General features: G+C 34.0%; 209 protein-coding genes, 1 other RNA gene and 1 pseudogene (1 of these 211 cut by a window edge). 94 read left to right on the forward strand and 117 right to left on the reverse strand.

Annotated features, from left to right (window positions below):
* Window positions 1-611: 611 nt before the first annotated feature.
* Entirely contained in the window at window positions 612-2,573 is a 1,962-nt protein-coding gene (locus LY01_RS07410) for a DEAD/DEAH box helicase (RefSeq protein WP_104515211.1), read from the reverse strand.
* Window positions 2,574-2,728: 155 nt separating this feature from the next.
* A complete protein-coding gene (locus LY01_RS07415; RefSeq protein ID WP_104515212.1) occupies window positions 2,729-3,310 on the reverse strand; it encodes a nitroreductase family protein in 582 nt (193 codons plus the stop codon).
* A gap of 275 nt (window positions 3,311-3,585) precedes the next feature.
* Here LY01_RS07415 and LY01_RS07420 point away from each other — a divergent pair, with 275 nt between their 5' ends.
* From LY01_RS07420 to LY01_RS07450, 7 genes are all read left to right on the forward strand, one after another.
* Window positions 3,586-3,915, forward strand: a complete 330-nt coding sequence (locus LY01_RS07420; RefSeq protein WP_146080387.1) for a hypothetical protein — start codon at window positions 3,586-3,588, stop codon at window positions 3,913-3,915.
* 6 nt (window positions 3,916-3,921) lie between these two features.
* Window positions 3,922-4,596: a hypothetical protein gene (locus LY01_RS07425; protein WP_104515214.1), complete on the forward strand. Its 675-nt coding sequence runs from the start codon at window positions 3,922-3,924 to the stop codon at window positions 4,594-4,596.
* Window positions 4,597-4,725: 129 nt separating this feature from the next.
* Window positions 4,726-5,397, forward strand: a complete 672-nt coding sequence (locus LY01_RS07430; protein WP_104515215.1) for a hypothetical protein — start codon at window positions 4,726-4,728, stop codon at window positions 5,395-5,397.
* On the forward strand, window positions 5,346-6,137 hold the full coding sequence (locus tag LY01_RS07435) for a sensor histidine kinase (protein ID WP_245890653.1): 792 nt from the start codon (window positions 5,346-5,348) through the stop codon (window positions 6,135-6,137). The genes LY01_RS07430 and LY01_RS07435 overlap by 52 nt, the downstream gene beginning before the upstream one ends.
* Before the next feature lie 6 nt (window positions 6,138-6,143).
* The gene (locus LY01_RS07440) at window positions 6,144-6,797 is read left to right on the forward strand and encodes a response regulator transcription factor (protein WP_104515216.1); all 654 of its coding nucleotides are present in this window, start codon (window positions 6,144-6,146) and stop codon (window positions 6,795-6,797) included.
* 580 nt (window positions 6,798-7,377) lie between these two features.
* A complete protein-coding gene (locus tag LY01_RS07445) occupies window positions 7,378-8,916 on the forward strand; it encodes a YifB family Mg chelatase-like AAA ATPase (protein WP_104515217.1) in 1,539 nt (512 codons plus the stop codon).
* 129 nt (window positions 8,917-9,045) lie between these two features.
* Entirely contained in the window at window positions 9,046-9,399 is a 354-nt protein-coding gene (locus LY01_RS07450; protein WP_104515218.1) for an Hpt domain-containing protein, read from the forward strand.
* On the opposite strand, the gene LY01_RS07455 is transcribed toward LY01_RS07450, so the two are convergent.
* Entirely contained in the window at window positions 9,396-9,824 is a 429-nt protein-coding gene (locus LY01_RS07455) for a DUF4268 domain-containing protein (RefSeq protein ID WP_104515219.1), read from the reverse strand. The two genes, LY01_RS07450 and LY01_RS07455, sit on opposite strands and share 4 nt — an antisense overlap.
* Before the next feature lie 118 nt (window positions 9,825-9,942).
* On the opposite strand from LY01_RS07455, the gene mnmE reads away from it, so the two are divergent.
* Entirely contained in the window at window positions 9,943-11,379 is a 1,437-nt protein-coding gene (gene mnmE / locus LY01_RS07460) for a tRNA uridine-5-carboxymethylaminomethyl(34) synthesis GTPase MnmE (protein WP_104515220.1), read from the forward strand.
* Between the two features lie 159 nt (window positions 11,380-11,538).
* Here the strand turns inward: mnmE and LY01_RS07465 are convergent, their stop codons facing one another.
* The 6 genes from LY01_RS07465 to LY01_RS07490 form a co-directional block, all read right to left on the reverse strand.
* Window positions 11,539-14,415, reverse strand: coding sequence for a type I restriction endonuclease subunit R (locus LY01_RS07465; RefSeq protein WP_104515221.1), 2,877 nt, complete (start codon window positions 14,413-14,415; stop codon window positions 11,539-11,541).
* A complete protein-coding gene (locus tag LY01_RS15390) occupies window positions 14,408-14,857 on the reverse strand; it encodes a GIY-YIG nuclease family protein (protein ID WP_394340829.1) in 450 nt (149 codons plus the stop codon). Before LY01_RS15390 ends, LY01_RS07465 begins: the two co-directional genes overlap by 8 nt.
* 103 nt (window positions 14,858-14,960) lie before the next feature.
* Window positions 14,961-16,214, reverse strand: coding sequence for a restriction endonuclease subunit S (locus LY01_RS07475; protein WP_104515222.1), 1,254 nt, complete (start codon window positions 16,212-16,214; stop codon window positions 14,961-14,963).
* Window positions 16,214-17,785 (reverse strand): type I restriction-modification system subunit M, encoded by a 1,572-nt coding sequence (locus LY01_RS07480; protein ID WP_104515223.1) that lies wholly within the window; start codon window positions 17,783-17,785, stop codon window positions 16,214-16,216. The genes LY01_RS07475 and LY01_RS07480 overlap by 1 nt, the downstream gene beginning before the upstream one ends.
* Window positions 17,786-17,895: 110 nt before the next feature.
* Window positions 17,896-19,059 (reverse strand): hypothetical protein, encoded by a 1,164-nt coding sequence (locus tag LY01_RS07485; protein WP_104515224.1) that lies wholly within the window; start codon window positions 19,057-19,059, stop codon window positions 17,896-17,898.
* A 138-nt stretch (window positions 19,060-19,197) separates the two neighbouring features.
* Window positions 19,198-19,563, reverse strand: a complete 366-nt coding sequence (locus LY01_RS07490) for a hypothetical protein (protein ID WP_104515225.1) — start codon at window positions 19,561-19,563, stop codon at window positions 19,198-19,200.
* Window positions 19,564-19,779: 216 nt separating this feature from the next.
* Between LY01_RS07490 and LY01_RS07495 the strand changes: the two genes are divergently transcribed.
* Window positions 19,780-20,610 carry an endonuclease/exonuclease/phosphatase family protein gene (locus tag LY01_RS07495; RefSeq protein WP_104515226.1) on the forward strand — a complete coding sequence of 277 codons (831 nt, stop codon included), beginning with the start codon at window positions 19,780-19,782 and terminating at the stop codon, window positions 20,608-20,610.
* 129 nt (window positions 20,611-20,739) lie between these two features.
* Here LY01_RS07495 and LY01_RS07500 read toward each other — a convergent pair whose 3' ends face one another.
* A complete protein-coding gene (locus tag LY01_RS07500) occupies window positions 20,740-21,327 on the reverse strand; it encodes a DUF6642 family protein (RefSeq protein WP_104515227.1) in 588 nt (195 codons plus the stop codon).
* Between the two features lie 558 nt (window positions 21,328-21,885).
* On the opposite strand from LY01_RS07500, the gene LY01_RS07505 reads away from it, so the two are divergent.
* From LY01_RS07505 to LY01_RS15365, 6 genes are all read left to right on the forward strand, one after another.
* Window positions 21,886-22,257 carry a DUF2721 domain-containing protein gene (locus LY01_RS07505; RefSeq protein WP_104515228.1) on the forward strand — a complete coding sequence of 124 codons (372 nt, stop codon included), beginning with the start codon at window positions 21,886-21,888 and terminating at the stop codon, window positions 22,255-22,257.
* A 12-nt stretch (window positions 22,258-22,269) separates the two neighbouring features.
* Window positions 22,270-24,213, forward strand: a complete 1,944-nt coding sequence (locus LY01_RS07510; RefSeq protein WP_104515229.1) for a thiamine pyrophosphate-binding protein — start codon at window positions 22,270-22,272, stop codon at window positions 24,211-24,213.
* A gap of 119 nt (window positions 24,214-24,332) precedes the next feature.
* Entirely contained in the window at window positions 24,333-25,349 is a 1,017-nt protein-coding gene (locus LY01_RS07515) for a S1C family serine protease (RefSeq protein ID WP_104515230.1), read from the forward strand.
* Between the two features lie 7 nt (window positions 25,350-25,356).
* On the forward strand, window positions 25,357-26,016 hold the full coding sequence (locus LY01_RS07520) for an ion channel (RefSeq protein WP_104515231.1): 660 nt from the start codon (window positions 25,357-25,359) through the stop codon (window positions 26,014-26,016).
* 7 nt (window positions 26,017-26,023) lie between these two features.
* Window positions 26,024-27,271: a cation:proton antiporter gene (locus LY01_RS07525; protein ID WP_104515232.1), complete on the forward strand. Its 1,248-nt coding sequence runs from the start codon at window positions 26,024-26,026 to the stop codon at window positions 27,269-27,271.
* A 32-nt stretch (window positions 27,272-27,303) separates the two neighbouring features.
* Window positions 27,304-27,387 carry a hypothetical protein gene (locus tag LY01_RS15365; protein WP_317044692.1) on the forward strand — a complete coding sequence of 28 codons (84 nt, stop codon included), beginning with the start codon at window positions 27,304-27,306 and terminating at the stop codon, window positions 27,385-27,387.
* A gap of 61 nt (window positions 27,388-27,448) precedes the next feature.
* Here LY01_RS15365 and LY01_RS07530 read toward each other — a convergent pair whose 3' ends face one another.
* Complete coding sequence (locus tag LY01_RS07530) at window positions 27,449-28,192, reverse strand: hypothetical protein (RefSeq protein WP_104515233.1); 744 nt, start codon at window positions 28,190-28,192, stop codon at window positions 27,449-27,451.
* 350 nt (window positions 28,193-28,542) lie between these two features.
* Here LY01_RS07530 and LY01_RS15125 point away from each other — a divergent pair, with 350 nt between their 5' ends.
* The 3 genes from LY01_RS15125 to LY01_RS07540 are packed head-to-tail and all read left to right on the forward strand — an operon-like array spanning window position 28,543 to window position 31,046.
* Window positions 28,543-28,713 carry a hypothetical protein gene (locus LY01_RS15125; RefSeq protein ID WP_170034558.1) on the forward strand — a complete coding sequence of 57 codons (171 nt, stop codon included), beginning with the start codon at window positions 28,543-28,545 and terminating at the stop codon, window positions 28,711-28,713.
* A gap of 35 nt (window positions 28,714-28,748) precedes the next feature.
* Window positions 28,749-30,377 carry an ATP-binding protein gene (locus tag LY01_RS07535; RefSeq protein WP_104515234.1) on the forward strand — a complete coding sequence of 543 codons (1,629 nt, stop codon included), beginning with the start codon at window positions 28,749-28,751 and terminating at the stop codon, window positions 30,375-30,377.
* Between the two features lie 3 nt (window positions 30,378-30,380).
* Window positions 30,381-31,046, forward strand: a complete 666-nt coding sequence (locus tag LY01_RS07540) for a response regulator transcription factor (protein WP_104515235.1) — start codon at window positions 30,381-30,383, stop codon at window positions 31,044-31,046.
* Between the two features lie 99 nt (window positions 31,047-31,145).
* On the opposite strand, the gene LY01_RS15130 is transcribed toward LY01_RS07540, so the two are convergent.
* From LY01_RS15130 to LY01_RS07590, 11 genes are all read right to left on the reverse strand, one after another.
* Complete coding sequence (locus LY01_RS15130; RefSeq protein WP_170034560.1) at window positions 31,146-31,316, reverse strand: hypothetical protein; 171 nt, start codon at window positions 31,314-31,316, stop codon at window positions 31,146-31,148.
* A gap of 445 nt (window positions 31,317-31,761) precedes the next feature.
* The gene (locus LY01_RS07545; RefSeq protein ID WP_104515236.1) at window positions 31,762-32,388 is read right to left on the reverse strand and encodes a Pycsar system effector family protein; all 627 of its coding nucleotides are present in this window, start codon (window positions 32,386-32,388) and stop codon (window positions 31,762-31,764) included.
* Between the two features lie 25 nt (window positions 32,389-32,413).
* Window positions 32,414-33,157, reverse strand: a complete 744-nt coding sequence (locus LY01_RS07550) for a hypothetical protein (protein WP_104515237.1) — start codon at window positions 33,155-33,157, stop codon at window positions 32,414-32,416.
* Between the two features lie 11 nt (window positions 33,158-33,168).
* Window positions 33,169-34,776, reverse strand: coding sequence for a glutamate synthase-related protein (locus tag LY01_RS07555; RefSeq protein ID WP_104515238.1), 1,608 nt, complete (start codon window positions 34,774-34,776; stop codon window positions 33,169-33,171).
* A 31-nt stretch (window positions 34,777-34,807) separates the two neighbouring features.
* Window positions 34,808-38,329, reverse strand: a complete 3,522-nt coding sequence (locus tag LY01_RS07560; protein ID WP_104515239.1) for a metallophosphatase — start codon at window positions 38,327-38,329, stop codon at window positions 34,808-34,810.
* A gap of 53 nt (window positions 38,330-38,382) precedes the next feature.
* Window positions 38,383-39,069, reverse strand: a complete 687-nt coding sequence (locus tag LY01_RS07565) for a Crp/Fnr family transcriptional regulator (RefSeq protein WP_170034562.1) — start codon at window positions 39,067-39,069, stop codon at window positions 38,383-38,385.
* 231 nt (window positions 39,070-39,300) lie between these two features.
* Entirely contained in the window at window positions 39,301-40,011 is a 711-nt protein-coding gene (locus LY01_RS07570) for a hypothetical protein (protein ID WP_104515241.1), read from the reverse strand.
* A 325-nt stretch (window positions 40,012-40,336) separates the two neighbouring features.
* Window positions 40,337-42,571: a response regulator gene (locus LY01_RS07575; RefSeq protein WP_104515242.1), complete on the reverse strand. Its 2,235-nt coding sequence runs from the start codon at window positions 42,569-42,571 to the stop codon at window positions 40,337-40,339.
* 654 nt (window positions 42,572-43,225) lie between these two features.
* Complete coding sequence (locus LY01_RS07580) at window positions 43,226-46,474, reverse strand: S41 family peptidase (RefSeq protein WP_104515243.1); 3,249 nt, start codon at window positions 46,472-46,474, stop codon at window positions 43,226-43,228.
* 158 nt (window positions 46,475-46,632) lie between these two features.
* Entirely contained in the window at window positions 46,633-47,022 is a 390-nt protein-coding gene (locus LY01_RS07585) for a YchJ family protein (RefSeq protein WP_104515244.1), read from the reverse strand.
* Window positions 47,023-47,040: 18 nt separating this feature from the next.
* The gene (locus LY01_RS07590; RefSeq protein WP_104515245.1) at window positions 47,041-47,400 is read right to left on the reverse strand and encodes a hypothetical protein; all 360 of its coding nucleotides are present in this window, start codon (window positions 47,398-47,400) and stop codon (window positions 47,041-47,043) included.
* A gap of 81 nt (window positions 47,401-47,481) precedes the next feature.
* Here LY01_RS07590 and LY01_RS15135 point away from each other — a divergent pair, with 81 nt between their 5' ends.
* The 8 genes from LY01_RS15135 (at window position 47,482) to LY01_RS07625 (ending at window position 64,760) form a co-directional block, all read left to right on the forward strand.
* The gene (locus LY01_RS15135) at window positions 47,482-47,643 is read left to right on the forward strand and encodes a hypothetical protein (RefSeq protein WP_170034564.1); all 162 of its coding nucleotides are present in this window, start codon (window positions 47,482-47,484) and stop codon (window positions 47,641-47,643) included.
* Window positions 47,644-47,750: 107 nt separating this feature from the next.
* Complete coding sequence (locus LY01_RS07595) at window positions 47,751-48,578, forward strand: alpha/beta hydrolase (protein WP_104515246.1); 828 nt, start codon at window positions 47,751-47,753, stop codon at window positions 48,576-48,578.
* Between the two features lie 34 nt (window positions 48,579-48,612).
* Window positions 48,613-50,202: a protein adenylyltransferase SelO gene (locus tag LY01_RS07600; protein WP_104515247.1), complete on the forward strand. Its 1,590-nt coding sequence runs from the start codon at window positions 48,613-48,615 to the stop codon at window positions 50,200-50,202.
* 218 nt (window positions 50,203-50,420) lie between these two features.
* The gene (locus tag LY01_RS07605) at window positions 50,421-52,136 is read left to right on the forward strand and encodes a hypothetical protein (protein ID WP_146080388.1); all 1,716 of its coding nucleotides are present in this window, start codon (window positions 50,421-50,423) and stop codon (window positions 52,134-52,136) included.
* Between the two features lie 11 nt (window positions 52,137-52,147).
* Window positions 52,148-59,068, forward strand: a complete 6,921-nt coding sequence (locus tag LY01_RS07610) for a hypothetical protein (protein ID WP_146080389.1) — start codon at window positions 52,148-52,150, stop codon at window positions 59,066-59,068.
* Window positions 59,069-59,115: 47 nt separating this feature from the next.
* On the forward strand, window positions 59,116-61,191 hold the full coding sequence (locus LY01_RS07615; RefSeq protein ID WP_146080390.1) for a fibronectin type III domain-containing protein: 2,076 nt from the start codon (window positions 59,116-59,118) through the stop codon (window positions 61,189-61,191).
* 13 nt (window positions 61,192-61,204) lie between these two features.
* Window positions 61,205-64,036 (forward strand): sensor histidine kinase, encoded by a 2,832-nt coding sequence (locus LY01_RS07620; RefSeq protein WP_104515251.1) that lies wholly within the window; start codon window positions 61,205-61,207, stop codon window positions 64,034-64,036.
* Complete coding sequence (locus LY01_RS07625; RefSeq protein ID WP_104515252.1) at window positions 64,023-64,760, forward strand: LytR/AlgR family response regulator transcription factor; 738 nt, start codon at window positions 64,023-64,025, stop codon at window positions 64,758-64,760. The genes LY01_RS07620 and LY01_RS07625 overlap by 14 nt, the downstream gene beginning before the upstream one ends.
* Before the next feature lie 106 nt (window positions 64,761-64,866).
* On the opposite strand, the gene LY01_RS07630 is transcribed toward LY01_RS07625, so the two are convergent.
* The 4 genes from LY01_RS07630 to LY01_RS07645 all read right to left on the reverse strand — a co-directional run bounded on the left by LY01_RS07630 (window position 64,867) and on the right by LY01_RS07645 (window position 69,875).
* Entirely contained in the window at window positions 64,867-66,099 is a 1,233-nt protein-coding gene (locus tag LY01_RS07630; protein WP_104515253.1) for a matrixin family metalloprotease, read from the reverse strand.
* Between the two features lie 350 nt (window positions 66,100-66,449).
* Entirely contained in the window at window positions 66,450-67,277 is an 828-nt protein-coding gene (locus tag LY01_RS07635; RefSeq protein ID WP_104515254.1) for a hypothetical protein, read from the reverse strand.
* An 89-nt stretch (window positions 67,278-67,366) separates the two neighbouring features.
* Complete coding sequence (locus LY01_RS07640) at window positions 67,367-68,125, reverse strand: LytR/AlgR family response regulator transcription factor (protein ID WP_104515255.1); 759 nt, start codon at window positions 68,123-68,125, stop codon at window positions 67,367-67,369.
* Window position 68,126: 1 nt separating this feature from the next.
* Window positions 68,127-69,875: a tetratricopeptide repeat-containing sensor histidine kinase gene (locus LY01_RS07645; protein ID WP_104515256.1), complete on the reverse strand. Its 1,749-nt coding sequence runs from the start codon at window positions 69,873-69,875 to the stop codon at window positions 68,127-68,129.
* Window positions 69,876-70,089: 214 nt separating this feature from the next.
* On the opposite strand from LY01_RS07645, the gene LY01_RS07650 reads away from it, so the two are divergent.
* Window positions 70,090-71,490: an exonuclease domain-containing protein gene (locus LY01_RS07650; protein ID WP_104515257.1), complete on the forward strand. Its 1,401-nt coding sequence runs from the start codon at window positions 70,090-70,092 to the stop codon at window positions 71,488-71,490.
* Between the two features lie 350 nt (window positions 71,491-71,840).
* Here the strand turns inward: LY01_RS07650 and LY01_RS07655 are convergent, their stop codons facing one another.
* Window positions 71,841-72,971, reverse strand: coding sequence for a DUF2891 domain-containing protein (locus LY01_RS07655; RefSeq protein ID WP_104515258.1), 1,131 nt, complete (start codon window positions 72,969-72,971; stop codon window positions 71,841-71,843).
* A gap of 188 nt (window positions 72,972-73,159) precedes the next feature.
* Window positions 73,160-73,582, reverse strand: a complete 423-nt coding sequence (locus LY01_RS07660; RefSeq protein ID WP_211289287.1) for a hypothetical protein — start codon at window positions 73,580-73,582, stop codon at window positions 73,160-73,162.
* Between the two features lie 181 nt (window positions 73,583-73,763).
* Between LY01_RS07660 and LY01_RS07665 the strand changes: the two genes are divergently transcribed.
* Window positions 73,764-74,639: a sterol desaturase family protein gene (locus tag LY01_RS07665; protein WP_104515259.1), complete on the forward strand. Its 876-nt coding sequence runs from the start codon at window positions 73,764-73,766 to the stop codon at window positions 74,637-74,639.
* 48 nt (window positions 74,640-74,687) lie between these two features.
* Here the strand turns inward: LY01_RS07665 and LY01_RS07670 are convergent, their stop codons facing one another.
* The 3 genes from LY01_RS07670 to ffs form a co-directional block, all read right to left on the reverse strand.
* Entirely contained in the window at window positions 74,688-75,164 is a 477-nt protein-coding gene (locus LY01_RS07670) for a hypothetical protein (protein ID WP_104515260.1), read from the reverse strand.
* The gene (locus tag LY01_RS07675; RefSeq protein WP_104515261.1) at window positions 75,154-75,957 is read right to left on the reverse strand and encodes an SDR family oxidoreductase; all 804 of its coding nucleotides are present in this window, start codon (window positions 75,955-75,957) and stop codon (window positions 75,154-75,156) included. Before LY01_RS07675 ends, LY01_RS07670 begins: the two co-directional genes overlap by 11 nt.
* 50 nt (window positions 75,958-76,007) lie before the next feature.
* An RNA gene (gene ffs, locus LY01_RS07680) (signal recognition particle sRNA small type) lies at window positions 76,008-76,107 on the reverse strand.
* Window positions 76,108-76,194: 87 nt separating this feature from the next.
* Here ffs and LY01_RS07685 point away from each other — a divergent pair.
* From LY01_RS07685 to LY01_RS07695, 3 genes are read left to right on the forward strand one after another with little or no spacing between them, the layout of a single operon-like run.
* Window positions 76,195-77,244 (forward strand): glutaminyl-peptide cyclotransferase, encoded by a 1,050-nt coding sequence (locus tag LY01_RS07685; RefSeq protein WP_104515262.1) that lies wholly within the window; start codon window positions 76,195-76,197, stop codon window positions 77,242-77,244.
* Complete coding sequence (locus LY01_RS07690) at window positions 77,244-77,651, forward strand: acyl-CoA thioesterase (protein WP_104515263.1); 408 nt, start codon at window positions 77,244-77,246, stop codon at window positions 77,649-77,651. Before LY01_RS07685 ends, LY01_RS07690 begins: the two co-directional genes overlap by 1 nt.
* Window positions 77,648-79,186 carry a hypothetical protein gene (locus LY01_RS07695; RefSeq protein WP_104515264.1) on the forward strand — a complete coding sequence of 513 codons (1,539 nt, stop codon included), beginning with the start codon at window positions 77,648-77,650 and terminating at the stop codon, window positions 79,184-79,186. Before LY01_RS07690 ends, LY01_RS07695 begins: the two co-directional genes overlap by 4 nt.
* A gap of 489 nt (window positions 79,187-79,675) precedes the next feature.
* On the opposite strand, the gene LY01_RS07700 is transcribed toward LY01_RS07695, so the two are convergent.
* From LY01_RS07700 to htpG, 8 genes are all read right to left on the reverse strand, one after another.
* The gene (locus LY01_RS07700; protein ID WP_104515265.1) at window positions 79,676-81,142 is read right to left on the reverse strand and encodes a hypothetical protein; all 1,467 of its coding nucleotides are present in this window, start codon (window positions 81,140-81,142) and stop codon (window positions 79,676-79,678) included.
* Window positions 81,143-82,672, reverse strand: coding sequence for a CsgG/HfaB family protein (locus LY01_RS07705; protein ID WP_104515266.1), 1,530 nt, complete (start codon window positions 82,670-82,672; stop codon window positions 81,143-81,145). It abuts the gene before it with no gap.
* A gap of 22 nt (window positions 82,673-82,694) precedes the next feature.
* On the reverse strand, window positions 82,695-83,123 hold the full coding sequence (locus LY01_RS07710; RefSeq protein WP_104515267.1) for a curli production assembly/transport component CsgF: 429 nt from the start codon (window positions 83,121-83,123) through the stop codon (window positions 82,695-82,697).
* 15 nt (window positions 83,124-83,138) lie between these two features.
* Window positions 83,139-83,852 (reverse strand): CsgE family curli-type amyloid fiber assembly protein, encoded by a 714-nt coding sequence (locus LY01_RS07715; RefSeq protein ID WP_104515268.1) that lies wholly within the window; start codon window positions 83,850-83,852, stop codon window positions 83,139-83,141.
* A 3-nt stretch (window positions 83,853-83,855) separates the two neighbouring features.
* A complete protein-coding gene (locus tag LY01_RS07720) occupies window positions 83,856-84,350 on the reverse strand; it encodes a hypothetical protein (RefSeq protein WP_104515269.1) in 495 nt (164 codons plus the stop codon).
* Window positions 84,351-84,418: 68 nt separating this feature from the next.
* A complete protein-coding gene (locus LY01_RS07725; RefSeq protein ID WP_104515270.1) occupies window positions 84,419-85,699 on the reverse strand; it encodes a hypothetical protein in 1,281 nt (426 codons plus the stop codon).
* A 77-nt stretch (window positions 85,700-85,776) separates the two neighbouring features.
* Window positions 85,777-87,060: a hypothetical protein gene (locus tag LY01_RS07730; RefSeq protein ID WP_104515271.1), complete on the reverse strand. Its 1,284-nt coding sequence runs from the start codon at window positions 87,058-87,060 to the stop codon at window positions 85,777-85,779.
* A 555-nt stretch (window positions 87,061-87,615) separates the two neighbouring features.
* Window positions 87,616-89,505, reverse strand: a complete 1,890-nt coding sequence (gene htpG / locus LY01_RS07735; protein WP_104515272.1) for a molecular chaperone HtpG — start codon at window positions 89,503-89,505, stop codon at window positions 87,616-87,618.
* 436 nt (window positions 89,506-89,941) lie between these two features.
* Between htpG and LY01_RS07740 the strand changes: the two genes are divergently transcribed.
* The 10 genes from LY01_RS07740 (at window position 89,942) to LY01_RS07785 (ending at window position 97,077) form a co-directional block, all read left to right on the forward strand.
* Window positions 89,942-90,595 carry a DUF2589 domain-containing protein gene (locus tag LY01_RS07740; protein WP_104515273.1) on the forward strand — a complete coding sequence of 218 codons (654 nt, stop codon included), beginning with the start codon at window positions 89,942-89,944 and terminating at the stop codon, window positions 90,593-90,595.
* A 16-nt stretch (window positions 90,596-90,611) separates the two neighbouring features.
* Window positions 90,612-91,313: a hypothetical protein gene (locus tag LY01_RS07745; protein ID WP_104515274.1), complete on the forward strand. Its 702-nt coding sequence runs from the start codon at window positions 90,612-90,614 to the stop codon at window positions 91,311-91,313.
* Between the two features lie 2 nt (window positions 91,314-91,315).
* Window positions 91,316-91,861, forward strand: coding sequence for a hypothetical protein (locus tag LY01_RS07750; protein WP_104515275.1), 546 nt, complete (start codon window positions 91,316-91,318; stop codon window positions 91,859-91,861).
* A gap of 46 nt (window positions 91,862-91,907) precedes the next feature.
* The gene (locus tag LY01_RS07755) at window positions 91,908-92,453 is read left to right on the forward strand and encodes a hypothetical protein (RefSeq protein WP_104515276.1); all 546 of its coding nucleotides are present in this window, start codon (window positions 91,908-91,910) and stop codon (window positions 92,451-92,453) included.
* Between the two features lie 4 nt (window positions 92,454-92,457).
* Entirely contained in the window at window positions 92,458-93,102 is a 645-nt protein-coding gene (locus LY01_RS07760; protein ID WP_104515277.1) for a hypothetical protein, read from the forward strand.
* Window positions 93,095-93,892 (forward strand): sensor histidine kinase, encoded by a 798-nt coding sequence (locus LY01_RS07765; protein WP_104515278.1) that lies wholly within the window; start codon window positions 93,095-93,097, stop codon window positions 93,890-93,892. Before LY01_RS07760 ends, LY01_RS07765 begins: the two co-directional genes overlap by 8 nt.
* A complete protein-coding gene (locus LY01_RS07770; RefSeq protein ID WP_104515279.1) occupies window positions 93,889-94,632 on the forward strand; it encodes a LytR/AlgR family response regulator transcription factor in 744 nt (247 codons plus the stop codon). The genes LY01_RS07765 and LY01_RS07770 overlap by 4 nt, the downstream gene beginning before the upstream one ends.
* Before the next feature lie 74 nt (window positions 94,633-94,706).
* Entirely contained in the window at window positions 94,707-95,429 is a 723-nt protein-coding gene (locus tag LY01_RS07775; RefSeq protein ID WP_104515280.1) for a class I SAM-dependent methyltransferase, read from the forward strand.
* Between the two features lie 87 nt (window positions 95,430-95,516).
* Window positions 95,517-96,296 carry an SDR family NAD(P)-dependent oxidoreductase gene (locus tag LY01_RS07780; protein WP_104515281.1) on the forward strand — a complete coding sequence of 260 codons (780 nt, stop codon included), beginning with the start codon at window positions 95,517-95,519 and terminating at the stop codon, window positions 96,294-96,296.
* Window positions 96,297-96,366: 70 nt separating this feature from the next.
* Window positions 96,367-97,077: a flavodoxin family protein gene (locus LY01_RS07785; protein ID WP_104515282.1), complete on the forward strand. Its 711-nt coding sequence runs from the start codon at window positions 96,367-96,369 to the stop codon at window positions 97,075-97,077.
* 1 nt (window position 97,078) lies between these two features.
* Here LY01_RS07785 and LY01_RS07790 read toward each other — a convergent pair whose 3' ends face one another.
* Together LY01_RS07790 and LY01_RS07795 are read right to left on the reverse strand one after the other, a co-directional pair.
* Window positions 97,079-98,107 (reverse strand): hypothetical protein, encoded by a 1,029-nt coding sequence (locus LY01_RS07790; RefSeq protein WP_104515283.1) that lies wholly within the window; start codon window positions 98,105-98,107, stop codon window positions 97,079-97,081.
* Between the two features lie 9 nt (window positions 98,108-98,116).
* On the reverse strand, window positions 98,117-98,734 hold the full coding sequence (locus LY01_RS07795; RefSeq protein WP_104515284.1) for a DNA-3-methyladenine glycosylase: 618 nt from the start codon (window positions 98,732-98,734) through the stop codon (window positions 98,117-98,119).
* Window positions 98,735-98,766: 32 nt separating this feature from the next.
* On the opposite strand from LY01_RS07795, the gene LY01_RS07800 reads away from it, so the two are divergent.
* Both LY01_RS07800 and LY01_RS07805 read left to right on the forward strand, forming a co-directional pair.
* Window positions 98,767-99,681, forward strand: coding sequence for an OmpA family protein (locus LY01_RS07800; protein WP_170034566.1), 915 nt, complete (start codon window positions 98,767-98,769; stop codon window positions 99,679-99,681).
* A gap of 47 nt (window positions 99,682-99,728) precedes the next feature.
* Window positions 99,729-100,868, forward strand: a complete 1,140-nt coding sequence (locus tag LY01_RS07805) for a DEAD/DEAH box helicase (RefSeq protein ID WP_104515286.1) — start codon at window positions 99,729-99,731, stop codon at window positions 100,866-100,868.
* Window positions 100,869-100,949: 81 nt separating this feature from the next.
* Here LY01_RS07805 and LY01_RS07810 read toward each other — a convergent pair whose 3' ends face one another.
* Window positions 100,950-101,660, reverse strand: a complete 711-nt coding sequence (locus LY01_RS07810; protein ID WP_104515287.1) for a DM13 domain-containing protein — start codon at window positions 101,658-101,660, stop codon at window positions 100,950-100,952.
* Window positions 101,661-101,863: 203 nt separating this feature from the next.
* Between LY01_RS07810 and LY01_RS07815 the strand changes: the two genes are divergently transcribed.
* A complete protein-coding gene (locus LY01_RS07815) occupies window positions 101,864-102,502 on the forward strand; it encodes a hypothetical protein (RefSeq protein ID WP_104515288.1) in 639 nt (212 codons plus the stop codon).
* Window positions 102,502-103,185 (forward strand): hypothetical protein, encoded by a 684-nt coding sequence (locus tag LY01_RS07820; RefSeq protein ID WP_104515289.1) that lies wholly within the window; start codon window positions 102,502-102,504, stop codon window positions 103,183-103,185. Before LY01_RS07815 ends, LY01_RS07820 begins: the two co-directional genes overlap by 1 nt.
* A 127-nt stretch (window positions 103,186-103,312) precedes the next feature.
* On the opposite strand, the gene msrB (LY01_RS07825) is transcribed toward LY01_RS07820, so the two are convergent.
* Complete coding sequence (gene msrB / locus LY01_RS07825) at window positions 103,313-103,687, reverse strand: peptide-methionine (R)-S-oxide reductase MsrB (protein ID WP_104515290.1); 375 nt, start codon at window positions 103,685-103,687, stop codon at window positions 103,313-103,315.
* Between the two features lie 105 nt (window positions 103,688-103,792).
* Window positions 103,793-104,326, reverse strand: a complete 534-nt coding sequence (gene msrB / locus LY01_RS07830) for a peptide-methionine (R)-S-oxide reductase MsrB (RefSeq protein ID WP_104515291.1) — start codon at window positions 104,324-104,326, stop codon at window positions 103,793-103,795.
* A 132-nt stretch (window positions 104,327-104,458) separates the two neighbouring features.
* Here msrB (LY01_RS07830) and purE point away from each other — a divergent pair, with 132 nt between their 5' ends.
* From purE to LY01_RS15015, 5 genes are all read left to right on the forward strand, one after another.
* On the forward strand, window positions 104,459-104,953 hold the full coding sequence (gene purE, locus LY01_RS07835) for a 5-(carboxyamino)imidazole ribonucleotide mutase (protein ID WP_104515292.1): 495 nt from the start codon (window positions 104,459-104,461) through the stop codon (window positions 104,951-104,953).
* Window positions 104,946-105,185 carry a hypothetical protein gene (locus LY01_RS15010; protein WP_146080391.1) on the forward strand — a complete coding sequence of 80 codons (240 nt, stop codon included), beginning with the start codon at window positions 104,946-104,948 and terminating at the stop codon, window positions 105,183-105,185. Before purE ends, LY01_RS15010 begins: the two co-directional genes overlap by 8 nt.
* Before the next feature lie 82 nt (window positions 105,186-105,267).
* Window positions 105,268-107,331: a M3 family metallopeptidase gene (locus LY01_RS07840; RefSeq protein ID WP_104515293.1), complete on the forward strand. Its 2,064-nt coding sequence runs from the start codon at window positions 105,268-105,270 to the stop codon at window positions 107,329-107,331.
* A 15-nt stretch (window positions 107,332-107,346) separates the two neighbouring features.
* Window positions 107,347-107,910, forward strand: a complete 564-nt coding sequence (locus LY01_RS07845) for a sigma-70 family RNA polymerase sigma factor (RefSeq protein ID WP_104515294.1) — start codon at window positions 107,347-107,349, stop codon at window positions 107,908-107,910.
* A gap of 4 nt (window positions 107,911-107,914) precedes the next feature.
* Window positions 107,915-108,160 (forward strand): hypothetical protein, encoded by a 246-nt coding sequence (locus LY01_RS15015; protein WP_146080392.1) that lies wholly within the window; start codon window positions 107,915-107,917, stop codon window positions 108,158-108,160.
* 41 nt (window positions 108,161-108,201) lie between these two features.
* On the opposite strand, the gene LY01_RS07850 is transcribed toward LY01_RS15015, so the two are convergent.
* Entirely contained in the window at window positions 108,202-109,053 is an 852-nt protein-coding gene (locus tag LY01_RS07850) for a hypothetical protein (protein WP_146080393.1), read from the reverse strand.
* A 137-nt stretch (window positions 109,054-109,190) separates the two neighbouring features.
* Between LY01_RS07850 and gcvP the strand changes: the two genes are divergently transcribed.
* The 3 genes from gcvP (at window position 109,191) to LY01_RS07870 (ending at window position 113,962) form a co-directional block, all read left to right on the forward strand.
* Complete coding sequence (gcvP, locus tag LY01_RS07855) at window positions 109,191-112,034, forward strand: aminomethyl-transferring glycine dehydrogenase (protein WP_104515296.1); 2,844 nt, start codon at window positions 109,191-109,193, stop codon at window positions 112,032-112,034.
* Between the two features lie 516 nt (window positions 112,035-112,550).
* On the forward strand, window positions 112,551-113,081 hold the full coding sequence (locus LY01_RS07865; RefSeq protein ID WP_104515298.1) for a hypothetical protein: 531 nt from the start codon (window positions 112,551-112,553) through the stop codon (window positions 113,079-113,081).
* Window positions 113,082-113,098: 17 nt separating this feature from the next.
* Window positions 113,099-113,962, forward strand: a complete 864-nt coding sequence (locus LY01_RS07870; RefSeq protein ID WP_104515299.1) for a YwqG family protein — start codon at window positions 113,099-113,101, stop codon at window positions 113,960-113,962.
* A gap of 182 nt (window positions 113,963-114,144) precedes the next feature.
* On the opposite strand, the gene LY01_RS07875 is transcribed toward LY01_RS07870, so the two are convergent.
* The 4 genes from LY01_RS07875 to LY01_RS07890 all read right to left on the reverse strand — a co-directional run bounded on the left by LY01_RS07875 (window position 114,145) and on the right by LY01_RS07890 (window position 117,425).
* Window positions 114,145-115,122 carry a transporter family protein gene (locus tag LY01_RS07875; RefSeq protein ID WP_146080394.1) on the reverse strand — a complete coding sequence of 326 codons (978 nt, stop codon included), beginning with the start codon at window positions 115,120-115,122 and terminating at the stop codon, window positions 114,145-114,147.
* A complete protein-coding gene (locus LY01_RS07880) occupies window positions 115,097-116,137 on the reverse strand; it encodes a cytochrome-c peroxidase (protein WP_104515301.1) in 1,041 nt (346 codons plus the stop codon). Before LY01_RS07880 ends, LY01_RS07875 begins: the two co-directional genes overlap by 26 nt.
* Before the next feature lie 71 nt (window positions 116,138-116,208).
* Window positions 116,209-117,003, reverse strand: coding sequence for an MbnP family protein (locus LY01_RS07885; RefSeq protein WP_104515302.1), 795 nt, complete (start codon window positions 117,001-117,003; stop codon window positions 116,209-116,211).
* A gap of 71 nt (window positions 117,004-117,074) precedes the next feature.
* Window positions 117,075-117,425 carry a hypothetical protein gene (locus tag LY01_RS07890; protein ID WP_146080395.1) on the reverse strand — a complete coding sequence of 117 codons (351 nt, stop codon included), beginning with the start codon at window positions 117,423-117,425 and terminating at the stop codon, window positions 117,075-117,077.
* A gap of 357 nt (window positions 117,426-117,782) precedes the next feature.
* Between LY01_RS07890 and LY01_RS07895 the strand changes: the two genes are divergently transcribed.
* Window positions 117,783-118,841 (forward strand): 3-oxoacyl-ACP synthase III family protein, encoded by a 1,059-nt coding sequence (locus tag LY01_RS07895; RefSeq protein WP_104515304.1) that lies wholly within the window; start codon window positions 117,783-117,785, stop codon window positions 118,839-118,841.
* 87 nt (window positions 118,842-118,928) lie between these two features.
* On the opposite strand, the gene LY01_RS07900 is transcribed toward LY01_RS07895, so the two are convergent.
* Complete coding sequence (locus LY01_RS07900; RefSeq protein WP_104515305.1) at window positions 118,929-119,654, reverse strand: peptidylprolyl isomerase; 726 nt, start codon at window positions 119,652-119,654, stop codon at window positions 118,929-118,931.
* Between LY01_RS07900 and LY01_RS07905 the strand changes: the two genes are divergently transcribed.
* Window positions 119,645-120,292 carry an NUDIX hydrolase gene (locus tag LY01_RS07905; RefSeq protein WP_245890654.1) on the forward strand — a complete coding sequence of 216 codons (648 nt, stop codon included), beginning with the start codon at window positions 119,645-119,647 and terminating at the stop codon, window positions 120,290-120,292. The genes LY01_RS07900 and LY01_RS07905 overlap by 10 nt on opposite strands.
* A gap of 61 nt (window positions 120,293-120,353) precedes the next feature.
* Entirely contained in the window at window positions 120,354-121,157 is an 804-nt protein-coding gene (locus LY01_RS07910) for a lysophospholipid acyltransferase family protein (RefSeq protein ID WP_104515307.1), read from the forward strand.
* Window positions 121,158-121,498: 341 nt separating this feature from the next.
* On the opposite strand, the pseudogene LY01_RS07915 reads toward LY01_RS07910, so the two are convergent.
* Window positions 121,499-122,857 (reverse strand): annotated as a pseudogene (locus tag LY01_RS07915) (ABC-F family ATP-binding cassette domain-containing protein); the annotation flags it as partial.
* A gap of 132 nt (window positions 122,858-122,989) precedes the next feature.
* Between LY01_RS07915 and LY01_RS15020 the strand changes: the two are divergent.
* Window positions 122,990-123,193: a hypothetical protein gene (locus LY01_RS15020; protein WP_146080396.1), complete on the forward strand. Its 204-nt coding sequence runs from the start codon at window positions 122,990-122,992 to the stop codon at window positions 123,191-123,193.
* 100 nt (window positions 123,194-123,293) lie between these two features.
* Here LY01_RS15020 and LY01_RS07920 read toward each other — a convergent pair whose 3' ends face one another.
* Genes LY01_RS07920 through LY01_RS07930 form a run of 3 tightly spaced genes read right to left on the reverse strand, consistent with a single transcriptional unit; the run spans window position 123,294 to window position 126,212 of the window.
* Complete coding sequence (locus LY01_RS07920) at window positions 123,294-124,466, reverse strand: THUMP-like domain-containing protein (RefSeq protein ID WP_104515309.1); 1,173 nt, start codon at window positions 124,464-124,466, stop codon at window positions 123,294-123,296.
* Window positions 124,467-125,567: an AI-2E family transporter gene (locus LY01_RS07925; protein WP_104515310.1), complete on the reverse strand. Its 1,101-nt coding sequence runs from the start codon at window positions 125,565-125,567 to the stop codon at window positions 124,467-124,469. It lies immediately after the preceding gene.
* Between the two features lie 3 nt (window positions 125,568-125,570).
* Entirely contained in the window at window positions 125,571-126,212 is a 642-nt protein-coding gene (locus LY01_RS07930; RefSeq protein ID WP_104515311.1) for a DUF4159 domain-containing protein, read from the reverse strand.
* 130 nt (window positions 126,213-126,342) lie between these two features.
* On the opposite strand from LY01_RS07930, the gene LY01_RS07935 reads away from it, so the two are divergent.
* Window positions 126,343-127,104, forward strand: coding sequence for a DUF1223 domain-containing protein (locus LY01_RS07935; RefSeq protein ID WP_104515312.1), 762 nt, complete (start codon window positions 126,343-126,345; stop codon window positions 127,102-127,104).
* Here the strand turns inward: LY01_RS07935 and LY01_RS07940 are convergent.
* Entirely contained in the window at window positions 127,091-127,798 is a 708-nt protein-coding gene (locus tag LY01_RS07940) for a 16S rRNA (uracil(1498)-N(3))-methyltransferase (RefSeq protein ID WP_104515313.1), read from the reverse strand. The two genes, LY01_RS07935 and LY01_RS07940, sit on opposite strands and share 14 nt — an antisense overlap.
* Window positions 127,798-128,814: a tRNA (adenosine(37)-N6)-threonylcarbamoyltransferase complex transferase subunit TsaD gene (tsaD, locus tag LY01_RS07945; RefSeq protein WP_104515314.1), complete on the reverse strand. Its 1,017-nt coding sequence runs from the start codon at window positions 128,812-128,814 to the stop codon at window positions 127,798-127,800. The genes LY01_RS07940 and tsaD overlap by 1 nt, the downstream gene beginning before the upstream one ends.
* A 143-nt stretch (window positions 128,815-128,957) precedes the next feature.
* On the opposite strand from tsaD, the gene LY01_RS07950 reads away from it, so the two are divergent.
* Window positions 128,958-133,316: a translocation/assembly module TamB domain-containing protein gene (locus tag LY01_RS07950; RefSeq protein ID WP_245890655.1), complete on the forward strand. Its 4,359-nt coding sequence runs from the start codon at window positions 128,958-128,960 to the stop codon at window positions 133,314-133,316.
* A 7-nt stretch (window positions 133,317-133,323) separates the two neighbouring features.
* Here the strand turns inward: LY01_RS07950 and LY01_RS07955 are convergent, their stop codons facing one another.
* From LY01_RS07955 to recF, 3 genes are read right to left on the reverse strand one after another with little or no spacing between them, the layout of a single operon-like run.
* Entirely contained in the window at window positions 133,324-133,623 is a 300-nt protein-coding gene (locus tag LY01_RS07955; RefSeq protein WP_104515316.1) for a DUF721 domain-containing protein, read from the reverse strand.
* Window positions 133,610-134,020 carry a lipocalin-like domain-containing protein gene (locus tag LY01_RS07960; protein ID WP_104515317.1) on the reverse strand — a complete coding sequence of 137 codons (411 nt, stop codon included), beginning with the start codon at window positions 134,018-134,020 and terminating at the stop codon, window positions 133,610-133,612. The genes LY01_RS07955 and LY01_RS07960 overlap by 14 nt, the downstream gene beginning before the upstream one ends.
* Window positions 134,017-135,096 carry a DNA replication/repair protein RecF gene (gene recF, locus LY01_RS07965; RefSeq protein WP_104515318.1) on the reverse strand — a complete coding sequence of 360 codons (1,080 nt, stop codon included), beginning with the start codon at window positions 135,094-135,096 and terminating at the stop codon, window positions 134,017-134,019. Before recF ends, LY01_RS07960 begins: the two co-directional genes overlap by 4 nt.
* A gap of 162 nt (window positions 135,097-135,258) precedes the next feature.
* On the opposite strand from recF, the gene LY01_RS07970 reads away from it, so the two are divergent.
* Together LY01_RS07970 and ribH are read left to right on the forward strand one after the other, a co-directional pair.
* Window positions 135,259-136,074, forward strand: coding sequence for a tetratricopeptide repeat protein (locus LY01_RS07970; RefSeq protein WP_245890656.1), 816 nt, complete (start codon window positions 135,259-135,261; stop codon window positions 136,072-136,074).
* A 6-nt stretch (window positions 136,075-136,080) separates the two neighbouring features.
* Window positions 136,081-136,602: a 6,7-dimethyl-8-ribityllumazine synthase gene (ribH, locus tag LY01_RS07975; protein ID WP_104515319.1), complete on the forward strand. Its 522-nt coding sequence runs from the start codon at window positions 136,081-136,083 to the stop codon at window positions 136,600-136,602.
* 88 nt (window positions 136,603-136,690) lie between these two features.
* Here the strand turns inward: ribH and LY01_RS07980 are convergent, their stop codons facing one another.
* The 6 genes from LY01_RS07980 to pheT all read right to left on the reverse strand — a co-directional run bounded on the left by LY01_RS07980 (window position 136,691) and on the right by pheT (window position 141,412).
* On the reverse strand, window positions 136,691-136,879 hold the full coding sequence (locus tag LY01_RS07980) for a hypothetical protein (protein ID WP_104515320.1): 189 nt from the start codon (window positions 136,877-136,879) through the stop codon (window positions 136,691-136,693).
* Window positions 136,872-137,066 (reverse strand): hypothetical protein, encoded by a 195-nt coding sequence (locus tag LY01_RS07985; protein WP_104515321.1) that lies wholly within the window; start codon window positions 137,064-137,066, stop codon window positions 136,872-136,874. Before LY01_RS07985 ends, LY01_RS07980 begins: the two co-directional genes overlap by 8 nt.
* A 111-nt stretch (window positions 137,067-137,177) precedes the next feature.
* Entirely contained in the window at window positions 137,178-137,897 is a 720-nt protein-coding gene (locus LY01_RS07990; RefSeq protein ID WP_104515322.1) for a hypothetical protein, read from the reverse strand.
* 148 nt (window positions 137,898-138,045) lie between these two features.
* Complete coding sequence (locus tag LY01_RS07995) at window positions 138,046-138,513, reverse strand: hypothetical protein (RefSeq protein ID WP_104515323.1); 468 nt, start codon at window positions 138,511-138,513, stop codon at window positions 138,046-138,048.
* Window positions 138,513-138,980 (reverse strand): hypothetical protein, encoded by a 468-nt coding sequence (locus tag LY01_RS08000; protein WP_104515324.1) that lies wholly within the window; start codon window positions 138,978-138,980, stop codon window positions 138,513-138,515. Before LY01_RS08000 ends, LY01_RS07995 begins: the two co-directional genes overlap by 1 nt.
* Window positions 138,981-138,988: 8 nt before the next feature.
* Window positions 138,989-141,412, reverse strand: a complete 2,424-nt coding sequence (pheT, locus tag LY01_RS08005; protein WP_104515325.1) for a phenylalanine--tRNA ligase subunit beta — start codon at window positions 141,410-141,412, stop codon at window positions 138,989-138,991.
* Between the two features lie 239 nt (window positions 141,413-141,651).
* Between pheT and LY01_RS08010 the strand changes: the two genes are divergently transcribed.
* The 6 genes from LY01_RS08010 to LY01_RS08035 all read left to right on the forward strand — a co-directional run bounded on the left by LY01_RS08010 (window position 141,652) and on the right by LY01_RS08035 (window position 145,506).
* Entirely contained in the window at window positions 141,652-142,335 is a 684-nt protein-coding gene (locus tag LY01_RS08010) for an SIR2 family NAD-dependent protein deacylase (RefSeq protein WP_104515326.1), read from the forward strand.
* Window positions 142,335-142,955 (forward strand): hypothetical protein, encoded by a 621-nt coding sequence (locus LY01_RS08015; RefSeq protein WP_104515327.1) that lies wholly within the window; start codon window positions 142,335-142,337, stop codon window positions 142,953-142,955. The genes LY01_RS08010 and LY01_RS08015 overlap by 1 nt, the downstream gene beginning before the upstream one ends.
* A gap of 11 nt (window positions 142,956-142,966) precedes the next feature.
* Window positions 142,967-143,530, forward strand: a complete 564-nt coding sequence (locus LY01_RS08020; RefSeq protein ID WP_104515328.1) for an adenylosuccinate lyase — start codon at window positions 142,967-142,969, stop codon at window positions 143,528-143,530.
* A gap of 52 nt (window positions 143,531-143,582) precedes the next feature.
* The gene (purB, locus tag LY01_RS08025) at window positions 143,583-144,923 is read left to right on the forward strand and encodes an adenylosuccinate lyase (protein WP_211289288.1); all 1,341 of its coding nucleotides are present in this window, start codon (window positions 143,583-143,585) and stop codon (window positions 144,921-144,923) included.
* A gap of 175 nt (window positions 144,924-145,098) precedes the next feature.
* A complete protein-coding gene (locus LY01_RS08030; protein WP_104515602.1) occupies window positions 145,099-145,257 on the forward strand; it encodes a YqaE/Pmp3 family membrane protein in 159 nt (52 codons plus the stop codon).
* 93 nt (window positions 145,258-145,350) lie between these two features.
* Window positions 145,351-145,506 carry a YqaE/Pmp3 family membrane protein gene (locus LY01_RS08035; RefSeq protein ID WP_104515330.1) on the forward strand — a complete coding sequence of 52 codons (156 nt, stop codon included), beginning with the start codon at window positions 145,351-145,353 and terminating at the stop codon, window positions 145,504-145,506.
* 77 nt (window positions 145,507-145,583) lie between these two features.
* Here the strand turns inward: LY01_RS08035 and LY01_RS08040 are convergent, their stop codons facing one another.
* From LY01_RS08040 to mazG, 4 genes are all read right to left on the reverse strand, one after another.
* A complete protein-coding gene (locus tag LY01_RS08040) occupies window positions 145,584-146,168 on the reverse strand; it encodes a hypothetical protein (protein WP_104515331.1) in 585 nt (194 codons plus the stop codon).
* Between the two features lie 2 nt (window positions 146,169-146,170).
* Entirely contained in the window at window positions 146,171-146,833 is a 663-nt protein-coding gene (locus tag LY01_RS08045) for a hypothetical protein (protein WP_104515332.1), read from the reverse strand.
* A 29-nt stretch (window positions 146,834-146,862) separates the two neighbouring features.
* On the reverse strand, window positions 146,863-147,492 hold the full coding sequence (locus LY01_RS08050; protein WP_105023059.1) for a hypothetical protein: 630 nt from the start codon (window positions 147,490-147,492) through the stop codon (window positions 146,863-146,865).
* Window positions 147,493-147,613: 121 nt separating this feature from the next.
* A complete protein-coding gene (gene mazG, locus LY01_RS08055) occupies window positions 147,614-148,387 on the reverse strand; it encodes a nucleoside triphosphate pyrophosphohydrolase (protein ID WP_104515334.1) in 774 nt (257 codons plus the stop codon).
* 139 nt (window positions 148,388-148,526) lie between these two features.
* Here mazG and LY01_RS08060 point away from each other — a divergent pair, with 139 nt between their 5' ends.
* From LY01_RS08060 to LY01_RS15140, 4 genes are all read left to right on the forward strand, one after another.
* Window positions 148,527-149,279: a thioredoxin family protein gene (locus LY01_RS08060; protein WP_104515335.1), complete on the forward strand. Its 753-nt coding sequence runs from the start codon at window positions 148,527-148,529 to the stop codon at window positions 149,277-149,279.
* Between the two features lie 113 nt (window positions 149,280-149,392).
* Window positions 149,393-150,097, forward strand: a complete 705-nt coding sequence (locus LY01_RS08065) for an O-methyltransferase (protein ID WP_245890657.1) — start codon at window positions 149,393-149,395, stop codon at window positions 150,095-150,097.
* Between the two features lie 56 nt (window positions 150,098-150,153).
* Complete coding sequence (locus LY01_RS08070; protein WP_104515337.1) at window positions 150,154-150,855, forward strand: ABC transporter ATP-binding protein; 702 nt, start codon at window positions 150,154-150,156, stop codon at window positions 150,853-150,855.
* A complete protein-coding gene (locus LY01_RS15140; protein ID WP_170034568.1) occupies window positions 150,843-151,007 on the forward strand; it encodes a hypothetical protein in 165 nt (54 codons plus the stop codon). The genes LY01_RS08070 and LY01_RS15140 overlap by 13 nt, the downstream gene beginning before the upstream one ends.
* A gap of 16 nt (window positions 151,008-151,023) precedes the next feature.
* Here the strand turns inward: LY01_RS15140 and LY01_RS08075 are convergent, their stop codons facing one another.
* The 5 genes from LY01_RS08075 to LY01_RS08100 form a co-directional block, all read right to left on the reverse strand.
* Complete coding sequence (locus tag LY01_RS08075; RefSeq protein WP_104515338.1) at window positions 151,024-151,698, reverse strand: TlpA family protein disulfide reductase; 675 nt, start codon at window positions 151,696-151,698, stop codon at window positions 151,024-151,026.
* A gap of 117 nt (window positions 151,699-151,815) precedes the next feature.
* Window positions 151,816-153,801: a DUF3352 domain-containing protein gene (locus LY01_RS08080; RefSeq protein ID WP_104515339.1), complete on the reverse strand. Its 1,986-nt coding sequence runs from the start codon at window positions 153,799-153,801 to the stop codon at window positions 151,816-151,818.
* Window positions 153,802-153,936: 135 nt separating this feature from the next.
* Window positions 153,937-154,602: a response regulator transcription factor gene (locus tag LY01_RS08085; RefSeq protein WP_104515340.1), complete on the reverse strand. Its 666-nt coding sequence runs from the start codon at window positions 154,600-154,602 to the stop codon at window positions 153,937-153,939.
* Window positions 154,603-154,611: 9 nt separating this feature from the next.
* On the reverse strand, window positions 154,612-155,289 hold the full coding sequence (locus LY01_RS08090) for a sensor histidine kinase (RefSeq protein ID WP_170034570.1): 678 nt from the start codon (window positions 155,287-155,289) through the stop codon (window positions 154,612-154,614).
* 728 nt (window positions 155,290-156,017) lie between these two features.
* A complete protein-coding gene (locus tag LY01_RS08100) occupies window positions 156,018-156,656 on the reverse strand; it encodes a hypothetical protein (protein WP_104515343.1) in 639 nt (212 codons plus the stop codon).
* Between the two features lie 169 nt (window positions 156,657-156,825).
* Here LY01_RS08100 and LY01_RS08105 point away from each other — a divergent pair, with 169 nt between their 5' ends.
* The 3 genes from LY01_RS08105 to LY01_RS15025 all read left to right on the forward strand — a co-directional run bounded on the left by LY01_RS08105 (window position 156,826) and on the right by LY01_RS15025 (window position 160,829).
* Window positions 156,826-158,229 carry a hypothetical protein gene (locus LY01_RS08105; RefSeq protein ID WP_104515344.1) on the forward strand — a complete coding sequence of 468 codons (1,404 nt, stop codon included), beginning with the start codon at window positions 156,826-156,828 and terminating at the stop codon, window positions 158,227-158,229.
* A 196-nt stretch (window positions 158,230-158,425) separates the two neighbouring features.
* A complete protein-coding gene (locus LY01_RS08110) occupies window positions 158,426-158,992 on the forward strand; it encodes a hypothetical protein (RefSeq protein ID WP_104515345.1) in 567 nt (188 codons plus the stop codon).
* A 10-nt stretch (window positions 158,993-159,002) separates the two neighbouring features.
* Complete coding sequence (locus tag LY01_RS15025) at window positions 159,003-160,829, forward strand: hypothetical protein (RefSeq protein ID WP_146080397.1); 1,827 nt, start codon at window positions 159,003-159,005, stop codon at window positions 160,827-160,829.
* 218 nt (window positions 160,830-161,047) lie between these two features.
* On the opposite strand, the gene LY01_RS08120 is transcribed toward LY01_RS15025, so the two are convergent.
* From LY01_RS08120 to LY01_RS08130, 3 genes are all read right to left on the reverse strand, one after another.
* Entirely contained in the window at window positions 161,048-161,848 is an 801-nt protein-coding gene (locus LY01_RS08120) for an alpha/beta hydrolase (RefSeq protein ID WP_104515346.1), read from the reverse strand.
* A gap of 9 nt (window positions 161,849-161,857) precedes the next feature.
* Window positions 161,858-162,649, reverse strand: coding sequence for a hypothetical protein (locus LY01_RS08125; RefSeq protein ID WP_104515347.1), 792 nt, complete (start codon window positions 162,647-162,649; stop codon window positions 161,858-161,860).
* A gap of 151 nt (window positions 162,650-162,800) precedes the next feature.
* Entirely contained in the window at window positions 162,801-164,429 is a 1,629-nt protein-coding gene (locus tag LY01_RS08130) for an acyl-CoA carboxylase subunit beta (RefSeq protein ID WP_104515348.1), read from the reverse strand.
* A gap of 12 nt (window positions 164,430-164,441) precedes the next feature.
* Between LY01_RS08130 and LY01_RS08135 the strand changes: the two genes are divergently transcribed.
* Together LY01_RS08135 and LY01_RS08140 are read left to right on the forward strand one after the other, a co-directional pair.
* Window positions 164,442-165,710 carry an aspartyl protease family protein gene (locus tag LY01_RS08135; RefSeq protein ID WP_146080398.1) on the forward strand — a complete coding sequence of 423 codons (1,269 nt, stop codon included), beginning with the start codon at window positions 164,442-164,444 and terminating at the stop codon, window positions 165,708-165,710.
* A gap of 140 nt (window positions 165,711-165,850) precedes the next feature.
* Entirely contained in the window at window positions 165,851-166,357 is a 507-nt protein-coding gene (locus LY01_RS08140) for a hypothetical protein (RefSeq protein WP_245890658.1), read from the forward strand.
* Window positions 166,358-166,444: 87 nt separating this feature from the next.
* Here LY01_RS08140 and LY01_RS08145 read toward each other — a convergent pair whose 3' ends face one another.
* A complete protein-coding gene (locus LY01_RS08145) occupies window positions 166,445-168,088 on the reverse strand; it encodes a SulP family inorganic anion transporter (RefSeq protein WP_104515350.1) in 1,644 nt (547 codons plus the stop codon).
* 151 nt (window positions 168,089-168,239) lie between these two features.
* On the opposite strand from LY01_RS08145, the gene LY01_RS08150 reads away from it, so the two are divergent.
* Window positions 168,240-169,484, forward strand: coding sequence for a hypothetical protein (locus LY01_RS08150; protein ID WP_104515351.1), 1,245 nt, complete (start codon window positions 168,240-168,242; stop codon window positions 169,482-169,484).
* 156 nt (window positions 169,485-169,640) lie between these two features.
* Window positions 169,641-170,615 (forward strand): YitT family protein, encoded by a 975-nt coding sequence (locus tag LY01_RS08155; protein ID WP_104515352.1) that lies wholly within the window; start codon window positions 169,641-169,643, stop codon window positions 170,613-170,615.
* A gap of 102 nt (window positions 170,616-170,717) precedes the next feature.
* On the opposite strand, the gene LY01_RS08160 is transcribed toward LY01_RS08155, so the two are convergent.
* From LY01_RS08160 to LY01_RS08180, 6 genes are all read right to left on the reverse strand, one after another.
* Window positions 170,718-171,818 (reverse strand): slipin family protein, encoded by a 1,101-nt coding sequence (locus LY01_RS08160; protein ID WP_104515353.1) that lies wholly within the window; start codon window positions 171,816-171,818, stop codon window positions 170,718-170,720.
* A gap of 656 nt (window positions 171,819-172,474) precedes the next feature.
* The gene (locus tag LY01_RS08165) at window positions 172,475-173,014 is read right to left on the reverse strand and encodes a hypothetical protein (protein ID WP_104515354.1); all 540 of its coding nucleotides are present in this window, start codon (window positions 173,012-173,014) and stop codon (window positions 172,475-172,477) included.
* Window positions 173,015-173,755: 741 nt separating this feature from the next.
* Window positions 173,756-173,905 carry a hypothetical protein gene (locus LY01_RS15145; RefSeq protein WP_170034572.1) on the reverse strand — a complete coding sequence of 50 codons (150 nt, stop codon included), beginning with the start codon at window positions 173,903-173,905 and terminating at the stop codon, window positions 173,756-173,758.
* A 281-nt stretch (window positions 173,906-174,186) separates the two neighbouring features.
* Complete coding sequence (locus LY01_RS08170; protein WP_104515355.1) at window positions 174,187-175,470, reverse strand: DEAD/DEAH box helicase; 1,284 nt, start codon at window positions 175,468-175,470, stop codon at window positions 174,187-174,189.
* A gap of 153 nt (window positions 175,471-175,623) precedes the next feature.
* Window positions 175,624-176,040 (reverse strand): hypothetical protein, encoded by a 417-nt coding sequence (locus LY01_RS08175; protein WP_104515356.1) that lies wholly within the window; start codon window positions 176,038-176,040, stop codon window positions 175,624-175,626.
* 47 nt (window positions 176,041-176,087) lie between these two features.
* Window positions 176,088-177,932 carry a coiled-coil domain-containing protein gene (locus LY01_RS08180; RefSeq protein ID WP_146080399.1) on the reverse strand — a complete coding sequence of 615 codons (1,845 nt, stop codon included), beginning with the start codon at window positions 177,930-177,932 and terminating at the stop codon, window positions 176,088-176,090.
* A 154-nt stretch (window positions 177,933-178,086) separates the two neighbouring features.
* Between LY01_RS08180 and thrS the strand changes: the two genes are divergently transcribed.
* The 4 genes from thrS (at window position 178,087) to rplT (ending at window position 181,728) form a co-directional block, all read left to right on the forward strand.
* Window positions 178,087-180,033, forward strand: a complete 1,947-nt coding sequence (thrS, locus tag LY01_RS08185) for a threonine--tRNA ligase (RefSeq protein WP_104515358.1) — start codon at window positions 178,087-178,089, stop codon at window positions 180,031-180,033.
* Between the two features lie 55 nt (window positions 180,034-180,088).
* Window positions 180,089-180,601, forward strand: a complete 513-nt coding sequence (infC, locus tag LY01_RS08190) for a translation initiation factor IF-3 (RefSeq protein WP_262497515.1) — start codon at window positions 180,089-180,091, stop codon at window positions 180,599-180,601.
* Between the two features lie 478 nt (window positions 180,602-181,079).
* Window positions 181,080-181,277 carry a 50S ribosomal protein L35 gene (gene rpmI, locus LY01_RS08195; protein ID WP_104515360.1) on the forward strand — a complete coding sequence of 66 codons (198 nt, stop codon included), beginning with the start codon at window positions 181,080-181,082 and terminating at the stop codon, window positions 181,275-181,277.
* Window positions 181,278-181,383: 106 nt separating this feature from the next.
* Window positions 181,384-181,728, forward strand: a complete 345-nt coding sequence (gene rplT, locus LY01_RS08200; protein WP_104515361.1) for a 50S ribosomal protein L20 — start codon at window positions 181,384-181,386, stop codon at window positions 181,726-181,728.
* A gap of 337 nt (window positions 181,729-182,065) precedes the next feature.
* Here rplT and LY01_RS08205 read toward each other — a convergent pair whose 3' ends face one another.
* The 16 genes from LY01_RS08205 to LY01_RS08280 form a co-directional block, all read right to left on the reverse strand.
* Window positions 182,066-182,683 carry a hypothetical protein gene (locus LY01_RS08205; protein WP_104515362.1) on the reverse strand — a complete coding sequence of 206 codons (618 nt, stop codon included), beginning with the start codon at window positions 182,681-182,683 and terminating at the stop codon, window positions 182,066-182,068.
* Window positions 182,684-182,963: 280 nt separating this feature from the next.
* Window positions 182,964-183,959 (reverse strand): DUF6588 family protein, encoded by a 996-nt coding sequence (locus LY01_RS08210; protein ID WP_104515363.1) that lies wholly within the window; start codon window positions 183,957-183,959, stop codon window positions 182,964-182,966.
* A 145-nt stretch (window positions 183,960-184,104) separates the two neighbouring features.
* Complete coding sequence (locus tag LY01_RS08215; RefSeq protein ID WP_104515364.1) at window positions 184,105-184,401, reverse strand: hypothetical protein; 297 nt, start codon at window positions 184,399-184,401, stop codon at window positions 184,105-184,107.
* Between the two features lie 63 nt (window positions 184,402-184,464).
* Window positions 184,465-184,905, reverse strand: coding sequence for a hypothetical protein (locus tag LY01_RS08220; protein ID WP_104515365.1), 441 nt, complete (start codon window positions 184,903-184,905; stop codon window positions 184,465-184,467).
* A gap of 57 nt (window positions 184,906-184,962) precedes the next feature.
* Complete coding sequence (locus LY01_RS08225) at window positions 184,963-185,457, reverse strand: TlpA family protein disulfide reductase (RefSeq protein ID WP_104515366.1); 495 nt, start codon at window positions 185,455-185,457, stop codon at window positions 184,963-184,965.
* 51 nt (window positions 185,458-185,508) lie between these two features.
* Window positions 185,509-185,973 (reverse strand): type II secretion system protein GspG, encoded by a 465-nt coding sequence (locus LY01_RS08230; RefSeq protein ID WP_104515367.1) that lies wholly within the window; start codon window positions 185,971-185,973, stop codon window positions 185,509-185,511.
* Window positions 185,974-186,124: 151 nt separating this feature from the next.
* Window positions 186,125-186,529 carry a hypothetical protein gene (locus LY01_RS08235; protein WP_104515368.1) on the reverse strand — a complete coding sequence of 135 codons (405 nt, stop codon included), beginning with the start codon at window positions 186,527-186,529 and terminating at the stop codon, window positions 186,125-186,127.
* A 38-nt stretch (window positions 186,530-186,567) separates the two neighbouring features.
* Window positions 186,568-187,017 (reverse strand): hypothetical protein, encoded by a 450-nt coding sequence (locus LY01_RS08240; protein WP_104515369.1) that lies wholly within the window; start codon window positions 187,015-187,017, stop codon window positions 186,568-186,570.
* Window positions 187,018-187,318: 301 nt separating this feature from the next.
* Window positions 187,319-187,732, reverse strand: a complete 414-nt coding sequence (locus tag LY01_RS08245; protein WP_104515370.1) for a DMP19 family protein — start codon at window positions 187,730-187,732, stop codon at window positions 187,319-187,321.
* 288 nt (window positions 187,733-188,020) lie between these two features.
* Window positions 188,021-188,512 carry a hypothetical protein gene (locus LY01_RS08250; protein WP_104515371.1) on the reverse strand — a complete coding sequence of 164 codons (492 nt, stop codon included), beginning with the start codon at window positions 188,510-188,512 and terminating at the stop codon, window positions 188,021-188,023.
* Between the two features lie 198 nt (window positions 188,513-188,710).
* Window positions 188,711-189,268, reverse strand: coding sequence for a hypothetical protein (locus LY01_RS08255; protein WP_146080400.1), 558 nt, complete (start codon window positions 189,266-189,268; stop codon window positions 188,711-188,713).
* Between the two features lie 258 nt (window positions 189,269-189,526).
* A complete protein-coding gene (locus LY01_RS08260) occupies window positions 189,527-189,829 on the reverse strand; it encodes a type II toxin-antitoxin system RelE/ParE family toxin (RefSeq protein WP_104515373.1) in 303 nt (100 codons plus the stop codon).
* Window positions 189,826-190,068 carry a type II toxin-antitoxin system ParD family antitoxin gene (locus tag LY01_RS08265; protein ID WP_104515374.1) on the reverse strand — a complete coding sequence of 81 codons (243 nt, stop codon included), beginning with the start codon at window positions 190,066-190,068 and terminating at the stop codon, window positions 189,826-189,828. The genes LY01_RS08260 and LY01_RS08265 overlap by 4 nt, the downstream gene beginning before the upstream one ends.
* A gap of 306 nt (window positions 190,069-190,374) precedes the next feature.
* Entirely contained in the window at window positions 190,375-190,854 is a 480-nt protein-coding gene (locus tag LY01_RS08270) for a hypothetical protein (RefSeq protein WP_104515375.1), read from the reverse strand.
* Between the two features lie 278 nt (window positions 190,855-191,132).
* Window positions 191,133-191,558 (reverse strand): hypothetical protein, encoded by a 426-nt coding sequence (locus LY01_RS08275; RefSeq protein ID WP_104515376.1) that lies wholly within the window; start codon window positions 191,556-191,558, stop codon window positions 191,133-191,135.
* Between the two features lie 257 nt (window positions 191,559-191,815).
* Complete coding sequence (locus LY01_RS08280; RefSeq protein ID WP_146080401.1) at window positions 191,816-192,478, reverse strand: hypothetical protein; 663 nt, start codon at window positions 192,476-192,478, stop codon at window positions 191,816-191,818.
* Window positions 192,479-192,743: 265 nt separating this feature from the next.
* Here LY01_RS08280 and LY01_RS08285 point away from each other — a divergent pair, with 265 nt between their 5' ends.
* The gene (locus LY01_RS08285) at window positions 192,744-193,082 is read left to right on the forward strand and encodes a single-stranded DNA-binding protein (RefSeq protein ID WP_104515378.1); all 339 of its coding nucleotides are present in this window, start codon (window positions 192,744-192,746) and stop codon (window positions 193,080-193,082) included.
* 110 nt (window positions 193,083-193,192) lie between these two features.
* Here LY01_RS08285 and LY01_RS08290 read toward each other — a convergent pair whose 3' ends face one another.
* From LY01_RS08290 to LY01_RS08315, 6 genes are all read right to left on the reverse strand, one after another.
* Window positions 193,193-193,999 carry a hypothetical protein gene (locus LY01_RS08290; protein WP_104515379.1) on the reverse strand — a complete coding sequence of 269 codons (807 nt, stop codon included), beginning with the start codon at window positions 193,997-193,999 and terminating at the stop codon, window positions 193,193-193,195.
* Window positions 194,000-194,110: 111 nt separating this feature from the next.
* A complete protein-coding gene (locus LY01_RS08295) occupies window positions 194,111-195,574 on the reverse strand; it encodes a magnesium chelatase (RefSeq protein WP_104515380.1) in 1,464 nt (487 codons plus the stop codon).
* 696 nt (window positions 195,575-196,270) lie between these two features.
* Window positions 196,271-198,376, reverse strand: a complete 2,106-nt coding sequence (recG, locus tag LY01_RS08300) for an ATP-dependent DNA helicase RecG (RefSeq protein WP_104515381.1) — start codon at window positions 198,374-198,376, stop codon at window positions 196,271-196,273.
* A gap of 154 nt (window positions 198,377-198,530) precedes the next feature.
* A complete protein-coding gene (locus tag LY01_RS08305; RefSeq protein ID WP_104515382.1) occupies window positions 198,531-198,872 on the reverse strand; it encodes a GIY-YIG nuclease family protein in 342 nt (113 codons plus the stop codon).
* Window positions 198,873-199,186: 314 nt separating this feature from the next.
* The gene (locus LY01_RS08310) at window positions 199,187-199,783 is read right to left on the reverse strand and encodes an LURP-one-related/scramblase family protein (protein ID WP_104515383.1); all 597 of its coding nucleotides are present in this window, start codon (window positions 199,781-199,783) and stop codon (window positions 199,187-199,189) included.
* An 85-nt stretch (window positions 199,784-199,868) separates the two neighbouring features.
* Window positions 199,869-202,199, reverse strand: a complete 2,331-nt coding sequence (locus LY01_RS08315; protein ID WP_104515384.1) for an ATP-dependent helicase — start codon at window positions 202,197-202,199, stop codon at window positions 199,869-199,871.
* 174 nt (window positions 202,200-202,373) lie between these two features.
* Between LY01_RS08315 and LY01_RS08320 the strand changes: the two genes are divergently transcribed.
* Together LY01_RS08320 and LY01_RS08325 are read left to right on the forward strand one after the other, a co-directional pair.
* Window positions 202,374-203,924 carry an FMN-binding glutamate synthase family protein gene (locus LY01_RS08320; RefSeq protein ID WP_104515385.1) on the forward strand — a complete coding sequence of 517 codons (1,551 nt, stop codon included), beginning with the start codon at window positions 202,374-202,376 and terminating at the stop codon, window positions 203,922-203,924.
* Window positions 203,925-204,220: 296 nt separating this feature from the next.
* Complete coding sequence (locus LY01_RS08325) at window positions 204,221-204,739, forward strand: DUF7935 family protein (protein ID WP_104515386.1); 519 nt, start codon at window positions 204,221-204,223, stop codon at window positions 204,737-204,739.
* 108 nt (window positions 204,740-204,847) lie between these two features.
* On the opposite strand, the gene LY01_RS08330 is transcribed toward LY01_RS08325, so the two are convergent.
* Window positions 204,848-206,944, reverse strand: coding sequence for a M1 family metallopeptidase (locus LY01_RS08330; RefSeq protein ID WP_104515387.1), 2,097 nt, complete (start codon window positions 206,942-206,944; stop codon window positions 204,848-204,850).
* 158 nt (window positions 206,945-207,102) lie between these two features.
* On the opposite strand from LY01_RS08330, the gene LY01_RS08335 reads away from it, so the two are divergent.
* Together LY01_RS08335 and LY01_RS08340 are read left to right on the forward strand one after the other, a co-directional pair.
* Window positions 207,103-207,633 carry a methyltransferase domain-containing protein gene (locus LY01_RS08335; RefSeq protein WP_104515388.1) on the forward strand — a complete coding sequence of 177 codons (531 nt, stop codon included), beginning with the start codon at window positions 207,103-207,105 and terminating at the stop codon, window positions 207,631-207,633.
* A gap of 3 nt (window positions 207,634-207,636) precedes the next feature.
* A complete protein-coding gene (locus LY01_RS08340) occupies window positions 207,637-208,488 on the forward strand; it encodes a glycosyltransferase (protein ID WP_104515389.1) in 852 nt (283 codons plus the stop codon).
* Here LY01_RS08340 and LY01_RS08345 read toward each other — a convergent pair.
* The gene (locus LY01_RS08345; RefSeq protein WP_104515390.1) at window positions 208,485-208,976 is read right to left on the reverse strand and encodes a DUF6646 family protein; all 492 of its coding nucleotides are present in this window, start codon (window positions 208,974-208,976) and stop codon (window positions 208,485-208,487) included. The two genes, LY01_RS08340 and LY01_RS08345, sit on opposite strands and share 4 nt — an antisense overlap.
* Before the next feature lie 56 nt (window positions 208,977-209,032).
* Complete coding sequence (gene pafA / locus LY01_RS08350) at window positions 209,033-210,715, reverse strand: alkaline phosphatase PafA (protein ID WP_104515391.1); 1,683 nt, start codon at window positions 210,713-210,715, stop codon at window positions 209,033-209,035.
* 96 nt (window positions 210,716-210,811) lie between these two features.
* Between pafA and LY01_RS08355 the strand changes: the two genes are divergently transcribed.
* Window positions 210,812-211,549, forward strand: coding sequence for an MlaE family ABC transporter permease (locus tag LY01_RS08355; RefSeq protein WP_104515605.1), 738 nt, complete (start codon window positions 210,812-210,814; stop codon window positions 211,547-211,549).
* Window positions 211,549-212,313, forward strand: a complete 765-nt coding sequence (locus tag LY01_RS08360; RefSeq protein WP_104515392.1) for an ABC transporter ATP-binding protein — start codon at window positions 211,549-211,551, stop codon at window positions 212,311-212,313. The genes LY01_RS08355 and LY01_RS08360 overlap by 1 nt, the downstream gene beginning before the upstream one ends.
* A 279-nt stretch (window positions 212,314-212,592) precedes the next feature.
* Here LY01_RS08360 and LY01_RS08365 read toward each other — a convergent pair whose 3' ends face one another.
* From LY01_RS08365 to LY01_RS08380, 4 genes are all read right to left on the reverse strand, one after another.
* A complete protein-coding gene (locus tag LY01_RS08365; RefSeq protein ID WP_104515393.1) occupies window positions 212,593-215,733 on the reverse strand; it encodes a DUF3427 domain-containing protein in 3,141 nt (1,046 codons plus the stop codon).
* Window positions 215,734-215,854: 121 nt separating this feature from the next.
* Entirely contained in the window at window positions 215,855-217,300 is a 1,446-nt protein-coding gene (locus tag LY01_RS08370; protein ID WP_104515394.1) for a DUF389 domain-containing protein, read from the reverse strand.
* Entirely contained in the window at window positions 217,300-218,379 is a 1,080-nt protein-coding gene (locus LY01_RS08375) for a mannose-1-phosphate guanylyltransferase (protein ID WP_104515395.1), read from the reverse strand. Before LY01_RS08375 ends, LY01_RS08370 begins: the two co-directional genes overlap by 1 nt.
* Window positions 218,376-218,975: a SprT-like domain-containing protein gene (locus LY01_RS08380; protein WP_104515396.1), complete on the reverse strand. Its 600-nt coding sequence runs from the start codon at window positions 218,973-218,975 to the stop codon at window positions 218,376-218,378. Before LY01_RS08380 ends, LY01_RS08375 begins: the two co-directional genes overlap by 4 nt.
* Before the next feature lie 188 nt (window positions 218,976-219,163).
* Here LY01_RS08380 and LY01_RS08385 point away from each other — a divergent pair, with 188 nt between their 5' ends.
* From LY01_RS08385 to miaA, 5 genes are all read left to right on the forward strand, one after another.
* Entirely contained in the window at window positions 219,164-219,853 is a 690-nt protein-coding gene (locus LY01_RS08385; protein ID WP_104515397.1) for an LOG family protein, read from the forward strand.
* 127 nt (window positions 219,854-219,980) lie between these two features.
* Entirely contained in the window at window positions 219,981-222,806 is a 2,826-nt protein-coding gene (locus LY01_RS08390; protein WP_104515398.1) for a gluzincin family metallopeptidase, read from the forward strand.
* Window positions 222,807-222,861: 55 nt separating this feature from the next.
* Window positions 222,862-225,276, forward strand: a complete 2,415-nt coding sequence (locus LY01_RS08395; RefSeq protein WP_104515606.1) for an alpha-ketoacid dehydrogenase subunit alpha/beta — start codon at window positions 222,862-222,864, stop codon at window positions 225,274-225,276.
* A gap of 3 nt (window positions 225,277-225,279) precedes the next feature.
* Entirely contained in the window at window positions 225,280-226,143 is an 864-nt protein-coding gene (locus LY01_RS08400; RefSeq protein WP_104515399.1) for an ion transporter, read from the forward strand.
* Complete coding sequence (gene miaA, locus LY01_RS08405) at window positions 226,136-227,059, forward strand: tRNA (adenosine(37)-N6)-dimethylallyltransferase MiaA (protein WP_104515400.1); 924 nt, start codon at window positions 226,136-226,138, stop codon at window positions 227,057-227,059. Before LY01_RS08400 ends, miaA begins: the two co-directional genes overlap by 8 nt.
* On the opposite strand, the gene LY01_RS08410 is transcribed toward miaA, so the two are convergent.
* The 4 genes from LY01_RS08410 to LY01_RS08425 form a co-directional block, all read right to left on the reverse strand.
* Entirely contained in the window at window positions 227,056-227,772 is a 717-nt protein-coding gene (locus tag LY01_RS08410; RefSeq protein ID WP_104515401.1) for a response regulator transcription factor, read from the reverse strand. The genes miaA and LY01_RS08410 overlap by 4 nt on opposite strands.
* 16 nt (window positions 227,773-227,788) lie before the next feature.
* Window positions 227,789-229,312 carry a sensor histidine kinase gene (locus tag LY01_RS08415; RefSeq protein WP_104515402.1) on the reverse strand — a complete coding sequence of 508 codons (1,524 nt, stop codon included), beginning with the start codon at window positions 229,310-229,312 and terminating at the stop codon, window positions 227,789-227,791.
* 113 nt (window positions 229,313-229,425) lie between these two features.
* The gene (coaE, locus tag LY01_RS08420) at window positions 229,426-230,022 is read right to left on the reverse strand and encodes a dephospho-CoA kinase (RefSeq protein WP_104515403.1); all 597 of its coding nucleotides are present in this window, start codon (window positions 230,020-230,022) and stop codon (window positions 229,426-229,428) included.
* Window positions 230,023-230,686 carry the 3' portion of a YbbR-like domain-containing protein gene (locus LY01_RS08425; protein ID WP_104515404.1) on the reverse strand. 263 nt of this gene lie beyond the right edge of the window, so only the last 664 of its 927 coding nucleotides appear in the window; the start codon falls outside the window, past its right edge; the stop codon is at window positions 230,023-230,025.

Consider the following 230,686-nt stretch of genomic DNA (forward strand, 5'->3'; position numbering starts at 1 on the left):
CTCTTCATCGTCGAATCTTTTAAAGATCATTTAATTATATGACTTTATCGAAACCACTCAATTAGCTTTGTGTCTATCTTATTTTTTTTAACCTACTGTTATTAAAACAATAAATCTTTTTTTTGTGCTGTCAATATCTCAATGAACTCCTTCAAATACCTTAGTTAAAATCTTACTGCAAATCTTCACGACTCACTAACTGATCTTTTAACCTATCTGAAGAACATTTGCCTCGTTAAACATTTAGCTGTTTTCCTAAGCGGCTGCAAATATACAACCCCTTTTGTTTAAATTCCTAACTTTTTATTAATAAAATCGAAATAAAAATAAAACAATTAATTAATCCTTTACTAAACAACATCTTACAATATATTAAAATTAAAGAAACATTACCTCAGTTAGAAAACCCTTATAAAATAACATTATCTTCATCTCAAGGAGAAGCCAACAAATATTTATATCTGTAATACATTAATCCAAATGAAAGAGTTAAACCTGTTAATAATCCAAGTCCTTGTGTGTCGAAATGAAATTGACAAATTTTATATAATAAAAAAAATCCCATCTCAAAAGAGATAGGATTTTTTCTATGTTTAAAACTATTAAAGTAATTAGTCCCATTTAGAACCAAAAAACTTAGATCGCTTTCCTTTATTACCACCAGAATCATTAGAACCAGAATTATCTCTTCTAGGCTTAGAATCACGATCTCTAAAACTACTACCGGAACGAGAATCATCATTAGATCTAGAACTACGACCTTTGAACCCTCCGCCAGAGCTAGAACTATCATCACGACGACCTCTATGACTGCTACCGCCTCCAGAATCTCCATCTCTACGACGGCCTTTGAAACCACCGCCAGATCTAGAATCTCCATCTCTACGACCTTTGTAACCACCTCTACCGCGGCCACCATCACGTCCTCCACGATCTCTCGATTCTCTCACTTCACCTTCGTGTACGTTTGCTCTGATCTCACGTTTATTACGCTCTTGTCCATTCAACTTCTCCATTTGAGAAGCTACTTCTTCCTTTACATCCATAAAAGAATGGGCACCATCTAAAACAATACGACCTATGTCATTTCCAGAAATACCAGTTACATCACATACAAAACCTAATAACGCTCCTTTATTCACATCATCTTTGCGACCTAAGTTAATAAAATAGGTCTTCATCCCATCTTCCTTACCTCTGGATCTCGGCTTTCTTTCACGGTACTCACCTCTATCCTCGCGCGGCTTTGAATTATCATTAAGATCTGTAATAGAATTACGCTTATAAATCTTATTAAACTCTTGACTTAAAAACTTACCTATTAACTCTTCTTTAGTAACATCTTCAAGACTAGTTTTTACTTCATCAAGAAGCTCATCGCTAATTTTATCATTGACTTCTAGATCTTTTATACCTTCTGTCCATTTAGTAATACGTCTAGCAGTTATCGCTTCTAACGCTGGAATCTCAGATCTTTCAAATTTAATAGAAAGCTTACTTTCCATATATCTCATCTTACGAATATCACCTTTAGTAATAAACGCAATAGATTCTCCTTTTTTACCTGCACGAGCGGTACGACCAGAACGGTGTGTATAAAATTCTGGATCTTCTGGTAACGCAAAATGAATTACATGTGTAATGTCTTCTACATCAATACCACGAGCAGCAACATCTGTAGCTATCAACAATTTTAGATTTTTATTTCTAAAACGTTTCATAGCCGCGTCACGCTGTGCTTGTGACATATCTCCATGAAGTGCTTCTGTTGCATAACCGTTGTTATTCAACTCGTCTGCAACTTGTTGTGTATCTCTTTTTGTACGACAAAAAACTACACCAAACATATCTTGATTATAATCAAGCATTCTTCTTAGAGCTTCTGTTTTATCTCGAGCTTTAAGCTGAACAAATTGGTGAGATATATTTGTGTTTACTATGTTCTCGCGGTTGATACGTACCTCTTCTGGATTTACCATGTACGTATCTACTATCTTCTTGATCTCTCTTGCCATTGTAGCAGAGAACAACCAGATATTACGACCTACATCTGTCTTAGAAAGAATAAAATCAATGTCTTCACGGAAACCCATGTTCAACATCTCATCTGCTTCATCAAGAATCAAGAATCTCAACGCATCGAGTTTTACCTCACGACGTTTCATAAGATCCATAAGACGCCCTGGAGTTGCCACAATCACTTGCGCTCCACGTCTAATGTCTTTGATCTGACCCATGATATTTGCTCCTCCAAAAACAGGTACGACATTAAGTCTTCCCATTTTTTGAGACATCGCTTCTATCTGACGACAAATTTGTTGTGCTAATTCACGCGTTGGGGCTAGTATAAGTGCCTGCGTGTCTCTTGAGCTGGTATCCATTAACTCTAATAATGGTATACCGAATGCTGCGGTTTTCCCTGTACCAGTCTGCGCCAGACCTATAAAATCACCATCATGCTTAAGCAATAATGGAATAGCTTGCTGCTGAATCTCCGTAGGAGTTTCAAAACCCATTTCAGCAAGACCGTCTAATAACGGTTGTGATAGACCTAAGTCTTCAAAATTTTTCAAATAACTGTGTTTAATTATTTTGCAAAAGTACGACTAATAAATGAATTTTTTATTATATGGAAATTTTATAGATATAATATCGCAGTTTTAGTATAAAAACTCTTAACAACACAAGCTATTAAATTTAGACGTAAAATCATAAGCTCTCTCTCTTTTTACTGTACAAATTGTGTAAATTCTTCTATACTTTTTCTCTCTGGTACACCTAAAGAAGCTACCGCATCATTATCATAAGTACCTATATAAAAGAAACCTAAAAACTCCTCTCTATCATCTACCGTGATTTTTGAAAATTTTGACATGTCTGCAAATGGTTTAGGAGAACTCCAGTAACATCCATACCCAAGATCGTGTGTAGTAAGCCACATATTTTGCACACTCATACTTACAGCGGCTATTTCCTCCCATTCTGGTATCGACTCTTTTACATCTCTAGATTTAAAAATCAAAATCATCGCAGAGGTTACTTCTAGTTTTTCTTGAAGTTTTTTAAGTTTAAGTGGTACTGCTTTATCAGTAGATAGACTAAACTGCTCAACCATAAAGTTCCCTAAATCTATCAAGGCATTTCCTTGTAATACTTTATAACGCCATGGTTCTGTTTTTCTATGATTAGGTGCCCATCTTGCACTCTCTAAAATTTTCAATAAATCAGATTGCGGTATAACTCCATTTGTATATTGTGCAGGAAAAATACTGCGACGTGTCTGGATTAATTGTTTTAATGTCTTTTTCATGAATTAAAGATAATGGTTGTTACGCTTTCGCGAAAGCAAAAATTTAAAAACACCTTTTCCTAATACTTAAGTTGAATCAAAGCAAAGGCATTATTAAAGAGTAGCATAAATTATCCATCATATAGAACTACATTAAAATGGCTTAGTTAACATAAATTACCGTTTTCTCGGAATAATTGAAAGAGCTTGCCGAATTAGAACATAAGAATAACTTATGGAATTGTGTTTTTATTATTATTTTAGACCTGAATTATAAACCAACTAAAAGAGTAACAATGGCAGAAAACGTAGTACCATTATCAGACGCCCAAAAATGGGTAGCAAATTGGAGAAGTAGTGAAAATAAAATTCTTGGAAACACCATAAAGGCATATGAAGCTCCTGGAGTAGATTTTGCAGAAACTCTAGCAGAGTCTGGTGCGGTAAACACAAGACTGTACCTAGCAATAGACGGCAAAGGAACATTAAAAACGCTAATAGTAGGCGTTGATAAAAATGGTAAGGATATGATAGATGCTACTAAGGAATGGTTTATCTATGATGCTACCTCTACTATTCCTCCTAAAGAAGGAGATGTTAACAGTCCTTTAATGACTTTGGAATAGCTCAATATGTGGATTGAAATCTATAAATATTTATTTAATTTCTATTTATTTTTTTTGCTGTTGAATATCTGCGGATATTCAGCAGCAATATTTTTAGGTGGGAAAAAATTTATTCCTATTTTATTGTATTTAATGGGTGCGTTGATGGCTGAAACAGGCACTTATTTAATTCGAGAAGATATTATTACAATATTCGGTGAGGTTACCAATGCTCCTTTCAACACCTTATTCTTAACGATACAGTTTCTAAGTTTCTCGTATTTTTATAAAACAAATATTAAAAACATCTGGTTTCAAAAGTACTTTTACATAATTTTTTGCATGATAAGTGTAATCGCCTATTCTATTTATATCATTGATTTAAATACTTTTATGACTCACAATCCATGGTTAAGTTTTATTACTCTACCCTTTCTTTTATTATTAAGTACCGTATATTTTTATGACTTATTAAAAGGTGAAAAAGGTTACATATTTATCAATATAGGTATTTATATGGTCACAAGTTCCACTCTTATTTTTCTAAGTTCTGCAACATTTTATGAAAATATAAATTATGACTTGTTACTTATTAAGAAGAGTTTACACATTACCCCTATTCTTTTACTTCATACCTTACTTTTTTATCAAATCTATCTCTCTTTTAATAAAAGAAAAGAAACAGTCATAGTGGTAAAATAAATAAATAATTTGCTATGTTTTCTATATTGCTTAAGCAGCTTCACTTTAAAACAGATTAGTTTAACTTAACAGTCCAAAAAATACAATACTTAAAATGTATTTTGATGAGGCTATCTAAGTCCAGCGCCATTGAATGAAATTTATGATATTCTAATAGTATGCTATTACATTCTAATAGGCATAAACTTAATATTCTACGCAGTTGCCGTAGCTAGTGGCTATCGTATTTTTAAATATTTATTAATTTACTTAATAACTGCAGCTAGTACAGAAGTACTTTCTAACTTAATAAGGAACGACGTTATTCTTTTTTTAGGAGAAAAAACTAATGCTCCATTTTACTTCTTCTTTATTGTTTTACAATTTATAGCCTTTTCATTATTTTATAAAAATGTCTTGCATAAAAGAAGGTTCTCTTATTTGTTAAATGCTTTTATTACAGTCATTCTATTCATTACAGCCCTTCCATATCTCATAGATTATAAACTCATTATGACATTTACTCCATGGGCGGCCTTTATCACCTTACCCATACTATTATTAATGAGCACTGTCTATTTCACAGATTTATTAAAGAATAGGTATGGTTATCCATTCATTAACATAGGGATATTTTTAATGATAGGTTGTTCATTAATCAATTTTGTGACATTTCCATTTCAAGCAGGAATAGAAGATCACATTAACAAATTAAAACTTTTACTACATATACTGCCATTACTAAGTTTACATCTTTTATTTTTATACCAATGTTTACTCTACTTCAAATCTCAAATACAACCATCAACTATGTTGCGATAGGATTGATGGTTTTTATCATTTTATTCTCTGTCGGGATGGTTATTTTTTTCTTGCTTTCGCGAAAGCGGATAACCAAAGCAGATCTAGAGGTAAGAGATACTAAAATTAAAGCTCAGGAAGATGTCATAGAGGCAACTTTATTAACTCAAGAGAAAGAACGACATCGTATTGCGAGAGAATTACATGATGAGATAAGTGCAAAACTTAATGTTATTTCTTTAAACACAAATTTACTTACTGATACTACCTTAAGTAAAGATGACCGTGATTTACTGCTAGATCGTATTCAAAATGCTACTGCAAAAACACTAGAAAATGCTCGTAGGCTAGCACATGATTTATTACCACCGGTTTTGGAAAGATTTGGTTTGTGCCAGGCGCTTACAGAACTCGTGGATTCCATACATAACGATCAATTAAAAATAAACTTTGATTGCGATTGGGATGAGTCTGTATTAACCTCTGACCAGCAGCTACATACTTATAGGATAGTACAGGAATTATTCAATAACTCACTCAAATATAGTCAGGCAAACCATATCCATCTATCGCTAACTACAAGTAATGTAAAAAGCATGGTTTACCGTGATAACGGTATAGGTTTTCAGGAGAATACTGGGAAAGGATTAGGGACTAGTAACATTAACAGTCGTGTTTCTATTTTAAGAGGAAGTATGACATTAGAAACCTCTATTAATCAAGGGGTTTTATATACCTTTGAATTCCCAACTAACCCCTAGATACTTATGATTAACCTTGCTCTAGCAGACGATGAGACCTTATTTCTAGAAACATTGAGTTTTATGCTGAATAGAAACGCTCATTTCAATGTCCTCTTTACCGCAACTAACGGTCAGGAAATGATAGACCAGCTTAATGACTGTGTTGTGATGCCTGATGTTATTATTACCGATTTAAAAATGCCTGTTCTTAATGGTATAGAGGCTACTAAAAAAATACACAAAGACTTCCCTGGTCTTAAAGTGATTGCTCTATCTAGTTATGATACTGATGTTTTTATTTCTAACATGTTAGGTGTAGGAGCGGTTTCTTACCTAGTAAAAAACTCTAAACCAGAAGAGGTGTACAAAACTATTAAAGAAGTACATGAAAAAGGATTTTATTATAATGAAAAGCTACTGGCTATATTACATGAGAATTCACAAAACCAAAACTTTAAGAAAAGTGCTCTAGATAAAAAATTAATCAGCGACAGGGAAAAAGAAGTATTAGAATTAATTTGCAAGCAACACACTACTAAAGAAATAGCAGATTTATTATTTATATCTACTCGTACCGTGGACAGACATAGAGATAGTTTATTAGATAAAACAGATAGTCGCAACGTTGCCGGTCTGGTAGCATTTGCTATTCAAAACAGTCTTATCAACCTTAAATAAAACATGTCGTTCTTAAAATGGGTATTTATACTCATGTGTAGAATTACAAATCGGTATACATTTACAATGTAAATAAAAATGATTTTAAGTGGTAGTTCAGGGGACCACTTATACATCAAGAAAAAAGTTTCATTGTAGGGAATGAGATTTAAATGGGACTTCGGTCCCATTTTTCATTTACTAATACCATTAGTTATTTATTGATTCTATTGCCTCATTCTATATCTACATCCATAGATCTACTCCTGCTAAGTGACTGTTACAGATTAATTTAACCATTCATCTAAAACATAGCTAGTTACTAGAGTTATGTTATGTATAAGATGGTAATATGCCTTTTTTTAATCTTATATTCGTCCTAATATTGAATGTATAACGAGTAGAATTAGGGATTTACATGTTATAAATCAAAATTACCAACTTCTAAAAAAAGTTGAAAAATGGAGCCAAGGCTCCATTTTTTTTCTTTAAACTGCTTTTTACAACTTTTTAACTGATTATTCATTAAAACGTTATCAGACAGTTCACAAACTTTAAAATTAAGCACAACTTTCTTACATTTAGGAAATAAACCAACTTCATGCTTACAAAAGTTTATGGTAGTGCCGTTTTTGGCGTTGAGGCTACTACTATTACCGTAGAGGTAAATGCCGATAAAGGAATAGGATACCACCTAGTAGGATTACCAGATAAAGCAATAAGTGAGAGCTCTTATCGCATCACTGCTGCTCTTAAAAATGTAGGTTATAAAATGCCTGGTAAGAAACTAATTTTAAATCTCTCTCCTGCCGATCTTAGAAAAGAAGGTAGCGCATATGATCTACCGCTAGCATTAGGAATACTTAATGCATCTGGACAGATCACTACCGACCTTTTCAAAGACTACATTATCATGGGAGAATTATCCCTAGATGGACAGCTACAGCCTATAAGAGGCGCATTACCCATTGCTATTAAAGCCAGAGAAGAAGGTTATAAGGGTTTTATATTACCCAAGCAAAACGCTAGAGAAGCTGCTATAGTAGATAATCTAAATGTCTATGGAGTAGATAATATTCTAGAAGTCATAGAATTTTTTAATGGTGAAAAAGAACTTGAACCTACCGTGGTAGATACTAGAGATGAATTTTTCCAAGCACTAGAACATCCAGAATTTGACTTTGCAGATGTAAAAGGACAAGAATCTATTAAAAGATGTATGGAAATAGCGGCTGCAGGTGGACATAACATTATATTAATAGGACCACCAGGTGCTGGTAAAACGATGTTGGCCAAAAGATTACCATCCATCTTACCTCCCATGACACTACATGAAGCACTAGAAACTACAAAAATTCATAGTGTCGCAGGCCGCACACAAGAAAAGGCAGGATTAATTGCCCAGCGACCGTTTAGGAGTCCGCATCATACGATATCAGATGTTGCTCTAGTAGGTGGTGGTGCTTATCCACAACCTGGAGAAATATCGTTAAGTCATAACGGTGTTCTATTTCTAGACGAGTTGCCAGAATTTAAACGCACCGTACTGGAAGTAATGAGGCAACCACTAGAAGATAGAGAAGTAACTATTTCTAGAGCAAAATTTACAGTGACTTATCCTTCTAGCTTTATGTTAGTGGCTAGTATGAATCCTAGTCCTGGCGGTTACTTTAACGACCCTAATGCACCAGTACAAAGTAGTCCTGCAGAGATGCAACGATATCTCAGTAAAATATCTGGTCCACTACTCGACCGTATAGACATACACATAGAAGTGACACCAGTACCTTTTGAAAAATTAACAGAAGAACGACTGGCCGAAAGATCTACCGTAATTAGAAAACGAGTTACTGCAGCGAGAGATTTACAAACTGCACGATTTAAAGAAAGTGAAAAAACACATTATAATGCACAAATGACGGTTAAGGATATAAGAAAACACTGTGTACTCGATGCAGCAAGCAAAGAAATGCTCAAAAATGCTATGGAACGTTTAAATCTAAGCGCCAGAGCATATGACCGTATTCTTAAAGTAGCTCGCACGATTGCAGACCTAGATGCGGTGGAAACCATAAACGGCACACATATAGCAGAGGCTATCCAGTACCGCAGTCTCGATCGAGACGGATGGCTAGGTTAACCTTTTATATTAAACATCGATAAACGGTGGCTTTAATCACTTTTAACATAAGTAATTGACTATTTTTTCAAGCCATTTAACAACTTTAGTTAATTATTTTTTTTATCTTCAATCTTAAATCAACTCCATATGTCTACAATTACTTTACTACCTTTAACAGATCTTAGAGAATCTTTTGATGACGATAAGGATATTCTAGTATCCGTACTAGATATGTTTATGGAAGAAGTGCCCGAAGATTATGAACTCCTCAAGCAACAAGTTAAATCTGGTAACTATACAGCTGCAGGTATGCAGGCACACAAAATAAAATCTAGTTATAGGACACTAGGTATTAATGATATGGCTAGCATATTACAAGAGATAGAAACTCGCGCAAAAAAAAATGAAGATATCCCATTGATAAATAGTTTACTAGAACAATTTAGTCAAAACTATGATCAGGTAAATGAACAAATACTTTATACTAAAGAAAACCTTTAGGCCTCGATAAAGTCTTTGTATTCTATAAAAAAGGCCTCCATTCTATCCATATATTTAAAAAAGAACTCATAGACTTCTGGCCAGTCCGTTTTTTTCTGAATTTTTACGCCCTCGTGCATGACAAAAATACGAGATATAATCTTGCCAGACTCTAGCATATAAGCATCGTCATAGATAAGGTCGTTACTTACCTCTTCTAACATGACAGCCTTTAAACTTATAAATTTATCATAGTAATACGATCTAATAAGATCGTCATCATGGGTAATATCTATAGAAACCAAAACTCTACGGTCTTCAAATGAATACTTGAGCACCACATCCTTTAATTTTGTGTCGTACAACATCCACTTGCGATCATATCGTTTACCGAACATGGTCCAGAATTGTTGCCTTACGTTTCTTGCTTCTTCTTTTGAGTACATTTTGCAATAATACGGGATTTTACATCTTAGAATTTTTGAATTACTCAACTTTTAGAGAATAAATGAATCTGTGCAAATTTTAAGCAGGTAACTCCTCGCTTATTTTTACCTTTACCATATGTATAAAAATGATACCATTGTTGCGCTTGCCACTCCTGCAGGAACAGGCGCTATTGCTGTTATAAGACTATCAGGACCAGACGCACATGTTATTGCAGGTGCTATTTTTGTTCCCGCTTTCGCGAAAGCGGAACCTACACCATCTCAGGAAACCTATAACCATCTAGGTGCAAATACCGTCACCCTAGGTCACATATATGATGAAAATCGAGTAATAGACGAGGTTTTATTAACCAAATTTGTTGCTCCTAGATCCTACACTGGTGAGCATGTAGTAGAAATATCCTGCCATGGATCTATTTATATACAACAAGAAGTCATAGCCGTATGCCTTAAAAAAGGTGCTCGCATGGCACAAGCAGGTGAGTTTACTTTACAGGCTTTTTTAAATGCAAAAATGGATCTATCACAAGCAGAAGCTGTGGCAGATTTAATTGCGAGTGAAAGTGAAACCGCACACCAGATTGCGATACAACAAATGCGTGGTGGTTTTTCTGGAGAATTGAAAGATTTGAGATCTCAATTACTCAACTTTGCTAGTTTAATAGAATTAGAGCTAGATTTTAGTGAAGAAGATGTCGCCTTTGCAAACCGTGACGACCTGCGCAAATTATTGAGTACAAGTCAGCAAACGTTGCGCAAATTGATAGATTCATTTGCATTAGGAAATGTCTTAAAAACAGGTATTCCTGTGGCCATAGTAGGAGAACCTAATGTGGGTAAATCTACTTTATTAAATGCTTTACTTAATGAAGATAAAGCCATAGTTAGTGATATAGCAGGTACCACACGAGACGCGATAGAAGACGAGATCAACATAGAAGGAGTACGTTTTAGACTTATAGATACCGCAGGAATAAGAGAGACCACAGACGCTATAGAAGGTATGGGAATAGAGCGTTCTTATGCCAAAGCTGAGCAGTCTAAACTGGTACTCTATCTACTAGATGCGACACAATTAAACACCTCACCTAGAATTATGCACTGTTTATTGCGCATACAACTCATGAGAGAAAAATTTCCTGATAAACCTCTAGTGGTTATCCTGAACAAATTAGATCAAATTACCGGTCTAGAACATGCCGAAATCACTAAACAAATAAGCACCAAATCACCAGATACCATTCTTATATCACTAAGTGCCAAATCACGTACAGGCGTAGAAGAATTAAAAACCGCGTTAGTACAAAGTTTTAATAGCGGTGCACTATCTCAAGATGAATCTATAGTAAGTAACGCAAGACATTATGATGCTTTACAACAAGCTTACAGTTCATTAATAGAAGTACAAGAAGGAATAGAAAACGACATTTCTAGCGAGTTTCTAGCCATAGACATACGCGCCACAGCAGAGTCTCTAGGCATTATCACCGGAGAAATAACCAATGACGAGTTGCTTGGGAATATATTTAGTCAGTTTTGTATTGGGAAGTAAGGGCACACTTAAAAGTGATGTTTAAAATTTAAAATGAGACCTAACTTATATTTAAAATATAGTTAGGTATTATAACCTATTACCTACAGTTATGTAAAACAGTAGGTTATAAGAAACATCGATATAGTTTATAGTCTGGTATTAATCTTATAAATCTAGTTACCCTGTCATTCCCTGCACAAAAACTTGTACAAATTCTCGCATCTTATCGAGTATGCGCTCACCTATTTCACGAGCTTTTAAAATACTAGGTCTATTATCTAAACATTTAAAAATATCATCGCGCAGTGGTTCTCTACCATAATTAGTGTAACTTTCTATCAGTGCTTTAAACTGCTTTTGATCTAGTTGCTCTTCTTCACACATTTTAGAGAGTGCCATGATTTTTTCATCATGCCAGAAACGTTCAAACTCATCTTGTATCGCATCTATATCACTGATGTGTGGTAAATTTTCTTCTATAAATTTCTCTATCAGTTCGCGTTTGCTACGCAACTCAATATCTCCAGAAAGCATGTCGATGATCGCTTTCTTTTGTGCTGCGGCATCACTTGCTTTTGATTCTTTTAATTGTGCCAGTAATTGTAAAATATAGGCAACATTTATTTGATCACGGTGAATCAACTCTAGCTCAAAATCAATATCGTCTAGAATAGATGTCTTTTGTTTTGCTTGATCATTTTTTACCTTTTCATTTAAGTCCAGATATTTACCTTTATAATCTTCAAAGGTTTGCTCATCCATTCCTAAATCTTCCCAATCAAAATCGGTATAAGATTCTAGGACATTCTTTGCTCGTAACAAACGTCTAAAAGCCATAACAAAAGCGAGCTCATCATCTTCACTTATTAAATCATCGACGCTTTGATAAGTAGGTACTATTTCTAATAATTCTATTAAAGCATCGTCAAATTTCTTTGCGATAGATTCATATGGTGGTAATATGATTTCTTCTATCGCATCTTTGTTAGAGAACAAGGTTATTGCTTCATCTGTGGCTTTTTTAAGATTTCTAAAAGCCAGTATATTTCCTTGTGATTTTTGTTCTCCTAAGATTCTATTAGTTCTAGAATAAGCCTGAATTAGACCATGGTATTTTAAGTTCTTATCTACATAAAGTGTATTCACTTTTTTGGCATCAAAACCTGTGAGCATCATGTTTACTACAATAACTAGATCCAGCCTATTTTTATCCTGAAAGTTTGTTTTCTCGCGTTCTTTTAAGCGCTTTGAAATGTCTTTAAAATAGTTCTCAAATTGCTGACTGTCTTTCGTTGAGTAACTAGTGCCGTACATTTTATTATAATCAGTGATGTATTCGTCTAGCTTTTCTCTAGAATGACTGGTTTTGTATTGTGGCTCAGGTTCTGCAGCCATCGGTAGTTGTTCATTAGTTGCTGGCAAGTTATCTTGTGCGTCTTCATCATCTTCATTAGTACCATATGAGAAAATGGTGGCAATGCGCAAATCGTGTAAACCTTCTTCTTTTTTACGCTTAAAAATGTCGTAGTACTTGATTAAAGTATCAATATTACTTACCGCAAATAAAGCCGAATAATCTTTATTAAACGTCTTATGACTATGATAAGCAATGATGTAATCTGCAATTTTTTCTAATCGTTTAGGGTCTGCAAACACCTCTGCTTTATCGATGTCTTCTACCTCTATATCAATAAAAGTATTGCTCTTGCGTTTGTATTTACCGATGTACTCTATCCCAAAACGCAACACATTTTGATCATGTATGGCGTCTGTAATTACGTATTTATGTAAGCATTCTCCAAAAAGATCTTTGGTCGTACGTTTTCCTAGATCATTCTTAGACGCATTCTTTGCAAAAATGGGCGTTCCAGTAAATCCAAAAAGCTGACTTTTATGAAAATACTCGGTGATTTTTTTATGTGTATCACCGAACTGACTTCTATGACATTCATCAAAAATGAAGACCACTTTTTTATCCTGTAAATGTGTTAAGCTCTTTTCATAGTTGGCTTTAGAAATCGCATTATTCAACTTCTGTATAGTGGTTAATACCAGTTTTGAATCGTCTGTAAGTTGTTTTACTAGCGATTTTGTATTATCGGTTACATCTACACTATCTTTTTTAAAGCTATTGAACTCGAGCATGGTCTGATAATCGAGATCTTTGCGATCTACTACAAAAACTACTTTATGCACATTAGGCAAGTCCATGATGATCTGGCTGGTCTTAAATGAAGTCAGCGTTTTACCAGATCCTGTCGTATGCCATATGTAGCCATTATCATTACTAGTAGCTACCTGATTGACTATTTGTTCTGTAGCATAGAATTGATAAGGTCGCAATACCATGAGAATCTTGTGCGTCTCATTATGTACTACGTACTGCGCTATCATTTTGCCTAAATGGTTGGTATTTAAAAACGCTTTCGCGAAAGCGGAAAGATCAGTAACATTCTTGTTATCTACATCTGCCCAGAAGAAGGTTTGCTTAACCGATTGTAGTTTATTGTTAGCAAGATACTTGGTATTACCGCCATTGCTTATCACAAACAGTTGCACATACTGGAATAAGGCACGAGAAGACCAAAACGAATGACGCTGGTACCGATTGATTTGGTTAAAGGCTTCTTTAATTTCTAGACCGCGACGTTTTAACTCGATTTGTACCAGTGGCAAACCGTTGATTAACAAGGTAACATCATAGCGGTTTTTATACGTTCCTTCTTGAGTGATTTGATGAGTGACCTGAAAGAGATTGCTGTTCCAATTTTCTTTATTGAAAAAACGCACATACAGACTATCACCATTTTCTCTAGTAAGTTGAAAGCGATCGCGCAAGGTTTTGGCCTTTTCAAATACGTTTCCTTTTTCTAGATGGTTGAGTATGGTTTCAAATTCACGATCAGAAAACACGGTGTTGTTAAAAGCCTCGAGCTGCTTTTTTAAATTATGGATCAACGCATCACTAGTTGTAATAGTTACTTTTTCATAACCTAAACCTACCAGCTGTGCGATCAACTGGTTTTCTAATTGTGCTTCTGATTGTTTACTCATCTCCTATAATTAAGTCCTGCCACTCAGGATTTATACTTTCTATTAATGCTATTTTCTTTGCTCTATTACCAGCTTTTAATTGTTTCTCTCTAGCAATAGCATCACCTATCATTTGATGCGCCTCGTGATAGACTAATTTATTCAAATCATATCGCGCGGTAAATGATTTAGGATCATTTTTACTTTTATGTTCTTTAACACGTCGCTCTAGGTCTGACGTTACACCTACATAAAGCGTCGTGTTATTTTTATTAGTCATTATGTAAACGTATCCTGGTTTCATATGGTCATTGCGAGTCGCGAAGCGACGAAGCAATCTGCTTTTTATTAATTCTATTTTTTTTCCGTCATTGCGAGGCTTTGCAAAAGCCGAAGCAATCTCCTGCAATACAATACCTACACTACCTTCTATTCCCTTTACGCAAGGATTTCTATTCACCATGCAACATCGCAGCGCTTTGCAGGTTGAGTGGTTGCTCACTTGCGGCAGATTGCCACGCTCGTGCCTCGCTCGCAATGACGGACTTGAAAGACGCTCGCAATGACTACACAAATAACTGCTGCAACAGCCCTTTTTTAAACACTTGTGTTTGTTCTATTTGTACTTGTACCGCTTCTATTTCATCATCTAGCGCGCTTAAATAAGACGCTATTTTTTGTTGTTCTTTTAAATTAGGTAATTTCACTTTACAGTTCCCAATTTCTCCTAGGTTTATTTTCTTTGGAAATGCTACATGTATAGTTCGCTTCCAAAGTTCATTTTGAAAAAATCTAGAAGAAATAAACTGATTCAAATATGTCGAATTAAAGGTTTCATTTTGTTTTAGAAGCGCTAGGCTTACATAAAACGATGCATTTACATCCCAATCTATTAATCGTGAGGTTCCAATATCACCAATTCTTGTCATTAAAATGTCGCCTCTTTCAAGTTTTACTCTCTTGTTTTCTTTCTCAAATACTTCATTCGTAATAAATTTTGTTTTTGAGAACTGATTTGCTGTTACATGCTCTACACTATAGAATGGAATTCCTTCTTCTACATATTTTGGAGTTTGATGAGTCCCATCATAATACTTTGCAACCTCACCCAACCGCTTCTCTTCCCAATCTGGAAAATCATTCCCATTCTCGTCCTTAAACCGCAACTCTTGAGAAAAAAGCTGCTGCATCACGCCTTTTTTATACTTTGTGAGTTGTTGTTTTTTACTGGTGAGTTGGCTTATTTTTTTATCTACTGCCGTAAGGAATGTGGCTGTTTTTTGTTGTTCTTTTAGGGATGGGAGATTGATTTTTAATCTGTAAAAATCGCTGTGATTGAGATCTGGAATCGTTGAAGTACCTGCCAATTTTAAAATCTCATTTTGAGTTTTGTAATCAGTCAAAAAATAAAAAAAGAACCATTTATTGATGCTTGAGGTGAATTTAATCTTAAAAAAATTATTGTGAAAAGCTCCTCTTACTCCTGTAACGACCTGACCAGTGTTACCGGTTCTCGTCATTAAAATATCTTCCTCAGTACACAGGACTGATTCTGTCGGATTTTTTATAAAATACTTTTTAGTTGAACCAGCTCTTAGAAATTCATTAGTTATGTAAAAAAAAGAATTTTCAACCTCTTCTAAAAATCTATCTTTAATAGCAATTTGCAGTCCTTGATTGATTTTTGTAATCTCTCCTAACTTCTTCTTTTCCCATTCTCCATCAAACTCTTTAAAGCGTAGTTTGGGTACTAAAGCGGCAGATTGCTTCGCTCGTTCCTCGCTCGCAATGACACTATTATTATTGTCTTTTGTTGCCATTAAAACGGTGTTTCTATTCCTAGTTCGTTACAAAAGCCTGCTATTATCTCATCGGTTTGTTGCATGTCGTGGTCTAGTTGCTTTATAGCTTTCGCGACAGCGGTAATATCTACCGGTTCTTCTTCTTCAAAGGTGTCTACATAACGTGGTATGTTCAGGTTATAATCGTTTTCTTTTACCTCATCGAGTGTAGCGACATAGCTGTATTTATCGGTTACAATTCTATTGCGATAGGTGTTCACGATCTCTTCTATGTGCGTGTCTTGTAATACGTTTTGCGTCTTTACTTTTTCAAAATGTGCGCTGGCGTCTATGAATAGAATATTACCAGCTTGCTCGCGATTCTTTTTTAAGACGAGAATACAGGTTGGGATACTGGTACCGTAAAATATGTTTGCTGGTAGACCTATCACGGCATCGAGGTAATTTTTTTCTTCTATGAGAAATTTCCTGATATGACCTTCGGCCGCACCGCGAAATAATACACCATGTGGTAACACGCACGCCATGGTTCCATCATCATCCAGTTGATGGATCATGTGTTGTACAAAGGCAAAATCTGCCTTAGACTTAGGTGCTAGTTTTCCATAGTCAGAAAAACGGTCGTCACTCATAAAAAGTGGGCTCGCACTCCAGTTTGCACTAAAGGGTGGATTTGCCACTATAGCTTCAAATCGTTTATCGATATGATTAGGACTAGGATTGACCAGTGTGTCTTCATTATAAATGTCAAAACGCTTGTAATGTACATCGTGCATGATCATGTTCATTCTACACAGGTTGTAAGTCGTTGGGTTGCTTTCCTGACCATAGAACTCGCCTACTTCTTTTACTTCTTTGGCCACTCGCAATAGTAAAGAACCAGAACCACAAGTTGGGTCATAAACGCTTTTGAGTTTTGTTTTATTAGTGGTAACCAGTTGTGCCAGTATTTTAGAAACCTGTTGTGGTGTATAAAACTCGCCTGCTTTTTTTCCTGCACCACTGGCAAATTGGCCAATCAAGTATTCATAAGCATCACCTAATATATCGCTATCGCTGTTCTCTAGGTCAAAATCGATACCTTCTAGATGTGTGAGTACTTTAACGATCAGTTCGTTTTTTGCATCTTCGGTCTTTCCTAGTTTACTACTAGTAAGATCTAAATCTTCAAACAGGTTGCCAAAATCGTCCTCGCTCTCGCTACCCATCGTGCTTTGCTCTATGCTCGTGAGCACATTTGCCAGATCGCCTAGAATAAAGTTGTTTTTATTACCAGAGTTGCCACGCTTTGCCAGTTCACTAAACAGCTCACTAGGTTTTAAGAAATACCCCAATTTATCCAGCGCTTCAAAACGTATCGCCTCTAGTAATTCTGTCGCCTGTGGATGTTGCTCTACGGTTTCATAATCCAGACCGTCAGGTTGCAAGATCACGTTTGCATAGAGTTCCATCTTGCGACTCAGGTATTTATAAAAAATAAAACCTAGTATGTAATCTCTAAAATCGTCTGCATCCATATTACCACGCAAGTCGTTTGCAATATTCCAGAGCGTTTGTTTGAGTATTTGTTGTTTTTCTTCTTCTGACATTTAGGGTACTATTTGTGTGTTGTAATTCCGCTTTCGCGAAAGCGAGATTTTTATTGATTATATCGAATTCTAAAACTACTATTCTTTATATAGAAATCTCGCATGATTTCTTATGCAGTTTTCAATTCTTTCAAAGATTTTTTATTGAAAAAGGTTTTGAGGCGTTTCCAAAATGAGGCATTATATGCAGCATCATCACTTTCAGGCTCTATGTACTGAATATTTAATTGTGCCGCAATCTCTGCATAGTGGTTTTTATAACTGCGATTAAGTAACAAATTCACTGACTGGTCTGAGTTAGTAATAGAGGAAAAGAGTATACCTCTTTTTATAAATGCTCCAGTAAGATCTAACTCTACTTTATGTGGGAAAAAGAAATACCTACGTCTAGATATAAATAGACGTTCACCTTCTTTTTCTAGCCGTACGATACGACCAGCTTTCATTTTATTGTACTTGGTTTTATTGTAGACTAAAATAGAAAGCTCTTCACCATTAGTCAAGATCTTTTCTTTATGACGCCACATATTATAAAGAGGATATAATACTAAGTATTTAAATCGTTGTATGGTACGTCGTGCACGTTTATACAATAATAAAGAGATTAAAAATATAATGATGGTAAATACAAAACCAGCCACAGGATAAAAAATGCTAAGTAAAACTAGGCCAAAAGTAAAACCCATTTTTGCAAGGTTAAGAATACTATCTACCAGTGGAAATGGGGATAGAAATACTAATAAATCTATAAAATAACGCACGGTAGAAATAACTATTACGAAGTATGTGGTAATTAAAAGAAGTAAAACCACTTTAAAACTAAGTGATATAAAACCTGCTTGGACCACAGTTTCTTGCATCACTGGATCATGATTTAAAAATGTGGGAAGTACTACAACTATTAAATTGATTAGGACGGAAGCTTTAGTTTCTAAAAAATCTTCGGCATTTGCAACTACACCACTCACCTGATTAGTTTTAAAAATAGTTCCTATAATTGCTGTAAAACTAAAAAGTACACCAAAAAGAATAACAATAAACCAGTTATCATAAAAAGGGTGGTTATGGATGTATTCATTATGAAATCCCATTTTAGAAAGTAATGCCGTACCAAATACAGCGAGATAAGGGTTTACAGCTACTGGACTAACGTTACTTATAATCTCAACAAATTCAATGTTGTGATCTAAGGTTTCTATAGCAACATCTTCTTGTGCGTTAAGCCATAGTGTATTCATTAAAAGTAAAACAAAAAAGGTCAGTTTTGTTTTCATAGATAAGGTACTTTTTAAAATAAAAAAAACCTAAAACACACTTATCCAATGATAAAGGAAAAAGCATGTTTTAGGGGATTGTGAAGATAAGAATTTATAGCACAAATCATTTCCGTATAAATAAAATTCCACTGTGTATTAATCTAAATCTGGCGCGCAAGGCGAGTTATCACCATAGGGTTCTATATATTTCCAGAACGCTTTTCCTGCGCTGTTTAAATAATTTATGGAGTAGTTATATTTTGTATTAGACCCTACTTGATACAAATACTCACTACAGCCATAGGAGTATTTACTTTTAAAGCAAACTACGGCATAATATACCGTGCTGTAATCTATAGTTGCTTCATAAAAAGTAACCTTGGACACGGCAGTACTCAAAGAACTGGTATAGGTAGAACCATAATAATTCTCATCTAGATAATCTATTTGTTCCTGACAAGTTTGAGAAAAAACCATGCTTGTTAAAAACAATAATGTAATGGTGGTCAATAGGGTTTTCATGTGGTTTATTAAAACAGTTTTAAGTTCTATAAAAAACAAACCTAAACCTATCTCTTATCATTCCTTTACGGTATCCCGTAACGTGGAGTTGATTTGTTATAAATATCTTTGTGCGGTTCTTATTTTAGTAGTTTTACTATTTGAGATCGATTTGTTTTTTTTTAATTCCGCTTTCGCGAAAGCGAGATCATCAACCCACTTAACACCTATTTTATAATGAGTTTAAAGCATCTGTTTCTATTACTGTTTTTCTTATTAAGCATGCCTAACTTAGTGAGTGCGCAGGATGAGATCGCTCTAGTTTCATGGAATATTAGAGATTTTGGTAAAACAAAGTCGGCTGAAGAAATAGAACAGATAGGTGCTATTTTAAAGGAATATGATGTGATTGCGCTGCAAGAAGTGGTGTCTGGTTACGGCGGCTCGCAAGCGGTGGCTAGACTGGCAGATTACCTTAATAGGACGGGAAGCAAGTGGGATTATTCTATAAGTAATCCTACTAAAAGTCCTAAGTACAAAACGGAGAAGTATGCCTTTTTATGGAAAACGAGTAAGGTGAAAGTTATAGAAAAGGCAAAACTAATTACTGACCTAGATGAATGTGTTTATAGAGAACCGTATCAAGTAAAATTGGAGTCTAAGAAGGGATCGAAGGGTTCTTTTACTTTGCTTAATTATCACTCTAGAAAACATAGTGAGCAACCTGAAATAGAGGTGAGTTGTATAAACGATTATATGATGAATCATAAGAACGAGAATATAATCCTTGCTGGTGATTTTAATTTAACGATAGATCACAATGTATTTGATAAAATAAAGAACGATTCTTATAAAGCATGTTTAAATGGAAATAGAACGACTTTAAAACGATTGTGTAAAGACGGTAATTATTTGAATCATGCTATAGATAATATTATCTACAACGCTGCAAAAAATGAGTTGATGGATTGCGGTACGATAGACTTTGTCAAAGAGTGTGGTCAACTAGAATCCATGAGAATGCTGTCTGATCATTTACCGGTTTATATGAGGTTTAAAAGCAATTGAATTATCCAAATCGTATACCTATAAAAAACTCATTTCTTATCGGTAAATAGAAACATGATTATTTAAATAACTAATGGTCACTCTATATCGTAAGAATCTCTACAAGAACACAATTGATTACATGATGTATTAATAATACAATCTAAAATCGAGCAATTTACTAAGCTGATGATGTTTATAGAACAGACGTTCTACGACTTGTTTTAAATCGTCGTTTTCATAGAATAGACTGAAGAATACACGGTCGATGGTGAAGGCGCTGGTCATGTGAGGTGAAGGAACTCCATAACCAGAAATGGCGCGAGCACCTGTAACGTCTAGAAAATACTGAGATTCATCTGCAGTGAGATCGAGTACTTTTTTATTTGCTATATGAATCAGCTTTCCTTCCATTTTACCTTCAAAAAGCTCTGCTATTTCTTCTATGCTGTAGTAATAACCGTTTATTAATATATTGTTAGCTTCTCCTGGTAGGACCAGATAAATGATCTCGTAATCTTTAAAATTATGATCTTCATAAAGCAAGTGATTGATACTTTCTTCTAGATCTTCTATGGTATCGCAGGCCTTATAAATACTATTGATATTTTGATTTAACGTCATATCTTCTAGAATGGTAAGTACCTCTGTCGTCTCAGTCAAAGTAGCGTCTGGAACGACCTCTAGACAATAAATGAAATTTTCTATATCGGTTATGGGTACTTCTAATTCATTCATGGTCTGGGATTCTTTTTTTACTATACAGCTTCTTTAAGTCGACTATGCCTTCATAGCCTTGCAAATTATTGCTTTTTATTTTTAGAATACAAAATGATGTGCATGTTCTTCTAGTCACTGTTTCCATTTATCTTTTACTAATTCATAAATATGTATGAAAATTTATCAAAGTAGAAACATCGGTTTTTACCTCACTTTTTTAAATCAATCGTTTCAAAACCGATTTAGTTATCATTTGTTTTAAAACTAAAGAACAATAGTATTAATGTGTCGCATGAAGTAAGTAGTCTCAAATAAAGCTAGACAGATTTAAAAGGTTTTATCTAATATTGAATTGATATACAAAGAAGTATTGCGTCTAAGGGTGATCTTAATGTGATAAATTTTGAGTAAATTTTACCTTTCTTAAAAAGCAACCAACCTCGTTATGATTACTATAAGTTTATACCGAACATACCTATATTCCGTATTTATGGTTATGATAAGACATTTGAATTTTTATTCAAGATCAGGCTCCTATATGCTTAGTTTAAAATATAATTTGAAAAACTTTATATAATGGAGCATTGGTATCTACCCATAACTATCATACCAGGAATAGGTCTTTTGATTCTATCGACATCTAATTTAATGGTCGCGCTTAGTGATGAGTTGGACAAATTAATAACTAATTGTAAGGACGATAATTTAATAAGTCGCAAACTGAAACAGTTAAAATTATTGAATAGAGCTATGATTTACTTTTATATAGCGGTTTTCTTATTACTCATTTCTGGAGTGATTGCTGGTATAAATCAAAGCTATAAAATAGCAACCTATTTAGGAGTTTGTGCGATTGCAGTAGCAACGTTTGGGCTTGTATCATTGATTATATATTCAACTAGATCTGTGAATATTCATCAAAATCAATTTAAAAATAGATCTAATTAAATCAACTTAATTATGGATAATAAAAAGTGGTATAAAGTTTTAGATAATAGAAATACGTTGCCCGAAGGACGTGTACAAACCGTAACTGCTGGTCATCAAGGTATTTGTTTAACACATTATGACGGCAAATTTTCAGCACTAGATAACGCCTGTCCACATCAAGGCGGTCCTCTAGGAGAAGGTTCTATAGAAAACGGTATGCTGCGATGTCCGTGGCACGGTTGGGATTTTGACCCTTGCAATGGTCAGTCGCCAGGTGGTCATGATGATAGTATTATCACTTTTGAAGTAAAAGAAGAAGGCGACGCCATTTATGTTGCCATACCAGAAGAGGAGTCTCACAAAGACACGATATCTGACGTCATGATAGAAACCATGGTAAACTGGGGCATAGACACCGTTTTTGGAATGGTAGGACATAGTAATCTTGCCGTGGCAGATGCTATGCGCCGACAAGAAGAGAAAGGAAAACTACAATTTTTTGGGATAAGACATGAAGGCGCCGCAGCGTTTGCAGCATCTGGTTATGCAAAATTAACTGGAAAACCTGCTGCATGTTTTGGGATAGCTGGTCCTGGCGCTACAAACATGTTTACAGGAATGTGGGATGCCAAAGTAGATCGAGCACCTATGCTAGCCCTTTCTGGACAAGTAAATACACAAGTAGTAGGAACAGGAGCTTTTCAAGAAGTGGATCTCGTTAAGGCTTTTGACAGCGTTACACAATTTAATCATGCGGTTCATTTAAACTCTAATCATAGTGAGTTAATGTCTCAAGCTGTAAAAACTGCGTTGATCAAAAGAGATGTGGTACACATAACTTTTCCTGATGAAGTAGCCTTTACTGAAAAGCCAGAACATGCCGTAGCGCAAACACCAGAAAATAGAATTACCCCTTTTAATATATCGCCTCCCAAGGAAATGGTAGAAAAGGCGGTTAACTTACTTAAGAAAGCAAAAAGACCTGTAATTATAGTAGGCCATGGAGCACGTTTTGAGATGGATGCTATTACCGCTTTCGCGAAAGCGTTAAACTGTCCAGTCATAACCACATTTAAAGCAAAAGGATTGATAGCAGACAGTCATCCATTAGGTTGTGGTGTGCTAGGAAGAAGCGGTACTCCTATCGCATCTTGGTTTATGAATGAATGTGATCTTATGCTCGTGTTAGGTGCATCGTTCTCTAACCATACTGGAATAACACCTAAGAAACCTATTATTCAGGTAGATTACGATCCTATGGCATTGAGTAAACACCATAAAGTAGATGTGGCATTATGGGGAGAGATTTCTGAAACGCTTCATATTATTACTACTCAAACTAAAGATAAAACCGCTGCCATAGATCAGACCGAAGAAATTAAAGAACGATGGAAACTGTGGAGAGAGGAAAAAGAAAGTCGTTTAAAGGACTGTGGTAATGGATTGAGCTCTATTTCTGTATTTAACGCAATGAATAAAGTTACTCCAGATAACGCTGTTATAGCGGTAGATGTAGGGAACAACACCTACTCTTTTGGAAGGTATTTTGAACCGACAAATCAAGCCGTATTAATGTCTGGATATTTAGGCTCTATAGGATTTGCTTTACCAGCAGCTATGGGAGCATGGGCTGCCCAAGGTGATAAAAGACCTATATGGTCTGTGTCTGGTGATGCTGGTCTAGGACAGTACCTAGCCGAAATAAATACACTAGTCAAGTACAATATGAATATTAAACACGTCGTGCTTAATAATTCTGAACTAGGAAAAATATCTAAAGAACAACGTGCTGCCGAGGTAGATGTATGGCAAACATCGCTCTCTAACCCAAGCTTTGCAAAATATGCAGAGAATTGCGGTGCTCTAGGAATACGTGTAGAAAAGTTAGAAGATCTAATTCCTGCAATGGAAAAACTACGTGATCATGATGGTCCTGCACTACTAGAAATTATTACAGATGTAAATTTGATTTAAATCTTTGATAAAATGGCAACTACGAGAGTTATTGCCATTTTTAAATAAATTTTAAAAATTACGACAGCATCTAAAGTTTTAAAAGTTGCTACGTTAATTAAAGAAAGAATAAAATAATTATGATTAAGAAGATGAAATTGAGTTTCGGCTTTATATTATTACTATGTTTTAGTACCGCTCTAAATGCACAAGATTTATCAAGCCTTTTTGGGCAACTAGATGAATCTGTAGTAACTATAGAGGTTGTTGAATATAAGGTACAAAATCAGCAAGTAACTAGTTCAGGTGGTTTAGGATCTGGTGTTATTATAAGTAAGGAAGGTTTAATTCTTACGGCTGCACACGTGGTGGAGTCTGCAAACGAGATCTCTGTTAAACTTCAAAATGGAATAGCCTTCTCGGCAGATGTGATATCCAGCTCTAAAGCCGCAGATGTAGCTTTACTTAAACTAAGAACGATTCCTACTGGTTTACAACCTGCTGTAATAGGAGATTCTAATAAATCAAAGGTAGGAGAACAAATACTTGTTATAGGTGCACCTCGTGGACTTGAGCATTCTTTATCTGTAGGTCACATAAGTAGAAAAGTCGATAAAAACATGATAGCAAATGGAGAAATGGCTGGATTTATACAGACAGATGCTTCTATAAATCAAGGTAACTCTGGCGGGCCTATGTTTAATGTAAAAGGCGAAGTTATAGGTATTGTAAGTTTTATTCTAACTAACAGTGGTGGTTTTGAAGGTTTAGGATTTGCCGTAGACACTAATACTATAAAAAAAGTACTGTTTGATGTAAATAGTTTTTGGACTGGTTTTGATGGATTATTTTTAAACGAAGGACTAGCAGGCATATTTAATACTCCACAGAAATCTGGTGTATTGATACAACGTGTTCTTCCTAATTCATTTGCTGACAAAATAGGATTGAAACCAGGTGTTATACAAGCTGAAATTTTAGGGCAAAAACTATGGTTAGGTGGTGATATAATTTTGAGTATTCAAGGTTTAAGTTGCAACAGTCCTCATGATCTAGGTTCTATTAAAAAACAAATAGAAAGTCTCAATGAAGGTGATAAAGTACTTATTAAAGTTTTGAGAAAAGGAAAAGTACTGACTCTAGAGGCTAATTTTTAGTAGTCTTATGAAATTACTATCTATAATTAACTGGAACACGATAACGAGCAACAAGTATTTGATTGCTCTAATTGCTGCATTCAACTTTTTATTGACTCCTATTCATGTAGCAATAAGTAGCCTTACACCTGGTTATGTTATAGTAATTAATTATACATTAGTCATATTGAGCAGTTCATTACTGGCCTCTAAAAAAAGTGCTAAATTAGTTACCTATGTGATAGGTATATTAACTTTACTAGCTATATGGTTAGAACTATCTAACCAGAATTCTGATCCTATATTAATATATAGATTAACGACTTCACTCCTACTTTTTTCTTGTTTTGGTGTTATATTAATCAGACAGCTATTAAAAATAAAGAAGGTAAACCTACAGTTTATCTTAGGGCCATTATTGGGGTTTCTTTATCTGGGAATAATAGGAGGTATTTTTTTTGAATCCATACATTTAATAGATCCTAATTCATTTGAATTAATAAAGGGGTACTCTGGTTTTAGTTTTTACTATTTTAGTTTCATCAGTATAACAACAGTAGGTTATGGTGATATTACTCCAATTAGTGCACCTGCACAATCACTTACTCTAGTGATGAATATAATAGGTCAGTTTTATCTCGCTATAGTGATAGCCGTATTTGTAGGGAAATATATTAATACTAAATAAAAATAAAATGTTCGAGTCATTCAGTATCGTATTTACTATTGCAGCATTTTTTAGCTACATTAATTATAAGTGGTTAAAATTACCTACTACCATAGGTTTAATGATTTTAAGCTTGCTACTCATTATACCTATCACTTTAAGTAAGTCTATCTTTCCTGAGTTTTATAAATTCTTTTGTGACATCATTGTTAATGCAGATTTTAAAACACTTTTATTAGATGGTATATTGAGTTTCTTATTATTTGCAGGAGCGCTGCATGTTAACCTTGCCGCACTAGCCAAAGAAAAGAAATCAATCATCTTATTTGCAACTTTAGGAGTTCTTATATCTACCGTAATCGTAGGTACTTTAACTTATTTTGCAGCACAACTATTTGATTTAGATTTACTTTTTATACATGCACTTCTTTTTGGAGCTTTAATATCACCTACTGATCCTATCGCTGTTATGGCTATTTTAAAGAAAGCTAATATTGCCGAAAGTCTAGGAATTAAAATAGAAGGAGAATCGCTTTTTAATGATGGTATAGGCGTGGTTGTTTTCTCAGGAATACTCATAATAGCATCTGTTACTGGAGAATTTAATAGTACCGAAATAGGAACTGAAATAGGCATTCTATTTTTAGAAGAAGCTGTAGGCGGCATACTTTATGGATTATTGATAGGTTTTATAGGCTTAAAATGTATGCAGTCCTTAAATGATAACCCACAACTTGCAGTAATGATGAGTCTTGCTGTAGTAATGGGTGGAACAGCAGGAGCCTTTTTAATGCATACCTCTGCTCCACTAGCTATGGTAGTCGCAGGATTATTAATCGGTAACAAAATCCATGTTAGTGAAAATAAAAGTGAAGTACAAATAGCTATCAATTCATTTTGGGCCATCCTAGACGACGTTTTTAACGGTATTCTATTTGTACTAATAGGTCTTGCCATTCACTTATTAGATTTTACTAGCAGTTATGTCTACCTAGGTGTAATAACAATTATCATTGTGTTGTTAGCAAGATTTATTTCTGTGTTCTTACCTTATTCTTTACTTAAACATGAAGAAGATAAACCTATTAAAACCATTGCTATATTGACTTGGGGTGGTTTACGCGGTGGTATTTCTATAGCACTAGCATTAAGTTTAAGTGATCAGTATTCTGGGAATCTTATTTTGCATATTACCTATATTATCGTCATTTTTTCAATTATAATACAAGGATTAAGTATAGGTACCGTTGCTCAAAAATTATATAAGAAGGGATAGAAGGAAATTCACGTACTATAATTAACGAGGTTGTGGAGGTAAAAACATCTGGAATTTTCCTATTTACTAAATACAAGGTTATAGTTTCTGGTCAAGTAATTGAATTTACTGAATAATACAGACTACCCAATTCATTTATAAAAGCACCCAATCAATGGGTGCTTTTTTATTTCCTTTTTATTCTACACAAATATGTGTATCAATCATGTAGCCTGAAATAGGTTTAAGGGTTTTACCTGTCTCTGGATGCAGCCCTAAATCTGTAAAGTACTCTAACTGTTTATCACCATTCTTTCCATACCAGACTAGAACGCTACCATCTGGATGAAAGAAATCAGTGAGGCAGGTTACTTTTATTTTCCTGAATGATAAAATGCGATCTTCTTTATATAATTTTAATTGTTTTATGTCGTATTTCTTGGCGTCAAAATCCACTTCAGTATAGCGGTCTTCTTTCCAGACCATCCATCGCTGTCTGGTCGTATAATTATATAGCCAGAATAAAAGAATACACATTACACCTATCAAAATGTAAAATCTATAGTTTCTTAAAATAGACTTTTTAGGCAATTTCTCTACAGCCGATTTTACTACAGTAGATTCTATTATAATAGGTCCATCCACTTCTAGTGTATCATTTCTATTTACAAAATCCTGATAATTTTCATATCCTAAATAATGACATAAACCTGTAATAACATCCACTTGTTTGATTCTTATATCTCCTGCGTCGTGCTCTAGTTTTTGTGCTGCACTTCTATAATCTCTCAGGCTACGTTCACCTAAATTAAAGTCCATCTTTTCGTCTAAATAGCTAGATATTTCTGTCGCTTTTTCAGTAAGAGAAGGCTTAATTATGCCTTTATTTTTGATTTCTTGTTCCGCTTTCGCGAAAGCGTGCATTATTAAAATTTTATTCATACTACTGATTAACAGATTATTAAATCAAGGAAAGTTATTGGAAAAAGATTTCCTGAATATTTCCAAACAGTTTCCCACGCTCTTCCTATGGGACAGAAACAATAGACTTTTATTTGTCCCAGAATTAATGACCGCCTTACTCGCAATAGGGCTTGCGATAATCAATTCTATCATGGAGTTGCCAGGTAATTGAGATGACCATTTGGGAAGTAATTATCTCTTTTACTCGTGCCAGTTCCTACTTCCCTAAGAAGAACAAACTCTTCTAAATAAAGCAAGTGTTGCTATAAAAAATATTCTGAGAAAATCTCGGACAGCCACACCTATGCCCAATTTTAAACACTCCAAATATGAAAAAATTATTATTAATAGTCCTTACGGTATCCCTCAATCTGGCATTATTTTCTTGTACTCCAGATAAAATTATAGAAGAAACTACAGAGGTACAAGCCTGTTGTGATGACGAAGGAACTATAGAGTTACCACCGCCACCACCACCAGCAGATGAGTCTGAAGATTAATCGCTAGTTGTAAAATTTGTTATTACATTAGAGGAATGAAACTAACCTTTACTTCATTCCTCTTTTTATTTTTCACCTATCTCATAACAAACTCGTTACATGCACAGAGTACAGATTCTACACAATACTATGTGAGACTAATTAAGAATCCTAAACAGAGTAACGATCTTGCTAGGGCTTATAAATATTTTTCTAAACAAAAAATTAAACATTATAAGGCTGGATTATTTCTAAAAGAAATATACGACAATCAAAATCTTGCTGAAATTCAAAAAGAACTAGGTTTAATCTATGAGAGTGAACGGTTAAATGTAGAAACCTTAAGATTGATAGATCGATTAGAAAAAAAGACGCCCTGGACGGACCATTGTTATTTAAAAACTATTAATGAGTTAGGAATACTCTATAGAGAAAAGAAGGATTATACAGAGGCTTTATCTTTTTATGACGAGGCATTAAATAAGGTTAAACTACCTAAAAATATTTCTACTCTTTTAAATAATAAAGGACGCACTTATGAATCTCTAGAACAACTGGAAAAGGCAAAAGGTTTTTATGAAAAGGCTTATGATATAGCCATAGAGGTTAATGATTCTAGCAAAATAGCAAGATCACTAAGTAATCTAAGTTATGTAAAATCAAAATTAAATATTCCCGGTGCCGAAGAGGGATTACTAGAGGCACTTAATATAAGGCGTAAAGGGAAAAACAGTAACGCATTAGGTTCTAGTTATACGCATTTAACTAAATATTATTTGAGTAAAAAAGATACCTTGAATATGTCCAAATATTCAGATCTTTTTTTAAACATGGCTTATAAAAATGGAGCTATACGACAGTTAGAAAGTGCTTTACGTTTAAAAATACAAATAGGAGACTCTAATAATGCAAAAGAATATTTGCGTTTAAGCGATAGCCTAATTACCATAAACAAGACAAAACTCAACAATTTTAATCACTACGTTTATCAATACAATAAGAAAGAGAAAGATCTACAAGACAGTAAATTAAAAAATGAGAGATTGATCTATCTCTTGTTATTTATAGCATTAGGAGCTGTTTCTATCTATTTTATCTTAAAGTATAAACACAGGAAGGAAAAATTCCAAGAAATATATAATACAGAAACACGCATCTCGAGAAAAATCCATGATGAAGTTGCAAATGATGTTTACCATGTAATGACCCAATTACAAGATTCTCCAGAAACTAACAAAACTTTACTAGACCATTTAGAAGATATTTATAAGCGTACTAGAGATATTTCTAGAGAGAATAGCTCTATAGATCTTAATATTAACTTTAAAGATTTAATAAGCGATCTTTTATTAAGTTATAAAACTGAGAGGATTAATGTCCTATCCATGGGAATACAACAAATTAACTGGCAACACTTAAATAATTTACAAAAGTCTACTATTTATAGGGTATTACAAGAATTACTGACCAATACAAACAAACATAGTCAGGCCTCTATTATTGTGATAAACTTCAGCTATACTGGTAAATCTATTGTCATTAATTATAAGGATAATGGTATAGGAACAGAATTAATTAAAGGAAATGGATTGCAGAATACGGAAAACCGTATTCATTCCATAAATGGATCTATTACTTTTGAATCTGAAACAGAAAAAGGGTTCAAAGCAATAATAACTATTTAGAATATGTTTAAGAAAGTATTAATTTCAGATGACTTTGGTAGTATCAATAAAGGTGTCCTGACAGTTTTAAATCAGGCAGGTATTAACAATGTAAAACAAGTGCAATACTGTGACGATGCTTATCTAGAAATAAAAAGTGCTATCAAGAATAATGTTCCTTATGATCTATTTATAACAGATCTTAATTTTAAAACAGACCATCGTGCTCAAAAATACGGCTCTGGAGAGGCTATTACAGAGCAATTAAGAAAAGAATACCCTACTCTGAAGATGATTACTTACTCTGTTGAAGACCGATTACAAAAGGTACGTCACCTTATCAATAATATAGAAGTTAATGCATTTGTATGTAAGGGTAGAAATGGATTGCTAGATTTATCAAAAGCTATCGATAGTGTTTATAAAAATGAGCTTTTCTTATCTGATCAGGTTAAGCAAGCATTACATTCTAGAAACGAACTAGAAATAGTGGACTATGATATTCACCTGCTTACACAACTATCTCTAGGACATTCTAAAGACGCTATAAGTAATTATTTTAAGGAGAATGGCATAGCTCCTAATAGTCTTAGCTCAATAGAAAAAAGACAAGGTAAATTACTTATTCAATTTAGAGCTAGCAATGCTATACACTTGATAAGTATTGTTAAAGATCTAGGTTTGATATAATATCACACTTAGTGTCTTTCTTAAATAAATTAGAAATGATTAAAACGAAATCAATTCAATGAAGTCGTACTAAGTATTTAAATAAAAGATAATTTATTTTTAATCAGGAATATTACTTACAAAGTGTTTAAAATAAACTTGATAGTAGAGTTTTTTCTGATAGGACTTACTACCAGAAGATCGTTTTTTCTTAATTTTTTCTACACCTATGTAAGTTGCTATGGCAATAGCAAATAGTATAGCAATAATTAAAATTAAATACGTATCCATATAAAAGTAAACTGGCAGATCTAAAAAACTCTAAAGTTGTAGATCTTTATAGTTTGCAAATTAAAACCCTAGTCTTTAAAACATTAATCCTGTAGGTATAAGTTTACCGTTATTCGTTAAGTCGCCAGGAATATAGGATTATAAACAGAAGAACGAGATTTTTTTTGAAAAGATTCTCTTCAAGCCTGCACAGATATCAAAACCCTATATAATCTAAAATACTGTTTGGACGTTATTATTTAGCTCTTATTTAATGAGGCCTCTTAATGTAGTTTAAAGAAAAATAAGAATTTAAATGACTAAATGAGGGATACCGTAAAAATATATCAAATCGTACCTTTATGTTTGTACCGTTAGATTAATCAGAAGATTAATTTATATTAAGGGGAAGTTAAAGCACATACTTTTAAAGTATGTGCTTTTTTATTTTGAGAAAGATTGTTTCTTATAATAAACCACCAAATAAAACATGACATGCTACAAAAGCAATAACAGATAGGATAATACCTACTAAGAAAACATGAAAAGAATGTCTTAATAATTTGAATTTATGATTCATGGTTTTACCTAAATGAAAAGTATCTTTTGCAATGGTTTTATATAACTCATCACCTTCATTCATCAACGAGGTGATTTCATTTACATAATCTTCTTCTTCCATATTCTGAAAATTACCATAGAACATCAAATTTCTAGATTTTTCATTTCCATGAACTAATTCTGGACGCGTTGCAAAAATTGCAAAGGTTATGGAAGCAAGATTAGTAAGTAACATCATAATCACAGGATAAATAAGGTGAGGATCATTTTTAAGCTGTCCCATTACCGTACCTAGAATTAATGATAAAATCAAAGCATTAATAGAAATCAAGATGTTAGATTTTTTATCTATCATCGAGTTTAACGTGTATTGATTTTTAGAAAGTAGTCTAAATAAAGTCTCTACACCACGCTCAGATCTAGGTTCTAATTTTGCTAGTTTTTTCTTGAGTGCTTTTAACTTCTCCTTATCCACATTTAATTCGGTCATTAAATATTTCTCTTCTTCTTTTCTTATCTGTTTATCACTCATGAGATGTTGTTATCTATCTTATGTATTAAGATGCTAAAAATACCTGAATAGCTTCTTTGAAAAATGTAGTCGCCTGACTAGCAGTCTCACCTGCAGCAGGTAAAATAGCACCTTTAAATCCTTCTTTACTCCATTTTCCTCTAGATAAATCAGTATAACTTGCTGTTTCCATCTGTCCGTCATTATTATAACCACTAATATAGAAATAATGAACTGGGCTTACCGTATCAGGTATAGCTAGACCAAAACCTATGGATATATCACTATCTGGAAACTTAGTATAAATACCAGAATCAAAATGATGTGGCCACACTCTTATACTCGTATTCAGATTAAAGTCTGCGTTTATTTGCTCTAGGCTTAATTGAATTTGTGTTCTTAAGTTTTTTAAATCTACTAATTCTTTAGGATCTTCTAACTTAAACGTGAATGAGCTATCTATTTTATAAGGTAAATCATAATGTAGGTTATAAGAATACGTTTTATTTAATGCCTTTTGAGCCGTCTCTGTAATCCATTTTAAAACATCTTCATGTGTAGACCCATCGAGATTATAAACGATAGAGCTCGATTTTGATTTCCATTCTAGTGAGAAATCTACGTAATTTAAAAACAATTGGTCTCCATGGTCTGATAAAAGATGTGTTTCTAAACTACCTCTTTCTATATCAAAACCTAGATTAGTATGACTATCATCTGCTTTTTTTTCTAAGAAACTTATTCCTGCAGCTGCTAGATATTGAGCAGCTAGATGCATTTGCTTTTTCATTATTTTATTTTTTAAATTCCAGCGTAATTAATACCTGTTAATAAGTGCATATCTCTATCAAATGTAGATAGGTCTTCTTGATTAAACTTTGTTATATCATCATATCCACACGCTCTCGCTACTACTTTAATAAGGTTATTTGTTGCGTCAAAGTAGTTGTGCAATTGCTTTGCAGAACTGTCTATAATTAAACGACTACGCAAAGATTCTTTTTGAGTTGCAATACCTACTGGACAGTTATTACTACCACAAGCACGCATTCCTAAACAACCTATAGCTTGTAATGCCGAGTTAGATACCGCAATAGCATCTGCTCCTAACATTAGTGCTTTAGAAAAGTCTTCGGCAACCCTTAATCCACCAGTAATAACTAAGGTTACATCTGTAGCGCCTACTTTATCTAAATATTTACGCGCTCTAGCAAGTGCTGGAATAGTAGGTACATTGATATGATCTCTTAAAATAGTAGGAGCAGATCCTGTTCCACCACCACGACCATCGAGTATAATGTAATCTACACCTACATCTAGAGCAAACTGAATGTCCTTCTCAATATGGCTGGCTGCGATCTTAAATCCTATTGGGATTCCACCTGTGCGTTCTCTTACCGCTTTCGCGAAAGCTTTAAAATCATCTACCCCATGGAAAGTAGGAAAAGTTGCAGGAGATATAGCCGTCTCTCCTTCTTTAAGTCCTCTTACTTCAGCTATTTCTTTACTTACTTTACTACCAGGTAAATGTCCACCTGTTCCTGTTTTTGCACCTTGACCTCCTTTAAAATGGAACGCCTGTACATTATCTAATTTATCCCAAGAGAATCCAAATTGAGCTGAAGCTAGTTCATAAAAGTATTTTGAATTGCTAGCTTGTTCTTCTGGTAACATACCTCCTTCTCCAGAGCATATTCCTGTACCAGCGAGTTGGGCTCCCTTAGACAAAGCAATTTTTGCCTCACGAGATAAGGCTCCAAAACTCATATCACTTACAAATAGAGGAATGTCAAGAACTAGAGGCTTTTTTGCATTAGGGCCTATTACTACTTCAGTTGCTACAGCATCTTCATCTAATAAAGGTCTGGTAGCTAGTTGTGCCGGTAAAAATTGGATATCATTCCATTTAGGCAGTGTGTTTCTATCCACACCCATGGAGGCAGAAAAACCATGATGCCCTATATTCTTTAATCCATTTTGAGCCAATTCTTTTATATAACCTGTATAAGGTTCTGTTTCTTCTGGGTGCGTGTCTGCATAAGCACCTAGATAATTATCTCTATTAAAAGGTTGTGGATTATTAACTAGATAAGCGTCTATTTCAAACTCATCTACCATTAAATCATCACCTTCTATCTTAGTAGAAAATTTATGTAAAACTTCTTTGTTATTATACTCTGACACACCAGAATCCACTCTATAATCCCAACCGTGTACACCACAAATAAGATTATGACCGTCTACATGACCGTCTGACATTAATGCACCTCTATGTAAACATCTACCGTATAAAACAGATATATCATCATCAAACATGACTATTACTAGATCCAATCCATTAACTAATGCATGAACAGGTTGTTTATTTATTAATTGACTTATTTGCGCTATAACTTTTGCTTTTTTCATAAGTATCTATTGTATCGATTAAAGATTAATTTTAAAATGCAAACCCTAATACAAAGGAAATTTGCCCACCGTCTGAACTACCGTAATATCCTAAGTTTGCTGTAAATGTGTCCAGTCCACTTATCCAGAAAGATCCTCCTACACTGTTGTGCCATTTATCTGAAGTATCGTTTTCTTCCCAAACACGTCCATAATCAAACCCACCGGTAACACCATATTTGAATGGTAATACACTTGTTTTAAATTTACCAAGTTCTAATCTTACATCTGTATTATGGTAAGCGGCATATTTACCGATAAATCTTTCTTTTCTAAATCCTCTTAGACTAGCTCCTCCACCTATTTGTGCAGCATGATACAGTTCAAAGTTATCTCCTAAAATAGCATCACCTCCTATTTTTGAAGCTAATACTAACGTTGCACTTCTATTAAGTCTATGGTCTATTGCAAGGTGTGGTTTTAAATAACCGAATTTATTATCAGAACCTGCACCACTATCTACATTTGCTTTATATCCTGCTGTAAGACCTACATCTAGTCCCATAGTAGGATAAGCTGCGTCATCCTTATTTTTATAAGAATAATTAACCTCAGCACCTACATATGTTTGCTCGTCAAAAAGTGTAGAATTTGCTGGCAAGATATTGATAAATCTATCTGCTACATTTTCTACTTCAAAAGTTTCTATTAATGGTTTAAAGTAGAAGGAACCACCGTCTCTACCTTTCCAAATTAAAGAAATAGCAGCACTCCACTCTCTTATACTCACACGGTTAAAATCTATCTCCACAGCATCTTTATCATATGTAGACTCGTTTCCAAAACCAAAGAAGTTCTGTGCAAAATTAGGGCTGGTATATTTTCCTTCTACTCCAAAGTTCCAATTATGAAAGATATTAGAGAACTCTCCTTTATAACCGATATCATATCCAGAATTACCTGTATAGTAAGAAGCACTTAAACTATGCTTAGTAGTAAATGGATTGCGTTGTAAACCATAGGTAGTAAAGTTATCTACAAAACCTATTTGAAGTCCATCATCTGCATTTACTCCTATCACTGGTATTATTTGATTGATACTATACTTTCTTTTTTTGTAATCGTAGTTATTGATTTCATAATCATCAACTAACCATTTTTTTGACTTTTTGTTTACAATAGTATTGTTTTTACCTGCGTAGTCATAAATTTTAACCTTCTTAGTATTGTCAAAGTTATAGGTGTCATTTTTCTTACCTCCCATGATTTTAATTTTGATCAAATCTTTTCCTTCACCAGTGACGTTAAAAGTGTCTTTACCGTCTAAACCGTATAACCAGATTTCCTTAGTCTCTTCTTTATTAAAGGTTCTATTAAAAACACCTATGTCTTTTCTATGAACACTTAAGGTCGTCTCTCCATTAGGCAGTCGTACAATCTCAAAAACATCAGCTTTATTAGTTCCAGTAACTACCTGATGTCTATTCACATAACTGTAATACTCTTGTGCTATCTTAACTATATTAACACGTCTACCTTTTAATTTTCTTTTAATATCTTCTATAGTTTGCCCTTTAATTTCTACTGGTAAGTTTTTAAAAGCCTCTTCTATAATCTCGTCTGTCATCCCATTTTGTAAAGATTTTGCTTCTCTTTCCCAATCTTGCCAGTTCGACTGATTAATAAATGTCATATCTAATGGGTAAGGTTCAAAACTAAACCATTTAGGACTAGGCAACTCTTCATCAAATGATTGCATCATACGTATACTAGGAATAGCAAAACGAAGAAAGCTTAACATACTACCATCAAAGACAGAAAAAGCTTGATCTCTATCTCTAGGTATAGGCTTACACAATTCTGTACCATCTTCATTTTTGTATAAAGCCCAACGCCATTGATCTTCATGTCTATCCCAATCACCTATAAGCATATCAAATAAACGTGCTCTGATGTAAGAGGGCTCATCTACTACTTCTTTTCCTGTCTTGTGAATTTCTTGTAATACGTCTGAAGTACTTAATATTTTATCTGGCTTACCAAAACTAGCTAGATCTACATGACCAGATTCTACTCGCTCTTCAATTAGGTATAATTCATCTCCATACTCGTCGTTATAAACGCCTAATTTTTCTTGTTTAGGAATGTAAAATAATTCTGGATTTGTATGAAAAACATCAACCGCATCTGCCAGAGTACCAATAGTCGTAGGTGTATAAGGATGTGCCGTTGTATAGAAATCATGTAAGAAACCGTCTGCATAACTGCCCTCTAGATCTTCTTCTACATATTTATCTTTAAAAGCAGTAGACTGCAAGAATTTTATAGCACTTTTACGTAGAGCACGCATTACATATTGCTTGCCATCTTTAGTTTCTAATCTTAATGATTTTGATTGATGTCCACCACCACGTCTTACTGGTGTCAAGCCTCCATATAAAGTATCTATAAATGCTACTTTAGCATCTACTGGCTTACTGTAAAACTCTCTATAGTGTTCTCCCCAAACGGCTTTATAAAACTTACTTTTTTCTGTTTCTTCTTCAGAGTATACGGTAGATGTATATGTTTTACCAAAGCTGCTTTCTTCTTTAAAGTCTGTAAACAATTCATTTTCAACTGGTCGTATAACCTCTATAGTACGAGGTGATTCTACACCTTGAAAAGAGACATTAACAGCTCCACCTTTCAATAAGTCTATACGCACATATCCATTCTCCCTAGATGCATAATCATCTTCAGTTACAGGAGATGCTTTTGTCGTTTTGCCAGCTGCTCCACTAATTATTTGTGGTACACCGAATTTATTTATGTACTGTAAATTTGCATCGTGACCAGATACAAAAAAGATATTATCTGTCTGTCTAGCTAGAGTTATAATACGGTTTCTGAATTTTCTATTTTGTTTGTTTTGAAAATCATTTAATGAAGTACCTCCTACTCTAGCTAAAAAACCGTCATTAGTATTAGAAAATATAGGATGATGTGATGCCACCATTATCGTTTTTCCCTGAGCTTTTTTAATAATGCTTTCAAATTCTAAGAAAAACTGAGTCTTGTTTTTAATATCACAATCTTCATTCAAATAAATATGATCATTCCAATCTTCTAAAAACCATTGAGAATCGATCGTTATTAAAACAACATCTTCAGTAAGGTCTTTATCTTTGATAGGACAACCATCATTAGGATAAAACTTTGCTTCACTATTTTTTTGAATATATTTTTCTAAGTCTCTAACACCTCTATGTCCATAAGTTGCCCATTCATTATTTCCCGGAGCAAAGTAAACATCTCCATTAAACTCTGATACTTCTTTTAATTGAGCGTCTATAAAAGGATTTTGATTCTTTGAATAACCTTTTTCATGCACTGCATTACCCAGCAGTAACATTTTTGATTTCTTTAGTGTGCTAGCTTCTTTATTTATTTGTTTAATAATGGTAAGATCGTTTGCTGAGCTTGTATTTGCGGTAACAAAAACAGATGTCTCTACTTTTTGTCCCAACGCCGCATATCCTGCTAATAAAGTTAGACCGCATACTATGCTTTTAAGTAATTTAAGGGGTTTCATACTTTTTGAGATTATCACATGTCAAGTGAACAGTTATTAAATTTATTATAAAATTAAAAGCCTCCAGAAGCTTTTTTTAAATTGTTGATCGTTGATATTTGTTTTGAATTATAATCTATCAATTCATCTTTTCTCATATTACTCATAACATTACTAACAGTTTGCCTAGACGTATTAGTAAGGTTTGATATATCCTTATGCGATAATAGATTTTTTGCCGTGAACGTACCGTCACTGTTCTCTTCTCCAAATTCTCTTACATAGTAAAAAACGAACTCCTTAATTCTAGTAGAACTGTCTTTATATAAAAGATCGCTTAAACGCGTTTCTAATTTTTTAATACGTAGACCTTGAATCTTTATTAATCCATTCTTGAGAGATGAATGTTTTTCTATTAATTCTTCCATTTTATCAGAATCAATAAAACATATAATAGATTCTTCTAAAGCATAAGCAACTTCTTTAATAGTCTTACCTTCTTCAAACAATGATAACTCACCAAAGATATTACCACGTTTTACTATACACTTTACATTACCAGAAGAACCATCTACTATTTTAACAGTGCCTTTTTTGAGAAAAAAAACACAGTTCTTATTTAACTTGTCAAATTCTATACGAGCTCCTTTCTCTATGTTTTCCATTTCAGGAATCTCACTCAATTGCATCATCGAAGCCTTACTTAATTTACTAAATAAATTAAAACCTTCTAAAAACCAATACTTTGTAAACCTATTCAAATTTGGATATTTTATGTTAAAAAATAAAAATAAACTATTTTTTAATGAATAAGATGGAGTATATAGCATATTCTTACTTCACACGACATGTTGATTGATTTATAGTAGTAATATTTACGAAAAACGCAATTAATTTAATAAAAACAGAAAGATTTGTAAAATATAACAGTCTCTTTTAAAAAATAAAAATAATTTCAAAAGAGACTGTTTAAATAAAGTATGTATTTTTAATTAAAGCTTGGTTATTTTAAGATAACTACTATCAGAAAGCAATCCTCCTACCGCAACACCGCTTGTTATAACAAAGTCTATTTCTTCAGAGGCATCAGTAATTGTAACTATCGCAGACTGTGTGTTCACTCCAGTAACTATTACACCTAAACCTAGTCCTAATGATATGGTATTTGCCGATCCAGCTATAGAAGTAGGGCATACTATACCATCAACACGTACATCCCAGCCTAATAGTAAATTAGGACTTGTACTTAGCTTTGATTCTATCTCATAATTTCCTGGCGGTAAATGCAATTTATCACCTACAAAATAAGCTCCTAAAATATTATTAAATTTTAAATCTGGAAAATTAAAAACCGTACCAGTTAATCCGATAGACCCTCCTGATTTACCGCAAAGCATGGTACTGTTCTCCACCATCACTTTAGACCAACTGGATAAAGAACTATTCCAAAAGTAAAACCCAGGAGAGTTACTATCTTCTGTAGTCGTTAAATAAACTAGCATACCGTCTTGATCACTTGTGGGGTTCACCAGTGGAAAAGCATCGATACGAGGCACAAGTATACCATCTGTATTTTCTGGTGCTGCAGGATTTGCTACTCCTATATCTAGAGTTGCTTTAGGAATTTCTGTATTGATTCCTACTTGTGCATTACAAAATAAAGTTACAATGAATAAAATTGAGAATAGCGTTATAGTTTTCATAATAGTTGAATTGGTTTTATGACAAAAAAGATATTTATGGCAGGTATTTACATTAATTAGATAAAACACTTATTAATACGTCTAAATACACAATATCGGTACAATTTTAAATAAACAAGTTTTACTGAACAAGAATAAACACTAAATACCAACTATAATTAACTAGTGTTAAAATAAAAATCCGACGAGAAGTAATCGTTCGATAAATGGATACATATTCCATGTATTACAAACCGTAGTTCAAATCGTTTGCAAGAGGAATTGAAGAATAAATTAAATATGAAAAATTTACTATAATTTTAGAACAAGAGAAGTCAAGAACTAATTACATCTCTCGTAATAAGGCTTGTAATAAATGCTCTGTATCATACGGCTTTACTATAATAGAATTAACACCATGTCGGTATACTTCTTTTTCTGGGTCAACAAAATTAGTTGCTGTAAGAGCTATTATAGGCGTCTCTACGTCAAATTCTCTTATTCTACGAGTAGCCTCTATACCATTCATAACAGGCATATTTATATCCATTAGGATAAAATCAAATGATTCCTTCTCTACCATATCCACTGCCTCCTTACCATTACTAGCAGTACGATGCATCATGTCATGTTGCTCTAAGACCTTTTGAGTAACTAGCTGATTGATCTTATTATCATCTACTATTAATACCTTTTTACCTTCTAACGATTTAACATCTATAGATGGAGCTTCTTTATTAATAGCCTCTAGGCATCCCTCTTTAATGTCTAACGTAAAAGAGAACGTAGTACCTTTATTATAAATGCTATTCATTTTTAAAGAACTCCCTAATATGCTCAATATTTTATTTACTATAGGCAGTCCTAAACCAGTACCTGCCACATCTTCATCATAAGAGTCTTTTACTTGTGTAAACTCTTCAAAAATCCCTTTTTGATGATCTGGGTGTATCCCTTTACCAGAATCTTTAACTTCAAAGTACAGTTTTAAATTATTTCCTTTGTGCTCTTTTTTAATCACCGTTAAGGATATAAAACCATCTTCAGTAAATTTACTAGCATTACTCATCAAGTTCATAAGTACTTGAGAAATTTTAGTCTTATCTCCGTATAAAGCTACTGGTACTTCTGGATCTAATGACTTAGTAACTATATTATTATGTTTTTCATTTAAGAAAGTAAACGTTTGTATAATATTCTTTAATAAAATAGATAGATTAAAATGAACCTCTGTTAATCTATGTCCTTCTTTAGAAGAAAACTTATTGATATGAAGCACATCATTAACCAAAGCAAGTAAATAGTCTGCTGAAAATTTTAAAGATTTAAATTCATTTTTAAAATCTGCTAGCCTAGGATCTTTTAAAAAGGTGGCAGTTAGACCTACAATACCATAAAGTGGGGTACGTAATTCATGACTAATAGTAGATAAAAATCTTGTATTACTGTTAGCTAGCTCTTCTGACTTTTCCTTAGCTTCTAAATACTGTTTGTTTTTGAGAATTAAACCCTTTACTAATCTATCTCTTTTATTTTTTGCTTTTAAAAGTAAAATCGCAACTAATAATAATAATGCTGCAACTACTATGAAAAATAATAATAACATTTTACCTACAGATGCTTTTTGAGTCACTAACTGATTTTCTAATTGAGACTCTCTTAAATCTTGTACCACATTATCTAGATGTAGTTCTACACGCGCTATTTGTTGTTGTTTAACTGTTTCTTTTTCATTTCTCAAATCTTTTAAAGAATCATAAACCTTATGCACTTCGTTCAATTTCTTGTAATCTTTAATAGCCTCATAACCTGCCATTAAGTGTTTGTAGTTTCCGAATTTATAATTCTCATCAATATATTTTTGATACTTAAGAGATTCTAGTGTAAGATCAATGGACTCTTGTGGTTTATTTTCTAATAAAGCTAGACCAGCTTTAATATAAGTGGTCGTAGCTATGAATGTTTTACGACGGCCATCCATTTCTTTTAAATAGATTTGATCTTCTATCTTACTTAGAAAATGTTTAGTAAGTTCTACGTTCTCTAGACCTACATATAACTCTGCTAGATTATGATTTATAATAAAGTTGAGCTCAACAGATTTATTACCTTTATAATTATAATCAAGTCCTTTTCTAAAGTAAGCGGCAGCTTTTACTCTATCTTCTGTAAAATAAGTATTACCCAAATTCACATACATAGTTACTATACCTAGTGTATCGTTTTTCTTTTTTGCCAGTTCAAGTGCTTGAGAAAAAAATACATCTGCTCTTTCTAGATCGTCTAATCTTACAAAAGAATTACCTAATAAATTACGTAGTTTTAATTCTGTTTCATAAGAATCTATTTCTTTTGCATTTCTTATTAATTCTGGTGTCTCTTGAAGTATTTTTTCATAAACCCCATCATTAAAATAAGTCAACATTATTTTAGTTATAGAATCTAATTCTTTCTGATTAAAGTTGGAGGTTTGTTCATGTACTTGAGCGTATGCATCCAAGTCATCAGAGTATTGAGCAGTAGAATTGCTTACTTTAAATAGAACTAAGAAAAATGTTACAAAATAAAGGACTTTCGTCATTTTTTGATTTATAAATTAAATATTAACACCTACCCACCTAAGCTACTATTAATAAAATTATTAATTAATAATTAGGTAAAATAAAAATAAAAAAACTGCATACAAAAAACACAATCTTCTGTTTATCAAATACTTATATTTCGTATTAGTTTTAATTAAAATGACACTTTAACTATATCACTTCTTTTTTTCAGAGTTAAACAGTTTTTGTCTAAAGAAAACAAGCGTTTTTCAAACATAAAGTTCGCATGTAAAATATAACAGCCTTAAATTGATACGTACCACATTTGTCCAATTTAAAGAGTGTGTTTTATAATAATTACGCTTTCGCGAAAGCGTAAAAACAAAAATCCCTAAATAACTATCTTACTTCTATGTTACTAGAAATAAGATCATCATTTAGGGGACTGCTAAGATAAGAATATTTAAAAGAATTGTCATAATCTATATTATCCAGAAAGGACTTTTTTTTAAGTTTTTGAGACATTTATTTTACTTGTAAAAAAGCGACTGTATCAATGCATACACCTAAATGTAACAAAGTATTATTAAAAAATTAGTTACATGATATGGTTAGTTTCTCTTATTAAATAAGTGATAAAAAAAACGGCTGTAAAAATATTTTACAGCCGTTTAAGAATATGTGAATCTATTTTATTCTTTTACATCTTTAAGTAGTTCTATAATGGCTCGATCTAATTGTTGATCCATACCGTTATCGATCTTACCAGGCATATTTTTAACCGTAATTAAAGGCTCTGTCTGATTGTTTTCCATCCAGTTTCCATTCCTATCTTTGGCACTTATAGGGACTACACCCCAGTAAGAACCGTCTGGTAGACCTTCCCAACCTGCAAAACTACAAGTCCCAGGTGTAGGCATACCTACTGTTTTACCTATTTTAAGATCTGTATAACCGCAAGCAAAACAATGACCGTCACTATATTGGGCCTCATTAATCATAGCTAGTGTAGGTTTCACCCACCTTGAGGTAGGTTCTCCTCCTACAATCTTATCCTCAGTCTCATAGGTAATAAATGGCGTGCCGGTAAAGAACATAGCGAGGTCTGCAACGAGGTCTCCACCACCATTAAAACGAGTATCAATAATCATCGCTTTACGGTCAAAGTATTTACCCATCATTTTTTCATAAATATCACGATAAGGCCCATCTCCCATACCTGGTATATGTACATAGCCCAGTTGCCCATTACTTTTTTCAGTAACTTCTTGTTCATTTTGCTTTACCCATCTTTTATAAAGAAGTCTATTTTGAGCACCTAGACTTATAGGTTTTACGGTAATAGTCTTATTCTTTTTACTCTCAGGATCATTAATTTCTAATAAAGTAAATTTTCCTGATTTACGATTTAAGTATTGTGCGATATCCTTAGTAGCACTTACGGTCTCGCCATCTATTTTTTCAATGATCATCCCTGCTTTTATATCAAAGCCAGATTTATCTAGTGGACCACCTTTAATCACCTCTGTTATCTTTATTCCATCAGTTTTATGATTATAATCCATAAATATTCCTAAGGATGCGGTAGCATCTTTATTCTTCATGGTAATACTCGCACCACCAGCACCGGCATGAGATACATTAAGCTCTCCTAACATTTCTGACAGTAACTCTGTAAACTCATAACTATTCCCTACATATGGTAAATGTTTACCATATTCTTTTTTCATTAAATTCCAGTCTATACCATGAAAATCTGGATGGTAAAAAATAGCATTAGTACGTATCCATACATGATCAAACATGGCCTGACGCTCTGCAACGGCATCATACTCCATCTCTCCAGATATTTTTACTCCTGTTTTTTTACTCTTTCCTAAATCTATTTTAGAAATACTACCACTACTTAAAAGAAATAGGTTTTTCTGTTCTTTATCCCATTGTAAACTACCAGAAGAAGCGTTAAGTTTTATCGCCATCTTAGTTTCCTTAGTTCTCAGGTCTGTCATCCATAGATTTAATTTACCTTCAAATCTAGTGAGGTAATACAACTTGCTACCATCTTTAGATAGTATGGCATCTCTAAGACTAGAGGAGTGAATGGTAAAACGTTTTGTTCTATCCTTCATCTCTTCCCAATCAAATTCTAGATTTTTTATTGTATCCTTTTTCTTTCCTTTATCTTCTTTTTTCTTCTTTTTATCTTTTTTCTTATCGTCATCTTCTTTCTTTGAGTCGTCAGACAGTTTCTTGATTTCTTTATGAAGCGCATATTCCTCTTTGCTTAGGTTAAACTCATCCCACGCATCTTGTATAAAAAACATACTATAGACATCGCTTTGAGAAGAACCGCTAGTTGCATAAGACTTTAAACCATCACGATTAGAAAACCATATCATTTGCTTACCACCATTTACCCACTGCGGGCTCGAGTCATAATAACCACTCTCATTAAGATTGACTCTTTTAGATCCATCTGCTGCGAGTAAAAGAATCTCACTATTATTGAGTGATAAACCCCAGTCCATAAGCAACCATTTACTATCTGGACTCCATGTAAAGTTTTTATCTCCATCTCTCATGTGAAACAAATCTTTAGGCGTCATTAAAGTAACCTCATCACCACTTTTTACATCTTTTATTTTAAGAGTACGTCTGTCTTCAATAAAAGCAAGTTTCTTACCATCTGGCGAGTATTTTGCTAGATAATTATCTTTACCGTTTTCTAGTACAGCGGTTTCCTTTATTAAGGTAGACGCAAAGAAAAATGGTTCTTCTTTACGCGTTTTTTCTGTTTTATAGATACTCCATTTACCATTGCGCTCACTACTGTAAACTATTGACTTCCCTTCTGGTCCCCAGGTTACAAAACTTTCTGCCTCGGGCGTGTTGGTAATTCTCTTAGTAAAAGACTCGTCTACTGAGGTTACAAAAACCTCTCCTCGAGCTATAAAAGCAATTTCTTTACCATTTGGAGACACTTCCATTTCACTCACACCGCCATTTATGGAAATAAACTTATCGCTATTACTTATGGCTTGTGTAGTAATATTTACTTGAAGTTTTTTAGGTGCTTCTCCTTCTTTCATGGTATAAAGTTTACCATCTTGACTAAAACTTAATATTCCATTACCATAAGAGAGAAAACGCACAGGATGTAGATCAAATGATGTCAGCTGTTCTCTTTTAGAATTATCTGCCAGATATACTTTAAAGATATTAAAATTACCACTGCTCTCACTCAAGTAATAAAAAGCATCTTCTTTATCATTAAAAACCGGCATTCTATCTTCTCCTTTATAGCCAGTAAGCATTTTATGCGTGTTGGTCACAACATCATAACTCCATATATCTCTAGCAATACTAGACTCTTGGTGTTTTCTCCATATATTCTCACCACCTTTTTTATCATGATATAAAATCGTTTTACCGTCTTTACTCATATTTAAAAATTCTGCCGGAATAGTAAATACTTGATCTACTCTACCACCAGTCACCGGCACTTTATAAACTTCTGGTTGAGATCCTGTAGGATACTGTCTGTGATTTACGGCATCCATGCGCACGGCACCGAATAAAACCTCTTTATCATCATGAGAAAAAGTAAACGGCTGCTCGTCTGTAGAATGATAAGTAAGTCTGGTCGCTGCACCTCCATTTGCACTCATTACATACACATCAAAATTACCATAACGATTAGAGGCAAACGCTATTTGTTTCCCATCCTTACTCCACACTGCCTGATAATCATGCGCTTCATGAAAAGTTAACTGCTGCGCATCTCCACCTTGAGAGGCTACCTTGTATAAATCTCCTTTATAAGTAAAAACGATTTGAGAACCATCTGGTGATATGGTGTTGTGTCGCAGCCATCCTGCATCTTGTTGTGCGTGTACTGCTGCCATGGTAAGTAGCAATACCCATGAAAAAATGGATTTCATAAATTTAAATTATTGGTTTGGAATGATGTCATTAGTTACTCTAATAGACTCTATCTAGATTAAAAAGTTACACTTTACAATTGAATAAACTTTTAAAAGTGGGATACGTGTTCCGCTTTCGCGAAAGCGGAATTAAAATCAATGATAATTCTACTATTCTAGCCTTGTGCATCTAGATAAACCCAGTGATCTTTTTCTTTACAAAAACGAGAATTTTCTTCTATAATCTGCACGCTTCCATTTTCTATGAAAAAGGCTTTAAAATAAACAGTTCCCGTAGAATCACTCACCGTTCCCGCAGTATGATTAATGACGTCTAGTTTCACCCATTCTACAGTTTTGGTCCATCGAGCTGTTTCTTTATCATCTCTCTTTGATGGCCTGGTGCTGCTGTGATGGCTCTTGCTTAAATAATCTATATCGCCTAGAACAAAGGCGCTATACCTAGACCTCATCAACTCTCGAGCTGTTGTTGCGTTAAAAATATCCTGATGTACTTTTTTACAACAGTCTTTATAAAGTTTTTCTGGGTTACAAGGACACTTCATATTATTCGCTTTTTACTTTTAATTAAGTAACTCTTTATTCTCACTTATTCTATAGGCCTGTTCCATTCCTAGAAACTCAGGATCTCCATGCTTCTCTGACCAGAAACCGTCTAACAAATCTGTAGACAGACATTTGTAAACCACTACACCTTTAAAAACAATAGCGTCTTCTCCTTTATAATTAAAATTAATCACGAGTATTTGATCTTTAAAAAAACCGGTTCCTTCTTGCAATTGGTTACCGCTTATGCGCCATTGCGCGATGATTCTGTTATTAGAATCGATAGACAAGGTAAGTTCTCCTTCATAACTGCTTTTAAAAGCGTCTTGATTATGACCTTTTATGATATAATTTCCTGCTAGATCTCCTACAGTCATGCTATTCCGTTTTTAATGCAAATGTAAGTTCTATCGCTTTGACATCTATAACAACTACCTTTGCAACTATATTAAATGACCATGGCTAAGAAAGGAAGAGAAAAAAACACAAAGAATAAAGGAAAGCATAGTGTTCTAGTAGAACGTGTAAAGAACAAAAAACGAAAAGAAAAAGAAGACCGTAAGGCTAGACTTAAGGCTATTACAAAAGCCGCTCAAAAAGCCAGTCAAGAAGAAAAATAGTATTTATTTAAGATAAATGAACTGTTTCATGTCTTTTAATAACTTCATTTTATCAATTTGTGAGCTAAAACTGTTCTAATTTTGAGTAGTTTTAATCCTCTATTTAAATGTCATTAAAAAATTTCTTTTTGTTTTTATCTACCAGCCTATTGCTAAGCAGTTGCTCTGTAAAAAAGTTTAAGAACTTAGATTATAAAGCGCCGCAAATAAAAGAAACGCCTGCACCTACTTTAAATGTTTTTTCTAAGAGAAAACCTACAGACTCTTTACAACCTGTATTAATTTTTGTTTACGGTGGTAACTGGAACAGTGGTAAAAAGGAAATTTATAATCGTATAGGTCGCAACTTTGCTAACAACGATGTTACGGTAGTAATACCTGATTATACTAAAAGTCCTGTCGCTAGTTATGACGACATGACTCTTCAAATAGCGCAGGCTATTAAATGGACACTAGAAAACATTAAAAACTATTCTGGAGATCCTAACCAGATTTACATAACTGGTCACAGTGCTGGTGCTCATCTTGCGGCACTAGCTGTTATGAATAAAAAATACCAGACAGACTCTCGCGATATAAAAGGTATTATATTTAATGATGCTGCTGGTCTAGATATGTATACTTATTTTTTAGAAAATAAACCTACAGAAAAAGACGATTATATAAGCACATGGACTCTCAATTCTGAAACATGGAAAGAAGCCTCTCCATATTATTATATAGATGAGACTACACCAGAAATTAAAATATATAACGGTACAAAGACTTATCCTTCTATATTAGAAGGTAACGAGTTGTTTCTTGAGAAACTACAAGATTACCAGCCCAAAGCACATATTAATTATCTGGATAAAAAACACTCTGCTATGGTGATACAAATGTTTTTCCCATGGAATGACATGATAGACGAGATAGTAGATTTCATGAAGCAATAAAACTAAATCCATCCAGTGGGTGGTACTATTACATATGATTGATCTAGAGATTTCAAATAGTTTTTACAACTCACTGCCTAAAGATCCTATAGAAGACAACTATACTCGTCAGGTAAACAATGCAGCTTATTCACTAGCGACTCCTTTAAAATTCTCTGAAAGTAGTTTTATTCATGTATCAAAACTAGCAACAGAATTAGGCTTTACAGAAGAACAAATACAGTCGCCAGAATTTCTTAAACTATTTACTGGACAATATACATATCCTAATACAAGGTCATATGCAATGGCATATGCTGGGCATCAATTTGGCAACTGGGCCGGACAGTTAGGTGATGGTCGTGCTATTAATCTCTTTGAAATAGTGCACAATAATAATCGATGGGCTTTTCAATTAAAAGGTGCTGGACCTACACCTTATTCTCGTCGTGGTGATGGACTTGCTGTTCTTAGATCTAGCATAAGAGAACACCTTTGTAGTGAGGCTATGTATCATTTAGGCATACCTACTACTCGATCATTATCACTTTCTTTAAGTGGAGAAGAAGTATTGCGCGATATGCTTTACGATGGTAATGCTGCTTATGAAAAAGGCGCTATAGTATGTCGTGTGGCACCCAGTTTCATACGGTTCGGTAATTTTGAGCTAGCCGCAGCTCAAAGCGATAACGATTTACTTAAAAAACTAACCGATTATACCATCGCTACTTTTTTTACTGATATTACCTCTACTGGTAGAGATGCTTACTTACAATTCTTTAAAGAAGTTACAGACCGTACTCTAGAAATGATCATGCACTGGCAACGTGTAGGATTTGTACATGGTGTTATCAATACCGATAACATGTCCATTCTAGGACTTACTATAGATTATGGACCTTATGGATGGTTAGAACCTTATGATCATGGCTGGACTCCTAATACTACAGATAATCAGTTTAAAAGATACAGGTATGGCGCACAACCAGAAATGGGGTTGTGGAATCTTTTACAACTAGCAAATTCTCTGTTTCCATTAATTGAAGACGCTGCACCTTTACAAGATATTCTAGACAGTTATAAAACTAATTATCAAGTGCAATATCTGGAATTGATGATGGATAAAATAGGTGTTTATCATGCAAATAATCAAGATCGCGATTTGATACAGTCTCTAGAAGAAAACCTTCATTTACATGAAACTGACATGACTATTTTTTATAGAGAGCTAAGTAAAATTAACACAGAAACTACTATAGAAAATGCCTTTGCAATAATTTCTGCTGCTTTTTATAATCGAGAAGATTTATCTGAATTACATAAAGACACTTGGCTGGCATGGTTAACAGACTATGTGGCTAGATTGCAGTTTGATATGGAGCAAAGTGATGGTGATAAATCAGCTTTCACAATAGCGAGAACAGAAAAAATGAATGCTATCAATCCCAAGTACGTATTAAGAAACTACATCTCTCAATTAGTTATAGAAGATGCTGAAAAAGGAGATTACCAACTGCTTAACGAGGTGTATGCCATGTTGCAAAATCCATATGAAGAACAGCCAGAATACAATAAATGGTATGCCTTGCGTCCAGAATGGGCACGTTCTAAGGTAGGTTGCAGTAAACTGAGCTGTAGTAGTTAAAAGAATTAGACTTAGATTATGGTTATAGACATTTTCTCATATTCCTTCATCTAACGAGATGGTATTTTCATGCCATGAACTACACCCTTTAAATAATCCCTATTTAGATTCCTTTAACATATCCTCAAATTAGCTCTATAATTTAGGGGTTAGCTAGTTTTTTATAATTAGCTCAGTATTACTGGCGATGTATCATGTAACCCATAGAAATTTAATTTATGGAAAAGAAATCTATAAGGTTTTTGTGCATGTTCATTTTGTCATTTTTTTGGTTTTGTGCAAGTTATGCTCAAGAAGAAGAAAAAGAAAAGTCTCCAGTAAAGTTGAGTGGTAGCATAGGTTTTTTTTATGACTACTATTATTTTTATGAAAATAACTACTCCTCTTTTAGACCCAGATATCCTGAAAATTTACTGCGTCTCAATGCTCAAGTCAATTTACAACTAGGTAAACATTTTAGTATACCATTTAGTGTAAATGTCACTAATCAAAAAGTACTTTACAACCTACCCAGTCTGCCAGAAGAAAGTGCGTTAGATTATTTACAAAATCCTGCAAATAATATAAGTATCAACCCTAAGTATAAATGGGCACAAGCCTTTATAGGTACACAGACACCACTATATTCTACATTATCTACAGGTGACATTCCTATTTTTGGCGCAGGTATAGAAATCAATCCAGGTAAATTTATACTGTCTGCTACTTTTGGTAAATCGCAGCGTGCCATAGAGCCTAATATTACACTTAATATACCAGGTGCTTATGAGCAAAACATAGTTGCCGCACGTATAGGTGTAGGGAAACTAGAAGGATCTAAGTTTACCATAAATGTGGTAAAAATAGAAGACGATCTTACATCGGTAAATACGGCACCTATAGGTGTGGACCCTATCGAGGGTTTTACCATATCACCCTATGCAGAATTTAAAATATTTGAGAAATTAAAGATCAGTACAGAAACGGCAGGTTCTATCTATACCAGCGACCTATTAAACGTAGGTGTCATAGATGCAGAGTTTATAAACGACCTTGCTGATTATATTACTATAAACGCCAGTTCTACCGCAGACTTTGCACACAATTCTAGAATAGACTGGAAGGGCGACACCTTTCAACTAGGTGGTGAGGTTAAATATGTAGGACCAGGGTTTTTACCTGTAGGATATCGATTTATAGAACGTGACATTCTAGATTATAAGATCAATACAGGATTAAATTTATTTAAGAAAAAGGTAAATCTTACTGGTAGTTTTGGAATACGTACTAATAATCTTAATGACACAAAACTATCCTCTTCAGAACGTGTGATTACTAACGCAAATCTTTTTGCGCAGGTTACAGAGGGCTTTTCCATCAACTTAAATTACAGCAATTTTGGCTTTAATAATGATGCCAGCATTCTCAATCAGCGCATCGAGCTGGTAAATAATTCCATTACTGTATCTCCAGTTTACACTTGGAAGAATGAGAAATACAACCACCTCATCGCTGGAAATGTCGCTCTGAGTAGTTTTGAGCAATTTGATGTGGTTAGTAACGCTTTCGCGAAAGCGGAAAACTCCACCTACTCCTTAAACTACAATCTAGCTTTTTTAAAAATGCCACTTCAGATAGGTGCACAGGCCATCTACCTAGAAAACCAAATACCTACCGGTGATTTTAACATGCTTAATTATGGAATTACCAGTAGCTATAAACTGCTAGATAAAAAGTTAACACCATCTCTAGGGTTAAACATAGCACATATAGATATGACCGGTTTTACTACCGATTATAGGACAAGTCTACATGCTAAAATAGCATACAAATGGACCAAAAAACTAACCTTCAAGTTACAGTCAAGATATTCATATTTCAAGTATGGCACATCTAGACCTAATGCCACACTAGACCAAAATAGAGTACAATTTTCTGTACAACAACGATTTTAAAAAACTGAATTATGAAAAGAGTTTTTATTTTATGTATGCTACTACTACAAGTTATGGTAGGACATGCGCAGTTGCAAGCCACTCTAAATGTAGATTCTAACCCAACTCCTGAATTGAGCGAATGGGTGAATAGAAATGATCTCGCGATTCTAACGGTTACTAATCCAGTCGCCGGAACAAATATAGATTACCAGATTAAAGTCAGTTTACTACTAGATGGTGATGTAAAATTAACAACTGACAACACAGTACCATTTATGGTCGCTGATTTTGGCACCGAAACATTCCTTGCAGATGAATTGATCCCTTACAACGCAATCCAATTTATAGATACTAGTTTTAGAGATCAAGTGACTCGCACGGGACTTTTACCACCAGGATCCTACAGCTTTTGTATAGAATTACTAGGTGGATCTGGTGAAAGTCTTACTAGGCCAGAGCAAATCTGTCGTCCTATGATTATCACAGATTATCAAATGCCAGAGTTGTTAGACCCTGTAGATAATAGGTCTATAGATCCTATTTTAATTAATAGTATCATGTTTAAATGGACACCACTAGCACCTATGCCAGACGTACGATCAGGTCTGGTCTATCTTATTGCTGTGAGCGAGGTACAACCTGGACAGACACCTAGCCAGGCTTTTAGTGTGAACTATCCTATTATAGAAGAAGAAGTCAGTTTTGGAACGCAATTTACATGGCCTACAGACATTGAAGCACCAGATGAAGACCAACAATATGTATGGGGTATAAAACCCATGACTGATAATGGCAGTACCTACCGTGCGCAGAATAACGGTTTTGTAGACTATGGTGTATTTACCATACGCGGTACTGATAACGATAACATTACTACTCGATCTAATGAACAAACTATCATTAATTGTAATGTAAATAACAACGATCTTAATGATCAATTATTTATTATAGAGAGCTCTAGCGAGTCAACTATCGATTTACATGGTATTAGTGCAATGCAAAATATGTATTGGCTTAATGCTGCAGGAACTATAGATCCTACAAAGTACCAATTGATTACTAGTATAGACTGGGGTTGTTCTCACCCCACGGAGATGATTCCATTCAATACATCTTCAAAATCTCATGATTATAATAATAGTAATGATAACAGTATTATTCCTGCCGACATAAAAGTTAGTATGGAATTAAGGCCTATTGCTGCAGGGCTAACACCTTGTTCTATAGAGGTTACAAAAACTATAGATGCGACTACACGAGAAATAAATCAACTCTGTGAATTCCCATCTCAAAGAGATTTTGAAAGTGCTATAAACTTCGTAGCTACCAGTTCAAGCCCAGACCCTTTGCACATATCATTATCTGATATAGGTGCATTTACTAGCCTGTTAGAACAAGAATTAAGATCAGGATCTAATACGGCTACATTCCGTACAGAGTTATTGATCAATTATGATAACGGTGTACATTATAATCCTATAGTAGCTACAAATGGCCAGGCTATGATTGTAGACCATACTTACACAGTAAATTGTATAACTGGTAACGATTACCCAACTGAAGTCTGTTTTACCTATACGGTAGAAAAAAATCTTAATGGAGAGCGTACAATTTGTGAACAGACTTATTGCTTACCATTACCTAATGATACCATAGTAGCACTCGATCAATTAGTAAACCCAGAAAGCGCTATCGACGAAGAATCAGATACAAATCCAAATGCTTCTTTAGGAGATCAATGTGAATGCTTAAATGGTAATAGTATATCCATAGCTGACCTAGAAATGAGATACAGTATCAACGATGCAGGAGATGAACAAACTCTATACATAGTAGGTTCTGATGTGGAACTTCAAAGGATCATAAACTGTATGACCACAATAAAAACATTTGATAGCACTCAGAATGTCAATAATGATCCAGAATTTAATCATCAATCACAATTTTTCACAGGTACAATAACCCATGATTGGGAAGACCCTAATGACGCCGTTGACACTGACTATATTCACACTTATAATACTGCAGTTAATGATATTTCTGTACTTCCAGAATTTGTAACCGTGACTTATACTATTGAAAATTCAAATGCTGGAATCAATTGTACGTTTACACAAGAAGTTCCATTACCTACTGATGATCTTAATATGCCAGATGCAAATACTATTGAAAACTCTGAAGATGAGGAAGATTGTGAATGCGATCTTGCACCATTAGTAGAACCTGTTGTTACAATAGAACAATTAGAGCCCAATACCTACCCTAGAAAACTAAGTCTCACTAATATAACAGCATTGAGAGATTATTTAATCAACTGTAAATCTACATACAATTCAAATCCAAATGATTACACTATTGAAACAAGTATCAACTGGGGTGAAGATCATGATGATGAACCTATCACAGGTAATGATGCTTTTGAGCATCAATACAGCGCTGGATCTCACGAGATTCCTGAAGAAATTTGTATCACTTACACCATAAGCCCTGTAGACGGTATAGATGGTGAACCTTGTGTGAAGGAATATTGCATAGATGTTCCTACTAGTTTTCAAGACTTAAACACTAGTGATACACCTACAGAATCTATTGCAGTAGGAGAAACTATTCACGCTGGTCTAGGTCACGAATTTGAAGTTCTAGTTACTGAAGTGGCAGTAGACTCTACTAATAATCTTACTGGAAAAGGTACCGTAGAAGTAGGATGGTTAGGATCTAGAGTGGCTGTAAATTTTAATAACATAACTATAGATGCTAATAAAAACTTACTTACAGGAAAAATACTAGGTGAGATTTATGAAGCACCTGCTCCTGTTTATCCTCTAGCGTGGGGTGAAGAAATTCTAGGTAATGGATTAGGAGGAAACACAGCTGCAGCCACTGTAGAAGATTGGGCAAACCCAATTGTATCAGATGTAGTAGACTGGGCAAATGATACGGCAGGTGATGCTGTAGATTGGGTTAATAGTACAGCAGGTACATCGATCAATTCACCGCAAATAGGATCTACACCTCAAATAGATGCGCAATCTACTCCGGTAAAATTACCTCTAGGTGTTAATTATGCAAATGGTGATCAATTTGCCATTACTGAAATGGTTTTTAGACCCAACCTGTCTGAGTTTAATATGGTTGCCGCAAAGAACACGCCACCTAGCTGGCAAGGTCCTGGTGAAGATCCACAACTTATCGGTTTTATAGCTAGAAATATAAAATTTCATCCTACTAGTGTAGAGACACCGCCAGAAAGATTAGAACTGCTAGAAGATGTAGAGGTAGGTAACATGAACAATAAAATTACATTTAAGTTCATAAGCCCTGCTAGTAATCCGCAAGGAGGTTGTTATATAGAATGGGATGAAAATGGTTTTTCACAATTCGGTATAGAGTTAGAAAGCACATTCACTAGAGAATGGTTAACGCCTATACCAGATGATGGTTCTTCTAGAACTACCGCGACATTCCAAGCTATAGTACAAAACTGGGATGATATGGTTTTAACTGGTAATCTAGAAGAATGTGAAATAGTAGATTCTCAAGGTATGACCATTTATGCAGGTAATATCTCGTTTGACATGTCAGATACCTTAAACCCTAATAACTTACAAGCTGCAAATGATTTCCCATCAAATTACACAGGAGAAAACACAGTACTATTTAGAGGTTTCCATATGGAGCAACTTACAGTCGGAATGCCTACCTCATGGCAAACTAATACCAACGGAGTACCTCAACTCTCTATTTATGATATGATCATAAATGACACTGGTCTTACTATGGTTGCCGAAGCTGAAAACGTAGCTGCATTTAGGGGAGCAAATGTCGCCGACTTAATTGCAAGTATTGATACCGTAAGAGTGGATATAAGAAGTAGTTCTTTTCATGATGCTTATGTGAAAGGAAAAATAGGCTTACCTGTTAGCAAAGGAGATTCCATTCAAAATCCGTTAAAGTACAAAGCCCTTTTTACAACCGCTACTACTCCATCTTCTTTCCAGTTAACAATTGAACCTACTGGACCTATTAATGCCAATTTATTAAAAGGTAGCATGGAGTTAACGCCTAACTCTAATATTGTAGCTTGGGTAGATAATAATAAAAAAACATTTGACATTGATTTGAATGGAACTTTTGTCTGGGATAATGTAAAGCTAGGACCAGTTAAAAATGTCAATATGGAATTAGGTTTTCAAGGTATTGAAATGAACTATGACTCTAGTTTATCCAGTGAAAAATTCAAATTTGAACCTGGAACTTGGGCTTTTGCGAGTCCTCAAAAAATGTTATCTAATTTTCCAGTAACCATATCTAATATAGACTTTGAAACCAAATCAAACTCTGGAAATCAATTGATACATGGTGACCTTACTTTTGATGTTATTTTTAACTTAACAGAAGACATAGGAGGACAGACTAAGATGGCAGTAGAGCTTGCCATTGAAGATAATCCAGGTGGTACTGGCGCACAAAAATTCAAACCTAAATATTTAAGTACTGGAATTGATGCTATTTCTATTTATGCTCATTTACCTGCAGTTTCTATAGATGGGACTTTAGAGTTTAGAAATGACGATCCTGTTTATGGTAATGGATTTAAAGGGACTTTAGAAGCTTCTTTTAAAACACCTAGCATAGGAATATCTGCTTTGGCAGAATTTGGTAACACCAGTTATTTAAATAATGGCACCACTTACAGATACTGGCGTATAGAAGCTGCAGCAAAATTCTCACCTGGATTACCTTTTTTACCTGGTCTAGCATTTAACGGTTTTGGTGGTGGGGCCTACAAAAACATGGAAGGTACATTAGAACCATCTAGCGGTAATATTCCAGCTCATTATACTTTTTCACCTAAAAAAGGAACTCTAGGTTTTAAAGTAGAGGCTACTATAGCTAACTCTGCCAGTCCAGATTCTTTTAATGCAGATATAGGTTTAAATGGTCAATTCTCGCAATCACAAGGATTAATAAACATAGGCTTTACTGGAGATTTTTATATAGGCGGCCCTATAACTCCTCAATCTGAAAGAGATGAAGCTCAAGTAAAAGGAAGTGTCCTAGCTGATTATAATTTCCCTGATAAACACTTTACACTTAATGTAGATGCAAATGTGAATACTGAAAACATTTACACACCAAATCCAGCAAATTTAAATGTAGATATTAATGGAACTACTAACCTGTGGCATTTCAAATTCGGACAGCCATCAGCATTAAATACAGTTAATGTTTTTGGAGTTTCTTTATATGAATATTTGACATTTGGAAATAATATAGAATCGCCAGATGGCTTTACGCCCATTTTCAAAAATGGTTGGGCAGGAGTTTTTAATGGAGACCAACCAGGTATTCCTGTAACAAGTGGTGTAGATAGCAACTCAGCGTTAGGAAAAGGTTTTGCCTTCGGTATCGGATTTCAATTTGAAAAGAATATTAATAAAAATGTTGTAGGAAACTATGATATCAATTTAGACCTAGCTGCAGGAGCAGAAATTAACCTAAGTATGATGAAGAAACTAGGTGTTAATTGTGCCGATTCTAGTAAAGAGTTTGGCCTTAATGGTTGGAGAGCTAGAGGTTCACTTGGCTTTTATGCTTCTATAGATGCTTATGTTTCTAAAAATTCTGATAGATGGGATTTATTAAACATTAAAGCTGGTGGCTGGCTAGATGGTAAATTCCCTGGCCCTACTTATGTAATAGGAGAAGTAAGAGCAGATGTTAAAATAGGTGGTATAACTAAAAGAGTTCATAATATTCAAGGAGACTGCGGAAGATGTAGAGATGAAGGTAATCATGTTAATTATCTTCATTCATGGTCACATGGAAAAATTGGTAGACCACTGAAAACCTGTCAGCATTGGGAAACCATCTATTTAGTGAATAGAAGTTTTCAATCTAACTTTGAATGGGGAACGGACTGTAATGGAAGTGCTCCTACTCCAACAGAAACTTTTTATCAAGAAGATGCTGCTGGAGATCAAGCACAAAGATTGATCACTTATATCCATCCAGATCCACCTACTGTAACTTACAATTTTCCAGTTGATCAGCCTATTGCGGTTAAATTTGGTTTAAGTCCCGAAGATGAATTTGATGTAGGAGAACAACAAGATACAGGAGCTGTTGTAAATAGAACTTTTAAACTAGATCGCGAGGTAAAGTTATATATAGACGCACAAGGTGACAATAACTTTGTAGAAATCCCTAGAGCAAGTATGTATGGTGGTAATGCTAGTCCTACAGGATTAATTAAACATGACAATAATCTTGGAGAAGAACTTTATGTAATAGGTACCGTGTCCGTTCAAAATTTGAATGCTGCAGCAAATGTAAATTTAGCTTTATCACCTAGTCCAGGGAACAATACAGGTAACTCTAATAATGGCTATGTATCAAGTAGTACTTCACAAGTGGCAAATATGCCTATGGCTACTATGGGAAGTACAGGTCTTAATACAGGCGCTTTTTCAAGTAATACACTAGCAAGTACATTAAATGCACCAGCAGTTATGTATCCAGCGCCACCATCTTCATCTGGACCAGCAGTAACACCACCGCCACCAGGTGGCAGTTCTGGCCCGGCAAATTATGGCACATTACCACCAGCGGCACCACCGGTGGTAAATGAACTTCAAGTAGACAAAACTTATAAAATAATAGTAATTGCCACCCTTAAAGAAAAAATCAACAACAGTTGGGTAAACGCAACCGATTCTAATGGAAATGCGGTTACAGAAACAAAGGAGAAAACGGTAAGAACTGGACCTATGCAAGCAGTAGATCTAACTGCTGGCGCTATTAATACCAGATTAAATGTCGTTGAACCATCTGGTGGTAACACAGGTAATAATCCTAATCCACCAGCTAGTATGTTTACAAGATCTAGAGCTACAGCGGTTAATGGAAACGTACTGGCAGGTAATAGAGCCATGCGCAGCCGCAATTAAATGACTCATTAAAAAGTATAAGTTGATCAAACTATAAAAGCTAAAAAATGAAAAAATATATAATCATAATTGTCCTTGCCCTATTCTCCATCCCTAGTATGGCACAGTTCACAGAAAATGTTAAACCTTCTAGTACCATAAATGTAATAGGAAGATATACGGATAATGCCGTAGAGCTTATTTATTTCCCTGATAAAAACAAAGCACTTTATCAAGGTCTTAAAAAAGGTTTTATTATTGAACGAGCAGAATTTTCAGAATCTAGTGACACGTTAACCTATAAAAAAATAGCTGAAGTATTTCCTTATGAAGAAGACGCATGGAGCACATTAATGGCTAACAGTAAAGAAGAAACTAAAAAGGATATTACCCTTGCAAAAGAGTTTTACGATAATAGGGAAAAACAAAGTGGAGGTAAATTTTCCTTTGATGAGGGAATTAAAGAAATGCAAGAACAAAAGTTTAAAGAAGATTTTGAGTACATTATTTTTGTTATGAATGCCATAAAAAACAACACTATTGCTCGTGCACTAGCATTATCTTATACTGATAAAACTGTCGAAGAAAATAAGGAATATGTGTACCGTATTTCTTTAAAAGAAAAGCTAGAAAATTATACCGTAGGACAAGGCATGTGCCTTATGGAAACCCTTAAGGAAAGTGATAAGGTGGAACGTGATATATATGTAAAAACATGGGACAAAAAGTTGACATTTATATGGGAAGAAAATGACATGATCACTGGTGCTCATGTAGAACGTAAAAATAATGCTACAGGAGAATTTGAATTATTAAATAAGAAACCTGTTTTAAAATCAGACCCTACTTCTACTAGAAATAGTTATACCGATCAAAACCTTACCAACTACACCAACTATGAATACCGTTTTTACGGAATCAACCCTTTTGGAGAAAAGGCCTATTTTGGAACAGCAAGCGGAATGCCTAAAGATTTAACGCCACCAGTTAATCCAGCCATAGTTAGTGGAAAAAATAATAGGCCCGAAGAGATAAAAATCATATGGAAAATGCCTGTTATGGCACCAGATTTAAAAGGTTTTGTAGTAGCTCGTTCAACTAAAAATAAAGGTGATTTTAAACTTCTACATTCTAAATTACTTCCTAAAAACACCACCAGCTATATTGATAAAACATTTCATAAAGAAAAAGATAATTATTATGTCGTACAGGCCATAGATACCACTGGTAATATAAGCTCTTCTAGCCCCTATTTTGTGACTGTAATAGACTCTATTCCACCTGTAAAACCTAACTTTATCTCAGGTAAAATTGATTCATTAGGAATTGTAACCTTAGACATAGAATTGAATAAAGAGCGTGATTTAATGGGGTACCGTCTTTTTAGATCTAATGCTCCAGAACATGAATTTTCTGTAATAAATGAGGGGTTTCATGAAAAAGACACCATTTATACTAAAGCTCTTAGTGTTTTTAAGGATACTGTCACCCTAAAATCCTTAACACCATACATTTATTATAAGATCAAGGCTTTAGATTATAATTTTAATCAGTCTCCTTATTCTGACATATTAAAAGTAAAACGACCTGACTTAATACCACCAGAAACTCCGGTCTTTAAAAACGTAAAAGTAGGTAAAGAAGATATCGAGTTAGAGTTTATACTAAGCTCAAATGAAGATGTTATAGAGCAAACTTTATACAGAAAACTAGACCTTAAGAAAGAATGGATAAAACATGCTTCCTTAAAAAATGAGCAAACTACGTATATCGATAAAGAAGTAGAAACAGGAGTCAAATATTTTTACACCTTACGTGCAAAAGATGATAGCGATAACTACTCTGACTACTCCATTCCAGTAATGGGTAAACCCTATGATGATGGTAATCGCCCTGGAGTAAAGAATCTACGAATAAATAGAGAAAAAGATCAAGTTTACTTACAGTGGGATTATGAGCAAATGAATGAAAACACCTTCTTTGTGATTTACAAAAAAAATAAAAAAGGACAATTTATTCAACATGATAGAAGTCTAGAGTTACGCTTTCGCGAAAGCGAGAAAAACACAAGCTCCTATGCCATAAAAGTGTTTACCAAAGATGGTGGACAGTCTAAATTGAGTGAAGAAGTAAGCATTAAGTAGTACATTAGTTCTAATGGTCAGAATATGGATCTTTCTCGTCTTTCTATGTGTCACAAATTTGTGCTCTGGGCAGTCCTGCATTAACTATTCTGAAAAAGATGGTTTACCTAGTAATCATGTATATAAAATAACTCAAGATGTACATGGTTTTATATGGATCGCTACAGATGAAGGTCTGGTGAAATATAATGGTACTGAATTTAAAACCTTTACCACTAAAGACGGTTTACCTACTAACGATATCTGGAATCTATTTCCTGGTACTGATGGTAAATTATGGTACATAGCAAAAAGTACGAGCCTAGGTTATATACTGGATGATGTGGTTTATGACTATAGTAATGAGCAAGAAGAAATTATTCTAGATCCTATTTTTGCAGGTTTTACTGGTAATAAGGTCATATTATCTGACTCACATCTATCACATACTTTAAATGACCAGTTACTGTGGCAATTAAAGTATTACAATCCCAAAGAACGTTATCAAAATTTTGCCTACTTACTGAATGATACCTATCAAGGTCTGGCTATTGAAAAACTTGTTCACAAAGGTAAAATGGCCGTAATTACTAAAGATCATGAGTATATAAGTATAGATAACTCTGCCTTAAACTCAGACAGTTATTCTAGAAGCCAAATAACTGATAGTCTTTTTGTTACTAACAGTTTTCATTCTTATGCCTTTCTAAACTTAAATAATTTAATGGCCAAAGAATACACCTATCAAGAACAGTTAGGAATACCTTCTTTAAAATATGGTCGCATTCATCTAGTGAATGGAAAACTGCAATTAACTGGTGAGAATGTAATTGCTATTTTAGACCAAAAATTAAAACCTGAAAAAGTTATTCCTATACCTGCCGCATGGAGATCGCATTTTTCATTTATTGATAAAGAAAATACGATATGGGTAGCCACTTTTACAGACGGCATTTACAAATATTCTTTAAATGAACAGCGTGTCGCTACACAACTAGAACCCTATAAAATCAATGACATAACTCAAGTAAATGATGATATTATCGCACTAGTTAATGGAAAAGGGTTTTATAAATATAATGACTCCTTAAATCTCTTTAAATCCTACATAGATAGTGATAAATTTCTCTATAAGTCTAAATACATAAAGGATTATAACACGGCCTATTATATTACAAAAAACAACATCTTCACCTTAAAAAATGGAGTTTTAAAAGACACTGTATTTCCAGACGTTAATGAAACTGCAAGATCTGTTTCTATGTACGATGGCTCTTTATACGGTCATTATACTACAGGTTTAAAAAAAATAGACCCTGCCAGTCTCAAAGTGCTTAAAGTTTATTATTTAAAAGGAATACGTAATGAGGTTACTTTTAAAGATAATATTATCGTTGCTGCATCAAATGGATTGTATCATTTAAAATCTGACGAGTTAACTAGAATTGAAGCACTTTCAGATTTTAAAAAACCAGTTACTGACTTAATAACCATAGAAAAAGAGAAGCTATTAATTACGACTAGTGGATATGGCGTTTACTGGACCGATTTAAATTCTATTCATTTATTAAAAGGCAGTGAATATCTCAAATCTAATAATCCCTTTTACCAAGATAATCAGTTATATCTCCCTACTAATAAAGGTGTTTACAATTATGAGTATAAGGATGGGAAATTCAATTTACAACACATATGGGATAATACAAATGGTCTACCTACTAATAAAATAAACGGTATTCACAGAATAGATAACCAGTTACTCGTTGCAACTAATAAAGGTATCATCAATTTACCTATGGATTTTAAAACGCATCAACGTTTGTTAGATCTATATGTTGAGACTGCCAGTTACAATAAGAATAATTTAAAAATATCTAACCATGTAGATTACAGTAGTAATAGTGACTTGCAGCTGGTTATAAAGAGTATTGATTATAGAAATAATCAAAAACCAGCTTATCAATATAGATTAATGCCTGCTCAAACAGATTGGGTAATGTCCAGTTCTTCAAATTTAAGTTTTACAGACTTAACGCCAGGAGATTATAAACTAGAATTGCGCATTGATCAGGTAACAAATTCTTTTGATTTTGTGGTAGAACCTAGATGGTATCAGACCTGGTGGTTTTATGTAATCGCATTTTTACTTTTTATTTTATTAGTGATAATCATTACAAAGACCATTACCAAAAAATCCGAAAAAAAGAAAACTAAGAACCTTTTTCAGGCAAAAAAACTATCAGAATTGCAACTTAAAGCACTTCGATCTCAAATGAATCCGCATTTTGTTTTTAATTCCTTAACTGCTATACAGTATTATATAAACGAAAATGATTTTGAAACTTCAGATACTTATCTCGTAAAGTTCTCTAGATTAATTAGAGAGTTTTTTGAAATGTCCAAAGAACACCTAGTAAGTGTAGACAGAGAGATTAAATTATTAAACAACTATTTATCTCTAGAACAATTAAGATTTAAGGGGAAATTAAACTACATCTTTGAAATAGACCCAGAACTAGATCTTAATGATAAATTGCCCAGCATGCTTTTACAACCTATTGTAGAAAACGCCGTTAATCACGGTATCTTTAATAAAGAAACGGCAGGTACTGTTCTTATAAAGTTTACACGCATAGACTCTAACGAGATAAAAATATGCATAGTAGATAATGGTAAAGGATACAAAGCTACTCAAGAAGATGGCAGGTATAAATCTACATCAGTATTAGATGATCGATTAAAATATTTACGTGAGACAGGAGATTGGGAAATAACTGTAAAACGTGAAGATGCATTTCCACACAAAAAAGATAAAGGTCACCAGGTTCTATTTCATCTTAAAAAATTAAACAATGAAAACATATAGCGCTATTATCGTTGATGATGAGTTCTCAGCATTGCAAAATTTACATAATAAGATACTAAAAATGAGTAGTCAGGTAACTGTTATAGATACCTTTCAAGACTCTAAACTTGCCGTAAAATCTATCATAAAAAACACACCAGATCTTTTATTTCTGGATATTCAAATGCCTGGAATGACTGGCTTTGAACTACTACAACAGCTCCCTACTTTATCTTCACAAGTTATATTCTCTACCGCTTATAATGAATATGCACTAGAGGCATTGAAACAAAATGCTGTAGATTATGTTCTCAAACCTGTAGATAATCAGGAGCTAAAAGAAGCAATTAACAAAGCTATTTTTAATATTGAAAAACTAAATGCAGACCAAAATGCAAACCTGGTACAATTACTCAACAAAATTATAGATCGCGATCATAAACTTAAAGTCCCCACACAAAAAGGTATTTCTTTCATACCACAAGAAGAAGTCATACACCTAGAAGGTTATGAGGGTTATACAAAAATACATCTCGTTGATGGCAAGGTACTGACCAGTTCCTACAGCTTAGGAAAATTCAGCAGTTATCTGGACGACTACTTTTTTAAATGTCACAAATCTCATATTGTAAATATAAAAGCTGTGCGAGCCTTTGAAAATGAAGGTTATGTTGTCCTAGGAGACGAATACCGCGTGCCCATTACTAAGACGTATAAGCAGGCTTTTTTAGAATTGTTTAATTAAAATTCCGCTTTCGCGAAAGGTAGAAATGAGAAATTGAAATAAAAAAACGGCTTATCTCTTATGAAAAGCCGTTTAAGAATTGATAAATTATTTATGATAATAATGCTTAATTAAAAAATTGTGGTCTTGCTTTTTTTACATTAATTTCCTTTTCAAGAAGATAAGTGCCACAATCATCAGATATATCTACTTTTATCGTATATCTTCCTGGAGGAGCTGTAGGTAGTACTTCAATGGCAGAAAGATTTCCTTGCTCTTGAATATTAAAATGAACATTAGCACTTACATTTACATCACTATAAACATCCCAAGATACGTTTGAATAAGATGTTATTCTAGTTGGACTAAAAGAATAATTACCTGTTTGATACCATGATAATTGATCTCTTCCTGCCATAAAAAAGGTATTTGGGTCTGCTACTGGACCTACGCTTAGATTAACAGTTCTTGAGAACAACGTTCCATCAAGCAAAGTAGCTGTAAGTGTAGCTGTTGGAGGATTACCAGCAGCGTTGTAAGCTGTGCGTACAGTTAAGGTATTATTAGACTCTCTTACAATGATAAAGTTATTAGAAACACTCCAGTTCGCTACATCTCTGTTAATTGAATATGTGAATAATTCTCCAAAAGCACAAACTTCATCACTACCAGTTATTCTAATTTGACCGCAAAAACCCCATAATTTATTTATTGCTATTTTGTCATAATAACTGAAACCTACCTGACTACGATTACAAACATCGTTAACCATTACAGAACTTCTATCTAAAAGAGGAGTGTCTTGTATTTGTATGTCTGTAACTCTTGGTGATCCATCACTATGTCCAAGACCAATTGCATGTCCTAACTCGTGTACCAATACATTTACTTTATTATTATAAGTGGGATTTACACTTAAATTTATGAAAACATTCCTTTGAGGAGTAATTTCGTTAGGAGGTACTTCAGTCCATCCACAAAGATCTCTTTGCATTGCATCGGCTTCATTAAATGGTAATAAAAAAATATCTGCATCTTTTTCATTGGTAGTTAAACTCATTTTTACGCAACTTACCGGTGTTGCACTACTCCACATTTCAAGAGCTGAATTTATTGCCGTTCTCCAATTATTTTGATTAGTACCAATTTCATCTATCGGATCAACTTCTGTAATTTTACTAAAAATCTTTAAATCACGTACGGATTGGTGTGTTAATCTGATTTCTCTGTGGCGTTGTTTTGTAGTAATCTCATTTAAAACAACAGTCTCCTTCACTTCTAGTAAATTATCATCACTTGAACAGGCCACAAAAAAAATTTGTGCTATTAAAATGATGCTTAAAAAATTTATTCTTTTCATAATAATTAGTTTTATTGAAACCTACTCTTCCGTTTTTCAGCCATCACGACAATTAAATTCATAATTGCAATGCAAGAATAATAAGTATATTTACTAAAAAAGGACAAAATATAGGTACGCACCAGTCCTGTTCATATTTAAATTGATCTCTTTCATATTTGTTTTATAAATATGAAAGAGGTTAATCTTTTTAATGGGTTCAGAGAAAACATTGCTAATGATTTTAGGCTATTTACCACTTGTAAGTCGACGTAACCCTAAAAAAACTCAAGTATTTAAAACACTTGAGTTTTTTCTAGAAATTGATTAAAGTGTATTCTAATCAAAGATTAATTATCAATAAGAAATTATTAAAAACCAGGAATCTCATCTGGTGGAGAATTATCTAAGTAACTTGTTATATTAAAATTTATGTAAGGATATCGATTACCTTTAGATAAATTAGGTCTCGATAACACCACTACTTGATTTGCTGCTCTATTAGATGCATTAACACTAGCAGGTTCAGAATATTTTCCACATACATTAAGATCTATACCGTTACCGACATATCTTAAAGAAGGTGAATCTATAATCATACATCCTAAATTTGTATTTTGCACATTTAAAGGGTGCCCGACTGTATATATATTTCCTGTCGAAAGGGGATTATAAACAACAATCTCTATATTATTATTTAAAATTTCATTTATAAAAGCCAAAGTTTCAAGAACGGTAAAAGTTGGGTTTGTGCTCGAAGGTCTTGGGTCAAAAGGAGTTCTTGGGTTCAGTGGTGGCCATGGATTACCTCCTTCTGGATTAATGTCTCTATTTAATGAAGTACACCCATCAAAATTCATGCTGGCATATCTAGCAATAAAAAGATAATGATCATAAAATGAAGAGCCACTGCTAGTATTAAGTAAAGTTTGCATAGAAACGACCTGAGTAACTGGGTCTAGTGAGTTGATAACATGTTGCCTATGATTTGCATCCAAGCGCATCATCTCTCCGACAATAAAAGAATTACGAGCCAACAAATCTTTATGATCTGATAAACTTAAAACCGCTGTATTATTACCTCCTCTTTTAAGTATTAATCCTTCCTTACCAACTACTTGATTATCATTATTTAACTCTTCAGTTTCACAAGAGATCATAAATAATATTAAAATGAATGGATAAAATTCTTTTTTCATAGTATTACTTTTTACAAAAATATAGTTCTTCCTACAGTTAGTTTATTCTATTTCATATTTTACTGTATTCTATTCTAATTTGTAACACATCATTTCATTTTTGACATAACTAATTTCAAAATACTTTCTTTATTTCTTCCCGATACAGGGATTTCAATTTTGTCCTGTAGTATGATAGTTCCTGATTTTAAAAATTTAGTAACGTATTTTGTATTGATAATATAAGATTGTTGGCAACGAACAAAATTTAGTTCTGGTAATAATTCTACTGCATATTTTAAAGGCCTAGAAATAAGAATAGATGACTGACCATCTAGATAAAAGGTGGTGTAATTACCCTCTGACTTGCAATACATTAATCTATCTAATTTGACTAAGTGAACTGTATCTGAAGTTTTTAATACAATATGTTCTTTCTTTTCAGAAGTATAAAACTGCGCAGCTACTTCTGTACCTATCTGATTGGTATTGCTTTTCTTTTCTTCTATGTTAGCAATTGCTTTTTCAATAGCTTGTTCCAGTTCTTCTTCGTCAATGGGTTTTAATAAATAATCTAAAGCGCCTAATTTAATCGCTTTTATCGCTTTATCATCAAAACCAGTAATGAAAATCAATTGAAAATCAACTATTTCTAGTTGTTCCAAAATCTCAAAACTAGAGCCATCTTCTAATTCTATATCTAACAGAACGATATCCGGCTGCACTTCACTTATTAATTTTAAACCTTCTTTTATAGAACTTGCTTGACCTGCAATTTTAATACGATCACTAAAATTAGATTCTATTTCTTCAATCAGAAAATCTTTAATGTACTGCTCGTCGTCTATAGTAACTAATTGTAATGTCATTTTACTGTATTGGTATTTGAAAAGTGATCAATGTTCCAGTTTTTTGATCCAAATCTAAGTAATTCGTTTCGATAGATGAACCAGTCGACTTTTTAATAAAATCTGAAATCAATTGAACCGATGCCGACTTTTTATCTTCATTATTTACGTGAGTATGTCCTTTACCATTGTCAGATATAAAGCAAGATAAAAATCTCTTGTTTTCCGTGGTGAAAATAAGTTCTATTTTTATTTCTCCTGTGTAATTAATGCCTTTAAAACCATGTTCAATAGCATTTTCGACAAAAGGTTGTATCAGCATAGGTGGTATACTAATCATCTCATCATTTAATCTTTCATCTAACTTAAAATCATAAATAAACAATTTTGGAAAACGTAATTTTTGTAATTCTAAATAATTGGTAAGCACCTCTACCTCTTCTACAACAGCTACATAGTTTTGCATGGAGTTTTCTAAAACCTTCCTCAATAACCTAGAAAATTTAGTAATAAATCTAGATGCTGCTTTAGAGTCATTGCGCAATAAGTTTTGAATATTACTCAATACATTAAATATAAAATGCGGATTCATTTGTGCACGTAATAAACGCTGTTGATCACGTAAAGCTTTGATTTCATTATCTCGACGCTGCTTAAAAACAAAGAAAAGCGCTACAAGTAGTCCTATAATCAAAATCGAGATTATCAAAATAAAATTATTCCTTAGTGCTAGACGATCTAATTCTGCTTGTTGATTTTCAATCAAAAGCGTTTCCGACTTTTCTTTTTCTTCAGAAAGATATTCTAAGTCCTTATTATATCGTTCTGAATAAAATTTCTCTTGATCTAATGTAATCTTATCAACCAAGCTTTCTAATCTTTTATTATCTGATTTTGAAGCTTTTAAAAGTCTTAATTCATATTTAAATACATTGCGCCTTCTTTTATTATCTACTTTTCCCTGATCTAACTGTCTAAAAGAATCTAAATAAACTGCAGCCTTTTCTAAATTATTGAGTTCAATATAGGCCTCAGCAATATTTGCATACTGGACTGCTATATTATCTGTTCTTGATTGTATTTTACTCTTTTTATAAAAAAACAAGCTCGTGCTATAGTTATCAATAGCACCTTTAAAATCGCCTTCGTAAAATTTATACATTCCTAAATCTCCTGTAATAAATGATAATTCACTTGAGCTAAAGTTACTATTTGAATTCCTTAAATCATTTAAAACATTAAAAGCTTTCTTATTATCACCCAGTTTATGATAAATAGAACTTTCATTAAAAATTGCGTGTATTTTATAAGAAGAATCATTTGTTTCTTCACTTATTTGATAAAGTTTTGCGGTATAATCTAAAGCCTCAGTAAAACTTGAAGATCCAGAGTACGCAGCTATATATGCAGCATAAGCTAACTTCATTTTATCAATTTTAGGTTGAACATCTAGTTGTTCAAAATCCTTGATCGATGCAATCGCATCACCATATTCATTTTTAGATAAATAGATACCAAATAGATCACTAAAGTATTTATAATGAACATTAAAGTTCTTTGAAACACAACTATCAATAGCAAGTTTATAAGACTCCTTAGCCTTCTCCAATTCTCCATTATCATAATATTCAAGTCCTTCCTTATAATACTTCTCAGAAATAGAAATACTATCATTATCCAAAGCATCAAGATTTTGATTTGAAGAGGTTGAATTTTTTTTATCACAACTAGATAAACAAATAATTAAAAAAAATATAGAAAAAAATCTCAAATGATAATGGTTGATTTGTTGTAGTAAATTTAAGAACAACAAAATTGATGCCCATAGTTTAATTATAGTTTTTGATAACAAAGTCTAAAGAGTATTTATTTCACCTCGCTTTCGCGAAAGCGAGATAAAAACAATCTATGTTAAAACCATTTTATAGATCTATTTATTTGGAATTATTCCATAAATTTGGAACATTTCCAATTTATAAGCCCGCGTGAATTTTAAAGAACAAATTTATAGTGTAGTAGATATTGAAACTACTGGTAACAAAATGAGTGGTAATCGCATTACAGAAATCTGTATTGTGCGACTGCTAGGTGATCAAGTACTCGAGAAATACACGACTCTGGTAGATCCAGAAACATTGATTCCGGATTTTATAACTGGCCTTACTGGCATTGATAACGAGATGGTTGCAACTGCACCTCTATTTGCTGAGGTTGCCGAAGAGATAGAACGCATGACACGCGACAGTATTTTTGTGGCACATAATGTCAACTTTGATTACAACATCATACGCAACGAGTTTAAAAGATTGGGTTATGATTTTAAACGTAAAAAGCTTTGTACCGTACGTCTATCGAGAGAGTTAATTCCTGGAATGAATTCTTATAGTCTAGGTAAATTGTGCAACTCTTTGGGCATTTCCTTAAATAACAGACACCGTGCAGAAGGTGATACCGACGCAACGGTAATTCTATTTAAAAAACTACTAGAGATAGATCTAGATGGTACTGCTTTTACTAATTTTTTAAAAGGCAGTAATAAAGAAGGTACATTCCCACCGCACCTAGATCGTGCTCAATTTCATGATTTACCAGAAGTGCCTGGTGTGTATCTTTTTAAAAATCAAGCGCGCAAGGTAATTTATGTGGGTAAAGCCATCAACTTGCGCAAGCGTGTACTTTCTCATTTTTATTCTAAAACGAGTAAGTCTTATTTAATGTGTCAGGAGATTCATTATATAGAACACATACCTACTGGTAATGAGCTGGTTGCTTTATTACAAGAAGCAGATTTAATCAAAGAATACTATCCTAAATTTAATAGTGCACAAAAGAAACCACGCAAGGCTTATCAAATTTTACATTATAAAAATCAAATAGGTGTTGTACAATTTGCCGTAGGACTAGTTAAATCTTACGACTACTCTGTCGTTACACATTATGATCGTGCTCATGCCGTAGAACAATTAGAACAACTGTGTGCCGATTTTAACTTATGCCCTAGATATTGTAGTTTTAAAACACCTGAAGATTGTACTCAACACTATAAATTACAAAAATGTAAAGGAGTGTGTAAAAAGAAAGAATTAGTATCTCTGTATAACATAAGAGCAAACCAAGCTATCAAAGCATTACACAACCAGAATCCTAATTATATTATTAAGCAAAAAGGTAGAACTACTGAAGAATCTTGCTTTGTCATGATTAAAGATGGTGAGTATCAAGGGTATGGTTTTGTAGATCAATATACCTCCATTTCTTCTATAGAAGACTGTGAAGATTTTATAGATCGTAAGGCGGCAAATTATCATACCAACCAGATTATACGCTCCTATCTCAAAAAATATGGAGAGCAAAATGTCGTTTATGAAATTGCACAAATAGCGTAGTTAGGAATTTACTATTTCTATTACATTATGTCACAGTTAACGCATTGTTAAATGATAAAATACTCATAAATCTAGTTAAATTTTAAGAATTATTTAAAAAATACTATGCGCGCATCGTATTATATTTAGCAAAAAAAAGGGAATGGATTTAATTACATCAAAAAACGGATACAGCGACTATAAACGAAAGACAATCGAAGAACAGGATGATGCTCATGAAGAGTCTCCTAAGCAAAGTTCTAACGCACGTTTTCAAAGTTATTTATAATAACTAATTAACCAACTATTTCTTAATTTACCACAAGGATTAATTATAATTAAACGATCTTATCAAAGATCATGTAGTATCTCTATTTCTTTTTTGCATTCTGTAATGCATAAATAGCAAAACTACCTAACCAGTGTCCACCAGCATAATCATCAGCTACTAGATTAGGTAGCGTGTTAGTTATGTGAGCATCTGCCGTTTCTGTGAGATTATCGTATTGTGGGTATTGAGCTGCTAGTCCATAAAGTACCCAAGCACGACTTAAATTTAATCCATCTATGTGAACTAATTTCCCATCTGTACGGTCAGATACTTGACCTATTTCTATGTCTAAAACTCCACTTTCTATTCCAGGTAAGAATTCTTTTATCCAATTATGAAAAGCCGTTTCTGGTAATATTCTTCTCATAATATCCACCTCTTCTAGACATGGAGATAAAAAATCATAACCACTAGGCTCCCAAGAGATAGGACAGTCGCTATCATTTAAATAAAAATCTCTTGCCCTAGTTTCTATACTATTTTTAAAGGAATCGTTTTGAGAATGTACGGCATAGTCATGGGCAAATGCCATCCCAAAAGCGGTATTAGAATGCTCACCTACACGTATCGCATAATTCAATTTAGGCAAGTATTCCATGTACCTACTCACTATCACATCTGTTAATGGTTGTAAAATCGTCGATAACTTTTTGCCTTCTACACTATCCCATGTATCGAGTTCTTGTTGTAATTTGAGCAGCCATGCCCATCCATAAGTACGCTCAAAACTAGTATTGTTTGCGGTATTAAAATAAGCAATCTCTACTTCAACATTTTGGGCAGTAAGATTATGATTTATTTTTTGCAGTAATTCTTCTTTAGCTTCTAATTCTGGAAAGTTTTTTAATAAAGTCACAGCACTCCAGTACCCATGTACCGCACTATGCCAGTCAAAACAACCGTAAAAAACAGGATGTTGTACAGCCGGCCTTTTTTGATCTTCTGGACTAGCCGTTACATGTCCCATTTTATTAGGGTACTCGGTTTCTATGCAGTGCAGTGGTAATTGCGCCAGATTATTAGCCTGTTCTAAGGTTAATTGTGGTGTAGGAATCTTATCTACTATTACTACGTTCTCTGTTTTAGCAGTTTTTTCAGGAGTTGTAGACGTTTCAGAATTTTCACAACTTATCACCGAAATTGCTACTAGAGCATATATTAAATATTTCATCTTTATTTTCTATTCAGATTTTAAAGATAAAACATTCTTTATGTATGTTGTTCTATATCGCTTTCGCGAAAGCGGAACTTAAACCAACTTTTTTGAATCACTTATCACTTAACAAATTCCTATTTTCTTACAGATGTGAAATTATAGGAACATATCATCAGACATAGTAGCGTTTACAGTATCATATTTTACCATTGCTCTAGAAGAACCACTCCATTTTCTACCATTACGGTTACTTTTCCATTAACTACAGGCAGTTTTTTTGTGGTGTAGGCGTTGCGCAATCTAGTTGCTTTAGGAAATACTTTTTTTACATCTATTTCTAACTTCCCGTTATCTAATCCTGCGCCTATCAACACGATATCTTGATGGTTATTTTTATCATAGAATCTAGCTGCAAGTGTGCCATTTCCATCGTGTTCTAGAGAGAAATGTTCTCCGGCACCTACTGCCACATGATTCTTGCGGTACATTCCTAATAGCTGCCAGTGTTTAAGAACTTCTGGATTATTGTATTTCCATTCCATTTGAGATCTTAAGGTAGCGTCTCCTTGTGTGCCTTCTATAATTAAAGGTCTAGCCATCTCGTCTCCGTAATATATTTGGGTCATTCCTGGTGTAAGTAGCAATTTTGTTGCAGACTCTATTGCTTTTACGCGCGACACATATTTATACCGTAAAAATAAAAGAAGATGATGATATTATACCATTATAGATTTCTAATATAATACAACGCTATCGTAATCCTTTTTATATACTAATTTTACACTTGATAAAACAGCCTAGAACAGCATGAATAAATATATAGACATCTTTACAGACTCCTTTAAAGGATATGCGTCTTACCTATGGGGTGAAATAATGAATCCTTCTTGGACCAATTATTTTTACTGGTTACTCGTTATTTCATTACTTGTTTTTGCATTGGAAATATGGTTGCCATGGCGCAAAAATCAAAAGATATTGCGTAGAGATTTTTGGCTGGATTTATTTTATCTATTCTTTAATTTCTTCTTATTTTCTTTGATAGGTTACAATGCTGTGTCTGATGTTTTTGTAGAACTTTTTAAAGATGGTCTAGCACAAATAGGTATAACTAACCTAGTTGCGATAGAGGTAAATACTCTACCTATATGGGTGCAACTGTTAATTATGTTTATTATCGCCGATTTCGCCCAGTGGAATATTCACCGACTATTACATCGTGTTCCTTTTTTATGGGAATTTCACAAAGTACATCACAGTATAAAAGAAATGGGATTTGCTGCTCAATTTAGGTTTCATTTTATGGAAACTATTTTATATAAATCCTTACAGTACTTGCCGCTAGCGATGATAGGATTTGGTATTGATCAATTTATTATTATCCACATGATTGCAGTTTTTATAGGTCACTTGAATCATGCTAATCTGAATTGGGATTATGGACCATTAAAATATATATTGAATAACCCTAAAATGCATCTATGGCATCATGCTAAAGAACTTCCTGAAGGTATTACTTATGGAGTTAATTATGGTCTATCCTTGAGTGTATGGGATTACATTTTTGGGACGGCACACATTCCTTATCACGATGGAGAATTAGAATTAGGTTTTCCTGGAGATGAGGATTTTCCCGATGCTTTTCATGAGCAATTAATAGAGCCGTTTAAAAAGGCTCAATGATGCAAGTTCCGCTTTCGCGAAAGCGAATTTACAATTTAATATAATTTTCTAATAAGCTCCAGGGCTGTAAATCACCTTTTCAAAGCCTATTAAATCGGCAAGTTTCTTTGTTTCTTTGTGAGCTATATCCTTATCTTTTAATTGTTTGATCAACAATTTTTGATAATGATCTTTACTTAATAGCGTGATGCGATAAACCATTTCTCGAGAAGATGAGTTTACTAACGTAGTATGACTTCCTAAACTGGTTTTTTCGGTAATTTCAAGAACCGTAATATGAGGAAACTGGTCTAAAGATTGCCATTTTCCAAATTTTATAAAAAAGAAACTATTGTATTCTTTTAATTTTTTATGAGCCACGTCTATAGAAACTCCTTTTGTAGAAAACACAATTGCAAATCCTATTAATGGTATAAAAAATACTTGAATACCGTTAGTTACAATACCTATTATTCCAATAACAAAAATAAGAACACCTAAAAGCCTTGTTACTGGCGGAAAAAAATTACTTACTTTAAAGTCCATAATGTTTTTTAAGCATGTTTTCGTAGGTCTTTTCAGGAAGAATCTTTTTAAGAACAATAGAAAATTTCTGTAAAAAACTACCTACTTTATAATGAATACCTGGATTAGGGTTTTGTAGAATCTCATAGATTTTTGAGGCCACTTCTTTAGGGTCCTGACCATCATCTACGTGCTCATCGATTAACTTTAAGGTATGTGCGTAGCCAGATTCATAATCGCTTCCTGTTATAACTGGAGCATGAAATCTACCAGCTGCAATATTAGTCGCAAAATCACCAGGCGCTACATTACTAAAATGAATATTAAGATGTGCGCATTCCATGCGGTACGCTTCGGTCGCTATTTCTAGCGCACCTTTACTAGCGCTATAAATACCTCGATAAGGTAAACCCATGTAACCTGCGATGCTGGTTATATTAATAACTCGTCCAGATTTTTGTTTTCTCATTACCGGTAATACAGCTTGTAAAACTCTTAATGGACCATAAAAATTAGTATCCATAGCATTTTTAACTTCGTCTATCGGAGTCTCTTCCATAGGACCTGTAATACCTACACCTGCATTATTAATAAGTACATCTAGCTGCCCTTCTTTTTCTATAAGAATATCAACTGCTTTATTAATAGAGTTTTGATCTTGCACGTCTAGAGCTAGTAACTCTATAGGACTGTCTGGATAACGATCTGGGTTTCTACTCGTACCGTAAACGGTATAATTTTTATCTTGAAGAAATAATGCAATGGCTTTGCCTATACCAGAAGAACCACCGGTAACCAATACTACTCTTTTCATAAAATATTTTAAAAACTAATGTGAAGGAATCACTAAAAGGAGAAAGAAAAAAAAGGCAAGCTACCTACATCACACCGCTACGACCACTTACCTTTGCTGCGTTCCCGCCCTGGAGGAGTTCAGCAGGAGCTGGTTGTGTAGGACTTGCCCGCTGCAAATATACAGTCTAGTTTTACTTACACAAAGGTTTTTCTCATGCTTTTTTATAACTATCTTTCGACTTGATAAAAAAATATTATGAAATTGAAAAATTCGGTTTTACTAATCGTAGCAGTGATCTCATTATCAAGCTGTAAAACAGACATAGAAACTTTTAAAGAAAATTATAAATTAGAGGTTTCTAATTCAAAATTAAAGTGGAATGAGGACGATACGGTCCAATTATCGCTGATTGATGACGCATCTGTCGGTGCAGATAGTATTATATGGAGTCAAAATGATGCCATTATCGATGGTGCTGGTGGAAACTCGCTTTCGCGAAAGCTGAAAAATCAACCTTATGGTAATCTTACTTTTAAAGCTACCATATATAAGGACGGTATGAATACTACTGTAGCTACCAAAATAAAAAGAATACCTGCAACAAAAGCAAAAATCTACAAGTATAATATTCTTAATACTTATGTGCATCAAACCGATGCCTATACTCAAGGACTAGAGTTTTATGGAAACGCCCTTTATGAAAGTACAGGTCAATTTAAAGAAAGTGATATAAGAATCACAAATGTAGAAACTGGTGAGGTTACAAAAAAAGTAGACTTACCTGCTAGTCAGTTTGCAGAAGGAATGACTATACTTAATAATAAGGTGTATCAACTAACATGGCAAAGTAAAATAGGTTATGTTTATGATATGGACTTAAATAAAGTCGATGAGTTTAAATACAACCGCAGTATGGAAGGCTGGGGACTTACTAATGATGGTACATACCTTTATAAAAGTGATGGTACTTCAAAAATATGGAAGATAGATCCTAATACTTATGAAGAACTAGGCTACATAGAAGTAGTAAGTGCCGATGGTGCGGTGTCTAAAATCAATGAATTAGAATGGATAGATGGTAAAATCTATGCAAACGTTTATACTACTAATTTAATCATGATTATCAACCCTAAGAACGGTGTGGTAGAAAGTGCGATTAACCTAAATAGTATTACTAAAGAAATCCCTAACTACTCCGAATCTGATAATGTGCTTAACGGTATCGCATATGATAAGAATAATGACAAGCTTTTCATTACCGGTAAAAGATGGCCTAAAATGTTTGAAATCGAAATAGTAAAGTAATGATTCAAGCTGACCTTCCTGTTTTTGAGAAAAGACGTATTGCTACTGAAGAAGAAATAGATGACCTAGACCATGTGAATAATGTGGTTTATGTACAGTGGGCAAATGACATCGCTACGGAGCACTGGACTACAGTTGCTACACCAGAGATGCTAGACACTTTTGGTTGGGTAATGTTAAAACACTGTATAGAGTATAAAAAAGCCGCGGTTCTAGGTGATAAAATACTGATTAAAACCCAAGTCGGTAGAGCAACAAACGTACGTTATGAGCGTTACATTGAAATATATAACGAGACCACAATGGACTTGCTAGTTAAAACAACATCTGACTGGTGCGCGATTGATAAAAACGGTAGACCTATTAAAATCTCTCAGGAAATGAGAGACCTATTTGAAACAACATGAAATATATAATTACTGTCCTTATTAGTATCATAACTCTAGTTAGCATTTCTTCTTGTAGAAATGATTTTGAATTTACTGCCAGTACAGGAAATTTAGAATTCTCTCAAGACACCATATATTTAGATACTGTTTTTTCTAATATAGGTTCTAGCACGAGAACTTTTAAAGTATACAATCGCAGTAGTGATGACATTGTCATCCCTAGAGTTGCTCTTAACCAAGGTACTAACTCTAATTACAGACTGTCTGTAGATGGAGTACCTGGACAGGTATTTGAAAATGTTGAATTACTTGCAAAAGATTCTATGTTTGTTTTTGTAGAAACCACAGTAGACATCATGGACTTTACATCTGACACTGAATTTCTTTATGAAGATACTATAGAATTTGATGCTGGTGGTAATCTTCAAAAAGTAGAATTAGTGACTTTAATACAAGATGCTGTTTTTCTTTTTCCAGAGCGCGATGCGCAAGGTGTAGAAGAGACTTTATTGTTAGATACAGACACTGATGGTAACGAAACACGCATTTCTGGTTTTTCGTTAGACGATGATCAACTTAATTTTACCAATGAAAAGCCTTATGTTATATATGGTTTTGCAGCCGTGCCATCTAACAAGACACTCACCATAGATGCTGGAGCGAGAATACACTTTCATGCTGGCAGTGGTATTATCGTGGCAAACGAGGGAACTTTAAAAGTAAATGGAGCTTTATCCACGACAGAAGATCTCGAAAACGAAGTGATTTTTGAAGGAGATAGATTAGAACCTCTTTATGAAGATATAGCTGGACAATGGACCGCTATATGGCTTACTGCTGGTAGCAAAGATCATGAAATTAATTATGCCACCATTAAAAATGCAAGCGTAGGTATTATTATGGATAGCTCTAACACTACTTCTAACGGTGCTACTTTAAAAATGAATAATTCTAAAATATTAAATAGTTCTAATACGGCATTGTTAGCTACCACAGCATCTATAGAGGCTAGTAATTCTATATTTCATAATTCGGGACAGTCTACTGTAATTGCTAGACTAGGTGGAGCGTATAACTTTAATAATTGTACGATTTCTAATTACTGGAATAACAGTTTCCGTCAAGACCCTACTCTATTCCTAACTAACATTTTCCCAAACTCAGATCTATCAGCAGACTTGCTAGAAGCTAATTTTACCAACTGTATTATTTATGGAGATCGCAATATTGAGTATGCATTACTAGATGATCAACTCTCTACATTCAACTTTAAGTTTGAAAATTCTTTAATGAGATTTAATGATTTCTCAAACAGTTTTGATGGTTTTCCTTCTTATGACATCACTAATTCAAGTCTTTATGAGAACTGTGTATTCAATGAAGACCCTTTGTTTGAGGATGAAGATGCGTTTAAACTACGCATCGATAATACTGGTGGTGCAAATGGTATTGCAAATCCTACCACTACCACTACTCTAGATATAGAAGGTAACTCAAGGGCAGCGTCTCCAGATGCTGGTGCTTTTGAGAGTGTGGATTTATCTACTAATTGATCTTATCTAAATAATAAATAGACAGATAATGCATTAAGAAAATAAAGCCTTGTTTTTTATAAGCAAACACATTTTTATAGAAATTACCCCATACTAATTTCTATTAATAATTACTAATGGGTAATTTTAACAAAATAAGGATCTTTAATTTTAGGTTCTTTATCGATGAAATACTGTTATTCAAAGAAAAAACACTTCTTTTTAACATATTTATGCTCATACCACATACATATATTACATTTGTCCTGTCTAAAAAAAACATACGTTTTTAATAGATATTTAGAATTGAAAGATGCCTGGAACGAAGTCCCTATACTTTTTCCAGGCATTGTTTTTATAACATTCTTTCAATTGAATACCATAAAGGAATAGCCGCAGTACATTGAAGCTGCGTAAGTATCAATCTCATCTATCCATGAAATGGAATATTGCTCAGATATTCCTTTCATAAATCACATTTACGCAAACATGATGATAAATAGATGTCGACTATTCCCAATCTGGCATTAATCCATTAGTAAAAATATCTTCTCTAGTATCTATAGTATCTATCTCTAAGACTTGCAACGTCCCTTGTGTAATACCATCATTATCTTGATTATAAACTATTATTTTAGACTCGGTAGGTGAGAATCTAGCGTCCAAATCATTAGTTCCAGGATCTTTATTAAAACTAACGCTCAACTCTAACATGGAATTTAGGTTATATATAAATGCCTGTGTATTCAGCTGTCTATAACCGATATTCTCAAAACCAGTAATATCTCTAGTATAAAGTAACTTAGAATTATCTGCACTTAAATCTAGTCCACCTACAGCTCCATTCACACCAGTAAGTACTGTACTTACTAATGCTCCTGCGGTGTCTATCAATAATATCTCGCAATTATAACCACCCAAATCATTAGTTTTTACAGCTATTAAAGATCCGTTTACGTCTACCTCTGTTACTAGATTACCAGTACTTTGATATACCATAGTAGTACCTGTACCGTCTAGATTCACACTATATAATTTGTCTTGTGAAGGGTAATAAATTTTTGCACCGTCAGACGACCATGAAATATCTATCTCTTCTAGATTAAATCCTGCCACAGGTACTTGAGTAGATACCTGTCTTACATTATTACCATCTGGGTCCATGACAAAAACTTGAACTAACGCTCCTACACTACGTAAGAATGCTATTTTATTAGCTACACGACTAACTCTAGGTCTCCAACTATTAGAATTAACCGATGTAATTGCGACCTCAGCACTATCTTCGTCACCACTATAAATCACATTATTACCGTTTATTTTCTTTACAAATAGAAATCTATTTACAGGAAAATTTGCTGTAGAAAACGTGAACAATTCGCTATTTACATCTTCGTTGATACCATCATTTGCTGTTACCTGCCAGAAATAAGTTGTACCATAATCTACAGTAACATCAAGACTGGCGTCCGTAATATCTTCAAAAACCTCAACCGTATTATCGCCTGTATTTCTAAGAGTTACCTTATAAGTAAGCTCATCATCATCAACATCTGTACCTGTCCATTCTAGAGTTAAATTGAACGATAGATCCACCGCATTATCTACAGGAACTTCTAATACCGGCGCGTTAGGTGCGCGATTATTTGCAGTCTGTGTTCTCAATTCATAAACCAGTTCTACCTCTCCATCTACCTCAACTGTTGCCGACTCAAATGCTGTGATATATTCATCTTTTTCTGCTTGGACCGCATATTGACCTGCCTCTACTTCTATCTCAAAATCTCCATTAACATCAGTGAAGACTGAGCTTGTGTTAGGATTTGTAGATATTTTTACATTTTCAAGAGGTAAAAAAGTAGTTTCTTCTACCACTTTTCCACGTATCACACCGGTACCGTTTATGTCTATTAAATCTTCACTACAACCAGTTATAAGTAGTAGAGACACTAGCAATATTAAAAATCCTTTCATCATCTAATTATTTTCTTGATTAATTAAAGGAGTTTGTTGTGTGTTTCGCTTTCGCGAAAGCGAATCTCCCTCAACATCTTGTTTTAAACTTTCTTTGAGAGCCTTTTTTTCCTTGCGTTTTTGTACTCTTCTTGCTTTACGTTTTTGACGTTCTATGTTGCTTTCTTTGGCTTTGTTATTTCCTAAGTACACGTTTAAACCCAATCCAAAGCGATAGTATTGATCATCTAATTTACCGGAGGCTAGGTTATCAAGATCGTCAGCAAAAACGTTATTGTATTCACCAAAAACTGTCAATCCAAAACTGGGCGAGAACGCATATTCAAAACCTATACCTGCCTGTACCTTAAGATCTGTCTTATCAAAATTGTTAGCAAAATTGAGACCGCTACCTATATAGGCATATGGAGAGAACTCTTGATAAGGTAAAACGGTTAACTCGAGGTTTAAATCTGAAGATGCAAACTCTCTATTTAATAAGTCGGTATTTTTTAATCTGTATTTACTCAATACACCACGTACGCCTATATTAGGTGTGAGGTTATATTTAAGACCTCCAGAAATGGAGTATTCATAACTAGCGTCTGGCAAGTCTCCTTTTATGTAAGTACTTCCTGCGCTTAGGTCTGCACGCCATTTACTTCTTCTTTCTAAAAATTCACGTTGGTAGACATCAGTTCTTTCGGCTATTTCTTTTTCTTTATAATAATCCGACACCATTTTTTGAGCAACAGGCATACCGCCTTTAGGAAACCACAATTGTACCGTAATACCCTCTATTATAAGAGATTCTACCGCTTTTTCTATAGCTTCTTTAATCGCTAGTTGTCCTGGTTCATTTCTAGTAAAACCGGTTTCTGCCTCTAGTAATCTTTGAAAACTTACATATCTAAAAAGGTTAGCATCTACTGCTTGCGAGTATATAGATTTTGACACATAAACGGTTTTCATAATCTCGCCAGACTGTGTAGAGACAGCACGTAAATAAATAGTTACTCTATCCTGACGGTACTCTGTAGAACCTCCTGCACCAAAATATCTAGCACCTACACCACCGGTTAATACATTTGTGTCATAAGAAACAATTCCACCTTCTATCAATATACCTGCATAAAGCAATGGAGGCAAATCTTCTATAGGGGTTTTAGTTTTTGCAGCATAATCTTTGCGTGTGTTTAAAATTATACCACGTTCATTTATTAAATTACCTATATTTTCTCTCTCTATGGTTCTAAACCATTTAGAATCTTCGAGCGCTTTTATTAAAATAGTAGTTCCTCCTTGTGTAACTGCATTGCTAAAACTACTTCCTACTTCACTGAGTTTATACTGTCCTGTTTGATCTTCAAATTTATACACACCTACCACAGCCTTAGCAGCAGGTTCTGGTAATTCTTTTAATCTAGTAGTAGCTTCAGTTATCTCACCTATACGAGCTTCTTGAGTATCAAATGGCTGGTTGAAATAAGCACCGCAACTAGTAAATAATGCGACACACAACAACAGCCCGATTTGTTTTAATCGGATTTTCATAAATAAAATATTTGAGTAAACCCTACTGGTTAGGTACTATTACCTGGGTTTGATCTCCTGTCGTAGTATCGAGTATATTTACTACAAGTCCTTCTAAGGATTCAAGAATTTCTACCTCTAGACTACCAAAAGAAAATACTCCTGGTGATAATCCTGTCGATGTATCAAATTGTAAATCTAACAGCGATCTAGAAAGCTGACTAAGTATCTGACTATTTATACCTGCAGCAAAACTATCTAATGTAGATGTATCGTTTGCAGATTGAGCTTCTGCTGGATCCGTAAATTTATTTTGTAATTCAGCACTTTGTACAAGCCACTGATAATTGAATGTATCTCCACCAAAAGCTGGATTAATAGGTTTATAGACAAATTGTTGAGCATTAAGATCATTTGCCATAAAACAAATTGAAAATAACAAAACGAGCGATGTTGTTAATTTTTTGAGCATGATTTAAGTTTTAGTTTATTGTTGAGCACTTTTTAATTTCTGTAATTCTTGATACACAATACTGATCGCTTGATCTCCCATTGCTTTTATATATTCTTTTTTAGGGTTTAAAAAGAATTGAAAAACCAATTTATATCCTAAGTAAATCTCTATTCTAGAGCTTCTGCCCTGTCCAAAGACTTCTTTTATTTTCACTGTTTGATTACCTTTTAACTGGTAATAATTATACCTACCATAGAAATAGTCATAAAATTTACGTCCCGGACTGGTACGTGTTTTATTTTCAACTATTCCCAAAAAAACTATACCGTCATAGGTATCTACTACTGGTTTATTTAACTGACGTGTGTAAGGCGCTATTCTCTCTATAGATTTCCCTATCAACTTATTATCATAATTATAAATAAGTAGCATTATGGTTAAGGTTTCTGGTATGTTTAAATTAACACTGGTAGTTGCTAGAACTACTTTGTTTTTTGCATTTAGGACACCACTTCCTTCTTGTTTATTTTTTGATATATTATTTAAAGAATCTTTTTTAATAACTGATAACTCATACCTCAACCCTGTGTCGAGTCCTGTTAAATTTTCAGCAACTCCTTTAATGGTTAAAAACTCTGATTTTTCTTCCATTTGAATATCTGCCTTTACTTCACGATTGTATAAGGATTGTTGCGCATAGCAAGTGCTTGCAACTAGTAATATGACTATTGTGAAAAACCCTTTCATGTTTTAGTAATGAAGTACATAAACAGCAGCTCCTGTACCGGTTTGATTAATCTTTAATCTCTCAGATATACCGTTGGTACCTACACTTATAGCTGTATTATAGTTTCCATTTTGATTTAATTGTACTTCATGATTTTGAGCACCGTGTAAACTATAGTCTAAAAACAAATTGCTATTTCCTATTTGTTGCACCTGCTCTCTAACCCTTAAAGCATTTATTTTAAGATTAGAAATATTAAAGTTTCCATCTTGTACTATAGTAACCTCTGCATTATCAGAGGCTATTTGAGAAATTGCAGTATTATTAAGTCCCACTTGCGCAATAAAAACGGAGTTTTTTAAAACGGGAGTTTGTTGTATTTGCTGGTTTGCAGCATAATTTAATTGTGAGTTATTAGTCTTAAATGAAACGTCAGATATTACCTCTTTATCGTCTACATAATTTTGAGCAAAGCCACAAAAAGAAACCAATACAAATAATAAAACTACATTTTTCATATTATCAGATTTAAAAAACAAGAATAACCGCGAGTAAGTAACTCGCGATTATCTTGTTAAAAATTATTTTAGAAACTGTGTGCTGCAGTAGCAGCCGCTCTTTTCATTTGAGCAGTTAATGCTACGTTTGCATTTCTTTGAATTACAACAGCGCTATTACTTCCTGAAGTTGCTGCTGGTGATCCACTTAAAGGGTTGTTTTGATTCACAACACTTACTTGTCCATTTCCAGTCTGGTCTACAACAGCCATGTTTCCATTAGCTCTTTGATTGATAACAGAAGAGTTATCAAAACCATTCTGGATAGAAGTTGCTATGTTACCTGCAACCTGTCCATTTGCTTGAAAAATACTAGAGTAGTTATCATCTTGATACTGCTCTTGAAAAGCTTGGTTGTCATTTCCAGCTTGTGTAGATCTTGCTTCGTTATTATTACCAGCTTGATACTGCTCTAGAGAGTTATTTCCTCCAGTTGTAAGACCTATAAGGTTTTGCTCATTTACAGCAATGTTTCCAGTTCCTACTTGCTCTTGAAAAGCAGAATCACCTACTAATCTTTGAGAAGAGTACGCTTCGTTTAAGTCACCTTCTTGAACTTGTTGTGTAAATGCGTCAGTAGCTTGAACAGATGCATCACCTTGATCAGATTCTGCATAGTTTCCTAAACCTAGACTACCTGAACCACCATCTTGAATCTGTATCAATTCATTGTTATCACCATATTGCTCACTTATAGCAACATGTCCTGCACTTTGATTAGGATTTGCTCCTTGAGACTGGTAAGATCTGTTACCTACACCAGCTGCTTGGTCATTTCTTTGAAGTATAGAAGCTTCATTATTATCCCAACGTTGTTGTACCTCAGCATAGTTTTCCTTACCATCTTGATCTACAAGAGCAAGGTTACTTTCTGCTTGTTGTGGTGTATCTGCACCTTGTTGAACTAACGCTGTGTTATCCAACCCTACTTGGATACCAAAGTTTTCGTTCAAATCACCCTGTTGAGTTACTGTGTAAGCATTTCCTTCACCTGACTGAGCAATCTCAGAATAATTAAGGTGCCCACTTATACTAGGCTGTACATTACCCCATTGTAATACGGTAGCCGTGTTACGGTTAGTTGCGTTTGTACCGGTTTGTGAGATAAAAGAACCGTTTGCAGTACCTTGTTGAGATACAAGAGCATCACTACCAGTTCCTTTTTGATCTACATTAGAATAGTTACCACCTACAGTCGCTGCTGCAGTAGGAACTGTTTGTTGTGCAGGACTCGCTATTGTTTGTGGAGTCTGTGCTATTGCTACAGTACCAGCAAGAAGTGCTGCTACACTTAAGATAATTCGTTTCATAATAAATATTTAGATTGAGTTGATATGTAAAAAATCCAACATCTAAATAATTAGATGTTGGATAAAGTTGCTTCTGTTTAGAAGTTATGAACTTTAGTTGCTGCTGCTTTTTGAAGCTGAGCATTTAAAGAAACATTTGCATTTCTTTGAATAATAGTAGCTGTGTTACTTCCAGAAGTTGCTGCTGGAGAACCACTTAATGGAGTATTTTGATTCACAACACTTACTTGACCATTACCAGTTTGATCTACCATAGACATGTTTCCATTTGCTCTTTGGTTGATTAAAGAAGAGTTATCAAAACCGTTTTGAATAGATGTAGCTATGTTACCTACAACCTGTCCATTTCCTTGAGTTATTTTAGAGTAGTTATCATCTTGATACTGCTCTTGAAATGCTTGGTTATCATTACCGTTTTGTAATGATCTAGCCTCATTCCCATTACCAGCTTGGTATTGATCTACATAGTTATCACCACCGTTTAAAGAACCACCTAAGTTTTGCTCATTAACAGCCATGTTTCCATTTCCTAGTTGCTCTTGAAAAGCAGTATCACCTACTAGTTTTTGAGAAGAATAAGCTTCGTTTAATTCACCTTCTTGAATTTGTTGAGCAAAAGCACCTGTTGCTCCATCTAGAGCATCACCTTGATTAGATTGTGCATAGTTACCCAAACCTGTAGCTCCACTAGAAGCACCATCTTGAATTTGTACCAACTCATTGTCATCACCATATTGCTCACCTATAGCAACATGTCCTGCACTTTGGTTAGGATTTGCCCCTTGAGACTGGTAAGATCTGTTACCTACGCCAGCCACTTGGTCATTTCTTTGAAGTATAGAAGCTTCATTATTATCCCAACGTTGTTGTACCTCAGCATAGTTATCCTTACCGTCTTGATCTACCAGTGCTAGGTTACTTTCTGCCTGTTGTGGTGTATCTGCACCTTGTTGAACTAACGCTGTGTTGTCCAACCCTACTTGGACACCATAGTTTTCATTCAAATCACCTTGTTGAGTTACTGTATAAGCGTTTCCTTCACCAGACTGTGCGATATCAGAATAGTTAAGATGACCACTAATACTAGGTTGTACATTACCCCATTGTAATACGGTAGCCGTGTTACGGTTAATTGCATTTGTACCTGTCTGTGAGATGTAAGATCCATTTGCAGTACCTTGTTGAGATACTAAGGCATCACTACCTGTCCCTTTTTGGTCTACATTAGAATAGTTACCTCCTACAGTCGCTGCAGATGTTGGTACTGCTTGCTGTCCTGGATTAGTAATTGTTTGCGGCGTCTGTGCTATCGCTACAGTTCCTGCAAGAAGTGCCGCAACACTTAAGATTAATCGTTTCATAATAAAATATTTAGAATTAATAAATACACATTCATTGAGCATGAAACAAGAAAACCTTACGCGTTTAATCGTTCATTGAACATACGTTCTTTTAATCTATAGGGACTTTATTATTACACGGTCGTAGGGATAACCTTGTAATTGTCATAAACATTTGCAGGGATGCTGTTTACTTCTGACATGGTAAATATAGGCGATGATTTTAATGCTATGCAAACACCTTTTTTGACTTATGATGGGTATTTTCTGTTATCTGAGGCATGAAAATCGAGCAATGACAATACTTAAGCTTAATATGTTAAAAAACAATGTTTTAGACATACTACACAAATACTCTTTGTAATACGTAAAACAGAATGTGAAAAACTCGATTATTTTAGTTTAAATTTAACAAATTGTAAGTATTAGACTACAACACAATGCCGATTTATGATTATTAAAACCGATTTTTATCAATTCCTCATCAAATTATCCTTAGTTACGATGTATAATTAAAAAAAAAGAGCATGCCTTACAGCATGCTCTTTCATAAAATAAATTATTAGTTCTACAGTCTTATTTAATTAGACCATAGCTGCGATTCACAAACTCAGTCAATTTCTCACCTTTAAGTAATCCTTGAGATAATTTTGCAAGATCAACTGCTTGTTGAATAAGTCCAGTTTTTTTAGCTTCATCTTTCTCATTAAAGATAGTTTGTACTAAATCGTGATTACCGTTAACCACTAGGTTGTGCATGTCAGGCATGTTACCAAAGCCCATCATACCTCCACCACCAGACGCTTGCATTTCTTTCATACGTCTCATAAATTCTGGCTGTGTGATAATAAACGGTGCTGCATCACTACTCATAGCTTCTACTTGTACCGTATATTCTGCATCCTTTATAGTATCAGTAATTACTTTTTGAAGAGATTCCTTCTCCTCATCAGATAATTTAGAGATTTGCTCTTCATCTTTCTTGATAAGGTTATCAACATGATCAGCATCTACTCTTACAAAAGAAACATTCTCTTTAGATCCTTCTAATTTCTGCATAAGGTGCGAGATAATAGGAGAGTCTAATAACAGTACTTCATAACCTCTTTCTGTCGCTGCTGCTACGTAAGAATGTTGAGTCTCTTTATTTGAAGTATAAAGAATTACTGTCTTACCATCTTTATCGGTCTGTGCATCTTTAATTTTTTCTACCAGTTCATCCCATAAGTAATAAGAACCATCTACAGTAGGGTATAAAGCAAATTTATCTGCTTTATCAAAGAATTTCTCCTCGCTTAACATACCGTATTCGATAACGATTTTGATATCGTTCCACTTTTCTTCAAAACCTTTACGGTCATCGTTGAAAAGACTCTTTAATTTATCGGCTACCTTACGAGTAATGTAGCTAGAAATTTTCTTTACAGCACCATCTGCCTGTAAGTAAGAACGAGATACATTTAATGGAATATCTGGAGAATCTATAACACCACGCAACATGGTTAAAAATTCTGGTACAATTCCTTCTACGTTATCTGTAACATACACTTGGTTTTGATACAATTGTATACGATCCTTCTGTACATTAAGATCCTGAGTCATCTTAGGGAAATATAAAATCCCTGTAAGATTAAAAGGATAATCTACATTAAGGTGAATGTTAAAAAGAGGCTCTTCAAATTGCGTAGGATACAACTCACGATAGAAACCTTTATAATCTGCTTCTTCTAACTCGCTAGGCTGTTTAGTCCATGCTGGAGAAGGGTTGTTGATGATATTATCTACTTCTTCAGTAGGTGCAGCATCTTCTTCTGCAGCTCCTTCTGGTTTTTCTAGAGTTTCTGTTCTCATACCAAATTTGATAGGCACTGGCATGAACTTGTTGTACTTATTAAGAAGCTCTGTAATACGGCTTTCTTCTAAGAATTCCGTCTCGTCGTCAGATATATGAAGAATAATCTCGGTACCAAAATCTTCTTTAGTCGCAGGCTCTAGCGTATAATTAGGAGATCCATCACAAGTCCAGTGCACAGCTCCATCACCTCTAAATGACTTTGTAATAATTTCTACCTGGTCTGCTACCATAAAGGCAGAATAGAATCCTAGACCGAAATGACCTATGATACCACTATCCTTTGCAGTGTCTTTATATTTTTCTAGAAACTCTTCAGCTCCAGAAAACGCTACTTCATTAATATATTTCTGTACCTCATCTTCAGACATACCTAGACCTTGATCTATAATATGAAGCGTTTTTGCTTCTTTATCGATCTTAATCTCAATTTTTTGATCACCTAATTCTACACTCGCCTCACCTATTCTAGCAAGGTGTTGTAATTTTAATGTAGCATCAGTTGCGTTAGAGACCAATTCTCTTAAGAATATCTCGTGATCGCTGTATAAAAACTTTTTAATAAGCGGGAAAATATTTTCCACCGCTACGTTAATGGTTCCTTTTTGTGACATATTATTTTATTGTTCTATTAGGTTTATATCTGTTCCGCTTTCGCGAAAGCGGAATTATTTTATACTTTGATACATTTCAAGCCTTATACCAATTCATAAATAGTGACAAGCTGACAGCCTGTTGTTTTATTCATACCGACCGTTCAAGTAATCATCTCTACCGTTAATAGAGTACTAATTGAATAAAACGTGATACCGATTCATATTTGCATTGTTAAGTAATTAAGTGAAAACAATTTTAGGGGAAGGGGTCGTGGTGAGAAATCGCCCGACTTTTCCTTAAAATTTTATTAAGAATTACAAAACAATTATAGATCATGTGGTAACAGCATCCTATAATACTTCTCCTTCTCAAATATGAATCAATAAAGGTTCATTTCAGGTCGATCCCGAAAAGCCTGTTTCAACGAGTAGGGACCAATTAAAATTATAAATTATGCCTAATTTAGTAGCAGAATTAAACAGTTTAGACTTCAATAACTACATTGGAGGACCATTGCAAGCCGCCGTACAAGCCCAGCATGCAGCAGCAATGTCGCAAGTACAATTTATTCAAGAAGTAGGATTTGTAAAGGATGATACAGATCCTACAAAATCAGATTTAAGGTATGTAGATTTTGCTTACAAGAAATCTATTCCTAATCCAGATTACAAAAAAACATTACAAGAATTAAAAGATGAAGGTCGAGTACCTGCAGCAGATACAACTATTCCTTCAACTATAGATGTGGCAACCGATTTTTTGAATAGTGAAATTAAAATTAAAGTTCCTTTTCTTACAATGTTATCTATACCTGCATTGCGTATAGAGGAAATGACCATAGATTTTAACGCAAAACTTACTTCAACAGAAACCTCTAATGTTTCTAGTGAGTTTGCAGCAAGTGCAGAGCTTGGAATCAATTACAAAGTAGTTAATTTTAAGGCTAGCGCATCTTATAAACGTTCTACTTCTAGAGGAACAAATGTTGAAAAAACATACAACCTAGGAGTTCATGTAAAGGTTGTAAACGATGAATTACCAGCCGGATTAGATAGAATTCTAACGATGTTAGAAGATAGTATAGCTAGTGTAAATGCACCAGCATAATTAAAAACAAACAATTATGGTAAAGCTTAAAGATTATTTAGGAACATTAATCTCAGGCGTAAACCAGGCGCGAGTAATGGCAGACGTTGAGTCTGCCAGAATCGCGCAGGCTTATGCAAGTGATAACATTCTCAAACATTTTCCTGTGCCTAGGTTTAGAGCACAAGATGTGGAATTAGACATCCCTATCGCAATAGATAGTTTTGACCAGCAACCAGCAGCAGACTACCAACCTGTAGATAACAAATCCTTTAATAGTAATACATACACTAGTATGAAAGATGCCGCTCAACGTGCTTCTTTTTCTAGAAAAACTTCTACGTTTCTAAATTCTGAAATTGCCGAAAAATCTAAAATTTTAGAACAAGAAATGAAAGCTAATGAATCAAAGGAGCTCGCTTTTTCTAGGTATGAAGAAAAAATGACTGCTGCATTCTCTAGTGCTATGGATATGGAAAAAATCCCAGCTGCTGATCAAGATAAAATGATTGCAAATTATAAGGACATCCTTAAAAACAAGGTCTATGCAAGTGTTAAAACAAGACAAGTCAGTAACACTTTAGAAAATGCTAATGTTGTTGTTGATGCAGCAAGACTGAGAGAAATTCCGAATGAAAACATTATACGTATCAAAATGAAACTGTTTGAAGATGGAATGGAGTGGCATACCTCTGAAGATGTAAATGGCAATCAACAATCTTCTTTATTACCTGAATAATTATGAGAAAATCTGTTATAGAACCTGCCTCGATATTTAGAAAAGAACTTTTTAGTATTCCTGAAAAGGTAACTCGTTTTCAAAAAAAAGAACACAACATTACAGATGAATGGATAGCATGGCTTACTCATTTAGAAGATCTTTTTACAAAATATCATTACACAGAAGCAGCCGAAGTTGCAGGTCATAGAGCCCAAGTGATTGCCGCTGCAGCTTTTGAAGAAGGAAAACGTGTGAAAAAACGAAAGTTAATGACCACTGCTGCTATCAACACAGTACAACCTGTGCAACAACTTCTCACTGATGTTAGTAACAAGCTAGAAGAAAAAATAGAAGTGGTAAGAAATCTAATTAAACAAATATTAGTACCTGCCAAAGATGCTGGTATGATTAATTATGAGCCTGGTCATGATTTTACGGCTTATTTAGAAAAGTTACTTGCTCAATTCAAAACTCATGAACAATTAGCTCCTAGTGTGAATAGTGCAATAGCAAGTATTGGAAAATATGATGTTCTTAAAATTCTTGCCGAAGAAATTGAATTTTAAAAAATCAGAATAACTACATTTATCATCTAATCAATCAACCTTAATTATGAAAAAACCTTTCCTTAATTTCATCGTATTAGTTCTAACCGCTATAAGTTTAACTTCTTGCGAGTGGAATAAAGATACTCCTAAACATAACGATCCATCACCTGAAGAAATAGCTAAGAAATGGAACAATACAAAGGGGAAAATCTCTAATAAAGAGGCTAACCGATTAGAAGAGAATTATAAGAAATTGCTTTATAATGGATCCAGAGATTCTCTAATCGATGCAAATGGTGAGGTATATAAAGATACTAGAGAAGTCTGGTTTGACATAGAAGAGTTGAAAAACTACATTGCTTATATCGAGCAACATGGTAAGGATAACAATTATGATCAATTAGGTATAAGAGTCTATCTAGGTACTAAAGAACCGATTAAAGATGGCAAGGCCGTTACTACGCTATTCTTTTATGGAACTGGACATGCTAATGGTCTTACTTCACAAAGAAGTACGACACAGTCAGCTCTAGATACTAATATCCCGGGAATAGATGGTCTTAATAAAGGAACGTCTGGAATGCCACCTAAGGATTTAATATACCCATAGTTTTATGCAGCATGACTATACATATTATTATATTTCTACAGCCATAATTTATGCGTTGATCCTTATTACTACATGGGTCACTGTTAAAAACTGGAGTTATTTGAGTAAAACAAAGGAATCGATATTTCTCCCTTTTCTTTGTTTTACTATTGTTATAGAACTTATAAGTAATTATTATGTATGGATTCTTGTTAGGAATGCATCTATAGTTCTAGATTTTTATACGTTGATTGCGATGCTATTTACTATTTACTGGTTTTACTCTTATTTGAGAATAAAATGGCTAGCAATTATAAGCTCTATTTTAATGATAACCAGCTATTTAATAAGTGTTTATTATGTAGAATCTTATGTAGACGAGTTACCTGCCATAGTTATAGCTGCTGCATTAATTATAACGCCTAATGTTTTTATCTTTTTTAATAAAATGCTGCTTAACAATAAGGTGAAAAAATACACAAATCACAGACCATTCTGGATTACTATAGGCTTATTTGTCTTTCATATTAATGCGATGCCACTAGTGCTATTTTTACCTAACCTTAAAAGATTAACCTGGCAAGTTAGTGGTGTACTAGTATTTATTAACCTGATTATGTATGGCTGTTTTATATACGCTTTAAGTTTGAAATCTGCTCGAGATGAATAATTATGACTACTTTATAGGCGCTTTTATATTTGTACTGGTCATTACCATCGGTATTATCTCTTTATTTATCACCTTTAATAATAGAAAGAATCAATTACTTAATGAAAAACTAGAAGAACAACTAGCCGCTCAAAAAAGACAACATAATAGCGAATTAAATGCGCTGCGTAGTCAACTCAATCCACATTTTGTACATAATAGTTTAAACGCAATTCAGTACTATATACAACGTAATGAAGTAGAAATCTCTGAAGATTATCTTACTAAGTTCTCTAAACTCATGCGTCTTTTCTTTGATTATTCTAGAAAGAAATTAATCACTCTAGAAGAAGAGATATCGTTTCTAACTAAGTATTTACAAATCGAGAAATTGAGGTTTGAAGAGAAAATAAGTTATAGCATAGAGGTAGACAGTCACTTAGATAAAGAAAACACCTTTATCCCAACCATGATTTTACAACCCATGTTAGAGAATGCTGTTAATCATGGTATTTTTCATAAACTAGGTGCTGGACATATTATTATGAGCTTTGATCTATTACCAGAAAAAAACGGTTACAAAGTAAGTATCATAGACGATGGTATAGGTTGTGAAAAATCTAGAGAAATTCAAAAAAACCAAAAAGCTAATACCAAAGCACACAGTAGTGAAGTCATAAAAGAACGACTAGACATTTTAAACGACAGTCAAGAATGGTCCATAGATTATGAAATCATAGACCGCTCCATACATAAAGGAGAATCAGGCACAGCGGTTTACATCACTTTTAAACACATTGAGGAAGAATGAATATCAAGACTATAATTATAGATGACGAGCCTAAGGCCATTGCTATTCTCAAAAATAAAATCGCTCGTTTTTGTCCAGAATTAGACATAGTGGCTACTATAGAAAAACCTCAAGATGCTTTTGACACGATAAACGAGTTGAAACCAGATCTTGTTTTTATAGATATAGCTATGCCTGGTATGAGTGGCTTTGAAGTATTAAAGCAATTTTCAATTCCTAATTTTGAAATTATTTTTGCTACGGCCTTTGATCAATATGCTCTCGATGCGATTAAACATTGCGCGATAGGTTATCTAGTGAAACCTATCGATAATGAAGATCTAGTAGAAGCAGTCGATAATGCAACACGTAATATTACAGATAAGAATGCACTAGAAAAGAATAAAATTCTAATCGAAAATCTAGGTATTCAAAAATTCCAAAAAAAGAAAATTGTTATTCCATCTACTGAAGGTCTAGAATTTGTAAAAGTTAAAACCATTACCCATTGTGAAGGTGTAGATGGATATACTAAAATTCATTTTATAGATAGCAAACCTATATTAAGCTCTCACAGTATAGGACACTTTAAAAAATTATTAGATCATAAAGATTTCTATCATGTACATAAATCTTACATCATTAATATGATTTTTGTAGAGCGTTATTTAAACGATGGCTACGTAGTTTTAGAAGGCAACACCAGCATACCAGTATCTAGAGCAAAACGTACCGACTTTTTAAATCAGCTCAAAGGTTAATTAATTCATACTTCAAGTATACTAAGAAAGGCTATTCATTTCTTAAAGCTTAATTTTGTTTTAAAGATATTAAAGTGGATATAGATTCAGACCTTTATGGTAATGCATTAGTAGATTTTCATCAAGGAAACTACAGTGAAGATATTACAGTTTTAAGCACGACTATGGAAAATGACGTTATGCCACTTCCCTATCTTTTTAGATCTTATGATCAAATGCCGGCTCTAGAAAAGAAAGCATTGCTACTTTCCACAGGTACTGTTCTAGATGTAGGTGCTGGCGCAGGTTCTCACTCCTTATACCTCGAGAGTAATGGGCTTACCGTTACCGCATTAGATCAAAGCCCGGGAGCCATAACTGTTTTAAAAGAACGATTAAAATCGCCTGATTCTAAAATAGTTCTAGAAAGTATATGGGAGCATAAAGAAAAGTACGACACTATTCTTCTACTTATGAATGGTACTGGCATTTTTGAAAAACTATCTCGTACTACTTCCTGTCTAGAGAATTTAAAAAACCTACTGAATGAAAACGGACAGATTCTAATAGACAGTTCTGACCTTAGGTTTCTTTATGAAGACGAAGAAGATGGTGGCCTGTGGGTAGACCCTAGCAAAGAATATTATGGAGAAGTCACCTTCTCTTTACAATATAAAGGAATAGAATCTGCATCATTTGATTGGTTATACATGGATTTTGAACTTCTTAAAACACATGCTCAAAAAGCTGGTTTAAAAGCAGATCTCGTTCAAAAAGGAGAACATTATGACTATCTCGCACGTATTACTAAAATTTAACATACTTCTCACACGCTGTTAAACTTGAAATAAACGCAGTTACCCACCTCTATTAGTTCATTATCTTTATGTTTTAACATAAATAAAATGAAAACTGCATTAATAACCGGTGCTAGCAGCGGTATAGGTAAAGAACTCGCAAAAATACATGCTTCACAAGGTGGTCATCTGGTTATCATAGCCAGGAGTGCTGATCAATTGCGATTACTTAAAGAAGAATTAGAAAACCAGTATAACGTTTCTGTTCATGTTATTGAAAAAGATCTTACCAATTATAACGCTACACAAGAGATCTACGACGAAGTAAAATCGGCTGGTATTCAAGTAGATTATTTGATTAACAATGCGGGCTTTGGCGGTATAGGTAAGTTTCATGAAAGAGACTGGGCACAAGATCAAAATATGATTCTGCTCAACATTACTGCATTAACACATCTATGTCGTTTATTTATACCAGACTTTGTAGAGCGCAATGAAGGGAAAATACTCAACGTTTCTTCTACCGCGAGTCTTATGCCAGGACCTATGCAGGCCGTTTACTTTGCGACTAAGGCCTTTGTAACCTCACTGAGTAACGCACTTTCTCAAGAATTATCACATACTAATATTACGGTGACTAATTTAATGCCTGGCGCTACAGATACTGGTTTTGGAAAAACATCGGGAATGGATAAAACCTCTCTGTTTGAAAACACCGCTACACCACTAGATGTTGCCACTACGGCATATAACGCAATGATTGAAGGTAAAATGGATATCAAAGCCGGTCTGACATTTACGCAAAAAGCCATGCTCCATACTCTACCCATCACGCCTAAAAAAGTGATTCTAAAAATGGTAGAAAAAATGCAAAAGCCTAAAAATTAACTAAAAAATTAAAATAATAGTTCCGCTTTCGCGAAAGCGAGATCAAAATAATCCTCAAAAACAATACAAGATGAATAAACCAGATTTCTCAAAATTAAAAGCACTTTATATAAACTGTACTCTTAAAAGATCACCAGAAAAAAGTCACACTAAAGTCCTAATGGATGTAAGCGCAAACATTATGAAAAAAGAAGGTGTAGACGTTGAGCACATACGTTTTATAGATCATGATGTTGCAACTGGTGTACAACCTGACATGACAGAACATGGCTGGGATACTGACGCATGGAATGATATTTATAAAAAAGTAGATGCTGCAGATATTTTAATCATAGGTACTCCTATATGGTTAGGTGAAAAATCGTCACAAGCACAATTATTAATTGAACGTTTATATTCCATGAGTGGGCTTACTAACGATAAAGGACAGTATAAATTCTATGGAAAAGTAGGTGGTACTATTATCACAGGTAATGAAGATGGTATTAAACACTGCGCTATGGGAATTTTATATTCCATGCAACATGTAGGTTATTCCATACCACCACAAGCAGATGCTGGATGGATAGGAGAAGCTGGTCCTGGACCTAGTTATGGAGATGATGGTAAAGTAGGTCTGGATAATGACTTTACTAAACGTAATACCACATTTATGACCTATAATTTAATGCACCTTGCAAAAATGCTTAAAGAAAATGGCGGCTATTCTACCTATGGTAATTCAAAAGAAGAATGGAATAATGGTAATAAATGGGCTTTTAATAACCCAGAATATAGATAGACTATTCTTTTAAAGTAGCTATGTGAGTTACTGGATGGTCATACATATCACCTTTTACATCTATCAGGTACACGTTTGTGCCTGGTAGATTTCTAGAGGTAACTCTATGAGAACCTACTACATTACCATAATTTTTAAATGTGGTTACCTCACCTTCTATTTCTAGTTCATAATATTCAAAACCCTTTGTGTAAAAGGATCCAAAAACAAAATGATTACCACCAGAACTGCCGTTACCTGTAACTGCCTGGTCGGTTATTTTTATATGATCTCTATAGTGAGTTATGTACTTTTTTGCCCGATCACATTCTAAGTATTCTGATAACATGGTATTACATGTTTTTCTATCCCCATAAGCACTGTCCCATAGAGCTCGTGGCAGGTTATTTATTCGATATTCTTGATTTGCATAAGTTAGAATGGTGATTCCTAGGGTGTATTTAAAGCATAGCAAGCCCGGTAATACTTGTTTTTCAAACGCATCTACAGCGCGATGATAGCTTATAGAGTCATTCTTCATTGCAATTTCATAACTTAGACTATCTGGGAATTTATGTGTAGCAAACGGTCCATTTTTTGCCAACTCTTTCTCTAGATCTTCTTTAAATTTCACTCCATTAAAAGGGTGTTCTGGTATTAAAACAGGTGTCGCACTTATGTTATCAAATCGTTCTAACTCACCTTCTCTATTGTACCGATAAAACTGCCCGTTTTTATTTATGAAAGTATTTCTTGAGACAGAAACAGAATCTATTATATTTAAATTCTTGTCAAATTTTGCTATAACTTTTTTACTATAACTATCACCATCAGCATCTAGTATTTCAACATAGCCCATCAACTCATTCTTACTGGTGGTATAAATGGTATCTATTCTCATACCAGCAGATTTAATCGAGATCTTATCATTAGAATGGTCTGGAAAAGCTGCCATTTCAGGAAACTTATCATCTTCTGTCCTGGTGTAGCCACAACTAGTAAGTTGTACTATAACTAAGGAAATGATTATAATTTTGATTAAGTTTTTCATTTTACAAACTTAACGTTTACTAATAAACTTAGACGTGTTTAAATAAAAACGCCAGGGCAAATCTTTATCTTCTTGTGCATAATCTATACCTATTCTGGTGGTGGTTGTGATCTCGCTTTCGCGAAAGCGGAACTGATCATTCTCTTCTATCCACACTAGATCTCCCGTAAGAAAAGCACCGTAATGTGATTTATCTAAGGCAAAAGCTTTACTGAAATTACCTGGTCCAGAAGTGAGTGTTTTATCTAGTTTTAATTTATTGCGACGTTCTAACATCACTTCTACTCCATCTACAGGCTCTACAGCGCGTATAAGAATCGCGTCTGCCTGGTCTTTAGAATTAGTTATGATATTAAAAAGGTTATGAATACCGTAGCATAAGTAAACATAAGCAACGCCACCGTCCTCATACATCACCTTAGTACGGTCTGTAAACTTACCTAGATGGGCATGACAGGCTTTATCGTCATAACCACGATAAGCTTCGGTCTCTGTTATAATACCAGATGTCAATTGATCGTTTATATTAGATACTATTTTCTTACCTATTAAATCCTTTGCGATAGCTACTACATCTTCTTGTTGATAATAAGATGCAGGTATTTTTTTGGAAAGGTTTTTGTTCATACCTAAATATAATTCAGTTCACGCCATTCATTATGATGCTTAAGATTTTTTTAATAGTAGGGTTGCTTTTAACGACTAATTTTTGTCTGTCCCAAGACACTGGAAAAAATGAAAAAATTATTTCTGTAATGTCTACCGTTTATTTTGAAACTGATAGCGATCAATTTTATCATGATTCTCGTAAGACAATTGAGGATTTGTTTCTTTTTAAAAATGGATCCGTTGTTAAACAAATAATACTAACTGGTTTTTGTGATGAACGTGGATCGAATTCATATAATAAAGATTTAGCTTTAAGAAGAGTAAAAAATGTTCAAGATTTTTTCAATTCTAAAGGCAATTTTGATCCATCGATATTTGAAATTCATGTTCGAGGAGAGTTAAATCCAGGCGACTTGGAATATTTTGAAGGGGATTATCAATTAAATAGACGTGTACAAATAAATGTTAGCTATGAATATCCAGATTCAACTTTACTAAATAGAAATAGAGACAGCGAAGTCATAGCTGTTGAATCACAAGAAAAAAGTTTACAAAAGATCTCATCCAAAATTACAGACAGTCTTAAATTAAATGACAAATTGGTTTTTAACAATGTCATCTTCTACCCTGGCACACACCGATTAAGAGAAATTTCTTATCCTGTAATGGACTCAATGATCAACTCTTTAATGATTCATAAAAAGTACGAAATAGAAATACAAGGTCACATATGTTGCAACGGTTACAATGAACCTGGACTCGATAAAGACACAGGACAGTGGAATCTCTCTACTGCCAGAGCAGAGCAAATTAAGAGGTTCTTTGTAAAATATGGCTTAGACCCTACTCGATTTACTACTATAGGAAAAATGGCCAATTTTAAAACTGGCAAGAGTGATTTTTATGACCGTCGCGTAGAATTGCGCATCACGGCGATAAGGGAAAACGAGACAGAAAAGGAATAACAAAAGCATTGAAAATCGTTTACCTTTGTAGCTTGTAAAAAACCTATATGTCATTTGAAAAATTAGGACTCGATCCTGCACTTATAAAATCCCTTAACGATCAGAATTTAACACAGCCTACTCCTATACAAGAACAGGCTATTCCTGTAATTCTAGAAGGAAAAGATGTGCTGGGTATTGCAAAAACTGGTTCTGGTAAAACAGCTAGTTATGCGTTGCCACTTCTTCAAAATTTAAAAGGTATTAAATCTAAAAACAGATTCATAAGTGGTCTTGTAATGGTGCCTACTCGAGAACTTGCCGTACAAGTGAGTGAGGTGATTAAAACTTTTTCTAAGGCACTGGACCAACCTCTTATTACAATGCCTGTTTATGGTGGTGTGAGTATTAATCCTCAAATGATGAAGATGAATACAGTAGACGTGTTGGTGGCTACACCAGGACGACTTATTGAGCTGGTAGAGGCTAACGCTGTGGTTCTTAAAGAATGTAAGGTTCTTGTGTTGGATGAGGCAGATAAAATGCTCTCTCTAGGCTTTAAAGAAGAGATGGATGCTGTTCTTTATCATTTACCTAAAAAGAAACAAAACTTATTATTTTCGGCTACTTTAAGTCGTGAAGTTAAAGATATACAAGAAGGATTATTAACTGATCCAGTAGTCATAGAAATTGAAGAAGAAGAGCAAGATTATTCTCTTATCAAACAATTAGGTTACCGTGTTACTCAAGAAAAAAGAGGCGTTCTTTTAAGACATCTTATTGAAGAGCATGACATGCAACAAGTGTTGATCTTTTGTTCTTCCACCTATCAAGTAGATCATGTAAATGATAAGCTTAACGTTAATGGAATAAAATCCAAAGCGATACACGGTAAAAAAACTCAAGGCGTGCGTAATGCAAATCTAGAAGCTTTTAAAAATCATGCAGAAACTGGCGTGCGATGTCTTGTTACTACAGATTTGCTTTCTCGAGGTATAGATATTGAGTTCTTACCTTATGTAATTAATTATGAATTGCCTCGCTCTCCTAAAGATTACATACATCGTATAGGTAGAACTGGTCGTGCAGAAAACGCTGGTACAGCGATCTCTTTAGTTTCTAAAGAAGAGTCAAATCACATGAGAACTATTCAAAAGAAAACAAAATTAAAAGTCTGGATGGAAGATTTACCAGAGTGGAATTCTTAACAGCTTCAACTAATTAAATACAAAAAGCGATACTTACACAAGTATCGCTTTTTTTCGTTTTAGTATAATCTACACTATTTATTAACTCTTTTTGAGCAACTTAATAGTAGACATAGAATTCTCTTCGTCTGTTATTCTGACAAAGTAAGCACCGTCCTGTAAATCCTGAATGGAGATTCTTTCTTCCACATTTCCTTTTCTAGAATACACTTCTTTACCAAGTATATTATAAATAGAAACTGATTGAATAGCTGTTGCAGAATTGCTTTGTATAGTAAGATCATTTACCGCAGGGTTAGGCGCGATAGAAAATTCTGTTTTTTCAATTAATTCATTAGATAAAGTACAGTTAGAGCTATCTATGGTTGTAAATGATCCAAAATCCCAAAATTGATTGAATTGTAAACAATAGAAAAACACCGTTTGATAATCTGCTATACTGACATTATTAGGTAAAGCTGCTGTATAGCTAGAAGCACCAGAAAAACTAGAAACAAGACCTATTTCTATTCGAGGGCTGTTTAAGAAGTTATTAGGTACCGTTAACTGACTATCTGTTAATGTACCACGATCTACTAAGAATATTCTAACATCTGGTCCAGCCGCTGTAGAGAAATTATTTCCTAGATTCACTGATACCGTATTGTTTGCATTAAGAACAACATCTATATCTCCAGACACATCATAATTCGGAACGGTATTGTTACCAAAATTGCTCGCAGGTTGTGAACATTGCGCTTGCACAAGCCCTATGGTGAATAAATAAGTAATTAATAAAGTAATTTTTTTCATGTGAATCCACTTTTAAGTTTGAACAAATCTCATAAAATGATATAACAATAATATCACAGAAAGATTCTTTAAGTATTTAATTACTAAAACAGATCTAGTAATAGATAACATAGAAAATTCATTTTATTTACTTGACAAACAATTGTATAGCTATTTCAAAAAAGAATTTAATAAAAGGCACAAAGATTGATAACCAATCATTCATGAAAAACCTACCAGCCCTTTTATTCTTATGTGTACTGATTTTAACATCCTGTAAAACAGATACAAAAACTTCTATTGAGGAGTCAAAACAGTTTGACTACCGTGCTTATTTACTCAAAGACCAAAATGCACCTACGATCAAGGTTACATCTAATTTTGAGGTAAATCAAATTCTTAAAAGTGTACATTCAATCTTTGCTGATAGTTTAACTGTTTCTCATTTTAATTCTCAATATCATGATATAGTAATTGCCTCAGAATCTTGGGATCATTCATTAAGTAGAAGAGCACCTATAGCACATGGGTTTATTAATACCGAATTAATCATTACTGATTCTCTAATATTTTTTAATTATAAAACTTTGAAATTAGATCAACTTGAAGCAGAAAGTTATGACTGGTTCATAGAAAATATTGAAGAGAAGAGAAATTTTTATATACAGATTTTGATTGACGTCAAAACAAATGAATCTGATATCTATAATGCATTAAAAACATTTTCTAATGGTTACATAAAATCAATGGAACGACTCGCTCAAGAGTTTTTTGAAAAACCATTAAATCAGTTAATAGTAGAAGAACTAGAATATTTAAAAGACAAAAGACAATTCACTTTAAAATTTGTAAAATTTAATTAATGAAAAACCTACCAGCCCTTTTATTCTTATGTGTACTGATTTTAACATCTTGTAAAACAGACACAAAAACTTCTATTGAGGAGTCAAAACAGTTTGATTACACCAGTTATTTGTTGAGTCATAACGATAGTGTACCTACTTTAGAAATAGAATTTGATCAACCAGATTCATTATTCTTTGAAGAATTAAATAAAAAAATACTACCTAATGGTTGTGAGACTTTTAAAGATTTCAATTTAAAAATTGACAGTTTAACTATTGGAGCAAGATTAAATCAACCATGTGGAATACCAATGTTTTGTGGTGTAAGAATGAATGTTCAAATTCTAATTAATCAAGAAAATATAATATTTATAGATTCAGAAAATCTTGAAGATTTTTCTAATATTGAATTAAAAACTAACGAAATAATTAGGGATAACAGCAATTTATATTCTTACAAAAACAAAACCGGAATTATCATTATAAGAGATAAAAAAGCTGATCCTATATTGAGCAAGCTTATTCTCGCTTCTTTTGTAAATTCATACACTAGATATATGGATAGTCTGTCTGTAAATAACTACAGTAAACATCTTGAAGAATTAAACTTAAAAGAACTAGATAACCTTAAAAAAGAAAGAACTTTGGTACTCGATTATTGGAATTATCCTGAACCGAGTTTACCAAAGTTAAAATATTAACTTCTAGAAGAGAAGATTAATAAATGATATAGCTCATAGCATTTACACATATGGAAAGGAGTCACTTTATAAATTGGGAAATGTAAAAGCAGATTCCGCATCAAGTGCGGAATGACAAGATTAAAACCTACTCTGCTTTAAAATCCAGACTTAAACTATTCACACAATGTCTTATTCCTGTTGCTGTCGGGCCATCGTTAAAAACATGACCTAAGTGGCTGCCACAATTAGAACACATAATCTCTGTACGTATCATACCGTGAGTGGTATCACGTTTACGCTCAATTGCTCCTTCTACCTCATCATCAAAGGAAGGCCATCCACAGCCTGAATCAAATTTTTGATCTGATTTATATAATTCGTTACCACAAGCCGCACAACTGTAAACACCGCTGTCATAGTTCGTATTATGCTCTCCTGTAAATGGTCTTTCTGTTCCTTTCTCTCTTAACACGTGATATTGCTCTGGAGTCAGTTTATCTTTATATTCTTGTTCTGTCATGATCTAAAGTTCTTGAATTAATCTCGTTTTCGCAATAGCGATACAAAAAAAAGCTCTCGACTAGTTAGTCCAGAGCTCTCTTCAAATCTTACGCAACTTGTAATTTTATTTTCTTAAAGGAGGCAATTCCTGACCTTGTGGTATAAAATCTAAAGCTACACCATTTATACAGTGGCGTTTACCAGTAGTTTTTCTAGGACCATCGCTAAATTCATGACCTAGGTGAGAACCGCAAGTATTACATTTCAATTCTGTACGTGCATATCCTATTTTATAATCGGTATCGCGCTCTACCTGTCCTTCTATTGCTCTATCATAACTAGGCCATCCTGTACCAGAATCAAATTTATGTGCGTTATCATAAACTGGTGCATGACATGCGCCACATACTAGTGTACCTGGAGCATATTGTTTATTTAAAGGACTCGTGTGTGGACGCTCTGTTCCAGCTTCTCTCAACACATTGTATTGAGATGCTGTTAGAACTTCTTTCCACTCTGCATTAGACTTCTTTACCTCATACACTTTTTCTTGTTGCATGTGATCATGAGAAGAATTCATTGCGATCTCTTTTGAGGTATTATTACCACAAGAGACAAAACCTATTGCCATAATGGCTATTAAAATATTTTTAATCATCTGTCTTATTTTTAGATATGGTAAAATTACGTACTAAAAGCGCATACAGTTGTTGCAATACTGTTAAGTATTGTGTCAATAATATCACAATTTCGTTTTAAAAAACTGACCTCATATTTGTAAATTTACCTCATGAATAAAAAAGTAGCTATTATCATGGGGTCTACGAGCGACCTTCCAGTGATGCAAGACGCAATAGATGTTCTCAAAGAACTAGAAATAGAAATTCAGGTAGATGTGGTAAGCGCCCATCGCACACCAGAGAAAATGTTTGAATTCGGTAAAACAGCGCACGAAAACGGTATCGCTGTAATTATCGCAGGTGCTGGTGGTGCTGCACACTTACCAGGCATGGTAGCCAGTTTATCTCCATTACCTATAATAGGAGTGCCGGTTAAATCTAGTAATTCTATAGATGGCTGGGATAGTGTTCTTTCTATTTTACAAATGCCAGGCGGTGTACCAGTAGCAACTGTTGCTCTTAATGGTGCAAAAAACGCTGGTATTCTTGCTGCACAAATACTAGGTGCCACACAAGAAGATGTACGTGAGCGCATTATAAATTATAAACAAGGACTTAAAGAAAAAGTGACTAAGGCGGCTGCACAAATGCGTGAAAATGTCTAGAGCTTTTCAAATAGCCTCTATTTTTATTATTGCTTTAACCGCATTATGGTTCGGTTATGAAATGATGTTGAGACACTCTGTCCAGTGGCATTTCTTAACCGCAGGTGGTATTAATTTCTTGATGGCAGTCATCATTAACAGGCAGTACACACAAAAAGATCACAACTACCTGGGCATCATTCATGGTGTTCTTATGGTGAGTCTTTTTGGCTATGGCTATTTTTTCGTTTAACTACTTTGTTTAACCTTCAGAAGATAAAGTTTAACAAAATAGTAATGACTTTCTTCTTTCTGACCATTACTTTTACACTTATATGAGCACAGATAACAATCCTTTATTACAAGAGTTTCATACTTTTCATAACACAGCGCCTTTTTCTTTGATCAAGGAGTCTGATTATGAGTCCGCTTTCGCGAAAGCGATACAAATAGCAAAAAAGGAAATAAATTCTATCACAGAGAATACAGAAGCACCTTCTTTTGAGAACACGATAGAAGCGCTAGATTCTTCTGGAGAGACACTAGGGCGTATATCCAGCATCTTTTTTAACCTAAACAGTGCAGAGACTAATGACGAAATCCAGCGTATCGCTCGTGAGGTTAGTCCACAGTTATCTGAATTCGGGAATGATGTAACTTTAAACTTAGATCTCTTTAAACGTGTAAAAGCAGTTTATGATCAAAAAAATGATCTAGATTTAACTGAAGAACAAAAAACACTTTTAGATAAACAATACAAGCGTTTTTCTCGTAATGGTGCAAACCTAACCGACGATAAGAAAGTACGTTTAAGAGAAATAGATAGTGAGCTTTCAAAGTTGACTCTTGCATTTGGAGAGAACGTACTAGCAGCAACTAACGATTTTGAAATGCACCTAGAAGACGATTCTAGACTTGCAGGTTTACCAGAAAGTGCAAAAGAAGCAGCTGCAGAAACTGCAAAAGCTAAAGATAAAACTGGGTATGTCTTTACATTAGATTATCCTAGCTACATTCCATTCATGACTTATGTAGATGATAGGAAATTGCGCGAGGAGATGTCAAAGGCTTTTGGCAAAAAAGCATATAAAGATGACCATGATAATCAAGAAAATGTACTGAACATAGTACGTTTAAGATATGAGCGCGCACAATTATTAGGTTATGAAACACATGCACACTTTGTACTAGAAGAGCGTATGGCAAAAACTCCTGAAACCGTTATCCAGTTCTCGCAAGAGATTCTTGAAAAAGCAAAACCTGCTGCTCAACACGATTTTGATGAGCTGACTAATTTTGCGATCTCTATTTCTAATCAGTCAGAGATTTCTGAATCGATAACTAAATTAGAAAAATGGGATGCGGCTTATTATTCAGAAAAATTAAAACAACGTCTATTTAGTCTAGATGACGAGTTGTTAAAACCATACTTTAAATTAGAAAACGTCATTAATGGAGTTTTTGAAATCGCTAGCCGTCTATACGGTTTAAGCTTTGAAGAGACTCAAGAAATAGAAAAGTACCATCCCGATGTACTTACTTATGTAGTAAAAAATGAGGATGATAGTTTAAACTCTATTTTCTATGCAGACTTTTTTCCACGTAAAGGAAAACGTAATGGTGCATGGATGACTTCTTTTAAAGGACAGTGGCATGATGCAAATGGAAACAACGTGAGACCACATGTTTCTAACGTGTGCAACTTTACAAAACCTACTGCTACAAAGCCTTCTTTACTTACTTTTAATGAAGTAACGACTTTGTTTCATGAATTTGGTCACGCACTACACGGCATGCTAGCAGATACCAAGTATCAAAGTCTATCAGGTACTTCTGTATTTTGGGATTTTGTAGAGTTGCCTAGTCAGGTATTAGAAAACTGGTGTTATGAAAAAGAAGCATTAGAGATATTTGCGAGACATTATGAAACTAACGAGGTAATACCTCTTGAGTATATAGAAAAAATAAAAGCAGCGGCTAATTTTCAAGAAGGATTGCAAACTTTAAGACAGCTTTCTTTTGGAATGTTAGATATGAACTGGCATGGTATAGACCCAACTGGTATTACAGATGTGAAAGCTCATGAGAGAAAAACATTTGACCAGACAGATCTTTATCCAGATGTAGTAAGTAGTTGTATGAGTACTTCTTTTGGACACATTTTCCAGGGTGGTTACAGCGCAGGATACTACAGTTATAAATGGGCCGAAGTTCTAGATGCAGATGCTTTTGAAATGTTTAAAGAAAACGGAATCTTTGATCGCACGACGGCTAAGAAATTTAGAGATCATGTTCTTTCTAGAGGTGGTACAGAAGATCCTATGTTATTATATACTCGTTTCCGCGGAAGCGAGCCTAAAATCGATGCTCTTCTAAAGAGAGCTGGTTTAATAAGTTAAAACAGTTTATTAAATATGCCAGAAGTTAAATTAATACCAGAAAAATGGGTGGACCGTTATGGTGACTACCTCTTTAATTTTACCATAAGCAGGGTTAACGACCCTATTATGGCACAAGATCTGGTATCTGAAACTTTTCTGGCAGGTTTAAAAAGCGCGCATAGATTTAAAGGAAACTCTACAGAGAGAACCTGGTTGATTTCTATTCTTAAACGTAAGATTATAGACTATTATCGCAAGATAAACTCTAATAAAGGAAAGGCCGAAGTACGCATGAGCTATCTTTCTAATAGTGACCAAGAAGGCGACTGGATGGAAGAAAAGGCTCAAGACCTGCGCAATCCTAATGTAGAAGATACTATAGAACAAGAAGAATTAGGAAAAGCACTTGAAGAATGTATTGCCTGTTTACCAGAGAGATATGCCACTATATTTGTTCAAAAGACCATCGATAATTTAGAAACTGAAACGATATGTAAGGAACACGATATCACAGCGTCTAATTTATGGGTAATTATTCATAGAGCTCGAGTACAGCTTATGGAATGTATGAACAAGAAATGGCACAAAGACAACTAATCTGATGGGTAGATTTTTTATAAACTGCGACGAGGCAAGTATTTTAAGTACAAGAGAACAATATGGAGACCTTAACCCTAAGGAGGCTTTCCGTCATAAATTGCACCAAGGTCACTGCATACGATGCAGGTCTTTTCATAAAAATAACGAACGTTTCCAGCGCAAACTTAGAGGGCTCAAATGGGTTACACTGTCTGACTCACAAAAAGATTCTATTAAAAAAAGGATTGCAGCGTCTATGAAAAAGTAAAACATATTAAAACACATTAAAAGAGCCATACGGCTCTTTTTTTATGTCATCCAGTATAAAGCTAACCAAAAAACTGGTATGGCTTCTACAAAGAAACTGACATAATAATCTGCTTTAAATTTATCTGAAAACCATATTGCAATGGCTGTTATCACATAAATTAATAAGGGAATAAAGTAATACGGGAATTCATACTGCATGAAATAAAAGTGATGTAATAAGAAAGCACACAGCAATAATACTATACCGAGGTATTTAGTTTTTCTAGTTCCTACTAGTTGTGGTATTGTTTTTAAACTAGGGTCATCATATTTTAAATCTCGTATCTCAAAAGGAATCAATAAACTAAATACAAAGAGAAACAATTCTACAGATTTTATAATATAGGGCGTCCAGTTTATTTGCTCGATGGAGTTCAAACCATCTACATTCAAATTTACAACCTCTGAGTACACTGAATAAACTGGTAACACCATTATTACTAGCCACCATACCACCACCACAGTAATAACCTTAATAATGGACATTAACCTTAAACTTTTTTTATGGTAAAATGGTATCACATAAAATAAAGATAACAGACCTGATATAAGCAATACTATATAGGCTTGAAGACTTTCAAACAGTAATAAATAAGCACCTACTAGTGCGCTAATGACAGTGATTATAAAAATCCCTATTTTATATTTAAAATCTCTATTTTCATATACGAGTGTCGCATACTTTATAAAGTTATATCCTATAACCACAAAGCAAAAACCTAACAATGCAAAGTCTTCACTCAGTTTCACAAAACTATAGCAATGAAACACGTACAGTAAGGCTACAAAGCAAATTGCAACGTGCAAACTACTCTTTATATAAAAATCTAAAACGGTTTTTAATAACCTCATGGTTCAAATTTACAGCGCATAGTTAATAACTAGGTTAAAAAGGTTGAAAAATACCTATAAATCTAGACTAACCCTTGTTAGTTTAGATATCTTAAACGACTACTTTTGCACTATCTTAAATAGACCATACAAGTACTATGAATACAGATCGTTTTGCCCTAAGACATATCGGACCACGCAAGGCAGACCTTGCACCCATGCTAGAAACAATAGGAGTTGATTCTATAGACCAACTAGTTTATGAAACTGTCCCAGATAACATACGCCTTCAACAAGATTTACAGTTAGATCCTGCGATGAGTGAATATGAGTTTTTATCTCATATTAAAAAACTAGGTGATAAGAATAAGCAATTTAGATCTTACATAGGTCTAGGTTACAATGCACCTATAACACCAGCAGTTATCCAACGTAACATTCTTGAAAATCCAGGTTGGTATACCGCTTACACTCCTTACCAGGCAGAAATTGCTCAAGGACGTCTAGAAGCGTTATTAAATTTCCAGACCATGATTACCGATTTAACTGGTATGGAACTGGCAAATGCTTCTTTATTAGATGAGTCTACTGCAGCTGCAGAGGCTATGACTTTACTTTACTCAGTTCGTGAGAGAGCTCAGAAAAAAGAAAATGTTATAAAATTCTTTGTAGATCAAGATGCTTTACCACAAACTAAAGAGCTATTAAAAACTCGTGCTATTCCTCTAGGTATAGAATTAGTAGAAGGCAACCCACAAGAGATGGATGTAAATGCAGGGTATTACGGTATTCTTTTACAATATCCTGGTGCTAGTGGTAATGTGGTAGACTATACTGCTTTTGCAAAAAAATGCCAAGAAAACAATATACGTATAGCTGTTGCTGCAGACATTATGTCGCTAGTATTATTAGAAGCTCCAGGACATTGGGGTGCAGACGTTGTTGTGGGAACTACACAACGTTTTGGAATACCACTAGGATACGGTGGACCACACGCAGCATACTTTGCAACTCGTGAAGAATTTAAAAGACAAATTCCTGGTCGTATTATAGGTGTTACTAAAGATACAGATGGAAAACGTGCGCTGCGCATGGCGTTACAAACGCGTGAGCAACACATTAAAAGAGATAAAGCTACTTCAAATATTTGTACTGCACAGGTTTTACTAGCTGTTATGGCTGGTATGTACGGTGTTTATCACGGACCACGTGGTTTAAAGTTTATTGCAAATAAATTACACGCACAAACAGCAACTCTTGCAGACGCTGTAGAGAAACTAGGTATTTACCAGACTAACGCAAACTTCTTTGACACTTTAAGTTTTAAAGTAAATGCCGAAGCTGTAAAAAAACAAGCTCTTGATTTAGAGATTAACTTCTATTATCCAGATGCAGACACGGTACAGGTTTCTTTAAATGAAACTACTTCTCTTGCAGACTTGAATGATGTTGTTTCCGCTTTCGCGAAAGCGGTTTCTAAAGACTTCTCTCCTATCACAGAATTATTAGAAAAAACTCACTTAGGTGCAGGACGTCAGACAAACTTCTTAACCTATGATGTATTTAACTCTTACCATTCTGAGACAGAGTTGATGCGTTATATCAAGAAATTAGAGCGTAAAGATCTTGCTTTAAATCACTCGATGATTGCATTAGGATCTTGTACAATGAAATTGAACGCTGCAGCAGAGATGCTGCCACTTTCAAATCCGCAATGGGGAAATATTCACCCATTTGTACCTGTAGATCAGGCAGCTGGTTATCAAGAAATGTTGAAGAAATTAGAGCTTCAATTAAATGAAGCGACTGGTTTTGCAGGTACTTCTTTACAACCTAACTCTGGTGCTCAAGGAGAATTTGCAGGTTTAATGGCTATACGTGCTTATCATCACAGTCGTGGAGATCAACATAGAAACATATGCCTTATTCCATCTAGTGCACACGGTACTAACCCTGCTAGTGCAGTAATGGCTGGTATGAAGGTAGTCGTAACTAAAGCGCTAGAAAACGGAAATATCGATGTAGATGATTTACGTGAAAAAGCAGAAAAGCATAAAGATAATTTAAGTGCTTTAATGGTTACTTATCCATCTACTCATGGAGTTTATGAAAGTGCGATTAAAGAAATTACAGGACTTATCCATGAAAATGGTGGTCAGGTTTATATGGACGGTGCAAACATGAATGCACAAGTCGGTCTTACTAATCCTGGTAACATCGGTGCAGATGTATGTCACCTTAACCTACATAAAACGTTTGCTATACCACATGGTGGTGGTGGACCAGGTGTAGGACCTATATGTGTGGCACCACAACTCGTTCCTTTCTTACCTACTAACCCTATCGTACCTACCGGTGGTGATCAGGCTATTTCACCTATTAGTGCAGCGCCATATGGTAGTGCATCGGTTTGTTTAATATCTTATGGTTACATATGTATGTTAGGTGCCGAAGGTTTAAAACGCTCTACAGAGTATGCTATTATTAACGCAAACTATATTAAAGAACGTCTTAAAGGTAGTTATGAATGTCTTTTTACAGGAGAGAAAGGTCGTGCTGCTCATGAAATGATCATAGACTGTCGTCCATTTAAAGACAACGGTATAGAAGTAACAGATATCGCAAAACGATTGATGGATTATGGTTTCCACGCTCCTACTGTTTCTTTCCCAGTGGCAGGTACTATGATGATAGAGCCTACAGAGTCTGAATCTAAAGAAGAAATGGATCGTTTTTGTGACGCGATGATTTCTATAAGAGCAGAAATTGCAGAGTCTTCTAAAGACCAGCCTAATAATGTTCTTAAGAACAGTCCACATACCTTGCAAATGATAACTAGTGATGAGTGGGATTTACCATATACTAGAAAGCAAGCTGCATATCCACTAGATTACATTGCTGACAATAAATTCTGGCCTACCGTACGTCGTGCAGACGATGCTTATGGAGATCGTAATTTAATGTGTACTTGTGCTCCTATGGAGGAGTATTTGGAGGATTAGATACCTAGTTATTATAAAATAAAATGCCTAATCAAATTATTTTGATTAGGCATTTTACTTTATAGATCATTGAAAATATTATTATATTTAAACTTGGAAAAATCTGAAGTGGAAAATAGTTTTAAGTCTAGAATTAAATGGTGGGAATCTAAACGATGGATTTATAACCTTATTATTTTAATCGCTAGCTTCATAAGTATTTATGAAATAATCACATACTATCATTACTCTATTAAAATATCAGACTTATTAATTGTCGTTGTTTGGTTAATAGGTGCTAATATTTTTTATTCGTTAGGTATTTTAACAGAATTAATAGATTGGTATTATTTTAATAATAAAATTAAATTTTATAGATACAGGTGGTTATTTTTTGTGTCAGGAATAGTATTTAGTTTTCTCTGGACAGTTTTAAATATATCAAATCACATATACCCTTACCCAATAATTATATAAAACCGAATCAACAAAAAGCTGATTCGGTTTTATTATTTTTATGAACTTAAAATTAATAGCATGTCCAGTTATATTTTAATCAAGACAGATCAGCAAAATAAACTAGAACAGGCTCTCTATGACTTAGCAAATTTATATTCAAGCTCTGAAGATACAGAAGGAATACAGTTGTATAGAAAAAAAGGACTCGCTACTGAATTTCTAATCAGATTTAGTAATCAACCAGATTTTGTAGGGTTCAGCTATTATGTAAATTATCTAGATTACCCTATTGGTCTAGATGAATTTTCTTTTAAAGTTTACGGCTTCTACAATAGTTCACAACTTTATGAATTCTCTAAATTAAAAAACAGTGGATGGTTAATGATTTATACAAATCCGAAAGATGAATATGGAGATAACGTTTATATCGTAAATGAAAGTAACAAAACATTTATCTACGATTTTGGAGGAAATTTAACAGAGATTGATAAAAGTGTGTTGCCTTATAAATTGGTTAGTATTTCTCAAGAAGATTACCACCACATTACCGATATTTATCCTGCTCCAAAAGATAAGGCTGATAAAAAGCTATGGTGGAAATTTTGGTGAAATAAAAAACAAATGAAATGGGAATATTTGACTTATTCAAAAAGAAAAAAAAGAATGAATTATCTATTCAAAACCAACTTGAGAAAGCTCATACTCTTTCTATAGGTGAAGAAGATTTTGATTTTGAAGATTTTGAAGAGCATCACAAGCATCATTTTAAAGAATATGAAATAAAATGTGTTCAAATTAAAACAAGTGTTTCTAGTAAAGATTTATCTATAGACCCTTTAGGATTAAAAGATTCAAAAATAATGGGAATCCCATTCTGGCCGCAGGGAAAAGAATATCCAAAAGATGAATCTAGTAATGAAATGTTCTTAATGTGTCAAATTAACTTTGAAGAAGTACCTCATCTAGAACCTTTTCCTAAAAAAGGTATTTTACAACTATTCTTCTCCAAAGACAATTGGTATTCTGAAGATGTAAAAGTAATTTTTCATAAAGGTGCAACTCTATCCATGCCATCAGAAATTAACTTCCCATTTTTAACACCTGAAATCTATGATGAGAGTCCTTCTCAATATTTACTAAAAATAGATTTTGAAAAAGCCATTGATAAAGGTTCTTGGGAAGATGTTAATTTTAAAAAAATAGAATCGCATTTTAATATACCAGAACAGCAAGAAGACCAATTTGAAGAATATATGTGGGACATGCATGGCGGTGGCGGAAGTAAAATAAGCGGCTATGGTAATTTTACTCAAGGAGATCCTAGAGATTATCAAACAGACAAAACAAACCATATCCATTTACTACAGCTAGATAGCAATACAAAACACATGATGTTTGGTGATGTAGGAGTGGCACATTTATTTATAGATAAAGAACATCTTAAAAATGGTGATCTAGAAAAAGCTTGGTTTTATTGGGATTGTTGTTAATATTATATATTTTAAAAGCTTATTCATATTTATAGATTTCGCTTCATTAAGATTTATAACAACCTATAATTGTTCTAGATACCTTATGTGTACTCCGCTTTCGCGAAAGCGAGATTAAAAATAAAAACTTAATCATAGAACAGATCCTTAGATCTATGATTAAGTTTTTATGTGTTCTATAATTAGTTCAACACAAAATTAGCATACAATAAAAATTTATTTTGGGATTCTACATCGCCGCCAAAAAGGTCTTGAACTATAGGCAATGTGTAACTAGCTCCTAAAACAAATTGATCAAATTTATATTCGGTACCGATACTGCCGTTAAAAATATAACCATCTGTATCCACGAGTTGCTCATTAAATTGCTCGATAGAGTCATAAACATCTGCTGATAGGCCTAGAAATGGACTCAAAGCAGATTTAGTAAACGGTATGTTATAATACGCATTTGAAGAAACACTGAATTGGTTACCAAATCGGTATTCGTTTTTATTCTCTGTTTTAAAATAATAGGTAGCTAGTGTATTGATACCTAACTTATTTTTAGAATAGGTGTGAGAAACTGATGCTAGAACATCTACACTACCAGTACCTACTTGAAAACCTGGATTGATACGATCTGTGAGTTCTTCTTCAAATTCTCCTGTTGGTAATTTTACACCTAAACCAAAGTTAAGTTGGTGTCCGGTAGGGACTTTGTTTTCAAAAATCACTTTATAACCTTCTGGTTTTTCATAAAAAACATGTTGGTACCAGCCTATAACGGTTACATCTCCTAGTCCACTTATATGCTCTGAACCGGTATTACGTTTTCTTGATAAATCTTGAAAAGGTACCATTGCATTGATGGAGAACTTTTTAGATAGCGGCACTTTACTCCATATTTGATAGGTATTAAAATTCTCCTTACTGGTAGGTGAATTTACAAAAATACCATCTCGTGATTCATAGGACTGGTGGATATAACGCAGTCCTATAAAACTTACATTATTAAGTGTCCCAAAACCAGAACTACCACTAGAGGTAGTACAGCCGCAAAGGTCACAAAATATTTTTTCTAGATGCGGTGGGCAAGCCGCATAACTAGAGATACTGAATAATAGTCCTATGGATAGGGTGATAAAAGTTTTATTAAAATTCTGCAAAGCGGTCGTCATTTAAAAATTCTTGATCAGTTAATGTTTCTAAAAAAGCAATGATGCTCTCTTTTTCATAAGCTGTTAAATCGATACCTAGACTACCGTCTGCTTTTACTAGTGATGGATCTATGGTGCCAGTATCTACCATACCTGAGGCATAGTGATCCAGAACAGATTCTAAGTCTGACAGACGTCCATCATGCATATAAGGAAAAGTAACAGCTACATTTCTTAAACTAGGCACTTTGAATTTATATAGGTCTTCTGGTATTTCTAATAAATTATACCTTCCTAAATCATTTAACCTAGGGTTGACTGCTAGACCGTTATTGCGGTAGCTCTGGTCAGTTTGCAATGAGCCAGCATGGCAGCTTGTACATTTTTGGTTAAAAGATGCAAGACCATCAGCTTCTATAGTAGTGTAGACCGCTCCTTCATTACGTTCTACTTTATCATACTTTGAATTTGAAGAAACCATAGTCACCATAAATTGAGACAAGGCTTGTAATAGATGGCTAGAAGTAATCTCTCCATCTTCAAATGCCTTACTAAACATGTTTCTATAACCTTCGTCTGCCTGTAATTTACCTATAACGTTAGATAAAGTCTCGTTCATTTCTAGCTCACTAGTAATAGGAATAATAGGCTGTAAATCGAGGTGCGATGCAGCTCCATCCCATGTAAATGCTTCTTGAAAACCTAAATTCTGAATAGGTTGTGCGTTTCTAAATCCTATGTTTCCATTTACTCCATGACTTAAAGTATGTCCATGATGCGTAAAAGCTGATGCCTGCTCGTGACAAAAAGCACAAGCTATTGCTCCATTAGAAGATAAATCCCCTTCGTAAAAAAGAGCTTTACCTAAGGCTATACCGTCTTCAGTTAAAGGATTTGCATCTAGATTATAAACAAGATCAGGAAAATTACTAGGCTTTTCAAAGTTTACAAGTATAGGCTCATAGCCTTTTTCTATATCGTTTTCTGTACAAGAAATCATGAGGATTCCTAATGCAAATAATATATACTTTTTCATATCAGATAAAATCATAGTAACAACTAGAAGGATTTATATAAACCCTTCTAGCGGTATTACTATAAAGATTATTAGTTATGTATGTGATCTACACTGAAACTACCCATAAAGTTATTTGCTATGATAGGAGTTTCTATTTCATTAGTATGTACCTGGTCATACCCATCTGAAAAATTCAATGAAGATGCGCCATCTAGAATTTGAAGGATATCTGTTACTAGGTGAATCTCTGCATGAGAATCCTCTCTTACTCTTGAAGTATTAGGTAAGTCTAAAGTAATTTCTCTATAGTTATCTAGAGACGTTCCTACACTACCCATGTGTATGTTAACAGGTTGATCTGTTACGGTAGCGTCAGAATAAGTTCCATCTAAACGCATAAATTTATAACCAGAAGCCCATGACCAGAACATACCTGCATCTTGTGCGGTAGTCAAGAAATCTCCCTGACCTGCTGCACCTTGAGCAAATCTAGTCTGATCTACACCGATTCCAAATGAGATCTTTGTATAGTTAGCAGCAGGTACATTATCTAATTCTACATATATTTCACCTGCATTATTTGCATTTGCCTCATCAATAATAAAAATATTATCACTAGTTGGGTATTCAAATTCCACTCCATTCTCGTCTGTTAACTTGATGTTACTAACGATGTATTTAAGTGTTTCTAATTTAAAAGATTCTCCATTAGATTTAGAAAAAGAAGAATCAAATATAAAATCTTGATTACCAACAGCATTATCAAACTTAACAGTAAGTTCTCCTGTCTGGTTAGATAGGTTTTCCATTGCGTCATCGTCAGATGAACATGATATAATAGCGATACTTAGAGCTAGTGCTCCTATAGTTTTTGAAAAATTCATTTTTTAAGTTTATTGTAGACGCGATCGAAGACTCACGTCAAAGGTCTTTGTAATAAAAACGGAAAATAAACTTATGAAATGGGTGGCTTTAGAGGAGCCTCGTACCAGTTATAACTGTATAATAATTGATAAGAGAAATTAATAGAGTGATCTTTATAAATGACATCACTATCTATTTGTAACGTTTGTGGAGTTTCTAAAAACACAGGAAAAAAAGCATGTGCTTCTACACTTTTTGAATCATCTGTTTCAGAGTCGTTAGCTGCGATAAGTTTTTTAGCAAGAAAACATTTACCATCACATTTTAATTGTGGTCGTTCTTTGTTAACACAGTAATTCTCTATAATATAATCCATGTTAGTTCCATAATACACAAACTGACCCACGTAGTACATAGGTCGCAATGCAAATGAAATAAGCATCAATATGATTATAAAATTTTTCAGGTTTCTTGAATTATTTTGCAAATATAATGTTAGCATCTAAAAAAAGACTCATATTTTTTAGATTAAAAAACTATTACTTTTCTAGATATATAAACCATTCTTAACTCTAATAATTCATCATTCAATAGACTCTAGTTGATCTATAGAATAAAAGAAAAATCAGCAAAATAAGCTAGTTTACTATTCGTTGCATTATATATAATGCAAGAAAAACACCTATTCTTTGATTGATTCTCAACAAAGTGAAAAATACCACATATTCCGTTGTTAATAATTAGGAATGAACATCATAAATCACTTTTTTTGTTATCCCTAAGTTTGAAAAGCAGGTTAATGAGAGCAAAAATCACTGGTGTAGGAAGTCATATTCCCGATGTAGTTAGAAAAAATGAAGAGTTCATGAATCATGAATTCTTAAATAATGATGGTAGTTCTTTCGGTAGCGATAACTCTACTATTATTAAAAAATTTGTTGCGATAACTGGAATTGAAGAGCGCAGGTACATGAGTGATGAACTTGTTACCAGCGATATAGCAACACTTGCTGCTATAAAAGCAATAGAAGATGCAAATTGTGATCCAGAGACATTAGACTTTATAATTGTAGCGCACAACTATGGTGACATACAGTCTGATGGTGGTTCTAGTGATATGGTACCTAGTCTTGCGAGTCGAGTAAAAAATAAACTAGGTATTAAAAACCCTACTTGTATAGCATACGATGTATTATTCGGTTGTCCGGGATGGATTCTAGGTGTTACTCAAGCAGATTCTTTTATAAAATCAGGACTTGCTAAGAAAGTACTTGTTATAGGTGCAGAAGCTTTGTCTAGAGTTGTAGATCCACATGATAGAGATTCTATGATATATTCTGACGGTGCTGGTGCAGCAGTTTTAGAAGCTAGTAATGATGAGCATGGTATTATAGGACAGGCTACGGCAACTTATACAGAAGAAGAGGCGTTTTTCATATTCAATGAAACTTCTTATAATAAAGAATTGCAAGATAAGACCAAGTACATAAAGATGTATGGTCGTCGCATATACAATTTTGCTTTATCCAAAGTACCAGAAGGCATGAAGAGTGCTATGGAACAAGCAGGTGTAGATATCAAAGATCTTAAAAAAATATTCATCCATCAGGCCAATGAAAAAATGGACGAAGCTATTGTTGATAGGTTCTATAAGCTGTATGACATGGAGGTTCCTAAGGATATCATGCCTATGATTATCCATAAATATGGAAACAGCTCTGTAGCAACTGTTCCTACTGTTATGGATCTAGTTATTCATGATAAAATGCCACAACACAAAGTAGAAAAAGGCGATGTAGTTATGTTTGCTAGTGTAGGTGCAGGAATGAATATAAATGCCATAGTTTACAGATACTAGTATTTATCTAAGATTAAAAAAAACACCCCTTGAAATCTTTGATTTCAAGGGGTGTTTTTTTTTTCTAAACCTAGACATTACAATAACCTAATCTATAATTTCCATATCTATAAAAATATCATTTTTAGGCCAGTCACTGTCATCTTTTTCAACTTTAGAAATAGCGTCTGCGACCTCCATACCTTTTACTACCCTACCGAATATAGTATGCTCATTATCTAAATGTGGGGATTTACTCAAAGTGATAAAAAAATCAAATGGATCATGCCAGTTTTCTGGATTATTAACCCATTGTTTTGCACTACTTAAAGAACCTCTTTCATGACGCACGTTAGGTAAAAAGTGTGGTTCTAGTTTATAATTCCCTGCACTAGCTCTTTTTAAAGAAGGCAGCGTTTCATCACTATTACCAGCCTGTATGACAAAACCTTCTACCACTCTATGCACAAAAGTGCCATTAAAATATTTATTTTTTACTAGGTAAATAAAACTGGCTCTATAAATAGGTGTTTCTGTAAACAGCTCCATTTCTATATTTCCATAGGTAGTCAATAATCGCACCTTAGTTTCTGGATTTTCTTTTCCGTAACGTGTAAAGAATACTTGAACACTATCTTGAGGTATATAAGAAAGTAAGGTATCACCATTTGCCGATATTTGTTTCTTATACGTCTTTTCCAAAATACGCTCTGCTCTAGTTAATCTCTTAACCGTATCTTGTTTTTTTTCATTTTTGATATCTACCACATGTGGACTATCTTTACAAGAGATACTTAATAGTATAACTGCTAAAATCAATACTAGTGACTTCATTTGAGGATTTTTTAAATCAGATTTCAAAACTAAAGAAATTACCACTTCCAGGGCCACAATCTCAGCTTAAAATGGCTGCTGTGGAACGTCTAGAAGAAATGCAGCAAATTGCGTTAGAAAAAAAAGAACATAAAGAAGCCTCTGTCATGATGTTGATTTACCCTAAAAAAGACATCCCTTATTTTGTACTGATAGAACGCACCCAATCTACAGGTAAACACAGTGGTCAGATCGCTTTTCCTGGCGGTAGAAAAGAACCTACAGATGCAGATAATAGCGTCACGGCATTGCGAGAAACAGAAGAGGAAATAGGTATATTAACAACGCAGCAACATTTAATAAGATCCTTAACATCTATCTATATTCCACCTAGTAACTACATGGTTTTTCCTTATCTCGCTTTCGCGAAAGCGGAACTATCATTCACACCTCAATTAAGTGAAGTAAAATCTGTGATAGAAATCCCTCTAGAGAGTTTAATGGATCCTAAAAACAACTCTACTACCACACTGTCTACCAGTTATATGGAAAACGCAACGGTACCTTGTTTTTACTTTAACGAAGTTATGGTATGGGGAGCAACGGCTATGATGCTACAAGAAATCAAAGATCTTTTTATTACTGCAGGTTTTAAATAGAATGCGATAGTTTAAAAAGCTATTACTATCTTTGTAATTCGCCTAAAATTAAAAAAACTACATGGGATTATTTAAAAAAAATCCTTTCGGTCATATATTATTTCTCAAAAAATGGCTCATACGTATTGCTGGTGCATTATCGCACAGACGCTATCGTGGCTTTAATGAGATGGATATAGAGGGAAGTGATATTTTAAGAAATCTACCTGAAACAGGTGTGCTATTTGTTTCTAATCATCAAACCTACTTTGCTGATGTGGTAAGCATGTTTCACGTATTTAATGCCGCATTAAAAGGTCGTGATGACAGCATTAAAAACATAGGTTACTTATGGAATCCTAAGCTAAATGTATATTATGTAGCTGCCAAGGAAACTATGCAAAGTGGCTTACTGCCTAAAATACTTTCTTATGCTGGCGCCATTACGGTAGAAAGAACCTGGAGAGCAAAAGGAGAAGAAATTAATAGAGCCGTAAACCCTAACGACACAAAAAATATAGGTGTTGCTCTAGACGATGGATGGGTAATCACCTTCCCACAAGGAACTACAAAGCCTTTTAAGCCTATTAGAAAAGGAACTGCTCATATTATAAAGCAATACAAGCCTATAGTCGTACCTGTGGTTATCGACGGTTTCCGTAGGAGTTTTGATAAAAAAGGATTGCGCATTAAAAAGCGTAATATTTTACAATCTATGGTTATTAAAGAACCGCTAGAAATAGATTATGAAAATGACTCTGTAGAAAAGATCGTGGAGCAGTTAGAGTTTGCTATTGAGCAACATCAATCTTTCTTAAAAGTAATTCCTGTAGAAGAAATAGAAGCTCAAGAAGAGCTGAATAAACTACGTCAGTGGGAATATTAGAAAAATAAAAATGTCCTGAGATTTAAATTAAATCTCAGGACATTTTTTTATAGGTTGATTTTAAATCTCTACAAATTAATATCTGCTATACTTTTAATTCTATTGCGTTCTAAGAATGCATCTATGGTTTCAAAGTGCTCGATAACGCGTTGTTCTTTAAACTCAAATACTTTCTCAGATAGTCCTTGAAGGAAATCACGATCGTGAGAAACGAGAATAAGCGTACCGTCATAAGTAGAAAGTGCCTCTTTTAAAACATCCTTAGACTTAAGATCTAGGTGATTTGTAGGCTCATCGAGAATTAATAGATTAACTGGTTCCAAGAGTAACTTTACCATAGCAAGTCTGGTTTTTTCTCCACCAGAAAGTACACTTACTTTTTTCTCTAAATCGTCACCACTAAACATGAAACGACCTAATATGTTTTTAATTTGTGTTCTTACATCGCCTTGTGCAACGTCGTCTACCGTTTGAAAAATAGTCAAATCTTGATCTAATAACGCTGCCTGATTTTGTGCAAAGTATCCCACTTTTACATTATGACCTAATTCACAAGTTCCTTCTACTTCTATTTCTTTCAGAATAGCCTTAATCATAGTAGACTTACCTTCTCCATTACGACCTACGAAGGATACCTTCTCACCTCTAGCGATAGACATATTTGCATCTTTAAAGACTACGTGATCACCATAGGATTTTGATACATCGTTTACTGTAACCGGATAATCACCAGAACGAGGCGATGGTGGAAAACTAAGTTTCAAGGCGCTATTATCCACTTCGTCTATCTCAATTATTTGAAGTTTTTCTAGCATGCGTTCTCTAGAGGTAACTTGATTAGTCTTAGAATATGTTCCTTTAAAACGTTCTATAAAAGCCATGTTATCGGCTATAAATTTTTGCTGCTCTTGGTACGCTTTTACTTGGTGCGCTCTACGTTCTTCCCGTAGTACTAAGTAATGAGAGTAGGTAGCTTTATAATCAAAAATGCGTCCCATAGTTACTTCTATAGTACGGTTTGTTATGTTATCAATAAATGCTCTATCGTGAGAAATCACCATAACAGCGTCTGCTTTATTCACTAAAAAGTCTTCTAACCATATCACCGATTCTATATCGATGTGGTTAGTAGGCTCATCTAGAAGTATTAAATCTGGTTTTTGAAGTAAGATCTTAGCTAGCTCAATACGCATGCGCCATCCACCACTAAACTCTGTAGTCTGTCTGGTAAAATCTTCTTGTTTAAAACCTAAACCTTTGAGAGCTTTTTCTACTTCGGCATCATAGTTAACGTCTTCTAGAGCATAAAACTTCTCTCCTAATTCTGTTACCTTTTCTATGATTTTCATGTACTCATCACTCTCATAGTCAGTTCTAACAGTAAGCTCGTTATTAAGATGATCCATTTCGGCTTTCATCTCAAAAACGTGCTTAAAAGCTTTGGCCGTTTCTTCAAAAACGGTACAATCATCTTCAGTAAGTAAATGTTGTGGCAAGTATGCAATTACAACATCTTTAGGTGCTCTTACATGACCACGTGTTGCACTTTGCTCGCCTGCAACTATCTTCATCATCGTAGATTTTCCTGCACCATTTTTACCCATTAAAGCTATTTTATCTGTAGGGTTTATTACAAATGAGACATCGCTAAATAAGGTGGTACCACTAAATTCTACGGCAAAATTATCTACTGTGATCATGATTATATTTTAAGAATGCAAAAGTAATTGAAAAGTATGTGAGTGTTGAGCTTTTGAGTCTTTGAGTCTTTGAGTAGTCGAGTATTTATTAACTAAAAATCTAATTATCTATATTTAAAGAATTAAAAATTTATGAAGCTAATCATTGATATTTTGAAAAAGACTCCATTTTGGTCCACATTTTTCGTATTTACTTTAATGCCTTCTATTTGGTTATTGAGAGGAATAGGAACTTGGGACACCATGATTTTTATGTTTATAAGCTTTCCTGTAAATATCATTGCCTTATCCATTATAATAATTACCTATAGAATTAAACGCAAGGACGATATTTGATGATTTTTTTCTTATAACACGTTAACTTTCATTATTTTAAAACAAAATTACGTGTTTTAAAGAATGTTAATATAGGTATGCATATACTCACAAAAAAGAACTACACCTTAATCGCCTCAATCACAATACTACCCAACTCTTCAGAACTAGTAAAAAACAAGTAGTCTGTTTCATGTTCTGAAAACTGATATTTTTTACGCAATTGTGCTACCGATTCTTTGTGATTGCGCGTCACCACCCCTCTAGCACTTTTACCGTAAAGCCTTTTAATCTTTTTGGGCTTGTTATCAATTACGTTTTTGATTTCAAATACACGACCAGGAAATTCTATTAAACTCTCTGAAGTAAATAGATGAGCATCATGGTCTAATTTGGCTAACGGATATTGTTCTAAAATCGCGTCAAATTCTTGCGATTTCATTACCGCAGCATTAGGTTCATATAAATATTTCAAAGGGCTAGAATAACGCCCTATCAATTTATACTTTATTACAGATTCAAATACAGGCTGGACTGTTAAAAGATTTACACATTTAACTACCGGTGTATCTACCTGATCTTTGTTGAGAATCCATAACAATTCTTTTACCTCATTCTTAACCGCAACTATATGTAGGCTACTTACATATTTTAACTGCTGTAATCCAGCTGTTATGTCCAGCATGGGTGAGGTTTTAATCATGATTTGCTTACCTTTTTCTAATAAAAGCTCAAGGTTTTCTATCACATTAGGCTCATAATCTTTTAAAAGCACTGCCTTTGAATGGCTCGCTGTTTTGCGACTAGGGTCTATGTATATTAAATCATACAGGGAATTATTTTCTTTTAAAAATTGCATTCCGTCTGCACAATATGATTCCGTTTGAAGACCTTGTACTTTAAAAGAGTGCTGTGCATACTCTTGCAACTGGCTAGATAATTCTATGTGTGTTGTTGTTGTTGGGCACGCTTTCGCGAAAGCGGAAACGTCAACACCAAAACCACCAGTAAGATCTATCATACTATCGATCTTAAATATTTGAGATTTATAAACCGCGGTAGCTTGTGAACTGGTTTGCTCAAGATTTACCTTAGGAGGATAAATAATCTGGTGGTTCTCAAAAAATGATGGAAATTTACTACGTGCTTTCTGTAAACCTATCAATTGTTGGGTCAACTCAAGATTAGTCACCTCATTAAAAGGATGTTTCTTGAGCATAAAAGCAGCAGCGTTTTCATGCAAACACGATCTTAAATATGCCATTACTTCTGGCAGAATTACCTTAAGATTCATTTATAAATTTTGAGTCAGTTTCTTAACGATTTTATATTCACTCAAGAATTCTTTTGAGATCACCTTTATCGCTGTGTAAGTAGGCACAGCAAGTACTAGACCTAATATACCGAATACAATACCTGCTATTAAAATAACAATAAATATTTCTAAAGGATGTGATTTTACACTTTTTCCAAAAATTAAAGGTTGATTTAAAAAGTTATCAATGGTCTGGACTAAACCATAACCTACGAATACGATGATTAATTGCGGTAAAATAACGTCAGAAAAGTTAGATCCTAAATTATCACTTATTACAAATGCAGACATAAGTACATAACCTATGGCAGGCCCTAAATATGGAACTAAATTCAATAATGCACAGAAAAAAGCGATGATAATAGCGTTTTCTACTCCTACTATAAATAAGATAACACTATAAAGAACAAATAGAATCAATACCTGAAATACTAAACCTATAAAGTAACGTGACAGGAGTTGTTTAATCTTTGTAAAAGCTCTTAAGAATTGACCTTCATTACCTTTTTTAGAAAAAACTAAAACACCTTCTAATAGTAAACGACTGTCTTTAAGTAAGAAAAACGATATAAAAAGAATGGAAAATAGACCTATTGCAAAGCTCCCTAAAGTACCAAAAAAACCATTAACGAACTGAGGAATAAGGTCCATATTAAAGTCTTGGTAATAATCGGTTTTTTGTAATCTCTCTAATAAATTTACTCTTTTAATTCCAAAATAATTACTTATTTGCTCATTAAGCACTTCTATATTAACCTGTAACTCTTCTAGGTCTATCTGGCTTAAATTTTCACTTTGCTCTGTAATAACAGGTATAACCATCATGACAACACCTATGATGATCATAAATAATATGAGTAATGTTATAATCACTGCAATGGTGTTATTAAACTTTAATTTATCTCTCAATAAAAGTACAATAGGTCGACCTATAAGAGAAAAAACTGCTGCTATACCTATATAAGCAAGTACCGACTGGATTTCCCACAAGAACCAAAGTAAAACAAGGATACCAAAGATGATACCTAGCGCTCTTAGTATTCCAAAAGCAATGGATTTAGAATGTACTGCTTTGCTCATATTCTAGTTGGTAAAAACGTATTTAATAATATTTGCGCCCATGTCTAGTGCTTTTTTACGCACCGCCGGTGGATCGTTGTGTACCTCTGGACTTTCCCATCCATCACCTAGATCACTCTCAAAGGTAAAAAGAAGGACTAATCTACCTTCATGAAAAAGACCTTTGGCCTGTGGTCGCTGACCTTCATGTTCATGAATCTTAGGGAGACCTTTTGGAAAATCTACATAACTATGAAAAATAGGATGTGTAGATGGTAATTCTATCAATTCCTGTTGTGGAAAAAGTTTAACGAGTTCTTTATTAAGATAAGGCTCCATACCATAATTATCATCTATATGTAAAAAACCACCACTTAATAAATAGTTTCTAAGGTTTTGAATATCGGCTTCATTAAAGACAACATTTCCATGTCCTGTCATGTGAATAAATGGGTATTGAAAAATATCAATACTGCTTACTTCTACCGTGGCAACCTCTTTATCTAGTTGTGTTTTTAAATTCTCATTACAGTATTGAACAAGATTAGGCATAGCAGTGGGATTAGAATACCAGTCACCACCACCATTATATTTTAAAACAGCAACTTGTTGAGCGTTAACAAAAATGGAGCTTAATAGAATTAAGAATACAGTAAATATTTTCATAAGAAAGCAAATTACAAACTTATATGACAATAGTTATTAAATGTTATTAATTTTTGTGTAAAAAAAATAAAATAAAATCGTTACGATAACGTTAATTTTTTATATTTGAAGACATCATAATCCCCCCGTTATGAACATAACAACCTCTCAAAAAATACTGTTACCTATACTCAGTTTATCGGTAGCATTCTGTATGCTCGCATTTCAACATATTGAAAACAGCTCGCAACCCATTCAATTTTCACCTCAAAAAAACCCTGTAGTTATTGAACTATTCACGTCTCAAAGTTGCTATACTTGTAACAATGCAGATGCGGTAGCTAATGCAATAAAGGATTATGAAAATGTCATAGTTCTCTCCTATCATGTAGACTACTGGAACAGTTTAGGGTGGAAAGACACCTTCTCTGACGCTAGACATACAGACTATCAACGTAGCTACGAGAACAAGTTGCACCAACCTTCTTTTACTCCACAAATGATAGTAAACGGTACTACAGAATTTGATGGTACTAACATAAGGATGCTCAACAATTCCTTAAAAAAGACAAGTACAACAGAAAAATTAATGAGTCCTACCGCTTCTAGAAATGGTAGAACTATTGATGTGTCTTATAACCTAGAAAGTAATCAAGATTTTACTGATGCTTATGCACTGTTATTAATGGACTCTTTTGAAATAGACATAAATAAAAGTCCTAATACTAATATGACATTAGTAAATCCTAATGTAGTTTTAAAGAAAGTACCTTTAAAGACCAGCGTAGAAAAAGGTATCCAAACTTTTGAATTACCGAATATGATTAATGAGAACAATAAATTTAAGGTTGCTCTTTTATTACAAGATGAAAATATGACTGTAGTAGCTGCGTCTATGGCTACTGTTCTATAAAACTATTAAAAACTGCAGCGGCATAAACTCCTGCAGTTTCTGTACGCAATCTTTTAGTTCCTAACGACACAGGTGAAAAGCCTGTGTTGATTGCTGCCTCTATTTCTCTACTTGATAAATCACCTTCTGGACCTATAATAATCGTTAGGTCTTGCTCACGATTGATTATGTGAGTCAATAATTTTTTATCCGTTTCTTCACAGTGTGCGATGCATTTTACACCCATTACTGGATTTTCTAAAAACTGATTAAAGACTGTTAATTCTTTTATTTGAGGCAAGTAAAACTGATTGCTTTGCTGCATTGCACTCACAATTATCTTTTTAAACCTTTCTAGATTTATTTTCTTTCTCTCGCTGTGGTCACACAATAATGGTGTAATGGAAGCTATTCCCATTTCTGTAGCTTTTTCTAGAAACCACTCCATACGGTCATTCATCTTAGTAGGGGCTATTGCTACATGTAGTCTCGGAGATTGTTGAGGGTACGCTTTCGCGAAAGCGAGATCTATATTGCATTTACTACTAGTAACCAGACTTATGGTTCCATTAAAGAGGTTTCCTGCCCCATCTGTTATATGGACAGTATCTCCTACTTTTTTACGTAAAGCCTTAGTCATGTGACGCGCTTGTTCTTTATCTAAGTGAAGAACAGTAGTATCAAGGGTAATATTTTCAAAATAAAATAATTGCATTACATTTCTATTCTAGGTGAAGCAGTTACTTCCATGCCTGCAAAGTTTCCTTCTAAATATTTAAAATATCCTGATATACCTATCATCGCAGCATTATCTGTAGTATATTGAAATGGAGGTATAAACACATTCCATCCTTTATTTTTATATGATAAAAGCTGGGCTCTAATACCTGAATTTGCACTAACACCACCACCTATCGCAACAGATTTAATTCCGGTTTGTTTTACTGCTTTTTCTACTTTTTGAAAAAGAATTTTAATAAGCGTGTACTGTATACTAGCGCATATATCTTTTAGATTTTTCTCAACAAAATCAGGATCTTTTTTTACCTCTCTCTGTATAAAATACAATACGGCAGTTTTAAAACCACTAAAACTATAATTAAGGTCTGGCGCTTTAGGTACAGGAAATGGGAATTTCTTAGGATCTCCTTCTTGAGCTAATTTATCTATTTGAGGACCTGCTGGATAACCTAACCCTAACACCTTACCACTTTTATCAAAAGCCTCTCCTATCGCATCATCTTGAGTGGTACCTATGACTTCCATTTCATGATAATCTGTAACTTTTACGATTTGAGTATGCCCACCGCTTATGGTAACCCCTAAAAATGGAAAATCTGGAGTTTTTTGATCTTCATTAATAAAATGTGCTAGTATATGACCATGCATATGATGAACATCTATAAGTGGTATATTTAATGCTAGAGATAATGATTTTGCAAAACTAGAACCTACTAAAAGACTCCCCATAAGTCCTGGACCTCTAGTAAAAGCAATAGCAGTTAAATTTTCTTTTGATATACCAGCCTGTTTTAATGCCTGATCTACTACAGGAACAATATTAGACTGATGTGCTCTAGAAGCTAGTTCTGGAACGACACCACCATATTTTGTATGTATCTCCTGACCAGCGACTACATTAGATAATACGCGATCATTTTTAAGAACGGCACAAGAGGTATCATCACATGATGATTCAATTGCAAGAATGTATGAAATTTGTGTATCCATTAAGGCAGAAAGGCATAAAAATTGGTAATCTTTGCAAAAGTAAATGATATATCATTAAGAAGCTTCTTAAAATACTAGCGAAAGCCGCTCTTGTACTTCTAATACTATTTATTTTATTAGTAGTAATTTTTTCTTTTCCAGCTGTGCAAACCGCAGCTGCAGATCGTGCGACGACCTATCTTAACGAAGAATATGATACAGATCTCAAAATAGAATCTATAGACATCTCATTTTCAGGAGACGTAATACTCAGAGAATCAAGAGCTCTAGATTCTAGAAAGGATACGATCTTTTATTTTAAAGAACTTAAATCTTCTATATTAGGTTTTGGAGATTTGTTGGGTGGACAGCCTGATTTAGGTGACACTTCTATAGATGGGCTTTATTTTCACATGAAAAGGTATAAAGGTGATAGTGACGATAATTTAACAGAATTCATCAATAAATTTGGAGAAAGTGAAGGGACATCTACAACACCATTTATACTTACCACTGACGATTTAAACATTACTAATTCTAGAATAAGTATAGTTGATGAAAATTTAAAGTATCCTGAAACTTTTATGGCAACAAATTTCAATCTACAATCTGATGGGTTAAAGATTGAGGGCTCTAACATTTCGGCCGTGATAGAAGATGCTAATTTTGACATGTACACTGGTGTAATGAAACCAGATGTAAATGGTAATAAAATTTTAAAGGTTAAAAATCTCAAAACTGATTTTTCCTATACCCCATCACAAATACTCGCAACCGACTTAGTTATTAATACCGCTGGGTCTATTCTTGAAGGTGACTTAAAAATGTCTTATAATAGAGAAGATTTTATCGATTTTGTAAATAAGGTCGATTGGGATTTTCATATTAAAAAAGCTGATTTATCTACTAACGAGTTGAGAAAATTCTATGATGAAATAATCGAGAATGAAACAGTACAATTAACCGGTGTACTCACAGGTCCATTAAATGACTTTACTGTAAATAACATGCTCGCTACAACATTGAGCGATATCACTATAGATGGTAATATGCGATTTAAGAATCTTATAGAAAATGAAGATGACTTTTTTATAGAAGGTGATTTTGATAATCTACAAATAAGTAACACAGACTTAAAACGATTTTTACCCAATATTCTAGGTAATACAATGCCTACCGAATTGAACCAATTAGGAACCATTAAAGCTGCTGGTTATGCAAGTGTCAATGCCAACAGAGTGGTAACTAAATTATCCGGATCTACACGTAAGGGTAATTTTAATTCTGATTTAGTTTTAAACGATATTCAAAGTGGCAATATCGCTTATAATGGAAATATTAAATTAAATCAGGTTCAATTAGGCTCTATACTAGGTCTAGAAGAATTTGGTGTAGTGACCTTAGATCTAGATGTTGATGGACGTGGTTTTGATCCTGAAAAAGTAAACACTACGCTAAGAGGTGAAGTAGCCCAACTAGATTTTAATGGCTATTCTTATAAGAACATAGTGGTTAATGGGAAGTTTAAGAAACCTATTTTTAGAGGGAAAGTTTCTATCAATGATCCTAATCTTAGAATGAACTTTAATGGACTAGCCGACCTTACCGCTGCTGTTAACACCTATGACTTTAAAGCTAGAATAGAACATGCGAATTTAAAAGCTATCAATGTGTTTACTCGTGACTCTCTAGCTATTCTAAAAGGAAATATAGTCATGAACATGAAAGGGACCACACTGGACGATGCTGTAGGTTCTATAAAAATTAATAATGCTAGTTACAAAAACCATAATGACGATTATGTCTTTGAAGATTTTGCAATAGAATCATCTTTTATAAACGACGAGAGACTCATCACTATTAATAGTCCCGACATTATAGAAGGTGAACTATCTGGAGTATTTAAACTTGCTGAAATCCCTGAACTATTTAAAAATAGTATAGGTAACGTTTACACCAACTATAGGTCAGAAAATATTACTAAAGATCAATATCTTGATTATGAGTTTAAAATTTATGATAAAATAGTAGATCTTGTATTCCCTGAAATTGACTTAGGTGAAAATACTATTTTAAAAGGTCAAGTAGCTAGTAACGAGGCTCAGTTTAGAATGACATTTAGATCTCCAGATATTAAGGTTTATGATATTGAACTGGATCAGGTTAATGTTCAAATAAACAATCAAAACCCATTATTTAATACATTCATTAAAGTAGACCAAGTAAAAAATGGTGTTTATGATATTGAAGACTTTCAGTTGATAAACGTTACTAATAAGGACACTTTACTTTTCCGTACTAAGTTTAATAGTACAGCACGTGAGACTGATAAATTCAATTTGAGTTTCTATCACACTATTAATGATAATAATGAGTCTGTTGTAGGGATAAGAAAAAGTGATGTCGTTTTTCAAGGTCAAAAATGGTTTTTAAATAAACAAGATCAAGAAGTGAAATTAAAATTTGACCATGATTTTAAAACTTTTAAATTAGACAGCCTCGTTGCAAAACACCAAGAAGAATTAATTACTATAGTAGGTGATGTTGCTGGAAAAGACACCAAAGATCTTCACCTAGACTTTAAAGATGTACGCCTCTCTAGTCTTACATCTCCTATAGACAGCTTAAAACTAAAAGGACACATAGATGGAGATCTATCGTTAAAACAAATTAACGGTAAGTATGCGCCTACTAGTGATTTTACGGTAAAAGGATTTGAGGTAAATGAAACACCATTAGGTAATTTTGAGCTATCTGTTACTGGAAATGATGACCTAAGTAGATACAATGTCAACGCGCAGCTTAAAGATGATGTTCAAAAAACATTTACAGCATCTGGTAATATTGATGCGAGTGGAGCCACCAGTAAGATAGATGTTAACGCAGTTTTTAAAGATTTTAATCTCGTCGCCTTAAGTCCCTTAGGTGGTGAAGTTCTCGATAATATAAGAGGTTTTACATCTGGACAAGCAAGATTAACAGGAGACCTACAAGCACCAGATATAGTGGGCTCTCTCAAAACGAGAGATGCAGGTCTAAGAGTTCCTTACTTAAACACCGATTTTGATATTGAGAATAATTCACAGATTTCAATTACATCAACCTCTTTTGATTTCAATAGTTTACAACTCAAGGATACAAAATACAATACCAGAGGTGTTCTATCTGGTACTATAAATCATAAAAACTTTGGTTTTTGGGATCTAGATCTTAAAATAGAATCAGAAAAATTGCTTGCTCTAGACACGCAATTGACACCAGATGCTCTTTATTATGGAACTGCATTTATCGATGGACAGGCCACTATTACAGGCCCTACTAATGAGCTTTTCATTAACGTAATCGCTACTACTGGTGAGGGAACCGTTTTTAAAGTCCCTATAGATGACGGTGAGTCTCTAGGTGACACATCTGCCATTTACTTTTTAAGTCCTGAAGAAAAGAAAGCACGTATTTCTGGCGAGCAAGTTATTACAGATAAAATAAGTGGTCTAGAACTAAGGTTTGAACTGCAAGTCACACCTGATGCCGAAGTCGAAATAACAGTAGACCCAACTAACGGAAGTTATATACGCGGTAGAGGTGTCGGTAATTTGCTATTAGAGATTAATACCAACGGTAAATTTATAATGAACGGTGATTTTATTGTTACTGAGGGTATATACAATTTTAAATATGCTGGTATCGTAAATAAAAACTTTACTATAGAACCAGGTGGTACCATGGACTGGAATGGAGATCCTACTAATGCAAATATAGATGTAGAAGCCGTATACAATACTAGAGCAAACCCTTCTATATTACTAGATAACCCTAACCTTAACGCACAAGTTCCTGTAGAGGTTCTTACTAAATTACAAGGTGACTTAAGTTTCTTTGATCCTGAGTTTGTTATTAGATTTCCTAATACCAATTCTGTTGTAAGCTCAGAATTACAGTACAGACTAGATGACAAATCTCAAAGACAGTTGCAAGCACTATCACTAGTAGCTACAGGCTCATTCTACAACCCAAATAGCATAGGCCAAAATGCTGTTACTGGTAACGTGGTAGAAAGTGTTACAGGAATTGTAAATGACCTAGTGAGTCGTGAGGATAGTAAATTTAACTTTGGAGTAAGCTATGAAGCGTCAGAACGTAACCCTAATTCTGACCTGGAACGTGCAGACCGTTTTGGTATAACACTAAGTACACAAATAACAGACCGTGTTTTAATTAATGGTAAACTAGGTGTTCCTGTGGGCTCTACCAGTTCTAGTGAAAGAGCTGTAATAGGTAATGTAGAAATTGAATTCTTAATAAATGAAGATGGAACTCTACGTTTAAAACTATTTAATAGAGAAAACACCTTACAACAACTAGGACAACAAGAAGACTATACTCAAGGTTTAGGACTACAATACCGTATAAACTTTGACAGTCTTAAAGAGCTGTATGAACGCATCTTCAAAAAGAAAATGGTTAAAGCTAGAGAGGTAAAAGCAAGTGAAGAAGTAGACAGCGCACCAGTACAGTTTAAATAATAGTTTACTACCTCAACACTATTTTTTCTATCATATCTTTACCTAAATGCTCATTAAGGTTTTTAATGATCATGGTACGACCATACATAAGTTCTTGTCTTAATACAGAAGATGATAAATTAACAAATAAAGTTCCTGCTGTAAACTTTAATTGCGTGGTGTAGTTAGTAACACCTGGTCCCATGATGGTATTCCATGCTCCTTCTACATCTACTTTTTCAAAACCTTTTTGCAACTTACTTTGTGATTTAAAATCACTTAATAAATCACTCATGCTTACAAAATCGTTCTTCTTATTGTTTCTCATCTGGCGTATATGCTTTGTAGGTGTATCTCGTACCGTTCTCATGAATTAAAACCAAAGTCTCTTCAGTTGCTTTTTCGACTTTCTGAGTATAGGCTTGTTCTCCTTGTTTAAAAGAAAGCCATAAATCACCTTCTTTTTCTTCCCAAACAAAACTCACAGGATCACCATAGGATACAAAGCTACCATCATAAGTTGGACTTACACGATTTTTTACACCTTTAAATCCATCTATTTCAAAATGGTCCATATGATTTGAAAAAGGGAACTCACGTTCACTTCCATTAGGTAAAACGACTTGATCTATGTTCCAGTAACCTTCTATTGCTTGTATCTTGTCCTCGTTACTACTGCATGAAATAAATAAAACAGCTAGTACTGTATAAATTAGATTTTTCATAATTTAAATATCTTATAAGATTGCTCTGTTTGTTTAATAACGGCTTCCGTTCTTTCAGGATGTGTGTCGCTTATAAATAGCTGTCCAAATTGATCGTCGTTAACCATGTCTATAATTTGTGCTACCCTAGATTCATCTAATTTATCAAAAATATCATCTAATAGTAAGATAGGTACGGTACCACTTTCTTGTTTTATGAACTCAAACTGCGCCAGTTTTAATGCCGTTAGAAAACTTTTTTGTTGCCCCTGACTACCAAATTTTTTAACGGCATGATTATCCAGCAAGAATAACAAATCGTCCTTATGCGTTCCCACACTAGTGTACTGCAACTGCATATCTTTTTGTTGAGCACTTTTTAAAACTTGTGCAGCATCTGCGTTATTGAAATCGGCTTTGTAATATATATCCACTACCTCTTCTGATCGAGAAATTTGATGATAATATTTCTTAAAAATAGGAGTAAAAGATTCTAAAAACTCGGTTCTAGTTTTATGAATAAAACCACCTATAACAATTAGTTGTTCATCATAAACAGCAAGAGCATCACTATCAAAAGTACGATTGATAAAGAAGTACTTAAGCAATGCGTTACGCTGCTGTACCAGTTTATTGTAATTAATTAACTTAGTTAAATACAACGAGTTGCTTAGTGATATCACTCCATCTAAAAACTTGCGTCTGGTATCACTACCTTCTATTATTAAATCTCTATCTGCTGGAGAAATTATAACCAGAGGTATTAACCCTATGTGATCACTAATCTTGTCATATATTTTACCATTGCGTTTTACCACACGCTTCACTCCTTTTTTTGCGCTGACTACTATTTTTTCATCTTGATCTTTTTTAGAAAAATTACCATTAACCACAAAAAACTCTTCATTATGCTTAATATTCTGAATAGTAATGGGATTAAAGTAACTTTTGGCAAAAGCAAGGTGATAAATCGCGTCTAAAACGTTGGTTTTTCCTACACCATTGTTCCCTACAAAGCAATTTATCTTCTTATCGAAGTCAAATTCTGCCGAAGAAAAGCTTTTATAGTTAATAAGACTAATAGAATTAAGATGCATAGAAGAATACGGTAACTAATTGTGGATTAATGATTTAAAAGTATTCCGCTTTCGCGAAAGCGGAATAATAACCATCTATATAAGACATTTGCAAATTTAACCTAAGAAAAGGTAGAGAATAAAGCTTTCACACATTTTTATATATGGATAAAAATTATATTTTTGCGCGTTCAATTAATGACTACTATGGCTACTTATAACAAAAGAGGATACAAACCGAAAACAAAACCAGAAAAAATAGAGAAAGAAGAAATCTTTGATGACTCTGAATCTACTACAGCTGAAGTATTTAGTACCCTAGATGAAGGTGCTAACAAAACAGAAGAATGGTTAGAAAAAAACCAAAAAACTCTTATAATAGTAGTTGCTGTTATAGCTATAGGTGCATTATGCGCTTGGGCTTATAGTCAGTTTGTTCTAGAACCTAAACAAGAAGAGGCTGTTTCAGAAACTACTGAAGCAAACAAATATTACGATCTTGCTCTTAACTCTACTGGTAAAGAAAAAGACTCACTTTATACACTAGCACTAGAAGGTGTTAATGGAAAATTCGGTTTAATAAAAATATCTGAAGAGTACAGTGGTACTGATGTAGGTAACATTGCTACTTACCAGGCTGGTATGGCATACTTAAACATAGGTGGTGATAAGCTACAAAAAGCTATCGATTATCTTAAGGCATATGATGGTGGTGATTCTGTATTACAGTCTATCGCACAAGCTGGAATAGGTGATGCACTTGTACAAGCTGGTCAGGCTGGTGATGCTGTTTCTTATTACATGAATGCTGCAGAGACTAATGAAAATGAATTTACAACTCCTAAGTATTTACTTAAAGCTGCTCAAGTAGCTTTAACAACTGGAGATAACAGCACTGCTGTAAAAGCTCTAGAAAGAATTGAAGAGAACTATCCTAATGCAGAAGAATTTAAGACTGCACAGGTACTTCTAGGACAGGCTCAAGCAGCTTCTAACTAAGACACTATGGCAACCGTAGGAAAAGATCTATCACATTACGATAAAGAAAGTATGCCAGACGCTACTGACATGCGTATAGGTATAGTTGTATCTGAGTGGAATGACGATATTACTGAAAACCTTTTTAAAGGTGCTCAAGAAACGTTACTAGATTGTGGTATTGATCCAGAGCGTATATTCCGTATGGATGTACCTGGTTCTTTTGAACTTATTTACGGATGTAAAAACATGCAATATGCTACTTATCCTATAAAAGATAGCAAACTACGTAAACCTCTAGATGCTGTCATTGCCATAGGTAGTGTTATAAGAGGAGAAACGGCACATTTTGACTTTGTATGTAACGGCGTTACTAGCGGTATTAAAGATTTAAATTTAAATAAATCTAGAGTACCAGTTATCTTTTGTGTTTTAACAGATAATACTCATGAACAGTCTGTTGCACGCAGCGGTGGTATTCATGGAAATAAAGGTAGTGAAGCAGCTGTAGCAGCGATTAAAATGGCTGCAATAAAACAAGGCCTTTAAATATAGTTCCTTACTAAAATAAAAAACGGCTATCAAATTAAATTTGATAGCCGTTTTTCTATTTTATAAAAGTAAACTTTTTGTAGAACTACTTTTTTCTTAACCCTATCAATTGATAGATTCCTAAAACTATAAGTCCTGCAGCTAGAATCCATTGATAACTCTCTACTTCAGATTTTTGTACAAACTTATCGTACAGTTTCCATGCGCCTATACCAATAAAAGCTATAGATAATAACAAGGTGTATTTACGTTTGTTAGAATCTTGATTAGACATCTTTCTTAGGTAATAATGTATAGGCAATATATAGTCCATAAGCTATAAAACCAGCTGATAATACAAGTCTCCATGAAGCCATCTCTTCACCTAATCCAAAATGAGCATATAATCTATAAGCACCAAAACCTATAAAAGCTACTGCCATAATACTTCCTAAAATCGGATTTCTTTTTCTAACTGCCATAATAATGTTTTATCCGGCAAAGATAGATAAAAAGTACTCCTTAAGAGGCAAATATGAATGCTTGATATAATGCAATTGCTTTGAAAAACTAGTTATATAGTATGTCAAAAATTAAGCATTAAAATACTTTGAATTCCATATGGCAATATTAAAATTCTTACCTGCTGCAAACGAGTAGTACAACACTATAGCTGCGATAGATTTGAAAGTAAAAAAGAAAATTAATAAAAATTGAACATTTGTAGTATCCTTTGAAAAGACTCCATTAGGAATTAAATAGGCCAATAAAAGACTCACGATTACAGTAGAGAAAATAAGGTTTTCAAAACTCTTAAAATTCCATGCCCAAATTTTTCTAAAAGGGTTTAAATCATTTCCCCATTTATGAATAAGATAGAAATAACCATTTCCTATAGGTGCAAAAAGTAACGGATCATCTGCATCTTCTAATTTGAACATTTTAGATGGTGCCACTATTTTAAAACCACGCATTTCTATATTGTGAGCCTTTTCCATTTCTTTAATCCTCATCAAAGCCTCATAAGGTATCTCGTTCTTAAAATACTTGGTGTCTAGAAATCGTAATCTATAGGTGATACAAATATCTTGTATTTGATCTATGTGATAAATGCGATCTTTATTTAATAAATCGATATTAAAATGATTGCGAGGCGTGGGTTTTTGCGGGCTTTTCATACGCGCCATAATCGCATCTTCCCTCCTATCATCTTCTTTAAGAATAGCTGCCACCTGATCCATGATTTCAGTTCCTTTAAAGTTTTTTGCTTTAGATTTCTTGAGCTTTTCTTCAATATTAGTGCGATTCCACATAACAACTTCCTGATTAAACGAGTGAGTATTAAACAAGTCATGTTGCAAAAACAACAAACTCCTTCACCGTATAGGTCGTAAAGGAGCCTCTATAATTTCAAAATGAGATTGTATTTTCCGCTTTCGCGAAAGTGGAAAATACAATCTATTAATATCTATTAGGGTTTCTAGGGCTTTTAGAATGCTCGTGCTCCTTCTTATAATAACGTTCTAAAAAAAGATGAACATCATCCTTTAATAAAATTCTAGACACCCTAGATATAATCCAAAATATTAAAAACAAAAAAGGTGCTAAGTAAAAAATACCATTCAAAATTGGGATTAAGCTGAATAATAAACAAATTAAAAACGCTAAACCAAAACCGTATCGCATAGGAACATGAATATGATCATTGGAAACGATATAAAAATCATCCTTAGAAGTTGACAAGCAAATTTTCAAATTGTTAGGAAACTTCTTTTTAGGAACAAAATACCCCTCATACAAACTTACTTCACCATCATAATAATCACTTTTAGCAAGCGCTTCCATAATTTTGCTAGAAGTGGCATCTCTTTTAATAGAAGTTTTCTCTTTATAAGCACCGTCAATAAAATCTAGAAATATAGAAATCATTAATATCTATTTGGGTTAGCAGAGCTTTTAGAATACCCACGTTTATTTTTAAAATAATTCATCAGAAAATAGTCCACATGCTTTTGTCGAGACCAACTTATTAAATTATTTACGATAAGAATTACAAATGTGGATATACCTATAACGGTCCAAAAGTAGTACGAGAATACATAGTTAAAAATTCCTACTGTAATAAGAAGAAATGCGTAATAGGCAAAAGGAAATAAAAAATCTGCAACAATGATATAAGTACCATCATCAGATTCATTTACAGATATTTCTATATTGTTAGGAAATCTTCTAGCTCTAAACTCAAAGCCGTTAGACTTAACACCACCTGCATATTGATCCTTATTGATCAAAGATTTCAATGTATGAAAAGAGTCATCGTTGATCTTGATAACAGTTTGTTCAGTACACGCAGCACTGAACAAACTTATTACCCTTTTAATGATCTTTTTAAACATAGAACTATCTACCTCAATACCGCACCAGCCTGACTCTCTAGCTGTTGTTGTATCTTATTCATAGTCTTATCTATTTGTTTATCTGTAAGTGTTTTATTTGTGTCTTGAAGTGTAAAGTTTAAAGCATAAGATTTTTTACCCTTAGGTAACTTACTACCCTCATAAACATCAAAAAGCTGCACCGACTTTAAAATCTTCTTTTCAGAATTTAAAGCAATTTCTCTAAGTTGTTTGAAATTCACAGCATCATCTACTAACAATGCAAAATCTCTGCTCACTTCAGGGAATTTAGGTATATCAGTAACGGGAGTATATTCCTTAGAAACTATTTTTAACACCTCATCCCAATAAATATTTGCAAAATGTACGGTTACCTCTATACCGAAGTTCTTTGCAACCTTCTTTTTTACCACACCTAGATCGGCAATTTTTGCACCACTACTTAATGCAATACCTTCACTTAAGAAATCTAATTTAGTAGGTTTTTCATTTATAGTATTAATTCCTAAACGCTTTAAAACAGCAATCACAGCACCTTTAAGATAAAAGAAATCTGCTGGTTGTGATGGACCATTCCATGTAGGACTAGAAGTATTACCAGCTGTTAAAATACTCAAATGCTTATTTTCTGTAAACTGACGTTCTTGATACTGGTGGTAACTACTACCGAATTCAAATAACCTTAAGTTCTCTTGTTTTCTATTTAAGTTATAAGCGATCGCTTCTAGACCTCCATAAATTAAACTCTGTCTCATTACAGCAAGATCACTACTTAGAGGATTTAACATACTCACCTGGTTTTTAGGTGAAATTTGTTCAGTAAGTGTGTGGTTCTTTTCAGATGTTAAGCTGTTTGCCATCATCTCAATAAAGCCCTGCCCTACCAGTTGCTGTGCTACAATATTTTGTACTCTATTGTTTTCTAGTTTTGAAGACTTTGCAATAGTTGCATTAATCTTTGAAGAGCTTTCTATACGGTCATAACCATAAACTCTTAATATCTCCTCAATAACATCTGCTGGGCGAGTTACATCATTCCTATAAGCCGGAATAGTAAGTCCTATACCAGTTTCTGTTACGTTATTTACATTTATATCTAGAGTTCTTAAAATACTTTTAATCTCTTCTTTAGGTATTTCTTGACCTATTAAAGAGTTTACCTTTTGATAAGTTAAGAATACTTGTTGATCTTCAATTTTCTGAGAATACAAGTCTGTAATATCACTAGATATCTCACCACCTCCAGTTTCCTGAATTAACAATGCGGCTCTTTTAAGAGCATATTCTGTAATATTAGGATCTATACCACGCTCAAATCTAAAAGAGGCATCGGTATTAAAGTTGTGTCTTTTTGCAGTTTTACGCACGCTTACTGGATTAAAGTACGCACTTTCTAAGAAAATAGAAGTCGTCCCTTCAGTAACACCACTATTCTCACCACCATAAACACCTGCGATACACAAAGGCTTTTCTGTATCACATATCATTAAATCATCTTCATGAAGCTTGTGCTCTACACCATCTAAGGTTGTGAACGGCGTGTCTTTCTCAAGAGTTTTTACTATAATTTTATTACCAGCAATTTTTGATAAATCAAAGGCATGAAGCGGCTGTCCTAACTCGTGCATTACATAATTAGTAACATCTACTACATTATTCTTAGGCGCAATACCTATGGCGCTTAATCTATTTTTAATCCATTCTGGAGATTCCTTAACCTTAATTCCTGTAAGGGTCACACCGCAATAACGCGGTGCTAGATCTGTATTTTCTACTTCTATATCTACTCTAGAAGAGCGACTATCTACATGAAAACCACTCACAGATGGTGTAATAAACTCTACCGCGTCTGCATTAACGGCTAGTCCAGCTCTTAAATCACGTGCCACACCCATGTGCGACATCGCGTCAGACCTGTTAGGCGTTAAACCTATTTCTATAACATGATCCAGTTCTATATCTACTACATCTTTAAGCGGCGTACCTACCTCTAGATTCTCATCTAGAACCATGATACCGTCATGTGACTTACCTAGACCTAACTCATCTTCGGCACATATCATTCCATGACTTTCTTCACCTCTTATTTTGCCTTTTTTGATTTTCCAGGCTTCACCTTTATCATCATATAAAGTAGTACCTATGGTAGCAACAGGCACTTTCTGACCTGCGGCAACATTAGGCGCGCCACAAACTATTTGAACCGTTTCTGTACCTAGATTAACCTTTGTTACCTTAAGTTTATCTGCATTAGAATGCTGCTCGCAAGACTCTACATAACCTACGACTATGCCTTCCAGCCCACCTTTAACGCTTTCAAATTTTTCTAAACCTTCTACTTCTAACCCTAGAGAGGTTAATAAGGCAGTATGTTCTTCCAGCGCTTCTGGCACGTTGATAAATTGCTTGATCCAGTTATAGGAAACTCTCATAAATCCATTGCTTTTTAAGGTCGGTAAAGATAGTTATATGTCCGCTTTCGCGAAAGCGGAACCTACATAAACATTATACATAAATTCACAGTTCTTTATAACGATAAAACGGCTTAAATTCTCAAATTCTAAAGGTTGTAAACACCATTGTTCTAAATTATATGTAATGGCTCACACCACGATTAAAATGTTAGAGATCTTTTAAATAATGTCTATTTTTAAACCGTAAAACAAATCAAATGAAAAATCTAGTAGTCCTATCTGGCGCAGGTGTTAGTGCAGAAAGTGGTATCGCAACCTTTAGAGATGCCGGTGGTTTATGGGAAGGTCACGACATTATGGAAGTCGCCTCGCCAGACGGTTATGCAGCAAACCCTGCATTAGTTTTAGATTTTTACAACAAGCGTCGTGCGCAACTAAAAGAAGTGGCGCCTAATGATGCCCATTTTTGTATTGCAGGATTAGAACGCAACTATAACGTGCAGGTTATTACTCAAAATGTGGATGACCTACATGAACGTGCTGGTTCTTCTACCGTAATTCACCTACACGGCGAGTTAAAAAAAGCACGTAGCTCTAAGAATAGTAATGAAATTCAAGATTGCGATGGCGATATAGTAATAGGTGATTTAAGTGCCGATGGTTCTCAATTGCGACCACACATAGTATGGTTCGGTGAAGAAGTGCCTGCAATGGAACAAGCTATAGAACTGGTCTCAAAAGCAGATGTACTCCTTATAATAGGGACATCGTTACAGGTCTACCCTGCTGCTGGACTCAAAGATTTTGCACCTAGCACTACACCTATTTATTTTGTAGACCCTGCACCTTCTATAGAATCTCATGGAAAACTTACTGTTATCAAAGAAAAAGCAAGCACAGGCGTACAAATGGTAGCCGATTTATTAAATATAGAAAAATAATGAAAACACTTTTAAGCTTTTTATCGATCTTGTTTCTAGTTAGTTGTAATCACGACAATAAAAAAGACGTAGAACGTGAAATGGTAGAAGATGTGATCGTTCCTACCACAGAATCTAGGCCAATAAAAGAGTCTGTTACTGACAGCACAAGTTCAAATGTTACCTCTTACCTATCAGCATACAAATCAAAATTAGAAGCATCTAAATATAAATATGTCATAAGCAACCACAACGGATTACTTTCACCTCCTGGTTTTTATGATGTAGATGAGACGTATTCTAAAGGAATTGAGAACATAGAACGTGCTTTAAAAGACGTAGGAAAAACGGTCGTTAAAAAGAACAGTTTTCAATACAAAGCCCAGGTAAAGAGAAATGGTGACGTTTTTCCTCAAGGAACTATGATCGAATATATCTTTAAAAATGATTCCATAGCTACATCTAGTTATACCAGACTCATGGAGTTAAAATCTGGTAGTGAAGCTGTATGGAAAGACGGTATAGACTGGAATTCACCAGCACTTATGGTACGTAAAGAAAATCGTATTTACCACATTATTACTGGTGGTGATCACATGGCAGGAACAGAAAATGAGATTGCAGACCTTATTTTTAAGTAAAAATACCCACAATGACCGCTGCAGATTTAAAACAGAATTTAAAAAAACTAAAAGCCTATAAGGCAGAACGTGTGCGGCTAGGAACCGCTGCTGTAGAATTTAATCTGTTACCAGAACTTATAGAATTGTGTCGTCCAGAAAGTGGCGTTTCTCACCAAGCCTGCTGGAGTCTGGAGCAATCTTTCTTAATTCATGAATATGCTTGCTATCCATTTTTAAAGGAAATAGGTGAATTATACGAGTTAGAAATCAACTCTTCTGGCATGCGTGCTTTGTGTAAAATATCTGGAATTTTAACCAAACAATTCTATAGCAAAAAAGATAACAAAGTAAAAAAACTACTTCTTAAACCCATAAGAGAAAGCATGGTAGAAGGTTGTTTTCAAGAATTAATAACTACCGATAAGACAGCAAACATGGCTTATTCTGTTTACAGTCTCTTTGAATTAGGCAAAGAGTTTGAGTGGATATATCCAGAACTAGCGCCAGTTTTACAACAAAAATTACAAGAAGATTATGGTAACGGTTTTAAATCTAGTGCCAGAATAATCTTAGCCAAAATAGACTCTCAATAGATCTATAATCAATTATTAAAACCGTAATTTAGCACGCTTTAAAGACACAATTATGCCTACTGCTTTACAAGCTATTTCTCCTATCGATGGACGTTACCGTTCTAAAGTCGAGCCACTTGCAAATTACTTTTCTGAGTCTGCACTGATACGTTACCGCGTTCTTGTAGAAGTAGAGTATTTTATCGCTTTAAGCGAAAGCGGAATCAAACAACTACAACCACTACCTGAGCAAACTCAAGAACAATTAAGAGACTTGTACCGCAAGTTTAATGATGAGCATGCACAAGCTATTAAAGACATAGAAAAGGTTACTAACCACGATGTCAAAGCTGTAGAATATTTCTTGAAAGAACAATTTGATACGTTAGGGTTATCTGACCATAAAGAGTTCATACACTTTGGACTTACCTCTCAAGATATAAATAACACAGCTATACCTCTATCTATTAAAGATGCTATAGAAAATGTGTATTTACCAGAATTAGAAGCCGTACGTGACGATATTCACAGACTAGCAAATGAGTGGAAAGACATCCCATTACTAGCTCGTACTCATGGACAGCCAGCATCTCCTACTCGTTTAGGTAAGGAGTTCTATGTATTTGTAGTACGTATAGAAGAGCAAATGAATATGCTGGAGCAAGTACAGCACGCAGCAAAATTCGGTGGTGCGACAGGTAATTATAACGCACATCACGTGGCGTTTCCAGAAGTGAACTGGCAGCGTTTTGGAGAAGATTTCGTTGAGAGTCGTTTAGGTTTAAAACACAGTTTCCCAACAACACAAATTGAGCATTATGACCATATGGCTGCTCTTTTTGACAATTTAAAAAGAATCAACACCATATTTATAGATCTAGATCGTGATATCTGGACGTACATATCTATGGATTACTTTAAGCAAAAGATCAAAGCTGGTGAGATAGGTTCTAGTGCCATGCCGCACAAAGTAAACCCTATCGACTTTGAAAATTCTGAAGGAAACCTAGGAATTGCCAATGCTCTTTTTGAACACCTAGCAGCAAAATTACCTATATCTAGATTACAACGTGACCTTACAGATTCTACCGTATTGAGAAATGTAGGTGTACCACTTGCACATACTATAATAGCGTTTAAAGCTACTTTAAAAGGACTTAATAAGCTCTTATTAAACGAGGCAAAGATTGCACAAGATCTAGAAAACAACTGGGCTGTTGTAGCAGAGGCTATACAGACTATTTTACGTCGTGAGGCGTACCCAAATCCATATGAAGCTTTAAAAGAATTAACTCGTACTAATGAAAAAATCACTGGTAAGAGTATTGCAAACTTCATAGAAACCTTAAACGTTAGTGAGGATATTAAAGCTGAAATGAGAGTGATTACACCTAGTACTTTTACAGGTATTTAACACTTATCCTTTACCACTTATACCAAAAGCCTTGACCTAAAAGTCAGGGCTTTTTTATGTCTAGTTATAGGTATCTTTTGCCTTAGTTTAAATCCAGACATTCCCTTTTATTGTAACTTACTACATAATGAATTCGTTAATCTTTCTTACATTACATGAATTAAACCAACCCATTATGAGCATTCTTACCATTCTATTAAACATTTTCTTACCACCTATAAGCGTTGCGCTTAAAAAAGGTGCTGGTAAAGATCTTACTATAAATATAATCCTCACCTTCTTAGGTTATTTACCAGGTATAGTTCACGCATTTTACACAACATCTAAAAAGTAGCCGTTTAAGTTAATAGAATAACAATTCGTAATATTTTAAGAAATTAAACGATTATCAATCAGTAAATTTGGATATATCAAAAAAAAACTAACTATGAGCATTCTTACTATCATATTAAACATTTTCTTACCGCCTTTAAGTGTAGCGATGAACAAAGGATTAGGTAAAGACTTTATAATTAATGTTATTCTAACCTTATTAGGTGGAATACCAGGAATGATTCACGCATTTTACGTGACATCAAAATAAATTTTAGAATTAAAATTGCTTTGAAAAAGATGAAAACCGATGCTGTAAGGCATCGGTTTTTTTTGTGTCTGATTTATTTACCAAAATCTCCACCAAGAAGTAACACTATTTCCGCTTGATTTTGGAACACCACCTTTTAATTTCCTACTTTTTAAATTTAAAGAAAAATAATAATCTTGATTATAACTAGAGTTTAAATCAAGAGCATAACCACATAAAACATTATTTTGAATAGTTAGATTTTTAAATCCTCCATATGATATACTATATTCATAGCTGTGATTACCCATTTCATCAAATATCATTATACCTAAAGAATCTTCGAGAATAAATCCTCCTAATGGGTTCTCAATCAAACTATTAAAACCTACATAATCTAAACTATCATAAACATGTTCATTATCAGGATTTATCAAATAACATCTACCACCAGCAATAATTAATAATAAATTGCATTTCTTAAAAGCTCTAACATGATTAAAGGATTTACCTCCTAAATGAACATTTGCTATCCAATTAGTTCCATCATTTTTAAAAAATCGTATTACAAGACCTTCTGAATAGGTATTAACTTTATAAGGAGTGATAGGGACATACATCACATCATAAGCTGGCAAACTATCCAAAACTATAAATCTGTTATTCTGTGAATTTATTTCCATCATCAATCTTTAGTATCTTCAAATAAGACATCTAGTTCAACATTAGGCGCGTTTTCTTTCAGGAACGCCACTAGATTAAGAATATCACCATCTGTCATCGTATAGCCACCTAGTCTATCTTTTCTACCGTCTTTTGCTATTGCGCTTATTTTATTATAACTGATTCTTATTTTATCAAAATCTGCTATCGGTGCGTAGTAGGTTGATTTTGCTTCCTCAAAATACAAACTACCTTCTTCTACTTTAATAATTCTCTCTACTACTTCTTTATTGGTATAGAATTTATATACTAGCAATAAAATAAATCCTAAAATTAAATAAGGCCAGTGTTGTAAAATGATCCAGGAGTCTTCTGTGGCATGAGTACCAAAATAATAAATAGCAATAAATGGTAAAATGTTATTTAAAAAATTACTCATATCATACCACTTATCATGTGCATTAATTTTTATCACCTTACCTATTGGTTTACCTATATTTATATAATTAGATAATAAAACAAGACTCCAAAACAATAGTATACCATAATAAAAAGTCCATTCTGTAAAATACTCCGTTAGATCTTTGAAAATAACAAGAGCATATGTGCCCCATATAACAATATGAAACAATACGCTTTTCCAGGACGGTCGCTTTCTCTTTAAAAATTGATCTTTGTTCCACATAGTTACTTTTGATCTACATCATTAACAATCTAATTTTTTGATTTATAAATAGTAACAGGTATATCTATTAAATACTTTTCGAGAAAATCTTTAACTTGTTTTTTTTGTACTTGGGATAATTTTAATTTATTCAAACGCTCTATCTGTCCAGCTATAGGTACAAATGAAATATGTTCATCTCCTATTCTAACTTCCTTTAATTCAGAAAGAAAAACATAGCTCTCACCTTGATTAGAACCTATTCTTAATCGATTTAATTCTACCTTTAAGATCATGATAATGTTATTCTTACTAGATAACATTAGGCTAACTAAAATATAAATAACAGAAGCTACAGATAGATAAACAAATATATGTTCCCATTCAAATACATATTTTACCTCTGAAAAAAAAGACCAAATAAAATAGATTATAGTCATAAGTGCAAACCCAGATAAAACTCTCACCAATATAGAACGCTCTTTATAAATAGAGAGATCTAAATAGGTTCCCGTTTTAATCAAACCAGGTTTTTCCATTTTCTTTAATGAATAAATTAAATTTATTAAAAGAATCAAAAAATTAACACCAATAAAAATAGAGGCACCTATTTGATAAATTTTCCCCATCGCATCCCAACCTATTATCACAATAGGCACTAAAAAGGCACTTATATTCATTAAATATTGAATATAAACAGGTTTTCTGATTGGACTTATTCGATTAATCAAAGTTTTTTTTACTTCAAAAAAAGAAAGATTTTTTTGTCGTATTGATTTGTTGTTACTCTCAATCATAACCTTACAACCTCTTAGCCTCTTCCCAAAACACATCCATTTCTGCAAGTGTCATATCTCTCAGTTCTTTGCCCAGTTCTTTAGCTTTGGATTCTAGGTATTGAAAACGTTTTATAAATTTCTTGTTCGTGCGTTCTAGTGCATCTTCTGGATTTACTCCTAAGTGCTTACCATAATTAACTAGTGAGAATAGCACATCGCCAAATTCAGCCTCGATCTTATCCTTATCTCCTGCATCTATTTCTACCTGCAGCTCTGCCAGTTCTTCTTCTAGCTTTTCTTTTACTTGTTCTGGCTTTTCCCAATCAAAACCTACTCCAGCTACTTTATCTTGTATGCGCTGGCTTTTTACCAGTGCTGGCAGTGATTTGGGCACACCTTCTAGCACGCTAGATTTCCCTTCTTTTAATTTCAGCGCTTCCCAGTTTGCTTTTACCTCTTCTTCATCCTTTACTTTTACATCTCCATAAATATGTGGATGTCTAGAAATCAATTTATCACAAATACCGTTTGCCACACTAGCGATATCAAAGTCGTTAGTCTCCGACCCTATTTTTGCATAGAACACAATATGCAGTAATAAATCGCCCAATTCCTTAGGAATCTCTTCCATATCCTTATCTAGAATTGCATCGCCCAGCTCATACGTTTCCTCTATAGTCAGGTGTCTCAACGACTCTAGCGTTTGCTTTTTATCCCATGGACACTGCTCTCGCAACTCATCCATAATGGTTAATAATCTATCTATGGCTTTGAGTTGATCCTTTCTGTTGTTCATTTTAGTCTATTATTTTGAGCGATTGAGAGCCTTTTGTGAGTTTGTTAGATTATTTTTATCTCGCTTTCGCGAAAGCGGATCTTTTATCCAACAATAATACTGGCATAAAATTAGTTACTTAAACTATAAAATCGACACGATGAGAATTCTATTTATAATTACTTTTTCACTTTTACTTTCTAACCTATCCGTAGCACAACAATATGTGACCGATGAAGATATGGAAGAAACGGTGATGGCAAACGACGACCAGATCAAAGTACTCTATTTTACTGCGCCCTGGTGTGGACCGTGTCAGTATATGAAACCGGTTATTAAATCCATAGCAGATGATGAGTCTGTTAACGTGACTATTTATAAAATGAATACCGATGATAACATAGCCGATGATATTCTAGGAGTTCACAGCATACCTACTTATTTCTTTATTAAAAATGGTCGTAAACTAGGACAAAGCGGTAGTGTCATGCGTCGCGACGAAATGGTAAAAATGATAGAAAGACACGACCGTCTGACTGTAAAAGGCGATCTACTACCTTATAAAGGAAAACCGTCTAAATATGAAATAGTAGAAGGTGCTCATGAAAAGCTGACTAAAAAAAACTTAGAACAACTCTGGTACAGTACTCACCAATTAAATGAACTGAGTTGGAAAATATATCAAAATCTTAATGACAAACAAGATTTAAACTGTGCTATAGTTTTAATAAACCGATCTATAGAACTAGAAGAAAATGTTTCTAATCTAGAGACTAAAGCGCATTTACTGCATAAAACAGGAGAAGATAAAAAGGCTTTAAAAACAGCAAAAAGAGCAAAAAAACTAGCCAATCGCAATAACGAGTCTGCTGCTATTGTTGAGCAGTTAATTGAAAAAATAGAAGCCGAATAGTATTTTTAAAGCATCTTTGTTCCTTTAAAAACTAAGCATTGTTTCATTTCATATTTTCATACTTCGCACATCTTCTTAAGTCGTTTCATTTACATGGTATACACTCACCATTTGTGTTTCAACTAGAGAAAAAATGCCTTAAAGATTCTACTACCTATACAGATTACTTAAAACTGTCTCAATATCGCAATAGTGTTAACGCGTCTAACAAAACTCTTCATATAGAAGATCATGGTGCGGGCAGCAGGGTTTTTAAAACTAACGACCGCAAGGTAAAAGACATTTTAAGACACAATTGCAGTACTCAAAAAGATGCGCAAATGCTTTATCGCATTTGCAATTATCTTAAAGTAAATACAGTACTTGAATTAGGTACATCACTAGGTATAGCGACTCATGCTATGGCTACAGCGAGACCAGATGCTATAATTACCACCGTAGAAGGTAGTCCAGAGGTTTATGAATATGCCGCAACTGCATTAGTTGATAACGGTATTGAAAATGTAAACTGCATCGCTTCTACTTTTAAAGAATTCTTTGATGAATATGATTTTAATGAAGTTACTTATGATCTTATTTATATAGATGGGCATCATGATGGTACAGCAACATTAAATTATTTTGAAGCTATACTGGATAAAGTGCACAATGACAGTGTAGTGGTTTTTGATGATATTTACTGGTCTACAGACATGACCGCTGCATGGAATAAAATATGCGCGCATTCTAAGGTAACCGCTAGTGTAGATTGCTTTGATATAGGTATGGTGTTTTTTAGAAAAGAACAATTGCCCGAACGTTTTTATATAAAATTGTAACTAAAAAACAATTGCTGCGTCATACTCGTACAAACTATAATTCATAACTTAGTTCCATGAGTGAAAATGTAATCGAAATAAAGAATATTATACGTGATTTTAAATTAGGTCAGGAAGTAGTTCATGTACTTAAAGGAATCGATCTAGAAATCAAAAAAGGAGATTACATCGCTTTTATGGGACCATCTGGATCTGGTAAATCTACTTTAATGAATTTATTAGGCTGTCTAGACACTCCTACTGCTGGTAGTTATAAGCTTAATGGTACAGATGTGTCTATGCTCACAGACGACCAGCTGGCAGACATAAGAAACACCGAGATAGGTTTTGTATTCCAAACGTTTAATCTACTGCCTAGAACTACTGCACTAGATAACGTTGCTTTACCTATGATATATGCAGGTAAATCAAAGAAAGACCGTGTTGCAAGAGCTACAGAGGTACTTACTAGTGTAGGCCTAGAAGACCGCATGGATCACCAGCCTAATCAATTATCTGGTGGACAGCGACAGCGTGTAGCTGTAGGAAGAGCGCTGGTTAATAATCCTTCTATCATTCTTGCAGATGAACCTACTGGAAACCTAGATTCTAAAACTGGAGTAGAAATCATGGCACTTTTTGATAAAATCCATGCAGACGGGAATACGGTAATATTAGTAACTCACGAAGAAGACATTGCAGAGCATGCACATCGCGTTATAAGACTGCGTGATGGCGTTATAGAAAGTGATACAAGAAATAGACCATGGAAATCTTAAGCGAGAATAAAGACTGGATTTATATAGGTGCCGTTTTACTGGCATTTGTCATATTTATGTTTTGGAATAAAAGTAAACAAGGCAGTATAAAAGACCGCAAACGTCGCAATTTTAAGCAACGTTTAAATGAAAAAAGAAAAGATCGAGAGTAAGATTCAATCTACTCTATTACATTACTTTTCTTAAATCAGATTTTAAATCATTCATTTGATAAGTTAGATCTCCGTAAACATTTTTTATAAAGCCATTCTTATCTAATAAAATGGTCATAGGAAATGCTTGTATTCTTAAAGAATCTATTTGTTTGCGAGCATCTGTAATATGATCAAAGTCGAATTTAGTCGTTTTTAAAAACTCATCTACTCTAGACTTCTCATTAAAAGTAATCGCGATAAAATTAACATCGCCTCTCATTTGTTTTTTAAGGCTATTTAATTTGGGCATCTCACTTATACAAGGCGCACAACTCGTAAACCAAAAATTAAGTACTGTAGATTTACCATCTAGATCTTTAAGAGTAAGCACAGAGCCATCTGCCTTTTTAAAGTCTTCTAGCACAAACTTTTCTCCTATTTTCTCCCTATGAATAGCAAACGGATCAAAGGGTTTTCTATCCGATTTCTCAGTAATAACTAACTTAGTACGTTTTATAACCGAGTCATTGCGACGTATGGTAGAGATAAAATCTGCTTTCACATCTCCCATATCCTTTAAACTTGCTTTGAGTTTATCAAAACTAGCCTCGTTCATAATCTCACCGTTAGGTAAGAGATAAAAGGTTTCTTCTTGAGCGACAGCTGTCAAACTTAAAAATATCGTGATAAGAATAAGAAGTTTTTTCATAGAATAAATGTAATAAAATGAATGTAATAAGTATCGAGACACAACCAGCAGGTCTCCTATAAATAAGAAACTGGCCTTGTTCTTATGTTATCATATTTCGAGCCAAATTTCATAAAATTAGAATCGCTTTTTATGGAATAACTTTCCATCTCTTAAATAAGCTCTCCAGGTACCGTCCTGTTTACCGTCGTCATAACGTCCAGAAATCTTTAACTGTCCATCAAAATAATATTCTTTATAACGACCGTCTGGCATTCCATCCTTGAGATAAACCTTCATTTTAAGTTTACCGTTATTAAATTTTTGCTCGTAAAAATTTGCCGTGAAATCATCAGGGAAAATAGGAGCAATATTAAAGATGGTTTCCTTATTTATTTCTTCTTTTTTAATAGTCACTAGATCAAGTGGTACGTCTTTATTGCGTTCTTCTAGTTGTATAGCCTCATAGTCATAATCACGGTCATAATGTATAACCGCCTTTGACTCAAAGAAGTTTTCTTGTGCCTCTAACTCCAGTCCTATTTGTGTAAACTGAGAGAAAAAAGCCTCGTTTTGTTTCAGTTCTTTACGAGAGTTTTTATTGAGATATTTTCCAGACGCATTACTTAACTTATTAGTATCTACATATAAAAACACATTACTCTCAGAGTTGAATTCATCAATAAAATCACGATAATACTCGTCAGACATTAAGGTAGTTTCTTCTTCAAAACTGTCTATGAATAACTTTAAAGTCTTGGGCGAGTTACTAAAAATCACATATTCATCTATGATGGTATAATATGGTTTTTCAATATTCTCAAACAGTGAGCCTATGATCAATTTAAAAAAGCCTTTAATCTCTAAGTAGTTGATTTTATAACCTCTGTAATCTACTTCTTTAAATTTTACAGGTGTTTTCTTTCTTATTTGTTCTTCAATAAATTTTAATCTTTCCAGAGCATCATCGGTATCTTTTGTTTTTATGGCAAGTGCTAGACCTTCTTTTTCAGATAAATTTGGGGCATCCGCTTTCGCGAAAGCGAGCTCATCATCCATCCAATCGTAAAAATCACGCTGTAAGTCTATATCTAGCAATTCTTCTATTTGTTTCCTGCCCGTTTCATATTCTGCCACCATTTCTGGCTGCTGCTCACCTAATAAGTTGTAAAAATTATGGTGTAGAGTAGAAAAATCGTCAAAACCAAAACTTAAATACAATGCCGTTTCTTGAGGTAAAATCGTAGTGGCGTCTATAGAACCAGTTCCAGACTCATGCAGTGCGTTTATAAAACTCTGTGCTGTCTGGTCTCCGTTAGTATATCCTTTTGCTACTAATAATCGATCGTTATCGACATCTATTTGAAAACCAGAAAAACTAAAATGATCTTCTAGTAATTTTACAAATGGGCTCTCATCGTTAGAAAATGCTTTGTAATAATCGGTTAAGTATTTATGATTTAAGTAAAAACGGAATAAATCGTTCTGTTTTACTTCTCTTTGAATTTCTAGAAACTGAAGGTCGCGACCTATTTCTGGAGAGGCAAATTCGTCTATACTTTTTTCTACCAGTGAGTGCGTATAGCTGGCTATCATCTGATTTTTCACAAAGGCAATAGACAGAATCTCATAGGTAGTTTTATCAGTTACCTCAGTAATTTCTATCTCTTTATAAAGACGTTTTGTAACTGTAAAATCACCGGTAAGCAACTGGTTAATATTGTTTTTAAGTAAATTGAGCTGCGATAATTTTTGCATATCTACGATGTATAGAAAAGCATAATCGTCACGCTTAATCATGTGAGCGCTCAAAATAATATCACGATCTCCTATCATTTCAAAAAGATCACTCTCTGATTGAAAAAGAGAGTCCACGGCATTCAATTTGGCACTCATTTTATGAATGTCATCATTAGTTTGTAAATGATCCCAGATCTCACTCTCAGCAAGTGTATTCATGTTGCGCAACGGCTCGTCCATCTCCATAAAAAACACCGCATCTCTAGGTACTAGGTATACCGCATTAATTTTATCTTCTTCTAGAGCAAAAATGGAAAGCGCCTGATATCCTAGATAGCCTAGAATAGCTATAACCAATAACCAAATGATTTTTTTACGAGTCATAATGAAGAACAGTTGAATGTCTTCTCAAATATCTGAATTCTAAATTTAAAAGTGGGTGAAATAGAAATATTGCTCAAAAAATATTTTATGGCAAAAAAAGCAATTACTCTATACTATTTAATAGGCAAGCTATACTTAAACAAAAGGTTTAGTAAGCTTATGAGCAAAAGAATACAGTACTAAACCGACTTTGGATTTCACATCTAGTTTCTGAAAAAGCTGTGACCTACAAGCGTCTACTGATTTTATCGAGAGATTCATCTGGTCTGCTATTTCTTGATAGGTGTATTCTTTCTCATCACAAACGAGTTCTAGTAGTTGTAATTCACGAGCAGTTAAATTTGCTTTTTCTTCTTTGGTAAGTTGTTCTATGGTGTTTTTGTTACGTAATAACCGTAGAATCTCTTCAAAATTATCGTAGCCAGTAGTGACTACGTTAGTGATCGATTGACCTAATTCTGGAGCCTGGCAAGTTTTAGAAAGAAAACCTCTTGCACCTTTGTCATAGGCCTCTACTTTGATTTTATCTTCAATATTTTGAGTAAGCATGAGAAATTTTATGTTAGGATTAATTTCTTTAGCTTCTTGAAGGACTTCAAGACCATTCATCATAGGCATGGAATAATCTAGAAGATAGACATCGGGCAATTCTTTATTATCAGGTAAATTATTAATAAAAGAAACACCACTAGAATGTTCTTCTGTAACTACATAATCTCCCATGTTTTGGAGCAACTGACTCAATCCTTTACGTACGATGTCATGGTCATCAATAATCCCTATGTTAATTTTCTTTGCCATGCTTTAAAATTAAGCTATTTCTTTAACTAGCTGGATGTGTGTCCCTTTTTGCTCTTGAGACTTTACTTGAAGTTCATAACCTATCAATTCGCTACGCAATTTCATATTGGTAAAACCATTAGTAAGCGACTCATTATTTATTTCAAATCCTTTCCCATTATCTATGAAAGAAAAAGAAGGTTGCTCAGGATTTGATACATTTATAGTAAACTCACCAGCTCTAGAATGTTTAAGCATATTATTGAGTACCTCTTGAAAAATACGGTACAAAATAATCTTCTCATCTAGAGAAAAATAGAAATCTTCTCTGTTAGAAATGTCTATACTGCAAACCACTACTCCTAGCCTGTTCACTCGTTCTATTTCTTTTTCTATAACCTTGAATAACGGCGTTTTTATTAAAGAATTTGAAGTCATGGAATGACTTAAGTCACGTAAATTAATAGCAAGATCATTAACCGTTGTACTAACAGGTTGTATGATTGCTGTTAATTCTGGTTGCTGTAATTTGATTTGCTCCAGTTGCAAGTTCAAATAGGTAAGACGCTGTCCAGTATCATCATGCAAGTCTAGAGCGATGTTATTAAGCGTTTCTTCTTGAGTTTCTAGCACAGCTTTACTAACTGCTTTTTGATGTTCCAGTTGTTTGTCAAAAAGGATTTGGTTGTATTTTTTGACTTTAGCCACATAGACTTTTATCAATATAGCACAGAAAAGTAGCGCCATACAGACGAAGAGAAAAGTGATGATAATTCCTATGGCGATGTCAGTCATTTGCTATTTGAGTTTTACCATCGTTTCTTGATTTTATGATGTAGAGGATTAAGAGTGAGTAGTAGATGATATTACCACCATTTTGGAGGATGTTGTAAAGTGTTCTTCCTCCTATTTTTATCATTCTCATTTCGCTGTCGCGAAAGCTAAACACAAAACTCATGGCAAAAAAGAAAGAAAGAGGTGCAGACAGCAGCAGAAAGTTATTTGACTTAAAATGATTTAAGTCTTCAAGTTTTAAAAGTTGAAAATTTTTAAAAATAAAGTATAATAGATAGATGCCCGAACCTATTAGAAAAGTATTGAATGTAATTTGTTTAGTTTCTATAAACAGGATATTTATCAACGAAAACATTATATATGAATATACAATAATCAAATCGATTTTAAATTTCTTAAGAAGATAAACTATAAGATAGATCCACAGACCTGTGTGAAAGAATATATGCAAATTATAAACATGTACAATTGGAAATGTAAAAATTGTCTTACCTAAGAGTAATGCCATTTCAGAAATTAAATTTACCACCAAAATACCATATAGAATTTTATATGTTGAATTACTACGATAAAAAATCGTAGCAACTACAAAAGTTGCTACCACTATTATTGTAACCAAAGTGATAATATTAAACATTGTTTTAAATATGTTTCACTTTTTTTATTTCACCAACAAACGATGAAGATACGCCAGATTGTCTAGCTGGAGCTGGAGGTGGATCATAAGAGATATCAAAAGTTCCTTCTTTCCCATTTCCCTGTATTTTTAAAGCTAATGATTTATAATGTTTATCATTATATCCAAAGAAAATTTTTGCATTTTCTCCAAATTTTTCTTGTAAACCTTTTATAAAAGGCATTGAGAAGGTAAATTCATTTTTTGAGCCAGATCTATTGATTAAGCCATCAATTCCAATTGAATCAAAGTGTAGAGAAGTTATTTTTGAACCATTAAAAATAGTTTCAACAAAAATATATCGATGATAGTTGAAATCAAATGATTTTGCTCCACTTTTATCTATCCACTCAGCCAATGTTTTTGGAGGCTGCTGTAAATTTTCATACTGAACATATCCAGATGTTATTTTATGGTTAGTTCGTGATAACTCAGATTGCTCATTATAGTTTACAATTAAATGATTTTTTCTTATCAAATGTAGAGTTTGTAAACCGTCAATATTTGAAATATCAAGGTAGTGCTTATCATTATCCTTATAATAAACTACATCGTAACCATTATAATCTGGCTCTTCAGTAAATACTAAATGCTTTTCTGGCATAATAAAATTTGTTTAGTTAAACCCTAAAACTAATTCATTCTTTTTAGATTAAATTAGGTAAAACCCTATTTCTTAAAAGAATAGTCCTAAATCAATTAGGAAAAGTCCTTGAATAAGAGGCGTATGGAGTATTTAGGTTTGTGGTGTTGAAAATTTAAACATCCTAATCATGAGATCAATTCTATTCACATTATTCTTATTAGTAACATTTTTATCATCTAGTCAAATTAACGATATAGAATTCGCAGAGAAAAAAGGGTTGGTAACCTCGGAAGCATTTAATGAAGTTGTCAAAGAGGATTTTGGATACCTCATATTCAACAATTTCACTCCAGAACAAGGTGCAAGCATCACTGCAAAAGAAACAGATACAAAATTACAAGTAAGCTTAAAAGTATTTGAAAGTAACTACGGTATTTTCACTACGAGCATTTCTGCAAATGCTAGTGATGGAGTGTATTTTTTTGATGAAGATCAAGGGCAGTCTGCTCAAATTAATGCAAACTACTTCAAATTCTTCAAACCTAGTTACAAATACTATGAACCTGAGGATAAGGATAAAAACGGTTTTCGAAAGGTAGTTTATGACTCTTTAAGCATTCCTAAAAAAACATTAGAAAAGATTCAAACAGAATTAATAAACGAACAAAAATTAAAAAAAGACACTGCATTATACAAATCCTACTTAAAACAGATTAATAAATCTTTAAACCACTTAAAATATTTATCTAGTATCTACATCAATAGTGATAAATCTATAGGTTTCAGTAAACTTAAACCTGAAAAAGCAATTAAAATTGACATTCATGATAAGAACGGAGATCTAAGTAATCTAAAAATTGCCGGCGAATTGAACAAAGTAGTTGCAAAAACCGATAAAATCAAAAAGATGTTTATAGGATTAGAAAAGATGTTGGCAAAAAAAGCATGGAAAACTAAGAGACTTTGGTTTATCAGTGCTCATGCTACCTACCAAAGAGAATCATTCAATAGATTTATACCTAATTCAACACTTTCCTTCAATCAACAATTTGCCTTACAGACTGGAGATATATTTAGTAGTAGAATTTATGGAAGCTATTTTCAGCAAAGAATAAGTCCAGAGAAATATAAATACATTCCAAAAATAATTGTTTTCAGACCATTTATGGAATTTGGAAGAATATCAAATCGAATAAATTTCTCAGAAATCACTATTAATTCTAATGAAATTATTAGCAATACTACCTCTACCAACCAGTCTAGAACTGCATATATTGGAGAAAACTCTTATGAGTATGGTAATTCGATCCAAATAGGTGTGGAAGCATACTTATTTCCTGTGAACTATAATTTTGGATTCTTTGCCCAAATAGGACATCAATGGAATCATTTTTCAAGATTAAAAAATGTAAAAAATAAAGAACTAACACCTTTTAGAGCAGGAATCTTAGTCGGCTTTAAAGGCAAAAACAAAAAACCAGCAGTCACAGCCCAGTTTTTCATTGATCGAACTGATTTTAGTCTTGCACCTAATGGAAATGATTCTGACTTGAGAGTTGGATTAAGTCTTGGAATTCCATTTAAATTTTAACTCTAATATTTTCTAAAATATACCCTAAACAGGGTATTTCTTCAAAATTCATAATTAATTAATCTTACCAAAAATTAAAAACTAGAACCTTGATAAATAACTCACTCTCTTTCAACAGCTCCAATCTTCTTTTTACCACAAAACTTTTGAGTAAAAGTATACATCATCATTATATCGTATCATTTAAAAAATAACGATGCCAAGAATAATAATCATAATTGCCTTTTTCATTTCTACAGTTAGCTGGTCTCAAACAGAAAAAATAATAAGTACACGTATCATTTCTCAAACCGTTGACACAAAGTACAACGGTAGTTTTACCTTCAAAGCTAATCTAGTTCTCAACACGGATTTATTTCAAGGAATAAACATTATGGCAGGGTTAAAAGATTTTCAACTGATTGAGTACTCTTTCAAGAATAAATTAGCTACAAACCTACCTCATCAAAACTTCCCTATTCCCATTCAAACACCTCAAGTTGATTTAATAACAACATTAAGATTTACAAATGGTCAGGAGTCAGTAGATATTAGAAAGATCTTTAAATCGGTTGACAATCGGTCTTGGGGAGGACTTGACAGGAACTGGTTAGATACTGAAGATCGTGATAAAATATATAAAACTTTCAGCATCCATCAAGATAACCAAGAACTATTTTACAAGCTGAAAATTGAAATTATCAACCCTGAAATTAAAATATCCTTTTATAGTGGACGTATTTCTGAAACCCTAGAACCTATCAAAAAACGATTAACCAACTAACAAATTAATTATGAATTTAAAAAAACTGTTACTTTTAACAATTCTTATTACTAGTTTACAAATATATGGTCAAACTAGTACTAATGTAAAAGTTACTCATTTTCCAGGAAACACCTTGGTGGATGGAGTTTCTACTTTTGTAGCACCCAAATATATCAGACTTTCTACAAATGGACAAAATTGTTTCAACTTCTTAGATGTACAGGTTTATGTCAGAGCTTCTAGTGACAAACAAAAACCATATAAATTCAAAGTAGAGGTTACCAATAACAGCAATTATGATGTTAATTTAGCTACCTCTATGTGGGGATTAGGTAATGGCGGTTCTCATACCATTAAGTCTGGCGTTACATATGATGGTCTTGGTGGAAATAATTATACTGAAAAATATCCTACTATTAAAGTTTATCAAATTCAGGTTGAATATAACCAAAGTGATCAAGAACAATATGGAGTACCTAGTATTACTAATGATTTAAGCTGTGGGCAAACTCCAGAGTCTTATAAAAATCAAAAATTAGTACAAAAAGAAAAAAAAGATGAAATAGTCATTTTAAGAAACGAATTAAATGCTCTGGGTAATTCTGAAGAAGATTTAAATGAGAAATTAAGTATCTTAAAAAAGCTTGAAAATAAAGACCCTAATCGTAATTATCAAAATCAAATCTCAAATACAGAACAAGCCTTGAAACGTTTAAATGAGGAAAAAGAAAAGAAACGTAAAGAAGAGGAAGAAAAAAAGAAGGTTGAAAAAGCCAAAAAGGAAAAAGAGAAAAAGGAAAAAGATGAGGCTACAAAAGTTGCGGAAGAAAAAGATGAAGTAGAAAAAAAGCAAGCTACGATAAATGAAGAACGAGAAGCGCAAGAGCGCAAAGCCCAACAAGAAAAAGCAGCTGAAGAAGAGAAACAAAGAAAAGCTGCCGAAAGAAAACAAGCAAGACGAGAATATGAAGATAGAGTAGCGTCTCAGAACAAACAAAACATGGCTGTAGCAAGCAGCGCTGCGGCATCTTCGGCAACTGTACTTTATATGCTAGCAGGAGTCGTTTATCAGGGTTCTGGCCGAGCCAATCCTGATAGAATTTTTAAAGGAGAAGGAGTGTATTTTGGTTTAGATTTTGGTTACAGTAGTACTATAACTAGTATAGGATTTAATTCTAGCACCACTACTTTTGATAGCAGTGATAATGCTAGAACTAAAGAAGAGTTTACAGATTACGGAATTGTTAATATTAATTTTGATGTTAATCCTAAATTCGGTTATGAAACAGAACACTACGGTGGCTATGGTTACGGTACATTAAGAGCTGGATTCTCACCATTCTTTGACTCTTTTGGACTTTCCTATGACCTAGGTGCGAGAGCTTATGGAGGTTTAAAATGGGTAAAAGGATACGTCGACTACCAGATAGGAAATAGATCATATAGTGCAAATGCGTGGCTAGATTCTGAAGAACTAGGATCTGGTAAAGCAAATTATAATTTCAATCGATTAAGTTTAGGTACGCAATTCAGCTGGTACGGTAACTCTAGAACTGCAGCAAGAAATCACATTACTATTGGTGTCATGTTTGATAAAATAACTAGTGATGATGATAATTTATTTGTACAACAATTAGAAGATGATAATATAAGCGGAGATACTCCTAGTTATACAGGCTATAGTTTTGAATGGAAACATGATCATCACGGAATTTTATCAATTGAATACTTCCCTACATACCCTATTGTTGGTAATATAGATGGTACATCAAGAAATGACTTCGGGAACGATGGGTCTACTTTTATTCAATTGGGGTATACCAGAACAGTAGACAGTTGGTTTACTAAAAAATAAGCAGAAACTGATTTGTTGTTCTAAACCTATAAATATTTGATGAAATCCATTTTTTTTACTTCATATCAAAATCTTAAAAAAATTAAGATTTTAATTTACATTACGATTAATAACAATTAGGGAACGTTATTAATTCTAAAACCTCCATTTATAATTAATAGAGGTTTTTACTTTTTGTATTAAGAAACATCTGTTTCCCCTATTCAACTAACTATTTTTTAATTATTTAAAATTTCATTGAGCTTTTGTAATGCTTCTATATTACCTCCCATACCGTTATGACCTTGATTTTCTAATTTATATAATGGAATATCAAATTCTTTGCTCAGCATTACAGAAGATTCTATGGGTATTACTTTATCCTCTACACCGTGAAATAAATATATAGGCATATCGCATTCTTTTAAATACTCATTTGTAGCAAGATCATATCTTAAAATAAACGTCGGTATTAAGGAATACTTACGTTTCATCATATCGGTCATGCTGTAGTATGGTGATTGTAATATTAGTTTTGCTGGTTTATTTTTAGATGCAAGATGTGCTGCAATACCTGTACCTATAGAATATCCTAAAACATGAATCTTATCTTCTGTATAGGTCTTTTTAAGGTCATCATAAACATCTTGTGTATCTTCAAAAAGTTCTTCTTGATTTGTGATATGGTCAGAGCTTTTCCCGTACCCAGAATAATCCATCATTAAAACATCATAGCCTAATGGTAAAAAATTCTCTGACTCATTACCTACAGATTTTAAACTACCAGCGTTACCATGTAAATAAAGAATGACACCTTTTGAGTTTTCATTTTTAAATAATAAGGTGTTGATACGGTGTCCAGATCTGGCGACAATATCTCTTTCTATAAAATAATTCTTAAATTCAAATTTATGCTCTTGCGTTAATTGCTCTGGAAAAAAGAGTATGCTTTCTTGATAGAAATAAAGCAAACTACAAACTAACACATAGCCTGCTATAGCAACGATAACAAGACCCTTAAATAATTTCTTTAAAAACATATTTAGTTATTAATCATCTGATTTATGATTCAATCGCTCCACAAATTTTTCTACATTGAACTTTATGTCGTCTTCTCCTATTTGATCAAAAGGATTTTCTAGGTGCTCTTGAATATTTTCTAAACTTACAAGAATCATCGTTAGTAAGATAGGAATCACAAATTCCAGTCCCCAAGACATCTCTTCTGCTTTAAACGCAAAGTAAGGTCCATAAAGTATGGGCAACACCTTAATAAATAAAGAACTAAAAGCTCTAAGAGTTCTAGGTGTGCGGTACTGGTAAATGTGTTTAATAGATTCAAAAGATACCATCATCTTTTGTAAATATTGATTGGTACGTGAGCACTCACCTGCAGACAGCCCTTCACCTCTCAACTCATGTTTTATGTATAATGAAAAATCAGAAAAACTATCATAAACAAGTTTCTCGTTTTCAATAAGTTGCTCTTTAGGACTGGTAAACATGGTCCTTAGATTATTGAAGAAATCAAATATGATCGTGTTCATCTTTGTCACATTTTCAGGCTTTGGATGATCCAACCAATCTCTAGAAACAAAGAATATAGCTCTTAAATATCCTTTTATCGCAGCATATTCTTTTAAAGCAGCTTCTCTACGTTTATAAGCTCCACCTATAGAAAACACTATCGGAAAAATAATTGATGTCGCTACTAGAGTTAATGGAAACTCGGCCTCGTACTTATAATGGATACATATCGCTGTAGAGATAACGGCCAGTAAAGAGATTATTACCGTTTGTAAATTTACTATGAGTAAGAACCTGTTGAAAAATTGTTTCATGAAATACTATTAAAAAAAACTTCTTGAGAAAAAGTCAATAAAAAAATGTCATACTGAACTTATAGAAATGGACCTGAATATCTATTCGCAGATCATCTTCGACAAGTTCAGACTGACATCTAAAACTCTGTTATATAAAAGTTACTGTACGCTATGTCTGTATAACTCCTAGGTTAAAATCCTTTGTAATAGGTGCATGATTTGCTGCCTCTATTCCCATAGAAATCCATTTTCTAGTATCACGCGGATCTATAATCGCATCTGTCCATATTCTAGACGCTGCGTAGTATGGAGACACTTGTTTATCATAACGGTCTTTCGTTTTTGCAAACAGTGCTTTCTCTTCTTCTTCAGATAGTTTTTTACCTGATTTTTCTAGAGATGCTTTTTCTATTTGCATCAATACTTTTGCGGCACTATTACCTGACATTACTGCAAGCTCAGCAGTAGGCCATGCAAAAATTAATCTAGGATCATAGGCTTTACCACACATCGCATAATTTCCTGCACCATAACTATTTCCTATAACCACCGTAAATTTAGGAACGACAGAATTAGAAACAGCGTTTACCATTTTTGCTCCATCTTTTATAATACCACCATGCTCAGATTTTGATCCTACCATAAAACCAGTAACATCTTGAAGGAATACTAGAGGTATTTTCTTTTGATTACAGTTTGCAATAAAACGAGTCGCCTTGTCAGCACTATCGCTATAAATCACACCACCGAATTGCATCTCGCCTTTCTTAGTTTTTACAATCTTGCGCTGGTTTGCAACTATACCTACAGCCCAACCATCCATGCGTGCATAACCTGTAATTAATGTCTGTCCATAACCGTCTTTATACGCTTCAAAAGAACCTGCATCTACCATACGATTAATAAGCTCCATCATATCATATTGAGCATTACGTTCTCTAGGTAACGCGCCGAATAAACCTTCAGGATCTAATTCTGGTTTCTTTGCTTCTACTCTATTGAAACCGGCTTTATCGCTATCGCCTATTTTATCAAATATTTTCTTGATTTTATCTAGAGCATCCTTATCGTCTTTTGCCTTATAATCTGTCACACCACTAATCTCGCAATGCGTCGTTGCTCCACCTAGTGTTTCATTATCTATAGATTCTCCTATAGCAGCTTTTACTAGATAAGAACCAGCAAGAAATATACTTCCTGTTTTATCTACTATCAACGCCTCGTCACTCATAATAGGTAGATAAGCACCACCTGCAACACAACTACCCATTACGGCAGCAATTTGAGTGATTCCCATACTACTCATGACCGCATTGTTTCTAAATATGCGACCGAAGTGTTCCTTATCAGGAAAAATCTCATCTTGCATAGGTAAATAAACACCTGCACTATCTACTAGATAAATTATAGGTAATCTATTCTCAATAGAGATTTCTTGAGCACGTAAGTTTTTCTTTCCTGTAATAGGGAACCACGCTCCAGCTTTTACCGTTGCGTCATTTGCCACAACTATAACCTGTCTACCTTGCACATATCCTATTTTCACCACTACTCCACCACTAGGGCAGCCGCCATGCTCCTCATACATACCATCACCGGCAAATGCACCTATCTCTATAGCATCTTCTGCATTATCAAGTAAGTAATCGATACGCTCTCGAGCAGTCATCTTACCTTTGGCATGAAGTTTTTCAATACGCTTTTTACCACCACCTAGGGCTACTTGAGCAAACTTTCTTCTCAAGTCAGAAAGTAGCATTTTATTATGATCTTCGTTTTTATTGAAGTCTAAATCCATGTAAATAAGTCTTTGCTCAAAAATAAGGATTTTGTTACTATAACGATGGTAAATGTTCCGCTTTCGCGAAAGCGAGACCCATATAATTTCTATATTTATAACCTACAACCATATAGAATGAAAAAATACCTCTACCTAGCCTTTGTTTTCTTAATAATAAGCTGTGGCAGTTTATCAAAAACATACAATTCTGGAAGCCTACTTACTGAGTATTATAAAGAAGTATTGCCTTTTAATTACGAGAATAATCTGGCAATAATTGAGGTCGTTATTAATTCAAAAAAGTACAATTTCTTAGTAGATACAGGAGCACCTACTGTTATTTCTAGCAGTATTTATAAAGATATAAATGTAAAACCTGCTCATCAAATATCTGTTTCAGATTCTCAAGGACAGAAGGATAAAAAGGAGGTCGTTATTGTGCCAGAGATCAAATTAGGTAATCTAACATACAATAATATAGGGGCTGTGGTAGCTAGTCTAGATGATGTTTTTGAGTTTAAATGTATGAAAATAGATGGTATTATAGGGGCAAACCAAATGGCAAAATCATTCTGGAAATTTGACTATCAAAATCACGAGATCACTATTACAGAACAGTTATCTAATTACGATTTATCTTCTTATAAGGACACGCTTTCTTTTACAACTTCTATGCAAAAAACGCCTTATGTAAAAGGAACTATCAATGGTTTAACCACCTCTTTTACTTATGACACAGGTTTTACTGGTCATATAGATGTAAGTAAAAAACTAGCCGATTTTCCAGATGCTGTAGGAATTACAAGATTGGGAAATTCTAGTGTGGGACTTTATGATGCTATAGACTCTGTTAGTACGAGAACGGTAAAAATGGACAGTGTAAAAATAGGTGCTATAGATATGAAAACTCAAATTATTGATCTAGATCATGGTAGTTTAATAGGAAATAAATTCATGAATAAACATGATGTCATTATGGACTGGTCATCTCAAAAAATCTACTTAAAGAAAGTAAAGGAATATCAAGATACTCAAGAAACTTCATTTGGTTTTAATTTTAGAATAAAAGATAATAAAGCTATAGTAACAGGGCTTATCGAAGAATTACCTATTGAATTAGAGCTAGGAGATCAACTGTTATCTATTAACGATTTTGACTTTAGAGATATTAATAAAGATAATGCCTGTGAGAAATGGAACAACTATAATATCACTGAATTAGATACGGTAAACATAACATACCAGCGTGATTCTGTAGAATATAAAATTACGTTACTACGTAAAGAATTGTTTAAATAGAAGGAATATTAAACAGTTGTTTTAAAGAATGGATTATTTGTAAAACCAGAATTAAGGTTTTGAAATATTTTTGTGAGACCATTTATATATACTTGCTGCATGGGTTATGGAGTAAGGCTCATACATCTAAATTCTTTATTATGAAATATATAATCTTATTTGCAGCGTTATTGATTACAAATTTATCTTTCTCACAGAATATGAGTAATGACAAACTGGATACTATTTTTAAAACTGTCAGTGATACCATTCAAGGTGAGAATGGTAGGTGGCAATTTGTAATCAATGACATACCTATTATTTGTGTAACTGATGTCAACCATAATAGAATGCGCATTATTTCTCCTATAATAGAATATTCTAAACTAGATGAAGAGATGAAAACCAATGCTCTAGTAGCCAATTTTCATACCGCACTAGACGTTAAGTATGCCATTTCAGAAAATCTATTGTGGTCTGTTTTTATACATCCATTAAAGGAATTGACAGAAAAACAAGTGGCAGATGCTGTGAAACAAGTCTATCTGGCTCATGTGAATTTTGGCACTACTTACAGCAGCACTCCGTTAGTTTTTCCTGGAAGCAATAAGAATATAGAAGAAAAAGATGAGCCTAAAAAAACGACTTTTAAAACACATAAAGCGTAGTATTACATCATCTTATTTATAAAAATAAAACCTCTATAAAGTGATGTATTACTTTATAGAGGTTTTGTTTTTTTAAGAAGTTATTTACTATACCTCAGCATCCATTAAGTCTGTTGCTATATGGTAACGTGGGTCTTCAATACTACTTTCTATAATCGTATCAAATTCTGGATTGTTGCGCATTAACAGCTCCTTACACTCAGGGCTAAGATGCGTTAACTTTATTTCTTTACCTAGATCTAGATATTTATTTGCAATACCTCTTAATGCCTCTATACCAGAATGATCTTGCACACGAGCTTCTATAAAGTCTATTTCTACTTTATCAGGGTCGTTTTTAGGATCAAATTTCATATTAAAATCTGTTACAGAACCAAAGAATAATGGACCCCAGATCTCATATACTTTAGTACCATCTACTTTAAGGCTTTTACGAGCTCTAATGCGTTTTGCACTTTCCCATGCAAATACTAATGCAGATATAATTACACCTACAAATACTGCGATGGCAAGATCAAACACAACCGTCACCACAGATACGGTAATCAAAACTAATGCGTCTGACTTAGGGATTTTACGTAATATTCTAAAACTAGACCATGCAAATGTCTCGATAACCATCATAAACATAACACCTACTAACGCTGCAATAGGTACTTGCTCAATATATTCATCTGTAAAAAGTAAGAAGACTAATAAGGTTAAAGACATCATGACACCAGATAGACGGCCACGTCCACCTGCATTGATATTAATAACCGTCTGTCCTATCATACCACAACCACCTGTACCACCGAATAAACCGCTGATTATATTACCAGCTCCTTGTGCTACAGACTCTCTATTACCACTACCACGAGTCTCTGTAAGTTCATCCACAAGATTCATAGTCATTAAAGACTCTATTAATCCTACCGCAGCAGCTAGAAAAGCATAAGGAAGTATAAATTTAAAAGTCTCTAAATTTATAGGTAATTTATCCCATAACTCTGTATTAAAAGTAGGTAACTCTCCTTTAAGACCAGTACCACCACCATCTCTTATATAAGAACCTACCGTACTCACACCTTCCATATCACCTAATATAACAATAGCGGTTACTACGATAATAGCCGTAAGCGCTGCTGGTATTTTCTTAGTTAACTTAGGTAAAAAGAATACGATAGCCATAGTAAGTGCTACCAGTGCGATCATAATGTATAATTGAGATCCTTGCATATAAGTAGCTATATATTCTGTAACACCATTTTCATCTACAACTGCGTTTCTATTTCTAAACATTTTTACTTGAGCCCAGAAAATTACAATAGCAAGACCGTTTACAAACCCCATCATTACTGGATGTGGTATCAACCTAACAAATTTACCTACCTTAAATACACCAGCTAGCACCTGAATAATTCCCATTAAAATTACCGCTGCAAATAGATAAATGTATTGCATGTTATCTACTGGCGCATCCATAGCAAGACCTTTATCATGTCCTTCTATAATCAAATCTGCAAAAATCACCGCTACTGCACCAGCTGCTCCAGATATTAAACCAGGACGACCACCGAATAATGCCGTAATTAGTCCTATCATAAAAGCACCTGAAAGAGCCACTAAAGGATCAATACCTATAACAAAAGCAAATGCTACCACTTCTGGTATCATCGCTAGAGAAACGGTTATTCCAGAGAGAATATCATCCTTAGGATTACTGGTAAAATTATTGAATATCTTGCGCATAATGCTTGATTTTTAAGCGTGCAAAAGTACATCTTTTTAGGAGAATGATAAGTGTTCCGCTTTCGCGAAAGCGGAATAGAAATCCATCTCATAGAACCTAAAATTATTATTTACTTATTCTATCTTGCAAAAAGAATCCATTCACTAAACGATGCTATATCAAAACCCTAATAACAGTTATTTATCTAGGTTTTGTATCGTGCTTTTTATTTTCCTTAAAAGCACCATAGCGCTAGGACAATCTGATAGTTTAAATATAAAGATCAATGGACTGATAAAACCTCATCTAGCATCTACGCACCATTTAGGGTTGTTCTCTTCTCGCATGACTCAAAACTTTAAGACCAGTGCAAGTAAGAGCTATGAACTGCATCTAGAAATACAATCTGGAAATAATTTTCACGCACCTGTCCAGGCCTTTTTACCAGAGGATCGTGAAATAAGAAACCAGTTTAGAAATATAACATGGTTTTACAGGCCTTTTAATTATGTAGATCAAGAAACAACACCAGCGCAAATATTAAGTATGGAAATCGATGCGGTGTATAAAGTCTATAGACCTGCGTTAACCATACCTATAAGTAAAAGTAATGAGATAAAGATAGGCTTGCGGGCTTTTCAAACGGTTAAGGGTAATTTCTTTAATTCGCCTTTTACAAATGACGATTCTATAGAGTGGTTTCATAGTAATATTGCTGGTGGAGAAGATCCTTTTGGCAGGAAATTTTATGGCGTTAATCAAGTGGCTGTAAACTATACCGACCGCAATGGAAAAACACTCACCATGGAGGCTGGTGATTTTATTCTAGGCGGTCTAGAATTATCACACAGCTATTACCCCAAATTACAAAGGTGGAATGATCGCAATTTATTCTTTAACATACAGTCACAAATAGGATGGAATACGAGTGCTTATAATAATTCTCTAGATCTAGGAATAGGATTAAATGCCATTAAAAAGTACGTTCTTAATCCTAAAAGCAATTTATGGCTAGGTATAGGTTACAGTGTGTTATATAAAAATGCAATAGACGGCACCAATAACCTTGACTTAGGAAACAATCGTTTCATAGGATCAGGTGAGGCTATGATGCAGTGGTCACATAGAACAACACATGGCAATCAAAATATTCTGGGACTTAATTATCAAAATCAGACCTCGTATTTTAAAAAAGAAGAGGCCGATTATTTTCATCTCAAAGGTGATTATGCTGCTATAAATCAAGGCTGGCATTATGGTTACACCACGCTAATAAAAAACCTGAGCAGCTGGTCGTTTTTATATACTCATGCTAGACCTAAGATTTCTTACACCATTTATTTAAAAGAAGATCTTACCGTTAATAATGTACCTGATCTAGAAACAGGAATATCTTTACAAATACCTTTTCATTAAATTTATTTCTGCTATCTACTAATAAAGAAATTAAGTAACTATTAACTAGTTAAAAGTAGTAAAAAAACGTATTTTCAAGATTGTGATTTGAAACTTATTTCACAAATAAATGCCCGAACAATTCAGCGGAAACAATTATAAAATCAAACCTCATAAATGAATCAACTTTTAACTAATATTATTATTCAAACTACTCTTAAGTTTAAGGATAAGAAGAAATACCCTAAAGGAAAACCTTCTGAATATAGGCTTGCCAAAAAATACAAAGAACTGGTAGTTTCTATAAAGCGTAATATCAAAAACTTTATTCTTATAGTTATTGGTATATTCTCTGCTTCATTTGGTTTTAAAGGTTTCTTACTAACTAATGACTTTATAGATGGTGGTGCCACTGGTATTTCTCTACTCCTTGCCGCTATTACAGATGTACCTCTTTATGCTTTAATTATAGGAGTAAATCTACCCTTTGTTATTATGGGTTATAAAATCATGGGAAAGCATTTTGCCTTAAAAACAACAATTGCCATTATCGGACTCGCATTATGTGTTGCAGTAGTTCCTTTTCCTAATGTCACTGATGACGATTTACTAGTTGCGATTTTTGGAGGTTTCTTTCTAGGTGCAGGAATAGGTCTTGCTATAAGAGGTGGCGCGGTTATAGATGGTACAGAAATACTTGCCATTTTCTTAAGTCGCAAATTTTCTACCACCATAGGTGATGTGATTATTCTAATAAACGTGATTATATTTTCATTTGCAGCTTATTTACTATCTATAGAAATAGCGCTATACTCCATGATTACTTATATCGCGGCCTCTAAAACTCTGGATTTTATTATAGAAGGTATAGAAGAATATATAGGTGTTACCATCATTTCTTCTCAAAGCAATCGTATAAGAGAGATGCTTATCAATAAATTAGGTCGTGGTGTGACTATTTATAAAGGTGAAGGCGGTTATGCAAAAGATGGTATTTCAAAAGATATGGATATCATTTATACCGTAATAACCAGACTAGAATTAAATAAATTAAATACTGAGATCGAAAAAATAGAACCCAATGCATTTGTAATAATGAATAGCATTAAGGACATAAAAGGTGGTATGATTAAGAAGAGACCTTTGCATTAGAGTTAAGTAATTAACTAAATTGAAATTAAAGGTTCTGATTCTGTTCACATAAACATCATGCAAACAAAAAAGATTCTTTCCCTTTTACAGGAAAGAATCTTTTTATTTACCCAAAGCAAAAATTTCCTTTAATTGCTTTACCATACCACCGTTACCAGTAATACTTATTTCACCTACTTTGTCAGCTATTCTCTCTACATATTCCATTTCTTTAAGCTTAAACAAAGTTTCATTTTCTTCCATCAATTTTGCAGCGTTTAACATAGTTCTTGTTTCGGCAGTTTGCTCACGCCTTAGAATGATATTTGCTTGCGCTTCTTTTTCTGCTACAATAACTTTGTTCATAATCGCTCTCATTTCTCCAGTTAGAATAATATCCTTTATACCGCAATTGCTTACCTCTACTCCTAATCTACCAGCTATTACTGCGACCTCTGTCTCAACAGCTGTTGCGATTTCTTGTTTATTTTCTAACAATTCGTCTAGAGTGTAATTACCTACATAAGAACGCAATGCCATTTGTAAGGCAGCATATAACCGCTTCTCAAAGTCTTTATTTTCTATCAATGCCTTGCGTACATCGATTACTTTAAAGCTGGTATTTAAAGTCATTCTTATGGTTGCTTTATCCTTAGATAACAATTCCTGACCGCTCAATTCCATTTGTTTCCACCTCATGTCGGTAGCGATGGTTTCTATTTTTGTAGCATTTTTCCAAAAATAATAATTCCCTGCTTCTAGCAATTCTACGCACTTACCTTCTACTATTAAAAGACCTTTACTACCACTGGCTATTTCTACATTGCGCAATAGGTATAAGTTTCTCAATTGTTCATAAAAGGCAACTGGCACATTGTTATCTATATAGATGGATGCGGTATCCGCTTTCGCGAAAGCGAAGTCTATCAACCCTTTCCAGAACACATATCTACCAGTGGTAAGTACTTCAGACAGGACACCGTTTATAGTTACCATGACTATCTCTGTACTGCCTACATCGATAACGTTTACCATATTTGCAAACTCTTTGTTAGCCAACATTAAATCCATGGAAACTGGTCCCACTTGCTTTACAGACATATCGCATACTACGAGTCTTTCATTAAAACCTAACCAGTAGGTACCTGCTATCAATACGCTATTAAAATTGCCGTTTTTTAAGACGATACCTCTAGTACCTTCTCTTATTCTTACTCTTTTCATTTTACTCTATTTGTGCTTTTAAAAGCTGGTTATTTACTATTAAATAAAACAGTAAAACATGGTTTCTAGATCTTTAAGGAAGTTGTGACCGCATAATGATTTAAGTCTATAGCGTTTTATTCTTTGATCAACAAAGAGCTTACTACTATATCATTTTATCATAACGAGATGGCATCTCACTTATAAATAAAGGTGCTTTTCTTTACCTACTTAACTTAATATGGTGGTATATACTAAACACAAAAACAGATGTCCTACTGTTTTGGGGACCTTTTAAAGCCGTGGTCATGGCTACATCAATTTTAAAGATTGATACAAGTCATTTTGAGAAGTGACTTAACTTCATACAAGCTACAACCCTATTGTAGTGCCTTTACCAGTTTGGCCACAAATCGATGACGATTTGGTAGGACTCGAACCCACAATTGTACTGCTGCTATAACCGGACTTAGCTAACCTGCTCTCGCAGGTGCTGGATTTGAACCAGCGATCTTCAGTGTGAGATAGTATTAAGGTTACTATCAACCTATCGATTCAAATAGGATATCAAAATTCCTATACGCAACTGCGCAGGACATGATACTACCGTGCTATACAGAAACACAGGTTCTAAATTTGAATGATGTTTTAAAAGAAAAGTATTCTTTTATCTAGTGCTACTTCTTTTTCTTTTTGGCTTTTTTCTTGCCTTTAGTTTTCTTAGAAGTTTCTCTAGTTCTTTTAATCTTTTCTTTAATACGTTTTAATTGATGATCTATATGTTCATTAAGTTCATCATTTGCTATTAAATAAGCCTGTTTCATTATCTTAACTGCAAGTCTATATTTTCCTAAACGTTCTAGAACAAGACCTAACTGCATGTATAAATAGGCTTTATTAGTTCCTTTAATTTTTAAAGCAAAATCTATTAATCGCATCGCTTCATGATACTCTTCATTTAAGATCAATACACTTACGTATTTAGGATAGGCGGTTACTAGATCTAGGTTTTTAGACAATGCCTGTGCATAATAATCCTTTGCCGCAGGATAATTAGAAAAACGCTCTGCCTGTAATCGCGCCATGGTAAATAAAGTGTAAGCGTTTTCTGGATCATAAGAGAGTGCATAGTTTAATGACTCTACGGTTTCTTCTAGATCCCACTCAAAATTATTTAAGGCTTTTATTAAGTAAGTATTATGTGTAATAGTGTCCATAACTGTTTTATTAAGAGGTTTAAATGACCTCTAGTGTGCGTTACGGATTTCTTTATGTGGTATTTTTATTTGAGTTTATCGCATAAAAAAATCCGAAACATGATTTTTTAAATTTTTCATTGTCTTCGGATTTTTCCATTATTGATATCTAGTTAGTCAATAAAAAGAATACCGAAGTCGTGTAAGCCCTATGGCTCTAGGCAGCTGGTCTTCTAAAGACGAGAAACCCATATGTGTTTGTGTGTATAACATCAACTTCTTGTTTAAATTAATTGTTTTGCATTGTTCTTAAATGCGGTGCAAATATAAAGTTGTTATTTTCTAATAACCAAATTAAAAACGGAATTAATTCACTGATAATCAATCTTGTATGTTTAAAAATAGACACTAGAAGATCTGTCCGCAAGTTGCAGATAATTGCCATTTTACTATCGCGTTGATAGTTATGGTTTTAGGATATGGACTCATTTATCTTTTCGCATTCATTTTCTTTGAAAAAATTTTGAAAGACCCACAAAAAAAAACGCTTGATCTATCGATCAAGCGTTTTTCTTTATGTTTTACCTGTGTAATTATATCTTACATAGGGTCAAAAACAAATAGATAACCACTCGATCTCAAAGGAAAATCTCCTCCTAGATCTGTCCAAAAAGGTACTTCTTGACGTAAGTTGTTATGTATTGTATTGTTTTTCATAATGCTGCAAATATATAGAAAATATTAAGATGTGTATTTACCTCATCAAATTCCTATGTGTTCTTGGTCACAGTAGTAATCTTGCACGCTATTAGTTTTACAGTACAATTCTGGTTGTATGGCCTGTTTTACTTTTCTTTTTCCTGTTCTAAATATTTCAATAAGGTTGAATATAGATTTTATTTGAGTTTTCATAATAATTGTTTTTAAGTGATGGTACAAAGTTGCGACATTTTAAAGCTTTCTTGATCGCACAAGATTCCTCATTTATGTTCTATTATTCCTCGATTACAAAAACAATTAACATTTATGTATTTTGAATAAAGAATCATATTCCCATACTAAAACACGTTTTTATAAACTCTTTATCACAAAAACCTAAGTTATTCGCACAAAAAAAAGCCTTTCATCAAATGACAAAAGGCCTTTATAAAATATTGATTTTTCCTTATTCTATTTAAGAACTAAGACAACTGTTATCTACGATTGCGACTGTTATTGCGACCAGAGCCACCACTTTTAGAAGAACCTTTACCTCCACTCTTAGATCTATTATTATTTCTTCCTTGAGAGCGACCACGTCCACCACCTTGTTTTTTAAGGCTAGGCTCTGCAGCATCTTCCATTTTAAATTCAAAATCGTGATCTTCCACAACAGGAATACTCGTTTTTATCAATTTTTCTATGTCTTTTAAGAAAGGACGTTCTTCAAGCATACAGAAAGAAACGGCTAGACCGCTTGCTCCTGCTCTACCAGTTCTACCTATTCTATGCACATAAGATTCTGGTACGTTAGGTAAATCATAATTCACTACATAACTCAACTCATCGATATCTATACCACGAGCAGCTATATCAGTTGCTATAAGTGCTGTAAGCTCTCCATCTTTAAATTGCTTTAAAGCTCTTTGTCTAGCTGCCTGAGATTTATTACCATGTATAGCGGCACTTTTAATACCAGCTTTATCCAGATCTTTTACTATCTTATTTGCTCCATGTTTTGTTCTAGAAAAAACTAACGTTGGGCCATTTAATTCACCACCTAATAAATCAACTAAGAGTTTTGTCTTGTTCTTTTTATTAACGTGATAGATTCTTTGCTCTACTTTCTCTGCAGTAGTCTTTTCTGGTGCGATGGTTACTCTAGCAGGGTTACCTAATATTTCATTAGATAATTTTACTATACTGCTAGGCATAGTCGCACTAAAAAATAGAGACTGTCTTTTTGTAGGTAGAATTTTCAACAACTTTTTAATGTCGTGAATAAAACCCATATCCAGCATCTGGTCTGCCTCATCCAGCACAAAATGCTCTATGTGATCTAACGAGATATAACGCTGGTTTATTAAATCCAGTAATCTACCTGGAGTAGCAACTAGCACGTCTACTCCTTGATGTAATTTGTATACTTGAGAGGTTTGTTTTACACCACCAAAGATGACTGTATTTTTAATATCAGTATACTTTGTGTAAGCTGTAAAGTTCTCACCTATCTGTATAGCTAGCTCTCTTGTAGGTGTTACTACTAGTGTTTTAATACGCCTTTTACCTTTAGGTGGCGCACGGTTATATAAATCTTGAACGATGGGAATGGAAAACGCGGCAGTTTTACCGGTTCCAGTCTGCGCACAGCCTAATAAATCTTTTCCTTCTAATAAAACTGGAATGGCTTGTGCTTGTATAGGTGTAGGACGTTCATATCCTTGGTCTTGCAAAGCTCGCAAGATGGGTTCTACTAACCCTAATTCTTTAAATGTCATGTATAATATTGAACTGCAAAGGTAAGCTATTGCAACTATTACCGTATCAAAGAGTTGTTTTCTTAACGATACTTTATTTATAAGAGATGATATTAGTAGCTATTCCGCTTTCGCGAAAGCGGAAACTCATCTAATTATCTCTATAAAATCGGCTTATTGAATTCTTAAATTATACTGCCTACTGGTACTATCTTTACACAAATCATCTCCGTCTTCAAAGAGGCCATCATCCTCATCATAATAACTATCTGGAGCCTCTACGTTTAAATAAACATCTAGAGTAAAACGTCCTGAAACCCTAGGTGTACCATAGATAACTAACTCACGACCATAAGATTCATAATCCATACCGGCAGGCAATCCATCTACTGAAAAATAGTAATAATAAGCATTATCTGCAGGGTCGTTATTTATCTCTGCATTGAGACTGTCTTCATAATAAAAATCTCTAAAACCATTAGACAACACCTTATCATTAAGTTGTGGTCGATTATCGATAATACAGTCTAAGAATGGATCACAACTAGTTATTAATAAACTAACGCCGATGAGAATTAACAGCTTTTTCATAGGTTGGGTTTGATAAAAGCTCATCAAACCTCAGGCCATTTTATTATTTAAGAGGCTTTTCTTATAAAAACCTTTCCTTCTTTCACATTATCAATAAGCTCAATATCTGTTATACCTTGCGATTCTTCAAAAGAATAATTTTGATCATCAATCTTAAAAGACAGTTTGTAAATACTGTTATTACCTACTAGAGTTTTGTATTCTAAATTAGAAAAATCATGTCCAGATTCTACAAGGTTTTTCACTAAATTCTCAAATTGTTGTGCCGTATATTGAGATGTAATAATATAAGTTTTATTAGTTCTAAAAGATAGTTGCTTTGCAGCACCTTCTATATTTTCTATAATTAACACATTACCATTAAATTTATAATTGCGACTTTTCTTTTTATAAAAAACCTTACCCATTATCAATTCTTCTTCATAAGGTAAGTCTAGTGTTAAGAGCTCTCTACCCATGGTGTTATAAATTACGGTTCTATCGCTGTATACGGTATAGAAACATTGCTCTGCTTTAAAAATAAGAGTTCCTTCGGCTATCGGTTTTTCTGTGCTATCTTCTTCTATGATAAGTTCTGTATTCTCTTTCATGAGAGTCTCTAAATTCTGGAGACCTGCAAGACGATCTTTATAATTCTCGTTGATCACATTAAGCGTCTTTTCTGCTAGATCTCGTTCTCTCTGTATGCGATCTAATTCTTTTACCATTTCTTGTTCTTTGAGTTTTTTAGAGATTTCTAAAGCCTTAGTTTTTTCATATTCTAACTTCTCTAACTCTTCTTCCTGGTTTCTTCTTACTGCGTCTAGCTCTTCATTTGCTAATTTTATCTCTTGCTTTTTGAGCTCTTCGGCAGTGAGGCGTTGTTTTTCAAGAGCCTTAGATGTCGCTCGTTCTTCTCGATAATCTAATTTTCTAGCTTGTTTCATTTGAGCCAGACTCTCTTTAGATTCTTTTAAATTTTCATTCTTAAGATCTGACAGTCGTTGTGCCGCCTCTCTATCTTCTTTTATTTTTAAAAGTCGTTCTTGCTCTATTAAGTTTGTACGTCTTAATTCTTCTGTTTCCTTAATTATACGCAAGCGTTCTTCTTCTAATTTAACTATTCTAGCAGCCTCTTTCTCGCGTTTTTGTTGCATTTGTTGCGCATGCAACTCTTCTTGTTTTCTTTTACGTAATTCTAGTGCCGCTGCGGCAGCCTGGGCCTTGCGTTCCCTTACTTTAATAACTGTAGCGGCGAGGCGCTCTTTTTGTTGTAAAAGTGCGAGTCGTTTTTCTTCTTTTAATTTTTCTGATCTAGCTTGGGCTATTTGAGATTTTAAGGCTTGTTTTTCTTTTTTTGCTTTATTTATTTGATCCTTTAAAAGCACTGATTCTCGCCCATTTATTTCTGTTGGATTTTCTTGTGCAGACTTTAAATATGCACTGGTATTTTTAAATTTTTCATCACCTATTTGCTGTCGGTTGATAACGGTAGTATGTGTGGCTATGCTAGAATCCTTTTTTACATCACAGTGGTCAAAATAGATAACTTCTTTAGTTACCTTATCTATTTCTAGGCAAATGTCTTTTATACCTTTATGATCCTCTTCAAAGACGTGATAAACCACGCCAGTACTGCTTACTAATTCTATACCTAATTTACTAGTAACTCCAGATTTACGTTTATAAGCGTTTATAGAACAAGAAATTCCATAGTGCGCTTTTAGATCTTTAAATAATGAGAATATTTGGTCGCGATCTACCGTTAGATCTAGCGTATACGTTTGTGTGTTTGTGATAGAAAAGTTGTTGCATAGCATGGTTGCTGGATACGTTTCCGCTTTCGCGAAAGCGGAACTACCCAATACAAATAGCAATAAGCACAACTTCCATTTCCCTAATAATGAAGTCATGTAATATAGAATTGAGGATTAAAAATACATAAATATCTTTATAACAGCCTATTCCATAGGCACTAAAAACGATTAAAGAACTTAAAAAACTGTTGAATTAAATAATTGCAAATTTCTCCAAAGAGTTTACCTTTACAGCACATATTTTGTAGTTATGATTAACATTACATTGCCAGACGGCAGTATTAAAGAAATGGAAAGCGGCTCCACTCCTATGGACGTCGCCATGAGCATATCACAAGGACTTGCTCGTAACGTAATAAGCGCAAGCTTTAATGGTACTAAGGTAGAGACTAAAACACCTCTTACAGAAGATGGTAGCCTGGTTTTATTTACCTTTAGTAATCCTGAAGGAAAAGAGGCTTTCTGGCACTCTACTTCTCACATTATGGCACAAGCTGTTGAAGAATTATTCCCTGGAGTAAGTCTAACAATAGGACCTGCGATAGATAACGGTTTTTATTATGATATCGATTTTAAAGAGCACTCGATCTCAGAATCTGACATACCTAAAATAGAAGCTCGCATGCTAGAAATAGCTCGCGGTAAACATGAGTTTACTATGCGTAGTGTTTCTAAAGCAGATGCTATTCAATTCTATAAGGATCAAGACAATGCTTTTAAGGTAGAGTTAATTGAAAACCTTACTGATGGAGATATTACTTTTTGTGATCACGATACTTTTACAGATTTATGTCGCGGTGGACATGTTCCTAACACAGGAATAATCAAAGCGGTAAAAATAATGAGTATAGCTGGTGCATACTGGCGTGGTGATGAGAACAACCAGCAACTGACACGTTTATACGGAACTTCTTTTCCTAAACAAAAAGACTTAAAAGAATATCTAGCACTTCTAGAAGAAGCTAAAAAACGCGACCATAGAAAACTAGGTAAAGAGTTACAATTATTTACTTTTTCCCAGCGTGTAGGTCAAGGGTTACCATTATGGTTACCTAAAGGTGCTGCACTACGTGAGAGACTGGAAGATTTCTTGAAAAAAGCACAGAAAAAAGCAGGTTATGAGATGGTGGTAACACCTCACATAGGTGCTAAAGAGCTTTATGAAACATCTGGTCATTATGAAAAGTATGGCGCAGATTCTTTCCAACCTATTACAACACCTAATGAAGGTGAAGAGTTTTTATTAAAACCAATGAACTGCCCTCACCACTGTGAGATTTATAAAAGTGCACAATGGTCTTATAGAGATTTACCTAAACGTTTTGCAGAATTCGGTACGGTATATAGATATGAGCAAAGTGGTGAATTACATGGTTTAACTCGTGTACGTGGTTTTACTCAAGATGATGCACACATATTCTGTATGCCAGAGCAATTGGACAAAGAATTTAAAGCAGTAATAGACTTAGTCCTTTATGTATTCGGTTCTTTAGGATTTGAAAACTTTACGGCACAAGTAAGTATACGTGATCCTAAGAAGCCAGAAAAATATATAGGTGACACTAAAAACTGGGAAATTGCAGAAAATGCAATTATCAGTGCTGCAAAAGATAAAGGTCTTGATTATGTGATAGAAGAAGGAGAAGCTGCCTTTTATGGTCCTAAATTAGACTTTATGGTGAAGGATGCCCTAGGTAGAAGCTGGCAATTAGGTACTATACAAGTAGATTACAATTTACCAGAACGCTTTGATCTATCATACAAAGGCGCTGATAACGAGTCACATAGACCAGTTATGATACACAGAGCACCTTTTGGTAGTATGGAGCGCTTTATAGCTATTTTATTAGAGCATACTGGCGGTAATTTCCCACTATGGCTGATGCCAGAGCAGTGTACTATTCTGTCACTCAGTGAGAAATATGAAAATTATGCTAAACAAGTGGCAAATTCCCTAGAAATTAACGAAATTCGCACAGCAGTTGATAACCGTGCAGAAACCATGGGTAAAAAAATCCGTGAGGCAGAAATGAATAAATTACCATATATGCTTATCGTAGGTGAGCAGGAAGAAAAAGATGGAACGATTTCTGTAAGAAAACATGGTGGAGACGACTTAGGAACGATGAGTGTTGCAGATTTTACAACACTAGTTCAAAAGGAAATCTCTGAAACGATAAAAACATTTGAAGTTTAATTAAAATTATATAGTCATAGCAATACGTAGACGCAGAAGCCGTGGTCCGGCTCGAATTATCAAAGAAGACAAGCACGCAATCAATGAAAAGATACGTGCGAGAAAAGTACGCCTAGTAGGCGATGGAGAACCTCGTGTTATGGACACACGTGACGCACTTAAGGAAGCACAGGAAAAAGAACTTGACCTAGTTGAGATCTCTCCTAATGCTGACCCACCAGTTGCAAAGATCATGGACTACAAGAAATTTGTCTATGAACAAAAAAAGCGTGAGAAAGTAATAAAGCAAAACGCTAGTAAAGTGGTTATTAAAGAGATCCGTTTTGGACCTAACACTGATGATCATGATTACGAGTTTAAAAGAAAACATGGTGAGAAGTTCCTTAAAGAAGGTGCTAAATTAAAAGCTTATGTATTCTTTAAGGGTCGTTCTATTATCTATAAAGATCAAGGAGAAATCTTACTTTTAAGACTTGCTCAAGATCTTGAAGAACTAGGTAAAGTAGAACAAATGCCTAAAATGGAAGGTAAACGTATGAATATGTTTATCGCACCTAAGAAAAAATAATCTTACTCGTTACTGTTATTAAAAGGTAGTAGCAACGTAGAAAGTATATATTTAAAAGACTGTCTCTAAAAACGAGACAGTCTTTTCTTGTTTCAATAATTGAGATTTTAAGAGTTAGTTTTTATCATATTTCATAGAATAACAATACATTCAAATACGGTACAACAGCTACTTAAATAAACAGCAACATCTAGAACTGGTTAAACCACTAGTGCTCCATCAAAGCCTGCTATCTTATTTAAACAGTTAACGACTAGGTACCGCACAAAAAAAAATAGAAGATAAATTTCAATGAATGAGTAGGAATAAATTGATGTTTTATAATGCCATTTCTAAATAAAAACCTATTTTTGCAATCCTTAATTGAGGACCGTGTATTTGTGTCTTAATTATCCCTAATAACTCATTGATTTAATAGGTTTTAAGAAACAAAAAGCAGTTTAAGAGAAAGGAATACGAGAATTTAAAAAAGGAAATTATGCCTAAGATGAAAACAAAATCTAGTACTAAGAAGCGTTTTAAGCTTACTGGTTCTGGAAAAATTAAAAGAAAACACGCTTTTAAAAGTCACATCCTGACTAAAAAAAGTAAGAAACGTAAGTTAGCTTTAACGCACTCTACATTAGTGCACAAAGCAGACGAACCAAATATCAAGTTACAGTTACGTCTTAAGTAAGACATTTTTGTAAACCTTGATGGTTTATTAATTCACACAATAACCCAATAGTAGCGCACAATAAAAGAATCTAGAAATGGATCGCCTGCTGTTAAAAAATTAAATTATGCCAAGATCAGTAAATGCAGTAGCTCGTAGAGCACGTAGAAAAAAAGTCCTAAAACAGGCAAAAGGTTACTTCGGACGTCGTAAAAACGTATGGACAGTAGCAAAGAATGCAGTAGATAAAGCTATGGCTTATTCTTACCGCGATAGAAGAAACAAGAAAAGAACTTTCCGTAGACTATGGATCACGCGTATCAACGCTGGTGCTCGTATGCACGGAATGAGCTACTCAGCATTCATGGGAGCTGTAAAAAAGAACAACATCGAGTTAAATCGTAAAGTTCTTGCAGACCTTGCTATGAATCACCCAGAAGCTTTTGAAGCAGTAGTAAACAAAGTAAAATAATTAGGTTTAACAACCATCTCTCGTAATAAAAATCCTCATCAGCAATGATGGGGATTTTTTTATGTCCTAATTTAACATTTACTATATCTAGATTTACTCGATAACACCTGGTCTTATCAGTTTCTCATATATTCTAATAATGGTTAACTGACACCACAAATCCAGCGCTTAAGAACTCTTTTTCTATACTTTATTTATCCACTGCTGGAGAACGAGCTTCTTCCTTATGAGTTATTCCCTCTTTTAGAATCTAGTTCAATGAAAACAAAATAACTATGACATAAAAAAACCGATGCTTTAACATCGGTTTTTTCAATTATCACTTATGGAGTGATTACTACTTCTTCATTTCTAAATCAGTAATTTTATTTAAGCCTTTAATCTCTTCTTCATATTCTTCTGAGGCGTCTTGCATGTTTTTACGATACGATCTATCGTTCTCGATTTCTTCCATGTATTCTTCCATAGCATCTGCTTGCACATTATTATATTCTTGTACAGTCTCTCCTACTTCTTCTCTTAAATCCTCATATTGCTCAATGACTTCTTCTAGATTTTCTTCAAATTCATGACTGGTCATTTTTGTACCATTCATTAACTCTACATAATCTTTTTGCACATCCATTACATCTTCCATGATCTCTTCGGTCATTAACCATTCTGGCATGGTATCATCTAGCATCATGATATTAGAACTCATTAATGGTATGATCTCTCGTGTCGTGGTAAAATCTTTACCTTCTAGCATATATACGTGATTTGATAAAGTATTGAAACTACTCCATCCACTCACTCCTACTATTCCTTCGTCTTTTAAATCGTCGGCAGTACCATTAATATCTTTGGTCACTCCGGTGTTTACACCTTCGGCAGGTTGATATGTTTCTTGTGCATTTACATTTGAGATAGTAAATAATCCTGCGATTGCTAGTGTTGTTATGATTGTCTTTTTCATTTGTCTGTATTTTTAAATTAGTTATTTATTACAGTACAAAGTTACAGGCTATAAGAAGTAAGGCCCACATAGAAATTCACAATGGTTCTCTAAAAAAGCATCGTTTTTTAACAGAATTAAAGAAAATAGTAGTTAAAACGATCTAAATACTTATAAAAATGCCAAATTAAACGCGTTTCTCAAATTATGAACTAGCATAAATCTTTAAATTATTGGGGTAGATAGATGGTTGTTTCGCTTTCGCGAAAGCGGAATTATAAATAGCCTTTATAAAAATAAATTAATTGATATTATAAACACCACTTATATTAAGGTTAGCAAACTGACCGACGCTTAATTGGGTATTTAAATTCCATTTAGGGGCGATTTGATAAGCAACGCCAGCATCTACCTTAAATGAATGCTTGGTCTCGCTAAGAGTGGTAAGCACGTTATTAAAAAGGTTGAAAAATATACCGTCTTCTCCTGTTAAACTGTAATCTACCCAACTGGTATTATAATTAACTGCTGTAGAAAACGTCCATTTATTGACATCTTTACTAGCTACAAGACCTGCGTTTATTGAATGAAAATCGATAAGCGATCCATCTATAATTGCTAACGGCGCACCACCATCTTGTGGTTCTAAATCCAGTGGCTCATCATAACCTAGGTTAAGATCGGTAAGACTATAGTTAGTATAAAAAGCCAAATCAAAACTACGATTTTCTTTATAAAAGTATTGAGATAGATTGTGTTTAAAGCCTACTCCATAAACGGCATAACTAGAACGCTCGATAGTGATTTGAGGCGCATATCTTAAAGTAACCTCTGTCTCTTTCCATAATCCTACCTGTCCTTGTATATAAGGAAAGGCAAAGAAATCGGTATTTAAACCAGAAAAGGCCTGAAATTCATAGGTCTCACCATCTATCATAAAATCAAAAAAGACACGTTGCTGCCCACCTAGTGATGTAGGTATAGTCGCCTGGTCTTCACCTCTTATATCTAGATTAATAAAGTCAGATTCTTGTACTGTAAAACTCTTTTTATTAGAAGGAAAAGGAAGACCACTTATACCAGCAGAGACGTTAATTTTAAATTTATCAAGAGATTTTGCAGTATGGAACCATCCTGCACCTGTTTGCATAACGCTAGCCTCTGCAGCAGGATCATTATAACCGTCGAGAATAAAGAGTATATCTGTCAAGACGTTCTCTACGTCTGTCTGAGCTGTACCATTCTTGAAACTAACTAATGAAATTAAAAAAACGGTAAGGAAGTAATAATTTTTCATGGATGGGCTTATGAGTCAAATGTACAAATGTTAATTGAGATTATTACAAGAGAGATTTGCAATTGATTTTCAAGCACTAACGATTAACAACCTGGAGGCTGATACCAGGAAATTATTTTCCACTTACCTTTTATTTTTGCTACAGTCATATTGTTAGTTTTGCTTCCATAGAGGTAAGCATATCTTCCATACGTTCTAGATCTACCTTATGAAGTTTAATTATAATACTACTCCTATCTAATACAACTTTTAAGTTGGACTTGAACTTATAAACTTTTGATACTACTGTTCCTGCAAATAGATCTATCAATCCACTAAATATTGAAAAAAACCAATTGATCTTTTCCTTATTAAAATCTATTGATTTTATATCGTTCCAAGAATAGGCTCCAGAGTTTTTGGGATCAAAAACATCTATTATATGGAGATTAAATTTTGTCAATTGTAATTTTTAACTGAGGAGTTTTTCTCAACTCGTATACTTCGTGTTTCATTAAATGTAAATTTACTCAGGACCTAATACGTGTAATAATTTAAAATCTACTTCTTTATCCTTGTTTAAATCATATTCATAAATAGCTCTTCCCATAATATGTCCATCGTCAAAGCTGGCTATTAACCACTCACTACTCAACAACTGTATCGTACCAAAATGCATAGTACCACCTAAGACAGCTTTTAACGGAATCAATTCTGGTTGTTCACGAAGACTACTTTCAATAAGAAAAACCGGATCTTTTATACCTTGATCTAGAAATGCCTCTCCATCAAAGTCAGAATCAAACCAATAATTAGTTGGAGTTTTTTCAATTCTAGAAAGCTTCATCAAAGAATCATTTTCTATTTTTAATCTATCTATTTCAAGAAGTAAGTCCTCTTTTCTATCCTTATTTGAGCAAGCTAGAAAACCAAATGAGCAAATTATTACTAAAAACGTTTTTTTCATATCGAACTAGTATCGGTAATAATGATTAAAGTATACTTTAAAAATAGAAACGAGTCACTACTTTTCATAGTTCTCAATAACCTTTGCAATCACATCTGATGTGAGTTCATAACCGGTTAATAATGGATAGCCTTCCCACCTAACGATACCATCAGGATCTATTAAAATGCAGTGAGGTATACCTCTTACTTCTAGCGTATTGTTTAATCTACTTTGAGTATCTATAGCGCTGTAATATTCTATTTTAGGTCTTTTATGCTTTTTAACCTTTGCTTCTGGCTCATCACTTAACCCTATTACAACAAGTTTATCTTTAAACTCTTTTTGGTAAGAATTCAATTCAGGTATTGCTTTAATACAAGGTCCACACCAGGTAGCCCAAAAGTCTATAAGAACAAATTTCCCTTCGGTATCTGGAATATCTGACAGCCATTTTTCTACTACTAGTTCAGGCGCTTTTTCATTAAGAATGGATTTTGCCCACAACTCTTTTTCTTGTGCATAGGTCGAAATGGTGAATAAAGCAATAAGTAATACGATGAAGTTTTTCATGTAGCGGTTGGTTTTGATTGGTTCAATTTACTATAAAAATACAACTTCCCTCTAATCAGGAATTATATCGTCACTAGTGCCATGTTTACCATCTGCTCCAGCAGATGAGATAACGAAACTTTTCCCATCATCAGACAAAGTAAATTGATACTCTCTTCTCCAAGCGTCTGTTTTCCATTCTTTACGCACCGGATTACTACCTATCAACTCTTCTAGACTGTTAGGATAACTACCATTTATCTCATACCAATTCTCTACCCTACCTGCAATGATCGTTATTTCTTGTTGGGTATTTTTAGGATAGGTGATTGTTCTTTTATAAGTTATAAAAAGTATCATTAATACTAGAGCAAGAAATAGAACGATCGAGTATATAACAACACTGGGCTGCATCATATATTTTTGAAATGGTCTATTAACTCCATCTTCTTTTTCTAACTTTTCTATATTTTTTCTATGCTTATAATCTTTGCGCAACAAAGCAAAATCTACTAGAATAGAAACTAAATCATGCATTGTTGCATAGATTTTAAGAGCCCGTAAAGGTTTTGTGTATGATTATGGATATAGCAGTGTGCTTGTAGGAAATTTAAGTGGAGTTCGCTTGTTTTTTAGTGCGGTTCTTTGTTATGTGTGTGTGTGTGTGTGTGTGTGTGTGGTTATTCAATTAACCTATTTGAAAGAATGTAATTCCACTTTCTTCTTCGATTCCGGATATAATTTCCCCTTCTTCCTCTAAAGTTTCTATTAGGTGAGATGCATAACTTTTTGAAATTGAAAATATATGACCAATAGCTCTTGCAGCGAATACTTCTGTTGGATTTTCTTTAAAAAAATTTAGAATTTTATCTTTCATTTCTTTTTCAAGACTAGTTCTTAATTCATTCGCTATTTCTATTCCGTAAGAAATTTTTGTTAGATTAATTTCAATTGGTAATGAATGAACTTGTTCATTTCTGATATTTTTTAATTCATTAAATAATGTTATTTGATGATTAGTTAATATCTTTTTTTGCAGAGCTTCTTCCCATTTGAGCGCATTGCTAAAGTCAATATTATTTTTGAAAAACAACCTCTTTATCAATTTATCTATTTCTTCCCAAGAAATGATTAGATTAGGAAGTGACTTGTCTTTAATAGTATAATTAAATTAAATTCAATTTTAAATAACTTTTTAAGTAATAATTCTCCAATAGTTCTATAAGCTTCAAGATGATTTTTATCAACACTTAGTCCTGTCCCATCATGATATAATTGATTTCTTAACCTATGATAAAATTCTATATCAGAGAATTCGATTCCAGGTATTTTGTCACTAGTTTTCTCACTCAATAGATTAACCATTTTTGGGAATGAATTTCCGATTTCATCCTTTTCTTTAAATGAAAAATTAACTTTAGATAGACTAGATGGCATAAAAATAAAAGTTCTGATTGCTGTTTCAACTGAGTTGTCTATACTTATAAAAGCAATTCTTTTGTCAAATGCTTGTTCTTTATTAATATGCTCATCAGCGTGTTTTAATAATTCTAAAGCTCCAGATGCCCAAGTTTTTTCCATTTATGTTTTTTTTGTATCAAGGTTCTGTTACATTACTATCCACAGTCAAAAGTATAATTCAAGTGAAGCATTCCATTGGTATGCTCTTATTTTGGTTATGGTTGCAGATGTGAAAGTACAAAACAAATTAAGAATTTATGCGCCTTACAGTTGTTCAATAGGAATGAGTTATAATAGAAGAATACTTAATTAAAAAGCAAAATCAAGATTATTATATGATGATGGATATAGAAGTTTACTTAATAGAAATTAACTGAAATTTGCTTGGTTTTTTACCGTAGTTGTTTGTTGTAGTGTGTTTTTATTTTCCAATTCCAGTATTATTTATGTGCTTCATTAAAGCATTTTCTAAATCATCTGATAGTTCCCAAAATTTGTCGTCCATTTCCTCAATATAGTCCTCGAGTTCATCTTCATCAAACTTGTCAAATTCATCTTGTCGAGCATCTGGTCCTTCCGGAACTCCATTTGGAAAATAAGTTTTATTAAATTCACGTAATTGATCAGCAATCGAATTAAAATTCAGATATTCCAAGTCCAGAATAGTATCCGCATTTTTGTCCGCTCCGTGATTCACATAATGATCCCATAATCCGTCAGTTGTTAAAGGTTCAACATTAAACCATACTCGTTGTTCACGAGTCAATTTCTGATAATCTGAAAATCCTTTATCAACTATTTCTTCCCACGCGTCTTGGGCTTCGTCTCTTGTCATATTTTCGCTTTTCTCAAATGCACATAACCACTAGAAGTATAATGCGAATGAGGTATTACATTGGTATGTTATTGTTTTAATTATGATTGATGTGAAAGTACAAAACAAATTAAGAATTCATACGCCTTACAAGTGTTCAAAAAGAGCAAGTTATAATAGGTGAATACTTAATTAAAAAAACAAAATCAGGATTAATATTTGATGACGGTAATAGAAGTGTACTTGTTAGAAATGAAGTGAAATTTGCTTGTTTTTTTAGTACGGTTCTTTGTTGGCAGTTCGTTTTTTTTAGTTCGTATAACTTCTTATTAGTTTGTCGTTTGATTTTATCCATTTATTATATTGTTCAGGAAATGGATTGATTTTCAGAATGGATTGATAATGCGTTTCTATAAAGTCTTTTTCATATTCAAAGTCATAGAAATTGTTCAGCGATTTATGTTTTTTTATTAATTCAGTTTTGTCAGTCAAGTATAATTCAAGCATAAAGTCAAAACGAATCATTTCCTCAATAATAGTATTTTTTCCGATATAAACTTCAGGAAAATCATAACCTTGATTTACGATTGAAATATAAATCCCAAAATCATTTTTAAAGGTTTCAATTCCACGTTTTTGATTAGAAATCGAATATCCATCTTCGGACAAATAGATGTTCGCTTTTTCTTTCATTTGAATAAACAAAGGATGAAGAACAGGTCTCCATTGATTTTCATCAGTTTCAAGTTTCTCCTTTGAGTTACTTTTAAAAAAGCTGGAAATAAATTTTTTAATTTTCAATGTGTTTTCTCGGTTTCTTAAATGACTGCCAAAGGATTTGTATAAGAATAGTAGGGCTGAAAATAAACAGTCACTATTCAGTAGAACACAAGCCGAATTTTTAAAATTTACTTATTATTTTTTCTCAATAAGCCAAATTTAAAAATTTGGCGACTTCGCAAAGCTGTGATTGCGTTCTAAAATATATTCAAATTTATATTATTCAATTCCTTCGTGGTCAAAATTTAGTTGTCCAATATTGTCTATAATATTGGGTTCAATGTCAAAAGTTACTGGAATGTTATGTGGCTTTCCCAATAAATTAGTTCCGTTTAAAAAATTATTTTTTTTAGCTGTGAATTCATTCTCATACCAACAATCAAAGAAATTTACAAAGCCATAAAATTCATTATTTGATATTAAAACAGAGTTTCCAAATTTATTATGTCCGCCAGCTTGAAAATCTAAATAGCTATCAAAAATGCAATTGTCAATTTCTAAACCACCCAAAAAATATGTGAACAAGAATTGACATTTTTTAAATCGACTATTAGTTATACTAACAGCTTTCTCAAATTGGGTTACGCTACCAGAAAAATATTCGATTATACAATTTTCAATAACAATTTCTTTATTCCAACCGTCAACCGTTTCAATTTTCAGTTCGCCTTCCACATAATAATCTTTTAGTGTTATTCCGTTATTTAATAAAGCGGTAGCTTTTTCTTGAGAAATATTATGTTTCGGTGTTTTTGTCATATTGTGGTCAATAGCCAAAAGTATAAGGCGAGTGAGGCATTCCTTTGGTATGCTCCTATTTTGGTTATGGTTGTAGATGTGAAAGTACAAAACAAATTAAGAATTCATACGCCTTACAGGTGTTCAAAAAGAGCAAGTTATAATAGGTGAACACTTCATTAAAAAAGCAAAATCAGGATTAATATATGATGACGGATATAGAGGTGTACTTGTTAGAAATTAAGTGAAATTCGCTTGTTTTTTTTAGTACAGTTGTTTGTTGTACACCGTTTTTTTTTATTTCAGATGTTTTTTAATATCCATTCTCTGATGTAAAATTCTAACGATTTCTACCATCTCATTATCTACTTTTCTGTAAAACAATAGATGAGATTTAACTTTCGAAACTCTATAATTTTTTCGAGTTTGTTCTGCAGATTTTCCTGCAAGATAATTTTCCGCAATAAATTCAATTTCTGCAATTATTAAATCGTAATATCTGTCTGCTTGTTCTTTAGACCATTTGTTAAGAGTATAAATCCAAATTTTATTTAAATCCTCAATCGCTTGTTGACTTATACGATATTTGTTATTACTCATAAGTGTTTACGATGTAATTCTTTCAGGTGTTGTTTTGGGTCAAATTCTTCAACAAATCCACTATTTTCTCCCACTTCTAGAGCTTTAATCAATTCTCTTTCTTTTTTTTCATCACGTTCTAACAAACGTAAAGCAGAACGAATTACTTCGCTAACCGAACCATATCTTCCAGAATTCACTTCTTCTCTAATAAACTCCTCAAAATGATTTCCGAGTGATATTGATGTGTTTTTTCCCATTCCGAATATAATTTTAGTCAAATATACCAAATATTGGTAACGCAACCAAAATGCACATAACAGCCAAAGGTATAATGCGATTGAGGCATTACATTGTTATGTAGTATTTTTAAATATGATTATAGATGTGAAAGTACAAAACAAATTTAGAATTCATACACCTCAAAGGTGTTCAAAAAGAGCAAGTTATAATAGGAGAATACTTCATTAAAAAAGCAAAATCAGGATTAATATATGATAACGGATATAGAAGTGTACTGGTTAGAAATTAAGTGAAATTCACTTGTTTTTTATCACAGTTGTTTGTTAGCAAACGTTATTAATTTCTATTACGTTAGATTTACATATACATAAATCATCATTCAAAATAAGCAAACCTTTATAAAATTCAAGTTCATACCTATTACCACCAAATTCTTTATATTCAATTTGTATATCATCAAATTTAGTAACTAAAACTTTGAGTGATTTAATAATCCAATCACCGTCTTCTTCTTTAATCCAGTCACTCAAATCGAGTAATTTACCATTTTTAGGAATCAATTTATAAAGTTCGGTTCGCCTTAACAGTTCAATCAAGAAATCATAAATATCTTCTAGATTTGAGCAGATTTTGTCTATACCTTCATCTGTATTATACACAATATCAAATCCATATTTGTTCTTTGGATGTATTTTTATCGTGTTTATTTTATTTGTGATAAATAATTCATTAATTCCGTATTCAATGGAATGATTATACCTTTCAGATAAGAGTCTTATGTTCTTTTTTATTAATTGTTCCATTTTTAGGCAATGCTGTACAACAGCAAAAGATTAATACAAGTGAGGCATTCCTTTGGTATGCTCTTATTTTGGTTATGGTTGTAGATATGAAAGTACAAAACAAATTTAGAATTCATACGCCTCAAAGGTGTTCAAAAAGAGCAAGTTATAATAGGAGAATACTTCATTAAAAAAGCAAAATCAGGATTAATATATGATAACGGATATAGAAGTGTACTGGTTAGAAATTAAGTGAAATTCACTTGTGTTTTAGTGCGGTTCTTTGTTAAAACATGTTTTTATTCCGCTATATTGATTATAATTCCATTGAATTCTGAGTTGTTTTTCAATTCATAATTTGTATTAGTTTCGTAATATGGTTTCCACTTCTCGAGGATTAGTTCACTTTCATTATTCCATTGTACTATTTTATAACCATTCGGAATAATACCTTTTTCAAGGTCATTTATATTTTTGTTATTTTCAATTACAGACCAAAAGACTCTTGAATATCCAAATCCGCCATTATCAAATTGATATTGGTAATATTTGTATTTTTCATTTGGCGAAATAGATTCAAACAGAATATTTAAACTCGGTTCATCTAGAATGTGTTCAGAATTAAAGGTCTCTGCTAGATCATTAAAATCAGAATTTATTTTTATTCCAATTCCAACTATTCCTACCAGAATGATTCCGACAATTATTAAAATCCATTTTTTCATTAAAATCAATCATTTTCAATTTATCACGATTTTCTCAAATCACAAACAACGGTTGGATATAAGAATAATAGCGCTGAAAAAGTGCACAAACTATTCGGTTAGACTCAATCCGAATTTTTAAATTTATCTATTTATTTTTCTTTTCTCAAATAGCCAAATTTAAAAATTTGGCGACCTCGAAAAAGTGCCGAACCTTTGTATTTGCAACTGCTCGCGCTATTTTTTATATACATTGTTCTACACCGTTTTTTCGCAGACTAGCTCATCCATTCTAATCGACGATAAACCGCAATAGTATCCTTTTTCTTGTTTAGGAAATAGTATTTTTTCCCTTCAGAGAAATTTGTCTCATATTTTTCTAAACTTATTTGTTCGATTAGTGATTTGGTTTTATTATCATAGATATTGACATTTATCTCTTTTACTAAATCCATTAGATATGAATTGCCGAAGAAGTCTAAATCTATATTTTTTCCGTTATGATATTTCATAACATCCATTTTCATCTCTAAAAGACCATCCGCATCCCAAATATTATTTTTTGCTTTTGATAGGGCTATTTCTTTATCAAATTGTTTTAGAACATCTTGATAACAAAATTCATAATCAATATCGTCAAGAGTCAATTTTAATTTTTCATCACACAATAATTTCGAAGTGTTTTTAGTTGACCATATAGATGTTACAGTAAAAGAACTATCAAAATTATCGTCTGTGGTGCCTTTAGAATCAATTCTTTTTTGAATGACAGTATCACCTCGATATTCATATTCAACTCTTAAAGTATCGCCGTATGTTTTGCTCGATATTCTATTTGTTATTTCAAATGGTTCTAACTTTTCCTGAACTTCTCTTTTGGGTTCAGTAGAGCATGCAATAAAAATACTTATGATTGTTATTATGTAAAGTGTTTTTTTCAAATGGTGTAGAACGAAAAGTATATGAGAACCATCTCTCAACCCATAAATTTAAACATAAATCAACCCCATTTCTAACATAATTTTTAAAACTTATTCTTTTCAATAATAACAGTCGATTAGTAAGATATAACCATTTACAAACGTAAATAAACGTAAACAAACGTTTAAAATACAATTGAAACTTTGATACTGTCACATCTTTGCACCGTCATCAATTACAAACGATGGCGTTAACTAATATATAATCCATACAAACAAATTTATTATGAGTAATCTAAGCAACAAAGTACAATTGATCGGTAACCTAGGACAAGACCCAGAAACAGTAAATCTTAATGACGGTAAAACGCTAGTTAAGTTTTCTCTTGCTACTACAGACCGTTATACTAACAAATTAGGTGAGCAGGTAACTGACACACAATGGCACCGTATTGTAGCCTTTAATGGCACGGCAAACATTATATCTCAATACGTAAAAAAAGGAAATAAAATAGGTGTAGAAGGAAAACTAGTCACTAGACAGTGGGAAGATAAATCTGGAGAAAAACGCTATACTACAGAGGTAGTTTGCGACCAGGTTTTAATGCTAGGTGGTAAAGCATAATCTTACTTATTCCTTTTAAAAAAGAACAAATTAATTCTTAAGCAAAGAGTCCATTATCTCGCGATAATGGACTCTTTTTTATTTTAAAATAAAACTCGTTAAAAGCTTTTTTACTCCTCTTCTATGGCATTAAGAAATGGCTCTAGTTCTAATAAATGAATGTCATCTCTTTTACGTAATTCTCTTAAGAACCATCCTTTATGACCAGCTCCATAAGTAATTAAAATTCGCTTTCCTTCATAACGGTGTTTTTCTAGAGCCTTTTCAATATTCCAATAATGGGCAATATTTATATTTTCCCAACCACCTAGGCCTAGCTCTTCATTAAATAGTTTGTTATACGTCTGTAATCCTATATCTTGTATGCTATCATATGCATTAGTATGAATAAAATAGGGATCATTTACCTTTCCTGTAGCTTTATAAATAGAATCTGATAATCTATTTGCATTGCGATAGGCAGCCCAGTCTTCTGTTCTAGAAGTATCCTGACTTATAGCTCTTAGCTTTTTACTACGTTCTCTCGCCATGGATAAAGACCATCCTGCTGTTGGTATAATTTCAAAGTCCATTTCTTTAGACAAAGGAAAAACAACGTCTGTATATTCTGGAAAACGCGAGACCCTAGATTCAGATATGGAATCGTTTTTCTTAAATCCATCCATCGCTTCTTTAAAACTACTAGGTGGTATTTCAGTTAAGATATAATCAGGTTGAATCTCTTTAATTAACCTCTCCAGATAGTCTGTATTATAAACACTATCTGTTAAGTGGCCACCATGAATAGTTCCCAAAACTAGAACTTCATTTTTAGGCTTTTCTATCGTCTCTTTACGGTCGGTAGAAGTATGATCATTACAACTACTAATGAGTAGTATTAAAAGTAATAATGGCAGGAATTTAAAGCTCTTTTGCATGTTTTTATAGGGGTTTATTATTATGTAATTCTTTTCAACTTTTTAAAATGCAAATAGTAGGTCGTTTAAGAAAACAACCTACTATTTATAAATTCTAATATCTTTTATTATCTAGATTCCTCTTACAAAGTCACTATATAAATCATTAAATTGATACCCTTCTGTAAATCTCTTTTTACTCAGTTTATCAAATTCCACTAGTGACCAAAGAATAAACTCTTTCATGAAATTACGGTCTTCCTTAGTTGTCTGTGGCTGGTATTTTTGCACAAGATCTTCTAGCGGTGTCACCTGATCGATCAATACTTGATAATCACTATCATTTAATTCGTCCAGTAATTCTAGCCCTTCATTATTAAAGAACCACTCCACTAATTTGTCATAAGGCGTTACCTCATCACTTTTAACTAGTTTCTTGATTTCTGGAAAGTATTGAGGGAACAACGTCTTAGTCGCCGCACCTATCAATTCATTTGCTACAAAGGCTGCACCTTCTTGCTCTCCTTCATAAACCAGTTCTACCTTACCTGTGATTGCAGGTATAATACCTGTAAAGTCAGAAAAACGAATAGTAGTCTTATCGTCACCGTTCATTAAAGAACGACGCTCAGCAGTACTCAGTAGATTTTCAAAAGCAGTAATACTCATACGAGCACTTACTCCACTTTTTTCATCTACATACTCACTATTTCTAGCGCTGAAGCTTATTTGCTCCAATAAATCCTTAGCCAATTCAGGCACATAAACAGTCTCCGTAGTTCTTGAATCGTTCTTCGCTTCTTGTTGAGTAATTGTTTTCGCAATAGCGATATTCTCAGGATAATGAGTCAAAATTTGAGACCCAATTCTATCTTTAAGAGGTGTAACGATGCTACCACGGTTGGTATAATCTTCAGGGTTTGCCGTAAATACAAACTGCATGTCTAGTGCCAGTCTCAATTTAAAACCACGTATTTGTATATCACCTTCTTGTAAAATATTAAAAAGCGCTACCTGTATACGCGCCTGTAAATCTGGAAGTTCATTTATTACAAAAATACATCGGTTTGCACGCGGTATCATACCATAATGTATCACGCGATCATCTGCATAACTTAGTTTTAAGTTGGCTGCTTTTATAGGGTCTATATCACCTATTAAATCGGCAACAGTAACATCTGGAGTCGCTAGTTTTTCATAAAAACGATCGTCTCTATGCAACCAGGATATAGGTGTTTTATCACCATGCTTTTCAATCAATTCTTTGGCCGTTCTAGAGAGCGGCTGTAATGGATCGTCATGAATCTCACTATCGGTCACATAAGGTATGTATTCATCTAGCAAACCAGTCATTAGTCTCGCAAGTCTGGTTTTTGCTTGACCTCTTAAACCTAATAAATTGATGTTGTGACGTGATAAAATAGCACGTTCTAGTTCTGGAATTACAGTGTTTTCATAACCATGTATTCCTGTAAAAGAATTCACATCATTTTTAATGTTTTCAATAAGGTTATCCCTTAATTCTTCCTTAATTGACTTTGATTTCCAGCCGGCTTCCTTCAGCTGTCCTAACGTACTTATTTTATTGTAATCCATAATTTTTCCTTCGTAATCGTGTACAAATTACAACCCAAGCCCTACTCTAGCAATCATTAAAGAGATATTTAACGTTCCTGTTTAAGAACCGTAACATTCCAGTCGTTTAAATTCCACATAAAATGGTTGTAGATCTCGCTTTCGCGAAAGCGGAATAAAAAAAGAATTTTAAATACAGATCAAGGATTAAGCTAGTTTGAAGCTGATTAAATACAACCTCATCGATTAGATCGAGCACCTTTCAACCACTCCGAGGTTTTTGCAAAACCACACCTCGCCTATTCTTAAGCGAGGAGCTTTTAAAAACTCTCTTTTAAATTAAAATAACTTTATTACATAAAAAGCTCCTTACCTTAATTAAGGAAAGGTGGGCATAAAAAGCGGTAGCGATTTATGGTCGGAAAGGTTTGGCTATGTTGGTTTGGAGAATAAATTACAACCTTATCGATTAGATCGAGCTCCTTTCAACCACTCCGAGGTTTTTGCAAAACCCCACCTCTCCTAGTCTTAGGCAAGGAGCTTTTAAAAACTCTCTTTTTAAATTAAAATAACTTTATTACACAAAAAGCTCCATTCCTTAATTAAGGAATGGTGGGCATAAAAAGCGGTAGCGATTTATGGTCGGAAAGGTTTTGCAGTGCTGGAATGGAGAATAAATTATAAGCTCATCGACTTGATCAAGCATCTTTTAAAGACTTAACTTATATACTTCCAAAGTCCTTTTTTGTTTTGTAAAAAAGACATGACACGTTTTACACCAGCATGTTCAGGTTTTTCTATTTTCACATCTTTGGCGAGTAATTTTTGCGCTGCTTCTCTTGCTATGGCAAGTATGTGGTTATCTTTTACAATATCTGCAAGTCTTAAATCCATGACACCACTTTGCTGCGTTCCCATAAGATCTCCTGGGCCGCGTAATTTAAGATCTACCTCAGCAATCTTAAAACCATCGGTAGTAGCAACCATGGTGTCTAATCTTGTTTTTGAATTGGCACTTAATTTATGACCTGTCATTAAAATACAGTAGCTCTGGTCTCCACCACGACCTACTCTACCGCGCAATTGGTGCAATTGAGATAGTCCAAAACGCTCGGCACTTTCTATAATCATGACGCTGGCATTAGGCACATTTACACCTACTTCTATCACTGTGGTTGCGACCATGATTTGTGTCTCGCCGTTTACAAAGCGATTCATTTCATAATCTTTGTCCTCTGGCTTCATACGACCATGGACTATACTCACTTTGTACTTGGGTAACGGAAATTCTCTTACTATACTGTCGTACCCATCTTGCAGGTCTTTATAATCTAGCTTTTCTGACTCTTCTATTAATGGATATACCATATAAATTTGTCGTCCTAGCGCTATCTCGTCACGTATAAATCCAAAAACGGCCAATCTATTTTTATCATAGCGATGTACGGTTTTAATCTCTTTACGACCTGGCGGCAACTCATCTATTACAGAGATGTCTAGATCTCCATATAGACTCATGGCAAGTGTTCTAGGTATAGGTGTTGCGGTCATCACGAGCACATGCGGTGGCAATTCATTTTTCTTCCAAAGTTTTGCTCTTTGTGCAACGCCAAAACGGTGCTGCTCATCTACTATAGCAACGCCCAAGTTTTTAAACTTTACTTTATCCTCAATAAGTGCATGTGTACCTATTAAAATATCTAAAGTTCCATCTTCTAACTCTTCATGAATGGTACGACGTGCTTTAGTCTTTACAGATCCTGTAAGTAAGGAAACCGTAATTCCTGTACCTTCTAGCAATTCTGAAACGCCACTGTAATGCTGTTGTGCTAGAATCTCGGTAGGTGCCATAATACAAGCCTGGAAACCGTTATCTAATGCAAGTAAGGCTGTGAGAACGGCAACTATCGTTTTTCCAGAACCTACATCACCTTGAAGCAAACGATTCATATGCGCGCCAGTACCCATGTCGGCACGTATTTCTTTTACTACGCGTTTTTGAGCGCCAGTAAGTTCAAAGGGTAAATGATTTTTATAAAAGTCGGTAAACTTATCTCCTACATTATCAAAAACATAACCTCTTATCTTCGTTTTTCTAATTCTATTTTGCAGCAATAATTCCATTTGAATAAAAAAAAGTTCTTCAAACTTTAATCTATAAATAGAATGCTTTAACAGCTCTGGTGTGGTAGGAAAATGAACATTAAGCATGGCTTCATTTTTACCTATCAACTTATAATGCTCACGCATATCGTCTGGCAGCGTTTCTACAAAGGCGCCATTGATCTCGCTAAATAACTTGCGCATACATTTAACGATGTAGGTGTTAGTTACCTTACGTTTAGCAAGCATTTCTGTACTGGGATAGACTGGTGTCATCGCACTTTGTTTGCGTGACTTGTGATCTACTAATAATTCTAGATCTGGATGTGCAATATTATATTGAGATCCATAACGAGCCACTTTACCAAAGGCTACATAGGGCTCATTTATCTTTAAACTATCTCTAAAATGTTTCTGACTGCGGAACCATACCAACTCCATGCGTCCCGTCTCGTCTGCAAACGTGGCAACTAGCCGCTCTGACTTACCAGACCCTGCGGTTTTTATATTTATTATTTTCCCTAGAATCTGCACTTGCGCACTGTCTGGCACAAGCTGATTGATCTTATAATATTTAGTTTTATCTATATATCGATTAGGAAAAAGGTTTGCCAGATCTCCATAAGTATGGATATGCAATTCACTACGCAACAGTTTTGCTCTTTCTGGGCCTATGCCAGCGAGGTAATCTATAGGTGTAGAAAGAAAGTTAAGTGGCAATGGAAAGTTGTTTCTAGTGTGTATTCAAAGATAAATGGACTTGATGAAATTGTCAAATTAATAATCATGTGAATATATGATATACCAAAATTTAAACTTTTAAAATAATGCTAGTCTGAGCGATAGTCGAAGACGGTTACTTATGGAAAGAGTTTTACCTTTCTCTTTTAGGTACATCATCTGAAGATGCAAATGCGCTTGATGAATCATTCTGACAATTAGATAATATTTTCAATCTATCAAAATCACCAGATGCTAATGCTCGTTTCTTTTTAGCTGACCCTTTCTTAATTCTTGCTTCAAAATGATAGGCTTGAAATACATCGTTAAATTGTTCATGAAATAACAACTCTACTGGTCGTCTTTTGAAAGTAAATGATCGCGGATTCAATCCTTTTTGATGTTCGTTAAATCTTCTTTGGATATTGTTCGTCATTCCTGTGTAGAGCAATCTGTCATTACATTCTAATAGGTATACATAAAACTGATAATTCATACCTAATAATATTAATAAAGATCGTGCGAGAGAAAAAGGTTTCGACTATCGCTCAACCAAGCATTTAAAATGAAATTATTATTTTCTGACACATTCAGACTGCATTCTTGAAGGTTTAATGTTGCTTGTATTTTATATCTTAAAGCTGCATCATAGACATTTAACAAGTTTTCAGCAATCTGATATTCTATTTTTTTGAAGGCGCATTAAAAAAACCTTTAATGAAGTTAATTCATTTTAGTTTTCGAATCAAAAAAAACCGAAACTCAACATTGTTAAGTTTCGGTTTTAAAGTATCTATTTAGTTGTCCGTATTATCCACGACGTCTTTCTAGCAGAATCATCATCATAAGACCTAACATTACTCTTTCTTTATCATCTTCGTCTATATCTGCCACTTTTTCAAGTTCAAATTCTTTACCGAAGAAAGAAGGCATTTTCTTTAATTTAACTACTATCTGACCTGCTTTGTTAGTCACATTATAAGTAGGGTTAAATAAATAACCTGTAAAAGCACCTAGTACAGGTATCTCTCCTATCATGGAGTCTGCAACACGTACCCATGCGTTTGCTTCTTGCACTTTATACTGCGGCTGGTTATTTTGATCTACGATATCATACTCTGCCTTCCACATAGAGCGCCATCCTTTACGAGCAATTTTACCTATTTCATTACCGCTAGCGTCTGTCATAGAATATGCTGCACTAAAATCCAGCCATTTATTTGCCGCGATGGTAAATAAAACTTGCGATTTACTCTCGTCACTGTAAACTGAAATGGCTTCTTTGAGCTTAAACATTTTTTGCTTTACGTAAGCAATAGTTTGTCCTGACGCATTTTTTGCTGTAAAATCATTACTTAGCGTAGTGATCTTAAATGAGAATTTAATAGGGTATTGTAAGTTGTTCATTCTGGTTTAATTAGTGGTTAAATGTAATGTTATAATTCCGCTTTCGCGAAAGCGGAACCAAAGATTAACATCTATAGATTTATTTCTATCCTACCACATCTAATTTAGCAAATCTCAGAAGTAATTTCTTAAGACCACCGACATTAAAGTTGATTTCGGCTTTTTTCTCACCACCAGCGCCTTCTAGATTAACTACTGTACCACGACCAAAGCGCGCATGTTCTACTATCATACCTGGTTGTAAATCGCCTTCAAAACCAGAAGGAGCACTAGAATTACTAGTTGTACGACTTACCGGTCGCATTTTTCTTAGTTTTCTAATTTGCTCTTCATTAGGCTGGTTTACACTGGGTGGTGTTCCATTCTTAGGTTTAGACTGTCGCAGTTTTGACTTATCTGGCTCATCCCACAGGTCATTATTCATCAGTGGTTTATATCGATAATTATCTATAGGAGTCGTGTATTCTATATAATCTTGATTAATTTCTGTAATAAAACGACTAGGCTCTGCATCTACTAGTTTACCCCAGCGATAGCGGCTCAAAGTGTAGGTTAAATAAGCTTGATGCTCTGCTCTGGTTAATGCCACGTAAAATAATCTTCTCTCTTCTTCTAGGTCCTCGCGAGTATTCATACTCATACCACTAGGGAAAAGATCTTCTTCCATACCTACTATATATAAGTAAGGAAACTCCAGCCCTTTAGACAGGTGAATGGTCATTAAAGAAACGCGGTCATCGTCTCCTGTATCTTTATCGAGATCTGTTGCTAGTGCAACATCTTCTAGAAATTCTGACAGGGCACCTCTCGCGTCTGCTACTTCTTTTTGTCCTTCTACAAAGTCTCGCATACCGTTAAGAAGCTCTTCCATGTTTTCTATACGAGAGATTCCTTCTTGTGTGCCGTCTTTCTTGAGCTCAGTTAACAAAGCGGTTTTCTTTAAGACATATTCTGTCAGTTCAAAAACGTTTTGAGTTAGATCTAGCGCTTGAAAACTCTTAATCATGGTAACAAAATTCTTCAACTTTGTTTTTGTAGAACTGTTTATTCCAGCATCTACTCGATCTATATTTTCCATGACCTCAAAAATGGTACGGTCATAATGTTTTGTAGCAGCTATTAAACGGTCCATGGTCGTAGCACCTATACCTCGAGCAGGGTAATTGATAACTCGTTTTATAGCCTCTTCGTCTTTTGGGTTTACCACCAGACGTAGATATGCAAGTACATCTTTCACCTCTTTGCGCTGGTAAAAGCTAAGACCTCCATAAATACGATATGGAATATCACGTTTACGCAACGCGTCTTCCATCGCACGAGACTGTGCGTTTGTTCTATAGAGAATGGCAAATTTTCCATTATCTAACTGGTGTTGCATTTTGTTTTCAAAAATAGAACCGGCTACATAACGACCTTCTTCTGCATCACTCATGAGTCGGTGGACTATAATTTTAGGCCCATCATTATTTGCTGTCCATACTACTTTATCAAGTTTAGTCTTATTGTGCTCGATGATTGAGTTTGCCGCCTCAACAATGTTTTTTGTAGAACGGTAATTTTGTTCTAGACGGTATGCTTTTACATTATCATAATCCTTCTGAAAGTTCAAAATGTTATTAATATTTGCACCACGGAAAGCATAAATGGATTGCGCATCGTCACCTACCACACATATATTTTGGAATTTATCTGACAGTGCTTTTACTATCAAATACTGTGAGTGGTTCGTATCCTGGTACTCATCTACCAGTATGTATTGAAAACGATTTTGATATTTTGCTAGAACTTCTGGAAAGCGGTTTATTAATTCGTTAGTCTTTAATAATAAATCATCAAAATCCATTGCTCCAGCCTTGAAACAACGTTCTACATATTCTTTATAAATCTCACCAAAACGTGGACGTCGTGCCATCGCATCTGCCTCTTGTAAATCGGCATCATTGTAATAGGCGCGTACGGTAATCAGACCGTTTTTAAGAGAAGAGATGCGCGACTGTATTTGCTTGTATTTATAGACATCTTTATCCAGTCCCATTTCTTTTATAATGGCACTCGTAAGACGTTGTGAATCTTGAGAATCGTAAATAGTAAAGTTAGATGGATAGCCTAGTTTATCTGCCTCCATACGCAATAGCTTTGCAAAGACAGAGTGAAAAGTTCCCATCCACAAATTTTTAGCCTGTCCGGCACCCACGATATCACCGATACGTTTTTTCATCTCTTTGGCCGCCTTATTAGTAAACGTAAGAGATAAAATATTAAACGGATCTACACCTTGTTGCATCAAATAAGCAATACGTATGGTAAGCACACGAGTCTTCCCAGAACCTGCACCAGCAATGATGATCATAGGACCTTCTTTTTGTAAAACTGGTTCTCTTTGGGCGTCGTTAAGCTGGGAAATATAATCTTGCACAGGTCTTCATTTTATAGAGTATAAAGATAAGGCTTGTGCTGTTCTCGCTTCTGCGAAAGCGGAATAAAAATCCAGCGTTTTTTCAACATTAAGAGATGGAATAGTATAATTTCATTGCAGTTATCACAGATCTTATATAACAACTATTGTATTTTTAGCTCTTAATTATTTTTCATGGAACAAATTTGGGATTTTATTGCAAACATAGCTTGGTACTGGTACCTCATCGCTTTTATAATTATCGTTGCACTTTATGATATTTTCAATAAGAAACACATCATCCTCAGGAATTTCCCTGTAGTCGGACATATTAGATACTGGCTAGAAAGTATAGGTCCAGAATTGCGTCAGTACATTGTGGCAAATAATCGTGAAGAACTTCCTTTCAATAGAATTGAGCGTGGCTGGATATATGCCAGTGCAAAGAATGAAAATAACTATGAAGGTTTTGGTACCGATCGTGACATCTACTCGCACCAGTATATTTTTATTAATAATTCAATGATGCCTTTTAAACTTGATGAAAATCATGTTACTGCTAAAGACCCAGGATTCCTTCCTTGTGCAAAGATTATGGGAGCTGCAAAAAATAGAAAAAGACCTTTTAGACCTAGAAGTGTGATTAATGTGAGCGCCATGAGTTATGGAAGTTTGAGTGCCAAGGCTATTGAGGCTTTAAACACAGGCTGTAAGGAAGTACATGCTTACCACAATACTGGTGAAGGTGGATTATCTCCTTATCACAAAACTGGTGCTGACGTTGTTTTTCATTTTGGTACTGGATACTTTGGAGTACGTGGTGACGACGGAAAATTTTCCATGGAAAAATTAAAACAACTGGTTAAAGATCATCCACAGGTTAGAGCTATAGAAGTAAAACTATCTCAAGGTGCAAAACCTGGAAAAGGTGGTGTATTACCTGGTTCTAAAATTACTAAAGAAATAAGCGAAATACGTAATGTCCCTATGGGAGAAGATGTTCTCTCTCCACCTACTCATAGTGCTTTTGAAGGAATACAAGGTCTTGTGGACTTTGTTGAGAAAATAGCTCAAGAAACTGGATTACCTACTGGTATAAAAGCTGCGATAGGTAAACTAGAACAATGGGAAGAACTGGCAGATATTATGAAAGCTACAGGAAAAGGTCCTGACTTTATCACTGTAGATGGTGGTGAAGGTGGTACTGGTGCTGCTCCACCTAGTTTTGCAGATCATGTATCGCTTCCATGGGTATATGGTTTTAAAGATCTTTATCAGGTTTTCCAGAATAGACAAATGACTGAAGATTTAGTCTTTATCGCATCTGGTAAACTAGGTTTTCCTGCTAAGGCTGCGATGGCTTTTTCTATGGGAGCAGATGTTATTAATGTAGCTCGTGAAGCTATGATATCTATAGGTTGCATACAGGCGCAAGCATGCCACAACAACACCTGTCCTACTGGTATTGCTACTCAAAATAAATGGTTGCAACGTGGTATCGTTGTTCCAGAAAAAGCTGGTAGACTGGCTAGCTATTTTAAGAAATTCAACAAAGAAGTGCTAGAGATTACTCACGCAGCTGGTTATGAGCACCCATGTCAGTTTGATATGAGAGATGTAGATGTGAATATAGGAGATAGTAACATGACACAAACTCTAGAACATACTTATAAATATCAAAAAACGGTCGTCCCATTTAATGGTATGCAAGAGTTAAAAGACTGCATTCACCTAGGTGGTAAATAAAATAAGCTGCTCAATCAAAAGAGCAGCTTACTGTAAAAACTAACCAAATAACCTTATAATCTCGACACTTAAAAAAACTCTGTACTGCAATTTGCTAACTCGATGTCTTTTTAAGGAAGTATTATTTTATAAACATAAAGTATATAAATATGTCGATAAAGAGGTAACAGATAAAACCACGACTTCATACTATAAAACACTTATATCGCTAGATGAATAGAAATAGCCCTATAAAATTACTTGTTAAATAAAATATCCTATTATTTTTGAACGTTCCAAAACTTTAAAACCCAAATATGCAAGAAGCGATTTTACCTTTACTCCAAACCTTATTACCTGCATTTATTATTGCAGTAATTTCTTATTATTTCTTTTCGTCATTTATGAAGAATGAAGAAAAAAGAAGACGTTTTATCACAGTAAGAGAGTCTCAAGCAAAAACACTTCCTACTCGCATGGCTGCCTATGAGAGATTAGTTCTTTTTCTTGAACGTATTAAACCTGCTAGTCTAGTCGTTAGAACTAAGCCTGGTAACTTATCAAAATCTGAGTATGAACAAGGACTTATTGCAGCTATAGAACATGAGTTTGAACACAACATAGCGCAACAAGTTTACGTGAGTGAAGAATGCTGGAATATCATACGTGCCGCAAAAAACACTACCATACAAAAACTACGTCAAGTATCTATGACTGATAAAGTCACCACTGCAGACGGACTACGTCAGGCTATTCTTAATGACCTTATGGATAAACGTGCACCTAGCGCCACTGCGATAAGCTTCTTAAAAACTGAAGTAAATGATTTGTTTTAAATAAAAAACATAGCTTATATAAAAAATCCAGATCTGTAATAGATCTGGATTTTTTTATATGATTAAACTTTATAAGAGTTATAAATCACTATTTATAAAATCATTAGATTATTTTATATCTATAATCTTCTTTAAACGTTTTTGATTTTCTGTATTAAAATGATCAAAAGACTGGTCTATAAGAAATTTACCATTCTCTCTTTTATATTGCGCTTTTAAGATATCACGCGCATTTTCATAAAATCGCCATACATGATGTAAACTAGCTTGCATGAGATCAATGTAATTTTGCTGACTCATCGCATCTAGATTTATTAAATAATCAAATGCTGCCGTTCTAGTCTCTGTACCATAAACAGGTCCTGTATAAGACTGTAATCTAGTTAATAAAGGCAATAACTCTTCATTGCTGTAACCACTAGAGTTGAGCGCAAGAACTATCCATGCCATGTCTAGACTAGAATTCATGTCGTTCCATTGCTGTTTTGTTTCTTCTAAAAAGGTTCTTTTATCACTCACATCATTCCATAAAAGAAATAATGCCGACTCTCTAGTCACGTAAGAATTATCGTTGAGCATGCTTTTTATCAATTCTCTATTCTCTACATTTATACTAGGCGTACTTAAAACTATTAATTGATTCACCTCTACATTATCAAGTGTGGCAGCCGCTCTTAATAACTCGTATTTCTTATTCGTATTATGAATACTTAATTGTGCCACCATTTCTTTAACCAGTTCTAACTCTACCGGTTTTTCTAGCGTTTCTTTATAAGAATAATAAGACTCGTCAAAGCTAGATATACGTCTTGCCGCCAGCTGTAAAAAGTCCTCCATAATAGGTTCTTTTCTCAAGATTTGTAAAGCATCGGCAGTAGGAAATGTAGTAGATGTTAACCATATTGCTTTAAACTCGTCTAGATTTTGATTGCTTACTTCTTCTACTATATCTAGAAAATCATTTGTCGTGACATTACTGTATTTATTCTTTATAAGGTATTGTGTTACGCTTTCGCGAAAGCTGAACTCTCCAACCTTATCCTTTAACGCATGTAAAGCCCATGCCCCATGTTGATAGAATGTAAGCGAGTTTGCTTTGGGATCTAACAAAGCGGTACTTTTTCCTCTAGCAGTCTGCTCGTTCAAAGCCTCGGCATACTCATATAATTGATGTTGAAAATAAGAATTACCGTATAAATCCTTTTCGGCTAGCAATGCATAATAACTAGCAAACCCTTCATGCAACCAGTGGTGCTTTGCATCTGTCTCGGTAACTAAATCACCAAACCATTGATGTGCTAACTCGTGCGCATTTACGTTTACATAACTACGGTCATTTGCTCCTAGCGCATCGGTAAAAAACACATCGCTAAAAACGGTTAAACCTGTATTTTCCATCCCAGAATATAAAAAGTCTTTTACAGGAATTTGCTTATAATCTTGCCATGGAAATGCTACTCCTATCTCTCCTTCTAAGAAATCAAAAATCTCTTTAGAATGTTGATAGGTAGTCGCTACTTTATCTCCTTGATTTTTATAATAGTAATATTCTAGAGCTGCCCCAGAAGAACTATTCTCTTTTTTCACCTCATAATCTCCTACAACCACGGCCAGCAAATAACTAGACATAGGTTTTTGCATGGTGTATTTCCATGTTTTCACATCTGCACCATTTGTCACGTTTTTAAGAACACCATTTGCTACAGCAAGCTTAGAAGAAGGAGCGGTAATAGACGTATTCCAGATGATCTTATCATTCATATCGTCAATACTAGGCAACCAGTTGCTGGTGTATTTACCTTGTCCTTGTGTCCATACTTGATCCCACAAACGATCATCGTCTATATCTATATGGTACATAGCCTTTGATGGGTAACTGGTAAAAGAGATTTTAAGGTCGTGCTCCTCTCCTGCCTTAAACGGAGCTTGTACGACAAGTTTCTTCCCATCATAAATCATTTTCACTTCCTTATTATCTAATAAGGCACTGTAAGAAACTAGGTTTTTTGCATCTAGAAAAATGGATAGCGCATCATTTAAGATTTCAAGATTATAATCTATAGTACCTGTTATCTCATTAGAATTTGCATCTAGGTTTATAGACACATCAGCCTGTTTAAAATCTACCGTTGTTAACTGGCTAGGCGTGTTTTGTGATTGAGAAAAATAAGCTCCTAAAAGAGCAACTAGTGTGATCCATTTCATAAGGGCGAAAAATACAAAAGATGTACCGCAATTAACTCCTAACGAGTCATGCTTAACTTTTATTAACGATAAGACTATCACTACCACATAAAGTTTTAAGAAACTGATCTTACTCTACGAGTATAAATCTCTATTTTCGTAACTTAAATTAAGCACCATTGTACGAGAACAGTTTCCCTCATAAAAGATTTGGATTAACCCTAGAATTTCTAGAAAAACACATCCCTAAAACAGATACCATTCTAGATTTAGGTGTTGAAAATCCGTTTTCTGTAATTATGAAAAATGCTGGTTATAAAGTACAAAACACTACTGGACTAGACCTAGATGACGACGTTAGTGAAATTGAGAAATTTAATGGCGATGTCGTTACTGCTTTTGAAATTTTTGAGCACCTAGTAAGTCCATACACTTCTTTAAAAGCTATTAAAAGTAATAAAGCCGTGATAAGCGTCCCTTTAAAACTATGGTTTTCTAGTGCTTACCGTAATAAAAACGACATTAGAGACCAACACTATCATGAATTTGAGCCTTGGCAACTGGATTACGTTCTAGAAAAAGCAGGCTGGAAAGTGGTAGATCGCATGAAATTTACAAATCCTATTAAAAAAATAGGCCTACGTCCCTTACTGAGAAAATTTACAGATCGCTATTACCTAGTTTATTGTGAAAAAGTGAATCCTTCATAGCCGTTGAAAATAGCCATTATCATACCTGCTCATAATGAAGAACAATTCATTAAACTAACCTTAGACAGTCTAGTGCAACAGACTTATAAGGCAGCACAAATAGTGGTGGTAGATGATAACTCTACAGACGCTACTTATGACATAGCTTGCTCCTATTCTACTGTGCTACCTATTCAAGTGGTAAAAACCTCTTCTAGTGCGCAAAACATACCAGGTTCTAAGGTGATCAATGCCTTTAATTATGGATTATCTCAAATAGATCTCGAGGATTATGATATCGTCTGTAAGTACGATTCGGACTTAATTTTTCCAGATCATTATTTAAAAGATGTGGTGACTCGCTTTCGCGAAAGCGAAACAACAGGAATGGCAGCAGGACATTGTACCATTGATAAAGATGGTACATGGCAAGTAGAAAACCAAAACAATCCTGATCATATAAGAGGTGCCTTAAAAGCGTACAGAACAGAGTGCTTTAAACAAATAGGTGGATTAAAAGCAAGTATAGGATGGGACACGATAGATGAGATGCTGGCCCGTTTTCACGGTTGGGAAGTTGTTACCATTCCAGAACTGCATGTAAAGCACCTAAAACCTACAGGAGCCGCTTATAATTCTAGGTCAAAATACCTACAAGGAGAGGCTTTTTATAAAATGCGATATGGGAGGATACTTACCTTTATTACCGCTGCAAAAATGGCGTGGAATAAAAAGCAATTCCAACTTATTACCGATTATTTAAAAGGTTACCATCTGGCACAAAAAAAGAACCTTGCTCCACTGGTAACAGAAGAGCAAGGTCGTTTTATAAGAAATTACCGCTGGAACGGTATAAAATCTAAATTAGGTTTCTAGAAATTAAAAGCTAGACCTACACTTACATTGAACTGGTTATACAATTCTTCTTGTACTGTTAGATCTCCAGATTTATATTGTGCTAGTGGAAAAGCAGCCTCTGTATAAACACCAAAACCGTCTGTAAAGAAATATCTAGCACCTACGTGACCACCAAAGTTTTTTGTACTGAAAGCAAGACCTGGATAAAAATCAAACATAGGATCTATGTTGATAACGTTCCCTATGTTTGCGTTAAAACGTAATTTTATAGTCGCTCTTTCATCAAAGTCTGCATCTATATCATCATCTAGACCTAGTGCATAGTTGACACCTAGACCCATAGAAAAATTCTCTGCAAGACCATAATCATAAGTCCCTTGAATACCAGTAGCACCTGACTGAAAGTCTGCACCTATTTGTACTTTTTGATCTCCTTTACCTGCAAATATTTGAGCATTTACAGTTACACCAGCTATAAGAGCTGCGATAAGTAATATTTTTTTCATGTTGTTAAGTTTTAATTTTGCGGTTGCAAATATAAGATTATCAAGTTAAAAGAAACTTATTGTTTTAACACATTGCTTATAGGGTTACCAGTAGCTCCATTAGGAAATCCTATTTTTAAAAGACTCGATATAGTTGGTGCAATATCTATAATTTCTGTACGCATACTACTAGAACCTTTATTGATTCCATTACCATAAAATAATAATGGTACGTGTGTATCATAACTTTGAGAACTACCGTGTGTAGAGCCAGTTTTAGAGTAAGAAATAACAGCAGGTTCTAGAACATAAATCACATCACCACTACGCTTGTGATGGAAACCATTTTGAATCAACTTTCCTGTGCCATCTTGCATAGTACCAGATACTAACGCATTTCTAGTAAATACCTTATCAATGTGTTTATAATCTACTATAGTCATTGCTATAAAGTTCTCTAGATCGATAGGATTGATATTATTTTTAATCAGGTTTGCTTTATTAAAGAATATCTGGTCGTTAGAAATGTTAGAAATCAAATCGTTTACACCATACTTAGATTGTATCGCTGTATTGAGATTATCTTTAAAGTCAGATCTATTAAAGTAACCTGCGTTTATTCTTCTAGTTTGAAGATAGGCAGGGTTGTTAATCGCACCATGATCTGCAGTAAGGAAAATGGTATAATTACCTTTACCTACTTCTTGATCTAGAGCTATAAAAAGACGCTCTAAATCTTTATCCAGTCTTAAATAAGTATCTTCTACCTCTACAGAATTAACTCCATATTGATGTCCTATATAATCGGTACTAGAAAAACTAACCGCTAGAAAATCAGTAACCTCATCCTTACCCATATTTTCTGCTTTTATAGCTTCTATGGCAAAATCTGCTACTATGCTATTACCATAAGGAGTTGCTTTTATAAGGCTGTAGTTGTCATTTTTCTCTCTCAGGCTATTTAAATCATAAGGAAAAACAGCGTTAGTCTTACCTCTAGGTGCTTTTTCAAATTTGTTAAGATCAGTACCGCTAGCCGTATAAGTTTCTATTGGGTAAAGCGTGTTCCATGTTTTAAGGTAATCGTCTGCTTTTCTAGAGGCATTAAAATCTGCCGCCCATTTAGGCAGTTGTTCTAGATAAAATGTACTAGAAATAAAACTTCCTTTATCACCACCTTCAAACCAGTAAGCAGCATCTGCCGCGTGTCCTGCTGGTAAAATGGCGCCTCTATCTTTTACAGAAATCCCTATCACCTTTGCTTTACCTTGAGTGTGCAATTCTAGTTGATCTGTCACTGTAGTCGTTAACATTCTGCGTGGTGACATTTTACCGTCGTCACTTAAAGAACCTACACCACTCACCTGGTCGTCACTTGCGTTATAAATCACTTTACCTTCAAATTTATCGTACCAGTTATTTCCTATAATTCCATGATTCATAGGTGAAGTACCTGTATAAATAGACGCATGTCCAGGCGCTGTATACGTAGGTACATAATTGTAATGATTGTTAGTAAGATTAAAACCCTCATTCATCAATCTCTTAAAACCACCGTCAGAATAACGGTTATAAAATCTAGATAAATAATCATACCTCATTTGATCGACAACGATACCTACTACCAGTTTAGGTGCATTTTGAGAAGCATCCATTTCTGTTATAGAAGATGTAGAAGGTTGTTGGTCTCGCTTTCGCGAAAGCGTGCTACAAGAAGTCAAAAAGACAAAAAGAAGTATCAGAGAAAGTAAATTCTTCATGGAAAAATATTTTTCACAAAAGTAAACTATGAAAAAATGAACAAGTTTAATAAAGCATTAAATTATGTAGGATTATTTTTATCTATTTTTACCACGATGAGATTTTTAAGACACATAGGACGTTATATGATCATGTTGTACGGCGTTTTTAAACGACCGACTAAAGCAATAGTTCTTAAGGAATTGATCCTTAAAGAAATAGACGACCTTATTATAGGTTCTCTAGGTATAACCGCATTTATATCTTTGTTTATGGGTGCCGTTGTAGCGCTACAGACGGCGCTTAATCTAGATAATCCATTGATTCCTAAATCATTGATAGGTTTTGCTACCAAGCAGTCTATAATTCTAGAATTTGCCCCTACATTTATATCGGTTATTATGGCTGGTAAAGTAGGTTCTTATGTTACCTCTAGTATAGGTTCTATGCGTGTTACTGAGCAAATAGATGCTCTAGAAGTAATGGGTATCAATCCTTTAAATTATTTGATTTTCCCTAAAATTATCGCCCTACTTTTCTACCCATTCTTGATTGCTATTATCATGTTCGTAGGAATAGCTGGTGGTTATCTAGCGGCTGTTTATGGTGGCCTTTCTAGTTCTGAAGATTTTATAGTAGGATTACAAGATAGTTTTATCCCTTGGCACGTTGCTTATGCTTTTATAAAAACAATGGTTTTTGGATTAATGCTTGCGACTATACCTAGTTACCATGGTTATTATATGGAAGGTGGAGCGCTAGAAGTAGGTAAAGCGAGTACGACCAGCTTTGTCTGGACTTGTGTCGCTATCATTATAGCAAATTATATTCTAACTCAATTACTTTTAAGCTAATGATACAGGTAAACGATTTGCGCAAGAGTTTTGGCGATGAAGAAATTCTAAAAGGAATTACTGCAACCTTTGAAAAAGGAAAAACCAACATGATTATAGGTGCCAGTGGATCTGGTAAATCTGTTTTTCTTAAAAATATGTTGGGTCTTTTTGTTCCAGATAGTGGTGAGATTATTTATGATGGAGAGCCTATTAATGAAATGCAAATAGAACGCAAGAGTAACTTGCGTAAAGAAATGGGAATGCTTTTCCAGCACAGTGCCTTATTCGACTCATTAACTGTAGAGGAAAACGTTATGTTCCCTTTACGTATGTTTACAAAAATGCGTTTAAAAGAACGACAAGAAAACGCAAACGAGATATTAGAACGTGTAAATCTAGTAGGTCTTAATAAAAAAATGCCTAGTGAGATATCTGGTGGACAGCAAAAACGTGTGGCACTAGCAAGAGCGGTAGTAAACAATCCAAGATTTTTATTTTGTGATGAGCCCAATTCTGGACTCGACCCTAAAACGGCAACGGTAATCGATAACCTAATTCAAGAAATCACACACGAGCGCGATATCACGACAGTAATCATATCGCACGATATGAACTCTGTAATGGAAATAGGTGAAACCATAGTCTTCTTAAAAGATGGTAAACTGGCCTGGAAAGGCACCAACCAAGAGATCTTTAAAACCGATAATGAAACCGTAACCGACTTTGTATATAGTTCTAACCTGTTTAAGAAGGTTCGTATTGCGCAGAATAAGGGGTTGTAATCAATATCTTTAAAAAGAGCTTTTCTATTTATTGCTTCAATCAAATTAGTTTTCTCATTAATTTCTGAAGAGTTAAACTCTTGATAGGATTCATCTACTTCTTGAATTAAAGAAAACTCATCAATTTTATTTTCATAAAGAATTCTCTTGCTACTCCTAACAATACCATTAGAGGTTGAAATATAAAAATCTTGAAAATCACCATATTCATTAACAGCAAGTTCTTTAATGTGTTCTAGACTCTTTACCAGTATTTTTTATAGAATTTAAAAATAAAAATTATCCTATCGAAAGCTTAGCAGCATCTTGCCATAGATAATGAGGCATTGGTTCCTCTAAAACCCAGTTAATACTCATAGGCTTTGAACCATAATGATCTTTTAATTTACCTTCACCAATAAAGACATAGCCTATACTTTTTCCAAATTCATTTTTTTGTTTCTCGCGTACAAAAAGTAAAATCTTTTTTGAGTTTTTTTCATGCTGAATATATGACATTCCTTTGCCTGTATTTGGTCCTGCTTCATTTTGTGTTTGCCAGTGAAACAATGATTCTGTAACTGCATAATCATCGTACATAGTGGTAGGCGAAAAATTCTCTTCTGACTTAACAAGGTTGATAAAAAGCACTTCTGTTTTTAATATTTTATTCTCTGCTGCTCCTTCTCTATTAGATGATTTTTTTTCAAATGTGCTTAAACCAAAAGCTACAAGTATTTGATCTCTAGTATAACGACCATGAAGTTGTAACGGTTGTTCATAAGGTAATTCTAACGGTTTTTCTCTAAAGTTAATTCTTTCGATAAGCAACTCTAAAACTTCTTGTATTTCTAGAACAAGCACAGTGTTTAAACCTATAGCTTGTATACTTTTTTCAATTGTGTCAAACCCTCCTGCTTGTTGCCATACATCGTAATGTAGCATCAAAAGCATTAATTTTTCTTTTTCATTAAATGTTGAAATTTCAATTTGAAAATTTTGCTTTGCAATTTTCAAAATGAAGCTAAAATAACTCAAAGAATTAGTGGATAACCATTTGTTTGAAATTGCAGAAACAATTACTTTCTCATTTACTGATTCAAAATCATCCATTTTACCTGCAATCTGACAAAGCCTTTTCCAACTACCTCTCTTATAAAGAGTTTCAACCGGAATATTATAAAATTGAGTGAAATTTCTAATATTTAATTGAAGGTTTGTTTCGTTTTGAAATTGCTGGATTTTTTTAATTATCCGTTTTTTATTAAAAGAAGTGGTTGAAGCTATATTACTTAAAATAGATTCTTTAGCTTTTTTCTCTAATATGATAGAACAACCTAATGGTAGATGAGGGAAATTATCTTCTAATTCTTTAATAACTGTTGTATTTGTCTTCCCTATTAAAGCTCTGAATTTACTTTCAAAATTGTACTCTGAATGTGCATTACCAACGAAGTCTAAAACTGTCAAACAATCTTTTTCTTCAAAAAGTCTCAAACCTCTACCTAATTGCTGTAAGAATACAGTTAAACTTTCTGTAGGTCTTAAAAACAATATGGTATCAATTTGAGGAATATCAATTCCTTCATTAAAAATATCAACGACAAATAAATAGTTAATCTCCTTTTTCTCTAACTTTTGACGGATAATTTCTCGATCGTTACTATTACTACTTGCTAAATAATCTGATTTTAAACCGGCAAGAGTAAACTTTTTAGACATATACTTCGCATGTTCTATAGAAACACAATACCCTAAAGCTCTAACTTCATTAATATCCTTTGTGTACTTTTCTAATGCATCTATAATTTCTCTAACTCTTCTATCGTTTTCTGTATAGATATCAGTTAATTCACTTACAATATATCTTCCTCGAGTCCAGCTTAAACCGGATAAATCAACGCTATCTGTTATACCAAAATATTGAAAAGGACAAAGCAACTTTCTATTCATTGCTTCTGGCAATCGAATTTCTGCAGCTATCTTATTGTCAAAATCCAATAAGATATCACCACCATCCATTCTTTCTGGCGTAGCTGTGAGACCTAAGAGAATCTTTGGCTTGAAATAATTGACTATTGAGCGATAAGACTTAGCCGTTTGGTGATGACATTCATCCATAATGATATAATCGTAGTAATCTGGAGATAAATTACTATATTCAAGCTGATTATGGACAGTTTGAACTGATGCAAATACAATTTGAAAATCATTAGGAATTTTACCATCAACCCATAATTCACCAATATTATTATTCCGTAAAACACCTTGGAAAGTTGAAAGTGATTTTTGTAAGATCTCTTTCCTATGAGCTAAAAAAAGTAATTTTGACGAATCATTCTTCTGCTTAAAACGCTTATAATCAAATGCAGAGATTACCGTTTTACCAGTCCCTGTTGCAGCAACAACCAGATTTCTATATCTATTATGAACAACTCTCTCAACATCTAATTTTTCTAAAACCTCCTTTTGATAAGGAAATGGATTGATGTCAAAAAAAACTGTATTATTTTCAAAAGGCTTACTAAACTTACTTTGTTTTAAAGCACCTATCAACTTTTCTTTGTGAATAGATTCATCAAATAACTCAAAATCATCACTTAACCAGTAAGTATCAAATGTCTTCTGAAATTTACTTATAATGTGAGACACTTCTTTAGTGGTAATTTTCAAATTCCATTCTAAACCATCAGTTAATGCAGATCTAGAAAAATTAGAAGAACCTATATAAGCAGTATGAAATCCTGTATTTCTATAAAACAAATATGCTTTTGCGTGTAATCGCTCATTCTTTGTATTATATGAAATCTTAACTTCGGTATTTGGTAATCGAGCCAGTAGTTGAATAGCTTTATAGTCCGTTGCACCTATATATGTAGTTGTAATTATATTGAGTTTCCCGCCACGTTCTGTAAACTCCCTTAATTCCTTTTCAAGAATTATTATTCCTTTAAACTTAATAAAAGATACCAATAAATTTATCTTGTTCGAAGAAAGAATCTCTTTTTTGAGCTCACTTTCCAATGACAAACCTCCATTTCCACCTGTGAACAACTCACTTTGAGTTAATCTAGTATAAGGTGTTATTTCTTTAAGATGTAAATCTAAATTTGAGAAATGCGCATCTGCTTTGGAAAAAACAGCTTTTAAAACTTCCCCTTCTATATTTACAATGTCATTATCAAAATTTTGACTTTGAAGTTCTTCTTTAAGTAGTCTAATTATTTTATTAGCAATTTCAATTTGAAGCTCTATTTTATTACTCCCTTTTATAACCTTAAATGCTTTTTTAAGTGTTTTCGAGATATGATTAGATAAAATAGATGAAGCTTCCTCCTTATCTATCGCAACTTTCTTTAAATAAAAATTCTGCTTATCAAGTTCATTTAGTTTTTGAGACACCAGTTGAGTAACTAATTCTTCATATATCCCTTGATTCATAATTTTTCTAGTTTTCTAAAACAAATGACTTAATTCATTAATAAAAATCATTTTTATTAATTGAAAAAGCTCTCTAGAATAAAGTTCTTGAGAGCTTTTTTTCACTACTATCAACTACCTACTACTTCGTTGTTTTTTCAATTACAGGAAAAGACTCGTTGACTTTTATTTTATTGGGCTTCATGCGGTAAGAAAGCCAGTTTGCCATGTTTTTTCTCATGGTCTGTGTATCGTTTCCAGTAAGTGTAGAGTCTTTATAACTTACCGTAAACACGTCTGTGGTGTCATAGGTTTGCGTTAATAGATCTTTCTTAATCTCATGTGCATGTGCTATACTAGATAACTGCGGATAGATCAATGCTGCCTCTTCACTTATCATCTCTATTTTTTGAGTTTTACTATTTAAAATATTCAACTCATTTTGTAAAGCGATAATGCGCTGGTCTTTATTTTGTAATTGCTTTATATCATTGATACGCTCTTCTTGCAATTTTTCAAAATTCTCATTTCCAGAATTTAATATCGTACGGCTACCTTGATAAATTTCTATCTTACTTTCTTCAAAACCGTCTATTTTGGCAAATCTTGCTTTCCAGTCATTGATTAACGATTCTGGCACTTCTTTACCTAAAAGAGTTACATCTAGTTGTTTCTTTTCTTGATCCCATTCTGGTGTTGCTCTAGTACCTTCATAAATCATGTTTTCTTGAACAAATTTCTTTGAATCGATTATGAATTTTTGCTTTTCATACAATTGTATAAAAAACCAAATAGAAGGAGCCAAAACTATAAAACCTACTAGTGCAGCTATACGAGACGTACGTTTTCTTTTTGCCTCATTTGCATATTTCACCATAGGAAACTGCAATAATTTACAGACTAAATAAGTAGTAAGTGCTATAAACACAGCGTTGATACAAAATAAGTACATCGCCCCACCAAAGAATCCCCATTCTCCATTTGCTATACCAAAACCTGCCGTACACAGCGGCGGCATTAAGGCTGTAGCAATAGCTACACCTGCAATGGCATTAGAAATAGTTCCTTTTTTAGCTTTGGCAACTATAAGCGCTAGACCACCAAATATAGCGACCAATACATCTAGAATGTTAGGCGCAGTTCTCGCGAGTATCTCACTTTCTGCCTCTTTAATAGGAGAGATAAAAAAGTACAAGGTCGCTGTAAGAAGAGACAGTACTACCATTACACCTAGGTTTGTTAGAGAACGACGCAACATTTTACTGTCATTAATAGCCGTACCTAATCCCATACCCACTATAGGACCCATAAGTGGAGAGATAAGCATGGCACCTATCACTACCGCAGTAGAATTTGCATTAAGACCTATAGATGCCACCATGATAGAAAATATCAAAATCCAGGCATTGTGTCCTTGAAAAGAGATATCCTTTCTTACAGAGTCTATGGTTTCATGACGGTCAGAGTCCTCACGTATATCTAGAAGATTGTGTAAAAACTCCATAATATTCTCCCAGATTCCAGATATTTTTTGCTGATTATCCTCGAGAACATTCTCCTCTACTTTATTAATATTCTGTTCTTCCATTAACCTATATTCTTACCATATTTTTCCATGGCTTTATTGCGTATTTCTTTGATCTCCTGCTCTGCAGTCATAGGAATAATCATCAATACATCGTCTTGATCTACTACTATATAATTTTCTAGTCCTTGAACGATTACCTTTTTACCAGCTGCCGTTCTTATCATATTTTTACTAGAATCTATCTCTGTTACAGACGCATTTACTACAGCGCTGTCCTTTTCATTTTTATCTAGCTTTTCATAAAGCGAGCCCCATGTCCCTAGATCATTCCATGAGAATCGTGCAGGTAATACATAGACATCTTCACTTTTTTCCATGATCGCAAAATCGACAGAAATGTTATCGGCTTTTGGATAATTTTCTTCCAGCCATTCCGTTTCCTCATTAGTATTAAAAACAGATAATCCATTTTTAAACAAAGAGGTTAATTGTGGTTGCGCTTTCGCGAAAGCGGAAACAACACTATCTACATTCCAGATAAAAATCCCTGCATTCCATAAAAAATTACCTGCAGCGATAAATTCTTGGGCGGTTTTAAGATCAGGTTTTTCTCTAAATTGAGATACCTTTTTCACCTCACTTGCCTCCTTATTAAATTCAATATATCCATAACCAGTATTAGGAAATGTAGGCTGAATACCTAAGGTCATTAACGCATCTGGATGTTCTTTACAGAAATCAAATGCCGTATTAAGGTCTTCGTTAAAAATATCTTCTTCGGCAATGTAATGATCGCTAGGTGCGACTATCATACTCGCCTGCGGATTCATTTTCTGAATCTTTAAAGCAGCCAGTAAAATACATGGAGCGGTATTGCGCATAGCAGGCTCTGCAACTATGTTGTCAAAGTTCATGTCGGGCAATTGCTCTTTTACAAGATCTACATAGGCCTCGTTTGTTAATACTAATATGTGTTGTGCTCGGATTTGATGCTTTAATCGATCAAAGGTCATCTGTAAGAGTGACTTACCCATTCCTAACATATCGTGAAATTGTTTAGGAAAAGATTGTTTACTTACTGGCCAGAATCGAGAACCAACACCGCCAGCCATAATTACTGCGTAGTTGTTGTTATTCATAATGTCTTTAATACTTCTACTTGCGCGTTAGGTTGGAAAAGATACACTTTTCCACTGCTTATTTCTACACAACGGTAGCGTTTACGCAATTTACTTCCTTTTTGGAATTTTCTACCGCTAGGTCCTAAAAAGATAGTCCCTTCTTGTATTTCAAAGATATAGCTTTTATCACTTTGTGGGTCGTATGATTTTAGGGCGACACTCATCATTGCATCTGTATCGCTACTCGCTTTAGGATTTTTAAAATGTCGCGCTAGTACAGGCAGTAAATCTTTGGGAAAAATGTCTGGCCTTAAAAAGGGCAACATGAGTTTTTGAAAGGTATGTTTCCACTCTACTCCATGGGGTTTTATCTGTCTACCATATTTTTGAAACGCCACTAGGTGTGCTATTTCATGTACGAGAGTAATTAAAAACCGGTACTTATTAAGATTTGCATTTATAGTTATCGCATGAGAACCGTCAGGGTTTTTGCGATAATCTCCATGTCTGGTCTTGCGCTCATTCACAATTTTAAGATGCACCTCATTTTGCTCCAGTAATGCAGTTAATGGGGCTGCGGCAAGCTTAGGAAGATACTTTTCTAAAACTGACATTTTAAAAGATACTATTCTTGAACTGCGATATTAAAAATAATTAGAAGGAAATCATCGTTTTTACACCATTAATAATTGCTAAAATTTACAGTAAACTGATTATTTATAAAAGCATAGTCGTTATGTTTGTAAGTCTGTCTACGAAGTTATAGATTTAGAAAATTACATTAAATATTTAAAGTACAACAATGAGAAAAGAAACAAGAGAAAAAGGTTGGAATGATTTAAAGACTAACGATAGCTGGGCAACCTTTAAAATATTATCTGAATTTGTAATGGGATTTGAACGCATGAGTCGTATCGGGCCATGTGTATCTATTTTCGGTAGTGCTAGATTAAAACCAGATAATGAATACTATCAACTAGCGACAGAGATAGCTGGTAAAATAGTAGATAATGGTTATGGAGTTATTACAGGTGGTGGACCTGGTATTATGGAGGCTGGTAATAAAGGTGCTCACCTAGCTGGTGGTACATCTGTAGGTCTTAATATCGCATTGCCATTTGAGCAACATGATAACCCTTATATTGATCATGACAAGAGTCTTGATTTTGATTATTTCTTTGCTCGTAAAGTAATGTTTGTAAAATACTCTCAAGGTTTTGTTGTGATGCCAGGTGGTTTTGGTACGCTAGATGAGTTGTTTGAAGCAATTACATTAATTCAAACTAATAAAATAGGTAAATTCCCTATCATACTGGTAGGTACAGATTTCTGGAGTGGTTTACTAGACTGGATCAAATCTACTCTTGATAAAAAGTTCTTTACCATATCGCCACAAGATATTGATTTACTACATGTAGTAGATACTAGTGACGAGGCTATCGAAATTATCAATGAGTTCTATTCTAAATACAGCTTGAGTCCTAATTTCTAGGGTTATTGCAATTTAAAGTTCAAGTCTTTGTTATATAAACAGGAAACTCCTGTGATATTTTATAACTAGACTTGAACTTCATTTTAAATTATTTTTTATTCTACCAAAAGCAAATCTTATACAGATTATGACTAAAAAGCTAGTTCTTATTTTGCTTTTGTTTACTTGTGTCCTACACGCACAGCACAAAACAAATATTATCGCACATCTTGATAGCGATAAAGACTTGCTGTCCATAAATCAAGATCTAGAGATTCATAACGATAGCGATGTAGCCTGGGATTATATGATACTCCTAGACTGGGCAAATGCATTTTCTTCTACACAAACACCGCTTGCAACACGCTTTGCCGAAGATTTTAAAAACAAATTTCAGTTTGCAAATGATGAAGAGCGTGGTAGAACAACTATTACCACAGACTCTAATTTTGATCAACACTATCGCATCGAGCGACTAGAAGGTCAACAAGATATTATAAAACTTTATTTTAACGAGCCATTGCTACCAGGCGCTACTCGTAACATAGATTTAAATTATATCGTTAAAATCCCTGAAGACGATTTTACCGGATATGGAAAAAACTCTAAAGGAGAATACTCTCTAAAACACTGGTACCTGCACCCTGCACCGTTTAAAAATGGAGCTTGGGATTATTACTCTCATAAAGATCTAGATGATTTCTATGGCGCACCCATGGATTTTTCGATCTCTCTACACATACCTGCAACACATCGAGCGATAAGTAATATTACCACTGTACAAGAGGCGTTACCAGACACGCGTCATAGTTATTTATTTACGGCAAACCATAATCGTGGTGTTATTCTTCATGTGCTCAACGACATCGATATTTTTAAAACCTACAGTGTACCAGGCATCAACATCATCACAGACATAGATGACAGCGATGTGCCTCTAGAAATGAAAGTGATTTTTAACGATAGAATCGCTAGCTTTCTTCAGACTAGACTAGGTGCTTATCCAGAAAAAGATGTCTTTGTATCCGACCGTTATTATCGAGAGAATCCAGTTTATGGATTGAGTTCGCTACCTAGTTTTATAAATCCCTTTCCTGCTGGATTTACTTATGAAATTAAAATGCTCAAAACACTAACTCGCAAATGGGTAGACACTGGCATACATGTAAACCCAAGAGACGAAGCCTGGATACAACAATCTATCATGGTGTATTTAATGATGCAATACCAGCAACTTTATTATCCAGATCTTAAAATAAGTGGTAAACTTAGTAATGTATGGGGTTTAAGAGGTTTTAATGTCACGCAACTCAAATTCAGCGAGAGTTATCCACTACTCTATCTTAACAGTGCAAGACGTAATCTGGATGAGGCTGTTAATACTCCTGCAGACCAGCTGGTAAAGTACAACCAGCAATTAGGAATACCTTTTAAAGCTGCCATAGGACTAAATTTCTTAAACGATTACCTAGAAGATAGCAGTCTAGAACAATCTATAAGAGATTATTACACCGCAAATCATAACGCTTACACAGACGTTTCTGATCTTAGAAAAATAGTGCAACAAGACGCTTCTAAAGATGTCAACTGGTTTTTTGACGACTATATCACGACCCATAAACAACTGGACTGGACCATAAGAAACGTTCATAAAACCAAAGATTCCGTTTCATTCAGAATCAAGAATAAATCGCAACTTAACATTCCTGTTCCTGTCTATTTACTAGATAACGACAGCATTATAGATAAGAGATGGATAGAAGGTGTGAGAGGTGATAGTGTGATCTCGCTTTCGCGAAAGCGTGCCAACAGAATAGCCATAAACTATGAAAAGCTCATAACCGAGTTTAATCAACGAGATAATTACAAGACATTAAAGGGCTTCCCTTCATTGAACCGCCCGTTAGAATTCCGTTTATTTAAAGATGTGGAAGATCCAGAACGTTCTCAAATATTTTTAATGCCAGATATAGAGTTTAATATCTATGACGGTCTTACTCTAGGAACACGATTTTACAATGGAAACTTATTACCGAAACCATTGCGCTACAGCATAAAACCAGGGTACGGAACAAACTCTAATAAGATTGTGGGGTCTGTTAGTTTGAGCTATTCACATCCTGTTCAAAATCGAGAAGAAAGACTGTATCAAGTGAGGTATGGAGTGAGTGCAAATACATTTTCTTATGCTGATGATTTATTGTACAGACGTGCGAGCGGTTTTTTACAATTTAGTTACCGTCCAAAAGATTTACGTAGTAATAAAAGACAATCCTTAAGCTTTAGAAATATTTATGTAGATCGTGATCGAGACCCATCGAGTCCAGTAGACGAACCAGATTATAACGTATTCAGCATGAATTTTTCTCATTCTGATAATAATTTGAAACGTGTATTTAATTATAACATAGGGACCGAGGTCTCTAGTAAATTTACTAAAGCTACTTACAGAATGCGATGGCGCAAATTGTTTAAAAATAACAGACAGCTAGATTTTAGAGTTTTTGCTGGTGCTTTTCTATCCAACAATTCGCAATCTAACGGCGATTTTTTCTCCTTTGCACTAGATAGACCTACAGATTATTTATTTGATTACAACTACTACGGTAGATCTGAAGATAGCGGTTTGTTCTCTCAACAATTAATCGTGGCCGAAGGTGGTTTTAAATCTCAATTAGAACCAGCATTTGCAAATCAATGGATTACCACCGTAAATGGATCGTACAGTTTATGGAATTACATTCATGCTTATGGAGATGTAGGTTTTGTAAAAAATAGAGATCGTGATGCAAAATTTGTCTACGATTCTGGAATACGTTTAAATTTATTGCAAGATTATTTTGAGCTATATTTCCCTGTTTACAGTAATAATGGCTGGGAAATGGGACAAGATAATTACGACCAAAAAATACGTTTTATAGTCACTCTAGACATTAACACTTTTGTAAAACTTTTTACCAGAAGGTGGTATTAGCTTTGTATTGTAACTCGCAGGTTAAAATTGTACCTTTGCGGTAATGGAAAAAACGATGCAAAACTCAGTTAACGGACAACAACAACTAGCTAGAGAAGACTTTAAAGAAGAACTACTTAGTGATTATAAAGTAGCGGTAACTAGTAGAGAATGTAGTCTCTTAGGTCGCCGAGAAGTTCTTACAGGTAAGGCTAAGTTTGGAATATTTGGTGATGGTAAGGAATTACCACAGCTAGCATGGGCAAGATCTTTTGAAAATGGAGATTTTAGAAGTGGTTATTATCGTGATCAAACATTTATGATGGCGATAGGAGAACTTACTATCGAGCAATTTTTTGCAGGCCTTTATGCAAATACCGATATTAATGATGAGCCTATGAGTGCCGGCCGTCAGATGGGTGGCCATTTTGCAACGCACAGTTTAAATGAAGATGGAAGCTGGAAAAGACTGATAGACCAGAAAAATTCTAGTGCAGACATCTCTCCTACAGCTGGACAAATGCCTAGATTATTAGGTCTAGCACAAGCATCTAAAGTTTATAGAAATAATGACCTTATTGCTGCAGACAACGGTTTTTCTAATAAAGGAAACGAGGTTGCTTGGGGTACAATAGGAAATGCAAGTACGAGTGAAGGCCATTTCTGGGAGACTTTTAATGCTGCAGGAGTTCTTCAAGTACCTATGGTAATAAGTGTATGGGATGACGATTACGGAATCTCTGTACATGCAAAACACCAGACAACTAAAGAGAGTATAAGTAAAATACAAGCTGGTTTTCAAAGAGATGAAAAACATGATGGTTTTGAAATCATGGTGGTCAAAGGTTGGGATTATGTCGCTCTAGTAGAGACTTATGAAAAAGCTAGCAAAATTTCAAGAGAACAACACGTACCTGTGTTAATACACGTGGACGAACTTACACAGCCACAAGGTCACAGTACAAGTGGATCTCATGAGCGTTATAAAGATGAAGACCGTCTTAAATGGGAACGTGAGTATGACTGTAACGTTCAATTTAGAAAATGGTTGATCGATAATGATTTTGCGACAGAAGAAGAACTTTCTGAACTAGAAAAATCCATTAAAAAACAAGTAAGAGAAGGTAAGAAAGCTGCATGGAATGCTTACTTAAACCCTATTACTAGCGAGCGTGATGAGGCTGTAACCCTTATTAATGCTGTAGCAGATATTTCTTCAAATGGTGTTTTTATTACACCACTAGCTGAAAAGCTTAAAGGAGAAAAAGAACCATACCGCAAGGATACATTTGAAGCGGTAAGAAAAACGTTAAGGTATACTCTTCAAGAAAAACATGATGCTATAACAGCATTGAACAACTGGCTTACAGAAAATAAGGAAAGAGTACAAGAAAAATACAGCAGCAATTTATATAGTGAGTCTGTAGAAAGTGCTGTTCAAGTAGAAGCTGTCGCCCCTATTTATGATGAGACTAGTGAAGATGTAGATGCACGACTTATCATGCGTGATAACTTTGACGCTTTATTTGCAACGCATCCAGAAATCATGGTTTTCGGTGAAGATGCAGGTCGCATAGGTGATGTGAACCAAGGTCTAGAAGGAATGCAAGAAAAGTATGGCGAGTTAAGAGTTGCTGATACTGGAATAAGAGAAGCAACTATACTAGGTCAAGGTATAGGACTAGCTATGCGTGGACTAAGACCTATCGCAGAGATTCAGTACCTAGATTACCTACTTTACTGTTTACAATTAATGAGTGATGACCTAGCTACCGTACAATATCGTACAGCAGGTAAACAAAAATCTCCAGTAATTATAAGAACTAGAGGTCATAGACTAGAAGGTATATGGCATAGTGGTTCTCAAATGGGTGGTATTATTAATCTAGTGCGTGGTATACATGTTCTCGTACCTAGAAACATGACCCAAGCGGCAGGTTTTTATAATACACTTATGGCAAGCGATGAGCCTGCACTAGTTGTAGAATGTCTTAACGGTTACCGATTAAAAGAAAAATTACCGGTTAATCTTGGAGAATTTAGAACACCTATAGGTAAAGTAGAAACATTAAGAGAAGGAAAAGACATTACTCTAGTATCCTACGGTTCTACTTTGAGAATAGTAGATGAAGCTGCAACAGAATTAGAAAGAGCTGGTATAGATGTAGAGATTATCGATGCGCAATCACTTTTACCGTTTGATTTAAATCATGAAATTCTAGAAAGTGTAAAGAAAACTAATAGATTATTAGTTATCGATGAAGATGTACCTGGCGGAGCTAGTTCTTACATATTACAACAAATAGTAGATGTACAAAATGCATGGCCATACCTAGATAGCAAGCCACAATGTATTGCTGCAAAACCACACAGACCAGCTTATGGTACTGATGGAGATTACTTCTCAAAACCTAGTGTAGACGATGTTTTTGACAAAGTTTATGACATCATGAATGAAGTAAACCCTACTAAATTCCCTAAGCATAGTTAATCTATGGCGATAAACGATAGACATATTTCTAGTAAATGGCGTCGTAAGATTCATGAAGTCATTTATGAAGCAGACACGCCTGCCGGTAAGTTTTTTGACATCATACTACTCGTAGTCATTATAATTAGCCTTATACTGGTTATGGTGGAAAGTGTCCCTGCCTACGGAACAAAATATGCTGATGAATTTATCATTGCTGAGTGGATTATTACCATATTCTTTACTATAGAATATATATTAAGGGTTATTTCTATAAATAAACCGACTAAGTATATTTTTAGTTTTTATGGTATGATAGATTTACTATCCACCATACCGCTATATTTAACCTTTTTCTTCGGTGGACTTAACGCTTTACTAGCCGTAAGATCTTTAAGGCTACTTAGAGTATTTAGAATATTAAAAGTTACTAGATATATAGGTGAAGCCGACAAGCTGAGTAAAGCCATACGATCTAGCGGTCCTAAAATTGCCGTTTTTCTTTTTGCTGTGCTTGTGGTTTCCATCATTATGGGGACACTCATGTATCTAGTAGAAGGTCCAGAAAGTGGCTTTGTGAGTATCCCTGTATCCATCTACTGGTGCATAGTTACGTTAACGACGGTAGGTTTTGGTGATATAGCACCTGTTACACCTTTAGGCCAGTTTCTTGCCACTCTAATTATGATTATGGGTTATGGAATTATAGCTGTCCCTACAGGAATAGTAAGTGCCGAATATTCTCAAAGTAATAAGGAAAATAACGCACCACAAAATGATCCAGAATACCGACATGTAAACACTCAAAATTGTCAGAATTGTCACTCTCAAAAACATCAAGACGGTGCTGCCTTCTGTCATCAATGTGGATATTCTTTAGATGAATAACAAGACCCTTTTATGTATAGTAGGCCCTACTGGTATAGGTAAGACTGCTTTAAGTATCGCTTTCGCGAAAGCGTACAACACATCCATCATCTCGTCCGACTCTAGACAATTTTACAAAGAGATGACTATAGGAACTGCTGTACCAGAACCAGAAGAACTAGCAGCTGCAACGCACTACTTTATACAAGACAGAAGCATTCTTGTAGATTACTCTGTAGGAGATTTTGAAAGAGATGTTGTAGATATATTACCGACTCTTTTTGAGAAAAATGATGTCGTTATTATGGTAGGTGGAAGTGCTCTTTATGAAAAAGCAGTTACTCATGGATTGGATCAATTTCCTGATGTTTCCATAGAGATTCAAGATTCCTTGAGAGAAGAATTTGAAAATAAAGGAATAGCTTGGTTACAAAACAAATTGCAACAAATTGATCCAGAATATTACAACACGGTAGATATTCACAATGCTCATAGATTGTTAAGAGCTGTAGGAATTTATCGTGCTAGTGGTGAAAAAATGAGTGATTTAAGATCTGGAACTGCTCAACAACGAGATTTTAAGGTTGTTAAAATAGGTTTAGAGGCCAGTCGGGAAGATCTTTATGATCGCATAAATCGTCGAGTAGACATTATGTTAGAAAAAGGACTTGAAGAAGAAGCTCGTAAACTTCTAACCCACCAAGAACTTAATGCTTTACAAACTGTAGGTTATAAAGAATTTTTTGGATTCTTTAATAACGAGTATAGTTATGACGAAGCGGTGCGATTAATAAAGCGCAATACTCGTAGGTTTGCAAAACGCCAGTTAACCTGGTATCGCAAAGACACCTCTGTAAAATGGTTTCACTATGAAACTCGCCATACAGATATTGTACAGCGAGTTAGTGATTTACTTATGGGGGATAATCTTAATTAATAATCTACTTGATCTTTAACTAATAAACGGAAACCTTCTCCGTGAATGTTAACGATCTCTACATTATCATCTTCTTTAAGATACTTACGTAATTTTGCGATATACACATCCATAGATCTAGATGTGAAGTAGTTATCATCTCTCCATATTTTAGTTAATGCTAGTTCTCTAGGCATTAAATCATTAAGGTGAAGAGCAAGTAAACGTAGTAATTCATTCTCTTTAGGAGATAATTTTACTGGTTCCTTTTCACCTACAGATAAGAATCTCAATTTAGAATTCAAATGAAAACTACCTATTTGAAATTCAAATTCTTTTGAATCTGCAAGGCTATCCTGACCTTTACGTTGCATGATAGCTCTTATTTTCATAAGTAGCACCTCACTGTCAAATGGTTTATTTAGGTAATCATCTGCACCTACTTTATAACCTCTTAACACATCTTCTTTCATCGCTTTTGCAGTTAAGAAAATGATAGGCACTTCTTCATTTTTTTCTCTAATCTCCTTTGCAAGTGTAAATCCGTCTTTATAAGGCATCATTACATCAAGAATACAAAGGTCATAATTGTCTTTTTTGAATTTCTCAAATCCTTCCATACCGTTTTTAGCATGTGTTACATCAAAGTCATTCATTAAAAGGTAATCCTTTAATACAGTTCCAAAATTTGGATCATCTTCTACAAGAAGTATTTTTTTGTTCTCAGTTTCCATAAGTAATTAATTTAAATTATGTTATTATCGGCAAGTGAATACTAAATGTACTACCCTTACCTTTTGTGCTTTCTACATGGATTTCTCCATTGCAGTCGTCTAGAATTCTTTTTGAATAAGCTAGACCTAGACCATGCCCTTTTACATTGTGAATGTCTCCAGTATGTTCTCTAAAGAACTTTTGAAACACTTTACGCTGTGCTTGCTTACTCATTCCTATACCTTGATCTCTAACTTTGATCACAAGTTTATCTTTTACATTTTCAGTGAACACATCTATAACTGGGCTGCCTTCTGTATATTTTATAGCATTCTCTAAAACGTTTACTATCACATTAGTAATATGACTCTGATTAACTAGGACCTCTGTTCTCAAAGCTCCAAAATGAGTTTTTACCACTCCACCTCTTTCTTCTAGTATCAATTGAATATGAGAGATACTATCTATCATGATATCATCCATATCATGACGTTCTTTTTCTATATTTAAATCGTCTTTCTCAAGTTTAGAAATACGCAATACATTCTCTACCTGACTGTGCATACGTTTATTTTCTTCACGTATCATTCTATGGTAGTTTGCCACTTTTTCTGGATCTGATGATATTTTAGGATGCTTTAAAGAATCTAAAGCTAAGTTTATAGTAGCTATAGGTGTCTTAAACTCATGCGTCATGTTATTTATAAAGTCTGTTTTTATTTGAGAGATTTGTCTTTGCTTAAAAATTTGCTTTATAGCATTAGAATAAGCTACGACAATTACAGTAGTAAATATAAGGGATAACAAAGCCATTCCTGTTATGGAAGAAAGAATGTAAATCTTTCTATCAGGCATACTTATGTACAACTCATAAGGCTCTGTGTCTAAATTACCGTTCTTGTAAATAGAATAAGCCCATGTACCACTAGGTATAAAATCAAAGTCATCTGATTGTATACGTGTAGCAAATCCATCTTGATAGATAGCAAACTCAAATTCAGTCTCTATAGATCGATTAACTAACTCTTCCTTAATTATAGCCTGTAACTCTTCTTTACCTATGCGTTGAGAAATAGGCAGTAAACTGTTATAATTACTTATAATCTCAGCATCTAGTTCTTTTTTGTATTTATCTAATTGAGATAACTCTTTGAAGGTTTTCCTTTTCTTTACAGAATCAGAACCTTTGACTAAAGAACTCTTTTTATTAAGTAACTTATTAAATGTAAGGCTATCTAAGTCTAGATCTAATAATTGAGGATTCAGTTTATAGTTTTCATTAATTAAACTATTACTATAGGCTGACGTTTCATCAAGATTTTGATTACGTTGTATAAGCATTAACTCACTTATAGTTCTAGAATCTGGTTGTACTCCCAGACTATCTCTAATATGATCTAGAACATTGTAAACTTTTTCTACCTCGCGATTATCTAATTCTGAAGATACAGATACTAGCGTCTGACTAACCGCAAATGAAAATTGATCTTCCTTATCATTAACACTATTGATGATCCAGTATATCTGGACCACAACAATACCTGCTAGGGATAAGCTCATCAAAGCTATTAAAGAATATAAAACTCGTTTCTGCACAGTGCAAATTTAACATATAGCTAAAGTGTTAAAAACTCTTTAACCATATATTAACTTTGTGAAATTAATAATAGTCTCTAATTTTTTAACAAAACATCGTGAATACTTCTCACAAAACCGCCTAATTCTTGAAGATCTTCATTTATGATAACAAAATCACTCAACATTATTCTTTGAGAATCAGACCATTGTTTACTCATTCTCAATCTTACCTCTTCTTCTGTAACTTTGTCGCGGGCCATAACCCTTCTATATCTTTCTTTTAAAGATGTAGTTACTAAAATAATTTGGTCACAAATTTCATTTCCTTTAGTCTCAAATAAAATTGCTGCTTCATAAATTACATAAGGCGCATTTTGTTCTTTTATCCAGTTATCAAAATACTGTCTCACAGCAGGATGAAGAATCTTATTCAAAGAACTCAATAATTCTTGATCACTAAATACCTTTGAGGCTATAAACTTTTTATTAGGCACTAATTTGCCCGCATTATCCCCTATATAAGATTGCTCACCTAATAAAGTTTTAACAGCATCTATTACAGTTTCATCAGTAGCTAATAGCTTCTTAGAGATATTATCTGCAATAAAAAGAGGAATGTTTAGTTTTTCAAATTCCTTTGCCACTGTAGTCTTACCACTACCTATACCTCCTGTTAACCCTATTATTTTCATTTACTTAATAGTTAGAACTTGAATTTGTTTAGGCAATATACGAGAAGAAACCATATTAGAATTAATTAATCTTACTTCTGGTATTATTGCCGTATTGAGATCATTAACCTTATTATAATCAACTATAACCCTAACATCACTATTATCTATTTTATCAAACTGAGCTATTGGTGTAGAATAAACGACAGTCACTTTTTCTGGTATAAGCTTCACCTCTACATTACTAGGCGCATTAACTAATTGCACATAAGATTCTATACTGCCCTCTGTCATTTGAGTGGCGGCAATAGTAAGAGAAATATTAGGATTCTCAAATCTCAAGTCTGGATATTTTTCATTAAGATTTATATTAATAGAAGTTATAGAATCACTTACAATTATTGGTTTACCAGTAACCCTTATCTCTTTAAGTTCAGCTACGGCAGTATCATTTCCTGTTACTGTCACACTGTCCAGTGTAAAAGCAGGTTCTTTCAAAGGAACAAAATTTGAACTATACTCAATTTTAAATTCATTAACGAGAGGTACCCTTTTAGAGTCAAATCGTTTAACATCAATAGAAACCTCTTGATCTTCTACATTAAGAATCTCATAAGAAATCTCCTTAGAGCGTTTCATGTTTTTTAGACTCTTAGATGGATTAAAAAACAATGAATCATTTCTA

The sequence above is a fragment of the Nonlabens xylanidelens genome (assembly GCF_002934445.1).
GTDB classification, from domain to species: Bacteria; Bacteroidota; Bacteroidia; order Flavobacteriales; family Flavobacteriaceae; genus Nonlabens; species Nonlabens xylanidelens.

Bases quoted from the DNA above. Each gene is read 5' to 3' on its own strand.
- LY01_RS07745 (WP_104515274.1), top strand. From the start codon at position 90,612: ATGGTAAAGCTTAAAGATTATTTAGGAACATTAATCTCAGGCGTAAAC.
- LY01_RS07505 (WP_104515228.1), top strand. From the start codon at position 21,886: ATGGAGCATTGGTATCTACCCATAACTATCATACCAGGAATAGGTCTT.
- LY01_RS07695 (WP_104515264.1), top strand. From the start codon at position 77,648: ATGAAATATATAATTACTGTCCTTATTAGTATCATAACTCTAGTTAGC.
- miaA (WP_104515400.1), top strand. From the start codon at position 226,136: ATGAATAACAAGACCCTTTTATGTATAGTAGGCCCTACTGGTATAGGT.
- LY01_RS07810 (WP_104515287.1), bottom strand. From the start codon at position 101,660: ATGAAAAAAATTACTTTATTAATTACTTATTTATTCACCATAGGGCTT.
- LY01_RS15010 (WP_146080391.1), top strand. From the start codon at position 104,946: ATGTCTAGAGCTTTTCAAATAGCCTCTATTTTTATTATTGCTTTAACC.
- LY01_RS07585 (WP_104515244.1), bottom strand. From the start codon at position 47,022: ATGAAGTGTCCTTGTAACCCAGAAAAACTTTATAAAGACTGTTGTAAA.
- LY01_RS07570 (WP_104515241.1), bottom strand. From the start codon at position 40,011: ATGAAAACTATAACGCTATTCTCAATTTTATTCATTGTAACTTTATTT.
- LY01_RS07935 (WP_104515312.1), top strand. From the start codon at position 126,343: ATGAACATAACAACCTCTCAAAAAATACTGTTACCTATACTCAGTTTA.
- LY01_RS08295 (WP_104515380.1), bottom strand. From the start codon at position 195,574: ATGGATTACAATAAAATAAGTACGTTAGGACAGCTGAAGGAAGCCGGC.
- LY01_RS07420 (WP_146080387.1), top strand. From the start codon at position 3,586: ATGGCAGAAAACGTAGTACCATTATCAGACGCCCAAAAATGGGTAGCA.
- LY01_RS07520 (WP_104515231.1), top strand. From the start codon at position 25,357: ATGAAATTACTATCTATAATTAACTGGAACACGATAACGAGCAACAAG.
- LY01_RS07510 (WP_104515229.1), top strand. From the start codon at position 22,270: ATGGATAATAAAAAGTGGTATAAAGTTTTAGATAATAGAAATACGTTG.
- purB (WP_211289288.1), top strand. From the start codon at position 143,583: ATGCCTACTGCTTTACAAGCTATTTCTCCTATCGATGGACGTTACCGT.
- LY01_RS07985 (WP_104515321.1), bottom strand. From the start codon at position 137,066: ATGGCAGTTAGAAAAAGAAATCCGATTTTAGGAAGTATTATGGCAGTA.
- rplT (WP_104515361.1), top strand. From the start codon at position 181,384: ATGCCAAGATCAGTAAATGCAGTAGCTCGTAGAGCACGTAGAAAAAAA.
- LY01_RS07630 (WP_104515253.1), bottom strand. From the start codon at position 66,099: ATGAAAAGAATAAATTTTTTAAGCATCATTTTAATAGCACAAATTTTT.
- LY01_RS07575 (WP_104515242.1), bottom strand. From the start codon at position 42,571: ATGACGAAAGTCCTTTATTTTGTAACATTTTTCTTAGTTCTATTTAAA.
- LY01_RS07690 (WP_104515263.1), top strand. From the start codon at position 77,244: ATGATTCAAGCTGACCTTCCTGTTTTTGAGAAAAGACGTATTGCTACT.
- LY01_RS08020 (WP_104515328.1), top strand. From the start codon at position 142,967: ATGACCGCTGCAGATTTAAAACAGAATTTAAAAAAACTAAAAGCCTAT.
- LY01_RS08410 (WP_104515401.1), bottom strand. From the start codon at position 227,772: ATGGAAACTGAGAACAAAAAAATACTTCTTGTAGAAGATGATCCAAAT.
- LY01_RS07610 (WP_146080389.1), top strand. From the start codon at position 52,148: ATGAAAAGAGTTTTTATTTTATGTATGCTACTACTACAAGTTATGGTA.
- LY01_RS07820 (WP_104515289.1), top strand. From the start codon at position 102,502: ATGAAAAACCTACCAGCCCTTTTATTCTTATGTGTACTGATTTTAACA.
- LY01_RS08140 (WP_245890658.1), top strand. From the start codon at position 165,851: ATGAAATATATAATCTTATTTGCAGCGTTATTGATTACAAATTTATCT.
- tsaD (WP_104515314.1), bottom strand. From the start codon at position 128,814: ATGGATACACAAATTTCATACATTCTTGCAATTGAATCATCATGTGAT.
- LY01_RS07660 (WP_211289287.1), bottom strand. From the start codon at position 73,582: ATGACCCAAATATATTACGGAGACGAGATGGCTAGACCTTTAATTATA.
- LY01_RS08010 (WP_104515326.1), top strand. From the start codon at position 141,652: ATGAAAAATCTAGTAGTCCTATCTGGCGCAGGTGTTAGTGCAGAAAGT.
- LY01_RS15025 (WP_146080397.1), top strand. From the start codon at position 159,003: ATGAATTTAAAAAAACTGTTACTTTTAACAATTCTTATTACTAGTTTA.
- LY01_RS07880 (WP_104515301.1), bottom strand. From the start codon at position 116,137: ATGAAAAAGTATATATTATTTGCATTAGGAATCCTCATGATTTCTTGT.
- LY01_RS08035 (WP_104515330.1), top strand. From the start codon at position 145,351: ATGAGCATTCTTACTATCATATTAAACATTTTCTTACCGCCTTTAAGT.
- LY01_RS07550 (WP_104515237.1), bottom strand. From the start codon at position 33,157: ATGAAAAAGCAAATGCATCTAGCTGCTCAATATCTAGCAGCTGCAGGA.
- LY01_RS08355 (WP_104515605.1), top strand. From the start codon at position 210,812: ATGAGATTTTTAAGACACATAGGACGTTATATGATCATGTTGTACGGC.
- LY01_RS07795 (WP_104515284.1), bottom strand. From the start codon at position 98,734: ATGAACAAAAACCTTTCCAAAAAAATACCTGCATCTTATTATCAACAA.
- LY01_RS07525 (WP_104515232.1), top strand. From the start codon at position 26,024: ATGTTCGAGTCATTCAGTATCGTATTTACTATTGCAGCATTTTTTAGC.
- LY01_RS08245 (WP_104515370.1), bottom strand. From the start codon at position 187,732: ATGACAAGAGACGAAGCCCAAGACGCGTGGGAAGAAATAGTTGATAAA.
- LY01_RS08240 (WP_104515369.1), bottom strand. From the start codon at position 187,017: ATGGAAAAAACTTGGGCATCTGGAGCTTTAGAATTATTAAAACACGCT.
- LY01_RS07910 (WP_104515307.1), top strand. From the start codon at position 120,354: ATGGGATTATTTAAAAAAAATCCTTTCGGTCATATATTATTTCTCAAA.
- LY01_RS08305 (WP_104515382.1), bottom strand. From the start codon at position 198,872: ATGAATTATCAGTTTTATGTATACCTATTAGAATGTAATGACAGATTG.
- LY01_RS07900 (WP_104515305.1), bottom strand. From the start codon at position 119,654: ATGAAGTCACTAGTATTGATTTTAGCAGTTATACTATTAAGTATCTCT.
- LY01_RS07920 (WP_104515309.1), bottom strand. From the start codon at position 124,466: ATGAATCTTAAGGTAATTCTGCCAGAAGTAATGGCATATTTAAGATCG.
- LY01_RS07790 (WP_104515283.1), bottom strand. From the start codon at position 98,107: ATGAAAAACTTAATCAAAATTATAATCATTTCCTTAGTTATAGTACAA.
- LY01_RS08170 (WP_104515355.1), bottom strand. From the start codon at position 175,470: ATGACATTTAAAGAATTAGGGTTAGTAGAACCCATCTTGCGAGCTTTG.
- LY01_RS07740 (WP_104515273.1), top strand. From the start codon at position 89,942: ATGCCTAATTTAGTAGCAGAATTAAACAGTTTAGACTTCAATAACTAC.
- LY01_RS08145 (WP_104515350.1), bottom strand. From the start codon at position 168,088: ATGCGCAAGATATTCAATAATTTTACCAGTAATCCTAAGGATGATATT.
- LY01_RS07930 (WP_104515311.1), bottom strand. From the start codon at position 126,212: ATGAAAATATTTACTGTATTCTTAATTCTATTAAGCTCCATTTTTGTT.
- LY01_RS07990 (WP_104515322.1), bottom strand. From the start codon at position 137,897: ATGTGGAATCGCACTAATATTGAAGAAAAGCTCAAGAAATCTAAAGCA.
- LY01_RS07815 (WP_104515288.1), top strand. From the start codon at position 101,864: ATGAAAAACCTACCAGCCCTTTTATTCTTATGTGTACTGATTTTAACA.
- LY01_RS08050 (WP_105023059.1), bottom strand. From the start codon at position 147,492: ATGAATATAAGTGCCTTTTTAGTGCCTATTGTGATAATAGGTTGGGAT.
- LY01_RS07715 (WP_104515268.1), bottom strand. From the start codon at position 83,852: ATGAAAGGGTTTTTCACAATAGTCATATTACTAGTTGCAAGCACTTGC.
- LY01_RS08080 (WP_104515339.1), bottom strand. From the start codon at position 153,801: ATGACTCGTAAAAAAATCATTTGGTTATTGGTTATAGCTATTCTAGGC.
- LY01_RS07620 (WP_104515251.1), top strand. From the start codon at position 61,205: ATGGTCAGAATATGGATCTTTCTCGTCTTTCTATGTGTCACAAATTTG.
- LY01_RS08045 (WP_104515332.1), bottom strand. From the start codon at position 146,833: ATGTGGAACAAAGATCAATTTTTAAAGAGAAAGCGACCGTCCTGGAAA.
- msrB (WP_104515291.1), bottom strand. From the start codon at position 104,326: ATGATTAAAAATATTTTAATAGCCATTATGGCAATAGGTTTTGTCTCT.
- LY01_RS08175 (WP_104515356.1), bottom strand. From the start codon at position 176,040: ATGAAAAAGCTGTTAATTCTCATCGGCGTTAGTTTATTAATAACTAGT.
- LY01_RS07885 (WP_104515302.1), bottom strand. From the start codon at position 117,003: ATGAATTTTTCAAAAACTATAGGAGCACTAGCTCTAAGTATCGCTATT.
- LY01_RS07640 (WP_104515255.1), bottom strand. From the start codon at position 68,125: ATGACATTACAATTAGTTACTATAGACGACGAGCAGTACATTAAAGAT.
- LY01_RS07980 (WP_104515320.1), bottom strand. From the start codon at position 136,879: ATGTCTAATCAAGATTCTAACAAACGTAAATACACCTTGTTATTATCT.
- LY01_RS07580 (WP_104515243.1), bottom strand. From the start codon at position 46,474: ATGAAATCCATTTTTTCATGGGTATTGCTACTTACCATGGCAGCAGTA.
- LY01_RS07780 (WP_104515281.1), top strand. From the start codon at position 95,517: ATGAAAACTGCATTAATAACCGGTGCTAGCAGCGGTATAGGTAAAGAA.
- LY01_RS07625 (WP_104515252.1), top strand. From the start codon at position 64,023: ATGAAAACATATAGCGCTATTATCGTTGATGATGAGTTCTCAGCATTG.
- LY01_RS08165 (WP_104515354.1), bottom strand. From the start codon at position 173,014: ATGGACACTATTACACATAATACTTACTTAATAAAAGCCTTAAATAAT.
- LY01_RS15130 (WP_170034560.1), bottom strand. From the start codon at position 31,316: ATGGATACGTATTTAATTTTAATTATTGCTATACTATTTGCTATTGCC.
- LY01_RS15390 (WP_394340829.1), bottom strand. From the start codon at position 14,857: ATGGTGAATAGAAATCCTTGCGTAAAGGGAATAGAAGGTAGTGTAGGT.
- LY01_RS07785 (WP_104515282.1), top strand. From the start codon at position 96,367: ATGAATAAACCAGATTTCTCAAAATTAAAAGCACTTTATATAAACTGT.
- LY01_RS07955 (WP_104515316.1), bottom strand. From the start codon at position 133,623: ATGAGAAACAATAAGAAGAACGATTTTGTAAGCATGAGTGATTTATTA.
- LY01_RS08205 (WP_104515362.1), bottom strand. From the start codon at position 182,683: ATGAAAAAGACAATCATAACAACACTAGCAATCGCAGGATTATTTACT.
- LY01_RS07595 (WP_104515246.1), top strand. From the start codon at position 47,751: ATGTCATTAAAAAATTTCTTTTTGTTTTTATCTACCAGCCTATTGCTA.
- LY01_RS07870 (WP_104515299.1), top strand. From the start codon at position 113,099: ATGGGAATATTTGACTTATTCAAAAAGAAAAAAAAGAATGAATTATCT.
- LY01_RS07615 (WP_146080390.1), top strand. From the start codon at position 59,116: ATGAAAAAATATATAATCATAATTGTCCTTGCCCTATTCTCCATCCCT.
- LY01_RS07485 (WP_104515224.1), bottom strand. From the start codon at position 19,059: ATGAAAACAAAACTGACCTTTTTTGTTTTACTTTTAATGAATACACTA.
- LY01_RS08285 (WP_104515378.1), top strand. From the start codon at position 192,744: ATGAGTAATCTAAGCAACAAAGTACAATTGATCGGTAACCTAGGACAA.
- LY01_RS08400 (WP_104515399.1), top strand. From the start codon at position 225,280: ATGGCGATAAACGATAGACATATTTCTAGTAAATGGCGTCGTAAGATT.
- thrS (WP_104515358.1), top strand. From the start codon at position 178,087: ATGATTAACATTACATTGCCAGACGGCAGTATTAAAGAAATGGAAAGC.
- LY01_RS08000 (WP_104515324.1), bottom strand. From the start codon at position 138,980: ATGTTTAAAAAGATCATTAAAAGGGTAATAAGTTTGTTCAGTGCTGCG.
- LY01_RS07540 (WP_104515235.1), top strand. From the start codon at position 30,381: ATGTTTAAGAAAGTATTAATTTCAGATGACTTTGGTAGTATCAATAAA.
- LY01_RS08030 (WP_104515602.1), top strand. From the start codon at position 145,099: ATGAGCATTCTTACCATTCTATTAAACATTTTCTTACCACCTATAAGC.
- LY01_RS07685 (WP_104515262.1), top strand. From the start codon at position 76,195: ATGAAATTGAAAAATTCGGTTTTACTAATCGTAGCAGTGATCTCATTA.
- LY01_RS08060 (WP_104515335.1), top strand. From the start codon at position 148,527: ATGAGAATTCTATTTATAATTACTTTTTCACTTTTACTTTCTAACCTA.
- LY01_RS07720 (WP_104515269.1), bottom strand. From the start codon at position 84,350: ATGAAAAATGTAGTTTTATTATTTGTATTGGTTTCTTTTTGTGGCTTT.
- LY01_RS08330 (WP_104515387.1), bottom strand. From the start codon at position 206,944: ATGAAATGGATCACACTAGTTGCTCTTTTAGGAGCTTATTTTTCTCAA.
- LY01_RS07635 (WP_104515254.1), bottom strand. From the start codon at position 67,277: ATGAAAAAAGAATTTTATCCATTCATTTTAATATTATTTATGATCTCT.
- ribH (WP_104515319.1), top strand. From the start codon at position 136,081: ATGGCAACCGTAGGAAAAGATCTATCACATTACGATAAAGAAAGTATG.
- LY01_RS07725 (WP_104515270.1), bottom strand. From the start codon at position 85,699: ATGAAACGAATTATCTTAAGTGTAGCAGCACTTCTTGCTGGTACTGTA.
- LY01_RS07890 (WP_146080395.1), bottom strand. From the start codon at position 117,425: ATGCTTATTTCATTTGCATTGCGACCTATGTACTACGTGGGTCAGTTT.
- LY01_RS08290 (WP_104515379.1), bottom strand. From the start codon at position 193,999: ATGCAAAAGAGCTTTAAATTCCTGCCATTATTACTTTTAATACTACTC.
- LY01_RS07480 (WP_104515223.1), bottom strand. From the start codon at position 17,785: ATGTCAGAAGAAGAAAAACAACAAATACTCAAACAAACGCTCTGGAAT.
- msrB (WP_104515290.1), bottom strand. From the start codon at position 103,687: ATGACAGAACAAGAATATAAAGATAAACTGACTCCAGAGCAATATCAC.
- LY01_RS07440 (WP_104515216.1), top strand. From the start codon at position 6,144: ATGATTAACCTTGCTCTAGCAGACGATGAGACCTTATTTCTAGAAACA.
- LY01_RS08100 (WP_104515343.1), bottom strand. From the start codon at position 156,656: ATGCCAGAAAAGCATTTAGTATTTACTGAAGAGCCAGATTATAATGGT.
- mnmE (WP_104515220.1), top strand. From the start codon at position 9,943: ATGTATAAAAATGATACCATTGTTGCGCTTGCCACTCCTGCAGGAACA.
- LY01_RS08310 (WP_104515383.1), bottom strand. From the start codon at position 199,783: ATGAACAACTTACAATACCCTATTAAATTCTCATTTAAGATCACTACG.
- LY01_RS08150 (WP_104515351.1), top strand. From the start codon at position 168,240: ATGCTATATCAAAACCCTAATAACAGTTATTTATCTAGGTTTTGTATC.
- LY01_RS08070 (WP_104515337.1), top strand. From the start codon at position 150,154: ATGAGTGAAAATGTAATCGAAATAAAGAATATTATACGTGATTTTAAA.
- LY01_RS07530 (WP_104515233.1), bottom strand. From the start codon at position 28,192: ATGAATAAAATTTTAATAATGCACGCTTTCGCGAAAGCGGAACAAGAA.
- LY01_RS07865 (WP_104515298.1), top strand. From the start codon at position 112,551: ATGTCCAGTTATATTTTAATCAAGACAGATCAGCAAAATAAACTAGAA.
- LY01_RS07600 (WP_104515247.1), top strand. From the start codon at position 48,613: ATGATTGATCTAGAGATTTCAAATAGTTTTTACAACTCACTGCCTAAA.
- LY01_RS07705 (WP_104515266.1), bottom strand. From the start codon at position 82,672: ATGAAAATCCGATTAAAACAAATCGGGCTGTTGTTGTGTGTCGCATTA.
- LY01_RS07455 (WP_104515219.1), bottom strand. From the start codon at position 9,824: ATGTACTCAAAAGAAGAAGCAAGAAACGTAAGGCAACAATTCTGGACC.
- LY01_RS07545 (WP_104515236.1), bottom strand. From the start codon at position 32,388: ATGAGTGATAAACAGATAAGAAAAGAAGAAGAGAAATATTTAATGACC.
- LY01_RS08120 (WP_104515346.1), bottom strand. From the start codon at position 161,848: ATGTTTTTAAAGAAATTATTTAAGGGTCTTGTTATCGTTGCTATAGCA.
- LY01_RS08015 (WP_104515327.1), top strand. From the start codon at position 142,335: ATGAAAACACTTTTAAGCTTTTTATCGATCTTGTTTCTAGTTAGTTGT.
- LY01_RS07655 (WP_104515258.1), bottom strand. From the start codon at position 72,971: ATGAAATATTTAATATATGCTCTAGTAGCAATTTCGGTGATAAGTTGT.
- LY01_RS15015 (WP_146080392.1), top strand. From the start codon at position 107,915: ATGGGTAGATTTTTTATAAACTGCGACGAGGCAAGTATTTTAAGTACA.
- LY01_RS08375 (WP_104515395.1), bottom strand. From the start codon at position 218,379: ATGAATAACAACAACTACGCAGTAATTATGGCTGGCGGTGTTGGTTCT.
- LY01_RS07755 (WP_104515276.1), top strand. From the start codon at position 91,908: ATGAAAAAACCTTTCCTTAATTTCATCGTATTAGTTCTAACCGCTATA.
- LY01_RS07750 (WP_104515275.1), top strand. From the start codon at position 91,316: ATGAGAAAATCTGTTATAGAACCTGCCTCGATATTTAGAAAAGAACTT.
- LY01_RS08230 (WP_104515367.1), bottom strand. From the start codon at position 185,973: ATGCATGATTTAGTTTCTATTCTAGTAGATTTTGCTTTGTTGCGCAAA.
- LY01_RS08155 (WP_104515352.1), top strand. From the start codon at position 169,641: ATGAATCAACTTTTAACTAATATTATTATTCAAACTACTCTTAAGTTT.
- LY01_RS07875 (WP_146080394.1), bottom strand. From the start codon at position 115,122: ATGACGACCGCTTTGCAGAATTTTAATAAAACTTTTATCACCCTATCC.
- mazG (WP_104515334.1), bottom strand. From the start codon at position 148,387: ATGAACAACAGAAAGGATCAACTCAAAGCCATAGATAGATTATTAACC.
- LY01_RS08210 (WP_104515363.1), bottom strand. From the start codon at position 183,959: ATGAAAAATTATTACTTCCTTACCGTTTTTTTAATTTCATTAGTTAGT.
- LY01_RS07800 (WP_170034566.1), top strand. From the start codon at position 98,767: ATGATGCTTAAGATTTTTTTAATAGTAGGGTTGCTTTTAACGACTAAT.
- LY01_RS07670 (WP_104515260.1), bottom strand. From the start codon at position 75,164: ATGGACTTTAAAGTAAGTAATTTTTTTCCGCCAGTAACAAGGCTTTTA.
- LY01_RS08365 (WP_104515393.1), bottom strand. From the start codon at position 215,733: ATGAATCAAGGGATATATGAAGAATTAGTTACTCAACTGGTGTCTCAA.
- pafA (WP_104515391.1), bottom strand. From the start codon at position 210,715: ATGAAGAATTTACTTTCTCTGATACTTCTTTTTGTCTTTTTGACTTCT.
- LY01_RS08415 (WP_104515402.1), bottom strand. From the start codon at position 229,312: ATGAGCTTATCCCTAGCAGGTATTGTTGTGGTCCAGATATACTGGATC.
- LY01_RS07700 (WP_104515265.1), bottom strand. From the start codon at position 81,142: ATGATGAAAGGATTTTTAATATTGCTAGTGTCTCTACTACTTATAACT.
- htpG (WP_104515272.1), bottom strand. From the start codon at position 89,505: ATGTCACAAAAAGGAACCATTAACGTAGCGGTGGAAAATATTTTCCCG.
- LY01_RS07560 (WP_104515239.1), bottom strand. From the start codon at position 38,329: ATGAAACCCCTTAAATTACTTAAAAGCATAGTATGCGGTCTAACTTTA.
- LY01_RS08110 (WP_104515345.1), top strand. From the start codon at position 158,426: ATGCCAAGAATAATAATCATAATTGCCTTTTTCATTTCTACAGTTAGC.
- LY01_RS07475 (WP_104515222.1), bottom strand. From the start codon at position 16,214: ATGGCAACAAAAGACAATAATAATAGTGTCATTGCGAGCGAGGAACGA.
- LY01_RS08125 (WP_104515347.1), bottom strand. From the start codon at position 162,649: ATGAAACAATTTTTCAACAGGTTCTTACTCATAGTAAATTTACAAACG.
- LY01_RS15135 (WP_170034564.1), top strand. From the start codon at position 47,482: ATGGCTAAGAAAGGAAGAGAAAAAAACACAAAGAATAAAGGAAAGCAT.
- LY01_RS08075 (WP_104515338.1), bottom strand. From the start codon at position 151,698: ATGAAAAAACTTCTTATTCTTATCACGATATTTTTAAGTTTGACAGCT.
- LY01_RS07415 (WP_104515212.1), bottom strand. From the start codon at position 3,310: ATGAAAAAGACATTAAAACAATTAATCCAGACACGTCGCAGTATTTTT.
- LY01_RS07425 (WP_104515214.1), top strand. From the start codon at position 3,922: ATGTGGATTGAAATCTATAAATATTTATTTAATTTCTATTTATTTTTT.
- LY01_RS07445 (WP_104515217.1), top strand. From the start codon at position 7,378: ATGCTTACAAAAGTTTATGGTAGTGCCGTTTTTGGCGTTGAGGCTACT.
- LY01_RS08390 (WP_104515398.1), top strand. From the start codon at position 219,981: ATGACTAAAAAGCTAGTTCTTATTTTGCTTTTGTTTACTTGTGTCCTA.
- LY01_RS08395 (WP_104515606.1), top strand. From the start codon at position 222,862: ATGCAAAACTCAGTTAACGGACAACAACAACTAGCTAGAGAAGACTTT.
- recF (WP_104515318.1), bottom strand. From the start codon at position 135,096: ATGCATCTTAATTCTATTAGTCTTATTAACTATAAAAGCTTTTCTTCG.
- LY01_RS08085 (WP_104515340.1), bottom strand. From the start codon at position 154,602: ATGGCAAAGAAAATTAACATAGGGATTATTGATGACCATGACATCGTA.
- LY01_RS07515 (WP_104515230.1), top strand. From the start codon at position 24,333: ATGATTAAGAAGATGAAATTGAGTTTCGGCTTTATATTATTACTATGT.
- LY01_RS08325 (WP_104515386.1), top strand. From the start codon at position 204,221: ATGCAAGAAGCGATTTTACCTTTACTCCAAACCTTATTACCTGCATTT.
- LY01_RS07450 (WP_104515218.1), top strand. From the start codon at position 9,046: ATGTCTACAATTACTTTACTACCTTTAACAGATCTTAGAGAATCTTTT.
- purE (WP_104515292.1), top strand. From the start codon at position 104,459: ATGAATAAAAAAGTAGCTATTATCATGGGGTCTACGAGCGACCTTCCA.
- LY01_RS08105 (WP_104515344.1), top strand. From the start codon at position 156,826: ATGAGATCAATTCTATTCACATTATTCTTATTAGTAACATTTTTATCA.
- LY01_RS08370 (WP_104515394.1), bottom strand. From the start codon at position 217,300: ATGGAAGAACAGAATATTAATAAAGTAGAGGAGAATGTTCTCGAGGAT.
- pheT (WP_104515325.1), bottom strand. From the start codon at position 141,412: ATGAGAGTTTCCTATAACTGGATCAAGCAATTTATCAACGTGCCAGAA.
- LY01_RS08380 (WP_104515396.1), bottom strand. From the start codon at position 218,975: ATGTCAGTTTTAGAAAAGTATCTTCCTAAGCTTGCCGCAGCCCCATTA.
- LY01_RS07960 (WP_104515317.1), bottom strand. From the start codon at position 134,020: ATGAAAAATCTAATTTATACAGTACTAGCTGTTTTATTTATTTCATGC.
- LY01_RS07850 (WP_146080393.1), bottom strand. From the start codon at position 109,053: ATGAGGTTATTAAAAACCGTTTTAGATTTTTATATAAAGAGTAGTTTG.
- gcvP (WP_104515296.1), top strand. From the start codon at position 109,191: ATGAATACAGATCGTTTTGCCCTAAGACATATCGGACCACGCAAGGCA.
- LY01_RS07925 (WP_104515310.1), bottom strand. From the start codon at position 125,567: ATGAGCAAAGCAGTACATTCTAAATCCATTGCTTTTGGAATACTAAGA.
- LY01_RS15145 (WP_170034572.1), bottom strand. From the start codon at position 173,905: ATGAAAACTCAAATAAAATCTATATTCAACCTTATTGAAATATTTAGA.
- LY01_RS07710 (WP_104515267.1), bottom strand. From the start codon at position 83,123: ATGCTCAAAAAATTAACAACATCGCTCGTTTTGTTATTTTCAATTTGT.
- LY01_RS07500 (WP_104515227.1), bottom strand. From the start codon at position 21,327: ATGAATGAATTAGAAGTACCCATAACCGATATAGAAAATTTCATTTAT.
- LY01_RS08160 (WP_104515353.1), bottom strand. From the start codon at position 171,818: ATGAAAAGAGTAAGAATAAGAGAAGGTACTAGAGGTATCGTCTTAAAA.
- LY01_RS07995 (WP_104515323.1), bottom strand. From the start codon at position 138,513: ATGATTTCTATATTTCTAGATTTTATTGACGGTGCTTATAAAGAGAAA.
- LY01_RS07605 (WP_146080388.1), top strand. From the start codon at position 50,421: ATGGAAAAGAAATCTATAAGGTTTTTGTGCATGTTCATTTTGTCATTT.
- LY01_RS08260 (WP_104515373.1), bottom strand. From the start codon at position 189,829: ATGAGTAATAACAAATATCGTATAAGTCAACAAGCGATTGAGGATTTA.
- LY01_RS07675 (WP_104515261.1), bottom strand. From the start codon at position 75,957: ATGAAAAGAGTAGTATTGGTTACCGGTGGTTCTTCTGGTATAGGCAAA.
- LY01_RS07435 (WP_245890653.1), top strand. From the start codon at position 5,346: ATGTTTACTCTACTTCAAATCTCAAATACAACCATCAACTATGTTGCG.
- LY01_RS08320 (WP_104515385.1), top strand. From the start codon at position 202,374: ATGGAACAAATTTGGGATTTTATTGCAAACATAGCTTGGTACTGGTAC.
- LY01_RS07840 (WP_104515293.1), top strand. From the start codon at position 105,268: ATGAGCACAGATAACAATCCTTTATTACAAGAGTTTCATACTTTTCAT.
- LY01_RS15140 (WP_170034568.1), top strand. From the start codon at position 150,843: ATGGAAATCTTAAGCGAGAATAAAGACTGGATTTATATAGGTGCCGTT.
- LY01_RS08130 (WP_104515348.1), bottom strand. From the start codon at position 164,429: ATGGATTTAGACTTCAATAAAAACGAAGATCATAATAAAATGCTACTT.
- LY01_RS08385 (WP_104515397.1), top strand. From the start codon at position 219,164: ATGAGAAAAGAAACAAGAGAAAAAGGTTGGAATGATTTAAAGACTAAC.
- LY01_RS07895 (WP_104515304.1), top strand. From the start codon at position 117,783: ATGAGAGCAAAAATCACTGGTGTAGGAAGTCATATTCCCGATGTAGTT.
- LY01_RS07555 (WP_104515238.1), bottom strand. From the start codon at position 34,776: ATGAAAAAAGCAAAAGTTATAGCGCAAATAAGTCAATTAATAAATAAA.
- LY01_RS07590 (WP_104515245.1), bottom strand. From the start codon at position 47,400: ATGACTGTAGGAGATCTAGCAGGAAATTATATCATAAAAGGTCATAAT.
- LY01_RS08270 (WP_104515375.1), bottom strand. From the start codon at position 190,854: ATGGAACAATTAATAAAAAAGAACATAAGACTCTTATCTGAAAGGTAT.
- LY01_RS07845 (WP_104515294.1), top strand. From the start codon at position 107,347: ATGCCAGAAGTTAAATTAATACCAGAAAAATGGGTGGACCGTTATGGT.
- LY01_RS08345 (WP_104515390.1), bottom strand. From the start codon at position 208,976: ATGAAAAAAATATTACTTATCGCAGCTCTTATAGCTGGTGTAACTGTA.
- LY01_RS07760 (WP_104515277.1), top strand. From the start codon at position 92,458: ATGCAGCATGACTATACATATTATTATATTTCTACAGCCATAATTTAT.
- LY01_RS15125 (WP_170034558.1), top strand. From the start codon at position 28,543: ATGAAAAAATTATTATTAATAGTCCTTACGGTATCCCTCAATCTGGCA.
- LY01_RS08360 (WP_104515392.1), top strand. From the start codon at position 211,549: ATGATACAGGTAAACGATTTGCGCAAGAGTTTTGGCGATGAAGAAATT.
- LY01_RS08275 (WP_104515376.1), bottom strand. From the start codon at position 191,558: ATGAAAAAATGGATTTTAATAATTGTCGGAATCATTCTGGTAGGAATA.
- LY01_RS07770 (WP_104515279.1), top strand. From the start codon at position 93,889: ATGAATATCAAGACTATAATTATAGATGACGAGCCTAAGGCCATTGCT.
- LY01_RS08265 (WP_104515374.1), bottom strand. From the start codon at position 190,068: ATGGGAAAAAACACATCAATATCACTCGGAAATCATTTTGAGGAGTTT.
- LY01_RS07490 (WP_104515225.1), bottom strand. From the start codon at position 19,563: ATGAAAACCCTATTGACCACCATTACATTATTGTTTTTAACAAGCATG.
- LY01_RS15020 (WP_146080396.1), top strand. From the start codon at position 122,990: ATGAAGCTAATCATTGATATTTTGAAAAAGACTCCATTTTGGTCCACA.
- LY01_RS08225 (WP_104515366.1), bottom strand. From the start codon at position 185,457: ATGAAAAACTTCATCGTATTACTTATTGCTTTATTCACCATTTCGACC.
- LY01_RS08220 (WP_104515365.1), bottom strand. From the start codon at position 184,905: ATGAAAAAAACGTTTTTAGTAATAATTTGCTCATTTGGTTTTCTAGCT.
- LY01_RS07665 (WP_104515259.1), top strand. From the start codon at position 73,764: ATGAATAAATATATAGACATCTTTACAGACTCCTTTAAAGGATATGCG.
- LY01_RS07805 (WP_104515286.1), top strand. From the start codon at position 99,729: ATGTCATTTGAAAAATTAGGACTCGATCCTGCACTTATAAAATCCCTT.
- LY01_RS08040 (WP_104515331.1), bottom strand. From the start codon at position 146,168: ATGGAAATAAATTCACAGAATAACAGATTTATAGTTTTGGATAGTTTG.
- LY01_RS07535 (WP_104515234.1), top strand. From the start codon at position 28,749: ATGAAACTAACCTTTACTTCATTCCTCTTTTTATTTTTCACCTATCTC.
- LY01_RS08180 (WP_146080399.1), bottom strand. From the start codon at position 177,932: ATGACTTCATTATTAGGGAAATGGAAGTTGTGCTTATTGCTATTTGTA.
- LY01_RS07765 (WP_104515278.1), top strand. From the start codon at position 93,095: ATGAATAATTATGACTACTTTATAGGCGCTTTTATATTTGTACTGGTC.
- rpmI (WP_104515360.1), top strand. From the start codon at position 181,080: ATGCCTAAGATGAAAACAAAATCTAGTACTAAGAAGCGTTTTAAGCTT.
- LY01_RS07465 (WP_104515221.1), bottom strand. From the start codon at position 14,415: ATGAGTAAACAATCAGAAGCACAATTAGAAAACCAGTTGATCGCACAG.
- LY01_RS07730 (WP_104515271.1), bottom strand. From the start codon at position 87,060: ATGAAACGATTAATCTTAAGTGTTGCGGCACTTCTTGCAGGAACTGTA.
- LY01_RS07940 (WP_104515313.1), bottom strand. From the start codon at position 127,798: ATGCAATTATTTTATTTTGAAAATATTACCCTTGATACTACTGTTCTT.
- coaE (WP_104515403.1), bottom strand. From the start codon at position 230,022: ATGAAAATAATAGGGTTAACAGGAGGTATAGGTAGTGGTAAGACTACA.
- LY01_RS07495 (WP_104515226.1), top strand. From the start codon at position 19,780: ATGAGTTTAAAGCATCTGTTTCTATTACTGTTTTTCTTATTAAGCATG.